The following is a 230,686-nucleotide window of genomic DNA, read 5'->3' as shown; positions in this document are numbered from 1 at the left end:
GCGCCCGGTGCGTGGGGTTTTACGCACATACATTATGGTGAATATAGCTGCAAGTATACCTACTGGAATATTAACATAAAATATCCATGGCCATGAGTAATGATCGGTTATATAGCCACCAATGGTTGGGCCCACTGTTGGGCCTACTACGGCACCTAAACCAAATAACGCAGTTGCGGTGCCCACCTGCTCGCGTGGCCAGGTTTCAAGCAATATAGCTTGTGAGGTTGATATTAGGCCACCGCCGGCCATACCCTGCAAAATTCGGAATATAACCAGCTCAGCCAAACTGGTTGCATTACCACATAAGAATGAGGCAATGGTAAATATAACAATAGAGGCTAAAAAGTAATTTTTTCGCCCAAAAAAACTACCCAGCCAACCCGACATAGGCAGAATAATTACGTTAGCTACGGCATAGCCTGTGGTAATCCAGGCCACATCTTCTAATGTGGCACCAAGGTTACCTTGTATGGTTGGCAAGGATACGTTTACAATAGTGGTATCAATTAGCTCCAATAACGAAGCTGTAATTACCGTAATGGTAATGATCCACTTTTTAAATCCTACTTCGGCCATTTTAATTAGTCTTTAATAGAAACCGATACGTTTACGCTCATACCAGCGCGCAGCTTGTCTAAAGTTTCTTTGTTAGCATTGATTTTTATTTTTACCGGTACACGCTGAACTACTTTTACAAAGTTACCGGTAGCGTTATCTGGTGGCAGAAGTGAAAAGCGTGCGCCTGTAGCGGGTGAAAAGTTATACACCGAACCTTCCAGCTCAAGATCAGGGAATGCGTCAACCTCAACTTTAACCTTTTGGCCGTTACGCAAGTGCTCCAACTGAGTTTCTTTAAAGTTGGCAGTAATATATAAGCTATTGTCATTAACTACCGAAAACAAGGTTTGACCTGCTTGTACTAACTGACCAATTTGCACGCTCTTTTTAGAGGTAATGCCACTGGCAGGAGCATTAATAGTAGTATAGCTTAACTGTAGCTTGGCAAAGTCAACATCAGCCTGGCGGGCATCAACGCCTGTATTGGTAACCTTTAATTGTTTGCGTGTTGTGTTAACCTGCTCTTGTGCTGCCTTATACTGGTCTTGCGCTGCTTTATAGTTAGCACGGGCAACATCCAGGTCAGACTTTGCCTGATCAAATTGCTGCTGGGTAATTGAACCATCTTTTACCAGGTTAGCATAGCGGGCATAATCCTTCTGAGTTTTCTCCAGCTTTGAAGCTGCAGACGTTACTTCAGCTTTAGCGCTTGCCGAGTTAGCTTGCGTAGTAAAAATTTGTGATTGGCCAACACCAACGTTAGCACCTGCACCTTGCTGGGCAGCCTGTGCCTGCTCTAATTTAACCTTGTAATCGCGGTCGTCAATTTTAACCAGTTCCTGGCCTTTGTTTACGTGTTGGTTATCTTCAAAAAATATGCTGTCAACATATCCGCCTACACGTGCCACAACCGGGCTTATATCAGCATCAATCTGAGCATCATCTGTATCCTCGTGCTTACTTGCATAAATGTATTCTTTTATGCCAAATATTGCGCCACCAATGAGTACGATGGCTAATATAATAGGAATAACCTTATTAGGTTTCTTTTTCTCTTCCTGTTGTATTTCTTGTTCTTGTGCCATTTTGTTATTGCGTTGTAGAGTGTTATTACTTAGTAAGTTTTCCGGTTGCTTTTAAAAGATTGTAGTAGGCTAGCCCGGCATCGGCCTTGGCCAGTTCCAGATTAATTTGCGCCTGGTAGAGTAGGGTCTCGGCATCGGCACGGTCGGTAGCTGATGCTGTACTGTTTGCATATTTTGACGTTAATATGCGGTTGTTTTCATTTGCCTGCGCTATTGATGTTTCAAGCAGCTTTATTTTGTCAACTGCCTTCACATAGTTTTGATAGCTCTGGTTAACCTCGTTCTTAATGTTATCGGTTATAATACCTTTATTAATCACGGTTTCCTCGCGCTGAATGCGGGCTTCGTTAACCTTGTTTTTGTTAGTCCATAATGAGCCAAAGTTCCATGATAGTGCTAAACCTGCAGTAAGCGGAGTGATATATTTACCATTGTTAGGCAGCGGATTGGCCGATGCGTTAACATAATATAAACCTGCAGTTGCAGCCAGGGTTGGCAACTTTTCGGCCTGAATATTTTTGATGTTTACATCAGCATATTTGGTGCGCAAATCCTGCTGCTTCAGTTCCTCGCGAATTGCAAGGGCGCTGTCGCGGTAGCTTTGCAAAGGAGCAACCGTGCGTTGTGCAACCGGAATTTGCGACACGTTTAATTGTGTTTCATCAGGCAGGCCCAATAATATGTTAAGGTTGTAGTTGATTACCTTACGGTTGTTTTCCAAATCAATACCGTTCAGTTCAATGTTTGAGCGCTGTAGTTGGAAACGCAATACATCATTTTTAGTAACCAGGCCTTGTTCAAAAAAACGCTGCGCCTGGTGTATTTGCTGATCTATTGACTTAATGCTTTGTTCAACCACGCTTTTGCTTTGTACAACACGGTACAAATCGTAGTAAGCATTTACAATGTTGTAAGCAATTTGCTCGCGGTCTTTTTCTACATCAAGCTTGGCAACATTAACCAGTAAGTCGGTTGATTCTTTGGCGTAGCGAAAACGTCCGCCGCCATAGATAACCTCTTCAACTGATACGATGCCCAGGTTAGCATTGGCGCTTTTAGGGAGGCTTAATGATTCCTGACCAAGATTCAGCGTGTTTGCAGGTATTTGTGCCCTGCTATACATAAAGCTTGCCGATGCAGTTGGCAATGCCTTGTCTTTAGCCTGGTTATACTGTGATACCGCCTGATCAATTTTTGATTGCGACAGTTTCAACGTTTTACTGTTTTCGAGGCCCAGCTTAATGGCTTCCTCCAGCGTTAACGTCCTTTCCTGAGCGTATGCTGTACTGCCAAACAGCATGCCCGTTGCAGCGGCTAAAATACCCAAACGTACCAATTTGGGCACCCGCTTAAAGGCGTAAGTGATAGTGGTTGTATTATTTAGCGTTGTCATGTTCTGTAAGTAAATATGCTTTTAACAGTTTTTTGAGGTATTCGGTAACCCGTGGTTTCAACTTATCAACCATGTTTTGTGGATCTTGCGTATCATAACCCAGCATTAATGATGATATATGTGATGCGTTAACGATTTGAGCTTTAACGCCAAAAACCGTGGCAACTACCATTTCGGTATCAATGTCATTTTTAAACTCTCCGCGTTCGATGCCTTCATGCAAAATTTTCCTGAATTCAATTACATTTTGCATAATCATATCGGTAATCTTATCAGCAAGTTCACCCGTGCGACGTACGGCCAACTCCTGATGCACTACCTTTTGAAAACAGTTATTGCTAAATACACGGTTGATGTAAGCTTCAACGTATTCGCTCACCTTTTGCCATGAGCTCATGTTTTCATTGTTGCCTATACCTTGAATAAGGCTGTGGAAGGTTGATGTGCGGCGTTCAAACAATGAAAGCAACAACCCCTCTTTTGAACCGAAGTAGTAATTAAGCATGGCCATATTAACACCGGCTTCGCCCGAGATTAATCGGGTTGAAGCGCCATCGAAACCATGTTCTGAAAATACCCTTTCGGCTACATCCAGTATGTGATCTCTTTTATCAGTCTTTTCTTTTTCCATTACTTTTTTGATGGCACAAATTTAATCAAACGATTGATTAATATATTCCATTTTTGTAATGCATTTGTAAAATGGTTATTAAGGCTTTAATTGGCTACGTTAAAGGAGTTAGGATTTTAAAATGTAAATAGAAATTTTTCTAATTTGTTTTTAATAAGTTGCAAGAGGATTGTAATGCCTTTTATTGTGAATACTTCTTTACGGATGTAAGCCCATCATTTGGCAATTAGCATTATAAAGTGATATTTGTACATTACGTACCGGTGTATTACAATTGCCATCTTTTTATGAAAATTTTAACAAGCCTTTTTACTGCGTTAATTGCTACTACTGCCTTGTTTGCACAAACCGCGCCCCCTGCCGATTTAAGTACCATTAAACAACAGCTTAAAAAGCTGAACGTGCTTGGGAGTGTACTTTACATAGCGGCCCACCCCGACGATGAGAACACGCGCTTGTTAGCTTACCTGGCTCAAGAGAAAGGCTACCGCACCGGCTACCTTGCCTTAACCCGAGGAGACGGCGGTCAAAACCTGATTGGCAATGAGCAGGCCGAGCTATTGGGATTAATACGTACGCAGGAATTACTGGCTGCCCGCCGGGTGGATGGCGCAGAGCAGTTTTTTAGCCGCGCAAATGATTTTGGCTTTAGCAAGGGACCTGATGAAACATTAAAAATTTGGGACCGCAACAAAATACTGGGCGATATGGTATGGGTTATACGCCAGTTTAAGCCCGATGTAATGATTTGCCGCTTTCCAACCACTGGCGAGGGCGGACACGGGCATCATACCTCATCGGCTATATTAGCGCAGGAAGCTTTTAGTGCAGCGGCCGATGCAAAGCGCTACCCCGAACAACTTAAGTATGTGCAACCGTGGCAGGCCAAACGCCTGATGTGGAACACCTTTAATTTTGGCAGTACCAATACTACCTCGCCCGATCAGTTTAAGATTGATGTGGGCGTGTATAACCCGGTTTTAGGCAAAGGCTATGGCGAAATTGCTGCCGAAAGTCGTTCAAACCATAAATCGCAAGGGTTTGGTTCGGCCCGTCAACGCGGACAATCATACGAATATTTTAAAAACCTTTTGGGCGATGCTCCTAAAGAAGGGTTACTTGATGGCACTAACACTACCTGGAAAAAAATTAAAGGCGGCGAGGACATTGAAAAAAATGTAGCAGCTATTGTAAAAGACTTTAATGCTGATGCCCCTGAGAAATCAGTTCCCGAATTAATAAAGCTCAGAACGAAGATTGAAAAAGTGGATGATTACTATTGGCGCACGCTTAAACTAACGGAACTTGACAATTTAATAGCATCATGTGCCGGGCTATGGTTTGAAAGCTACGCCGCCGAAGCAGCATACGCCCTTGGAGACAGCATTGCTGTCCGGTCGCAAGTGCTTAGCCGTTATGGCAACGACATAAAACTGCAAAGCCTAAGCATTCAGAACAACTCACAAACGTTTACAAGCAATGCACAGGTTATACAAGCCAATGAGCTAAAAACATATAATCAAATGGCTGTTGCTAACAAAATTACGCAACCTTACTGGCTTAATGCTCCACATGGCATTGGCACCTATACACTACCCAACAACGAGGTTGCCGGTAATCCCGAAAACCCTGATGCTTTAAGCGTTTCGTACACCTTTGAAATTGCTGGTAAATCAATTCAATATAATCGTAAGCTGGTTTATAAATATGTAGATCCGGTACGTGGCGAGCTTTACCAACCCATTGAAATAGCTCCGCCCGTTACCGCAACAATAAGCAACAAAGTATACGTTTACAGCACAAAACAATCACAAACGCTACAGGTAAAGCTCAAAAGCTTTATAAATGGCAATGGCAGCATCAGCATTAAACCTGTAGCCGGCTGGCAAATAAGCCCCACCAAAATATTTTTTAATAATAAAAAGAAGGGAGATGAATGGACTGCCAAATTCATTATAACCCCGCAAACAAACGCATCCAACGGCACCGCCGAAGCAGTTGTGAACGTAAACGGCAAAAACTACGGCTACGGTTTGCAACGCATACAATACGAGCACATTCCTAACATAAGCTTGTTTCCACCAGCTCAAGCTAAACTGGTTAACATTGATCTTAAAACGGTGGGTAAAAGAATTGGCTACATTAACGGGGCCGGAGATTTTGTTGCTCAAAGCCTTACACAGATTGGCTATGATGTTCACATACTTACCGAGAACGAAATAATGAATGGCGACCTTTCGGTTTACGATGCTATAATTACCGGCGTGCGTGCCTATAACGTTGATGAGCGCCTGGCTTTTGAGCAACCTAAACTAATGGAATATGTGAAAAACGGAGGCAATTTGGTAGTGCAGTATAATAACCCGGCAGGGTTGGCAACGCAACAGCTGGGCCCCTACCCTTTTCGTCCGGTTAATGAGCGTGTAACTGATGAGCTTGCTAAAATCACCGTTACCAATCCTCAAAGCGCTTTGTTAAACTATCCTAACAAAATAACTCAAGCTGATTTTGATGGTTGGGTACAGGAGCGTGGCCTCTACTTTGTAAGTGCTGTTGCACCAGAGTATCAAACAGTTTTTGAAATAAATGATGCTGGCGAAACACCTAAAAGCGGATCATTAATAACCGCAAATTATGGTAAGGGACGTTATGTGTATACATCCTTGGCATTTTTCAGGCAACTACCTGCAGGTGTACCTGGTGCCTATCGTTTATTCGTCAATCTGCTAAGTCAGCCTAAAAAGTAAGGTGAGTAATACAATTTCGCGTATTCCAAGCTATGCTCTGTACATCTGCTATAAAATGTTTTCGTAGTTGCAACAACTCAACTTTTGTTTAATCAATATATATTACTTGTGTTAATTAATCGTTAAAGTATCTTTACAACCGTAATGAATTTAATAACGCTGCCAAAACAACCCAATACCATTATTTCATTTTGGAATGTTGGGGCGCTGCTGTATTATTCAACCATTCTGTTTTTTATAGAGACGCTTTTTTACTGGAACAAATTCAAAGCAGCATATGCTGCCGAAGCTATGCTTATTAGTATCTTTTGGCTCGGTAGCGTGATATTTGCTTTCAGCCATATATTTATGGTGGTGATGGATGGTTGGTCGCGTTTTCAAAACTACAAGCGTATAAAAGATTATCTATTTATACATGGCTTTACACCTAAAATTGCCCGCTTGTATAAGGGTTCAAAGTGCCAGCGCACTGCGTTTTTAGTGGCCGCCCGCGAACTGGGTATGGAAGATGAGGTACTAAGATATTACCGCCGGTTAGGCATTAAGTGGTATCACTTCATACCTCACTTTATGATTAAAGATCCTTTCTTTTTATTTAAAAAATATTTTTGGTCGCGTACGTTCATGGAAAAGCATTATGAGCCAAAATTTAACTACCGGGATTTGTCTGCCGGATTACCTGCGTAAATGCTCGAAGCCATTCATTTAAGTAAATCTTATTCATCAGGCAAAGCACTTGATGATGTATCAATACAAATGCTGCCGGGCCAGGTATGTGGTTTACTTGGGCGCAACGGGGCAGGTAAAACCACGCTGTTTCGTATCCTTTGCGGCCTAATCAAGCCAGATTCGGGTAAGCTAATTATGGCATCGCAACGCAACAAGCCGGTTGGCGGCATTATTGAACGCCCCGGTTTATATCCATATCTTAACGCTTACGACAATATTAAACTATTTGCCGGCATACAAGGCGCACCGGCAAACAAAGAGGCTATCCATCAAAGCCTGTTAAAAGTTGGGCTACCTGTTGATCGCAAAGACCCTGTCCGCAACTTTTCATTAGGAATGAAGCAGCGCCTGGGCATAGCTATTGCCCTGCTCAATGACCCCGAATACCTGGTGCTTGATGAACCTTTTTCGGGCTTAGACCCTATTGGGGTTACGGCGTTAATCAACCTGATAACTGATTTAGCCATAAAGGAAAATATATCAATCCTACTCTCATCGCACCTCATGGGCGAACTTACCAAGTGCTGCAACTACCTGTATGTAATGGATAAGGGACGGCTGGTAAATCAAGGCACCACTGCACAGCTTATTAGCCATCATATTCATAATTTTAACATTACGGCTCAAAACATTGCCTCATCGGTAGTGCTGCACAAATACAGCCCTACCCTTGGCATTAACGGAGCAAGCATTATATGTAACGCCGGTGAAATACCAGCTTTGCTTAACCAGCTGCTGGCCGAGGGCATATTAGTAACTTCATGTACACCCGAGCTGTCTTTAGAACAACTGGTTAACACTCCGCTGCTATGATAAAACAGTTGTTATATGCCGAGTTTATTAAAATAGTAAAGCAAAGTAAAACCTACTATGCATTGGTGGCTATTGCCGTTATTGAACTGCTTATATTCATCACCGCCTACTACCAGGGCAGCACCATATTAGATTTGTTGTTAAACACCCTGCGGCAAAACTTTTACTTTGAAGGCTCCTTGCTTAACGGGAATCTGATTTTGTATATCGTACTTAATTCATTGTGGTTTAACGTGCCGCTCATACTGATGATTGTTACCTCGGGCTTACTAACTGATGAGCACAAGGATGGCACCCTGCAAACCGTAATGCTGCAAGCTGTAAACAAATGGAAATTTATACTGGCAAAATATATAACCGCTGCCATATTTACCTTAATGGTAATTGGGTTTATGATGCTGAGCAGCTTTGCGCTTGCCTATGCGGTTTTCGGCAGCGGTGACCTGGTAGTGTACATTGGTACACTCAACTTTTTTGAAGCAAAGGAAGCATTTAATCGCATATGCTGGGCATTTGCATCGGGCAGTATAGCCATGATATTCTACAGCACGGCCAGCATTACCATTGCCATTTTTGTAAAAGAAGCTGCCAAAACCTGGATTGCATCGGCACTGTTTTTAATAATTACCAATTTGCTATTAAAAGCTGATTTTTTACCCGCTGGGCTTAACAGTTTTTTCTTCCCAAAGCTAATTGATACCTGGCAGCAGCTGTTTAACTATAAAATTGACTGGCAACAAATTGGCTTAAATAACTTTATGCTGCTGTTATACTGCTTTGGCTTTGCCGCATTGGGAATTTTTGCATTTCGAAAAAAGGATATTGGATAATGAAGAGGTTGCTTTTATTAGCTTTTACATTACTAACCACCACATTGGTATATGCCCAAAAGGTTGATGCCGATTTGTTACGCATTAAGCAACGTATGGATTCGGTTGCTAAGTTTACCGCTACCGTAACCCTTAATTTAGATGTTCCGTTTATACAAATGCCTACCAAAAAAGCACAGGTGAGTTATGCTAAAGGAAAGCGCATGCAATTTACATCAAAGGATTTTGTGATGCTACCTAAACGTGGGTTGGATTTCTCTTTATCAGAAATTTTCAAGTATCCGTTTATTACGGTAGACCGTGGTACCGAAAAACGTAATGGTAAAGCGTTGAAAATACTAAACGTTATTCCTACTGATGCAAAATCTGATTTGGTATTGGTTACCCTCTACATGGACACTAAAGCAGCACGTATTATGGAATCGGAAGTTAACACCCGCAAAGACGGATCGTACTCTTTGATAATGCAGTATGATGCAGCCAGGGATATACTGCCCGATTATGTGGAAGCTGCCTTTGCTATCGAGAAGCTCAAAATACCGTTTAACTTTATGGGTAAGGATACCAAAATTGACCGTAAGAAAATGCGCGGCATGGATACCAAGACTGGTAAAATTAAAATGAAGATGAGCGATTACAAAATTACGCTCCACTAATTTCCCGTTACGTTTACAATTTCAAACTCGCTTCCTACTTGAAGTGTTGATTTGTTTAACTTAAGCCGGCATTTGGATAGCTGCCTTTGTAAAAATAGTATTAGAAACTATCTTTTACTCTTGCAGCACTTATATTTAGCATAACTATTAACTGCTAAATATCATCCATAAGAATGAAAAAAATTTTTACACTCTTACTCATTTCGGCTGCAACGGGGGCTTATGCTCAAAAGCTAGAAAAACTCACCATTGAAAAAATAATGAGCGATTCCAAATGGATGGGCACCTCGCCCGATGCCATTAGATGGAGCGACGACAGCAAGAAAATATACTTTAACTGGAATCCTGAGGCTGCTGATCATACGAGCCTGTACGCCATTACTACCGGAAACACGAAACCTCAAAAGGTTGACCTGGCAGAACGCAAAGCCCTTACCAACGGTGGCACATGGAATAAAAACCATACCCGGAAACTATTTGAACAAGGCGGTGACATTTTTTTAAGCGATTTAAAAACAGGCAAAGTTACATCGCTTGCCCTAACTACCGATAGGGAAAGCAATCCAACGTTTAGTACTGATGAAAGCAAAGTGCTTTTTATGCGGGGTGATAACCTGTTTTCGCTTAACTTAAATAGTGGCGAGTTACGCCAGTTAACCAACTTTATTCGCACTATGGCCGGTGCAACGCCGGTAGCCGCAGCGAGCTTTGGTCAAAGAGGCGGTGGTGGCCGTCAGGGAGGTGGGGTAGCTTCAGGGTTTAACCCTCGCCAGGGTGCAGCAACGGGTGGTAACCAGCAAGAAGCATGGTTGCGCAACCAGCAAACCGAACTTTTTGAAGTAATACGAGAAAAAGCCAAAGATGACAAGTATAATACAGCAGAGCGTAAAGCTTTACAAGGAAAGGCATTAAAGACCATACCAATTGGTGAGCAATCACTAAGCTTTGTACAGCAAAGCCCTGATGGCCGTTATATTACTTACCGACTAATTAAGGCGGCCGATGGTGCCAAAACAACCATTGTACCCAGTTATGTAACAGCATCGGGCTACACCGAAGATATTCCCAACCGTACCAAGGTGGGTGCACCTATGTCAACATCGCAATCTTTTGTGTTTGATACGCAGCGCGATACCGTATACGCAATATCAACCAAAGAAATTCCAGGTATAAAAGATATGCCTGACTATGTGATGGATTACCCTAAACAACTGGAAGACCGCACCAAACGCAATGAAGACCGCAATGTAGTTATACAAGGCCCCAACTGGAGCCCTAATGGGCAATATGCCGTTGCTATTGTAACTGCGCAGGACAATAAAGACCGCTGGATTATGAAGCTTGACCCAGCCACAGGCAAACTTTCTCCACTTGATCGTCAGCGTGATGAAGCCTGGATTGGCGGCCCCGGAATAAGCGGTGGCGGTTTTGTAAGCGGCAACACAGGATGGCTTAACAATACACAATTTTATTTCCAAAGCGAGGCCAGCGGTTACTCGCACATTTACGTGGTTGATGTTGTTACAGGTACAAAAAAACAGTTAACAAGCGGTAAGTGGGAAGTATCAGACCTGCATTTATCTAACGATAAAAAGTGGTTTTATTTTACAGGTAATGTGGAACACCCCGGCATAAGCCATTACTACCGGGTACCTGTTAATGGTGGCAGTTTGGTTAAGCTTACCAGTATGAAGGGCGGCAATGAGGTAGAATTATCACCCGATGAAAAGTGGTTGGCCATTCGTTACTCCTATTCAAATAAACCTTGGGAGCTTTATTTACAACCTAATAAACCGGGTGCTAAGGCAGTACAAATTACAAACTCAACCAGTACTGAATTTAAATCATACCCATGGCGCGATCCTGAAATGGTCACGTTTAAAAATCGTTACGGTAAAGATGTTTATGCCCGCGTATATGCACCTAAAACGCCGCATCAGTCAAAGCCTGCCGTGGTATTTGTGCATGGCGCCGGTTACCTGCAAAATATACATTACTGGTGGAGCCAGTACTATCATGAATATATGTTTCATAACCTGCTTGCCGATAATGGCTACACGGTTATTGATATAGACTACACCGGCAGCGCCGGCTACGGGCGCGATTGGCGTACAGGCATATACCGCCACATGGGTGGCAAAGACCTTGACGACCAGGTTGACGGTGTAAAGTTCCTGGTTGAAAAGTATGGCGTTAATCCTAAGAACGTAGGACTGTACGGTGGCTCATACGGTGGCTTTATAACGCTAATGGCCATGTTTACCCAACCCGATGTATTTGCTGCCGGGGCGGGTTTGCGCTCAGTAACTGATTGGGCACATTACAACCATGGCTATACCGCTAACATTTTAAACGAGCCATTTAATGACGAAAAAGCTTACCGTGCAAGCTCACCCATTTATTTTGCCAATGGCTTGAAAGGCCGTTTATTAATGGCGCATGGTATGGTTGACGTTAACGTAAACTACCAGGATATTATACGTTTAACGCAAAAACTAATAGAACTTCATAAAGAGAACTGGGAACTGGCCTCATACCCCGTAGAAGACCACGGGTTTGTACAGCCAAGCAGCTGGACGGATGAGTATAAACGTATATATAAATTATTTGAAGAGACTTTAAAAAGATAACAAAATAACCCCGCCTACCAAGCGGGGTTATTTTTGCTCATTAGTTTTAACTTTGTTTAATGCAACTCACCCCCGAAATACAGGAGCGATTAGCGCAGCTACAACAAAAGTATGAGGCCATGGGACAGGATATGAACTCCTATCTTGATGGTTTGCTATATGCCGATTTTTTAACGTATTGGGATTACATTAACCTTGATACGTTGCTCAGCCTGCAAAAGCCCAAAACGCCTTTTCCGGATGAGGAAATATTTATCATCTATCACCAGATAACCGAATTATATTTCAAACTGGCGTTAAATGAGTGTGAGCAGATAGCCAATCACGAAAACCTTACCGTAGAGTTTTTTACTGCCCGCTTAAAACGTATTAACCGTTATTTTGAGGCGCTGACCAACTCTTTTGAGATTATGGTAGATGGCATGGAAAAAGAGCAGTTTCTCAAATTCCGGATGTCATTGTTACCGGCCAGCGGTTTCCAATCGGGGCAGTACCGGATGATTGAAATTTATGCCACTGATTTTATAAACCTTGTAGCAAAAGATAAGCGTGAAGAATTGCGCGGTACATCTATCGAAGAGCAATTTAACCACATATACTGGAAATTTGGTGCAACCGAACTATCAACCGGTAAGCAAACGCTTACGCTTAAACAGTTTGAGAAAAAGTACGCTAAAAGATTTACAGAGCTGGGTAAGGAGCGGATCAACACAAACTTTTATGCCCTTTACCGTAAAATGCTCGAACAAGGCAATGCCACCCCGGCACTACAGGCCGAATTACGCCAGCTTGATGTGAACGTAAACGTAAACTGGCCGTTGTCGCATTATAAATCAGCAGTGCGTTACCTGCACCGCGAGCCTGAGGAAATCAGCGCTACAGGCGGTACCAACTGGCAAAAGTACCTGCCGCCGCGTTTTCAAAGAAGGATATTTTACCCAATGGTATGGTCGGCCGAGCAAGTTGAGGAATGGGGAAAAGCCTGGGTATATAAGGTATTGAACGAGGAATAGTATAAACGAGAAAGGCGGCCCCATCGCGGTGCCGCCTTTCGTTATTACACAATACTATTTAAAACTGTTATTACTTATTATAAATTTTAGAAACATCGCGGTAACCGCTTGCAGTGTTGCTGTACCAGTCGGTATAGTTTGCACCGCCCGATGAAGCCCAGTCGCCAAAGCGCAGGTAAGCCTCATTAATTGGTTGCAACTCAAACGGATGGCTAAACGAACCACCGAAGCTTATAGCCCATGGCCAGTTTTCACCTGATACATAATACTTATTGCTTGTAGGAACTGAGGTATCATCATCAGTACCAAATAACGCTTTGTTAGCCTTGTCGGTTGGCGCAAAACCCGGTAAGTGAATTTCATATCCACGACGCATATCGCTGATTAGGAACGGATTGAATGCTGATACTTGCAAAGTTGAAGAAGGAACAGGAGAAGCAAAGGTTACTTTTACCGAAGCTGTGCTGCTGGTCACTTTGTCTTTATTAGCTAATACGTTGATGAAGAATGCACCATCAGGGTTTTTAATCAAAGCCTCGTGGTTGTCAAAAGGAATAATTACCGCTTTAGACTGGCCGGCTTCAACACCGTTGCTTGCCATGGTAAGGTAATTGCTTATAGCTTTTTGACCGGTTACCGAAGTAACTGCTGAAGCAGCAACCGGCAATTGTACACCAAAACCATTTTTGAATGATGCACCCGATGCAGCTACGCTGTAATCACCCTGCATATCAACCACCTGGTTGCTGGCGTTGCTGGTGAAAGTATAACGGTAGCTAACCACTAAGTCGTTCAAATCATAATCACCTTTTTTAGGCCAGTTGTCTTCAAAAGCAATGTTGGCATAACCATTTTGTGATGGATAGTAGCTGATGTAAGCACGTGTTGCATCGTTAGGGAAAGCGTCATGAGTGTCTTGTACGCCATCACCATCACTATCGCCGCCTTTGTCAACAGTTGGTACACCATCAGTTGAAATTGAGCTGGCCACGCTGGTAGTGGTGTAAAACACAAGGTCGTTAAAGTCTTCGTCAGAAACATAACCATTTACGTTGCTGCTTGAAGATTGACGGTTACAGTCTTCAAATCCGGTGATAAACACTTTGTTTATGTCGTCATATAGAGTAACAGTGTGTTTTCTTAATGAGGCATTGCTTTCAGGGTTGTAAGATGCATCGGTAGAGAATTTCTGACCGCCGGTGCTTACTGAGCTACCGGTCCATGCATCCTGCATTAATACGAATGCGATAGAAGTACCTGCAGGAAAATTACCCAGCTTCACTTTGTCGCCCGCTTTTAAACCACCGCCTGAGCCATAAGCCGAAGCGTTAGGGAATACGTAAGTAACCTTATCAATACCACCCAATAAAGTACCTGCCGAAGTAAATACCGGAGGATTACCTGTTGGATAGGTATAGTAAGCTAATGCGCTTTGATAACCGGCACCTTCTGCAACAAACGTTACAAATACATCGGTTGCTTTGGTTACGTTAATGGTTGATACAGCAGTACTGGCCAGATATTCAGGATGCAGGTTTTGCACCTTGCTACCTTCAGGTAATGATGCATTGATGAATGAAAGCATTGAAGCACTGATCACATCAGGTGTGCCTTCCAGGTAAACCGGACGACCTAAGTTTCTAGGATAAGTGGTTGTGTTTACAAACGCCGTAGAAGAAGAATAAGAGCCGGGATAAACATAATCGGTAGCTAATAAACCAGTGTTGTTTTTAGATGAGGCCGATCCTGTAGCAGTTGAGTTAATGGCATCGGCAATAACATCACCACCAAAGCCGTCTTTACCACCTAATACCGCGTTAACTGTATTGCTTGATGAAATTGCAACCTGAGCATTGCGCATAACACCCAAATAAGCAGGGTCAATAACCAATTTAGTGGTTGATGATGGCACGGTAACAATGCCTTGCAGTACACCAGCACTGTTAGTAACGCCTTTAAATACGGTTACACCTGCGGTGTTGTTTACGCTTACCACAATACCTGCCAAGGGCTGATCATTGTTGGTTTTAAGTGCAACATTCAGGCTCACATTTTTAGTGGTGCTGAAGTTAAAACCGTCTGGTGCAATTTTGTTAGCCGGAGTTACCGGCCCTTCATCGGTTGGGTTGTTGTCTTTTTTACAGGCTGATAGAGCTACTACACCTGCTAAAAGCGCATAAGTAAAAATTGATTTCATTGTATTTATTTGATATTAGTTAATAAATGCTTGGTTGTTAAAAGCCGCTTAATTGACTCGGCAGGCAATGTGGTAAATCATTTAAGCTGCTTATCTTCATATTATTTTGTAAAAATCCCCTGTGCGTAACGGTAACCGCTTGATAAATTGCTATACCAATCGGCGTGGGTGTTACCTCCTGAGGTTGCCCAGGTGTTGAAGTTTAAGTAAGCTTTGCTTATCATTATTTTTTCAACGGGGTAGCTGAAGGCGCCGTTTACCATGATGGCGAAGGGCTTGTTTTCCAGCGTTACATAGTATTTGCCATTTACCGGAACAGTTGCATCATCGCCAGTATCAAATAAGGCTGTGTTTGCTTTGTCTGTTGGTTTGTAGCCAGGCAAGTGCACCTCCGCACCTCTTTTTTGGTCGCATATAATGAAGTGGTTCAGCGATGATACATTTAAAGAGGTAAGATCAACCGGTGCACTAAAGTTGACCACAACATTTACTGGGTTACATACTACTTTGGCAGTACCCGGAACGGTATTCATAAAGTTTGCACTTTTACCGGGAGGCACCAGCGAGTGATTATTATCAAACGGGATGATAACTGCTTTGGCTTGCCCCGCTTCAACGCCGTTAGCTGCCATGTTTAGATACGAACCCGTAATTTTTTGACCTGTTACCGAGCTTACACCGGTTGCGTTAACAGGCAACTGTATGCCAAAGCCATTTTGAAACGTACCGCCCGATGCCAACACATTGTAATCACCTTTAAGCGTAACCACCTTATTTGTTGCGCTTACTTCGTAGGTGTAACGATAGCTTACAACAAGATCGTTCATGTCATAATCGCCTTTGCTTGGCCATTGATCTTCAAAAGCTAAAGTACCGGTAGTACCTTTTGAAGGGTAAAAGCTGGTATAAGCGCGGGCAGCATCATTAGGGAATTCATCCTGCGCATCCTGCACACCATCACCATCGGTGTCGCCGCCGCGGTCAATAGTGGCAACGCCTGTTGTAGAGATTGCACCTGCAACCGACGATGAACTGTAAATCACCAGGTCATTAAAGTCGTTATCAGAGGTTGTTCCGGTACGGTCAATGTCTTCAAAACTCGAAATGAATTTTTTGTGCACATCATCATAAAGCAAAATGGATTGCTTTTTAGCACCAGGATTGTAAGTATCGTTTGAGTAAAATTTGGTATTACCTGCAGCTACATCGCTACCGTTCCAGCCATCCTTCACCATAATAAAGGCAATAGTGGTACCTGCGGCAAAGTTGCCCAGCTTTACTTTATCGCCCTGCTTTAAGCCGCCGCCCGAGCCATTGGCCGAAGCATTCGGAAAAATCCAGGTTACTTTATCAATACCACCTAATACCGGTAGCAAACTTGCGCCAACGCTTGGTGCTGTTCCTGTTGGATAGGTATAATAACCTAAAGTGTTTTTTTGTGCAGCACCTTCTGATACAAAGGTTACATACACATCTGTTTTAGCGGTAACGTTAAGTGTTGATGTAACTGCACTATTTAAATAACCCGGATGAGTTGATGTTAGAGGTTGATTTTCGGGTAACGAAGCATTAATGTATGAAAGCAAAGAGGCGTCAAGCACATCTCCGCTTGCTTCCATGTAAACCGGCCTGCCAAGTGCCTTTGGATAAGTAGCCGTATTGGTAATTGCTGTAGTAGCTGTATAAGTGCCTGGGTAAGCAAAGGTGGTTGCAATTAAGCCGTTAGTTTGGTATCCTGATGTTTTGTAAGACAACGCTCTGACATCGGTTGCTGCAGGACTGAATGAAATTTGTTCGGCCACAATGTTACCACTGTAACCATCTTTACCGCCAATAGTAGCTGTAACGGTATTACTTGCCGAAATAACAGCCTCCGCATCACGTATTAAACCTATGTACGCCGGATCAATAATTAAAGAACCAACAGATGCCGCAACGGTTACCGAGCCTTGTAAGTTGCCAGCCTTATCAGTAACGCCTTTAAATATAGCCTCACGCTTTTCATCAGTTGGTAAGTATAAGCTAACAATTACACCGGCCAGTGGGGCATCATTATTAGTACGTAATGCTAAATTGAATTTAACATCTTTTGTGGTTTTAAAGTTAAAGCCTTCAACATAGGGAATCTCAGGTGTGACCGCAATTGGCACTTCTTCTTGTGTGGCAGGCTTCGTTTCTTCAAACAAACCATCCTTTTTACAAGCAGAAAACGTAACCAACCCAGCTAAAAGAATAGGGGTAAAATTTCTTTTCATAAAGTTTAATCAATAGTCTAACTCAATCAGGGTATCTGTTTTGGGCAGGACGTAGCAATCCCGTTTGCATCTTAGGGGCGATACATTTGGGTTACAGAATACCAAGAATAACTCTCTTGAAATTTTGTTAAACACCCTGCTTTTACACAGCTGGGTTAATTATTAATTGCCGGCGTTGGTAATCAACTTGAGGGTTTATACGCCAATAGTTTTTAATATGTTTCAGATTTATAATAAATATTTCTACAAATGATAAAATATTCACAATAACTACAACGAAAAAAATTTTTAAGATTAAAACAATTTAGGGGTACTCATTTTACTACTACTCTTAAATGTTATAACATTTAATTTACAGCATGTTACAGTAGACGAATCTTCACTTAAAATAAAATTATGAAATATTTCTTCCATTTCAAGCCTCAAACAACCCGTCGAAATTGTTTCTTAAAGAGAAATTAATAAAGATTTCGCGTATTTATTACTTCAATCTAACATTTATATTCTAACACAAAATGCTCTATAATATGGGTTATAGTTTATTATACCCACTAAAAATATATGTTTAAACTTTAAATTGTAAAGAAAATTTACTTTAACTTAAACACACAAACGGAGTATCAGTATCTTTCAAAATAATTAAGCTTATGACAAGCATAAAATTTATAATTTTATAGCTCACCGCAGTTGTACTGAATAGTGCAGCTTTACACTACCGAAGCTTTAAAGCCGGTGCCTGCAAACCACAGGATAATTTGGCGCTTAAGCAGCTTATGAAAAAAATTGTACACATCACACCTACGTTACCTCCTGCAATTAACGGACTTGGAGACTTTTCTTACTTGATGGCTCAAACAACAAAGGAGCTTATTGACGCCGAAATTGTATTCGCTGTAAATGAGATACCGCCGGGTAATCTGGAATTTAAAGTAATTGGCTTTAATGCCAGTAATTTGTACAACAAAGTGTTTGAGCAGCGTCCGGATGTGGTGGTAATACACTTTGTAATCTACGCGTATCAAAAGAAGGGGCTACCGTTTTACATGCCAAAAGTGGTTAAGCAACTTAAAATAACGCTGGGTTGCAAAATATTGGTATACTTCCACGAATTGTATGCCGTAACAACAAATGTTCTTTCGTCAGCGTTCTTCATATTTCCGTTGCAAAAAATAATAGTACGCCAGTTATACAACCTTGCCGATCAAACATTTACCAATTGTGTTTATTATAAAACCCGTTTATCAAATGCACTTGGGGGCAAGCCTAATAATGTAATAATAACTGGCTTATACTCTAATATTCCCGAATCTTACTATGATCATAACATAGCTAAAGATGAAGGTTGCATGGTTATTTTTGGTTCGGCAACATCACGTAGTAATATATACGCAAGCACACATTTTACAAGTGTGATAGAAAAGCTTGGTGTAAAAACCATTTATGATATTGGCGCAGGCGATATGAATTATGATACACCTGGCGTGCTATTTAAAAAGCTAGGCAAATTGCCGGCTGAAGATATTGCTGGCTATTTAAATAAGGCAACTTACGGAGCCATTGAATACCCTATACGTTTTTTAGGGAAATCAGGAATACAATCGGCTTATGCGGCATTTGAGGTTATACCTGTTAATTTCAACGAGCTTGACCAGCCGCTTTTGGACGGATTAACGCGCGATGTAGATTACTTTGACTATAATTCACCTTTACCTATAGCAAACAAGCAAGCCGTTCGTGATAAGTTAAAAGAGTGGTACAGCCAGCGTAACAGGATGGCTGTGACCAAAAAAATTGTAGAACACTTTTAGTGATAATTATACTTACTGCCTTTTAACGGTAGTAATTGCCACAACGCCATTTTGGTCAAATTTTACACCAAATTGCTTGGCCGATTCTTCAGTTTTAAAAACCTGGATTTTCTCTATGCTTTTTGCGTCAAGTGCTTTTACCTTATCAACGGTTACATCTTTTCCGTCTATAATAAAATGAGGTGACTTGCCACCAGCCGTACCATTAAACGTATAAACCATGGTTTTTTCAGTAGCCGCGTTAGCCATTGTTTTGGTAGAATCAAAAGTAGCGCCAGCAGTCCTTACATTTGAAAACCTGTGAAACGTTACACTCTGTATACGCTTTGCTGTATCAGCCCCACTTTCATTACCGTTTACAAACATTACAGGCACGGTGTACTGCACGTTAACCTTATGTCCGTTTTGCTCTCCCGGAATCCAGCGCGGAGATGAACTTACAACGCGTACAGCCTCTGCCGCAAGTGCAGAATTGGTTACGCGCAATGCTTGTACGTTTGATAAATTTCCATCCTTTTTAACAACAAATGTAACGTTTACCCGTCCCTGCTGGTTATTGGGATTGTGCAGGTTTTGCTTTAAAAATGCAATGAAGCCAGAGACTCCGCCTACAAAGTTGGGCAGCTTTTCAACTGATGTAAACACTTCGTTATTTTCACTGGTTTTGGCACTATCTATGTTTGATGAGGCGAGTTCATGAGATACCGGTTCATCTTTTACCAGCAAATTATCGTTCACTTTAAATGCCGGTGTATTTACGGTAAGCTCCTCTTGTTGGGGTTTCTTAACCGTAAGTTCCTCAATTTGTACGGGTGTACCGCTTATAATATTTGCGGGAGCATCAAAAACCTCTAAAGCTTCGCTTTGTATTTTTTTAACCACCTTACTGTTGTTTATAGTGGCGGATGATAAGGCAAGCATCAATGCAAACAGCGGTGCCGAAAAGCCATACTTAATTAAGGCTGTATAACCCGACTTATTTTTCTGCAGCATTTTTATCCGCTCTTTAAGCACGCTGTTGCTAAAAAAGGGATTTAAAAGATGGTGAGCAGGATTATTAAAGGTTTGGTTAAGCAACAACATAGCATACTCGGCCTTGCCGGTTCCGGCTTTAATGGCATCGCGGTCGGCTATAAATTCGTGCGTTTGCTTTATGAACCTGCGGTACAAATACATTACCGGATTGAACCAGTTAATGATCATAAATATTTCGATAAGCAACACATCGGCCGAGTGCCATTGCTTTGCATGTACATTTTCATGAGCCATAATGGCATCCTGGCCATGTATGCTTTCATCAACCTTAATTTTCCCAAAAAACGACCATGGTGCTGCTAGTTGATCACTTTTAATAATTTGACTTAGTGCACTTAACTGCCAAACCAACTTAAATGTTAGTACAATTATGCCGGCTATATATATCATACCAGCAACTTCACCCAGGGTAAGGCGATCAGGCTGGGCATTAAAAACGTATACAGCATCCGCAGTACCGCTATATATGGTTTGATGTACCTTTTGGGTAATAAACCAGCTTTGAACTACATCCAGATGTATTACCGGAATCAAAAACGATAACAATGCCGACCCTACAAGGTAAACGCGGTTAAGCTGGAAAAACGTTTCGCGCTGAAGCAATAAAGCGTAAAAGCCGAAGAACAGGATGAGATACAGGTTGCTGAGCAACAGGTAGTGCCACCAGGTCATAAGCAAACAATTTTATTATTTATCTTTGAGTTTTTCTATCAGTTTCATTATCTCGTCGGCTTCCTTCACATCAATCTTTTCCTTTTGCACAAAAAACGAGAACATGCGCTTTACCGAATTATCGAAATACCCGGTAAGCAATTTATCAGAGGCAAAGTTCTGGTATTCATCTTTGCTTATAAGTGGATAATACTCATGACTTTTGCCATAAGCTGTATGGCCAACAAATCCTTTGGTCTCTAAAATTCTTATAATTGTTGATACCGTATTATAGGCCGGCTTGGGTTCAGGTAAATGCTCAATTACCTCCTTAACGTAGCCTTTTTTTATTTGCCAAAGCACATGCATAAGTTGTTCTTCTGCACGGGTTAGCTCTTTTATTTCCATAATTTCAAACACTTAAGTAAACGGCAGCAATACAAACCGCTTGTAAACAATATTTAAAGCTACAACTAATTCATTAGTCGGTCAAACTTTTTTTGGCTCTTGCAGAACATTTAGCACAACATGTAAGTTCAATTCGTACCAATTACTTACAAATGCATATAACATTTCATGGTGCCGCCCGCAATGTAACTGGCAGCAAACATATTGTTCAGCTTAATAACGGTACCAGCATACTGCTTGACTGTGGCATGTTTCAGGGCCTTGGTGAAAAAACCGAAGACATGAACGAGCACCTGGGTTTTAACCCGCGCAAGGTAAACTATATGATACTGTCGCACGCTCATATTGATCATTGCGGCTTAATTCCAAAATTAGTTGCCGAAGGCTATGATGGCCCTATATACTGTACCGCCCCTACCATGGAGCTAGCCCGTATTCTACTGCTCGACTCGGCCAAAATACAACAACAGGATACGGACTATATAAACCGCAAACGCAAAAAAAATAACGAGGCAGAACTGACGGCGCTTTACAACGAAGACCAGGCCAGGGAGGCCTTAGGGCTATTTAAGGTTGTAGAATACAATGAAGAAGTAGAAGTAACGCCAGAAATAAAATTTATGCTTACCGATGCAGGCCACGTAATAGGAAGCGCTGCCATACACCTTGCAATTACCGAAGAGGGTAAAACCACCAACATTACTTTTAGCGGGGATGTAGGCCGTTACGGAGACTTACTACTGCGTAACCCGCAAAAATTTCCGCAGGCTGATTATGTTATGCTTGAATCAACTTATGGTGATTCGCTTCACAAAGACCTTGGCCCTATTGAAGATTCGTTGCGCGATATAATTCACGAAACATGCATAGTACGAAAAGGAAAAGTTATTATACCTGCTTTTAGTGTAGGCCGTACACAAGAGCTACTTTATGCCTTAAATGCACTCGAATTACGGGGAGAATTACCCGATACACAGTATTATGTTGATAGTCCGTTGAGTTTGCAAGCTACACAGGTAATTAAAAACCACCCCGAAGAATATAATAAGCAAGTTAAGGAAGTAATGAAGGTTGATGCAGACCCGTTTGGTTTTAAAAACCTGCGCTTTGTTGAATCGACAGAAGAGTCAATGGCTTTAAATACCGATACGCGGCCATGTGTTATCATATCCTCATCTGGCATGGCCGAGGCCGGCCGGGTGAGGCATCATATTCGTAATAACATCAACAACTCAAAAAATACCATACTAATGGTTGGCTATGCCGAACCCAGCTCTTTGGGCGGTCATCTAATTCGTGGCGATAAGGATGTATTTATTTTTGGAGACAAGTATGAGGTGAAAGCCCAAGTTTGCGTAATTAAAAGTATGAGTGCACACGGCGACTATGAAGACTTGCTGCACTTTTTAAACTGCCAGGAAGCGGACAAAATCAAAAAGATATTTTTGGTGCACGGCGAGTATGATACCCAGCAAAAGTTTGCCGAAACCCTTGAGCAAAAGGGTTACAAAAACATTGAGATTCCGTACCAACACCAGCGTGCCGATCTTGACTGATACAGCTAAAAAGGCTAAGCAAATATGCTTAGCCTTTTTCGTTAGCGCTGTTAATATCTTTAAGCTTAACGGGTATAAGGTTACGCGTTTTAAAGAATGTTATAGTTACAATTGATAGCGTCATACATGCACCAAATACCACTGATGGCACCGTACCCATTAGCTCACCGGTAAGCCCCGACTCAAATTCGCCTATTTCGTTAGATGACCCGATAAACATAGAGTTTACCGCCGATACCCGTCCCCGCATATTATCGGGCGTAAGCAGTTGCATAAGCGTGCTGCGTATAATTACACTTATACTATCAAAAGCACCCTCGGTAAACAAAAATATGAGAGATATATAAAAGTTTTTAGACAAACCAAAACATAGTATTGATAGTCCGAAACCAGCAACCGCAATAAGCAGGTTACGCCATGGCCTGTTCATGGGCGAAAACCGGGTCATGGCCAGCATGGTAAGTACCGCACCCGATGCTGTTGTAGCGCGCATAAAACCTAAACCTTCTGACCCTACTTTTAAAATATCATGAGCAAACACAGGTAACAAGGCAATAGCTCCGCCAAAAAATACCGAGAACAAATCAAGGCTCATAGCTCCAAGCATCATCTTGTTTTTAAACACAAAATTAATTCCTTCGGATAGGCTTTTGAATATACTTTCCTTAGGAACAAATATGGCCGGATACTGCCTGAGCAAATACGTAAGCACAAATGAAATAATTAAAAGCGTTACAATAAGTATAAATGTTGGCGTTATACCCCAATGGCCAAAAATTAAACCTCCGGTAGCTGGCCCCAATATGGTTGCAATTTGCCACGCCGAACTGCTCCAGGTGCTACCGTTTGGATAAAGTTCTTTAGGAATGCTTTGGGCATAGACAGAAAAGGTGGCCGGACCATAAAACGCACGGGCAACACCGTTTAAAAACACCATTGCGTAAATAACGGTGGCGATGCGGTTGGCCGGTATATATGGCCTCATAGCATCGTGCGTTGCTAAAAATATGGAGAAAGAAGAAAACAGTACAACAGAAAATATGGTAAGCAGCAACTTACGTTTTTCATACTTATCGGCAATATATCCGCCGTATAAAGCTATGGTTATAGCAGGTATGGCCTCACATAAACCAATAGCACCTATAGCTAGCTTGCTGTGGGTAAGCTGGTAAATATAAAACCCAAGTACCACTGCTTGCATTTGATAGGCAAACGTAAAAAAGAAACGCATACCTATGTATGCGCGAAAATCTTTGTATCGTAAAGCAGCAAATGAATCTTTTTTCTCGGGGATCTCCTGTCGTTCTTCCACAACCTATAAGTGTTAATGCCTTGCAAAGTTAAAGCATTTGAAGCAAGCAGATTTGTAAAATTTAAAATATAAAACTCTGATGCTTTACACTGCTACCGTTGCAGACCACCCCCCATTTTGACATTAAATTTTATTTACCTTCCTGTATTTCAACGGTGGGTGAGTAGTTATTTTTTTAAACAGGCGCGAAAAATAATACTGATCATCAAAGCCAAGCTCATTGCAAATTTGCTTTACGCTCATAGATGTAAATGACAGGTACTGACAAGCCATATGAATTTTTAACTGATTAAAATATTGCATGGGCGCGTAACCCGTGCGCTGCCGGAAAAGTTCTGAGTAGCGCGATACCGAATAATTGGCTTGCCTGGCGAAGTCGCTTATTAAAAAATTGCTTTTAATATTCAGCTTCATGAACGCAACAGAAGCATCAATGCTATCTGGCTCACTGCTATAACCGGCATCACCGGCAAATATAAATGTTCCTAAAAGTCCTATTAGTTTTACGTAGGCAACTTCTAAAAAATAAGGGTTAAGGTCGCCTTCCAATAAATCCATTAAGTAGCTGAATTCATCAATGCGATTTTGATTATAAACCACATAGTTGTTTTTTAAAGCGAAGCTTTTATAGCTATTGTATATTACAGCAGCATTGCTACCAGTAAAATGCAGCCAATATATACTCCACGGGTTTTTACCCGAACTGCCGTAATGGTGTCGCTGCCCCGGAGGAATAATGTAAAAAGTGTTTGCCTCTGCAATATTGCGCATACCGTCAATTTCAATCCATCCGCTGCCATCTACACAATAAATCAAAATATAATCTTCGCTGCCATAGGTACGCTCCCTATCATGATTTAAAGCTAACGGATAATAACCTGCAGCAGTAACATACAGCATGGATGATAATGGATTTAATGCAAGCTTGCTTTGGTTGTTTGTTGGAACCAATACACTTCGCTGCCCAACGAAGCCGTCAGAAACCTTATTTGTCACCATCGTCAAATTATCCATTATTGCAATCCAATATGTATTAAACTGAGATAAAATCGTAAGATAGTCTATTTTTTAAAAATTTTTATCCATTTCGAGCCAATGTCCTATGTGTAACTTTAGGCAACCAATTTTATTAACCAATAACACTTCATGGCTCAAATACAGGCAGGTTTCAACAATAGCTATATCATTGGCATTTCCTTCATTTCGGCCTTAGGGGGATATTTGTTTGGGTTTGACTTTGCAGTAATATCAGGCGCTTTACCTTTTTTGCGTACCGCTTTTGGGCTTGATGCATGGTGGGAGGGCTTTTTAACCGGCTCACTGGCATTAGGATGCATTGCCGGTTGCCTTATAGCCGGCAATCTTGCCGACAGGTATGGCCGCAAACCAGGGCTGATGCTTGCTGCCGCAGTATTTGCCTTTTCATCTTTTGGGATGGCCGTTGCAGGCAATCTGTTCTTTTTTGTTGCCATGCGTTTTGCGGCCGGTATTGGCGTAGGCATGGCGTCAATGCTAAGTCCTATGTACATTGCCGAGGTATCGCCTGCATCAATACGCGGCCGCAACGTAGCCATTAACCAACTAACCATAGTAATTGGAATACTCATTACAAACCTGGTTAACTACGCCCTGGCCAATAACGGCCCCGAGGCCTGGCGTTGGATGTTTGGCTTGGGTGTAATACCATCAGGTTTATTTTTATTAGGCGTACTATGGCTGCCCGAAAGTCCGCGCTGGCTCCTTAAAGCGGGGCATGATGATAAAGCCCGGCAAGTACTTCAAAAAATTGGTTCGGCTGATTTTGTAAACAGCACCATAAATGATATTGAAAAATCGCTCGGAGGTGATACTCAAAAACAAAGCTATTCTGCTGTTTTCAATAAAGCTGTGCGCCCCGCTGTAATGGTAGGCATTACCCTTGCAGTTTTCCAGCAGCTGTGCGGCATTAATGTAGTATTCAATTATACATCAACCATATTTGAATCGGTTGGTGCAAACTTAAACAGGCAACTGCTCGAAACCGTAGCTATAGGTATAGTAAACCTTTTTTTCACACTACTTGCCATGTGGCAGGTTGATAAGCTTGGCCGCCGGCCACTAATGCTTATTGGTTCAATAGGCCTTTCGGTAACTTATATTTTGCTGGCTTACTTTCTGCAAAACAAAGCAGCAGCAGGTTTAATATCCTTGCTGGTGCTGCTGGCTATAAGTATGTACGCAACGTCACTGGCTCCGGTAACGTGGGTATTGATTTCCGAGATATTCCCGAACAAAATTCGTGGGGTAGCGTCATCAGTTGCTATCGTATCTCTGTGGGGCGCTTATTTTATCCTGGTTTTTACATTCCCGGTTTTAGCTCAAAAGCTGGGAACATACGGCCCTTTCTACCTATACTCAGTCATCTGCTTCCTCGGATTTTTATTTGTTCTGAAAAAGGTAAAAGAAACCAAAGGACAAACACTCGAGCAGTTAGAACAAAGTTTTTCAGCACACTAAATTTTAATAATATATGAATCATTCCGGCGTACAGGTTTGGGAAGAACAAGTTGTAATACCAACCTATAGCGTTGGAAAGCCCGACAAAAACCCTATGTTTTTTGAAAAACGGGTGTACCAGGGTAGCAGTGGTGCGGTTTACCCTAACCCGGTTATTGAAAAAATTTACGACGAGAAACACGATCAAACCTACAATGCCCTTTACCTCGAAAACCGGTACCTGAAAATAATGATACTGCCTGAGTTGGGCGGCCGTGTTCAAATGGCATATGATAAAATTAAGGAGCGGCATTTTGTTTATTATAACCAGGTAATAAAACCTGCCCTGGTTGGGCTTACCGGTCCATGGATATCAGGCGGAATTGAATTTAACTGGCCACAGCACCATCGCCCTAGTACGTTTGAGCCGGTTGATTACAAAATCACCGAAAATAACGACGGAAGCAAAACGGTGTGGGTGAACGAAGTTGAGCGAATGTTTGGAACCAAGGGAATGGCGGGCTTTACCCTGCACCCCGAAAAAGCATATCTTGAAATTAAAGCCAAGCTATTTAACCGTACACCATTACCACAAACGTTTTTATGGTGGGCTAACCCGGCTGTAAAAGTTAATGATGATTATCAATCTGTTTTTCCGCCAGATGTTAACGCCGTATTTGATCATGGTAAGCGCGATGTATCTACCTTCCCTATAGCAACGGGCACTTATTATAAAGTTGATTACTCACCAGGCACAGATATATCACGCTACAAAAACATACCTGTTCCTACATCATACATGGCCATAAATTCCGACTATGATTTTGTAGGCGGATATGAGCATGATACGCAAGCTGGATTACTTCATGTGGCTAATCATCATGTATCGCCCGGCAAAAAACAATGGACTTGGGGCCACAGTGATTTTGGCCAGGCCTGGGACCGTAACTTAACAGATGAAGATGGCCCGTACATAGAATTAATGACAGGGGTATTTACCGACAATCAACCTGATTTTAGTTGGCTGATGCCCTACGAGGAAAAAAGCTTTACCCAGTATTTTTTGCCCTACCGCCAATTGGGTTTGGTAAAAAATGCTAGTAAAGACATTTTACTTAATATTGAAAAGCAGGATGACAAAGCATTGGTTAAAGTAATGGTTACTTCGGTTCAACCATCATTGCGTATACAATTAAGTATTGCCGGGGTAAATATTTTTGATGAAACGACTGACTTAAGTCCTGAAGCAGTTTTTGAGCGTTTGATTGCGTTACCTGTAGATACGGACGAACAGCTTTGGACGGTAATTATTACAAATGCACGGGGAAAAGAAATTTTACGGTACGAGCCGGCACTTAACAAACAAAACGACATACCCCAAGCTGCCAAACCGGCTTTACCGCCAAAAGAAATTGAGAACAACGAGCAATTATTTTTAACGGCACAGCACCTGGAACAATACCGCCACGCCACTTATAGCCCGGTGCCATATTATGAAGAAGCTTTATTACGCAATGCAGGCGATGTTCGCAGCAATAACGCACTTGGAGGCTGGTACATGCGCCGCGGAAAATTTGCGCTGGCAGAATCTTACTTACGTAAAGCAGTTGAAACCGCTACCGCACGTAACCCAAATCCTTACGATGGCGAGGTATATTATAATTTGGGGTTATGTTTAAAATATCAGCAAAATATTAATGAAGCCTACACCTCATTTTACAAAGCTACCTGGAACAACGCCTGGCAGGATGCAGGCTACTTTTCCATAGCACAAATTGATGTAAGCCGTGCTAACTACGATGCTGCGCTTGATCATATTGAACATGCCATTGACCGCAATGCCCACAACAGTAAAGCCTGGGCACTTAAAGCGGCCATATTACGTAACCTCGGTGAGTTTGAACATGCTATTATTACCGCCATTGAGGCCTTGGAGCGGGACGGATTTAACCTGGCTGCCTTATTTGAAAAGGTGCTTTCATACCGTGCGTTAGGCAATAATGAAGTGGCTGTTGAAAACCTTGAAGAATTAAAACGAATATCGCGCAGAACAGATCATAACCTTATTGAATATGCACTTGATTATGCAGCAGCCGGTTTGTATAGCGAAGCGTCAGAGTTGTTATTGATTACTGAAAACGGTTCAGCTACATCACCAATGGTGTATTATCACTTGGCTTTACTTGCATCAAAAACCAATGATAGTTTAGCAGCAGAGCAGTTTCTGACTAAGGCAGCAACAGCCAATCCGTACCTGTGCTTTCCAAATAAACTGGAAGATATTGAGGCGCTAGAATTTGCAATTGCGCAAAACCCTAAAGATGCAAAAGCGCCCTACTATTTAGGAAATTTATGGTATGATAAGCGCCAGTACAGCAGCGCTATTCAATGTTGGGAACAATCAGCAGGCATTGATAAAACATTTCCAACAGTACACCGCAATCTGGGTATAGCATATTTTAATAAGCTTAACGACAGCAAAAAGGCACTCATCAGGCTCGAAAAAGCTTTTGCGCTCGATAAGTCTGATGCCCGTGTACTTATGGAGCTCGATCAGTTATATAAAAGGCTTAACAAAAAGCCCCAGGAACGGCTTAAGTTTTTGGAAAGTAACTTAGCCATCGTACTTGAGCGCGATGATTTGTACCTGGAAAGGGCTGCTTTATATAACTTCCTTGGAAATTCCCAGAAGGCATATGACCTCATTATGGAGCGCAAATTTCACCCTTGGGAGGGCGGCGAAGGCAAGGTATCGGGCCAATATGTACTTAGCCTTACCGAACTTGCTAAACAAAACATTGCAAAAGGAAAATTTGAACGAGCTATTCAGCAATTACAAAGCGCACAGTATTTTCCGCACAACCTTGGCGAGGGAAAACTGTACGGTGCGCAGGAAAACGACCTTTTTTATTGGCTTGGTGTTGCGCACGAAGGTTTAAACCGTTATGCCGAAGCGCAGCAATTTTTTAAGCAGGCAACCGTTGGTTTAAGCGAGCCCGGAGCAGCCATGTTTTATAACGACCAGCAACCCGACAAAATATTTTACCAGGGCCTGGCATGGCAAAAGTTAGGTAACAAAGAAAAAGCACAAACCATATTTGAAAACTTGGTACGGTATGGAAAGCAGCATCAAAACGATGATGTAAAGATTGATTACTTTGCCGTTTCACTACCCAACTTACTTATTTTTGACGACGACCTGAATTTACGTAACAAGCTTCATTGCTATTACATTACAGGTTTAGGATTGGCCGGCCTTAGTGAAACCTATGAAGCATTACTGGCACTTGATAAGGTGCTGAAGTACGATACCTTGCATTTTGGTGCGCAAATACACCAGGACCTTATATCAAATAAAAAGAACCTAATAACTGCAAAACATGCTTAAAAAAAGCTTATCTATAAACACCTTTCTACTACTGTTGCTGGTCACCTTTTCGGCGTTTAAACCGCAGCAAAGTATACCGCTTAGCGGCACCTGGCGGTTTCAAATTGATCGTGATGACAAGGGTGTTACCGAAAAGTGGTATTTAAAGAAATTAAGCGATGAAGTAAAGTTACCGGGCTCAATGGCGCAAAATTTAAAAGGCGACGATATCACTTTAAAAACCAGGTGGACAGGCAGCATTTACGATAGTTCGTTTTATTTTAATCCGCATTTGGCAAAGTACCGCCAACCCGGAAACATTCACATTCCATTTTGGTTAACCCCTGCCAAACATTACGTAGGTGTGGCCTGGTATCAAAAAGAAGTTGATATACCTAAAACATGGTCGGGGCAACGCATAAACCTGTTTTTAGAACGGACGCATATAGAAACACGTGTTTTTATTGACGGTAAGGAAGCCGGAATGCAGAACAGTCTGGTGGCTCCTCACGAGTATGACCTTACCCCTTACTTAACACCTGGTTTGCACCGTATTAGTATACGCGTTGACAATCGCATCAAAGAAATCAACGTAGGCCCTGACTCGCATAGCATTACCGATCATACCCAGGGAAACTGGAATGGCATTATAGGTAAAATGGAATTGCAGGCTTATGCCCCTGTTTACATTACCAACCTACAGATTTACCCTAATGTCAAAAACAAAACAGCCGTAGTTAAGCTACAAGTTCAAAACATTAATAAACAAAATTTTAGCGGACAGATAGGTATATCAGCCAAAAGCTTTAATTCAAAAACGGTTCATCAAACACTTATAAAAAATACGCCATTTACTGTTAACGCAGGCGAACGCAAAGAACTTGAACTTACTTTGCCCATGGGCAAGGGTGTACAGCTTTGGGACGAATTTTCGCCCTCGTTATACAATTTAACAGCTTCGGTTAGTAATAAGGGCAAATCAATAGCCAGCCAAACTGCTGAATTTGGCATGCGTGAATTTACAATAAAGGGCAACAACTTTCTTATAAACGGGCGGCCGGTATTTTTACGCGGAACAGTAAACAATTGCGAGTTTCCGCTTACCGGTTACCCTGCAACATCGGTTGATGACTGGTTGAGGATCTTCAAGATTGCCCGGGCACATGGCCTCAACCATATGCGTTTTCACTCATGGTGCCCACCCGAAGCAGCCTTTAAGGCAGCCGACCGTACCGGTTTTTACCTGCAGCCCGAAGGGCCAAGCTGGCCTAACCATGGCTCATCAATTGGCCGCAACCTGCCTATTGATAAGTATCTGTATGATGAAACCAACCGTATGGATAAATATTACGGCAACTACGCATCTTTTTGCATGCTTTCGGCCGGCAACGAGCCTGCGGGTAACCAGGTGCAGTACCTTAATGCTTTTATTGACTATTGGAAAAAGAAAGATAGTCGTAAAGTATACACCGGCATGTCGGTTGGGGGTAGTTGGCCGGTAGTGCCTGATGCACAATATCAGGTGAGGGGTGGCGTACGTGGCTTAGCCTGGGATAAGCAACCCGAAAGCCTATCAGACTTTAGTGCCGGTATTGCCAAATTTAACGTTCCGTTTATAGCTCATGAAATGGGTCAGTGGTGTGTATTCCCTGATTTTGATGAGATAAAAGAATATACGGGTGTTTATCGTGCAAAAAACTTCGAGCTGTTTCAGCAAGACCTGAAAGATCAGGGAATGGGTAGTCAGGCACATGATTTTCTGATGGCATCAGGAAAACTACAAGCGCTTTGTTACAAAAACGAAATTGAAAAAACATTGCGTACGCCCGGTTATGCCGGTTTTCAATTATTAGGCCTGCAAGACTTTCCCGGACAGGGCACTGCACTGGTAGGTGTGCTTAACGCTTTTTGGAAACAAAAGGGCTACATTGCGCCTGCTGGGTTCGCACGCTTTTGTAACACCACGGTTCCACTTGTACAGTTACCAAAGTTTGTTTTTAATAATAATGAAACGCTTAACGCCGGCGTTATGGTTGCCCACTCAGGCAAGGCGTCTTTACAAAACGCTGTTTTTAATTGGAGCATTAAAACTGCCTCGGGCGGTGTAGTGGCACAAGGAGCTTTCCAGCCTAAAAATATAGACAACGGTAATGGTATACCTGTAGGCCAAATTACCTGGCCGCTTAACAACATTAAAGAGGCAACCAAATTAAAAATTGAAGTAGGCATTGCCAATTCGCCATTTGCAAATGATTGGGAAGTTTGGGTGTACCCTGCTAAAGCACGTGAGGTAAAAACTGATGTTTACTACACTACATCGCTTGATGATAAGGCTAAAGCTATTTTAGATAAAGGTGGCAAGGTATTTTTAAACGTTGCCGGCCAGGTTGTAAAAGGCAAAGAAGTGTCCATGCACTTTCTACCGGTGTTTTGGAATACATCGTGGTTTAAAATGCGCCCACCGCATGTAACCGGCATGCTCATTCAGGATAAAAGTGCGGCCTTTGCCAGTTTTCCAACCGAGTATCATAGTAATTTACAATGGTGGGAAATTGCCAACCGTGCGCAGGTTATGGTACTGGAAGATTTTCCGGCAGAATTTAAACCACTTGTTCAGCCCATTGATACCTGGTTTTTAAACCGCAGGTTGGCCTTAATTTATGAGGCAAAGGTTGGCAACGGTAAAATCATCGTATCAAGTGCAGCTCTCTCACCGGGGTTAAGTGATGATAAGCCAGCCGCCCGCCAACTCTTTAATAGTCTAATGCAATACATGGCATCAGACAAGTTCAATCCAACCGGTCAGGTAACCTTTGATGTGGTAAAAGATATTTTAGTAAGCCCTACCAAATACCAGTTCAACACATTTACCAAGGATAGTCCTGATGAATTAAAGCCTAACTCAAACCAAAACAAGCCTAAAACAAATGAGTAGCAATATGAAAAGCTTGTCGTTTTTGAGAAAGCTATCACCTGTGAAAATCATATCAAATAAATTTTCAGCCAGGTTATTGGGCTTATGGGCTGGTATGTTTATAGCAGTGAGTGCTTATTCGCAAACCCTTTACACTGCTGATATCAGTAAAACGCAAACTCCTGTTATAAGCGGTCACCTTAAATTAGGAACACACGTTGATGCTAACGGCCATAGTGTTGATGCTAACAGCCTTTACTTTGTTAAGGATAGTAAGCCCTGGTATCCGGTAATGGGTGAGTTTCACTTTTCACGGTACCCAAAGGACAGGTGGGAAGAAGCGATACTTAGGATGAAGGCAAATGGAATAGATGTTATAGCAACCTATATTTTTTGGATTTACCACGAAGAGGAAGAAGGCATTTTTAATTGGAGTGGCAACCGTGATTTACGGCACTTTGTAGCGTTATGCAAAAAACATAATGTTAATGTGCTTACACGTATAGGTCCATGGTGCCATGGTGAAGTACGAAACGGCGGCTTTCCCGAATGGATTGTTAAGCGAGGTAACATGCGTAAAAACAATGCGGAGTACCTGGCATCAGTACAGAAGCTATATAACGCAATTGCAGAACAGTTAAAGGGGCTTTACTTTAAAGATGGTGGCCCAATAGTTGGAACGCAAATTGAAAACGAATTTCGTTTTAACAATCCGGCAGGGTTGCAGCATATGTTTACTTTAAAACAAATGGCTATAAAGGCTGGCATTGATGTGCCATTTTATACGGCTACCGGCTGGCCGGGCTCAAACCTTAAACAAGATGAACTGATACCTGTTTGGGGAGCCTATCCCGAAGCGCCATGGGATAAGAGAACAACCCAACTGCCCTTATCAGAAAACTATACCTTCAGCACATTACGCAATGACCCGGCTATTGGCAGCGATCTTTTTGGTAAACACGAGGAAGATGCAACAGCTTATGCCGGGTATCGCTACCCGTATTCTACTGCCGAAATAGGCGGAGGCATACAAATTACCTACCACCGCCGGCCAATAATTGAACCGGTAGACGTGGCTGCATTAGCCTATACCAAAATTGGTGCAGGCGCTAACCTGATGGGTTACTACATGTTTCATGGCGGTTATAATGACATTGGGAAGCTAACTACATTGCAAGAGTCAAAAGCAACAAACTATCCAAACGACTATCCAATACTAAACTATGATTTTCAAGCTCCGCTGGGCGAGTTTGGCCAAATACGACCATCTTATCAAGCGTTTAAAACATTACATATGTTTTTGAACAGCTTTGGAGGGCAGCTGGTAAAATACTATCCATCCTTTGCCGATAAAAAAGCAGAGGGTGCAGCTGATAGCACAACACTTCGGTTTGCTGTAAGATCTAAAGGTGAAAGCGGCTTTTTATTCATCAGCAACTATCAACGACAATTAAGGTTGAGAAATCATAATGGCATACAGTTTAAACTTAAGTTAAGTGATGATCATAGCATTATATTTCCTGAAAAACCTATAGATATCAAAACAGGCACCCTGGCTATTTTACCATTTAACATGGCCATTGAAAACTGCAACCTAAAATATGCAACAGTCCAACCTTTATGCATAGTAAAAGGCAAAATACCAACTTATGTATTTTTTGCGCCTGAAGGTATCAGACCCGAATATGTATTCAGCAAAGCTGGTATAGCAAATTTAATAACTAATCAAGCTAAGGTTAACAAGCTATTTGATACCTACCTAATAGATGGAGTAAAACCCGGAACGGGCAGCATGATTACCATTAAAATGAAAGATGGTAAACAAGCAAACATCATCACCTTAACCAATCGTCAGGCTTTAAACAGCTGGAAAGGAAATGCTTTTGGTAGCGAGCATCTATGCATTTCAGAACAAAATTTAACTTTTGCAAACGGGAAGGTTAAAATGCAAAGCCCGGGCAATAATCAATTCAGCATCTCGGTTTTTCCCGTTGTAAGCAATTACAAAGCTTTGGGCTTTAAAAAGCAAAACGATGGGGTATTTACAAAATTAAGTAAAACCTTGCCTGCAAAAAAAGTTGCAGTAGAAGTTGCTGAAGTGAGTGACTTAGCGTTGTATCAAAATAAAGGAGCTAAACTCCCGGAAGATGACCGTAACAGCAAGAATACTGCTGCAAGCCCGGGACCACAGTACCAAACAAACTTTACACCTGTTAAAGGAGCTAAATACTGGTTGTTAAAAGTGCGGCCGATGGCTGACAATACCCTATTAGATATTGACTACAGGGGCGATACCGGCGCTGCTTACATAAATGGCAAACTAGTGGCTGATGACTTTTACTTCGGAAAAACCATGCAGATGCTTATTAACAAAACAACTAAGGAAAGCAATATCCTGCTACAGGTTATACCGCTTACCAACGAAAGGCAAATTTATTTTGAGAAAGGTGTCAGAGAATCTTTGCAAAATGACACAGCACCGGTACTCAAGAATGTTAAGGTAATACCCGAATACGTGGTTGAGCTGTAGCTTTATAAAAGCTCCTGGCTTTGATCAATTGCTTTTGCTTGTTCTGCAGGTTTAGCTTTCATACTTCGTTTGATATGCTCGCGGTGTTGGCGGCCCCAGGTTCCGAGTTCTTTCAAAACACTGTCAAGCGTGCGGCTGTAGGCCGTAAGTTCGTAGGTTATTGTTACGGGTGTAGTTGCAAACACGGTTCGTTTTACAAACTCGTTTAATTCCAGTTCTTTTAATTCCTTTGAAAGTATCTTGGGCGTAATATCGCCCAAAACGCGCTGTATATCTTTAAACCGCTGCGGCCCGTTTGACAAGGCAACCATTAACGGAAACTTCCATTTTCCGTTTAACACATAAAGCGCGTCACGCACGGCATCAACACTGGCCTTGCATGATTCAGGACTATGATTACGCTCACTGTCGGGAAGTTTAGACATATATTTACTTGGTTACTATCTTTTTGATAGTAAATCTATCAAAAAATTAATAAAGAAAAAAGGAGACAACCTTACGGTTAGTCTCCCTTCTACTATCACAATCCAAAAGATTATCTCCAGCCGCCGCCTACCGAGCGGTAAAGCTCAACGGTGGCATCTAATTGTGCTTTTTTAATTGAAGCCAGCTCCAGCTCGCTCTGCAATACATTGCTTTGCGCGGTTATCACTTCGAGGTAATTTGCCATGCCGTTTTTAAAAAGCATACTTGCATTACCGGTTGCCTGGCGCAAGGTTTGGGCACGGTTGGCTGCAGTTTGGCGTTGCTGGTTAAGTTTATCTAAACGTACCAACGCATCCGAAACCTCCCCTACTGCCAATAAAACCTGCTGGCGGAACTGTATAACTGTTTTCTCCCGTTCTACTTTGGCTACCTGGTACTGGGTCTTTAACTGTCCGCGTTGAAACAGCGGCTGGGTTAAACCGGCAGCAGCGGTGCCAAATAATGAGGCCGGAATGTTGAACCAGTTACTTGCCCTGAAAGAATTGACGCCCCCTTGCGCAGTAATTACCAACGAGGGGTACATACTGGCTTTAGCAACGCCAACATCAGCGTTGGCACGCTCAACGGCAAGTTCGGCGCTACGTACATCGGGGCGCAGGCTTAACAATGTTGAGGGCAAACCGGCCGACAAACTTTGGGAAACCGGCACCGACTCCAATGTTTGGTTACGAATAACTGCCGATGGCAGCTTACCGGCCAGTATGCTCAAGGCATTCTCCTGGATGGTAATATCCTGCTCAAATTGTGGGATTAACCTTGCTGCAGCCAACTGCTGTGCTTCGGCTTGCTGTACAGCCAGCGAGGTAACCTGCCCAGCATCAAACTGTAAACGAATAATACGCAGGGTGCTATCATTTAAACGCAGGTTTTTACGCGCAATTTCCAGCTGTGCATCCAGCATTAGTAGGTTATAGTATCCTGATGAAACATTAGCCACCAGTTGAGTCTGAATCGCCTTGCGAGCTTCTTCGGTTTGCAGGTAAGTTGCAAGAGCCGCTGCTTTCCGGCTACGTATTTTACCCCAAATATCAGCTTCCCACGAAAGGTTTGCTGAAGCATTATAATCCTCAATATGTTTACTGCCCAAAAACTGGCTCAGGCTCAAGCCGTTTAAGCTATTGTTTGATGGACGGTTTATTGCTGCAGTTACGCCCAACCCTACCGCAGGAAGATAACCTAATTTGGCTTGCTTTAAAGTAAACTGTGCCTGCTCAATGTTCTTTACCGCAATCTGCAAATCATTGTTACGCGTAATAGCACTATCAATAAGGTTTTGAAGTGTTGCCTCTGTAAAAAAGTTTTTCCAGGGCAAACGGGCTATGGATGTGGTATCGGTAACCGTTGCTGTACGGTAAGCGTTTGGCAACTGCTGATTAGGCACCTGCACATCTTTTGATACCTTACAGGCGCTCAGTATGAGCAGCACTGCTATGGTTAGGTAATTTTTCATGTTTGTAATTCGCCCCTCCAAAACCCTTCCTGAGTGGGAGGGCTTTGAAGCGCTTATGTTTTTGTTTAACCTATGCTTGTTGAAAGTCTCCCCCGCCCTGGGGGAGATAATAGTTCGTAGTTGTCACTTTTCTTTTTGGTACTCATGAGGGCTACGCCGTTTAGTGGAGTTTAGTGCGTTACCTCCTCATAATGAGCCACTGCATGACTGTGGCCATCATTATGCCTGACATTAACTGGTACACCGCTCACACGTTCCTGTAAATGCTGAAAAATGACAAACAACACCGGAATAATCATTACCCCCAGCACTACACCGCTCAACATACCGCCTGCTGCACCAATACTGATGGAGTGGTTACCCTGCGCAGATGGACCCGTAGCGCTCATCATCGGTATCATACCGGCAATAAAGGCCAGCGAGGTCATGATAATTGGACGCAGACGTGATCGTGCACCTTCCAGTGCTGCTGCTACCAGTCCTTCGCGGTTACGGCGGCGTTGCAAAGCAAACTCTACAATAAGGATGGCGTTTTTAGCCAGCAAACCAATGAGCATGATAAGGGCAACCTGTACGTAAATGTTATTATCAATACCTGCCCAGCCAATGGCTAAAAATACACCGAATATACCGGTAGGGATTGACAGGATTACAGCCAGCGGCAGAATATAACTTTCATACTGTGCTGAAAGCAGGAAGTACACGAACACCAAACATAGTGCGAAAATTACAGCAGATTGTCCGCCTGATGAGATCTCCTCGCGGGTTTGTCCGGAAAACTCGTAGGCAAAGCCCTGTGGTAACTCTTTTGCTGCTACTTCCTGTATGGCTTTGATGGCATCACCCGAGCTATAGCCTGGTTTAGGAATGGCGTTGATTTGTATAGAATTAAACAGGTTATAACGCGAAGCAGTTTCAGAACCATAAACACGGCTTAATTTGACCAGTGTTTTAATTGGAACCATTTCGCCGCTTTTATTGCGCACGTATACGCGGTCGATAGATGAAGGGTCGGTTTTGTCGGCAACGTCAGCCTGAACAATAACCCGGTAGTATTTACCAAAGCGGTTAAAGTCTGATGCCTGGGCGCTACCAAAGTAAGCCTGCATGGTTTGTAATACATCACGTACGTTTACACCCAATTGGTTGGCTTTATCATCATCAACTTCTAATTGCAGTTGCGGATAATCGGCCTTAAAGGAGGTAAAGGCGAAGGCTATAGCCGGTTGCTGCATCAGCTTGCCAATAAAGTTATTTGCTACACCGCTAAATTTGTCCAGCTTGCCGCCGGTTTTATCCTGCAATACCATATCCAATGCCTCTACGTTACTGAAGCCTGGTACGGTAGGGAAACTGAACACGAAGAATGTACCACGGCTTATAGCACCAAGTTTGCCGCGAATTACGTTTTGTATATCGTCAATGTTCTTAACTTCTCCACGTTCCTTATTGTCTTTCAACAGCACAAACATTACTGCTGCCGATGGGCTGCTGGAGTTGGTTAACAAGTTGAAGCCCGATATGGTGGTTACAAATCTTGCGGCAGGCATAGCCCGCAACTCTTTTTCCGCATCCTCAATTACTTTGGTTGTTTTGCCTAATGAGGTACCAGATGGCGTGGATACTGATATAGCCACAAAGCCCTGATCTTCGGTTGGAATAAAGCCCGATTTGGTGTTGCTTACCATATATACGGTAATGGCAGTTACCAAAGCCAAGGCTCCCATACTTAACCATTTATGATTAATGAGGAACTTAATACCGCCTACATAACGGTTGGTTAATGAGTTAAAGCTGCGGTTAAAGCCTGCATAAAATTTTTGCGCAAAGCCTGCTTTTTCGCCGGCTGTACCGTTGCCTGCATGATTGTTTTTCAAAAACAAGGCAGCCAGTGCCGGGCTAAGTGTCAATGCATTAATAGCCGATATAACAATGGCTATGGCCATAGTAAAGGCAAATTGGCGGTAAAATATACCCGTTGAACCGGTCATAAAACCTACAGGCAGGAACACGGCGGCCATTACCAGGGTAATGGAAATGATGGCACCTGTAATTTCGTGCATGGCGGTATTCGTAGCCTCACGAGGTGACAGGTGATCAGTCTCCATCTTAGAGTGTACCGCCTCAACTACCACAATGGCATCATCCACCACAATACCAATAGCAAGCACTAACGCAAACAGCGTAAGCAGGTTAATAGAGAAGCCAAATAAATTAAGGAAGAAGAACGTACCTAAAATAGCTACCGGAACGGCAATAGCCGGGATTAAGGTAGAGCGAAAATCCTGCAAAAAGATAAACACTACCACGAATACCAGTATAAAGGCTTCCACTAATGTGTGTTCAACTTGGCTTATAGATTCATCCAATGCAGTTTTGGTACGGTAAAAGTTGTTGTACTCAATTCCTTTGGGAAAATCCTTTGCAGCTTTTTCCATCAGTTTATCAACCGCAATTTGTATTTCGTTGGCGTTTGAACCGGCTAGCTGAATTACACCCACTGCAACACCATCGTTACCGTTAAGGTGGCTCATACTGCTGTAAGAGTATGCACCCAGTTCAACACGGGCTACATCTTTCAGGTGCAGTATAGAACCATCGGCATTGGCGCGAATGGCAATATTTTCGTACTCATCGGGCTTATTCAGCTTGCCTTTATATTTAATTACATACTCAAAGGCTTCGTTGCTGCGCTCACCTAATTTACCAGGAGCAGCTTCCAGGTTTTTATCCTGAATGGCAGCCATTACTTCGGCAGGTGTAATTTTGTAAGCAGCCATTTGTGTTGGGTTAAGCCATACCCGCATCGAGTAATCTTTAACACCACCAAATATGGTAGCCGAACCTACACCCGGTATACGTTTTAACTCAGGAATAATGTTGATTTGCGCGTAGTTAGCTACGAAGGTTTGATCGTACTTCTTAGGATCGGTGGTGTAAATACCTACGGCACCAATTAAGCTGTTTTGCTGCTTAACGGTAGTGATACCCTGTTGTATAACCTCGGCAGGCAATTGGCTTTGTGCTTGTGCCACACGGTTTTGCACGTTTACGGCAGCCTGATCGGGGTCAGTACCTTGTTTAAAATATACGGTAATAGCTAAGCTACCATCGTTACTGGCGGTTGAGCTCATGTAGCTCATGTTTTCCACACCGTTAATTGATTCCTCTAATGAAGGCGCTACCGAGCGTAATACAGTTTCGGCGTTGGCACCCGGATAAATGGCAGTTACCAACACGGCCGGAGGCGCAATATCAGGGAACTGCTGCAAGGGCAGTTTGGTAAGGCCCAGCACACCCAGAATCACCAACAGGATGGAGATCACGGTTGAAAGTACCGGCCTTTCTATAAATCGTTGAAACATGACGTTTTGCTTTAAAAAAAGTTGAAGTTTAGTTTTTAGCTACGGCGTTGGTTTTGTCAACCGCTTTTTGAGGAGCGATCTTCATACCGTCCTGCAGGTGGTCAACACCGCTTAGTACAATTTGCTGACCGGGGTTTAAGCCGCTTTTCACCAGGTAATCACTGCCACTTTTGCCTTCAATTACTATAGGTTGTTTAGCTACTTTATTGCTGTCGCCCACGGCATATACAAATACTTTGTCTTGCAGTTCGAGGGTGGCATCCTGCGGTACGCGGGCCACATTGTTGTGTTGCAGGCTAAGGCGCACTTTGCCGGTATTGCCCGAACGTAAAAGTCCATCGGCATTAGGGAAAGTTGCCCTCACAGTAATTGCACCGGTGGTTTTATCAAACTGGCCATCAATCATATCAATTTTACCGGGCAGGGTATAGCTGCTCTTGTCAGACAATACAAGTGCTACCGGCGGCAGGTGACTAATTTTATCTTGCAGGTTTTTGCCGGCGTACTGCGCTTTAAAGTTCACAAAGTCAGTTTCGCCAAGCGAAAAGTATACATGCACATCATGCACGTCCGAAAGTTGGGTTAAAGCTTCGGCATCTGACGGCGAAACCAAACTTCCTTGTTTTTTAACCAGGCGGCCAATGTATCCGCTAACCGGAGCTTTTATTACAGTGTAACCTAAGTTTATTTGCGCAGTACCTACTTGTGCTTTGGCTTGCGCCACTTGTGCCTGTGCAACCTGCAAGGCTGCTTTAGCAGCTTTCAGCTGATACTCAGACACCACCTTGTTTTGAACCAGCGGAGTCAGTTTTTCTACCTCCAGTTTGGCGTTAGCCATAGCACCTTCAGCCGCTTGCTGGCTGGCCTTTGCGTTATTTAATGCCTCACGAAATGGATTTTCGTTGATTTTAAATAAAGGTTGACCTTTGGTTACATAGGCGCCTTCGTCGGCATAAAGGCGGTCTAAAGTACCGGCCACCTGCGGACGTATCTCTACGTTTACAGCTCCCTCAATTGAAGCAGGATAATCCTGATAAGTGGTTGCGGTATCAACTTTTATTTCAGTAACAGGCAAGGCTTGCGGAGGTGCGGCCTGCTGTTGTGCCGGCTTTTCTGCACATCCGTACAAAACGGCCAGTGATAAGATAATTGCTAAGGATTTCATGATATTAAAAATTTGGATTTGTGCTTAGTAGTGTTTTTTGATTTAAAGCTTTTCTGCCAAAATCATGAGAAAGATGAAGACAGATAACATTGTTAATTAATTTAACACTGTTAAGCTATGTTGATGTTGAATGTTCGATAAAGAATGTTGCCATTATATAATGATGTTTACTTATTTAACAGTGTTAAGTGATTTCGAAAAAATATATTATTCCTTTATTGCCTGAATGATTCCAGCAATAGCGTCTTTTAAAACCTGCTCATTGATACCATCCGGAACGCTCTGGCGCACATGATTAATTGATATTAGCCCATGTACAATTGACCAAAAAGTATAATACCATTTACAAACCTCGTCCTCTGTAGGATTCTTGTTACCCATTACCTCTTTAATTGACGCGGTAAGCATATTTGCTGGCCCTTCTATCTCAGGAATAGATTTTTCGAAAACACAACAATTTACCTCAATACCAAACATAAGCTGGTATAGCTCCTTTTCGGTAAAGGCAAAGTTCCAGTAGGTAATCCAAAGGGCTTCCAACTGTTTGGCTGGTGTATCCTGAGCTTCTTTAGCGGCTTTCATTGCCTTAGCCAATATGCAATAGCCTTTTTTGGTAAGCTCCATCATAATGGCTTCCTTATTGGCAAAGTACTCGTAAATAATAGGCGCTGTATATTCAATTATATCAGCTATCTTACGCATACTTAAAGCTTGCCAACCTTCTTGCTTACCAATCAGCAGCGCAGCATCCAGAATATTAACTCTGGTTTCTTCCTTCAATCTCAAAATCCTGTCTTTGCTGGCCATCTTAGTAAGGCATTAAATAATTTAACAGTGTTAAACAAAGGTAAAACGTATTTTTAATCACCGTACCATTTAAATGTCATTAAAATTGGAGAGTGAGTTGACAAATGAATACATGGGTTATTAAGAACCGAGACGCTGCAAATACATCTGTATAGTATTTTCTAAACCAAAATATAGGGCATCGCTTATGAGTGCATGGCCTATACTTACCTCCTGCAAACCAGGCACATGCTCGGCAAAGTATTTTAGGTTTTTAAGGTCGAGGTCATGACCGGCATTTATTCCTAAACCAACTTTCTTGGCCATTTCAGCAGCTTGTATGTACGGTGCCGCGGCCAGTTCTATACCCTGATGATAGTGGCTGGCATAGGCTTCGGTATAAAGTTCAATACGGTCTGTACCGGTTTCGGCGGCAGCTTCAACCATATCGTTCAGCGGATCTACAAATAAGGATACCCTGATGCCCTCATCTTTAAAGCACTTTACCATATCCTGCAAATAGCGTTTGTGGGTTATGGTATCCCAACCATGATTAGAGGTTAGCTGATCTGTTGCATCAGGAACTAAAGTTACCTGATGAGGCTTAACGGCCAGTACAAGGTCGACAAATTTTTTCTCGTCGCAATTACCTTCAATATTAAATTCGGTAGTTACAATGTCTTTCAGGGCATAAACATCACTATAACGTATATGGCGCTCATCAGGGCGCGGATGTACTGTTATACCTTGTGCACCAAAGCGTTCACAGTCTTTTGCTACCTGTAAAAGATCAGGGTTGTTACCTCCGCGAGAATTACGGAGCGTGGCTACTTTATTGATGTTTACTGAGAGACGTATCATTGCGAGCAAATATTATAAATGTATACTGCTTAAACAATGCAAACGTATTTATAATTACTTTTGATTTAGGAATGATAAAATTGCTGTAATTACTTCACCAGTAAATTAGGATAATCAGAAATTATCCCGTCAACACCCAAAGCTTTCAATGCAGCAATTTCTTCAGAAGTGTTTACGGTCCACGGTACTATTTTAATGCCTTGAGCATGGCATTGCTGTACCATATTGGCAGTAACCAACTTATAAGCAGGGCTAATAATGTAAGGCTTGTAACCAAGTTCGGTTATATACTCATCTACTGATTTCGGACTATCAACCAAATAAGAGGTTTTTACCTGCGGATATTTTTGATGAAGCAATTGTATGGTACGCTTATCAAACGATTGTACAACTACATAAGGTGTTATTTTTTTGCGCTCAATAACTTTTATCAGTTGTTGCACAAACTCTACGGGTGCAGGGTTATAAATATGATCGCCTTCAGGCTTGCTTTTAGTTTCAACGTTATAAAATATCTGTGGCTTGCCTTTGGCCTTGAGATACTGCTGAACGCTATCGATTACGGCCTCCAGCAATGGAATATATACCTTAATTTTCTTTTGCTCCGGAAACTTGCTGTAAGGTTTGCTGCCAACATCAAACTTTGCAATGTCGGCATAATTCATTCTGAACAGTGCCTGTTGGTGGGCTTCATCCTTACTCATTTCTTTACCATCAGGCGTAAGGGTAAATAAAGGGTTAAATGTATCATCATGTGATAGAATCACCTTACCATCGGCTGTTATGTGCGTATCCATTTCAAGCGTGGTAACACCCAAATCAATAGCGTTCAACATAGCCGGAATGGTGTTTTCAGGCATCAATCCCCGGCCGCCGCGGTGAGCCTCAATATCAAATTTGGGAAATGCCTGGGTTGCCTTTTGCGCAAAGGCGCTTAGGCTGGCGAGTGAAATAATAGCTATGCCGGTCAGATGCTTTTTCATATAGATATGTATAAACTGGTAATAAAAAATGTCATTCCGAAAGACAGCGAGGAATCTTGTTCGAGGATGCGGTACGTATGAACAGGATTTCTCGCTATCGCTCGAAATGACAATGCGGGCATATTTATGAGCTGTAAAAGGTTCTACGCTTCTATTTCGCGCTCATACTTATCGCCAAAGCGGTCAGTAGCCACTACTTTTATTTTCTTGCCTTCTTTCATTTTGGCAACAAACAGGTGCTTGGTTTCGCGTGGCTCAGGGAAGGTACGGCCGGCCGGTAATTTATCGCCCAGGTACAGCTTGGTAGCTATTGGATCAAGGCCGGGCTCGTTTTTCATCACACCTTTATATTGCCCGTCTATCCAGTACTCCACCTTCCATTTCGGATCCCAGTTATACACATTGGCAAATGCTTTTCCTTCCTCGTCAATGTGTAACGATAACTGGTTCGATTTATCGGTATCCATGCTCTTATAATACCACTTCATGTCGTTACCCTCAACGCTGTAAACAGCGTAACCGCGCGGACAGCCGTCTTCACAAACAGGGCCTGTCCACCATGCACCACATACGGTGCCATGATTATGTTCGTAAATATTACCGTCAACGTTGTTTTCGTTGTAGTGGGTATGACCCGACATGATATGCACGTTTTTAAACGGCCGTAGTAAGCGGTACAAATCTTTATTGTTTTTTACCTGATTGTAAACCGGTATATGCAGGCAAATAATGAGAAGTGCATCCTTTTTAACGTACTGTAAATCTTTTTCAAGCCATTCCAGCTGCTCTTCAGTTATATAGCCGTCATACTCGCGTTCGCGGCCCAAGTAGCGTACATCATCGATCATTACGTAGTGTGCCCGGCCACGGTTAAATGAGTAGTAAGTAGGTCCGTATTGCTTTTTGAAGGTACGGTCTGAAGTTTCATCGCCGCCCTGGCGGTAATCCATATCATGATTACCTAAGCCCTGAAAGAATGGCACACCAATTTGGCCAATGGCTTTGTCATAATCATTGAAAAACTCAAGGTTGTCCCAGGCTAAATCGCCCACTCCTATACCATGCACCAACTGACCGGCTAATGATTCAACTGTTTTACGGGTATCGGGTACTGATTGCGCCATCATTTGAGCAACGTCTTTTTTGTTACGCACCTGCGGATCGGCCCAAACAATGAAGGTATGTTTGTTATCATTTTGCTTTAGCGGCACCAGCTCAAAGTTCAGATTATTGCCCTCACTTAAACGACGGTAATGCCGGGCAATAAATTTTTCGTGCGGAAACTCATAACCCGATGGTATGCTGATAAAAACAAATTCGGCCTTTGGAGCGGGAGTGAGTTGATAGCTTCCATCGGCACGGGTAGGTACAATACTAAACCCATCTGAAATGAGCACATTAGCCAAAGGCTTTCCGTTAGCAGTTACCTTACCAGTAACCGCCGCCGGGCGGTTAAAGCCAAAGGTATTTCTAAAACGAAGGGTTAACGCGCCGGTAATAACCAGCGACCGTTGTATGAATAATCTGCGGTTCATAGTGAATAATTAAGCCAGGCAAACCTTTACAAATTTGCCTGGCTGAACGTATTAATTTACAATTTTGGTGAAGGTATCGCCAACCTCTAAAGTGGTAACTGGCGATGTAGGGGTTAATGGTATACTGGTTAAAGTTCGTGGTGTAGTCCACCTGCCTGATACGGCATCGTACACGCCACCCAACTGTACAAAGTTTTCGTTTGCAGGCAGTCCTAATTTTTGCGTATTGGTACCTGAACCGTAGAAGTTTTGTAGAGCTCCACTTATAGGGTTAATAGTGCCATAGTAATCGGTATTGGTAACACGGTAGCCAATTTCGGGCGGACCAGCCGAGTAAAAGTTACCGGCACCACCGTACATAATAACATCTAACGGCACCGTTGACCCATCAACAGTAGTGCCTTGAAACACAGCTATACCAGCAATGTTACCGCTGTTAGCAAGCAGATTAGTTGTAGCGGTACCAAAATCGGCACCGTTCACATTAGAGTATAATGTGCTGTTTGCCCAAACAGAACTGCTCATATCAGTTGAATTTGCTCCGAAGATATTTTTGTTGCCGCCTACATAAAAATACTGTCCTTTTTTAACTGTTCCGGATGTAAGGTTAAATTTATAAGAACGTGTGCCACCAATAGCCCAGCCGTTAACCGGTACCGGACCCGAACCTGCATTATTACAAGTAACCAACGAAAAATTAGTAACGGCAAAATCAATATCGCGCGTGGCTTTAAGTTGTATATACTCATAGTTATTATCAGCACCAGTTGGATTGGTTAGGTAGCCGGTTATGATTACTGCTGATGGCCTTATTAGCGGTAATGGACGAATTTCGTTTATACGGCGTGGCCACAGTTGTATTTTACCATCAGTACCGGTAACTGCTATACCTATAAAATTTGCGTTGGCCGGTAATTGGGTAGTGGCAAATGTTGCATTAGCTTCGGTATGCAAAGTCATTTTTGCGAAACCGTCATTTATAACTTTATCTCCGGCATAAGTATCACCTGCTACAGGTTCCGGTTCGGTTATGGCATTGCTTATTGATATCAGTGTACTCTCATAACTATCAGGGGCAGCTGCAATGGCTGCAGTGTTTGCCGCACGTACGTTATAAGAATTTACACGCCCAAGCTTGGTTACGTTAGCTTCCGGAACATTGGTAACCGATAAAGTACCATTCACCCGCGTTAAAGTTGCACCCGTTACAACAACCTGTACCGAATCACCGGCCTGGTAATTAGTTGCGGCAGCGCCCATAACCACACTTATTCCCCTTAAAAGTTTATTACGGCCGTAGTTTTGTATAACTACTTTACCTGATGGTTGATTACCCTGTGCAGGTTCAGATATAACAACGCCAACAAATTGCTTGGCGCCGCCAAGGTTTTCTTCATTTAATATAACATCACTACCCTTGTAAACTGCCCGTAAATCTAAAACAGCTATGGTAGGCCCCGGTACACCGCCGGGATAATTGTCTTTTTTGCAACCGGCAAAAACTGCCGCTGCAATTACAATCATAAACAAATGTATCTTTTTCATTATGTCTTGATATTTGTAATTACTTAAGTGAATAATTAAGGCTTTTGCCACCAAACCTGTGTGCTTATCACATCAGGGCCTTGTGCCGCTACAGCAAGCTTGTAATTAACAGGGTTGGCTGATTGCAGGTAAACCGGGTAGGTTAACCTTGCAGGCATTACACCGTTATTACGCAACCCGTTGCCTTTAGGCAAAATGGGGTGCCCCGTACGGCGGTACTCAAACCACTGCTGAAAATCAGTGTAAAACATGGAGTAATATTTTTGCAGGTGTATAAGCTCCATTTTCTGATCGATGGTAGCATCATTTTTCCAGGCAATGTCTGCTCCCTGCAGGTAGGTATCAACATTGAAAACGTAGGTTGGAAGCCAAAATGTTATACCTGCAGTTACACCGTTTTTATAGTAAGTTTCGGCAGCATTGCTTATCCAGCCTTTGGCGGCAGCCTCGGCCAGCAAAAACTGTAATTCCGAAAAGTTCATAATGTTACCCATCAGTGGCTCTGTCATGAGGGTTGTTGGGAAATTACTGTCGGTTGCATAAAAGTATGACTTACCGACCGTACCCTGACCAGGTGCATAACCACTCGGGATACCTACAAACGCTCCCTGATAAGGTGCAATTGACCAACGGTTTTGTGCTATACGCGGATCATTCCAGGTGGTGAGGTTACCAATAAAAAATTCGGTAATTGGCTGTGCTCTGAAATCCTGAGCCCTTACATTACCTATGTTGTTACCAACAAAAGGTGAAGTTAAAAAGTTAGTACCTGTCCACCTTAGCACCGCAGCATCATCATTGCTGGCCATAATAGGGTAGTCAGTAGCTTTTGTATCAACGATCTCCCTGATTTTAGCTATACACTGTGCTGATACCTCTGCTTTGCCCGAAAGGCGCATCAATAAACGCAGGTATAAGCTATTTCCAAAACGGCGCCATTTAGCGGCATTACCACCATAAACGGGGTCAATAGCACCTCCCGATATATTTGAGCCTTTGCCAAGTCGGGTATTAGCCTCTTCAAGCTTGTTGAAAATGTCAAGGTAAATGTCTTTCTGCCTGTCAAACCGTGGGGTGAAAATCACGCTGTCGCGTGCCTTTCCGGCTTGGAAATAAGGCACATCACCATAGGTATCGGTAAGCAGTGATGATATCCAAGACTGGCATATAAGTGATATACCCATGTAGGTTTCATTGTAGTTTGGCTCAACGCTGGCAACGCTATATATATCTTTAAAATTTACCAGCTGTGAGTACCAGCCATTCCAGGTATAATCACCAACGCTGTTGCGTATATCATACCTGAAAATACGTCCTTCGCTATCGCCTTGGTCAACAGTAACCTGCATTAGCTCATTGTTTACCGTGCGGCTGCGCAACATATTGTATGATACCGTATTTACCAGCGATGGACCTAATAACTGCTCGGGTAATACGTTTGTTAATCCGTTAGGATTGGTATTAATATCGATAAAGTCTTTTTTACACGATGTAGCAGCAATTGCAACACAGGCAATTATCAGCTTAATAAAGTGTGTATATCTTTTCATCTTAAAAAAATTATAAGCCAATAACTAAGTTGAAACCAAAGGTTCGGGTTGATGGGAATTGTGCCGTTTCAAAGCCCTGCACAATGTCAGTATCAGACAGGGTACCAAATTCAGGATCGAAAACAGGCCACTTGGTCCATATAAACAGATTTCGGCCGTAAACACCTGCAGTAAGGCGCTGTATGCCCAGCCTTGAGGTAAATTTGGGCGAGAAAGTATAATCAAGCCTGGCCTCGCGAAACTTTAGGAAGTCGGTTGAGAACGTATTCCCCTCAGCATTGTCAATACCGTAATGCGAGCGGTAGTAGTTATCAATATCATTAGCCACTACGTTGTTAGGACGGTAACTACCATCGGCGTTTTGAATTACACCGTTACCAATAATACCGTTATAACGACCCGGAAGCGTGTTGGTAGTTTTACCCTGCTCGGCAAGCTTGTAGTTTGTTAACGAATAAGCTACTGCACCATACTGTGCATCAAATAACACATTAAGGCTAAAACGTTTATATTTAAAGGTTTGGCCCATGCTTGCACGCCATTTTGGAATGGTATTACCCAGGTATAAAACCTCGCTTGATAATTTAGCATAGCCGGTAGCAGGATCGTAAACTATTTGCCCGTCAGGTGCGCGTACATAACCACGGCCCCACATATCGCCCATACTACCGCCAATGTTGGCTACAATTTGCCCGCCGCCTACTGGTCCGTAGCGTATAACAAATGCACTGTCAACCTCCTTTATAGTGTTTTTGTTGGCCGAGAATGTACCAAATACCGTCCAGCTGAATGATTTTGAGTTTTTAACCGGCGTACCGTTCAATGAGATTTCTATACCCTGGTTGTTTACCCTTCCAAGGTTCACCACAGCATTTTCATAGCCCGATGCCCTGTCTAAGCGGCGGGTAAGAATCTGATCTTTTGTGTTACCGCTGTACAATGCTATATCAAAACCAAAGCGGTTATCAAACAATTTAGCTTCGGCACCTACCTCAAAAGTAGTGGTGCGTAACGGCTTAAGATCAGGATTGGTTAACGAACCCGGATTAACCGTACCCGGATAACCCGTTGAAGTAGCGTAGTTAAATACTGTGCGGTAAGGTGTGGTACCACCGCTGCCTACCTGTGCAAATGAAGCTCTTACTTTAGCGTAGTTGAAAGCTGATGGCAGCTTAAATGCTTCAGAAGGCAGGAAGCTTACACTGGCCGATGGATAAAAGAACCCAACATTACTGGTACGTGTTCTGGTAGCCAGTGTACTGTTCCAGTCCTGGCGGGCAGTTAAATCTAAAAACAGGTATTCCTTGTAGCTTGTTGATAACAAGCCGTAAAAGCTGTTAAGCGCATAACGCTCTTTATACGGAAGCGCAATGCGGGTACCTCCTTTAGCGTTAGCCATAGTATACAGGCCAGGATAAACCAATGAGTCGGCACGTACCTCATCACGGTTGTAAGTGTTACGCAACATACTACCACCTGCCGTTGCTGTTACAGTTAAATCTTTATTTACTTTTTTGTTATAACGTAATAAGAAATCGCCGCCGGCTTCTTGCGAGAATATGTTTTGGGTACGGAATGAGCCTTTAGGGTATTTACTTCCGGCATCATACGGGCGCTCCTGGGCACGCATCTCATAACCCATATCAAGCGTTGCCCGCAGGCTTAAGCTTAACTCTTTGGTAAAATTGTAAGTACCCTGCAGGTTACCTGTAATTGAGTTACGGTTTGAGCGGTTGATGAACTCGTATGATACCGCATAAGGGTTTTCAGGGAATGAGCTGAAAGGGTAGAATATTTGACGACCGGTTTGACCGTTGCGCCAGTAGTTTTTCAACCAGTTTAAATCGGCATTTGGCTGCCAGAATATGTACCAGTACATTAATGACTGGTTACCATAACCTGCACCCGGCAAGTTATCGCTCGATTTGTTATTGTAGTTTACCTTTGATGATATCGCAAGCTTATCATTCACCTTAGTATTTACAGATAGTGCAATGGTATTACGGCCATAACCGGTATTTGGTGTAATCCAGCTGTTACGCACGTTGGTTGCCGAAAAACGGGCTGATGTTTTATCATTACCGCCATCAATACTTACCGAGTTGGTATAAGTATGTGCAGTTTCAAAAAACTGGCGGCTTTGGTTTTTGTAAGGCACCCAGGGCGTACGTACGGTTGACTGTGCCTGCGTTACCGGATCAAGCTGATAGAACATCTGACCGTCAAACTTTGGCCCGTAAGCCGAACTTGTTGCACTGGTGCTGGCACCATCGGGCCCGGCACCGAATGAGTAATAGTTTAAGCCGGCAGTTCCCTGGCCATATTCATACTGTAAATCGGGCCAGCGGTTAACCGTTTCCAGGCTTAAGTTTGAATTAATGGTTATACCCAAACCTTTACGTTTAGGACTGCCCGATTTTGTAGTTATAATAATAGCACCGTTAGCACCGCGCTGCCCGTACAAAGCCGAGGCACCCGGGCCTTTAAGCACAGTGACTGTTTCAATATCTTCGGGGTTTATGTCATTAATATTACTTCCGTAATCGGCAGGCAAGTTATCGCTCGACGTAGCGTAAACCGACTCGCCTGCGTTACCTGTACGCCTTCCGCTACCCTGGTTTATAACAACACCATCTACCACAATCAATGCTTCATTATCACCGGTAATGTTGTTTTCGCCGCGTAATATAATTTTGTTTGATCCTGTTGGTCCGCTGTTTGACCTTACCAGGTTCAAACCTGCTACTTTACCTGATAATGCATCGGTCCAGTTGTTAGAAAGTGCATCCGTCAGCTGTTCGCTTTTCACAACGGTTGCCGCATACCCTAATGATTTCTCTTCGCGTTTTATACCTAACGCTGTTACTACTACTTCTTGCAACTCACTTGCACCGCGCTTTAGGCGTACAACCATATTATTTTGGCTGCTGTTATATTTTGCAGTTTGAGAGGTGTAGCCTATGTAACCAACGGTAACCATACTGCCGGCCGGAACGTTGATGCTGAACTGCCCTGCGGTATTTGTTACTGCCAGTGTACGTTTTTGATCGTTACTGATAGTTACACCTATAAGCGGTTGCTGGTCATCATCATCAATTACGGTTCCTCTTATTACCACGTTATTGCGGCTCTCGGCAGCAACCAATAGAATGTTTGATCCTGATGGTTTAATAGTAAAATTTGTGCCTCTAAGCAGCAGGTTGAGTGTTTCCTGTACGGTGCGCTCAGCACGGTTTAACGTAACGGTACGTTTATCATTAAAAGCCGAGTTGTTGTAGCTGATTGTTACGCCGCCCAGCTTTTCAATTTGGTTGAAGGCTGCTTTAATTGTAATGCCGCCCGCCCCGAAAGTTATCTTTTTGTTAATGGTTTGCGCATACACATTAGCAAGCGCAAATGCCATTTGAAAAAAAACCACAATGGCCAATAACCATGATTTTTTCATATATTTACTTAATTTATACTTATTTAGTCGTGAGTTTAAATTTTTGGAGCCGGGAGTTGTTACCAGCAACCACCTGGCTTTTTTATTTAAAAAAAGGGATAAAGGAAAAGTCTATCTCATTATGCTTCCTCCTTTTTGATTGGTGTTTGTAAAGAAAAACTGATTACCCTTTTGCGTATAAGCAAGGCCGGAAAGCTCACTTAGGGTTTGCATTACCTGTTTTAGCGAAACATTATCAAATTTTGTTGTAAGCTTTACGTGCCCTTGCTCAGGGTCGGTAAAATCAATATGTACGCCGTAATGATGCTCAATTGATTGTGCAATATCTTTTAGGGCAGTATTGTAAAAGCTTAAGTCGTTATTTATCCAGCCGCTTACTGCATGTGCATCGGTTTGCCCAAATGCATATAAACCGTTAAGCGTGTTTATTTCTATCTGCTCATCAGGAGTGAGGTACTTTACCAGCTTTCTTTTTCCGTTTACTGTGGCCAAAACTCCAACCTTGCCGCTGTTAACGGTAACGGTTACTTTTTGCTGGCTACTGTAAGCTTTTACATTAAATGAGGTACCAAGTACCACGGTTGAAATTTTGCCGCTGTTTACTATAAATGGTTTGGCTTGATGCACAACATCAAAAAAAGCTTCTCCGTTCAACTGTACATTGCGGGTTTTGCCATCAAAACCCTTGGCAAACTTTATTTTGCTACCGCCGCTCAGGTAAACTACAGAACTATCGGGCAGGTAAACTTTTGTATGGCGGCCATTAACACTTTTCACTTCGGCATATTCAATTGATGTAAATGCGTTAAGCATGTGCTTATACCATGCTAATGTAGTAGTACAAACAGCCAGCAGGATTGCCGCTGCAGCAAGCCACTTATACCTTAGTATGCGGGTGTTTTTAGCTTTTAAAGGTTGATTTATATATTGCTGTATGCCAGCCCAGCTTTTTTGTTGATTAAGCGGCTGAGCGGTATAAGCTTTTGAAGCTTCAAGTATTTGAATGGTTTCACTAAACTGCGCAAGATTTGCAGGACTTTCCTCAATCCACTCGCGCAATTGCGTCAGGCCTTCATCGCTGATGGTCTTTTCAAAATAAGCTGTAATTAAACGATAGCTTTGCTCTTCCATTAATCTGTTTCTACACTAAAGACAGATTTAAGCAGTGCGTATACGTAGCGGATTACGTTATGAATGCGTTAAGAAATGGTTAATTACTCGCAGCCGAATTGTAAGAATCTTTTAATAACAGCCTGAGTTTTTTTACTGATTGATAAAGGGTGGTTTCAACCGTACGCACTGAAATATCTAAAATGGCTGCTATCTCGTGCTTGCTTAAATTATCAACATGGCTCATCAGCAACACTTCCCGCTGTGATGTAGGTAAGGTATCAATTAGTTTAAGTATTCTGTTGTATGACTCGCGCCCGGTGATAATGTTGAGTGGCGTGAGCTCATCTGCTATGTTACTTAACTGATGAGCTACCTCATCAATTGGTTCAACAACAAGTTTCTTTCTTTGTAATTGGTTAATGGAGGCGTTACGTATCGAAACCGATAGATAGCCTTTGACGTTTTGCAAATTGAGGTCGTTGCGGGTATCCCATAATTTCATAAACATATTAGCAACAACTTCCTCTGCTATCTCAAAATCTTTGGTGTAAACAGCACTTAGCTGGCACAAACTTTTGTAGTAACGATTAAATAAATTTTCAAGAGCCAAATGGTCGTCTACCTTTAAAAGGCCCACTAATTCCTCGTCGCTTAATTGCAGGTACATGCTTGAGTTCGTATGTTAAGATTTACCAATTACAAAATTGCCCACAGCATGTTAAGGCATTATTAATTACACATCATGCTTGCATTACTAATTTGGCAATTAATCTTACTCCAAACAGCGTTACTTTCTTCAACATGGAAGTTTTGATAATAAATTATAAATTTTGGCGGTAGAGGCGATTTTTAAAGTTACAGCTCTTAATTTTAAAGGATAGATAAATTAACGCAGGGCTAACAAATACTTAAAATGAAATAATTAAAACTTTTACTTTTTAACCGGATTATAATTTCTGATTTTCGCCATCGTTTAAATGCGAAGCCTCCTTTAGATAATGATATTGAACAAAATTGTCCTGGCCGGTACACTTGCCATTAGCGTATTGGCATCGTGTTCCAATTCTTCTTCAAAAAATGGTGTAAAGAATACCGACAAACCCTTTGAGCCTCAAAAGCTTCTTAAATACGACGCAAAAGATGCAGACCAGGAAGTGGATGCATTTATGCAACGCCTGCATAAAAAAAGTGCCTTTAACGGCAACGTTCTGGTAGCTAAAAAAGGTAAAATTATTTATGAAGGTGCTTTTGGCTGGGCAAATCATCTCACCCGCGACAGCTTAAAGCTCGACTCGAAGTTTGAACTGGCATCCGTATCAAAAACCATGACCGGTACCGCCATTATGATGCTTTGGGAACAAGGAAAGCTAAAGCTTGACCAGGATGTACGCGATTTTTATCCTAACTTTCCGTATGAGGGTGTAACCATACGCCTGCTGCTTACGCACCGCTCGGGCATGATGAACTATGTTTATTTTATTGACGGCCTGTACCGTAAAGAGCACCGCGATCAAAAAAAAGGCATTACAAACCAGCAGGTGATGAATTTAATTGCAGAGTATAAACCTGCACCGTTTAATAAGCCCAACGTGCGCTTTTTATATAATAACTCCAACTACATGGTGTTGGGTGCCATTATTGAAAAAGTTACCGGCATGCCATACGCTCAATTTATGCAGGAAAACATTTTTAAACCATCGGGCATGACGCATACAGCAGTTTACTCTAAAGCTGTTTATGATAAAATACCGGCAGATGTTGTAGGCCATGACCGTAACAGCTGGCGTTATTCAGTAGCGCAAAACTTTTTAGATGGTCCTGTTGGCGATAAAGGCATTTACAGCACCATCGGCGATTTATATTTATTTGACCGGGCGCTAAGGGCGGGCAGACTATTGAAACCTGCAACACAAGATTCAGCTTATAAAGCACAGGTGCAACCACTAATTCGTGGTCATTTTAGTTACGGATACGGTTGGCGGATATTTGAAAGCTCAAAAGACAAAGTAGTATACCATACCGGCTGGTGGCATGGCTTCAGGCATATATTTTTGCGCGACCTTAAAAACGATGTCACCATTGTGTTGTTAGGAAACTTAGTAAACGGCAGCTTGCTGCATTTAGACGACCTATTTAAAGCAACCGGTATGCCCGTTGTGCGTAAAGATGCATACAAAGGTACCGGCGAAACAGCAGAGGATTAACATTTATGAGTGGTTGATCAATCAGAAGCTTTGACTATCTTAACCGATGTTGACTTTACCAACCACCCATTAATCAACTTATAATTCAAACCATATGTTCGATAAACTATTTGAGGCTCAGCAAAAAGCTGGCGAAATGAAAAAACGCCTGGATGGTGTTACTGTAAGCGGCAGTGTTGAAGGTGGCAAAATAACCGTAACCGCCAATGCAAATAAGGTAATACAAAACATTGCTATTGACGAGGCTTTTATGAAAGAGGCCGATAAAGAAGAGCTTGAAGAGCTAATGGTATTAGCCGTTAACAAAGCATTAGAGCAAGCAGAAAACGTAAGCCAAACCGAGATGGCCGCCATGACAAAAAACATGTTTGGCGACTTAGGTGGCATGTTTGGCCAATAATCACAATAAATTTTGTGCTTAAACAACTACGCTATTATTTTGCTTTAAACATTAAACAAGCTAACTATGAAACTTACCTATTACGGCCACTCAACGGTTGAGATTCAAACCGGTGGTAAAACTCTGTTATTTGATCCGTTTATAACGCCTAATGAACTGGCAAAGCATATTGATGTTAACGCATTGAAGCCAGATTACATACTGGTATCGCACGGGCACGGCGATCATGTTGCCGACTTGCTTCCTATACAAAAGCAAAGCGGTGCCAAAGTAATTTGCATTGCTGAAATAGCCGGCTGGCTTGGAAATAATGGTGTGCCCGATGCCCATGGCATGAACATTGGCGGCAGCTTTAATTTTGATTTTGGCAAAGTGAAAATGGTATATGCCCTGCACTCCAGTTCGATGCCTGATGGCAGCTATGCAGGCGTACCTGCAGGCTTTGTAATTTACGCCGAGGGCAAGAAAATTTACTTTGCCGGCGACACCGCCCTTACCTTTGATATGAAATTGCTGGCCGAAGAAGAGCTTGACTGGGCTATATTACCTATTGGTGATAACTATACAATGGGTATTGAGGATGCTGTTAAAGCCTGTGATTTTATTGCCTGTAAAGATGTGGTAGGCGTACACTATGATACTTTCCCGGTTATAAAAATCGACAAGAACGAAGCAAAAGAAAAATTCCTTAAAGCCGGCCTTAACCTAAAGCTTCCGGCAATTGGTGAGAGCATTGAGCTATAATTAACGTTGCTTTAGCAATGTTATAAAAGCGGTAGACTGGCAAATTATCATAGAGATAAATATCTTTGCAGGCTACCGCTTTTTTAATTAAAACATAATAGAAATTGAATATCGAACAGGACAACCATCAACATCAAACTGCACCACAATTAGAAGTTTGCTTAACACCGGCTTTAATACCACTGTACAAGGTTGAAAACTCAATTGTGGTTATCATTGATATATTTCGTGCTACCACATCTATTTGCTATGGTATTGAAAATGGTGCCGAAGCAATTATACCTGTTGCCGAAGTAGAGGAATGTGCTGCTTACCGCGAAAAAGGTTTAGGCTACTTACTGGCTGCCGAACGTAACGGCGAGGTTGTTTCAGGTTTTGATTTCGGGAACTCGCCTTTTGCCTACACGCCCGAAAAGGTGAACGGTAAAACTGTTGTGTTAACAACAACTAACGGCACTCACGCCCTGCATTTATCGCGCAAAGCCAAGCGTGTGGTTATTGGCTCTTTCCTTAACCTTACAGCACTTTGCAACTGGTTACGAACACAGAATGAGAATATACTGCTGGTGTGCTCGGGCTGGAAAAATAATTTCAACCTGGAAGATACCCTTTTTGCCGGTGCAGTTGTAGATCAACTTAAAGATTTGCAGTTTAAACTGGATGACCCGGCCATTGCTGCCAATGACCTGTTTCAGCTGGGTAAAAACGATATTACCCAATACCTTAAGAAAACATCTCACGGCGAACGCCTTAAAAACCTAGGTATTGAAAAAGATATTGCCTTTTGCCTTCAAATAGATTTAACTACCGCTATCCCGGTATTAGAAGGTGAAAAATTAGTTAAACTTAGTGTATAGAAGAATATGATGCCGGTTTCACCGGCATCAATATTTTACATTAATACGTTGCTTTATGGCGCTGAAGTAATAACTTTTTTGCTTCTCCTTTTGCGTAACCAAATGCGCGCTAGCCATACAATTACACCAATAACCAATAATACAGGCCATAATGTTATTATACCAAAGAACAAGCCTTCAAGTAACTCCCAACTATCGCCAAGGGCACGTTTAAATTTATAGCTAAAACCATTGCCACTACCACCCTTAATGGCGGTCTCGGTAAAGAAGGTGACATCCAATGAACTGTAGGCAACTTGTTTATTGAGGTAGTTTAATTGTCCTTGCGTAGCTTCAATATTGGTGCGGATTTCGCTCAGTTTGTTTTCAACCTCCAGTACATCTGCCATTTTAGAGGCTTTTTGCAGCAGGTCTTTATACCGGTTCTCCAACAATTTTTGGTTGTTAAGACGGGTAGTAACATCAATTTACTCAGTGGTTACATCTCTCGACGATATATTTTTCGACTCAATGCGGTCAGCTGATGTTGATACGGTGTTCAAAAACTTTTCAAAGTTTTGAGCAGGGATGCGTACGCTCAACGTGTATTCTTTACGATTTACCTCGCTGTTGTTGCTTTCTCTTTCTTCCCCTACATAACCACCCAATCTTTTTAAGCTATCAGTAATAATCTTACGTGTAGCTTTTATATTATTGGTTTCAAAAACAATTGAGCCTTCTTTGATAATCTTTTTGTCTATGACACTAGTACTATTAACTTCGGGAGGCATCTTAACTGCATCTACCTTATCGGTCTCTCTAAGAGGAGAACTTGCCGGTGGAGGGGCCGCTAAAGCCATCTCCTGAGTTTGAAAATCAGCTTGTTTACTGTTGTTTTTACAAGCAAACAAAGTGTTGATTAAAAACAAAGTCCAAATTAACTGTCTCATGTAATTATGGTTTAAGTTTCTCGTTATTACGATGGCGCTCGGTATCGCGTATTGTTTTTTTGTCAAGGTTTTTTTCCAGTGCCTCGGTAAGGTCAATACCGGTTTGGTTGGCCAGGCAAATTAATACAAAAAGCACATCGGCCATTTCATCAGCCAAATTAACCTCGGTGTCCGATTTTTTAAATGACTGCTCACCATACTGCCTGGCCATAATACGGGCAACCTCGCCCACCTCTTCCATAAGCATAGCAGTATTAGTTAGTTCGTTAAAATAACGTATACCGGTAGTATTTATCCACTTATCAACCAGTTCCTGGGCCTCTTTAATTGTCATAGTTTAAAAATAGCAGTATTTGCTGCATTTGATGATTACAAGCGTTATTAAAAGTTATCCCTGTCTTTGGTATCCATCACAATAGTCACGGGCCCATCGTTAACAAGGCTTATTTTCATATCGGCACCAAATACGCCGTTTTGGGTTAGGTGGCCTGTAAGGTTATTAAGTATGCTTATCATTTGCTCGTAAAGCGGTATAGCCTTATCCGGCCGGGCTGCACGTATAAACGACGGACGGTTACCTTTTTTAGTTTGCGCAAACAGCGTAAACTGTGATACCAGCAGTATGCGGCCATCTACATCGGCTAATGCTTTATTCATGAGGCCACCATCATCACCAAACACACGCATACCCACAATTTTTTGAGCAAGCCATTGAGCATCTTCTATAGTGTCGGCATCTTCAATGCCTAATAAAACCAGAAACCCGGTTTTTATTTCACCGGTAATTTGCCCGTTAACGCGGCAGGAAGCTTCGGTAACTCGTTGTAGTACTGCTCTCATAAGTTGAGTATTAAATGCTCAAGTTGCAAAAATGTTGTTTATAAAAAAAGGCCGTTCTCTCAGCAGAACGGCCTTTCTATTTCATTAAACGTTAGTCACTATTCAATAACGCTTACTTTAATCATATTGGTTTTACCCTGAGCTGATATTGGCGTAGCGGCAGTGTTGATAACCACATCGCCTACTTCAACCAAATTCTCTGATTTAAGGATGTTGTTAACATCGGCAATGGTTTTATCTGTACTTTCTAGTTCATCGTAATAGAAAGCTTTAACGCCCCATACAAGGCTCAAAGAATTAAGCAACTGCCTGTTTGATGTAAAGATGTAGGTACTGGCTTTAGGACGATGGCTTGAAATTTCAAAAGCGGTGTAGCCCGAAAAAGTCATTGATACGATACCAACAGCGCCGGTATGCTCTGATAAATGCACTGCCGATTCGCAAACAGCATTACTTAAGCCATTAGCAGTTACGTTTTCACCGTAAACATCTTTAGCTTTATTAAACGGATAGCCAAGCTCTTCTACGTTACGAACAATTTTAGCCATCGTTTCAATAACAATTACCGGAAACTCACCTACCGACGTTTCACCGCTAAGCATAACAGCATCGGCCCCGTCTAATACCGAGTTAGCAACGTCATTCACCTCGGCACGGGTTGGGCGCGGGGTGGTAATCATGCTTTCCAGCATTTGGGTGGCTACAATTACCGGTTTTGAAGCTGCACGACATTTGCTCGCAATCATTTTTTGCAATAACGGAACTTCTTCCATGGGCATTTCAACACCCAGGTCTCCACGGGCAACCATCACACCGTCGGTAGCAGCAATAATCTCGTCGATATTTTCGATGGCCTCAGGCTTCTCAATTTTTGCAATAACGCGCGAAGCTTTACCGTTTTCGCGAATGATGCGTTTAAGGTCAATAATATCTTCGGCTTTACGAACGAAAGAAAGACCAATCCACTCCACATCGTTCTGTAGAACAAACTGCAGGTTAACCAAATCTTCCTCGGTTAAGCTTGGGATTGATACTTTGGTGTTTGGCAGGTTTACACCTTTACGTGATGTTAAAATACCACCGTGTACAACCTCACATAAAACGTTGTCTTTACGGTTGGTTTCAATAACGCGCAACTGTAATTTTCCATCATCTAACAAAATAATTTCGTTAACCTGTACGTCTTGAGGGAAGGTTTCGTAAGTGATGTAAATGTTGTTTTCGTCGCCAATACACTCGTTGGTAGTCATATTGATATGCTTACCATTAATAAGGTGAATACCGCCATCTTTAACCAGGCCTATGCGAATTTTAGGGCCTTGTAAGTCGGCCAGCATAGCAATGTTGGTTTTGTATTGCTCGTTAATCTCGCGAATGAGATTAATGGTTTTCTGGTGATCTTCGGGCTTGCCGTGCGAAAAATTAAGTCGGCAAACGTTTACACCCGCTTTCACCATAGCTAATAAAACATCTTTTTTTGCAGATGCCGGGCCCATGGTGGCCACAATCTTAGTTCGGTTATACGATAATTTCATATGTTGGTTTTATCTGGTCGTGTTAAATTAATGTTAGTGTGTAAATATTACACTTTTAAAACGCCGCTAAAATAACAGATTTTCCCGTGATTTTATCTTTTTAGGTTCAATCTTTACCGCGGCCATAATTTCGGGTATGCGATTTAGCTGGCTTATTACATTATTAAGGTCAGTATCATCAATAAAATTCTTGATCATAAAAAAGTAGTCCACCTCGCGCATTTCAGGTATTAAGAGGCCGTCAGAGCCTTTATTAGCAATAAAATAAAAATCGGTTTCGGTATTTTCCCAAACGTAATGGTAAATTGAAAACAGCGCAGGCTCGGTAATTCCCTGGTAAATATCAACGGCCAGGTCGGGTTGTTTTTTAAAATTGAAGTTGAGATATTTATTGATAAAGTGACAAACCCGGTAGTCTTTCAAAGGGGTATTGATAGCAATCAGAACGAAGTCCAGTTCTATCTCAAACTTTAAAACCTTTTTTGTCAAAACTATATATTAAATATTTTGAGTGGCAAAACTACTAACTGAAACCGTTGCATTAAAATTTTGTTGTATTAAGTGCGAAGATTTTAGATTTGATATTTAACTAAATTTATTTTTCTTTGCACAGAATTTTTATTTAATCATTTAACATAGATTATTATGTCTGATATCGCTTCAAGAGTAAAAGCAATCATCGTGGAAAAATTAGGTGTTGACGAAAGTGAAGTTACACCTGAGGCAAGCTTCACCAACGATTTAGGTGCTGACTCATTAGACACCGTGGAATTAATCATGGAGTTTGAAAAAGAGTTTAACGTAGCTATTCCTGATGATCAGGCCGAAACTATCGGTACTGTTGGCCAAGCTATTGCTTACCTGGAAAAAAACGTTAAATAAGCACTCCTCAATAATATTTAATGGAGTTTAAACGAGTAGTTGTAACCGGACTTGGTGCGCTTACTCCGATAGGTAATTCGGTTTCAGAATACTGGAACGGATTAATTAACGGAGTAAGCGGCGCTGATTTTATCAAAAGTTTTGACGTAATGCATTTCAAAACAAAATTTGCGTGCGAGGTTAAAAATTTTGATGCCGATGCTTTTCTGGGCCGCAAAGATGCCCGTAAGCTCGATCCTTTTGTTCAGTACGCTTTATACTCCACCGAAGAGGCGGTTAAAGATGCAGCGTTAGATTTTGAAAAGCTGGATACCAACCGTATCGGTGTGATATGGGGCTCGGGTATTGGCGGTTTAAAAACATTTTTGGATGAAGTGGTAAACTTTGCCAAAGGTGACGGTACGCCGCGTTTTAACCCGTTCTTTATTCCTAAAATGATAGCTGATATTGCCCCGGGGCACATCTCTATCAAATATGGCTTACGCGGACCAAACTTTACCACAGTTTCGGCATGTGCTTCGTCAAACAACTCATTGATAGATGCTTTTAACTACATCAGGTTAGGTAAAGCAAATATGTTTATCAGTGGTGGTTCTGAAGCTATCATTAACGAAGCCGGTATTGGTGGTTTTAATGCTATGCACGCTTTAAGTACCCGTAATGAGGACCCGGCAACGGCATCAAGGCCGTTTGATCTTGACCGCGACGGCTTTGTCGCAGGTGAAGGCGCAGGCACCATTATACTTGAAGAGTTAGAGCATGCCAAAGCCCGCGGAGCTAAAATTTATGCCGAAATGATGGGTGGTGGCATGAGTGCCGATGCTTATCACATGACAGCTCCACACCCTGAGGGTATGGGCGCTGCGCTAGTAATGAAGGCAGCACTTGAAGATGCCGGGATGACACCTGCCGACATTGACTATGTGAATGTTCACGGTACATCAACTCCTATAGGCGACCCTCAGGAGGTTAAAGCTATACAAGATGCATATGGCGATGATGCCTTCCGCGTTAATATCAGCTCAACCAAATCCATGACCGGTCACTTATTAGGTGCAGCTGGTGCTGTTGAAGCAATTGCAGCTATTTTGGCTGTTAAAAATGACATTGTACCGCCAACTATTAACCACTTTACTGACGATCCGGCTTTTGATTCGCGTATAAACTTTACGTTTAACCAAGCTCAAAAGCGCGTAGTTCGTGCTGCTCAAAGTAACGGTTTTGGCTTTGGAGGCCACAATGCATCAGTTATCTTCAAAAAATACGAAGAATAATAAAATCGTTTTACATGCCTGTAAGCCGCTTATATAAGCTATACTTATCTCCGCACCGTAAATACGTCAAAACTTTAAAGAATTTGCTCGGCTTTGTGCCGGGCAATTTGTCTTTATACCGTTTGGCTTTCAGGCATAAATCTGTAGCGCAAGCTGTAAAAAAAGGTGTTAAAAACAGTAACGAGCGTTTAGAGTTTTTGGGGGATGCAGTTTTAGGCAGCGTAGTGGCCGAGGTGCTTTTCAAAATGTACCCCTATCAAGACGAAGGCTTTTTAACAGAGTTACGCTCAAAAATTGTAAGCCGCAATAATCTTAACCAGCTTGCCCGCAAATTGGGCTTAGATGGGCTTATACAGTACGATAACCGCATGGTTAACTCAACCCGGCAGGGATCATTGCTGGGCGATGCATTTGAGGCACTTATAGGTGCTGTTTATTTGGATAAAGGTTACGATTTTACCCGCGGTTTTCTCATCAACCGCATTATCAAAGCCCATATTGATATTCATACTCTTGAGCAAACCGAAACCAACTTTAAAAGCAAGTTGATTGAATGGTGCCAGCGTCACGGTAAAGATGTGTTATTTGAACTCACCCTCAATCAGGATGGAGAAAGCAATAAGCTTTTTACTATTCAGGTGAACATTGATGGTGAGATAATGGGCCTGGGCAAAGAATTCAGTAAAAAGAATGCTGAAAAACTGGCCGCTGAAAAAGCCTGTGAAGCTTTAGGTATTTGACATACACTAACTCAAACGCCTCTCCAATTTTTACCTTACACTGCATCTATTGTGATGCACGGTAGCTTATCTCTACATCTAAAATATAAGCACAACATATTCACACCTTTTTATTTAAAGCTGCATTTGGATGATCAATTAAGCTTTCTTTAATCATTCAGGCTAGACAAATCCTTATAAAAAGCAAAGCCCCCTGATGGGCAGGGGGACTTTTACTAACCAATTATAAACCTAAATTATGAGAAGAGCTGTTGGGGAAGGATTCGAACCTTCACAGAGTGGTTAGCCCGAAGGTTTCCCATTATCTCCGCCACCGGGACAAGGAGGTGTGTCTGCCAAAAATTTCACCACCCAACAGTATTGTTTTTATTAAAGAACAAGAGATATTTTCCGTATCGCTTGATACAAAGTTAAGAGGCCTGTCAATTTCTTGCAAATATTTCAATAAAATATTTGCATTTTTATTCAAATTTTAATTATCCTTGTGTATAAATAAATTAATACGAATTTATGCCGCACAGAAAAGCCCAAAATTTAGAAATTGATAATTTAGATATTCAAATTCTGTCCATTCTTATGAAGAATGCAACCACTCCTTATACTGAAATTGCAAAAGATCTTATTGTATCGGGTGGCACTATACACGTACGCATGAAAAAACTTGAGGAAATGGGCGTTATTAAGGGTGCCAGCCTCGAAGTTAACCCTCAAAAGTTGGGTTTTGACGTTACTGCATTCTTAGGCATATACCTTGAAAAAGGCTCTCAGTACCACGAAGCTGTTAAAAAGCTTAAAGAAATTAATGAGATTGTGGAGCTACATTACACCACAGGCGAGTGGAGTATTTTTGCAAAAATTGTTTGCCATGATACTAATCACCTGCGTGAGGTATTGAACGAAAACATACAAAGCGTACCAGGTATTTCGCGTACCGAAACGTTCATATCTCTTGAAGAATCAATTAAACGCCAAATTACATTAGAGTAATTTTGTTGCGGCCACATAAAAGCAAATGCCCTGCTGTATTTTACAGCAGGGCATTTCTTAAAACATAGCAAAACAGCCTATTTAAACCTGGCTTTAAGTGCCGCCAGTTTACTTTGCATATCTGTTTCTGGTTCTTTTTTGTTGCGGTTTGCGTTGCTGTTTCCACCCACGGTAGCCTGCTTGCGGTTAGCACTGTTACCCGCTTTTTCGTCCCCTTTCATGCTAAGTGATATACGCTTGCGGTTTACATCCACCTCAGTTACGGTTACTTCAACCTGCTGGTGCACTTTTAATACCTCATTAGGGTCTTTAATGTAACGGTTGGTAATCTGACTTAAATGCACCAATCCATCCTGGTGAACCCCAATGTCAACAAAGGCACCAAAGGCTGTAATGTTGGTTACAATGCCCGGCAACTTCATACCAACTTTTAAATCGCTAATAGCGTTAACACCTTCGGTAAAGCTAAATGCTTCAAACTTTTCACGTGGGTCACGGCCTGGTTTGGCAAGTTCGGCCATAATATCATTCAGTGTAGGCAAGCCTACTTTATCTGATGTATATTTTTGCAGCGGGATGCTTTTACGCAACTTTTCATTAGTCATCAAATCGCGAATGGTGGCGTTGCTATCCTTAGCCATTTGCTGCACTAAGGTATACCGCTCCGGGTGAACACCGCTGGCTTCCAGCGGATTTTCAGAACCTTGAATACGTAAAAAGCCTGCTGCCTGCTCAAATGCTTTTTCTCCTAAACGTGGTACTTTTTTCAATTGCTCGCGGGTTTTGAATGCACCGTTTTGATTTCGGTACTCTACAATGTTTTGGGCCAATTGAGGACCAAGGCCTGACACATATGCCAAAATTTGCTTTGAGGCAGTGTTAAGCTCTACTCCTACCGCGTTTACACAACTAACTACGGTATCATCCAATGATGTTTGCAGTTTGCTTTGGTCAACGTCATGCTGGTATTGCCCTACTCCAATTGACTTTGGATCAATTTTAACCAATTCAGCCAGTGGGTCCATTAAACGACGACCAATCGATACGGCCCCACGAACGGTAACGTCCTTATCCGGAAATTCCTCACGAGCAACTTCTGATGCTGAGTAAATTGATGCTCCGCTTTCATTAACCATAACTATGGTTACACCAGGCAGGTTAAGGTTGCGTACAAAAGTTTCGGTTTCTCTGCCGGCGGTACCGTTGCCAATAGCAATAGCCTCAATTTTATAGGTCTCAAACAAGTGCTGAACAGTTTTTTCAGCCTCACGGGCTTGTCCTGCGCCGGTGTGGGGGAAAATAGCTGTGTATTCTAAAAGCTTACCCTGTTCATCTAAGCAAACTACTTTACAACCGGTACGGAAACCAGGGTCAATAGCCATAACGCGCTTTTGTCCTAACGGCGCAGCAAGCAATAACTGTCGCGCATTCTCGGCAAATACCCTTATAGCTTCTTCATCTGCCTTTTTCTTGGTAATAAGGCGAGCCTCGGTTTCCATTGATGGTTTAAGCAATCGTTTATAACCATCGGCTATAGCTAACCTTATCTGGTCGCTTGCTGAATTATTTGCTGTAACAAACGTACGGTCGAGCATAGCAATTGCATCGTCTTCAGGAGGCAAAATATCTAAATACAGTATCTCCTCCTTCTCGCCGCGGCGCATGGCCAATATACGGTGTGACGGTGCTGATTTAACTGATTCTTTCCAATCGAAATAATCTTTGTACTTAATACCCACCTCTTCTTTGCCCGGCGCTACTTTTGATTGGAATTCACCTTTTTCAATAAACAGATCGCGCATTTTGGCGCGAACCTCGGCATTTTCGCTAATGGTTTCGGCTATAATGTCGCGCGCCCCGGCAAGAGCTTCTTCGGGGCTGTTTACGCCTTTTTCGGCATCAACGTATTTATCTGCCTCTAACAAAAGGTCAACTTTATTTTGAGTGAAGATGAGGTCGGCCAAAGGCTGCAAGCCCTTTTCGCGGGCAGCAGTAGCGCGAGTCTTCCGTTTAGGGCGGTATGGTAAATACAAATCCTCCAATGCTACCATGGTTTCGGCAGCATCAATTTGTCCTTGTAACTCCGGCGTTAGTTTGCCCATATCGCTAAGCGATTTCAGGATGGCTTCGCGGCGTTTATCTAAGTCTCTTAGTTGTTGTATTCGGTCGCGTATGGCGGTAATCTGTACTTCGTCAAGGCTGCCGGTTAGCTCCTTGCGGTACCGTGAAATGAAGGGTACAGTAGCGCCCTCATCTAACAAGCTAACCGTAGCGGTAACCTGTTTCGAAGCTACGGATAGCTCTTGGGCAATTTTTAAATGATGATCTATCATGTATCACTATGCTTTTTCGGGATTGCGAAATTGAGGATATTTTGGCAAATATGAAAGCCAACAATATCCGTGAAGGGGAAGAACAAATTAACATTTGGTATCTTGCGCCTTAATTTTTGATTTCCCATCAGGAGGGTTAAGAATACTATATGGATGCACACCAAATGCGGTTGTTTGAATTTAAGCTGGAGGAGATATATAACCGTACTGAGTGGCTGCAGTATGAATTGCCATTGCAAAAATTTATAGCCTTATTTCCGATTGAGTATAAAGACGACAGGCCTCAACGTCCTGAAATGCCGGAGGAACCTGATTTGGACCGTGATACAAAGCTGGCTATTTTGGTAGCCTTTCGTGAGGCTTTCAGTTAAGACTTTTTTTGAGCTTTTTCATGCTTGGTTACTGCTATAACCATGGCACCAAGCAAGGTAGTAAAGCAAACAACGCCTAATATAGCCAAAGCAACCCGCCAGTTCTGATGCAGTAACATCCCTTTATAAATACTGCGAACGCCTACCACAATCATTCCTCCTATGATTATAAAAGGCACTATCAGTTTCTGCCGCATGGTTAAGTTACTTTTCATAACCTTAAATATAGGCTGCATTTAGTGTAAAAGCAAAACATAGGCTTAAATTGCGTAATTAGCCTTATAAATTGTCGCAAACACACCGCTTAACAACGGACGTAAGCAAGCATATTTGTATCAAACAATTATAACTATGGAAAAGCTAACGTTCAATGTTACCATCAATGCTTCGCGCCAGCAGGTTTGGAAAACTTTATGGAGCGATGAAACTTACCCGCAATGGACAGCTGCATTTTGTGAAGGCTCGCACGCAGTTACAAACTGGAAGGAAGGCAGTAAGGTATTGTTTCTTGATCAGCAGCAGAATGGAATGGTATCAGTAATAGCCAAACTAAGTGAGCCCGAATTTATGTCGTTTAAGCATATAGGCGAGGTAAAACAAGGCGTTGAAGATACAGAAAGCGAAGCTGTAAATACCTGGGCTGGCGCACATGAAAACTACACGTTAAGCGATGCGAATGGCAAAACCGAGCTTTTGATAGAGCTGGAAGGCGATGGCCTGCCCGATGAGTTTAAAACATTCTTTGCAGATACGTGGCCTGCGGCGTTGAATCTATTAAAACAAGCTGCTGAAAAAAATCCGGCTGAATAATTTAATATTGTAAAGCCATAGCAGTGGCATCAATATTAAGCACATGCGTAAAAGTATTTTATCTGGCCTAATTATATTACTAAGCGTAGGCGCATTTGCGCAAGACGACCGGGGTTACAAAATATATCAGTTCCCGGCCAATATGATACCCAAGATAGATGGAAAGACTGACGATTGGGATAGTTTCCCAAAAGAGTATATTGTTGGTACGGACCAGCTTTGGGATGATTCTAAACATTACCCTGCAGTCGATCCTAAAAATTTGGATGTTAAAGTACGTGTTGCGTGGGTTAAAGGACTTAACCGGCTATACTTTTTGTACGAGGCTTATGACAACTACTGGGACTTTAGCCGCTCCGATTTGCATAACGACACGTTTGAAATAGTGGTAGACGGTGACCTATCCGGCGGGCCGCTTATTACCGACTGGCATCCAAATCAAAGTCTTAACCCATGGGATATTTATTTTTCATACCATGGCGTGCATGCTCAAAACTACCACATTTTCACCCCTGCCGTAGGTAAAGACTGGGCCTTGGCCTGGGGTAGCCAACCTTGGATCAAAAACCTGCCTTATTCAAACATTGCTTATTCATATAACTTTAAACCAGGCCAGCCAGGCAAACTGATTGCCGAATTTTGGATTACCCCGTTTGACTATGCCGGCGCCGAAGGTCCGCAAAGAGCTGTTGAGTCGGTTTTAAGCGATAACAAAAAAATTGGCCTTACCTGGGCCGTTATAGATTATGATGATGTTAACGATGAGTCGAAAAAAGGTTTTTGGAACCTATCTAAAAATCATAAAATGTATGGCAACACCAGTTTGGGTACTGTATTTACCCTTATGCCATTAGATGCCAAATATCAAAAAGCTATTGAAGCCCGTTGGTCATTCATCGTTACAGATATGAATAAACGCTCAGTAACGTTTAATGACGAAAGCATTGGTAAAATAACCTCCTGGAAATGGGACTTTGGCGACGGCACGTCCTCTACCGAACAAAGCCCCGTACATCAATACAAAAACGCCGGTAAATACATTGTGGTGCTTAATATTGATGGGCCTGCAGGCAGCTCGCGTATGTCAAAAGTTTGGGACGTAGCCGTAAAATAAAAGTTAATTTAAATGCGGAGGTCAGAGTTTATGACCTTTATTCACGTATTGCGGCAACTTCTTTTACCGTTACAGCAGGCGCCTTATTACCAAAATTATTACGTACATAAGTAAGTACATCAGCAATTTGCTGGTTGGTAAGATGCGCAAATGCAGGCATAATATTTTTATACTCCTCCCCGTCTATCTCAACGCCCTGCATACCTTTCAATAAAATGTTCACCAACTTATCACTGCTGCCAAGCACGTAAGACGTTTTAATAAGCGGTGCATTCATTCCGGGTATACCGCCACCATCAACCTGATGGCATGACAGGCAGTTTGCAGCATACACCGCCTGGCCGCGTTGTTCAGAACTTTTTAAACCTGCTGCAACTATGGGTTTAGCTTTGTTTGCAGGCTTTTTACTTTGCGCTTTTACCGCACTAAAACAGCCAACTAACAGGAAGATAAGTAATGTATATTTTATTTTCATTGGAGTAGTCATCTTATAAAGAACTACTAATGTAATTGAATTTTGGATGAGTTTAAACGTCCGAATACAACTTTTGCAAGGCAATCATCATATTCTACAAAATCTATAGACTTAATTTAAATGTTTGTTTACTTTGTATACTATTAGTAAACGATGAAAAAAATACTTTTCTTGATATATCTGATCTTAGGGTCGCTTTCAGTTTCAGCGCAAATAAAATTCAAAACGGGCATTTGGCGGGGTATTCTCAAACCTGCTACCGGCGAGGTACCATTTAATTTTGAAGTTGCGCAGGAGGCCGGCAAAAAGGTGATATACATTTTGAATGCGTCTGAACGCTTTAAAGTAAATGATATTCAAACCAAGGCCGATTCGCTTTTTATACATATGCCTTTGTTCGATTCGGAATTTCGCCTTAAACAGGATGGAAATCAACTTAGCGGCCAATTCATCAAACACCTTGGAGAAAGAGATGCTGTAACACCATTTAATGCTCAATACGGTCAAAAGTGGCGCTTTTTTGAGAAACCGGAAGCACCGGCATTTAATGTGAGCGGCAGATGGCGTGCAATTTTTGGCGATGGTGCTGAACGAGATACAACAGTAGGAGAATTTAACCAAACCGGTAACCGTGTTACAGGTACCTTTTTAACCACCACCGGCGATTACCGTTACCTGGAAGGCACTGTAAGTGGCAATAAGCTATACCTATCGTGCTTTGACGGTGGGCATGCTTTTCTTTTTACGGCTGATATAGCAAGTGATAATACTATAACAAACGGCAATTTTGGCCGTACGCCATGGACAGCCGATAAAGATGCGAAAGCAAAATTACCCGATGCCTATTCACTTACGGCCTTAAAGCCGGGCTATAAAAAAATAGATTTTTCATTTCCTGATGTAAGCGGACAGAAAGTATCACTATCAGATGCCCGGTTTAAAAACAAGGTTGTAATTATACAAATAATGGGTTCATGGTGCCCAAACTGTATGGACGAAACTGCTTACCTTGTTAATTACTATAAAAAGTATCAAAGCAAAGGTGTTGAGGTTTTGGGATTAGCTTACGAACGGACAGCCGACTTTGAGAAATCAAAAAAAGCTGTGTTGCAGGAACGGGAACATCTCGGCATACCGTATCCGTTGCTAATTACAGAATTTACCAGCAACAAAAAAGAGGCAGCCAAAAGCTTACCTATGCTTAACAATGTAATGGCCTTTCCAACCACTATTATCATTGATAAAAAGGGTGAAGTTCGTAAAATATATACGGGCTTCAGTGGCCCCGGAACCGGCAGCTATTACACCGAATTTGTTAACGAATTTGAACGCCTTACCGATGCATTGCTGGCAGAGAAGTAAGAAAGTAATTATCCTGCTACCATAGGAAATACTTTTATATTTGCTGTGCTTAAGTGGACTGTTCAGTTTGGCAGTATAAATAGCCACAGCGTACTTATAATTCATTAACATGGCCGAAAAGCTTTTAATACTCAATAAGCAGCAAATACAGCAAAAAATTGACCGTATTGCTTACCAGATTCTTGAAGATAACTTTGAGGAACAGGAAATTGTAATTGCGGGTATACTAACGCAAGGCAGTGTAATTGCCAAACGCATTAAGGCAGTGCTTGAAAAAATAGCTCCGTTTAAATGCACCATGATTAATATTGAAATTGATAAAAATGCCAGTCACCTTGAGGCTAACCTTGATGCTGATATAAATGTATGCGCCAATAAGGTGGTAATTTTAGTTGATGACGTGCTTAACAGCGGTAAAACGCTTGCATACGGCTTTGGGGTGTTTTTAGATGTTCCGCTTAAAAAACTACGTACCGTTGTACTGGTTGACCGTAATCATAAAAGCTTCCCCATTAGCACCGATTTTTCGGGAATGGCGCTTTCAACTGTAATTAAGCAGCACGTATATGTATCATTAACCGAAACCGGCGATGAAGATGCCGTGTATTTAGGATAATATAAAATAACAAAGGCTGCCTTTTATTAAGGGCAGCCTTTGTTATTTTATATTTATTATACGGTATTAGTTACCTGCCTGTTTAGCTTCTTGTTTTAATTGATCGTTTGCTACAATCACAATTTCCACACGACGGTTTTGAGCACGACCTGCTTCGGTGCTGTTATCAGCAATAGGCTCATTAAAACCTTTACCCGAAGTACTTAAGCGCGATCCGCTTACACCATGCGAGCTTATATAAGACTTAACTGATTCGGCGCGGCGTACCGAAAGATCCTGGTTAAGCTCGGCGCTACCGGTATTATCAGTATGACCAACAATTAAAATATTGGTTTGTGGATTGTTAGTTAATGAAGTAGCCAGGTTACTCAAGTTTGTTTGAGCTGCTGACTTTAACGCAGTTTTATTAACATCGAATAAAATACCCGAGTCAAATTTCACCAATATACCTTCACCCTGGCGTTCAACAGTTGCCCCCGGAACGGTTTGTTTAATTTCGGCGGCTTGTCTGTCCATTTTACGGCCAATAAATGCACCTGCTGTACCGCCTACGGCACCACCTATAATAGCGCCCAATGCGGTGTTACCAGCACTTTTACCTATAATTGCACCAATTGTGCCACCTGCGCCGGCACCAATAGCAGCACCTTTTTGAGTTTTGGTTAACGAGTTACAACCCGAACCAATTAAGCTGGCAGTAGCTAAACCTACAGCCACTATAGCTGTTTTAAATTTTATGGTTTTCATTTTTTGATGTGTGTAAATTTATTTGTGCCTCAAGATTACAAATCTCTTGCCAAAGTGTTTAATAATTATTCTTTATTAACCCGGCTGTACGTGTTTGACACTCTTGAATTAAAAAGTTTAATTTGTAAACAAAACAAGCTACCGGGCAGGTGTTTACTTAGTGTACTTAATTTGGTGAAATTGAACTAAAATACAAGCGCATAAGTGTAAACAAAACCATCCCTGTTCAACTATAAACATACAATTACAAATAATTAAGCTATATTGATTTTAAACTATACCCTCAGCTATTTTGAATGATTTAACACCCGGACAAAGAGCCTGGCACGTGTTCAAAAAAAACAGGGCGGCCATGGCCGGTTTGCTATTAATTGCATTAGCCTTTTTTACCGCGGTGTTTGCATACATGCTTATGCCCGATGACGCTCCTAATGCCAACAGCATGTCGCTACCTTTAAGCTTAAAAAAGCCGGGGGCAAGCTTTAAGGTGTTACTTATACCCGATAAAGACAAGCAAGAACGCTCTGGTGCTGTATCCGGTTTTTTTCCGGGGAAACCGCTGGTGTATAGACAAATTCCAATTACATCCTACCAAATAAAGGCTGATTCGGTTATTGTTGATGAATATGTTAGCAGCGAAGATAAGCCCGAGCGCAGGGCGTTCGCGTTAAATATTTTCGATAACCCTGCTTTAATCTCCAATAAAAACAACTTTGCTAATAAGTACATTGAAACTAAAACCTTTTGGCTCGGCAGTGATATTTACGGCCGCGATTTACTGAGCAGGGTAATTTTAGGCACACGTATATCCTTAGCTGTTGGTATTATGGCGGTGTTGATTAGTTTGGTGGTTGGTGTTACCATTGGCGCCGTTGCCGGCTATTATGGCGGTAAAACCGATGCAGCGTTAAGCTGGGTAATGAACATTTTATGGTCGTTGCCGGCACTGCTACTGGTTATTGCACTATCATTTGCGCTGGGCAAAGGCCTTTGGCAAATATTTATCGCCGTAGGCCTGTCAATGTGGGTTGAAGCGGCACGTTTGGTACGCGGCCAGGTAATAAGCTTAAAACAAGCGGAATATATTGAGGCAGCCCGTGCTTTAGGTTATACTAACTCGCGCATAATTACCAGGCACATTTTACCTAACATGGCCGGACCGGTAATGGTTATTGCGGCATCAAATTTTGCATCGGCAATACTGCTAGAAGCCGGGTTGAGCTTTTTAGGTTTTGGCGCTCAACCACCGGTACCAACGTGGGGAGGCATGATTAGAGAACACTACGGTTATATTATTATGGATGCTGCCTACCTGGCTATCATACCTGGTTTGGCTATAATGATAATGGTGTATGCGTTTAACCTGGTAACTACCGGTTTGCGCGATGCTTTTGATATTAAATCGCAAAACGTTAGGTTATAAAAATATTTTTCTAATTTAGAACGTCTACAGAACTACAAATGCACAATATCGACGAAGGCTCGGGCGAAGATGAGTTAATTAAGCTGCTCCTGAAAAGGCAGTGGGAATTAAACTCTTTACTGGAGGTAACACAAGCCATTAATAAAAATACGGCGGCACCTGTGTTACTGCAAATGCTGGAAGTGATTTTAAAAAATTACCTGCAGGTTGGCAAGCTGCGTTTTTTAATTGAGAAGCAGGGAAGCTACGTTTGCGTTTCTAAATATGGTGGCGAATTTGAGGGCGTATCGGTGCTACATAAGGCGTGCAGCCTGCTCAAAAAGGTCAAAACGCCTACCGCTTTAAACGGCTATACTGATGCTGTTTTGAGCAATTACAATTATTTTATCCCTATCTATCATAAAAACAGGCCGTTGGCTTATGCCCTTATAGGCGATTTTACCCTATCGGGTGAAATGATGAGCAATGACCTTAACTTTATGCAAACGCTCATTAACGTTATTGTGGTTGCGCTCGAAAACAAAAAATTGTTTCGCGAGCGGTTACAGGCAGAGCGTTTTCAGCGGGAAATGGAATTAGCCGTTGAGGTGCAAAACATGCTCATTCCGGTTAAAATACATAAAGACCACGCTGTTGAAGCCAGCGCTAAATATTTGCCGCATCAGGATATTGGCGGAGACTACTTTGACTTTTTCAGGCTTAATGAAGAGGAGTTTCTCTGGTGCATAGCCGACGTATCTGGCAAGGGAATATCGGCTGCTTTACTAATGGCAAACTTTCAGGCCAGTTTGCGTGCCTGGGCTACTGTAGAGGACGATTTATCTACAGTTGTTAAAAAGCTTAACCAAATTGTTATTTTAAATACTAAAGGTGAGCGTTTCATTACACTCTTTGTTGCCAAGTACAACGAGCGTACCCGCAAGCTTTGCTACGTAAACGCCGGGCACAATCCAACCATTTTGTTTAACGGTAACGCCACGCAGTTGCTAAAAACCGGTACTACCATGATTGGTGTTTTTGATGAGCTGCCGTTCCTTAACTTAGGAGAAGTGACCATTGACCCAGGTAGCATGATATTTAATTACACAGATGGACTGATGGATTACGAACTGGAGCAGGACATACGCTGGAACGAAGGTAAGCTGCTAAGCTACATTAGCGAAAACGGGCACCTTGCCCCTGATAAATTCAATCAAAACCTAATGGACTATCTTGGCCGGATTATTAAAGGAAAACGCATTGATGATATTACCTTGTTAACATTACGCATTAGTTAATTGTGATATAATACACTTGCACTAAAGAATTTCCGGCAATCAATCAGCATTCTCATCCTCACACTTTTCAATAGAACTAGCTGTAACAGCTAAATTTTCATTCCTTAAAACTTGTTTACCTGTGGGTTTTTCAAGAAATTTGAAGGTTTATTATGGTAGCAGTCATACCATATCAATTACAAAATCGTTACAACGGTAATGGCTAAAGGCAAAAGACCACCGGTTATTAAGGTAAAACTCCCCGCGCCCGAAAAGGTAGCTTTGTTAGCGCGTTATCAGCATGATTTTGTTGAAGCCGGCTGCGACGAAGCCGGCAGAGGCTGTTTGGCCGGACCGGTGTTTGCGGCAGCGGTTATACTTCCTGCTGATTTTGAGCATAGCCTGCTCAATGATTCCAAGCAAATGTCTAAGGCCGACAGGTATTTGTTACGTACCGAAATTGAACAAAAAGCACTGGCATTTGCTGTGGCATCAGTAAGTAATACCGAAATTGATGAAATCAATATCCTGAATGCATCCTTTTTAGCTATGCACCGGGCTATTGATGCGCTCCACATTCGTCCCGAGTTTTTAATTATTGACGGCAACCGTTTTAATAAATATGATGGCATACCTCACCAATGTGTTGTACAGGGCGATGGTAAGTACTTTAGTATTGCGGCAGCATCAATATTAGCCAAAACTTACCGCGATGATTACATGATGCAATTGGCACTCGAACATCCCGAATATGATTGGCACACTAACAAGGGTTATCCAACTATTAAACACCGTAATACGGTTTTACAGCTTGGGTTTACTCCGCACCACAGGCGTACTTTTAATGTCACAAATCCGCAACTAAGCATTTTTTAATTTTGAGAACCAACACGGGGTTGATACATTTGCTAACAACCAATTAGCCCTCGTGAAAATACTTATAGTTACACACCTTACTCCGTTTCCGCAAAACAGCGGATATCCTATTGTGGTAGGTAACACCATTAAGGGGCTGATTAGCTCAGGGCATGAGGTTTCCTTATTTTCACTCAACCCCAAAAAAAATAAGGTTTACAATAACAACCACACGGCCGAACAAGCTGTACCATCAAGTTATTATGCTCATGATATTGATACTAGCGTATCGGCAAGTCATGCTTTTTTAAGCTTGTTTACAGGCAAGTTGTACACAGTTGAGCGTTTTTACGATGCTGATTTTGAGCGTAAGCTTGTGCAGGATATTAAGCAAAGCAATTACGACATTATTCAGTTTGAAGGATTGTTTGTTACGCCTTATTTACCCGCTATACGTAAACACACCAAAGCAAAACTAATTTACAGGGCCCACCATATTGAGTATTTGGTTTGGGAGCGAATGGCCAGGCAGAAAAGTGATCCTTTTAAAAAGTTTTACCTTCGGTTGAATGCACGCCGCATAAAGGCTTTTGAAGTAAAGCAGTTTGCCTTATTTGATGCTGTAACCGTATTCACCAACCAGGATAAAGAAACCGTTCAGCAGCATTGCAGCAGTAATTTACCGGTTGAAATTGTACCGGTGGGGCTTGATTTGAGCAGATACAAACCAAATCATAAATATACCCGCTTTCCCAGCCTGTTTTTTTTGGGCGCTATGGATTGGCTGCCTAATCGCGAAGGCATTGAGTGGTTTTTAGAAAATTTTTCGAACGACCTGACCGAAGGTGACCTTAAAGCACCTTTTTACGTTGCCGGAAACGATATACCTGAAAGGTTTGACGATTACGAGCGCGTTGGCAAAATATTTATACATGGTGAAGTTGATGATGCTTTGGAGTTTGTAAACAGCAAAGCTGTAATGATTGTGCCGCTACTGTCAGGCGGGGGCATGCGTGTAAAAATAGTTGAAGGTATGGCTATGCAAAAATGCATCATATCTACCTCGCTTGGCGCCGAAGGTATTAACTACTCACATGGCGAAAACATTTTGATTGCTAACACTCCGCAAGAATTTAAACGGGCAATAAAGCGCTGCATTCAGGATGAGCATTTTTGTCGGCGTATTGGCCTTAGCGCCCGCAAACTGGTAGAGCAGCAGCACGATACGCTTAAGATTAACAATCGCCTTACCGACTTCTACGAGCAAATGCTAAATGGCTGATTACAGGCTTTTTTTAGTACTTTTGCCGCCACAAATACTATTACTGTTTTTTCATGAAAAATACCGCTTTAACCGATGTACATATTCGCGAGGGTGCCAAAATGGTTCCTTTTGCCGGTTACAACATGCCCGTACAATATGCAGGCATAAACGCTGAACATGAAACCGTGCGGAAAGCCGTAGGTGTTTTTGATGTAAGCCACATGGGCGAGTTTATTTTAAAGGGAGATAAAGCGCTTGACTTAATACAACAAGTAACCAGCAACGATGCCTCAAAACTATATGATGGCAAAGTACAGTATTCATGCCTTCCAAATGAAAACGGTGGCATAGTTGACGATTTGCTGGTTTACCGTATTGATGAGAAAACTTACATGCTGGTAGTAAACGCCTCAAACATTGAGAAAGACTGGAACTGGATAAGCAAATTCAACACTTATGGTGTTGATATGAAGGATATATCAGACCGCACCTCATTGCTGGCTATACAAGGCCCTAAGGCAACCGAAGCTTTACAAAGCCTTACCGAAATTGACCTTGGATCAATGGAGTATTACACCTTTAAAAAAGGAAAATTTGCGGGTGTTGAAAACGTATTGGTTTCAGCAACGGGTTATACAGGTGCAGGCGGCTTTGAGATATATTTTGATAACGAGCACGCCGAGGAAATATGGAACGCTGTTTTCAAAGCAGGTGAGCCTTATGGTATTAAACCTATTGGATTAGGCGCACGTGATACGCTGCGTCTTGAAATGGGCTTTTGTCTTTACGGAAATGACATCGATGATACCACATCGCCTTTAGAAGCCGGTTTAGGATGGATTACCAAGTTTAGCAAGCCATTTACCAATTCAGAGGCATTACAACAGCAAAAACGACAGGGCATTGATAAAAAACTGGTTGGCTTTGAAATGACCGAACGCGGCATTCCACGTCACGATTATGAAATTGTGGATGCAGAGGGTAACAGCATTGGCCGGGTAACATCGGGTACGCAATCGCCATCATTACAAAAAGCAATTGGCTTGGGTTATGTTAACCAATCTTTAGCCAAAGAAGGCAGCGAGGTTTACATTAAAATCCGTGATAATAAAGTAAAAGCAAAAGTTGTTAAGCTACCTTTCATTAAATAAGCTTTAACCCTTTAAAAACAACAAAATCGCCCTTGTATTACCTACAAGGGCGATTTTGTTTATACATGTTTAAGCAGTGCTACTATGTACTGCCATGCAACCTGTTTAAAAGGCTAAAGCTATTATTTGTAGTCGGGATCAAATTCTATAATCCATTCAATACCGTACTTGTCTCTGAACATTCCGGCGTAAGTTCCCCAAGGACTATCGCCAATAGGCCCTTCCACGTCTCCGCCAGCAGAAAGGCCGTTGAATATATTTTCTGCCTCTTCTCGGCTCTCGGCATTTACATATATTTTAGAACGGTTCTCACTTTCACTTACACGTCCTAAAAAACCTGGAACATCGTTAGCAATTAAAACATTGTTTTTACCAAGCGGCAAGCCTATGTACATTATTTTGTCTGCCTCTTCATCGGCTACCTGATAATCGGGATCCGACAAATCTTTAAAACGCACGACTTTGGTAAACTCGCCACCAAAAACTGATTGATAAAAAGCAAATGCCTCTTCGGCATTACCATTAAAATTTATCCAGGGATTAATTGCTCTCATGGCTTACTCGGTTTTATAATTTGTGATAGAGTAGCAATTTAATAATTAAGGCAGTATATACACAAACAAAAACGGCGCTGGTGACAGCGCCGTTTTCTATATCAAATCTTACTTGCTCAGGTACATTGATTTCTCTTTGTACAGATGGCGGAAGTAAGGGTCTTCCAGGTTTGGAATAAAGCGGATAGCTTCGCCGGTTGATTTCATCTCAGGGCCAAGCTCCTTGTTTACCTCCGGGAACTTATCAAAAGAGAAAATCGGTTCTTTAATGGCATAACCTTTAGGTTTACGTTCAATGGTAAAGTCGGTAAGTTTGTTTACGCCCATCATTACCTTGGCGGCAATGTTAATGTAAGGCACATCATAAGCCTTTGCAATAAACGGAACCGTACGTGATGCACGCGGGTTGGCCTCAATTACGTAAACCTTATCGTTTTTAATGGCAAACTGAATATTCAGTAATCCTCTTACGTTAAGCGCTTTGGCAATTTTCTTTGAGTACTCTTCCATCTGCTGTAACACAGTTTCGCTCAGGTCAAAAGGTGGAAGCACGGCGTATGAGTCGCCCGAGTGAATACCGGCAGGCTCAATATGCTCCATCATACCCACAATGTGTACGTTCTCGCCGTCGCATATCGAGTCAGACTCAGCCTCTGCAGCACGGTCAAGGAAGTGGTCAATCAATACGCGGTTGCCCGGTAGTGCTTTTAACAAATTAACTACGGCACGTTCCAGGTCTTCATCGTTAATTACAATGCTCATACCCTGGCCACCTAATACGTAACTTGGACGTACCAGTACCGGATAACCTACCTTGTGCGCTACTTCCAAAGCTTCTTCGGCTGTTTCGGCTACGCCATATAATGGGTACGGAATATCAAGGTCTTTCAACAAATCAGAGAAACGGCCTCGATCTTCGGCAATATCCATGTCATTGTAAGAAGTACCAATGATTTTGATGCCATGCTCATGCAGCTTTTCAGCCATTTTAAGGGCAGTTTGACCACCCAGCTGTACAATCACACCTTCAGGTTTTTCCAGGTCAATTATTTCACGTACATGCTCCCAAAATACAGGTTCAAAATACAGCTTATCAGCCATGTTAAAGTCGGTAGATACCGTCTCAGGGTTACAATTAATCATGATGGCTTCATAACCCGACTCTTTAGCAGCCAGTAAACCGTGTACACAGCTATAATCAAACTCTATACCCTGGCCAATACGGTTAGGGCCTGAACCTAACACAATAATCTTCTTCCTGTCTGACGGTACAGATTCGTTTTCGCCCTCGTAAGTAGAGTAGTAGTATGGCGTTTGTGCCTGGAACTCAGCAGCACAAGTATCAACCATTTTATATACCCGGTTAATGCCCAGTGCTTTGCGGCGCTGGTAAACATCTTCTTCGGTGGTGTTAGCGCCCAGTATCCAGGCAATTTGCACATCCGAAAAGCCTTTTTGCTTAACGGTAAGGAATATATCTTCAGGGATATTGTTAACCGAGTAACGACGCAATTCGTTCTCCAGGTTAACAATCTCTTGTATCTGGTTCAGGAACCAACGGTCAATCTTAGTTACTTTACGTACCGATTCAATAGGCACACCCAGGCTCAACGCATCATAAACATGGAACAACCTGTCCCAGCTTGGATGCTCCAGGCTGTGCATGATTTCGTCAAGGTTACGGCTCTGGCGACCATCGGCACCTAAGCCGGCACGACCGATCTCTAAACTCTGACAAGCTTTTTGCAGCGCTTCGATAAAGCTACGGCCAATGCCCATCACCTCACCTACCGATTTCATTTGCAGGCCCAGCTCTCTGTTGGCACCTTTAAATTTGTCGAAGTTCCAGCGAGGAATTTTCACGATAACGTAATCAAGCGTTGGTTCGAAGTAGGCCGATGTAGTTTTAGTAATTTGGTTTTCAACCTCATCAAGGTTGTAACCTATAGCCAGCTTGGCAGCAATTTTAGCAATTGGATAACCTGTTGCTTTTGATGCCAGGGCCGATGAACGCGATACACGTGGATTAATCTCAATAGCAATGATCTCCTCATTTGCCGGGTTAACCGAAAACTGCACATTACAGCCACCAGCGAAGTTGCCAATGGCACGCATCATTTTAATGGCTTGGTTTCGCATTTCCTGGTAACAGCGGTCGCTCAGGGTCATAGCCGGAGCAACGGTAATTGAGTCGCCGGTGTGGATACCCATCGGGTCAAAGTTCTCAATAGAACAGATGATAATTACGTTATCGCGGTTATCGCGTAGTAATTCCAGCTCATATTCTTTCCAGCCTAATACAGCTTGCTCTACCAGTACCTCATGGGTTGGTGATGCCTGTAAACCGCGGCTTAATGCTGCATCAAAATCTTCTTTTTTATGTACAAAGCCTGCACCTTTACCACCCAGCGTATAGCTTGGGCGTATAACCAGCGGAAAGCCGATTTCCTGTGCACCTTCTTTACCTTCTAAAAACGAGTTGGCAATTTTTGATTTTGCAACACCCACGCCAATCTCAACCATCAACTGGCGGAAAGCTTCGCGGTTCTCGGTCTTTTCAATGGCGGCAACATCTACACCAACCACTTTAACACCATATTTTTCCCAAATACCGCGTTCCGAAGCTTCGATACAAAGGTTTAATGCAGTTTGGCCACCCATGGTAGGCAATACGGCATCAATTTTTTGTTCAGTTAAAATTTGCTCGATGCTTTCGCAGGTCAGCGGCAACAGGTACACGTGGTCGGCAATAACCTTATCAGTCATGATGGTAGCCGGGTTGCTGTTGATAATAGAAACGGTAATTCCTTCGTCTTTTAGCGAAAGAGCGGCTTGTGAACCGGCGTAGTCAAACTCGCAGGCCTGACCGATAATGATTGGACCAGAGCCAATGATCAGTACCGATTTAATGGAGGTATCTTTGGGCATAGCAGTATTTAGCAGTTTTATGTTTAGTTCATAGTTGATGGACCATGGTTCATAGCACTTTAGCTAATCACTATGAACTATCAGCCATTAACCATGAGCTTCTAATTCTATGCGCTGAGGATGTCAAAACCCGACTTCAGCATCGGGATGCAAAGATAGGAGATTGGAGCTTACGAATGTGAAATATTTGATATTTAATAATCACTTATTACAACCTGAAGCTACTTGCCTTTATTAATTGAAAACGAAAGCGGAATTGTGTATTGTACATTAACTTTCCTACCGTACTGAACGCCGGGTATCCAATGACCACTTGTTTTGTTGATAAGCCTGATACCTTCGTCGCTCAGTTCTTTTCCGGGCGAGGCAGCAGCATAAGCATTACTTACGGTACCATCCGTATTGATTACAAAGGTAATTATTACCCTACCCTGTATATTGTTTTTGTAAGCCTGCTTAGGGTATCTTATGTTTGACCTCATAAACCAGTCAAACCCACCAAACAACCCTTGTTTGAATTGCGGATCAACCTCACGCTTTTGGTAACGGTAATTTTCACCGTTTTTAAATACCGACGTACCTGATAGTAGCACGCCATCTTTATACATTTCAGTTAATACAACCTTATTACTATCAGTATGACACCTCCACAAACTGTCTCTCATGCCATTTACAACCCGCCCTTCTTCATACAAATTGGCCATGGCCTCATTCATCATCATGCAATAGCCAAAACCATCTTTTACGGTTTGGTTACCCAATGTATCATAACTGGCCTGTATCAAGAAATTGCGGCCAATGTTAGGAATATCTTTTTGCGGCTCAGCATAAACGAGCGTTAATTGTAAATTGCCGTTTGGGTAATAGAAAATGTGTTCACCTACTGCCCGGCCCTTAATGTAACTTCCTGAACGTTTTACTGTATTGCCAGGATAGTAATCTGTGCAAAGACCGGTTCTGTAAAAAGTTTTTGATGATAGTGATTGCCCTATGCACTTTATACTACTGTCGCGGTAGTATTCTATTACGGGGTATAAGTTGGATAAACTATCTATCTGCCCTATTTTTCTGATGTAGCTTGCGCTATCAATAGCTGATACTTCCTTATCTTTTGAATCTAAGTAGAATGTTTTTAACCCACTCTGTGCGGTTGCCAGTGAACCTGAAAATAGCACCAGGCAAATAACAATCCATTGCTTCATAAATAATTAGCTGTAATTAAGCTACTTTGCCGGTGCCTTAGCCGGCGTACCAAACGTAGCCGACACTACCCACGAGCTGGCCACCGGTAAACCATTTTGTATGGCAGGTTTCCACATTGGTGATGCGTTTATAGCGGCAACTATTGTTTTATTTATCTCAGGTGTTATGTTACCCAACATGCGGCCCTGACTTACTTTTCCGTTTTCATCAACCACAAATGTTAATACGCTTTGGGTGCTTTTTTGCTTTAACGAAGCAGGATACTTGAATTTCTTTTTAATATAAGCAACAAACGCTTCATCGCCGCCTTTAAACTCGGGCGATTGGCGTCTTTTTGTATAAGTATACTTTACCCCTGCGGCATTAGTGGTAACCCCCGAAACAAATTTGCCATCTTTATAAGTGTCTACATAGGTTACTTTTTGCTGCGGGTAATTACCACGCCAGGTACCATCAGGCCTGCCGTTTTTTACATCACCCTCTTCGCTTACAACTCCTGAATTTGAATGGTAATCAATAAAGTGACCGTTTCCGTTAGTGACAAGCTCCTTTCCGGCAGAATCAACACAGGTGATAATGCGAGGACCATCGGCAGCTGCACTTGCGGCTGTATCATACTCAAGCGTTAAATGTATTTTTCCGTTAGGATGAAATAGAAATGCGGTTCCTAGCGGCTTTCCGTCTGCATAACTTACTACCGATTCGCGCTTACCATTAACATAGTAACTAACGCATTGCTCTTGAAAAACAGGCGGGTCAATTGAGCTGGTTTTACCTATAAATTTAGGCTTGCTATTGCGATAATAATCACTGATACCAAATAAGGTAGAGCCCGAATCGGGCAGGCTTATTACACGAATGTAGTCAGAACTGTCAACAACCGGTACTTTGGTACCATCGTACTTAAAATAAAAAACCGATTGAGTTTTACTTTTTGCAGGAGCTTGCGCGTTACAATATGCAGCGGCAAACAAAAAGCATATAGCTAAAAGATACTTCATCATATAATCCGATTAATCAGGCGGGCCTAATCTATCGAATTAATTTATTATCTGTATCAGGGAAAATTAAAATTGGTTCGTATTTGCGTGCTTCATCCATATCCATAGTGGCGTAGGACATTATTATAACAATATCCCCCACCTGCGCAAGCCTGGCTGTTGCCCCATTTAAGCAAACAGTGCCACTACCGCGTTCTCCCTTTATTACGTAAGTTTCAAAGCGTGCGCCATTGTTATTATTTACAATCTGCACCTTTTCATTCGGGATAATGTTGGCCGCCTCTATTAAATCCTCATCAATCGTTATACTGCCTACGTAATTCAGTTCGGCCTGAGTTATCTTGACGCGATGGATTTTGGATTTTAAAACCTCAATAATCATAAAGCAAAGTTAGTAATTAAATACGAAGGCGTGATATCACCGTATTATCACATTATCAATAAGGCGGGTTTTACCTACCTGTGCAGCAACCAGGGCAACAATACTATCGCTGCCAGCCTGTGCAGGTTTAAGCGTTTTACCGTCGGCAAGTTCAAAATATTCAAGTTGGGTATCACCTTCACTGCTTATCAGTTCAGCTGCACGGCGTTGCACATCGCTTAAAGCAGCACCATTTTCAAAAGAGGATTTAGCTTCGAATAACGCCTGTGAAAGAACAAGCGCATGTTGGCGGTCAGTTTCAGTTAAATGAATATTACGTGAGCTCATGGCAAGCCCATCGGGTTCACGCTCTATAGGGCACATCACTAATTGTACAGGCGTGTCAAGTACTTGTATCATGCGGCGTATGACCATTACCTGCTGGTAGTCCTTTTGGCCAAAAAAAGCTTTATTAGGCTCCACTATACTAAACAGTTTGTTCACTACCTGGGTAACCCCCTGGTAATGCCCCGGCCTGAATTTTCCTTCAAGCAAGGTTTCCAGTTCTCCAATATCTAAATGCCAATTTTCATTGCCGGCATACATTTCATTTACTTCGGGGTTAAACAAAACATCACAACCTGCCGCCTCAAGTTTTTGAATATCGGCCTCAATAGGTCGCGGATATTTTTCCAGATCTTTAGGGTCGTTGAATTGGGTGGGGTTCACGAATATGCTGCAAACAGTTACGTCGCACTCCTGGCGTGCACGTTCAAGCAATGATAAATGCCCTTGGTGCAAAGCACCCATTGTGGGTACAAAACCAACGGTTTTTCCGGCAGCGCGAAGGGCATTGAGATGCTCTTTAAGGGCGTTTTTGGTATTAAATACTTTCAACTAAAAACTAATTAAAAAAGTGGGCAAAGGTGTATAATTAGTTTGTTATTACCAAAACAAACTTGCATAAATCGTTGATAGTTCATAACATAATGTGTATATTTGCACACTCAAATTTTATTTGAGGTCTTACATAAAACTTAATATTGATATAGAGATGGGTAAATCTAAGCTTCTGTTCATAACTCACGAAATGTCTCCCTTCCTTGAGCTCACAAAAATTTCTGAAATAACCCGCCAGCTGCCGCAAGCCATGCAGGACAAAGGTTTTGAAATTCGTATTTTGATGCCGAGGTTTGGAAATATTAATGAGCGCCGGAACAGGCTTCATGAGGTAATTCGTTTGTCGGGAATGAATATCATTATTAATGACAATGACAATCCGTTAATTATTAAAGTGGCCTCTATACCGGCAGCACGCATGCAGGTATATTTTCTGGACAACGAAGAGTATTTTCAACGCAAACACGTATTTAACGACAAAGACGGAAAGTTTTATGCCGATAACGATGAGCGCATGATTTTCTTCTGCAAAGGCGCATTGGAAACTGTTAAAAAGTTAGGCTGGTCTCCTGATATTGTACACTGCCACGGCTGGATGAGCGCATTGGTACCTACTTATTTGAAAACTACTTATAAAGACGATCCAACCTTTAAACACTCAAAGGTGGTTTACTCAATTTATAACAACGAGTTCAATGAGTCACTTGCTGCTGATTTTGCACAAAAAGCAGTAATGAGCGATATGACCGAAAGCCACACCGAAACATTTAAAGCGGGCACCAACAATGCACTTCATGAAGGTGCGGTACAATATAGCGACGCTGTTGTACTTGCTACCGAAAACGTTGATGCAGATGTGTTAAATTATGTTAAAAACAGCCAAAAACCTGTTTTAGAATTTGAACAGACCGCTGATTTCGAAAATTATTACAATTTTTACGACGAAATAACCAATGATGAGTTGGTAAACGTTGCATAAAGATTTGAATAGATATATGAAATTTATAAGATTAGACTTATTAACCCTGTTGATAAGTCTTTTTATTTTAAACAGTTGCAAAAACCAAAATGACATTGGCTTGCCAATTGGCGACCAGGAAATTAATGGAACTTTGCTTGTTTACGATGATATACAGGTTAAAACCGATACAGAGAATGTTGTTTCTACAGCAAGAGTTGATTTAGGACAATCAAACCCCGTAGCTAAAACACCATTAGCATCTTTACGAGATCCGCGGTTGGGTGAAATTACCTCAAACATAGCCACTGGTATTTACTTGCCTGGCCGCTCTGCTTACACAGTTCCTACAGGAACAATTACTGCTGACTCGGTTGTATTGGAGCTTTATTACACCCAAGGCTTTTACGGTGATTCATTAAACTCGAAATTTAAGGTAAACGTATTCCAGTTAAAGGAAAAGCCCTTAAATCAAAACTACCAAGCTAACAAGCACTGGACTACCGAAGGTGATAATTGGGTAAACCCAAGTAAAGCCGGCCCATATAATGCTAGGCCAAACACTAACGTAAAGGTAACAGATGCCGTTGCCGGTAAGGCTGATACGGTGCGTAATGCTGCTCCGCATTTAAGAGTATCATTACAGCCATCAAAAGTAACGCAGTACTTGTTCAACGCAGCAACCGTAACGGGTAACTCTACCTTCCAAAACAGCATCAGAGGCTTATACATTACCCTGCAACGCAATCAGCCATCTGAAACCGGCGCGAACCTGATGTTTAACCTCGATAATAGTGCCATAAAGGTTTATTACCGGGCTAATAATGCGGGTACTATTGATACTGGTGTGGTATCGTTAGGAATGGCCACGCACGTAGCCGAAATATCCAGAACATTTTCAAGTGAGGTACAATCGGCTTTGAACAGCACGGCTACATCAAACGATTTATTTTACATTCAGGGCTTATTAGGCTTACGTACTAAAGTAAGTATCCCAAATGTTAAAAATATGTTTGGCAACGTTGATTTGAAAACAATTGCCATCAACCGTGCCGAATTGGTTGTTTCACCAGAACCCGGTACTGATTTGCCACCGTTTTTACCGTCACCACAATTAACGCTATACAAGCTGGCCAATACTTTGCAACGCCAGCAATTGCCTGATGCCGCCAGTGATGGCCGCTCGGTATATGATCCGCGCTTTTTCAGTTCTCTTGAATTTGGCGGCAATTACATCAAATCAAAAAAAGAATACCACTTTTTGGTAACCGGCTATTTGCAGGATTTGGTTAGCGGCAAAACACAAGACTACGGTACTTATATAGGCGCTATTGACACCCTCGCCAGGGCAACATTTGTTGACGTAGCCCCAAGCTTTCAATCGCCGGGAAGACTGATTGCTACAGGAAATAAAAAATCCTCGCCAACCAGAATCAAGCTCAATGTCATTTATACTAAAAATAACTAAATAAAAATTCCCTGCCTAGCGGGGATTTTTTTTGCAATAGTATATTTGGAACTTCTTAGTAAGATAGTACATACTGCTAACAGCATTTTTTCGTTTTAATACATTTTAATTCAATTTCATATTATGTGCGGAATTGTAGGTTACATAGGTCACAGAGATGCCTATCCCATTATAATTAAAGGCTTACACCGGTTAGAGTATCGTGGTTACGATAGTGCCGGCGTAGCGTTGCTGGATAAAGAACTCAAGGTTTACAAAAAAGCCGGCAAGGTAAGCGATCTGGAGAACTTTGTTAAAGGCATAAATACCCAGGCTACTTTAGGCATGGGGCATACGCGTTGGGCTACACATGGTGCACCAAGTGATCGTAACTCACACCCGCACTCATCAGGAAACCGTAAGCTGACCATTATACATAACGGTATTATTGAAAACTACGCTGTTATTAAAGAGGCTTTACTGGCTAAAGGACACGTTTTTAAAAGCGATACCGACACCGAAGTTTTGATTCACTTTGTTGAGGACATACAAAACGAAACCGGCCTTGAATTAAGGGAGGCGGTGCGCATAGCTTTAACAAAAGTTGTGGGCGCTTATGCCATTGTTATTATGAGCACTGATGAACCCGACCAGATCATTGCGGCCCGCAAAGGCAGCCCGATGGTTATAGGCGTTGGTGAAGGTGAATATTTTGTGGCATCTGATGCTACGCCTATAGTGGAGTATACTAAAAATGTAATCTATCTAAACGATAATGAGATTGCATACATACGCCGCGATGATTTACTCATTAAGAATATTGACAACACCGTTCAGGTACCATACATTCAACGGTTAGACATCCAGCTTGAGATGCTTGAAAAAGGCGGCTACGAGCACTTTATGCTAAAGGAGATATATGAACAGCCCCGCTCAATACGCGATTGTATGCGTGGCCGTATATACCCTCAGCAAGGTAAGGTGCAACTGGGTGGCTTAAAAGAGTATGCCGACAAGCTTAAAAACGTTGACCGCATTATTATAGTTGCGTGTGGTACATCATGGCATGCAGGTTTGGTTGGCGAATACCTTATTGAAGAATATGCGCGTGTACCTGTTGAGGTTGAGTATGCCTCTGAATTCAGGTATCGCAACCCAATTATCAGCGAAAAAGACGTTGTGATTGCCATTTCACAATCAGGTGAAACGGCCGATACCATGGCTGCTATTGAGCTGGCTAAAGAAAAAGGCGCTACCATTTTTGGTATTTGTAACGTAGTAGGTGCATCTATTCCGCGTACTACGCATGCCGGGGTTTACACACATGCAGGCCCCGAAATTGGTGTAGCATCAACCAAAGCCTTCACCGCACAAGTGAGCGTTTTAACGCTTATTGCCTTTTATATTGCACAACAACGCGGCACCATTGCCCGTAACAAACTTATTGAGTATTTAACTGAGCTAAACGAAATACCTGAGCTTGTTGAAAAAGCCCTAAAAGCTAACGACCATATACAAAGTATTGCAGCGAAGTTTAAAGACAGCCGCAATTGCCTGTTCCTTGGTCGTGGAAGCTCATTCCCGGTTGCTTTGGAGGGTGCATTGAAGCTAAAAGAAATTTCATACATACATGCCGAAGGCTATCCGGCAGCCGAAATGAAACACGGACCAATTGCACTTATTGATGATGAAATGCCGGTAGTAGTGATTGCCACCAAGCACTCATCTTATGAAAAGGTAATAAGCAACATTCAGGAGGTTAAAGCCCGTGGCGGACATATAATTGCCATTGTAACCGAAGGCGACACCGAGGTAAAAAGCATGGCAGACTACGCCATAGAAATTCCTCAAACAGCCGAACCATTTGTACCACTATTGGCTACAATACCACTTCAACTATTATCATACCACATTGCCGTAATGCGCGGCTGTAACGTTGATCAGCCCCGTAACCTGGCTAAGTCGGTAACCGTTGAATAATTAACACCATTTAGTAACAATAAAAAGAGCCATCTTGCTATCAGCAGGACGGCTCTTTTTGTTAATTATGAGATAGAAATACTGTTGATTAAAGTTTAGCTACAAAACCACCGCTGGGGCGCAGCTTTATGGTAAGTACATCTTTAGGCGTAACAGTTTTCTCGCTTTTGTTTACACTGGTGTTTGTTTCACCGTCATATACCAGCATACCCTTAACTGGTTTTGTGAGAAAGTTAAGTGGTATTTTAACTTCACGTTCGTTGCCACCATTCATCACCCCTATCCACCATGAAGTACCTTTGCGGCGCGCATAGGCAACTACGTCACCTAAGCTACTGCATGATAGTACCCTTGTCTCATCCCAGGTGGTGGGTACCTGCTTAAATAAATCAAGCATAGGGTTTTCAAGGTATAGCTCATACTTATCGGCAAAGTGAATTATTGGCGATGTATAAACTATAGCTTGTGCAAATTCATGCGGCCAGGTAAACTTTGTAGTGGCCAATTCATCGGGGTTAAGTATAACTGATGTAAAATCGGCCGGACCATTAAGATAACGGGTGAACGGTACAGTTACGTCATGTTGTGGAGGCATAACCCTTTTGTACTTTGTCATGTGATATTCGTTGCCACGTATAGCTTCGCGGGTAATATCGTTAGGATAAGTACGATTAAGGCCCGTTGGCTTTACACTGCCATGAAAGTTAAGCAACAGTTTTAGCTTGGCACAGTCCTGCTGCGTTTCCGCATACCATTGCATAATGTCGGCATCAGCATCAGGAATAAAGTCAATTTTAATACCTACCGCACCGGCTTCTTTTACCTTTTGCAGGTAGGCGCGGCGCTCGGTAGCTTTCCTAAACTCTTTTGAATCAACCCACACCAATGATTTTACACCTACGGTTTTGCCATAGTCAATTACTTCTTTCAGTAACTGCCACTGATCTTTGCCCTCTTGTCTCCAGTTGCGCCAGCCGTCATCAACCAGGTAATATTCCCAGGTAAGTTTTGCAGCTGCGTTGTACCAATTTTTCTGATCTTCAAATTTTGGCGCGCCTACGCTCCACCACTGCCATAAGCTACGGCCAGGCTTAACCCATGAAAAGTTGCTTCCTTTAGCAGGCGGCGGACATAGGTTAGTAATTAAATCAGAATTAACCAACGCGTTTAAGGAACGTGCAATAAGCGTTGTACGCCAAGGCGACACCATTTTGCCTTTATATGTTCCGTTTAAGTAAACTTGCTTCGACGGCTGAATTACATTCCAACCCTTTTGGGCAAAGGGATAGGCTACGCTGAAGGTATTACCGGTGCGGGTGAGCGCCATATCGGCAAAGCTCTCACAGTCGGCTTCAGATAAAGCAACGTAATAATTTCCGGCCTGAAAAGTTACGGGCGGCATTATAACCTTCCCTTCGGGCACTTCATTAAGTGGAGTCACATAGTTTACCCCCTCGTAGCTCTGATGAAAATCAGCCCAGGCTATCTTCTTTACGTTCTGTGGCAAGGTCCAGGCGGTACGTTCAGAGTCGATATGTTTTAGGGCAGATGCGATGGTGTATCTTAAAGCAACACCATCATTATAAACCCTCACAATAAGTGCCATTGATTTGCCGTGAGCGGTAAACGGAATCTGAGCTTCATTGGCATAATTAACAGCTTTTGTATGATTGCCTATAACGGGGTAACTTTCATTTATGATGCTTACCACAGCTTTACCCGTTATTTTTGTATTTTGTCCCAAATCTTCACCATCGGCCACCAAACCCAGCGCCGATTTGTTAATGATGGATTGGTTATCTGCCTTAACCATATAACTCAACTTTTTATCAGCACTTGTTACGGTTAATACAATTCGTTTATCCGGGCTTGATATGTTAACTGTTTGGCTTTGTGAAAAAGCTGATGTAGCAGCAAAAACCAGTAAGGCTGTTGTAGCGGCTTTTGATATTCTCATTTATTTTAAGGTATCGGAAATTATGTAATGCTGATTTGTTTGAAGAAACAAGGAGCATTGCTCCTGAGAGCAATGCTAAAACTATTTACTTGTTAAAGTAATTACGCCGTCTTTAAGACCTTTGCCTGAGGCTGTAAAGGTAATTTTCCCGGGCTTTTCCGCTGATTGTACGGTTGCTACCAACATACCGCTAAATGCATTCATTTGCGGCTTGTGGAAGGGCTGCAGGTTGGTGGCATCGCCGTTGGCAACTACCTTGTAACTACCTGCACCAGCTACTTTAAAGCTTAATAAATTAGTTGCATCGGGGCACAGGTTACCATTGGCATCACAAACCTTTGCGGTAATGTATGATAAATCCTTACCATCGGCATCAATGGTTGCGCGGTCGGCCGTTAATTCAATGTGATGCGGCTTGCCGGCTGTTTTAATAGTTTGTTCGGCAGCTATTTTGCCGTTAGCGTCATAAGCGACAACCTTAATATTTCCGGGTTGGTAAACAACATCTTTCCACATTAAGCGGTAGCGGTTTTGATTGCTTGCCTTGCTTTTTTCCTGCTTGCCCATGCTTTTACCATTCACAAATAACTCTGCCGATGGATAGCTTGTGTAGCAAAAAACAGGGGTAACCTGCCCTTCACGACCCGGAAATGTCCAGTGTGGAAGTACATGCAGGGTTGGTTTTTCGGTATTCCAGTTAGCGCGGTATAAGTAAAAGCGGTCTTTAGGTAAACCGGCCAAATCTATAATACCGAAATATGAGCTGTGCGACGGCCATTTGGTGTCATAAGGTGTAGGCTCTCCTAAATAATCAAAACCCGTCCATACAAATTCACCAATTACAAATTTCAAGTCATCCTGCTTTACAAATTCGTCGTCAGGCACCTGAGACCATGGGCAAGCCTCAAAGTCATATGATGAGCTTTGATTATCATCGTATTGCTTTTCTTTGTAAAATTCAACCGGAAATTTGTAAACACCTCTTGAGCTAACGGTTGAGGCTGTTTCGGTACCCAAAATAAAACCTTGTGGTAGTTTCAGGTTAGCCTCCTCGTAACGGGCAGGCTTGTAATTGAACCCGGCAATATCCATCACCGCTGCAAAGTTGTTGTTAATGGCAGCATCAATTTTATCCATTCCGGCTGTTACAGGACGGCTTGGATCCTCGCGGTGGCAAATGTCTTGCAGAAACTTAGCAATCTTCTGCCCGTTTTTTGCACCCTGATCAGGCACCTCGTTACCAATGCTCCACATAATTACACTTGGGTGATTACGGTCGCGATGAATCATGTTCACCATATCTTTTTCGGCCCATTGATCAAAATAGTTGCTGTAACCGTTTTTCACTTTAGGCGTCTTCCACTCATCAAATGATTCTACCATCATCATAAAGCCCATTTCGTCGCAAAGCTCAACCAGCTCGGGGGCAGGCATATTATGCGAGGTACGTATGGCATCGCAACCCATATCTTTCAAAATAGCCAACTGCCTGCGTAGTGCAGCTTTATTAATGGCGGCACCCAAAGGCCCTAAATCGTGATGGTTACATACACCTTTAAACTTGCGTACTTTTCCATTCAAAAAAAAGCCATTACCTGCTTCAAATTTAATTGACCGTATGCCAAATTTAGTAGTGTACTCATCAACCAGTTTGCTGCCATCATAAACCTTTGAAGTTGCGGTGTAAAGCACCGGCGTTTCAGGCGACCATAGCTGAGGGCTTTTAACAGCAATGCTTTGCGAAAATGTATTTAAATCTGTTTGAGCCAATGTTGATGAACCTTCGGCCACTTGTTTACCTTGCGGGTCGGTAATGGACGTTACCAGCTTAAGTGCACTAAATTTACTTGCTGCTACTTTGGTTTGTATTTGCACGCGGGCAAAATCCTTTTCAATTACAGGAGTAGTTATGTATGTTCCCCAAACGGGTATATGGGCATCATTGGTAACCACCAGGTGTACATTACGGTACAAACCCGCGCCCGGATACCAGCGCGATGACTGTGGCTTGTTTTCAAGACGCACAGCCAGAATGTTATCAGCACCAGGTTTTAAGTAATTAGTTACATCAAAGTGAAAAGAGTTGTAGCCATAAGGCCACATACCAACCTCTTTACCATTTACATAAACCTTGGCATTGCTCATGGCTCCATCAAAAATTAGTGAAGCCTTTTTACCTGCAGTAAATTGCGGGGCGCTAAACTTAAGCCTGTACCAGCCAATACCTATAAACGGTAAGCCACCTGTACGGCCCGATTTAACCGATGCAGTTTGCTCCCCGTTTTGCTCAATTTTTACTTTTTGAATGTCGTTATTACCATCAAACGGCCCTTTAATAGCCCAATCATGCGGAATTGTTACCGTTTCCCACTTTTTATCATTGAAGGTTGGGTTAGCGGCATCGGCCTGCTCTCCGCGGGTAAATGCCCAGCCTTTGTCTAACAGGTATTCTTTGCGTTCTTGTGCCTTTAGCTTATACGCACTAATAGTTAGCACTGCCGGCGTTAAAATGGCAGTTAGCAATAAACGTTTCATTAAGTAATTTTTGGGTTGGTGAGCCCGCAAATTACAAATTTATTTTAAAGTGTAAGGTTGACCGTTAATCACTACGTTCTCGAGCTTAACACCCTCATACACATTTTTAATACCCGGCTTTTTAGCGGTTGCCTCAATGTTAGAGAACGTTATGCCCGATACTTTATCATTGGGGTTACCTTGTATGTGCGCTACCTGGTCGCATTCAATTTTGATGTTACGGATAGTAATGTCGTTTACGGTGCCAAATGGTTTTTCGGTGCTGCCACCTAAGTCAAAAAACTGTTTCCATGGCGCAATTTCAAATATTACGCCGGCTTTGCCGGTAACGTTTTCAACAGTGATTTGCTCAAAATGCTGGTAAGTATCGGGGCGCATTTTAAAGCGGAAAAGTGGCGTTGTACTGTTGATTTTGCAGTTACGCATTACCACGTTACGGGCATGTATACTCTCACTCCCAAAAGTAAGCGCCGCGTGCGACTCGCCAAAGGTACAGCCCTCTACCAACACATTTTCAACAATACCATTTTCAGGTAGCTTATGAGCGGTGGGCCCTTTGCCTCCTTTAATGCAAACACCATCATCATTTACCGAAATGTAGCAATTACGCACGGTTACGTTTTTACAAACGTCAATATCCACGCCATCGGTACTTGGAGCGGGTACGGGCTTATAAGGCGAGCGTATGTCACAATCTTCTATAACAACGTTGTTGCTTTGATACAGGTGAGTTGTCCAAAAACCGGAGTTATGCAGCTTTACGTTTTTGATTTTTACGTTGTTGCTTCCCCAAATAAAAACAAGGCGCGGGCGATGCACCTCAAGGTTGGTGGCCTCTTTGCCCACACGTTTCATTGAATCGCGGTAAAACCAAAAGTAGCTCCAGAATTTCGCACCGTTACCATTGATAGTACCCGGACCAGTAATACTAAAGCCTGGCACTTTATAAGCATTAACCAAAGCCGCATAATAATTTTGCGAGCGCCCTTCCATGCGCGATGGGATAAGCGGATAGTTGGCAATATTGTCTGATCCTTTAAGCACTGCGCCACTCTCTAACCGCAATTTGGTTTTAGGCTTAAAAAACAAGGCACCGCTCAAAAAGGTACCTTTTGGAATAACTACAGTACCACCTTTTTTTGCAGCCCTGTCAATTACCGCCTGTATTGCTTTAGTATTCAATTTAGTGCTGTCGCCATTTTTTACGCCATACTTGGTTATAACATAATCCTGCGCATGTGCAGCGAGCGATAGGGTTGCCAAACCGGCTATAAAAAGTATTTTCCTGATCATATATTGAGTTAACTTTACTTGATTGAGTCTGTGCTCTACTGTTTGCGGTTATTGATAAGTAGTTTCGGTGCTATTGCTTAAGGTATATTCCGGCTTGTTTCCGTTAAGCGTTTTCACGTTTACAAACCTTACATTTTGTGCATCATTTACTACCACCTTTGCACCTACAGGCAGCGTTATTTTGTTAAACCTAACGTTTTTAAGTTTATGCATCGCATCTTTAAACCCGTTAATGTTTATAACAGGATCTTTTAATGTAGCCTTAGTTAAATCAATGTTGGCAAACTTGAAGTTTTCAAACCCAGGTGGCTCAGGAGCCGCGGCGCCATCATTATTATAATTCAATGCCGAAAATATAGTGATCTTCAGCAGCTGGCAATCAGTTACTGTTACGTTTTTAACGTAACCTCCCCGCTCTTTGGTACCTTTTATTTGCATGCCATGCAAAAGCGCCCCGGCAGTACAGTCTCTAACTAACACATCGCTTACCCCTCCCGACATTTCACTACCTATTGATATGCCATGCCCGCGAGTAAAATCACAGTGTGTTATTTGTACATTACTGGTTGGCCGGCCAATAGTATAGCCTTCAGGGTTTTTGCCAGACTTGATAGCAATGCAGTCATCACCGGTTGAAAACGAGCAGTTGAAAATGTAACTATCATCAGATGAATCCGGATCCAATCCGTCACCATTGTGAGCGGTACTCACTATATTCAGGTCATGGCACGTGATGCCTTTACTATAAATGTAATGAATAGTCCAGCAAGGCGAGTCTTTTATCTGCAGTCCCTGTAGTTCAACATCTTTACAATTCAGCAGCATGATTAAGCGGCCGCGGCTGCGCATACCATGTTTCGCAATCATGGCCTTTCCTAAAGCTCCTCCTCCACCACTAATGGTACCTTCGCCCTTTATTGAAATTTGGCTGGTTGTATAATCGCCCTTATTGTCCATTGTTCCTGCGTTAATAAGACTGGCATAGGTTTTCATTTCCCAGCCCTCAAAGCGATTATTTATGAACGGCTCATAATCTTCGGTATTAGCGCTTCCTTTAAGTATACCACCTTTATTAATTTGCAACGTCATGCGGCTTTTTAAAAACAGCGCGCCACTTACAAAAGTACCTTCAGGTATAATTACGGTTCCATACTCATCACAAGCATCAATTGCCTTTTGTATTGCTTTAGTGTTCAGGGTAACGCCATCGCCTTTGGCACCAAAATCAGTAACAGTTATCACTTTGCCTTGCGGCGTTGTGGTAAACTTAACAGCTTTTCCTGCTGCTGATAGTTTTCCTACAGCATTTTCAGCTTTTATAGCACAGCTATAGGTTTTTAAAGGACTGAGACCTGCAACGATATAATTGGTTTTATTTGTTGTACCAATTTCCTTACCATTAAGCATAACGTGGTAGATATCGCTGGCTGCGGTTTTTTCCCAAACCAAAGTGGCCGATGTAGCGGAAATAGTTCCGGGTGCTACAAGCAATCGCTTTGGTGCAGTAGCTGCATATCCCAACGTTGCGGTATGCAAAAAAAGGACAAACAGGAATATATGGTTTTTCATTATACAGGTTAATTGGCATGGTAAAGCTAAATTTTAGCTTTTTATTAGCCATCCTGCTCCATCTTGATAATACGCTTTAAACCTTTTAAAAAAAAAGGGCCGCTTATTTAAGCGACCCTTGTATAGTTATTAAGCTAACTGTATTTTACTTTTTTTGGTTACGTTAACAGGCTGCGGAACTTTAACATAATAGCCGGTACCGTCATAAATCCTTTTACGCGGATGGCTTTGGCAGCTGGCAGAGCAACAACCTTCCATCTGTGTGCCGCATTCGTCACACTGGGTAAAGTGCTCGTTACACTCAGGGTTAGCACAGTTAATCATTTTATCAGTTGCCTTACCGCAATTATAACAGGTTGATACTACCGTTGGATTTACGCTGTTTACGTCAACCGTTAAGCGGTTGTCAAAAACATAGCACTTTCCGTCAAAATCTTCGCCCCCAGCTTCTTTACCATATTTAATAATGCCACCGTGTAATTGGTAAACATTTTCAAAACCTTCGTGCAGCAAAAGAGCCGAAGCTTTTTCGCACTTAATGCCCCCGGTACAGTAGGTAAGTATTTTTTTGTCCTTATACTTTGCCAGCTCATTTATTTTTGAGGGGAAATCACGAAAGTTCTCAATATCCAGCGTAACGGCGTTTTTAAAGCGACCAACCGAGTGCTCATAATTAGAGCGTACATCCAACACAATAACATCCTCGTCATCCTTCATTGCTAAAAACTCAGCAGGCTCCAGATGCTTACCGGTTTGTTTTTTAGGGTCAATGATATTAGGATCGCGCAGGCCTGAGTGAACAATTTCAGATTTGTAGCGTACATGCATCTTCACAAAAGAAGGTTCATCTACTTCATCAATTTTAAACTCGGTAGCGCTAAACCTACCATCGGCGTAAATGGCATCCATGTAGGCCTTGCAGGCTTCAGGAGTACCCGAAACGGTACCATTTAAACCTTCATCGGCTACAATGATGCGCCCGGTTAAATTTAAGCTTTTACAAAATTTTAAATGATCGGCAGCAAATTGCTCCGCATCAGCTATTGTTGAGTAACAATAGTAAAGTAAGGTGTTGTACTTTGCCATAAAATATTGATACTGCTGCAAACAGCGTTTAATGAGCTGCAAAGGTAATATTTTGAGCGCCGATGTGCAAGTAGATGTGCAGATGAGCAATATATGCGAACTGTTACCAGCACGCACATTGCGGCTACTCACCTGCACATTGTGTTATCTGATACCGTAAAATATTCGAATGCCCTGTATAGCCTTGCGGTTTCCGTCGAATGCTATACCGTAATCAACTCTGAATATGAAGCGTTGTATGCCAATATAAGCTTCGGTATAGCTTCCTTTTACAGGCTGCATAAGGCCGGTGTTACTTATTGGAGTGCTGTTTTTACCCTGGGCAAGATAATTTACACCTATCAGTTCTTCCAGTTTAAGCTTACGTACCAATGGTATTTTACTCAGGAAGTTGCCCGCAAAATTATGTTCATAATGTGCCTCAATAAATGAGCGGTTAGTACTAAACTCATAAAAAGGAAGAAAATGGAAGCTGCCTATAGTTGGATTAAACGTTGTTCCCTGGTTACCAAAGAAGTGGTTGTAATCCATAAAATATAAGCTCTTGCGGTTAAGGAATGTACCGGCTGTTATTTTGAAGGCAGAGAAACCTATAAGTCCTATTTTCATGCGGTCGTCAAACACGTCCAATGATGCAAAATCATAGTTTACGTCTGACCCCAGCACACCATTGATGCCCTTGCGGTAATTAAGCCTTACTTTTGGATATAATGATGGCTCGAAGTACTTTCCATCGGGCCTTACTACGTATTGCTGTCTGAAGGTGTAGGTTAATGAGGCCTTGGCAGTAAGTGCCTGGTTTGTCGGGAACAGCATTGACTCAACCGTTGGCGGATTAGCTAACGGGTTATTGGCCGTATATTGCTTGTTCTTGTTATCAAAAATATGGTTAAAAGATGTGTTGTACAATTGCTGGCGCTCGGCATATGACACCTGCGTGTTCAGCAATAGCCCGTTTGTTAGCTCATGTTGCCACGCAACTACGCCAAAATGTGTACGGTAAAGTTTGATGTAGTTGTTCTCATACAGTAAAGAGCTAAGCGTATTAAACAACAGCGACCTTGTGCCTGCATTATTTAAATCAAGAACATCGCTACCAAACCTTGCCGATAGTACCGACTGGGTGGAAGGGTTATAATTGTACGTAAAGCCAACATTGGCATTAAACATTTTTGCGGCAAAGCCATACCTCAATTCGGGCGTAACGCTAAACGATTGTCCGTTATCAAAGCCTTTTATATAATGAACTTTGGCGTTTATACCCCAACCCTCAACCGTATTATAAAACACAGTTTGTAAAAATGGCTCAAGGTACCATGATTGCCGCTTTTCGCGGTTATAGTTCTGATATCCGAATATCAGATAGCTCAACGGGCTGAAGCCGTTACGGCTCTTATTTAATGAGTCGAGGTATTCAGGCGTATTTTGAATAGCAAATATGCTGTCCTTTTTCTTGTAATCACGCTCTTCAAGTGTGGTTAACGGAACAGGCCTGTTGTTTGCCCAGTAGCGGCCATTTTTAGCACTTGCCTGCGTATCAACACGCATAACTTCGCCGTTAAAGAATCCTTTAGGGAAGCTTGGGTTTACGTTGTAATTATTGTAAATGGCTAAATAATATCCTTTGAATTTAAAGCCAAGTACATCGCCATGAAAATCAAACAAGGTAGATGTTGGCAGCCAAACACTGTCATTTATTGGAATATACTGCTGGCTAATGTTCAAGGTATCAACCAGGTTAATATTGGCCTGCTCTTTAGTCAAGTTTAGGTCAACGCCGTATATGCGCCAGTCCCCCTCTACTACATAAACGTTTCCCTGGTAAACAGCTTCGTTTTTACGTTTCGGAATTACCTGTATTTTGGCTATACGCCGGCCGCTTTTTACCGAACGGCCCACTAGCTTATAGTTATAAAAGCGTTGTGCATTTGATGCAAACGGCGATACAAACGCACGGCCGCTTAGGCCCTCAATATCAAAGTTGTTTTTGTAAAAATTAACCTGCAGGTCAGATGCTTTATTATAGCTGAAAGCGGTATTTTGTCCGGCTGTTTTTGAGGCAATCATTTCCTCTTTCACATAGTCGGGGTTTTTGAAATTGTATTTTGAAAGAGATTCTGACTGGTACAAAATGCCTCTGCCGTTTACATCGAGTTGCAGCATGCGCCTTACATCACGGGTCATAAGGTTTTGCGGGGCTTTGGTAAGGCGTTGTACGCCCTTTACAAAAACTACGCACGAGTACTCATTAACCTGCTTTAAATAATACTCGCGTTTATCGATTACTTTGCTGATAATGTCGTCACCTGCATCCTTTTCGTCTCCGGTACCGGTTTCGGCCTGCAATGCAAATGGCTCATTAGCAAGAGTCATGTTCAGCTCCTCGTCATGATTGGATACTGTGATTTTTTCGGTTCTTTCCAAATTGCCCACGTATCTGAACACGACATTGTATGTGCCCGGAGTAAGCTTGAACTCGTAAACCCCATCTTCGTTGGCTGTAGTGCCGTAAGTGGTATTGCGTATATAAACCGATGCAAAAGAGACAGGGTTTCTCTTTTCATCAACAATTTTGCCCGACAAACGGTAGGTTTGAGCACATACCTGCAGCGTAGCGGCAATAAAAAAGGCGAATAATAAAGGTGCTTTCATGAATCAGATATTTATGTATATATCTTTTATGTTGAAAATGTTTGTTTTTGAGCTAATTAATTTCTAATGAGTGCCGGTTAGCAGTAATAAATCATTAATGCGTAACTTTGTATTTTAAAAACTCACACCCATGTATAATACCCTGAAACCGGTTTTAGAGCAGGAATTGGCCGAGATTGAAAAGGCCGGACTATATAAAAAAGAGCGTATTATTACCTCTCCTCAGGCTGCCGATATAAAGGTACTGGGCGGACAGGAGGTTATAAACTTTTGTGCTAACAATTATCTTGGCCTGTCATCACACCCAAAAGTAATTGAGGCAGCAAAAAAAGCAATTGATGATCATGGCTATGGCTTGTCATCTGTACGTTTTATTTGCGGTACGCAGGATGTACATAAAGAGCTGGAAGCAAAACTTTCAGAATTTTTAGGAACGGAAGACACCATCCTTTACGCTGCTGCTTTTGATGCCAACGGCGGAGTTTTTGAGCCATTGTTTAACGATCAGGATGCCATTATATCAGATGAACTGAACCATGCATCAATCATTGATGGTATACGTTTATGCAAAGCGCAGCGGCATCGTTACAAACACGATGACATGGCCGATTTGGAAGAAAAACTTAAAGCAACCCAGCAATTACGCCATCGCATAATTGTAACCGACGGGGCATTCAGTATGGATGGGACCATTGCGCAGTTAGATAAAATTTGCGATCTGGCCGATAAATACAACGCCCTGGTAATGATCGATGAAAGCCATTGCTCTGGTTTTATGGGTAAAACCGGCCGTGGTACCCATGAGCACCACAACGTAATGGATCGTATTGATATTATCACAGGTACTTTGGGCAAGGCATTAGGCGGTGCATCGGGCGGTTTTACATCAGGCCGTAAAGAAATTATTGATATGCTGCGCCAGCGATCGCGCCCGTATTTGTTCTCAAATACCTTGGCTCCATCAATTGCAGGCGCATCAATCACGGTGTTAAACATGCTGAGCGAAGCTACGACCCTGCGCGATAAGTTGGAGACAAATACCCAATACTTCCGCCAAAAAATGACCGAAGCGGGCTTTGACATTAAACCGGGCGTGCATCCAATTGTGCCGGTTATGCTATACGATGCCAAACTATCGCAGCAATTTGCTGCCCGTATGCTCGAAGAAGGTATTTACGTAATAGGTTTTTATTACCCTGTAGTACCACAGGGCAAAGCACGTATCCGCGTACAAATTTCGGCAGGCCATGAGCAGGAGCATTTGGATAAAGCTATTGCAGCATTTACCAAAGTGGGTAAGGAATTGGGGGTAATTAAATAAAGCTTTTAAAAGACGTATCTTTGCCAGGTAAGGCTAACTATAATGCAGGAATTAATTGATAAATATACCGCGGAAGTTGATGCATTTTCACCGGCTAACGCCGAGGAATTGGAAGCTTTCCGTATAAAGTTTTTAGGCACCAAAGGTTTAATTAAAGACCTTTTTGAGCAGTTTAAAAGCACTACGCCCGAAGAGAAGCGTACCTTGGGTAAAGTGCTTAACCAGTTTAAGCAATTAACTGAAGCAAAGCACCAGGAGCTCAAAGAGCAATTTGACTCGCAGCTTACTACAAGCACCAATCAGCAGGATTTGACTTTGCCTGGCGAAGGTTTTGCTGTTGGCTCACGCCATCCCTTATCGCTGGTTCGCAATGAAATTATTGACATTTTCAAACGCTTAGGCTTTGTTGTAGCCGAAGGACCTGAAATAGAAAATGACTGGCATAATTTTTCTGCGCTTAACTTCCCCGAAGAGCACCCTGCTCGTGATATGCAGGATACTTTCTTTATTACTAAAGATGGTGGTCAGGATAGCATTGCCCTGCGTACACACACTTCATCAGTGCAGGTACGCATGATGGAAAACGGCAAACCGCCATTCCGCGCTATTATGCCGGGTCGCGTATACCGTAATGAGGCTATTTCAGCACGTGCACATTGCTTTTTTCACCAGGTAGAGGGTTTATATGTTGATGAAAATGTGTCATTTGCCGACTTGAAGCAAACGCTTTTCCACTTTGTGCAGGAACTTTATGGCGAAGGTACCAAGGTGCGTTTCCGTCCGTCATACTTCCCGTTCACCGAGCCATCGGCCGAAATGGATATATCATGCACCATTTGTAAAGGTGCCGGCTGTAATATGTGTAAACATAGCGGCTGGGTTGAAATTTTAGGTTGCGGTATGGTTGACCCTAACGTACTTGAAAACTGTGGCATTGATAGCAAAAAGTACACCGGTTTTGCCTTTGGTATGGGTATTGAACGTATTACCAACCTTAAATACGTAATACGCGACTTACGTTTATTCTCGGAAAACGACGTACGCTTCTTAAAGCAATTCAAAACCGAAATTGTGTAATTAATGAGGAAACTGGTTTGCCTGATAGGTTTTATAATAGCACTTACCGCATGTGGTAAACAAGATCAAAGCTATATACCCAGTGTTGCGGTTAACTATCAGGCACCACTTACCGACCCACGCTTAAGCCGCTTGAATGCAATAGGCGGCTCAGTAACCGTTCCGGGTGGCGTATCGGGTATTATCATTTACAGGGCCTCAGCCAGCAGCTATGTTGCGTTTGACCGCTGCAGCAGCTATCAGCCTGAAAGGCGCTGCGCCGTAACCATTGATGATACCGGCCTTACCGCTACTGATCCATGCAGCGGTTCAAAATTTTTATTGAGTGATGGTTCGCCGGTTAAGGCACCGGCAACACGCTCACTGCGCACCTACAGTGTGTCAGTTAATAATATTAGCATATTTGTGTATAATTGATACATGGAAGCCGATAAAATAAGAGAAAGCATAAAGCGTTCGGCCCAGGAGCTGTTCCGCAAGTTTGGCTACCATAAAACCAGTGTTAATGAAATTGCCAAGAGAACTAAAATAGCCAAGGCAACCATTTATAAGTATTTTGAAAGCAAGGAGGCCATTTTGCACTCACTGCTAATGGATTACATACAGGTGAGTGTGGATGAACTTATTCATACCGATACGCCCGATATGGATGAGGAAACACACCTTACTAACCTCATCATGAAAACCTGCCGTTTATCTTACACGGTGTGTAATGAATTTATAGGCTGGGACTTCATCCGTGAGTCGACTAACTCCCAGGAGTTTTTGCGTAACCTGTCTAACGAGTTAGAGGATCTTTTGGTGAGTTCATTTATGCGCCTTACAGGTATGCGTAAGCATGACAGTTACCAGCAGCGCATCAGGTTTTTAATTAAGTGCAGTAAAAATATAGTATTCAGCTTTGCCTTTACTTCGGTAAGTGACGCTGATGTACGCAAGAATTTCGTATCCTTCCAAAAAGAAATTTTGCCTTATTTGGTTAAGGCAGCTATTACCGTAAAATAATAACTATTCATTTTCGCCTTCTGCAGGTGGTTTAGGCTTCATCATGTTTGGATTAAAGCGCGGCTTATATGGCTGCTTTACGGATGGTGTGATTGGCGCAGGAGCAGGGCCTTCTTCCGCTTCAGGTGCTGGAGTTACTGCTTCAGTGGGTTGAGCAGTTTCTTCTGCTTTCTCTTCTTCAGATGGCGCCAGTTTGGTGGTAGTTAGGCCGGCCTTAAACCGTGGCTTAAAACCTAATTTAGGTGCAGCAGGTGCTTCCGGTTTTTCTTCTTCGTTTGATGACGCTTCTGTTGAAGCCTCTTCCTTTGTTTCCTTGCTACTTTCTGATACGGGCTCAATCGGCCTTTCTTCTGCTGGTTTGGTAGTAGTTACGCCAGCCTTAAAACGCGGCTTAAAACCTAATTTTGCCGTTGCCGTTTGCTCTACTGACTCCGTTGCTACGTCAATAGCAGGCTTATCTTTGGTGTCAGCTGTTGAGTTTTCAGGCGCAATATCAACAGGCTTTTCCTCAACAGGCTTACTTGTAGTTACGCCAGCTTTAAAGCGTGGTTTAAAGCCAGGTTTGGAAGTCGAGCTTGCAGGCACATCTGTAGTTGCATCTACCGAAGCATTTTCATTTACAGATTTATCATCCCGGATAGCACTATTACCTTCGGTTAATGGTTCCGCAGGGTTAGTGTTTTCTTCAGCCGGTTTGCCGGTAGCACCAGCCTTAAATCTTGGCTTAAAGCCTAATTTAGCAGGTTGTTCCGTTGGTAGTGCATTTGTGTTATTTGCTGCTTCTGGGGCTGCTAAGGCATCTTCTGCAGGTTTAGTGACCCCTGCTTTGAAACGAGGCTTAAAGCCCATTTTTGCAGGTTCGGCACTAGGTTGTTGGGTTTGAGGAGCTTCGGTTGGGTTCTGCTTACTTATGTTATCAGCAGCTTGTGGTGCAGGTTCGCTTTCGGCAGGTTTGGTTGCCGGTGTTGCGCCTGCTTTAAACTTGGGCTTAAAACCTAATTTAGCAGGTTCACCCTGCGGTGTTGGCTCGGTTAAAGCATCGGCCACGGTTTGTTCGGCAATGGGGTTTTCAAGGCGAACTTTCTCTTCCTTAACCTCTACCGGTAATGGGTACTCATGGCGTAACTTATTAAACCAGTACTTTTTAGTATGGTCAAAGCTTTTCTCGCCCATCTGTGCATAGTGTTCTTTAAATTCCAAAAACAAGTCCGGCTGCCCTTGTTCAAGGGTAGCAAGATTTATTTTCTTCTTTTTAAAAAACTCTTCGAATAACATAGATGAAGATTTCGGAATTCGGATGTTCGATTTCGGATTTTTCTTGACTTCCAACTTATGTCATTTCGAGGAACGAGAAATCTTTTCGAAGCGATCAGTTTGTAAACTCGAAAAGATTTCTCCCTATTGTTCGAAATGACATTAGGGGAGAAGCAAAGCTGGAGTTAAAAGTCTTGAATCTGTACTCTTGATTCCTGACTCTAACAAGCTTACTCCGCCATATTATGATAAACCGCCTGCACGTCGTCGTCTTCCTCCAGCTTGTCAATAAGCTTAAGTACGTCGGCAGCGGCTTCTTCGCTAATTTCAGTAGTTGATAACGAAATACGCTCCAACTTAGCCGATTTTAGTTCAATACCTAAACCTTCCAAAGTCTTCTGCATTTTGCCAAAATCTTCGTAAGCAGCGTGAATTACGGCAACGTCTTTTCCTTCTTCATCGGTTTCCACAAATAGTTCTTCCAAGCCTGCGTCGATTAGTTCAAACTCCAGTTCTTCCAAATCACGCTCTCCCGGATCAAAACGGAAAACAGATTTACGACTGAAAATAAAATCCAATGAACCGGTTTTACCTAATGTACCACCAACTTTAGTAAAGTAACTGCGTACGTTAGCTACGGTACGGTTAGTGTTATCAGTTGCGGTTTCAACCAGTACAGCTACGCCGTGGGGTGCATAACCTTCATATACTAATTCTTCGTAGTCTTTTTCGTCTTTGCTTGATGCGCGTTTAATAGCAGCCTCAACACGGTCTTTAGGCATGTTTACTGCTTTGGCGTTTTGCATAGCCGTACGCAGGCGCGAGTTGCTCTCAGGGTTCGGACCGCCATCTTTAACGGCCATTACAATCTCTTTACCTAAACGGGTAAACTGAACGGCCATTTTGGCCCAACGCTTAAATTTTCTTTCTTTACGGAATTCAAATGCTCTTCCCATAGTATTAGTGCTGGTGATACCATCGATTAAGCGATGATTTCACTGATTAGTTTTAAAGATCTTTTGTTTTGATTATACTGATTTTATGAATCAATGATAGCACCATGTTTCATATAATCAAACACGTAATCGGTGTAATCAATCCTATAAGTGCAATCACAAAAATATCTACAAAACTAAACTATTCTTTAAATTTTTCAGCATTTCGCTGGTAAGGCGTTGAATATCATATTCAGGTTTCCAGTCCCAGTCGGTTTGAGCGTAGGTATCGTCAATGGATTGCGGCCAACTGTCGGCAATGGCCTGGCGTGGGTCGCTATCAGCATAAGTAAGGGTAAATTCGGGAATGTGTTGCTTTATTTGCTGCGCAAGGACTTCCGGCGTAAAGCTGATGCCGCCTAAATTATAGCTCGAGCGGATAGTAATACGTTCGGCAGGGGCATCCATTAAGCTTAAGGTAGCGCGAATGGCATCGTCCATGTACATCATGGGCAATGCTGTATTAGCAGATAAAAAGCTTTGGTATGTGCCGCTTTGCAAAGCTTCATGAAAAATATGTACGGCGTAATCAGTAGTTCCACCGCCCGGGTTAGTTTTCCAGCTTATTAAGCCCGGGTAACGTATGCTACGAACATCAAGCCCGTATTTGGCATGGTAATACTCACACCAGCGCTCGCCGGCCAGTTTGCTGAAACCGTAAACCGTGTTGGGGTCCATTACGCAATACTGTGGTGTATTTTGCTTAGGAGAGTGCGGACCAAATACAGCAATAGAGCTTGGCCAAAAAACCTTCTTTGTACCAAATTCAATAGCTAAATCAAGCACATGTATAAGGCCGTTCATATTCAGGTCCCAGGCCAACTTTGGTTTTTGTTCGCCTACTGCTGACAATATGGCTGCAAGCAAATAAACCTGCGTTGGGCGATGCTGCTCAAACACACGTTGCAAACTGTTTTTATCAAGCACATTGGCAATTTCAAACGGCCCACCATTACGTATGGCATCAACCGGGGCATTGATATCAGATGCAATAACATGATCTGCACCATGTTTTTTGCGCAAGGCTAAAACCAGTTCGCTACCAATCTGTCCGTTAGCGCCAATAACCAATACCTTTTCGCTCATTGCCATATAATATTTGGGTGTATGCAAATTTACAAATTTGCTTGTAAACACGTTTATACTATGCATTTAAAAGTAGCAATGTTTCACAATCTGTTTTGCTGTCTGATATTCACATTAACACAATACCATCTATTGCCAAATAATATTTTGATTGAATTTAAGTTTTCATTCAACCTCGACAGCTCAAAAACCTTATAAATAAAGCGTTTAAGGCCTTTTTTGTTCAAAAAAGCTTACATTTGAAAATTAACATTTTATTAATTACATAATTTATTCGAGACAATGAAAGTCGCAGTAGTAGGTGCTACCGGTTTGGTAGGCACTAAAATGTTGCAGGTTCTTGAAGAACGCAACTTTCCGGTAACAGAGTTAATCCCGGTGGCATCCGCAAAAAGTGTAGGTAAGGAAGTTATCTATAAGGGTAAGCCATACAAGGTGGTAGCTGTTGAGGATGCGATAAAGCAGAAGCCTGACATTGCTTTATTTTCGGCAGGTGGAAGCACTTCATTGGAGCAGGCTCCTTTATTTGCTGAAGCAGGTATTACTGTTATTGACAATTCATCGGCCTGGCGTATGGACCCTACCAAAAAACTGGTAGTACCTGAGGTTAATGCTGACGTGTTAACTGCAGAAGATAAGATTATTGCCAACCCTAACTGTTCAACCATACAAATGGTGGTGGCCTTAAAGCCTCTGCACGAAAAATATAAAATTAAACGGGTAGTGGTATCAACCTACCAATCAGTTACCGGTACCGGTGTAAAAGCTGTTGATCAGTTATTTAACGAGCGCAAAGGTATTGATGGACCTAAAGCTTACCCATATCAAATTGACCTGAATGTGTTGCCGCACATCGACGTGTTTACCGAGAATGGCTACACCAAGGAAGAGATGAAAATGATCAAGGAAACCAAAAAGATCATGGGCGATGACAGCATCCGTGTAACAGCAACTACCGTACGTATACCGGTAATGGGCGGTCACTCAGAATCTGTTAACATTGAATTTGAGAACGATTTTGATTTAGACGAGTTACGCAAATTGCTGAGCGAGTCGCCGGGTATAGTTGTAGTTGACGATGTTGCCAACCTGAAATACCCAATGCCTTTAGATGCTCATGAAAAAGACGAAGTGTTTGTAGGCCGTTTACGCCGTGACGAAACTCAGGAAAATACTTTGAATGCGTGGATAGTATCAGATAACTTACGCAAGGGTGCTGCAACCAATGCCGTACAAATTGCCGAATACCTGGTAGCTAAAAACCTCGTAGGTCAGGCTGTAGAAGCTTAAGCCCCTCAGCCCCTGAAGGGGGAGTTGAAAAAATATATAGAAAGGGATAGTCTTTGTGGGCTATCCCTTTCTATTTACATGAGAATTATCAGTGTAATTACTCTTTCACCAAAGCATGTTCCTTTTCGCTATGCAGCAAAATAATAATAGTCACAAAAATCATGAGCAGCGTAACAAAGCTGTAATGCTTTAAAATATTGGTAAGGATTTGGCCTATGGCGTTTTTGGTGATAAGGTTGGTGAGCATACCTAATACACAGGTGATTATTAGCAATACAGTTTGTTTTTGCTTAATGAGGATGAAACACAGGTACGTATAAATAAAACCTGTACACACATGGTGATGTGCCCAAACACGGCCGGGTAACAGTAGTGTAACCATAAATATGAGGCAAACATCGGTGGCCGAAAAACCTTCAAAACCTTTTACATACCTGTCATAAGCAAATTTGGCAACAAGTGTAACCATGCTTACCGCCTGGAAAATTAAGATAATGAATTTTAGAGCCGAGGCTGATAGGTGAAAAATCGGCTCGATTCCAAATTCTGCATTACCTGTATTCAATTTATTGAGTAGGGCGGGTATGCCCAGGCTGATGATGTTCTCGTCTATTTTGCCCTTACTAAATGGAGCCACAAAGGCTTCATAGTAGTCCTTCCAGTCGGCAATGCCGGTGTGCACCCCACGCAGTAGTACTGGTATTAAAATAAAAGGCAACGCTGTTAAAGCTATTTGCGGCCAATGTTTGGGCCCTCGTTTAATGGCTGCAAAAATAAGGAACAGTACAGGCGTGATTTTGAAAAACGTTCCGGCCATAAAAAATACGTAGCTCCATCCATACTGCTTACGCTTATAATACAACACACCAAGTAAGGTAAGGCATAGCACCGGTAGGTTAGAGTTCATCCAAATGAAGTTGTGCCAGTAAAAGCCTGCCGAAAGTACAACGGCCAGCCCTAGCGGCCACTTAAAAGCATGACCGGGGTAATACTGCTGCATAATTTTATGTACCAGTACAAATGAGCCTATCCACAAACCATAATTAACCAAAAAGGTAAACAGGAACGCCGATACATAAAACGGCACAAATGAAAAAAGGCTGAAGAATAGTGCAGCAAAGGGAGGATAGGTAAAACCACCATCAATTAAACCGGGAGTATATAGTTTGTTACCCGTTAAAAAAGCTTTCCCGGTTGCCCAGTAGATGTAATAATCGCCGTTTACGTCGGCTCGCATACCTCTGTTGAAGGATATTATAGCGAAGGCAATAGTAACGAGGGTTAATAAAGAAAGGTATACTTTTTTGTTATGCATGAATGCGCCGGTAGATGTGGCGCCTCAAAACTAAGTATTTGTATTTTTTTAACTGACAACACATTGTTATTATCAGTGGTGCTATAAAAAAGTTACTTTTGATTGGTATGATTTCCTTTTCTCACCGTGTGTTTTTGGAGGTTGCAGCTAATTTGAGTTTTTCAAAGGCAGCGCAGGTATTGTTTGTAACGCAACCTGCCATAAGCAAGCATGTAAAAGCATTGGAAGATCAATATAAGCTCCCTTTGTTTGAACGAAAAGGAAACAGCATTGTGCTTACCGAGGCTGGCACAAAACTACAAGAGTATCTATTGCAGGCTACTGAAATTGAACGCAAGGCAGAGTATGATATGGCTTTGCTTAGCAATCAATCATACGCGGCAGGGCATTTACGCCTGGGGGCAAGTACTACAATAGCTTTATACATACTGCCGCCTATTCTTTCTGGCTTTCAACGCAAGTATGCCAATGTTGGCGTTCAACTGGTTAACCGAAATTCGGAATATATTCTAAATGCGCTGTTAAATCATGAGGTGGATATTGGCATCATTGAGGTAGATAATAAACTTACTAACGTATCATACCAACCTTTCATGGCCGACGAGGTGATTCCTGTGTGTTCGGCAAAGAGCCAGCTAGCAGGCAAATCGCTTACGTTGAAGCAACTTACCAAAACCCCGCTTGCCCTGCGTGAGCGCGGATCCGGAACTTTGAATGCCTTGCTGCGTTCACTTGCAGAACATCATGTAAAACCGGCAGACTTATTAGTTAAAATACGCCTGGGAGGAACCGAAGCACTTAAAAATTTTCTTCTAGCCGATCAGTGCCTTGGATTTATGCCGCGCCCATCCATAAAACGTGAGCTTGCTGAAGGTGATCTTGTAGAAGTGCCGGTTGAAGACTTAAAAATAGTACGGAACTTTTATTTTATACGGCGTAAGGGTACTGAAGACTATGGCCTTACCACCAACTTTATCAATTATGCGTTGGAACATTAATTTAAATTTCTTGAAACTTTAAATTTTTAACCTTGTAGTATTATAGGTTCAATTAAACGAATTAAAACATACTACTATGGGAACATTGAATAATCGTAAGGTAGCTATCCTTACAGAAGAAGGGTTTGAGCAGGTAGAGTTAACCAGCCCTAAACAGGCGCTTGAAGCAGCAGGTGCAACTGTACATATTATATCGCCACAAAGCGGAACCATAAAAGCTTGGGATAAAGACAACTGGGGTATTGAAGTTAATGTTGATAAGTTATTAGCCGATGTAAGTCCTGATGATTATGATGCATTGGTATTACCGGGCGGTGTATTAAACCCCGATAAATTACGTCAGAATAAAGACGCAGTAGCATTTGTATCAGCCTTTTTAGATGAGGGAAAACCACTGGCAGCTATATGCCATGGCCCGCAAATGCTTATTGAAACAGGCTTAATAAAAGGCAGAAAAGTAACATCATATCCATCATTACAAACCGACTTGCAAAATGCAGGTGCCGAATGGGTGGATGAAGAAGTGGTAACTGATAACGGGTTAGTAACCAGCCGTACACCTGCCGACTTAGATGCCTTTAACAGAAAAACAATTGAAGAAATTGGTGAGGGCGTACACGAAACTAACTCATAATAGCCAATTCAAAAATAAAGCCATCTTAAAAGCGTTGTTTTTAAGATGGCTTTATGATGTATATTGCCGTTGCTAAATTAATTTATTTCTATGCTCAATATTCGACCCGCTACCCTGGCCGATGCCGATATCATTGTGAAAATAGCACATCAAACCTGGTGGCCTACTTACCGTTCAATTTTATCAACAGAGCAAATTACCTACATGCTTGATGCCATGTACGTATCAGATAAGGTTGCTCACCAAATTGCCGAAGGCGAACAAACATACATTTTACTGGAAGAAGAAGGTACCCCTGTTGCCTTTGCATCATATGGCCCGCGCAATGATGACAAAAATGTTATTAAGCTGCATAAACTATACTGCCACCCAACTACACAAGGAAAAGGTTATGGCCGTAAATTAGTTGATGCCGTAGTGGAAGCTACACGCCAGGTTGGAATTAAAACGCTGGATTTAAACGTAAACCGCAACAACAAAGCAAAAGACTTTTATCAAAAATTAGGCTTCACGCTATTGCGCGATGAAGACATACCTATTGGCCCTTACTGGATGAATGACCACGTCATGCGCAAAGAACTTTAAGCGTTGCTTCCTTTGGTATATAAATCTAATTCGCGGCCATCAACCCATACGGGCTTTGTATAAATAAAACCAAGTTTGGTTAATAAATTTACTGAACGTTGATTATCGGGTTGCGTTATAGCGGCAACAACGGGCCAGCCAAATACATTGAATGCATAATTCACTGTTGCCAATGCGGCCTCGCTGGCATAGCCATTACCCTCAAACTGCGGAAGGAGGGCATAACCTAAATCGGCATGGGTAAGATATTCACGTTTTAACAAGCCGCACATACCAACGGCCTGCCCCGATTCCTTTAACTCGACCATGTAAAGGCCAAAGCCGTTAATTGCGTAATTCATTAGAATAACTTTAACCAGGTAATTATTAGCTTCGGCAATAGTTTGTATACCTCTGTCTCCTATATATTGCTTCCAGGTAGGTGTATTAAGCAGTTCCACAATAAACTGAGCATCGTTTATGCTGAATTTTCTTAATACCAGTCTTTCTGTCTCAAGAATAATTGACATTTTATCCTTAATTTACTATTAACCGAAAAGCCACAGGTAAATTATCCTGTGGCTTTCAGTTATATACAACACTTTACTATCTGTCTAACTTTGGTATGCGTGTAGGGGCATCTTTACCAGCCACAATACTGCGCGAGCTTAAAGCTATGGCGCGTATGGTTGCGGTGATATTTTTCACATCCAATGAGCTGTATTCGTCTTTAACACTGTGATATAATTTATCGGTATCAATTTGATCGGTTGATATGGTATGCGCCGGTACTCCTAAACGGGCCAGGGTGGCGTTATCGCTGCGGTAAAATAAATCCTGCGCCGGGTAAGGGTCAGGGTGGAAAGTGAAGGCTGTGCCTTGCAGGTTGCTTTGCAAAATTTTCCCAAAGTCAGAGCGCTCATATCCGGTTATAAATGCAGTATTTTTTCCAAACTTCGATTCCTTACCAATCATCTCAATATTAAACATGGCAACCACTTTGTCGGGATTTAGCTGTTGAGAAAAATAGCGGGCTCCGTAACCACCAATTTCCTCAGCCGTAAATGCAACAAATATCAGCGTACGCTCATTATTTTTTAGCTTGTTAAAGTATTTAGCCAGGCTTATCATGGCAGTTGTGCCAGATGCGTCATCATCGGCACCGTTGGCAATGCTGTCGCCTTGCATGGCGGGTAAAATACCTAAGTGATCATAGTGGCCCGAAAACACCACATATTCATCTTTTTTGCTCTTGCCCGGAACCATACCGGCAACATTAAATATCGGCGGATTTTGAACCTCGGTTTTGTAGCTGGCCTTAAAGTTTTTTACTTCGCCAAAACTGCCAAGTACCATCACCACCTGCTGCGCCGACGCTTCTGCAGGCTTGCTCATTGAGATTGAGCCGCTGTTTAAACGCTGACGCAATTGGCTAAACAAATCTTTATGTGCCTGGTCAACCAAAACAAGCGTTTTTTTATTCCCACGGAGGTAAGTACGGTACTCTGTCCTGAAGTTTTTATTGGCATCAATACGCGCAACTTCCACATCGGCATTGTTATCCCAATTAAAAGAGGCACCTGCATAAACTGCTACGTTTTGTGCATCAATATTTTGCCCTTCAATTGTGGCGCTGCTCTCAACAGGTGCAGTTCGGTAAACCATAAAGTTTTGCCTGAAACCCTTCTCTCCTGTTAATGGCTGTAAACCAGCCTTTCTAAACTCAGCCTCAATAAAGGTTGCGGCTTTATCTATTCCGGGTGTAAAGGTACCACGCCCCTGCATCTCATCAGCCGACAGAGTTTTGATGAGACGCTGCACATCGGTTTCGTCAATAAGTTTATTTATATCTTGCGCATAACTGCTAAAACCGGCAGCCAGCAGCGCAATAGCTGCTACATACTTTCTCATCACTTTATTTAATTTTTGAATTTAACCAATTATTACGAAACTGCATTTGCGTAGCAGAAGGTTCTTTACCAGCCGCCTCATAAGTAACAACCTCAAAAGCCGGGTTTTCTTCCAGCGTTACAACCGTTTCATGATTGCCGGCCCTGTTTTTGTAAGCAACGGTGATTTTGTCACCAGGCCTTTTTGCATTTATAGCATCGGCAAGGGCCTGCCCGTTAGCTTGTATGGCATTACCGTCAACACTTAACAGCACATCGCCTGCATCCAGGCCTGCTTTGTAAAACGGAGTATTCATAGCCAAACTGGTACCAATAAGCAGTCCGTTGTTGTCTACACCAATAGCCTGCCCCGACCGCCCACGACCTCCGGCACTACTAAGCGCACCTGCCCATGCCTTTCCGGCCTGTGCTTTACGTAAAATGAGTGCTGCATTATCTAAAAGCTTAGCGTAATCATTTTTTTCAAACCCGTTAATGTACCGTTTAAAAAAATCAGCAGCAAAAGCAGTATCCTTGGTAAAAGCGGCTAAGACATTTTGTAAATCAGCTATGGTATACGGCTTTTCGGGCTTACCATGAGTTAACCATACAGCACGCATATAATCATCAAGTGTTAACTTAAATTGGCTACGCAGGCGTAAATCAAGCGCCAGCGCTGTTGCGCCGCCGTAAGTGTAATAGCTGGTAAATACATTGGCATTGTTATTTTGATCAATTGATGTACCTGCATCAGCAAATACCGCATAACGGCTCATTTGGGCAGGGGAATAATGGTTTGCAGCAGGTGATATCAATACTGTGTTTATTAACCCTGCAATTGTGCGGTTATGATCGGTTAAAGACATAAGTCCGGCACGTTCTAAAATTAAGCTGCCATAGTATTGAGTGAAACCTTCGGCAAACCAAAGCTCATTACTCATATTGGCATGAGTAAAGTTAAAAGGCTCTAAAGTTTTAGGGCGTATACGCTCTACATTCCAGCTATGAAAATACTCGTGCGAGAAAGTACCTAACAACCGCACTTCATTACCCGCAATTTTAGGCGTAGTTTGTACAATACTGGTTGAGTTTCGGTGCTCCATGCCATCACCGGCATTGCTCGAAGCTACGTCATGCAGGAATACGTAATTACCGTAGTCATATACTGGCAATTCGCCAAAAACAGCTTGCGCCTCAAGTGTAACTTTTTTTACCATTTGACCAAAGCCGTCAATAGTTGCCTGGTCATCGTCGCTATGAGAGGTCAAATGTATTGCTTGCTTTTTGCCATCGGCATTGGCAACATCCCAGCTATACTTTTTGTATGGCGCCAACGAGGTTGGGCTATCCATCATGTACTGGAAATTTGGCGCTGAATATATGTTGCCTGATTGGGGCTTAAGCTGCGTTGCTACCTTCCAGCCATATTTATCCAAATCATTAAACTTGAATGTTAAAGCACGCTTATCCATACCAACCACCCACATAAAAGCGGCGGGCATATTTAAATGCGCGTTACTGGCGTCAATACCAATATAAGTACCGTCCATGTGGTTGCCAAATAAAGTATAGCTAACAATTACCGTACTACCATGAGTAGCAATTTCCCACACATCTCCTTCAATTTGTTTAACGCTTAGTGGCTTATTGTTCTCGCCAACAGCTTTTACATTATAGACGTTTTTACCAAACTCGTGCGTGGCATAACGCCCCGGCGATGATCGGCTCATTCTGAAACGCATAACACCAGCTGGTACTTGCGGCACCCTCATGCTTATTTCAGCTTCGTGGTGTATGGCGTTTGGGAAAGATACGGTGTAAGATATTTCGCTTTGAGCTAAAGCAGTAGCCGACAACAGCAAAGCCGTAGCCGACAGGATAAGATTTTTCATTTGAGCTTAAAGTAGTTTCGGGTTTGAAAATACTAAATTTTAACGAATGAAAAATGTTGTTTAACGAAAGTTACGTTATGTTTTGATAGCTATCGTTAGCTATCAAAACATTATAAGAAGCTAGAATTATTAATTATCCCGCACCATGCGCTCCAGAGCGTCAATCCACAAAGGCGAATCGTTCAAACTTTCTACCAGTTGTACGTGCTCACCACCTGCGTGCTTAAATTCTTCATCGTACTCAACCGATACCTCGAAAATTGTTTCCAAACAATCGGCCACAAAGGCAGGGCAAAATACTAACAAGCGCTTAACGCCTTTTTTGGCAAGTTGGGCAATTACCTCGCTGGTATAAGGCTGCATCCAAGGGTCGCGCCCCAAGCGCGATTGAAACGTAAGCGTGTATTTTTCTTTAGGAATGTTTAAACGCTCCGCAATAAGGCGGGCAGTTGCATGGCTTTGCGCACTATAGCAAAATCGGTTAGCGCCGGTAATAGTCTGGCAGCAATCGGCAGACTTAAGGCAGTGCCTGCCTGTTTCATCAGCCTTGATCATTTGCCGCTGTGGTAAGCCGTGAAAGCTAAAAAGCACATGATCGTACTCTTCGGGCTTGTGCTTTGCACCATTTTGAGCAAACGCTTCTATTATCAGGTCATCATCATAATATGAATTAACAAAGCTCATGGCAGGTATAGTTTGCCACTTGCTTACAATCTCCATAACTTTTTGATGCACCGAACCTGTTGATGCAGACGCGTACTGCGGAAACAATGGAATTACCTGTATTGATGTAACCTGTGCTGCACGTAACTTAGCCAGGGCCGATTCAATTGACGGGTTTTGATAGCGCATGGCCATCTCCACATGATATTCGCCACCAAGGCGTTGCTTTAAAAGTTCAGTAGTTTTAACGGTATAAATCATTAACGGCGAACCTTCTTCGGTCCATATTTCGCGATAAGATTTAGCCGACTTAGGAGCGCGAAAAGGCACAATAATACCTTTGATGAGTAAGAAACGGTTAAAAGCATTAATGTCTATAACCCGTTCATCCATCAAAAACTGATCGAGGTAACGTCGAACCGCCGGCGTTTCGGGATTATCAGGCGTACCTAAATTAACTAATAAAACTCCTTTTTTCATCTATATATTCTGAACCCTTTGAAGAGCATTTTAAGGATTGCAAATATCCTATTTATTTTGTCAAACTAAAGCAATACTGGCATAGCGGGCTGTGATTTTAGTCACGCATCTGAACACAAACCATCATGATTTTGCCTTCCATAACATCCACCAAGGCGTACCAGGTGATGCATGATGTTCATAATGATAACCAAAGAAATAACACGAAAAGAATGCTACTACATGATTTTTCTTTTGCGACGTGGAATGATACGGGTTATCATGCTCGCCTTTGTGAGGCTTATAAGTGCCGAAGTAAAAAAGCTGCAAGGTGCTGAGTAACGATGGCACCACCCAAAACAAAATAAGGTTAGGTTGCGCAATCCATAGCTTAAGCAAGTTAAATAAGGCGGCCATAAAAATTACTTGCCATATAGATAAGTAATTACGTATGAACCTAATATACCAGGCCCAGAAACCACCATGATGATAGTCAGGATCATCATTGGTGTGAACGTGACTATGGTGTTTGTGGTGTTGTTTTAAAAGTGTTGGATACCAAAAAGCAGCGTATAAAAACGTGGTGATATAACCGGCAGCATTATTGACCGTTTTGTTTGCAGATACGGTTCCATGCATGGCATCATGCGCGGTAATAAACAAACCAGTATATAAGTGCGTTTGTACCAGTATAAACACATACAGCAATGGATTGGTGAACCTTACCTGCCACTGCATAAGCAGTATCGTTGATACAAGCCAAAGGCCGATTATAACCAAAGCAACCCCCACTCCTCCTGCCGGATAAGCCTTTTTAATGTAAGGGGTTTCTAGTGCCATTATTAACTAACGTAGGTATTAGTGAAATGTTCCCTTTCAGGTAAGTTGTAAAAGTTAATATCTTTCCAACTGAGCTTTTACCTGCTCCATAAGCCACATAGGGGTTGAGGTAGCACCACTGATGCCAACAGTATCGCCGGCCTTGAACATTTCGGGTGAAAGTTCATCAACTGCCGATACAAAGTAAGTATCGGGGTTATGTTTGCGGCACACTTCAAACAGCACTTTCCCGTTTGATGACTTTTTGCCCGAAACAAATACAATTTTATTGAAGCGTTTGGCAAAATCAGGCAAGTCCTTGTCGCGGTTTGAAACCTGGCGGCATATGGTATCATTTGCTTTTACATCATATCCTTTAGCTAACAAATGCTCCTTTATCTGATAAAATTTATCGGTGCTTTTAGTTGTTTGACTGTAAAGGGTAATTTGCTGCGGCAATTCAAGCGTATCAAGCTCTGTAATATCCTGAAAAATCAGCGCTTCATTGTTAGTTTGTCCTTGTAAACCAATTACTTCGGCATGGCCATGCTTACCAAATATTACAATATTTTCTTGGTTATCATGCGATGTTTTAATGCGGTTTTGCAGTTTAAGCACAACGGGGCATGATGCATCAATCAACGTTATATTGTGCTCTAAAGCAAGCCGGTAAGTTTCAGGAGCCTCACCATGTGCACGTATGAGAACTTTCTCATTATACAAATCAGCAAGCTGGGTATGGTCTATAATACGAAGGCCTTTTGCCTTTAAGCGTTCCACCTCTTCGTCATTGTGAACAATGTCTCCAAGGCAGTACAGGTAACCATCTTCAGCCAAAATCTCTTCGGCCATATCAATGGCGTAAACCACGCCAAAGCAAAAACCCGAATCCTGGTCAATTTCAACCTGTAACTGATATGCTCCCATAAGGCAAATTTACGCTAAAATTTTTTAATGAAGCAGACTGTGGTAACCTGTAAACAATAAAGGCGCTTTACAAGCGCCTTCTTAATTTATACTGGTCTTACTGTCGGCTGCTTTACCGTTGCAGCCTTTCGGGCTGTTGACGGCTTTTTACCGAACAAAGACTTTACACGCCCCCAAACCGAGGTTACTGAATCCTCGCTTATATAGGTTGAGGCCTTTTGAGACAACAAGCCTACAACGGTTTTAATGATAAAATTTGACTTTTTAAAGAGTGTTTTATTAAGTGCAATTGGCAATACAAATCTTGATATAAGCCCGATTACATCAGGCGAAATGAATGAACCTATGCCTCCACCCTCTCCCTCGGGAGCTTTCGGAAATGCAGAACGGATAGACGAAAAAATGGCTGAAGGACTGCTGAAGCGTTGCTTCAAAACCATTTCCTGCTCCTGCCTGCTTTTTTCAAGTCGTATAATTTCTGATTGCAGGTCAAACATGCTTTTTACAGTTATGGCATCCATCTTATTTAAATATTTTGCTGATCAGCAGGTTAACAATCGGCTTTTCGATGCTCTTTTTAGCGGTGATAACAATGATTGCTATCAGCAGATAAAATAAAGCCACTATGCCAAATCCTTTCCACGCCGCACCTAAAACATCACCTAAAAACAATGCCAGTGTAAACGTAGCAAACAAGAAGGTTAGCAACAGGCTAAATACGAGTACCACAACGGTAACCAAACTTGCAGCAACTGAGGTGCTTTTCTCAATGGTTTTGTACTTGGCCAGTAAAAAGCGGGTTTCCGCGTAATCTTTCAACTGGTCGAGTATGTTGGGTTGTGGTGCTTGTTCAGCTTTTTTTTCTTCTTCCATTTATAACTCGGTATATAGTTACCGGCTGTGCAGCACAGCCGGTAAAATTATGTTAATTATGCGTGTTCCAGGTCGTCCTGATATTCGGCTTCTTCGCCGTTTAGCTTGGTTTTGATGTTATCAACCACCTTTGTTTTTAAACCGGCTAAACGGTCAATTTCGGCAGCAGCAGTTTCTTTAATGCTTTCGCCAAGGTTTGCTAATGATTCTGATAGCTTATCGCGGGTTTCGGTACCTTTATCAGGTGCAAATAAAATTCCTAAAGCAGCACCGGCAGCAATACCTGCAAGCAATGCAATAGCTACTTTAGCGCCATCGCCCATACCCGTATCTTTTTTTAAACCAGGTAATTTATTAATCAGATTGGTTACATCTTTTGTATTCATGGTGATATAAGTTAATGTTTACTATTATCAGGTTTCAATTATTTAACGGCTTAAGCAGCCGTTTGTTTATAGGCAGTTATAAATTTATACATCGTTAGGTATTTTACGAACCCGCTCAAGGCGGTCGGCTGCCATACGGTTGGTTTCATAAACCTGTGTAAGGAGTATAAAATATGACAGCAGCACCGGTCCGAAAACCAGGCCCAAAATACCAAATAAAGGCAAACCTATAAATACACCTATAATAGAAATTACCGGGTGCGTGTTGGCAATGCGCTTATTAATTACCATGCGCAAAACATGATCAAGATTACCTATAAACAACAGGCCGTACGCCATAATACCAACGCCTGCCCAGGTACGCCCCAAAAGCATGAGGTATATACCAGCCGGAATGGATAATGTGGGGGCTCCAACAACAGGCAAAAAGGATATAAAAGTTGCTATTACACCCCAAAAAACGGCGTCGGGTATACCAACAATCCAAAAGCCATTTGCCAGCAAAACACCCTGTACTAATGATATAATTCCCTGCCCCAGCACGTTTGAATATGTGGCATTACGCAGTGCCATTGCAAATTTTAGTGCATGCTGCTGGCTAAAGGGCGCATACCTAATCATACCTGCTTCAAATTTGCGCAACTCAGCGAACATAAAATACAGTATGAAATACATTACCAGCAGGGTGAGTATTATATTAGCTGCGCTACCTAATATGGAAGGAAAAAGTTCAGCTGCATAGCTGCCCAACTTTTGAAGTGTGTCTTCGGCAAAACGGGGCTGCCCAAAGTGCTCGGCAGTAAACATATCAATTTTATCCACCCACGAGTCAATAGGCAGTGCCTTTGTATTGAAGCTGATGATTTTTTCAATCACCATAAAACTCATCAATAAAAAAGGGATTACAATTACTACCAGTGAGACCAGAATGATCACTATACCAGAAACTCCTTTATTCCATCCCCTTTTTTCGGTCAAAAACAGGTATAACGGCCTGAACAGAACGTATAATACAATAGCGCCTAATATGGCACTGAAAATTTCGCTCAGCGCATATAGCAAAAAGCAGCCAAGCACAATAATGCTTACTAATACAATAGTATTACGTTGCTTATGACTAAAAACAGGCATTTGGGAGAAGTGAATGTGAATTTACTATAAAACAAAAAAGCGCCACAATGTTCGGGGCGCTTTCAATAATTTTATAGTTTGTTACTATGAGCCAAGCTCTTTGACCATTTCATTAATTTTATTGCAGCTCATTTTAATAGTATCCATATAAAAAGCAAAATCCTCAGTTGGGTTTTCTACTTCGTAACGCAATTGCTCAACAGCTAAATGAATGTTAGACAGTTGGTTTTTAATATCGTGCTTAAACGTGCGTATAGCCGGGCCGTCAACTGTATTATACTGTTCTTCGTCGTGCTCCAATGCCATACTACTTGCCTAAGTTAATTGCCTTCATTTTATTGTACAGCGTTTTACGGTCTATTTTTAAAATTTCGGCCGCCTTGGTTTTGTTAAAATTAACCTCTCGCAAAACCTTTAAAATAGTTTCATACTCCGCTTCAAGGGCTGCATTCTTTAAGTCGTGGCGCACTTCTTTAACCGGTGCCGGTGCCGAAGACTGCTCCTGGTGCATACCTACAAATGTTGCCGAATTGGTTGGCCCATCCATAGGCATCCTGCTATAAGCAAGCATTTCCAGCGGCAACGCCTTCATTTGTATTTCATCGCCCTCGCTCAATAGCGTGGCTCGACGTATAACATTTTTAAGCTCACGAATATTACCCTGCCATCTGTAGTTCATAAAGCACTCCACTACCTCGGGCGACAGGCGGCTTACATTACGGCCTAATTCTTGGTTGGCACTACGTAAAAAATGCTCAGCCAATAAAATAATATCATGTCCACGTTCGCGCAGTGCAGGCATGTAAATGCTGAACTCGTTAAAACGGTGGTACAAATCTTCCCTGAAACGGCCTTTTTGAATAGAATCCTGTAAATTTTCGTTTGTGGCCACAATCAGGCGCACATCAAGGTCAATTTCTTTAGTTGAGCCAATACGTTTTACCTTGCGTTCCTGTACGGTTCGTAAAAGTGCAGCCTGAATGTCATATGATAGGTTACCAACTTCATCTAAAAACAGCGTACCGCCGTTAGCCATTTCAAAATGACCTATTTTGGTGTAAAGGGCACCGGTAAAAGAGCCTTTCTCGTGGCCAAAAAACTCACTTTGTGCAAGCTCTTTGGTTAAAGATCCGCAGTCCATGGCAATAAAAGGCTGATCGCGGCGTGAACTATTAAGGTGAATGCTTTTGGCAACCGATTCTTTACCGGTACCGCTTTCGCCCATAATAATAACACTGTAGTTAGTTGGCGCTACAAGTTCAATTTGCCTTAACAGCTCTTTTGATGCACGGCTGTTGCCGCTCACAAACTCGTTAGACATTACTTGCTTACCCTTGTCTTTACTGCTGCCACCGGCTTTGGTATTGCTCACCGCTGCCGATGTTGCCGAAGCTTCCTGGTCGGCAGCTTCAAGCAGGGCGTAGTGAGTTTCAATAGCCTTGTTGATGGTAGTTAAAATTTCATCAGGGTATAACGGTTTTGTTATGTAGTCATAAGCGCCCATTTTAATGAGCTCAACCGCCATTTTTATATCAGAGTAACCGGTAATAATAATTACACCGGTTTTGGGGTAGTTATTTTTTATATACTTCAGCATCTCGCGGCCGTCGGTATCTTCCAAACGGTAATCGCACAGCACTAAATTATATTCACTATTTTTCAACTGCTCCATGCCGTTACTGCCGCTGGAGGCAGTGGTAACTTCAAAACCATTACGGGTTAAGAATTTAGACAGCAATAGTGCGGTATTTACTTCATCATCAATGATGAGGATTTTTTTCATAGCGGCAATTTACTCAATTAAAGGTAATCTGTTTGTTTCACTGGTAGCGTTACTTACAAAAATGACAAATTTTGTAGTTTTTTCCCAAGCATCACTCATATTTTTAACTATCAACTAATATTTCTTTTTAACTAAGTAAAACAGTTTTAAACTGTATGGCATATAAATCAAACTCACAATGCCACACACAGCCTGTAAGCGCTATTTTTTACTACATTTGCCTAAGTACACATACAAAGTATGACTGAAGAAAGAGCACTTAACTTTATTGAAGAAATTGTAGAGAACGACTTACAAACCGGCAAAAACAACGGCCGTGTACATACGCGTTTTCCTCCCGAGCCTAATGGATACCTGCACATTGGGCATGCTAAATCAATATGCTTAAACTTTGGGCTTGCGCAGCGGTACAATGGTAAAACCAATTTACGGTTTGACGATACCAACCCTGTTACCGAAGACACCGAGTACGTAGAAAGTATAAAAGAAGATGTACGCTGGCTTGGCTTTGAGTGGGCTAACGAACTGTATGCATCTGATTATTTTGATGTACTGTACGCATTTGCCTTAAACCTGGTTAAACAGGGTTTAGCTTATGTTGATGATAGTACTCCCGAAGAAATAGCGGCTCAGAAAGGTACGCCTACCGAGCCCGGCACCCCTAACCAGTACCGCAGCCGCAGTATTGAAGAAAACGTGCAGCTTTTTGAAGAAATGAAAGCGGGTAAATACCCTGATGGTGCTAAAGTACTGCGTGCCAAGGTTGACCTGGCTTCACCTAACATGCATTTGCGCGATCCGCTGATGTACCGCATACGTCATGCCCACCATCACCGTACCGGTGATAAATGGTGCATTTACCCAATGTATGATTTTGCTCACGGCCAATCAGATGCTATTGAGGAAATTACGCACTCTATTTGTACGCTTGAGTTTATTCCGCATCGCCCGCTTTATGAGTGGTTTATTGATAAGCTCGAAATTTTCCCTTCGCGCCAGTATGAGTTTGCCCGCTTAAACCTTACCTACACGGTAATGAGCAAGCGCAAGTTACTGCAACTGGTAAATGAAGGCCATGTTGAGGACTGGGACGATCCGCGCATGCCTACCATCAGCGGCTTACGTCGTCGTGGTTATACGCCGGCATCTATACGCGAATTTTGTGAGCGCATTGGCGTAGCCAAGCGCGAAAACCTAATAGACGTAGGTTTACTGGAGTTTTGTATCCGCGAGGATTTAAATAAAACTGCATGGCGCCGCATGGTCGTTTTGGATCCTATTAAACTCATTATCACCAACTACCCCGAAGGGCAAACCGAAACCCTGCATGGCGAAAACAATCCGGAGGTTGAAGGTGGCGAAGGCGGACGCGATATTCCGTTTAGCAACGAGCTGTATATTGAGCGCGAAGACTTTATGGAAGTTCCGCCTAAAAAATTCTTCCGCCTGGGGGTTGGCCTTATGGTACGCTTAAAACACGCTTATATTGTAAAATGTGAGAGCTTTGTGAAAGATGCCGACGGCAACGTAACAGAGGTGCATTGTACTTACATCCCCGAATCAAAATCGGGTAATGATACCAGCGGCATTAACGTTAAAGGTACCATACATTGGGTAAGCGTACCCGGCGCAAAAACTGCCGAGGTACGTTTGTACGACCGCCTGTTTAAATCAGAAAATCCGGCTGCAGAAGAGGGCGACTTTAAGGATGACCTCAACCCTAACAGCTTGCAAATTATAAATGCCTTTGTTGAACCCGATTTGGCTGAGGCCTTACCAGGTAAGGGATACCAATTTATCCGCAAAGGATACTTTACGCTTGACAAGCTTTCAACCGATGAAAAGCTGGTGTTTAACCGCACCGTTACGTTGAAAGACGGCTGGGTGAAGAAGTAAGTAGCGAAGGTTGGTGGTACCACCAACATCAGGCTGCACAAAAAACAAACATGTCATCTCGAACGATAGTGAGGGATCTTTTCGAATTGATAAGCTAATAGCTTCGAAAAGATTTATCCTTCGTCGGAATGACATTCTTTTTTAAAAATAATTAGTTAATGGTTGGTGTTGTAACCCAATCACGCATTAAGTTGATATGAAAATTGTTACTTATAACGTAAACGGCATACGTTCGGCCATCACCAAAGGCTGGCTTACCTGGCTGCAAGCTATTGATGCCGATGTTGTTTGCTTACAGGAAATTAAAGCTACACCCGAAGTACTTACCGACTTGTTTTTGGTTGAGCAGTTGGGTTATCAGCATTACTGGTATCCGGCACAAAAAAAGGGTTACAGCGGTACGGCTATTTTTACTAAACACACCCCCAAGCATGTTGAATACGGTTGCGGTATTGAAGATTTTGATAATGAAGGCCGCTGCATAAGGGTTGATTTTGAAGACATTTCGGTAATGAGTGTATACTTTCCCTCAGGCTCAAGCGGTGATGAGCGCCAGGTTTTTAAATACCGTTTCTTAGATGAGTTTGGCGAATACCTCAATCAGTTGAAATGGGCTTACCCAAAACTGGTAGTTTGCGGCGATTATAATATTTGCCACAGACCTATTGATATACATAACCCCAAATCAAACGCAAATTCATCGGGCTTTTTACCCGAAGAGCGCGCCTGGATGGATCGCTTTATCGAAATGGGATTTGTAGACAGCTTCCGTTATCTTAACCAGGAACCGCATAATTATACATGGTGGAGTTTCAGAGCTAACGCCCGGGCAAAAAACCTGGGATGGCGCATTGATTATAATATGGTTACTGCCGAGTTGCAAAGCGCTATTAAACGTGCCGCCATATTACCTGAAGCCCGCCATTCAGACCATTGCCCGGTTTTACTCGAACTGGATGTTTAAGTATCTGACAGCCCTTTATTTCTATATCAATACACCTAAACATCCGCCTTATGATCACTAAGAAACTAATACTTTTCACTGCCATAATATGCGCATTCGTTAGCACGGCTAACGCGCAACAAGCTCCTGTATCATCCGTTACTAATACAACCATACCCGCTTCAAGGCTGCAGGCAGCAGCAGACATGCTGGCGGCAACCGGACTTTCAACCCAAATGGATGGCATGTATAAAAGCATGATTGACGCCAGCAGTACTCAAATACCGGCCGAAAACAAAGAGAAGTTCAGCCAAATATTAAAAAGCTTTCTTAAAAAATACATGAGTTATGACATGCTAAAGAATGATCTTGCCAAAATTTATGCTGAAGAATTTACCGAACAGGAACTTAAAGACATTACCAAATTTTACTTAACCCCAACCGGTAAAAAAGTAAATCAAAAGCTATCAGCATTAATGCAACGGGGCATTCAGTTAGGGCAAAGCCGTATGCAGGCACATTTGCCTGAGTTTCAGGAAGAGCTTAAAAAAGCCTTTCCCGGTCAGTAAATATTTAAGTTGTCATAAAACGGCAGGTAGGTGCCCGCGGGTTTAACATCAGGAATAAACACCATTATTGCCGTGCACTTTTGCTCGTTGTTTATTTCGAAGGCTATGCCGTTGGCCTGGTAAATTTCAAACCTTTTCAAGTCTTTTTTAAACCATGCTGTCTTTGTAGGCTGATATAGATCTTCAATCTGCTCAAAGCTTGATCCTACCTTAACGCTGTCTTTAGTAACAAACCATGGCGATGTAATTCTTATTTGTTTTACACGACTGGTTTCATCCTCAGTACCCATTTGCCGCGAGGTAAATATCATTGTTTCGTAACTTGTACTATCATGGTTGGCATACCATACTGACATTGATTTACCCATGGCAGCATCACCTGCATCAGGGCGGCCCAAGCGCCGGGTAACATCGGCACCGTTATCATTTAATGCAGTTTGCCCAATGGATTTACCTGGGATGATGAGCTGGTTGTTGGATACGGAATTCTTTTCAAGCTCAGTACTAGTGCTGCTTGACGTAACAGTGGTCTCTTCAGCTTTTACATTTTTTGAAGCGGGCTGATTGCAAGCCATAAAGCTTACAGCAGCGAGGAGTAAAACAGTAAATCGTGCCATAATATAGTTATACAATTTTGACGCTGTTAGTGTTCAACTGCAACCAAATAAAGGTTGCTTTGTATTATTACATCAATGAACAGCAAAGGGCAGCAAATAATAGGCAACTGGTTTAAGCAAAAAGGCTGGCGGCAGTTTCCGTTTCAACAGGAAATGCAGGATGCCTACCTTGCCGGCTACTCGGGTTTGCTTAATGCCCCTACGGGTAGTGGTAAAACATTCGCCCTGTTTTTGCCCTTTTTGGTTGGCTATATTAATCAATACCCTGATACGTTCCAAACCCGTACAAACAACGGCTTGCTAATGCTGTGGATAACACCTTTACGAGCGTTAACCAATGATATACGAAAAGCCATGCAAGAGGTGTGCGATGAGGTTGGCCTACCCTGGCGCATAGGTACCCGCACCGGCGATACATCCGCTGCCGAAAAGCAGGCCCTGCGCAAGAAGCTTCCGGAAGTGTTGCTTACTACTCCTGAAAGCTTGCACCTGATGCTGGCTCAAAAAGATTATCCAAGTGTTTTCAAAAACTTAAACGTTGTTGTAATTGATGAGTGGCATGAATTACTTGGAACCAAGCGCGGTGTACAAATAGAATTGGGGCTATCAAAACTTCGCCACCTCTCTGTTACGGGTCCTCGGCTGCCCGAAAAAAAAGCACCAGCTAAAAGTCCGACATCTGAAACCCTGCAACCGCCAACAGGACAAATGAAACTCCAAACATGGGGTATTAGTGCTACCATCGGTAACCTCGAACAAGCGGCCGAGGTATTGCTTGGCACCAGGTTTCCGCCTGAGCAAATGAAGATGGTGCGTGCGCATATTGAAAAGAAACTCGATATACGATCAGTTATTCCGCAGGATGTGGAGAACTATTCGTGGACCGGGCACATTGGCTTAAAACTCCTGCCCGAGGTAATGGAAATTGTAGCCAATAGTAAAACTACGCTCATATTTACCAACACCCGTGCTCAATCTGAAATATGGTACCATGCCATACTCAATAATTACCCTGAGTATGCAGGCATAATGGCCATGCACCATGGGTCATTAGATAATGATTTACGCAACTGGGTAGAACAAGCCCTGCACGAGGGAACGCTTAAACTGGTGGTTTGTACTTCCAGTCTTGACCTGGGGGTGGATTTCAGACCGGTTGATACGGTGGTTCAGGTGGGCAGCCCTAAAGGTGTGGCCCGTTTTATGCAACGAGCCGGGCGTAGCGGTCACCATCCGGGGGCAGTTTCACGGGCGTACTATATTCCTACGCATTCGCTGGAGTTACTGGAAGGGGCAGCACTAAAACAAGCTATTGCCAACCAGCAGTTTGAAAGCCGCGACCCGGTTTTGCTGGCTATTGACGTACTTATTCAGTACATGGTAACGCTGGCCGTATCTGACGGCTTCAGGGCCGACGAGCTTTACGAAGAGGTAAAAACTACCTACGCCTTTGCCGATTTACGCCGTACCGAGTTTAACGAATTGCTTGGCTTCATCACTACCGGTGGCGCCACGCTGTCACAGTACGATGAATTTTTAAAGGTAGAAGTTGAGGACGGATTGTACAAAGTTAACAGCCGGCGCGTGGCTATGCGTCACAGATTTAGCATAGGCACTATTACCAGCTATGCAACGCTTAGGGTAAAAATGTTGCATGGCGGCTCATTAGGATCAATTGAAGAAGGCTTTGTTGCCAAACTTAAACCCGGCGATACTTTTTGGTTTGCCGGCCGTAGTCTTGAATTTGTACAGCTGAAAGACATGACGGCCATTGTAAGGAAATCAAGCAAGGCAAAGGGCCTTATACCCAGTTGGGCAGGCGGCCGTATGCCCCTCTCTTCGCAGCTATCATCAGTACTACGCGACAAGTTAGACGAGGTTGCCCAGCATTTAGAAAAAGATGAGGAGGTAGTAGCCTTACGCTCACTTTTTAACCTGCAGGAGCAGCTATCGCATCTTCCGCGCAAAACCGATTTGTTGATTGAATCTTTCGAATCGCGGGATGGTTTTCACCTTTTTGTTTATCCGTTTGAAGGGCGACTGGTTCACGAGGGAATGGCGTCATTGATTGCTTACCGTATGGGTAAAATACGAAAGGCAACCTACAGCATTGCCATGAACGACTACGGCTTTGAGCTACTTACCGATGAACCTATACCGTTAATGGAAGCTTTGGAAGAAGATCTGTTTACCATTCATAATTTGTTAGATGATATTCAACATAGCCTTAACGCCAATGAAATGGCCAGGCGACGCTTTAGAGATATTGCTCAAATTGGCGGATTGATTTTCAACGGGTATCCCGGTCAGCCATTGAAAAACCGGCACTTACAGGCCAGCAGTGGTTTATTGTTTGATGTTTTCAGAGAGTATGAGCCGGATAATTTGCTGGTAAGGCAGGCATTTAATGAGGCGCTGGCCTTTCAGTTAGAAGAATTCAGGTTGCGTGAGGCCTTACAGCGTATTCAAAAACAAGAGATAGTTATCAAGGTACTTGAACGGCCAACGCCATTTGCCTTTCCTATTATGGTTGATCGTCTTCGTGAGAAGATAACAATGGAAAGCCTGGAAGAGCGTGTTGCTAAAATGGCCCGCACTTACAACGCTCATGAAAACTTTGACGAGCCTATGGAACCAACGCCCGAACCTGTGAAACCACGCCGACGCAAGCGCCCTTAGCCGGTACCATATATTTTGAGTACTCAATTCTTACCCTTTTTGGGGCAAGGCTTCCTCACTCTTTCACTATTGATAGTAACAAAGTCGTTGTAACCCTTCATAAAGGGCACTTTTTAATTGTGGAATGCGTTTTGTCTTAACCTCAGTAATTAATTTAACTTGTAAAGCCATGATGATTGCCCTAATTACCCTTTTAGTTGTTGCCAACGTTGTTGTAGTAGCTAACAACAAAAGAACTATTGTTTAAGCTAAGCATTTTCATTTGCCTGGTCATTGCCAAACAACTCCTGCTTAATTTTCTTCGGCAGGCTGTTAGCTATAAGTGTGTATGAGTGGTCTATCATCTCACATAGTTGCTTGCGGCTAAGTGACCCATCCATATAAACGGTGTTCCAGTGGCGTTTATTCATATGATAACCGGGCTGCACTTCAGTAAATTGCTCGCGCAATTCAACAGCCCGTTCGGGGTCGCACTTCACGTTAAAGCGGTTAGCCGTATCCAAACCAATCAATAAAAATAATTTTTCGCCAACTTTAAAAACCAACGTTTCCGGGCCAAACGGAAAACTCTCGTTTACCCCTTGCTTTTGCAGGCAATAGTTGCGTACATCTTCAATATTCATAAAGCCTCCATGCCCTAAAAAAAGGGACTTAAATTACATTCCTTTCAAATGTATTAAAGAAGGCTTGAATCTGTGTACACATTAAAAAAAATCTCCTTCGCATTTCGAAGGAGATTTCAAGTGTCTATTCAACAGACACTAAAGAACTCTTACCTAACAACTTTGCGCTTTCGGCCAGTTTTATAAACTCTGCACGATAGCCTTCATGGTCGTCTCCTTTGGCGGCGCGGGCTAGTTTAATAGCATCGTCGTACTTTGAATTTTGCTTAAATTCCGATTCGCGTAACAGCATACCCACTTCGGCTACAGCAGCGGCAAAGCGAAAATCCACAGAGGTGCTTTGCAGGCTTACAGGCTTATCTAAAATTATCGCCTGGCTTAATTTACTCGCCAATCCATTAGGCTCTTTGTAACGGAACTTGATGGTAAGCATGTCATTGGAAACATAATTTACTTTATCCTCCTGTTTTTGATACTTCAGTGGGTCTACACTATGGGTAAATCTATCATGTACCCCTGCCGGTATAATTTCATAAAGCGCTGTTACATTGTGTCCGGCACCCATATCTCCTGCATCTTTCAAATCGTTATTAAAATCTTCTTTGTTCAGCATCCGGTTTTCGTAACCAATAAGGCGGTAAGAGGCTACTTTAGCCGGGTTAAATTCCAGTTGTAGTTTTACGTCTTTGGCTACGGTAAATATGGTACCCCCAAACTCGGTCACCAGGGTTTTGCGGGCTTCTGTAATATTGTCAATATAAGCATAGTTACCATTGCCTTTATCTGCCAGGGTTTCCATTTTACTATCCTTATAATTTCCCATGCCATAACCTAGTACTGATAAAAACACACCACTTTTACGCTCCTGCTCTATCAGTTTTTCCATATCCTCATCTGTTGAAGCACCAACGTTAAAGTCACCGTCGGTTGCCAGTATTACACGGTTATTTCCTGCTTTTAAAAAATTTTGCTTTGCTGTGCGGTAAGCCAGTTTTATACCTTCGCCACCTGCGGTAGAGCCCCCGGCATGTAACCGGTCAATAGCATCTTTGATAGTAGTTTTTTGATTGCCTGGGGTTGATGGCAATATTAAACCGGCAGCACCTGCATAAACTACAATAGCTACTTTATCTTGCGGGCGCAGCTGATCTACCAGCATTTTAAGCGACGATTGCAATAACGGCAATTTATTAGGCGCATCCATTGAGCCCGAAACATCAACCAGGAAAACTAAATTAGATGCCGGCAGCTTATCAGTTTGCACCACACGTGCCTTTAAGCCAATGCGAAGCAGGCGGTGTTGTGAATTCCAGGGTGCTGTTGATAATTCGGTATGTATGGCAACCGGTTCGCCGTTTGAGGGGGTGGGCAGGTTGTAATTAAAATAATTAATCATTTCCTCAATACGCACAGCATCTTTTGGCGGCATTTGCCCATTATTAATAAACCGGCGCACATTACTGTATGAGGCAGCATCCACATCAACAGAAAATGTTGAAAGCGGGTTATCTTTTGGGTTTTGAAAACCGTTTTCAGCAACACCCTTATAGCTTTCCTCTTCTTGAGTACCGGGGTAACTGCCTACAATTGGCGTTACAAAGCGTTGGGATTTTACATTTTTACTTTTTGCCGTAGCAGCTAAACCGTAAACACGGCCCTGTAACTGGTTATGGATAGCTGCAGGCTCGGCACAAACTACCGAGGGGTTTGCATTCTGTGACAGAACTGCTATTTCTTTAAGGTTACTGCTTTGTGGTTTAAGATACACCGTTAACTTACTTTGCTTGTTCAGTACAATAGTATGCGTACGATACCCTAAGTACATAAACGAAAGTTTATGTATCCCTTGCGGAACCTGGATAGAAAATGCACCCTTAACGTTTGTTAAAACACTCGTTTTAGTATCATCTAATTTTACCTGTACCCCCATTAATGGTTGCTGGCTGTTTGCATCGTTAACATGGCCGGTAACGGTGCGGTCGGTTGCACGGGCGCTGTTTAAAATACCCAATGCAATAAATAGTAACAGAATTTTTTTCATGGCTGTTTAAGTATGGTTTTGCAGTAAGGATGCAGTTGCATACCAATTTCCATAAGCCGGATAAAAAAATTATTTTACAGCCATTACTAATGAGTTGGTTCAGTAAAAATATTAAGCCAGACACAGTGGGCGATGACGCACTGCTGCAACGCTACCGCCAAACGGGCGACCTAAGCGTGCTGGGCCAGCTTTACCAGCAATACATGCCGCTGGTTTACGGCGTGTGCTTAAAATACCTGAAGGATGAAGAGCAAAGTAAAGATGCCGTTATGCAGATATTTGAGGAACTCATTATCAAAATACACAAGCACGATGTGAAACAGTTTAGGAGCTGGCTTTTTGTGTTAAGCCGCAACTTTTGCCTTATGCAGCTACGCGCTAGCAAAAAAAACCAAACGTTGAGTATAGATGAGGTTATGGAATTTCCTTTTGTTTTGCATCATAATGATGATGACGCAATAAATAATGAAGCCGGCATACAACAATTAGAAAAGTGCATGCAGCAGTTATCACCTCAGCAAAAGCAGAGCGTTGATTTATTTTATATAAAAGAAAAGTGTTATAAAGAGGTGGCCGACATAACCGGCTACACCTTAAACGAGGTAAAGAGTTACATACAAAACGGAAAACGTAATTTAAAAATTTGTCTGGAAAATAGTCGTGAGCAATAAAACACCCGACATATTACTAATACAAAAGTACCTGAACGGAGAACTTGACGCACGTGCCATGCACGAGTTGGAACGCCGCGCGCTAAATGACCCTTTTTTAGCCGAAGCATTGGAAGGTTATCAGTTGATTGAAAAAAGCCAGGAGTCAAATCTTTCCGAGTTACAGCAAACCCTGCAACAGCGCATTGAGCCAAAGCATAAGCGCTTAAGCTTGTGGCCAGCCTTAGGCATTGCGGCATCAATACTTGTGTTTTTAAGCATTGGGAGCTGGTGGCTGCTCAACTATCGTCCTGCTGCTAATCAACCAAAGCTCCCAGCTGCCGATAAAACAACTGTTGCTAAAAATAAGCCAGCGGTATTGTCGGCCCCTCAACAATTTAAGCAAGAGCCTACTGCTGTAATTAAACCGTCGGCCCCGGCTACACAACGCTTTGTACAACCAGCACCCGTAACAGAAGCCAACGAGGCTGTAGCATCTTCAGCTATTGAAGACGATGTACAAATGAGATATCTTGTTCCGGGCAGGGATACTTCGGCAAAGATGAAAAGTGAACTGTTGACCGCTGAAGTTTTAAAGGCCAAAAAAGGGTTACAGGATGCTCAAAACGATTCGTTGCTAACAACAACGCTGCCGCAAGCTTTGGCCGGAAGAGTTGCCGGCATACAGATAAAAGCGGCACCAATTACGTCACCTCAAATAACTCTAAGGGGCACGTCGAGTTATAATAAACAGGTTAACCAGGCAAAAATTATAACAGGCCAAATTTTGGATGAAGATGGCAAGCAACCCTTAGCTGGCGTTACAGTAAAAGTAAATTCCAGCGGTTTGGGCGTTAATACCGATGCACAAGGCCGTTTTAAAATTGCCGCAACCGACAAAGATGAACTCAGCATTGCCTTTATCGGATACAATACACAACAAGTTAAACTGGGGAGTAAAGACAGCTTAAACGTTATCTTAAAGCAAAATCATCAATCACTATCTGAAGTTGTGGCTGTTGGCTATGGGCGCCCGCGTGAACCTCAGGATGTAATACAAGAAGCGCACCCTGCCAATGGCTGGCAAAACCTTTACAATTACCTGAATAAAGAAGCACGTGTAAGTAACGGCAAAACTGGTGTGGTGCGTTTAAGCTTTGTTGTTGGCACTAACGGAACACTCAGTGATTTTGAGGTATTAAAAAGCATGGGGATTGATATGGATGAAAAGGCAATTGATTTAATTAAAAACGGCACGAGGTGGCGGCCTAATGCCAATGGCAAGCCCGAAACAATAAAGCTTCGTATCAGGTTCCGTAAGGAGTAATTGCTCACTTAGCACGGTCAAGCCAAATAAAAATTTCATTTTTGCAACAAATATGCATTGCTTATGAAGCCATTAAACTTTACCGTTACCGAGCGTTTTTTACGTTACGTAACTATCGATACTCAATCTGACCCCGATTCTGCAACTTACCCTTCTACCGAAAAACAAAAGGACCTGGGCCATTTACTAGTGCGGGAATTACAGGAAATGGGCGTTAGTGACGCTCACCTTGATGAACATGGCTATGTATACGCCACCATACCATCAAACACTAACAAAAATGTGCCTGTAATTTGCTTTTGCTCGCATATGGATACCTCTCCTGATTGTAGCGGCCTTGGTGTAAAACCTATTATACATCACAATTATAATGGCAATAATTTAGTCTTGCCTGATGACACCACACAGGTGCTCAAACCAAAAAATCATCCCGAACTTAAGAACCAGTTAGGCAACGATATTATAACTGCCAGCGGTACTACCCTTTTAGGTGCCGATAATAAAGCGGGGGTGGCTGAAATTATGGACGCGTGCTACCAGTTGATGAATAACCCTGACATTAAACATGGTGACATCCGTATACTATTTACGCCTGATGAAGAGATAGGACGCGGTGTTGAAAAGGTTGACCTTGAAAAATTGGGTGCATTTGCCGCTTACACTATTGACGGTGAAACAGCCGGGAATATGGAGAATGAAACGTTTTCGGCCGATGGTGCAAAACTTATTATTAAGGGTGTAAGTGCACATCCCGGCTTTGCCAAAGGACAAATGCAAAGTGCTATTAAAATAGCCGGGCAAATTATTGCCGCACTGCCCTTTGAACTTTCACCCGAAGGAACAGAGGGAATGGAGGGCTTTGTGCACCCGGTTAACATAAGCGGTCATGTTGAACAGGCAACTATCGATTTCATTATCCGCGACTTTGATGAAGCCTTACTTACCCAGCATGCCGGTGTCATTAAATACGTAGCAGAACAAGTACTTCAAAACTATCCTGAAGCTACCTATGAATTTGTAGTAAAGGAACAATACCGCAATATGAAGCAGGTGCTTGATCAGCATCCGCAAATTGTGGAGTATGGTATGGAAGCTATTAACCGCACGGGGCTTAAGGCTAAGCTATGCAGTATACGCGGCGGAACAGATGGCTCCCGTTTATCTTTAATGGGGTTACCAACACCAAACATTTTTGCCGGCGAACATGCCTTTCACGGGCGGCAGGAATGGGTATCAGTTCAGGATATGCAAAAGGCTGTGGAAACTATATTACACCTTTGTGCAATTTGGGAAGAAAAAAGCTAGCCTTGATTTTGGCATGCTTTTTTTCCGGGTAGTAAAACCGGCTTGTATCAGTATGCACTATTTGCACGATAGTTGTAATTCAGTTTACAGTTTTTGCAACGTTAAAGCTTGGTGCCTTAAGCGGCTAATTAAACCATTGGTTTAATTACAGGTTTATATTGTGATTTACGGCAAACCGCACATTTGCAAAGAATTTATTTTGAGCTGCGTAATCTTACTCAATTTATAAATACATTAAAGTAAAACTGCCAAAATGAATACAATTTGTGCTCTTATGTACATGCTGGCAATGATAATTATTTTAAATCAGAGGCAATTGTGTACTTTAGCATTGGTTTAAATAGGTGCTTGAAAAACAACGATTTTTAACTACCAGTAAGATTGCTTGTGCACAACATTTATCAGAATAACGGATAAACTACTTTTACTACATGGGGAAATTATTACTTATTTTATCACTTATTTTACCCATTTGGGCAATTGCTCAAACTGCCGACACTTACATTCAGGCAGGTAATGCAAAAGATAAAATAAAAAATTATAACGGCGCCATTCAGGATTATACCCGAGCTATCCGTATTGATAGCACTAATGCAAATGCCTATTACTTCAGGGCTAACGCACGCTCAAACGTGCAGGACTTTAGTGGCGCAGTTAGTGATTTTACCCAAACCATAAGGCTTAAGGCTGATTACCCCGATGCTTATTACTATAGAGCCAATGCTTACAGCAATTTAAAGCAGTATGAAAGCGCCGTGCAAGACTATACCACCGCACTGCGTTACAAGCCCAACAATGCCGATATTTATCATTACAGGGCTAATGCAAAAGCCAACTTAAAAGATAATGTTGGCGCTGTGGCCGACTTTACCAAAGCTATTGAGCTTACTCCAAACAATCCCGACTTATTTATATACCGCGGTGTTGCCAAAAGCAATATGGGTGATAACGCTGCCGCCATTATTGATTACGATAAAGCCATCAAATGGCGCCCCAGCAGTTCAGAACTTTATTACTACCGTGCTAATGCCAAAGCGGCTTTAAAAAACTATAACGGCGCCATACTTGATTTTGATAAAGCAATTTCCCTTGATCCCAACAATGCCGAGGCATTTTATTACCGCGGCAATGCCAAAAGCAATATGGGTAATAACCAGGGAGCCATTATCGATTACAAAAACGCAATCAGGCTAAACCCAAAGCTGTCTGAACTATATCAGTATTTGGCAAATGCCAAAACAAACGCAGCTGACAATAAAGGAGCTATTGTTGATTACACCAAAGCTATTTCACAAAACCCTAAAAACGGCGAACTTTATTTGCGTCGTGGCGTAGCGTATTACAACACAGGTGATAAGGTTAAAGCACTGGCTGATTTAAATAAGGCTATCGAGCTTAAGCCCGAAGCGTATCCTGAGGCGTACCGCACCCGTGCAGGCATCCGTTATGATAATAAAGATTATGGCGGCGCAATTGATGATGCCGATTTTGCCATTAAAAGTAATGACAGTGACGAAAGCGCTTACGCAACCCGCGGTGCTTCAAAAGCAGCAATGAAAGATACTGCCGGTGCCTTGGCAGACTTTAATACCTCAATACAACTTAACCCGCGCAACAGTTATAGCTACTACATGCGTGGCAACATAAAACGCGATACGCGCGATTTTCATGGTGCTATTGAAGATTATACGCAAGCTGTAACCATAAGGCCCGATTACATGGATGCTTACCTGGAGCGTGGTAATATGTATGCCCGCACACGTAATTTCTCAGCAGCAGCGCAGGATTATCAGCGAGTTTTAAATAACTCTCCGCGTAGCGAAGAAGCCTATTTAAAACTTGGCGATGCGAGGGCACTTTTCCGTGATTACCAGGGCGCCATTGATACTTACAACTTAGGCTTTAAAATCAATCCTAAAAACACCGCCTTTCTTATACGGCGCGGGGTTTCAAAAAGCAAACTAGGTGATACGCAGGGTGCAGCCCGTGATTTTAACCAGGTTTTGCGTATAGATACTGGTTCGGCCGACGCCTATCAAAACCGTGGCAACCTCAAAGCCGGCTACGGCGACTATGAAGGTGCGTTAGCCGATATTAATAAGGCCCTGTCTCAAAAGCCCAATGAAGAAGGATATTTGTTTTTGGGTAATGCAAAAGCAGGCTTAAATGATTATTTAGGTGCAATTGACAGTTATAACAAAGCACTTGATATTAATACCAACAGCGCTAAAGCATATTATTTACGCGGACTTTCGAAAGCTAATCTTCCAGACTCATTAGGTGCCATGGATGATTTTAAAAAGGCTTATGAGAATGATCCGCAGGATGAAGATGTTTTTGTATACCGCGGTTTAGCTAAATTTGCATTGCAGGATTCTATAAACGCTATACAGGAATACAACACGGCAATTGATATGAATCCTAATAATTCGGATGCTTATTTATACCGGGGTTTGGCCAAGTACAAGTTGCAGGATTATCGTGGCGCAATGATGGATTACAACAACGCCATTCAAATGAACGCTGCCAATAAAATGGCTTTTTTACGCAGAGGCGAACTTAAGGAGTTTCAAAAAGATAACCGTGGGGCTATAGATGATTACACCTCGGCCATAGCTTTAGATACCCGCCTTCGCATGGCTTACTTCCGCAGGGGCATGGTGCGCGTTCAGGTATCGGCAGAGAAAAATAATGGCTGTCTGGACTTTAGTAAAGCCGGTGAATTAGGCCTACGCGAGGCATACGACGCTATTAAAAAGTATTGTAATTAACCACTATAGTAACTAACAAAAAGGGCTGCTTTCAATTAAGCAGCCCTTTTTGTTTCACTTGTATCTTTAGGAAGTATGCCTTGTTTATATTTTAATGACCTGATTGAAATTACATTCTACAACTAATGATTTTGAACCGCATATTAACTAAGTTCTATAAAAAAGTCCTTGCCTTATTCAGGCAAGGACTTAAAGTAGTTATTTGCGAAGCAATTATTTTACACCGTATTTTTCGCTGTAACGTTTGTAAAGCTGCTTGTGCAGGTTATCAAGGCTTATACTTTTACCTTGTATGTATGCATTTTCTACATCAAGGGTAACCATGTCAAGTGCATCTCCTGCCGAAATAAACAGGTTAGCATCTTTACCGGTTTCTAAAGTGCCGGTTGTTTTATCGATACCTAAAATTTTGGCATTGTTAAGGGTAATCATTGATAATGCTTGCTCCTTGCTTAACCCGTAACCAACTGCCTGACCAGCCTCAAAGGGCAGGTTACGCTGACGCCAGAAACCGGTTCCGGTCAAACCGTACAATACACCTGCTTCCTGTAACAGGTGAGGTAATTTGTATGGCAGGTAAACATCATCTTCATCCTTGTCGGGCAAAGCTTGTGTTTCTCTTATAATTACCGGTACATTGTTGTCTTTTAAAACATCGGTAACCAGGTACGAGTCCTTACCACCAACAATTACTACCTGTACTCCCATTTGCTTACCAAAGTTTACCGCTTGGATAATTTCTTTAGCACCGTCGGCAGTGATAAAAAGCTTTTTAGTGCCATTGAACAACCCTGCCATTGAACCTAAACGGGCATTGGTTACGGCTGGCTTTGCTTGTGCGTACGCCTTAGCTTCTGAAAATAAGCTTACAATAGCATCAACGGCTTTTTGAGCGCGCTCAGCAGGCGATTCCTGCCCGGCAGCTCCGGCACCAAAGCCTCCTCTGCGACCACGACCATTACGAACAACAGGCCATGTCAGGTGTACGGCAATATCCTTTTTATAGGCAGCATCTTCCCAGTTCCAGCCATCAAGCATCATTACTGATGACTGACCTGAAATGGTACCGCCCTGCGGAGTTGGCTGAGCCAGTAAAACACCGTTTGAACGCACGGTTGGAATAACCTTCGAATCGGTATTAAAAGCGATGAGCGAGCGCACATGCGGGTTCATTTCGCCTGTTTCGGTTTCATCGTCGGTAGCGCGTATAGATTCAAACTCTACCAAACCTAACGAGGTTACCGGGCAAATAAAACCAGGGTATACTTGTTTGCCGCTGGCATTTACTAGGGTAGCGCCGGCGGTATTTGGTGCCGAGCCTTCGCCAATGGCAGTAATTTTTCCTTTATCAAAAGCAATGTAGCCGTTGTTAATCACCTTGCCGTTGCCCACATGTATGGTAGCGCCGGTAATTACAACAGGGCCAGCTTGCGGCTTAGCAGGCATAATGGTGGCCTGACCAAACGCGAGGACTGTAGTTAACATCAATCCTCCAAAACCTAATATAAATTTCTTTTTCATGTTGATTTCTTTGAATGGATTGGATTATTGATGATTTTCAGCTGATACCTGTTTTTTCATACCGTTGTAATCATCGGCAATAATGTAGGCAGCATCTTCAACACTTTCGCACTCGTACAAACGAGGGCGTTGGAATGCAGGACGCTGCGTAGCAGCACCACGACCTTTAGACTCAATCATTTTTTGAACAATACGGCCTGCATCAGCTTTCATGGCCTTTTGCTTTTCGGCATCTTTTGCATAATCCCAGTAAGGCACACCATCAACATATGTTTTTTCAACTACGGCGTATATAGAAAGCGGGTTAGCCGACCATACTACCACGTCGGCATCTTTACCTGGTTTTAAGCTGCCTACTTTGCTGTCAATATGCAGCATTTTAGCAGGGTTAAGGGTAACAAGTTTCAGGGCGTCCTCTTCGCTCAACTTGCCATAAGTAATTGCTTTAGCAGCTTCCTGGTTTAAACGGCGTGCCATCTCGGCATCATCAGAGTTAAAACCTGTTACAACGCCAACCTCATGCATTAGCTTGCCGTTGTACGGAATAGCTTCTGCCACCTCGTATTTGTAAGCCCACCAGTCGCTAAATGTTGACCCTGCGATTTTACGGGCCTTCATTTTATCGGCCACTTTATAACCTTCCAAAATATGGGTAAAGGTGTTAATCTTGAAGCCCATTGAATCGGCCACGTGCATCAGCATATTAATTTCTGATTGTACGTAAGAGTGACAGGTGATAAAACGTTTGGCATCTAAAATTTCTACCAGTGCATCTAACTCCAAATCGCGGCGGGTGGTGCTGCCTTTAACGGCACGGGCTGCTTTGTATTCTTTAGCGCGGGTAAATGCATCAACATAAACCTGCTCCACACCCATACGGCTTTGCGGAAAACGTACGTTAGCATCGCCAAAAGATTGTGTACGATTTTTTTGCGTTACGTTTTCGCCCAGTGCAAATTTGATAAAGCCATCGCTTCCTGCAAATTTCATTTGCTCGGGCATTACACCCCAGCGCAGTTTAATTAATTGGGTTTGGCCGCCAATAGCATTGGCCGAACCATGCAGAATGTGTGAAGTAGTAACACCACCTGCTAACTGGCGGTAAATGTTTACATCTTCGGCATCAATTACATCGGCAATGCGCACTTCAGATGTTACCGATTGTGTACCCTCATTAATACCGTTTGAAGCGGCAATGTGCGAGTGCTCGTCAATAATACCTGCGGTGATGTGTTTGCCGGTGGCATCAATCACCCTGGCGCCGCCAGCTGCAAGGTTCTTGCCTACGGCTTTAATTTTACCACCTTCAATTAATACGTCGGCGTTTTGTAATACACCTTCTTTTTCATTGGTCCAAACGGTAGCATTTCTAAATAAGGTGGTTTCGGTTTTTGGCATCTCGGTGTTACCAAATGCACTAAAAGGATAGATCAAAGGGCCAACCACAGGAGCTTTAGTAGTTTGATCTGCACCGGCTGCTGCACCAGGGCCACGGCCTCCACGACCACCTGCCGGAGCCGCACCAGTATAAGTGGCCGTCCAGCTAACCGAACCGCCATCAGGCAGTGTACCGGTACCACGCAGGGCCAGCGGCGCTGTTGAGGTAATGTAACCGTTTAAGCGCACATTACCCGAAGGCTTATTTTTTAAGTCGAAGTATAAGCTAACCAAATCTCCTGTGCGTACTATGGTTCCCTGGGTACGGGTGCTATCTGTGCCGGTGCGGTTAATATTAGCAGTGTAAGCACCCGGGGTGCCGCCTATAACCAATGTAGTGTTAGCCAAACCGCTTCCACTCAGTGTGTAAGTACCGCGGAGGTCACTTACATCCATTTTGCTCACTACAAATTTTTGGCCTTGTACCCAGTTTTCATAAATCACGTTATCGGCCTTAAATAGGGTGCCCGATGTAATAATGAAGTTAGCCAGTTTACCTTTAGCTAAAGTGCCTACCTTATCACTCACGCCTAATATTTGCGCAGGAACTTCGGTTAACGACATAAGCGCCTGCTTTTCGCTCAAACCATTGGTAATGGCGGTACGCAGGTTGGTCCAAAAATCGCGTGCATTGGTTAAGCCATTAGACGTAAGCGCAAAGCGTATACCTGCTTTTTCTAAAGCAGCGGGGTTGGTTGGCGCCAATTCCCAGTTTTTCAATTGGGCGTAGCCAACGTTGCGGGCGTCAAGTGCATCCTCAACATCAAATGCAGCCGGGAAGCTCAGCGGAACAATAAAGCTTGCATTTAACGCTTTAATGGCATCAATTCGCTGATACTCCTGACCATCGGTTTTATAAATGTATTGTTTGCCAAACTCTTTGGCAATTTTATCGGCACGGAGAACGCTTTGTACATCGCTCACCTCAAAAATTTGCGGCAGGGCTTGCGTGCGGTTAAACTCCGCTAACGATATGTTGTATTCTTTTTTTTGAGTTTTGTACCAGGCGGCATCATAATAAGTTTGACGCAGCAATGCAATGCTGCCCATTAATGATGACGGATAGTTAGTAGCAGCTGTGCCCTTACTGAATGAGTAATGCGCGGCGGCTTCGTCTTTAACCAAAACTTCGTTATCACTGGCATTGGCCAGAGTTAACACTGCCGATGTACCACGGGCAATACCATCCTGAACCAGGGCTTGCACAGCACCAAAACCGTTGCGCTTTAACTCTTCGGCACGGGTTGGGTTTACGTGAAACATTTTAACAGCCATAACATCGGGGCGTATAGCCTCGTTCCAACCGTAAGGACCGGGTTTGGTTGATACCGGCACAGCAGCACGGCCAAAGCCGCCGAAACCACCTGCCTGACGCGGGGCCTCGGGCATACCATAAGTGGTGTAGGCATCAATCAGCCCTGGGTAAATGTATTTACCCTTAAGGTCTACGGTTACATAACCCTTAGGAACTGACGCCCCTGAGGCCACAGATTCAATGTAACCATCTTTAATAATGAGCGTACCGTTGGTAATGGTTTGGCCGGCACTAACCACAATGTTGGCATTAGTGAAAGCGTATTGCCCCGAACGCACATCCCAAGAACCGTTTACAGGATAAGTTTCCTGCGAAAAGCTTTGGCGTGTAAGTAAGAGGGCAAAACAAGCGAGTAAAATTTTCTTCATTTTGCAGTTATTAGTTTAATCGCTTAAATATATTTAAATAACCGCCCAAATTTCACTGGCATTACATAAAATAGCTGCATTGTTACAAGTACAACACATAACAAATGTGCACTTACGCGCTACAGGTCAAATAAATATAATTGAGAGATAACAGCGCGACCCTCTTATATACAGGGCTCAACCTGATGAGGATGGATGATTTTAATTTCTTGTATATTTGAGCCAAACTTATAAACACATGTCTGCATACCAAATTATTAAATACCTGCACTCAGGTTTGCGTTTTGTTGTACTGATACTTATTGTATTAGCCATATTACAAGCTTTAGCCGGATGGCTGGGTAACAAAACCTATTCACAAGGCAACCGCAAGCTTAATATGTTTGCCATGATATCGGCACATACTCAATTTTTGTTCGGTCTTATTTTATACTTTGTAAGCCCGTTTGTGCAGTTTGGTAGCAACACCATGAAAGAAGCAACCACACGCTATTGGACAGTTGAGCATATTGCCATGATGCTGTTTGCCATTGTTTTGATTACTATTGGTCACAGTAAATCTAAAAAGGCAACTTTGCCGCAGCTTAAGCACCGCGCTATTGCCATTTTTTACATACTGGCAGTTTTAATAATCATTGTTGCTATTGTACAAAGCAAGCGTCCGTTTTTTTCCATAACAGGTTAAAACCAAGACAATAAAAAAGAAAAGCGCCGGTAATTAAATTACCGGCGCTTTTCTTTTTGCAATATACTTTATAAACTATTGCATTATGATTTTACGGATGCGGTTATTATTGGTATCGCCTACGTAAATATTTTTATTAGCGTCAACTGCTATACCTGCAGGGCTCGAAAATAATGCCGTAGCCTTATTGCCATCAGCAAATCCTGCTGTAGCAGTTTTACCTGTAAGTGTATACAAAATTTTTGCTGCTGATACCTTCAGAACGCGTCCGCTTTGATCGGTAACGTAAATATTATTTTGATTATCAACAGCAATGCCCGACGGTGTATCCAGCAAATCTTTTGTTGCCGAGTTGCCTACATAAGTACTTACCACGCCTGCAGATGTAATTTTGCGGATGTATGCGTTTGACTGATCAACAACAAACAGGTTTCCTTGGGCATCAAAAGCTACACCTGTAGGGCGATAGAATGCTGCTGCCGAAGTAGCGTCACCATTGGCCGAACCGGGCGTACTTGCGCTGCCTATACCAGCGTAGGTAGTAACCACACCGGCTGATGTAATTTTACGTATACGGTTGTTATCACGATCGGCAACATAAAGGTTTCCTTGCGCATCGGCAGTAATGCCGTACGGCACATTAAAGCGGGCAGCACTACCTGTTCCGTTGCTTGCTCCGGCGGTACCATCGCCTGCTAAAATAGTTACCACACCAGCCTGGGTAATTTTGTAAACGGCGTTATTGCCAATATCGGTTACGTAAACATTTGAGCTTGCATCAACAGTAATTCCCTGCGGGCTATAGAACTGAGCCGTAGCTGCCGAACCACCTGAAAAGCCAAGACTACCGCTACCGGCAAAGGTAGTAGTAACGCCGGCAGGTGTAACTTTTCGTACCAAGTGATTAAATGAATCGGCAACGTAAATATTACCCTGTGCATCAACCGCTACTCCTTGCGGATTGCCAAAACTTGCGCTGGCTCCGGTACCGTTGGTGTTGCCAAGTGTGCTGCTGCCGGCAAGGGTACTTGTAGTTACCGTGGTATCGGCTCCGGCAGCGCTGGTTTTAAAAGTAACCACATCTCCATACCCAATACCTGCTTCAGTTTGTGTATAAGCCCTTAGGTAGTATGTAGTATTTGGCGTTAAGCCGGTTATAATGCTTTTGAAATTCACAGCAGCACCGTCGCTGGTTTTAGAGTCGGCAATGGTGGGTGTTTGGTTAGTTGCGCTGTAACACACACCTGTACTGCTAATAATTAAATTTGAGCCGTAATTAGTTACATTACCACCGCTTTGCGCGCCCGTTGTAGTAACGTTGGCCAACACCGGCAACGACTCAACCGAAGGGGCTACAGGAGTAGTGTCGCCGCCATCTTTATTGCAGCTTGTAAAAATTGCCGCTGCTGCCAAACACACTGCTGCAAGGCCATTTCTTATTACCGAATTTTGTAGAAAAATCATAAAAGTTCAATCATTCAATTACTAACTAGTTACGCAGCAACACCAAGCATTGCTACACTTATGCTGCAACAAGCTGCTAAAATACCTATAATAAAATTATGGTGCTAATTACGCAACTGTTTACGGTTAAAACATATAAACTAATGTTAAATAATGTTAATGCAATAAACAAATACTTGCTGAAACCTTGAAACAGCAATGTTGTTGATAGCATTATGTTTACCAGCGTTATAAAAACAACTTTAATTATTGTAAGCTTTGGCTGCCTGTTTAGCCTTAATGTAAGAGCTCAAAAAAAGACGGCCTTGCCGCACGGTATGGTATTTGGGGTAAAACCCGGCAGTGTTGGCCTTATGCAGGCTTCAAAACTTGAAAGCTTTATGGGGAGGCGCACACGCACCAGCGCTGTAATTAACGGACGGGTTATAAAGGTTATAAAACCAAAAGGCGGTTGGTTCGAACTTGACGCCGATAGCGGACGTGTTATAAAAGCACACTTTAAAAACTATAACGTAACCTTACCCACTGCTCTTAAAGGCCGCGAAGTTATTATTGAAGGGGTTGCTGCCAAGCAATTCATTGCTGACGACCAGCAGCACATGGCCGGCGACACTGTAAAAGGCAAAAAGCAGCATGAAACCAAAACAGACCCAAAAAGGCGTATTGTGTTTGAAGTTACCGGCTTAATGGTTAACAAGTAATAATTCAGGCTGCAGATACGCTGTTGCCATTACCCATAACCTGCAATAAGCTATCTATATATTCCCTGTTGTTGGCCAAGCGGGGAACTTTATGTTGCCCGCCAAACTTGCCGCGTTGTTTCATCCAGGTTACAAAAGTACCCTGAGCGGCAACATGCACTTTAGGGCGATGCAGGGCCATATCTTTAAAGCGTTTTGCATCATAATCAGAGTTTACCTTACGCAGGGTTTCATCTAACAGGTCAACAAAACGTTCAAATTCGGCAGGCTTTCTTTCAAACTCAATAATCCATTCATGGCCGCCACTTTTACTATCGCTGAAATATATTGGGGCGGCGGTGTAATCGGCTATTATAGCATCTGTTTGACGGCATGCTTCTTCCAGGGCACGCTCAGCGTTATCGATGATTACCTCCTCGCCAAAAGCATTAATGTAGTGTTTGGTACGGCCGGTAATTTGTATTCGGTAAGGATCTAAAGAAGTAAAGCGCACGGTATCACCAATCATATAGCGCCACAAACCGGCATTGGTACTTATAATAAGTGCATAATTTTCGCCCGTTTGTATCTCATCAAGTGTTAAAGTGCGCGGGTTTTCTTCGTGCAGGTTTTCCAAAGGCAAAAACTCGTAATAAATGCCGTAATCAAGCATCAGCAACATATCGCCCGGCTCTTCCCTATCCTGTATTCCAAAGAAACCTTCACTTGCATTGTAGGTTTCAAGGTAATACATGGCATCGGTAGGAATAAGCTTTTTAAACTGTTCGCGGTATGGGGTAAAGCTTACCGCTCCATGAAAGTATAACTCCAGGTTTGGCCACACCTCCAAAAGATTATCCTTCCCTGTTATCTCCAGTATTCGCTTAAACAATAATAAGTTCCAGGTAGGCACACCGCTAATGGTTGTTACATTTACATTGATGGTGGCATGCGCCATCTTCTCAATTTTTTCCTCAAAATTTTCAAGCAATGCAATTGTAAGGTCGGGGGTGCGGTAAAACTCAGCCCACATGGGCAGGTTCTTCATAATTACGGCCGATAAATCACCGAAGTAGGTATCGGCATTTAACTGACCAACCTGGTGGCTCCCTCCCAACGTTAAACCTTTGCCGGTAAACAGCATAGCATCGGGCCGGTTATTACAGTAAATGGTAAGCATATCCTTACCGCCCTTAAAGTGGCATTCCTCTAAAGACTCCTCACTTACCGGTATAAATTTACTCCTGTCGTTAGTGGTACCTGATGACTTTGCAAACCAACGAATTTCTGATGGCCACAATACATTTTGCTCACCTTTGAGCATGCGCTCAATGTAGGGTTTAAGGGTATCGTAGTTTTGCAACGGTACGCGTTCCTTAAAATCAGCAAGGTTTTTTATGCTTTTGTAATGGTGCTGCTTACCCCATTCAGTATCCTGGGCGTTATGAATAAGTTGATTAAACCATTCGGTTTGAACCTCGTTAGGATATTTCATGAAAAGCTCAATCTGATGAATGCGCTTTTTCATGAGCCAGGTAACAACGGAGTTTAAGATGGTCATAGCAGTATTGCGACAGCCAAATTAAGCAAAAGTTTTTCTTTTCAGCACAAAGTTGGCCCCAAGGTATACCTTGCGCACCATCTCATTAGCGGCAAGTATTTCGGGCACACCCGATTCAAGAATTTTACCTTCAAATAAAAGATAAGCCCTATCGGTTATAGAAAGTGTTTCCTGTACGTTGTGATCGGTAATCAAAATACCAATGTTACGGTGCTTTAGCTTGTAAACCATGGCCTGTATTTCTTCTACGGCAATAGGGTCAACGCCGGCAAACGGTTCGTCAAGCAAAATAAAGTTAGGCTGGGCTGCAAGCGCACGGGCAATTTCGGTACGGCGGCGTTCCCCGCCCGATAATAGATCTCCACGGTTTTTACGCACACGATGCAAGCTGAATTCATCTATCAGTTCCTCCAGCTTATCTTTTTGTTCGGCCTTGGTCATGCCACCCATTTCAAGCACTGCTTTAATGTTGTCTTCAACCGTAAGCTTACGAAAAACCGATGCTTCCTGCGCCAGGTAACCAATACCTTTTTGCGCACGGCGGTACATGGCATCATTGGTTATTTCTTCATCGTCCAGATAAATATGGCCTTCGTTGGGTTTTATCAAACCCACAATCATATAAAACGAGGTAGTTTTTCCGGCACCGTTAGGCCCCAGTAATCCCACAATTTCGCCCTGCGATACGTTAAACGACACATCGTTTACTACGGTACGCTGTTTATATTTCTTTACCAGATTATCGGCGCGTAAATTCATTTTGTTGTATTGTGAGTGGTTAAGTGGTGAGTTGCTTCATTTGTGGCTATGAACCATAAACAATGAACCGATCACTAACACCTTATTCCTTTAATATTTAATTGTATTGAACGCTTTTCGCGCCAAATGTTCTCTTCAATAGTATAACAAATATCAAACGGTTTGCCTTTGCGTATTTCCTCAATGCATTCACCCTGGTTAAAGGCAATACAGTCAAACAAAGGCGAGCCGCTTTGGTGTATGCACATTTTAATATGGTTACTTCCAACCAAACTAACGTTACCATATACCGAAACATTGCGCGAAATAAACACGGGGCACATATTTTCGGGCCCAAAAGGACCAAACTGCGTTAAAACTCTGAAAAATTTGGATGTAATTTGCTCCAGCTTAAGCTCCGCATCTATCTGTATTTCCTGAATAAGCTGCTGCTCGGTTATGGTTGCAGCCACTACTTCTTCAAACCGTGCTGTAAAAGCTTCCACCTGCTCGGGCTTCATGGTTAAACCCGCTGCATACTTGTGTCCGCCAAATTGCAGCAGTAAATCGCTGCAGCCACACAAGGCCTCATACAAATCAAACCCAACAACCGAGCGGGCCGAGCCGGCTACATGCCCGTTAGAGCGGGTTAAAACAATGGTTGGTCGGTAATATTTCTCAGTAAGGCGTGATGCCACAATACCAATTACCCCTTTGTGCCACCGCTCGTTGAACACCACCGTTGATTTACGCCCGGTCATTACCGCATCAGCCGCTATCATGCTCAGGGCCTCGTCGGTTATAGCGAGGTCATGTCCTTTACGCTCCAGGTTTTTTTCGCTAATGAGCATTCCCTTTGCTTTGGCAGCCTCCATATCTTCTGAAAGCAGTAGTTCTACAGAGTGGCGGGCATTATCAATACGGCCTGCTGCATTTATGCGCGGGCCAATCATAAACACTACGTCAGATATGGAGTAGTTACTGGTTTTTCCGGCTATATCCATCAGCACCTTTATGCCGGTACCCGGGTTGCTATTAATTTTTTGCAGTCCAAAGCTGGCCAGTGTACGGTTTTCGCCGGTTACGTGCACAATATCACAGGCTATGCTGGTGGCAACCAGGTCAAGATAGTTGGTAACTTCATCAAAGCTAATATCATTTTTCTGTGCATAGGCCTGTATCAGTTTAAAGCCAATACCGCAACCCGACAGCTCTTTGTACGGATAGTCACAATCATTGCGTTTAGGGTCAAGCACGGCCACCGCCTCAGGCAGTTCGTTGCCCGGAGTATGGTGATCACATATAATAAAATCAACTCCTAACTCATTGGCATAAGCAACTTTGTCAACCGCTTTTATACCGCAATCAAGCGCTATAATAAGCGTAAAGTTATTTTTAGCGGCATAATCAATTCCTTGTGTTGATATACCATAACCTTCCAGGTAACGATCGGGGATGTAATATTCAATTCTGCTGTACCGCTTTTTAAAAAAGCTGTAAACAACAGTAACGGCTGTGGTACCGTCCACATCATAATCACCGTATATTAAAATATTTTCGCCGGCTTGCATGGCCTTTTCAATACGCTCAATTGCCTGTTCCATACCCTTCATCAGGAAAGGATCATGCAGATGCCGCATATCCGGACGAAAAAAAAAGCGGGCCTCTTCAAAAGTTTGAATACCTCTTTGCAACAACATGGCAGCCAAAACCTCATCAATACCTAACTCGGCCGAAATACGCTTTACCTCATTAATATCGGGATTTTGCTTAAGTGCCCACCGTTTTTGCATACTTTTGTAATACGAAACCTTTTATTGTTTTACAGGGTTTATAACCCACAAAGGTACATTTCTAAATATAACACGCTACAGTAACTATGGAAATTTTTGCATTAGGTGAAGGCTCTTACTCGGTTGATTCCTCAAAACAGTTTATACCATTTGACCCCGCTACAGATAATGCAAAAGACCGCCCCGGCTCTTTGTTTATTCACGTAAACCCTTTTTTGGTAAAAACAGACCGCGACCTTATTGTACTGGATAGCGGCTTGGGTATGAAAGATAGCAGCGGCGAACTTATTATACATCAAAACATACGCAAAGCTGGTTTTGCCCCCGGCGAGGTTACGCTGGTACTGCAATCACACCTGCATTATGATCATACCGGCGGATTGGTTGTTGAGCGTAACGGCAAGCTTGAGCCAAGCTTTCCGCAGGCAACACATGTTATTAATAAGGGTGAATGGGAAGTGGCTATGTCGGGAAAGTCAAGCTCGTATCGAAAGCCAATATTTGAAGCCCTTGAGCGCGAAGCAAAAATTGAATTTGTTGAGGGCAACGGAGAAGTAAGGCCGGGTATACACTTTGAACTATCGGGCGGTCATACTCAGTATCACCAGGTATTTTTGATTGAAAACAACGGTCAAAAATGCTTTTTTGGCGGCGATGAACTGCCGGAACCTGAGCAGTTGCTCCGGAAATTTGCTGCGAAGTATGATTATGACGGCAAAAGGGCTATGCACCTGCGCGAGGAGTACGGAACAAAAGCATCTGCCGAAAACTGGGCCTGCTTATTTTATCACGCCAAGTCAACAGCTATCGGCTACGTATCACAACAAGACGATACGTTTAGCATAAAGCCTTATTAAATTGTATTTTCAACAGCAAACAGCTCTCTGATTTTCTCTACGTTTAACGGTTTCGATATAAAATCTTTAACCAAATCATATGATTTAGCTTTGTTAATATCATTGCTGAAAACAGATGATGAGATAATGTATATTTTAGATTTCCCAAGAGGATCGAGTCCTAAACGCTTGTACTCATCCAAAAACTCCCATCCGTTCATTATGGGCATGTTAATGTCGAGCAAGATATAGTCAGGCAGGTTTTCAGGATTTTTTTCCTGAATTTCAAGCAATTGATTTATAGCATAACTTCCGTCCAAACAAGCGGTTATATCAGCATATACCAGTGCCTTTTTTATAAGCTTTATCGAAATGAAATTGTTGATCTCGTCGTCATCAACCAAGAGTATGCTAATAGGTTTGGAGTTGCTCGTTGTCATAATTAATTCCTTATACGGAAACTACAACAAAATGTTTCATTCCCGTAAGTTTTAAAACAAAAAAAATCCTGATATGTTAATCAGGATTTTCTATATACGATTAGAAACTTGAAATGTTAGCGGGTTGCTACCAAATTTATATTTAAAATAAACTCGTCATCGATAGCTTTATCACCTATGCTTGCAAAAAAGCTTTTTGAACCGTAACGGATATCGTGTTTAGTACGATCAACCTTAACGTCGGTTGCGTTTACGGTTAAAGTGTTGCCAGCTACGCTGTAAGTAGCAGGAAATGTAATAACGCTTGTTTTACCTTTAACCATTAAGTTACCTGTTACATTAACTTTACCAGCACCTGCAGGAGCAATTTTGGTAGCGGTAAAATCAGCAGTTGGGTATTTTTCAACACCAAAGAAATCTTCTGATTTTAAGTGACCTAATAATTTGCCTTTTCCTTCGCCGCTTAAATCAGTACAGTCCATGCTGTTCATGTCAATAACAAATTTACCGCCGGTAGGTACTTTGCCGTTTGTAGCAACTTCACCTGAGGCAAGTTTGATGGTACCGCTGTGCTGACCTGTAACTTTTTTACCTACCCATTCAATTTTACTTTTTTGAGTGTCAACTTTGAAAGTTACCGGTGCTACTGGTTTAAAAGCAACTAAAGCTACCGCTATAACTGCTGTAAATAAGGTTGTTAATTTTTTCATGTTTGTTTTAAAAGAATACAAATGTAACAGATTAAAATAAATGTTTAAACATCTAATATTTTATTTGCTTTTGTATGACAATTTATGGTTTATATGGTTTAATACCTAATGACTAAAAAGAAATTTATACTGCTGTACCTTATATTTTGCTTGTTTACAAGCTTAGCATTTGCACAGCATCAAACGCCTGCCAAGCTTTACCCCCAGCTGTTTGATGCTGTACAAATGCAACAGGTTTATAGTGACGGTAAAACATTTGTTGACGCTACGCCCACGCGTCCTGTAGCTGTCATACTTAAAGACTACCGTCAGCAAAAAAATCAACCGGGATTTAATTTGAACGCCTTTGTTAAAGCAAACTTCAAAGCACCGGTTGAAAGTGGCACTCCATATAAGAGTAACGTAAGTGCGGGCATACGTAAACACATAGATACGCTGTGGAATGTATTACAACGCGTTGCCGATACGGCTAAAGGCACCACGCTTATACCACTACCGCATGATTATATTGTACCGGGCGGCCGTTTCAGAGAGATTTATTATTGGGATTCATACTTTACTATGCTGGGCCTTGAGGAGGCTAAACGCTTTAAACTGATAGAAAGCATGGTAGATAACTTTGCTTACCTTATTGATAAAAACGGGCATATACCCAACGGCAACCGTACCTATTACCTTACTCGTTCGCAGCCTCCGTTTTTTTCCTTAATGGTACAGCTGCTTGCCAGGCATAAAGGCAACAGTGTTTTTAAAAAACATTTACCACAATTACTTAAGGAATATGCGTACTGGATGCAGGGCGCTGCAAACTTAAAAGCAGGCACGGCAGCAATGCACGTAATACGTATGCCCAACGGTAGCTTGCTTAACCGCTATTGGGATGCAAGTACGCAACCACGCGAAGAATCATACCGCGAAGATGTTTTAACCGCACGTGAAACCAGCCAACCTAAAGATGAATTTTACAGGAATATAAGAGCAGCGGCCGAATCGGGCTGGGATTTTAGCAGCCGCTGGCTGGCTGACGGAAAATCACTTGCAACTATACAAACTACAAACTTTGCAGCGGTTGACTTAAACTGCCTGCTTTATAATTTAGAAAACGTGATTGCACAAGCTTATAAAACAAGTAATAAGCCCCGGTTGGCAACCGAGTTTACTACCAAAGCTGCTAAACGAAAAAAAGCCATTGATAAATATTGTTGGGATGCTAAAGGGGGTTGTTATAAAGATTACAACTGGAAGCTTAAAAGCACTTCACCACAGGTTACTATTGCTACTGCATTTCCGCTATTTACAGGTATTGCCAACAGTGCGCAGGCTGGCAAGGTTGCCGCACTCATTAAAAACAAGTTTATACAACCTGGCGGTATTGCTGCAACTTTAAAATCTACCGGCCAGCAATGGGACCAGCCAAATGGATGGGCACCTTTACAATATGTATCCGTTATGGGGCTACGCAACTACAAACACTACAACATTGCTAAAGATGCTGCCGACAGGTGGATAACGTTGAACATTAACGTATTTAAACAAACAGGTAAGTTGCTTGAGAAATACGACATTCAGCATGCTGATGCAACTGCAGGCGGCGGCGAATACCCTTTACAAGATGGGTTTGGCTGGACAAACGGTGTTTTACTAAAGCTCATGAACTCATACCAGTACAAGTAAACTTTGCTTTAACCCATTTGAGTATCTATTATTTTTTCAGCTTCTTAACTTTCACGTTGAAGTCAACACCGGCTACCGGCATTTTTTTCCATTCGCCGCTTTGATTGCGATAAGTGCCGCCATTAAACAACCCAATTGAAAATGAAGGTTCTGATCCTTTGTGTGTATTCAACCACTCAATGGCTACAAGTAGCGTACCCTTAGCCATTACATTGTAAGGCTCAAGGTTTACATCTACTCTTGATTTGCCATAAGGAATAGCGCCTATGATATCAGTTTTGACAAAGTTTTGCTGCGTAGTAACACCATCAAATTCATATACGTTTACCTTGAATTTAAGGGTATCGCTGTTGTTATTTTCAACACCAAAATTAAGGTTAAGTAACTGCACATCCTTTTTTCCGGCGTTCATTTTAATGCCAATTTGTTGACCTTTAACCACAGGGAACGATGCATTGCTGGTACCTTTACGTGGTTTATTACCAATGGTTTTTACTTTATCCTGAGCCTGGACAGTAAACGCAGCAAACATGAACAATGCCACAATAAGAGACAGGATTTTTAAGAATTTAAGCATAAGGGTGTAATTATATGATGTATAAAGTCAAGACGCGCTATTTTATAAAATGGTTGCAGCAACGATATATTTTATTCAACCGCAAACTAAACCTAGCTATATATCTCCTTCGTTATCGTGCAAAATGTTTACACGTAAAGCACGTAGTCCTGATATACTTTGTAATTCTTCAACCTCCAATACTTCAACCTCACTACCTAACATTCCTTTTTGCTGCAAGTGGGCTATATGATCGCGGTACTCCTTTTCCTCGTTGGTATTTGCATAAATAATAACTACGGTTCCGGGCTGCGTTATTCGCTCATTGGTTCCTTTAATGAATGCCTTATCTATACGTTTTTTTACAATTTCGAAACGTGCATTATAAGTCCCATCAACATCAAATCTCTTTTCATCCATCCTAAACCGTATGGACATTGTTGTACTATAAGCCAGCACCAGCGTAGTTACCTCAAGCGTATAAGGCAACGTAGTTTTATAACGATGATGTTCGCGCTCCAGTTCACATAACACCTTTAGCTGCCAAAGCCGAAGACTACGGAAATGGGCGGGTAGAAACGTACGGTTAGGCGTTATTGATGATCCGATGTAGAGATTGTGTTCTACACCGTCGCTTTTAAAGCGCTCATAATAATGCGGAAATATTTCCTGTGCGGCTACTTGTCGTTCGTCAAGCAACGCAGCCATTTTTTTATTAATAGTTGATACTGTTGTATCATACTTACGCCTGTAAGTGTAATATAAGCCGGTATTTTTGTTAACCTGCTTAAAATAGTTGCCAATTTCGGGGGTGAAATGGCCGCTTACAGTGGCCGACTGCAGTAAAGGATGTACCTTCTCGTCAATAAAATGCTGTATATATTGCTCCGTATCTGTGCGTATGAGCACGGAAGCATTGTGCGTGAGGTTTTTAAACTCCTGTAACCTTGGCAAGTAAGCTGACGCATGCTTGTCAATGTTTTGTATTTGCAATACAATGGCCACCAATGCTTCAAGTTGGTTATTCAAATCTTTTTGAATACTGCGGTTTCGCGAGTCTGATGATGCTTTAATATCAACCTGGCCATACAGAGGATAAACATCCTCAAACACGATTTCCTTTAATTCATATTCGAGCTTATTATCCTGGCGTTCTATAAATTTATAGGCCTCCTTTTCAAATTTCCATTGAACGCTTGGGTGCAGCGTGGTATATTCATTTTGAATAACTGCCTGTATACGGTTTTGCTTGTAGGCTATTTGCCTGTCAATAGTATTTACCAAAAAAGGCATTACTACCTCAAGCTTATGTGCATTTACACTGTTCAGTTCGCCTTTGCGTAATGATACCAGCTCAATAATACCCAGCAACTGCTCATTCTTCATTACCGGGGCCAGAATAAAGCTTTGTATATTTTGCCTTAAAAATTCATGAGCCATTTCACTGCCGGGATGTTCTAAAAAAAACTGGCGGGTGTCTGATATGGCAAAATACTCGCTTTTGCCAAGCAATGCCTGGTATGATTTAGGACCTAAAATATCGGTACTGACGGCCTCATGATTATTACCCAGCATAAAACTCCTTATTTTACGCAAGGGAGCAATGCTGCTAAACTTATTTTCCTCGGTATTAAATGCGGTAAAGCCTATACGTAAATCAGGTATTTTGTAAATTGACCTAAATATGCTTTCAAAGTCCTGCTCAATTTCAGTGTCGTGCAAGTCGGTCAAAAGCGTACCCTTTAATGCCGATACCGCATTTTCAATTGTAGAATCAAAAAGGTTAACAATAGCGAAGCCTTTTAATAAATAGCTACCCTGCGGAAACAATCTCTTCCACAACTCAAGATTATCGTAATTGTTAATTAACTCGTTAATATCGGCCTCGGTAAGCTTTACTGCCTTATCAGTTGGAATTATTTCTAAAAAATCGGCGTTGTATAAAATGCGGTAATGCCTTATGATACCCGTTGCAGTCGGAATATCATAAAACATGGGTTTTGCAAAATCAAGCTGCGTGTTGTAAAATTCATTGAGCACTAAGCAACAGCTCATTACGTAGAACTGGTGGCTGTCAAAATCCCGTATAGAGATGTCAAAATCGGTACCGGCAGCGCTCAAGATGTTTTTAAAGCGCTGAGTACTGTTAAGCATAAAATTATGAAACGGTACAGTAACACCTTTTATCTCATTTTGAGATAGTGCCGCCGGAAATAAATCTTCAAGCAGGTGATTGATAACGAGGGCGTGTTGTTCTAATTCTTCTTCGTGTGTAAATCCTGTACGCAGTTGGGGATAGGGCTCTATTTCCTTCAGCAAATATGCAGCGCGCTCAGCAGCATAGCCTGTTTGTTCGGCGGCCACCTTCTCCAAGTGCTCAATAAGCACGTGAAATGATATATGAATTTCGAAAGGGCTATCTTTAAAGGGCTGAACACTCATTACTTAATTGATAGGTGAAGCAAAACTAACTAAAATACTTTTTAACAATTAAGCAACCATGCCAAGGCCATTAAATCTGATGGTATAATTACAAAACTTTTTAAATAAACCGGATGCTTAAAGCCTTACATTGAGTGATACATATGGGTACCAGCCCTCGGTAGAGTGACCGGCCAATACTTGTATTACTGCTACCCCTGCAGGAGCAAAGTAAACTCCGCCCCCTGTACCCGCATGCCATTTATTTGATGATTGCCCGCGTACCCAAACCCTGCCGGTATCATAAAACCCTGTTACACCTAATTGCCCTGGCAACACATAACCCGCAATGTTAAACAGGTTAAGGCGCGTCTGGAGGTTGTTGTAAAACATATGATCGCCGGCAAAGCGGTTACCCAGGTAGCCCAGTAAGTTTCCGCCCTGTCCGCCTAAAAACATTGACTGATAAAATGCCGGCTTACCAACACTTAGGCCGCCGCCAACCCTGTCTGATATTACAAACGTGCCTTTGGCATTAAGGCTAAAGTAGTAGGTAAACTCCGGGCGTATTTGCGCAAAAGACCTTGTATAGCTGTTTAAACCGTTATAGGCCTGCAAGGTGACGTTAACATAATAACCGTTGCTGGGCAATACATTACTGTTACGTTTATTGGCGTTGAAGTTTACCAGCAACCCAATATGTGCTTTGTCTTTATTAACAGTCAAGCTATCATAAGAATTCAAAAAGTTGGGATTGTTAATAAAACGACCTTCATTGTCTTCGCGGTGCAGGCGATAGTATTGAAACGATGGCCCTGCACTCAGGGTGGTATTAGCGCCCAACCACCAGCGCAACGCGGCATCAACCTGGTAGGTGTTATAACGCGTACGGTAAAAGCGCCTGTACCCCGGAAATTTAAACAAAGGCGTTTCATTACCTCTGCCAAAAAAGTTGAGGGTATTGTTTGGAGCCTGTACAAATGCGTTTAATACAATGTCGGCCTTGCCAATAGCATCTATCCACTCGCCATTATATTTTATACGAAATGCATCGGTTGCAAAAGCATGCGTAACCAAAAGCTGTTGTACACTGGCATACGGTAATTTACGAAACCCATTTCTGCGGGTATACTTAAATCCTGCGCCAAGTAATATGCCGTCATCAGGGTTAATTGCCCCTGTTGCCAGCGGCATCCAAACATTGTAAGGGTTATTTTGAACAAATTGGGTATTTAATGAGTCATTGCTCAAATGTTTTTTCAACAAGCTACCGTTGCCTGTTATGGCTACACTATCTCTGCGGTTGTATATACGTACTTTACTTTCAGCCTGCTGTACATCATAGGTTTTTTGCCCTTTAGCACCAACAATCCGAAGCCTTATGGGTGAATGCGCATAATTAATAAGCATCTTATCGTTTCCACCCTCGGTGTATAATCTTATTTCGTGGGTAATTTGCGGGTTATAAACCATGTTGAGCAATTCATCCTCAACCTCGCCTGCTTTACTTATTTTATTTATTTGTATACGCATGCCGCCATCAGCAGCATCAGTTATTATTACCTGTTCATTTTTGTCAGTGGTGCGTAGGTCTACGGTTTTGTTTACAAACCGGTAATACTCATCCATTGCCGCAGGTATATTGTTACGGCGTTGCTTTAGCTTACTAAAAAGTTCATCATGCCGTATTTTATAAACTTCGGGCGGAAGCAGCTTTAATGAAGCTTCCAGCACCTCATCGCTCTCTGCCTTTACAAAATCATTTGCCATACGCATCCAGTCGTTATAACTAATTTGCGCATCGGGCAACGGCTGTATAAACCGCGTTTTTATCAGTGAGTACTTTACCCTTGGTATATCGCCGTCAAAATTATCAAGCGTGGGGCTAATCCACGACCGGGCAGCCAGTGATGGCAACACCCCTTCACTAATATGAAAAACCTGGTCACGATCTCGTGGAACAGCGTAATACTTCTTGTCTTTATTCTTTTTCTCATAAGCCCAACGCCATTGGTCTTCATGACGGTCCCAATCACCTAAAAGCAAATCGAGCATGCGCGCTTTTAAAAACTGCTCACCGTTAACCCGGTTATCATTGTCTTCTTTAAGCTCGCCCAGCATTTTATCAGTATTGTCTGATTTACCGGTGGGTTCGCGCTCTTCAAGTAGTACTACCAGGCCATTGAATATTTTGCTGTACTCACCTAAAGCAGCATCGGGCGCAATTACGCCAATTACCGGGTTAGCATGAGGCACGCCTGCGGCATCGGCAAGCGGCGGAACAACCAATGCCGAATACGGATGCTGACTGCTTAATGCATCATCAAGCCAGTCAATAGCAAACGTACCTCTGAAATTTGGTGGAAGTAGTTTATCGGGTGTTTTCTCAACGCTTCTTATTACCCACTCTTTACCTTTTTTGTCTTCAAGCCTTAATGATTTTGATTGCAACCCGCCACCTTGCTTAAGCGGCTTAAGGCCACCATAAACTTCAGATATTTTTATAAGCGGCAGTTTAACAGTTGTGGCCCATTCTTCACGGTAGTTTTTGCCAAATAGCCATTTATGAATACCGCTTACCTGGTTGTATGAAGGGTGAACTTTAACCGAGGTGCTGTCAGCAAAATAAGCAGTTGATTTTTGCTGAGCATAACTTGCTGCTGCTATACCAAGCAGTGATGTGAGTAAGGTAAATTTGCGAAGCATAACGCCTTTAATGTTTGCAAGTGTAAAATAAGCAAAAATTTAAGCGCCAAATCTTAACGCATTTGTAATAAATACGCTTTTAATTAATTGTTGACTAAGGGCCATCACATTCAGGCTTTTACCGGCCTACGCTTGCTTTCCTAATCCTGCTCAATGTTTCGGGCGATATGCCTAAATAAGATGCTATCATACTTTGGGGAAAGCGCTGCAAAAAATAAGGATATGTATTTTGCAAGTTGTTAAACCGCTCTTCGGCGGTTAGGCTTATAGCAGCATGCACTCTGTTTTGCGTGGCAATATTGGCTCGCTTGTCAAGCTCCTTTATCATATCAGCAAAAGCAGGTATCTGTGTTTGCAATTCCTCTCTCTGCGTGTTTGATATTATGAGTATTTCAGCATCTTCAACAGCATCAATATTATACTTTGATGGCGTTTGCAGCATATAGCTTTCATAATCGGCTACCCACCAGTTTTCTAAACTAAAACGTACAATATGCTCATGGCCCCTATCATCAACCGAATACATACGGAAAGCACCTTTTAAAACGAAGCCAATCTGTTTGTTTATATCTCCTGCCTGTAAATAATATTGACGTTTTCTTAGTTTACGCAGTTTAAAGGTTTGTTCTATAAGCTTTTTATCGTCGGCGCTTAAATTACTTTTGGCGTAGTTTTCAATATAATTAAATAGGGCATCAAACATTTTCAGCGTTACAATAATGGCAATTTTAGCGTAATTATTTTGCAGGTTTCATGCAAATGTAAGCCAATTGTAATCAATTTATAATCCAATTGTCATTACCATTGTTGGGTGTTGTAACTTGCAAATAGCCGCTGCACCTTTGCCTCAATATTTTACTTAAACCGTGTTCACACGATTTTGCAAAATCGGTTATCAGGCTGCCGGTATAACTACCAAAATACAGCATTCCTGATAAATATCAACTGCACTTTTTAGCAAACTTCAATTTGCAACGCACTGGCATAACCCGTTTTGTGATATCTGAACCCAGCAACCTTTAAGGTCATGAAACTCTTTACTAAGTTAGTATTAATCATCAGTATAATTACTGTTTCCTTCAACACACTGCATGCGCAAAGCACGGTTGTAAAAGGTACGGTTACCGATGCCAAAACAAAAGAAGCTTTACCCTATGTAACGGTAACGTTTGGCGACAGCAACCAGGGTGCTCCAACAGACGGCCAGGGACGCTTTACCATAAGAACCAACGATAAGTTTGAATACATTAAAGTGAACTATGTTGGCTACCGTACCGCTACCCGCAGCATTGAGGCCGGGCAGGAACAAACCATTAATATTGCCATAAGCGCTGATAGCAAGCAGCTGAGTGATGTTGTTGTTAAAGCCGGTAAGAAAAAGAAGTATACCAATAAAAACAACCCTGCGGTTGAGCTTATAAGACAAGTAATTGCACATAAAGCACAAAACCAGGTTACCAGCTATAACTTTGCTGAGTACAAGCAGTATGAGCGTATGACCTTTTCGCTTAGCAACCTTAGCGACAAGTTCAAGAACAGAAAAATTTTTAAAAATTACCAGTTCATGTTCCGCGAGCAGGATTCAACTGCTATTGGCGGTAAAACATTGCTGCCTTTATATATGGAGGAGAAACTTTCGGCTAATTACTACCGCAAAGTTCCTTATGCCCAAAAGCAGGTGGTTGAAGCCAACAAGCAGGTTAAGTATGATGAAACATTTGTTGATAATCAGGGCCTCACCACCTACTTCAACCGCATGTACCAGGATATTAACATTTATGATAACAACGTATCGTTGCTGAGCAACCAGTTGTTAAGTCCTATATCTGATAATTCACCTAACTACTATAAGTTTTTTATCACCGATACCATAAAAGATCAAAAACCTAATCTTATTGAACTAAGCTTTACGCCACGCAATACCATTAACAAGCTTTTTGAAGGCCGCATTTACATTACTATGGATGGCAATTATGCGGTGCAAAATGCGGTGCTAACGGTAAATAAAAACATCGATCTAAACTTTGTCCGTCAAATGGAGGCGCGCTTATCGTTCGAGAAAAATCCGGATAACCGTTACCATTTAAGCCAAAGCAATTTAAAAATTGAGTTTGCTTTAAATAAAAATAAAGGCGGTGGTGTATTTGGTGAACGCCTGGTTACCATACGCGATTTTAAATTGAACTCGCCCCGCCCTAAAGAAACTTATGACGGCCCTGCCCAGGTTTACGCGAAGCAGTCTGACGAGCAAACTGATGCTTACTGGACCGAAAGCCGCCCTGATACGCTTGACAAAGCCGCTGCCGATTTATATAAAAACGTAGATAGCCTGCAAACTATACCATCGTTTAAACGCACTATGGATATTGCTACGCTGGTGCTGGCCGGGTACAAAAATTTCGGACCGTTTGAAATGGGACCTGTTAACACGTTTTACAGCTTCAATCCGGTTGAAGGGTTCAGAGCTCGTTTAGGCGGCCGTACAACCACTGCGCTAAGCAAACGTTATTACTTTGAAACTTATGGAGCGTACGGCACCCGCGACCAAAAGTTTAAATACTTCCTAAGCTCTACATATTCATTAAATAACAAGTCTATATACTCGTTTCCACAAAACTACATTCGCGCCAGCTTTCAGCACGATACCAAGGTACCTGGCCAGGAACTTGAATTTGTGCAAGAGAGCAACTTCCTACTATCATTCAAACGTGGCGCTAATGATCAGTGGCTATATAATGACATCTTTAAACTGGATTATGTACACGAGTACTTAAACCATTTCTCGTACGCTGTAGGTTTCAAAAAATGGAATCAAAGTCCGGCTGGGGCGTTACAATTTCAAAATCTGCTGCCAAACGGAGCTTTAAATAATGTGAATCTTATTCACACTACCGAAATGTCGTTGCAATTGCGCTTTGCACCGCACGAAAAGTTCTATCAGGGTAAATTATATCGTACACCTATTCCTGATAAGTACCCTATTTATACCCTGCGTTATACGCAAGGATTTAAAGGCTTATTAGGTGGCGATTACAACTACCAAAACGTTGTAGGTAACATTAGCAAACGCTTTTACCTGTCGCAACTAGGCTTTACTGACGTTAGCACCGAAGGTGGCTACCTGTTTGGCAAAGTACCGTTCCCTTTAATGGATATACACAGGGCTAATCAAAGTTATGCTTTCCAGTTTCAGTCGTTTAACATGATGAACTTTCAAGAGTTTGTGAGCGACCATTATGCCACACTTACCATTGACCATAATTTTAACGGCTTTTTGTTTAACAAAATACCTTTGCTGCGCCGCTTAAAACTGCGCGAGGTGGTAAACTTTAAAGGTTTATGGGGAGGTGTAAGAGCTGAAAACAACCCGGCAAATGACCGTTCCCTGCTGCGCTTTCCAACCAACAGCTCGGGCCTTGCAACAACTTATACGCTTAACAATGGCATGTATGCCGAGGGAAGCGTGGGCATAGGAAACATATTTAAAGTTTTGAGGTTTGACCTGGTACGCCGCTTTACTTATTTAGATAACCCCAACGCGCCAAAGCTTGGTTTAAGAACGTTTGTAAAGTTTGATTTTTAAGCAGGCAGACAAATAAGAAACACAAAATTGCGGGTTTTACCTTAAAATAATATGCACAGGCACAGCTACCACCGGGACAGCGCCGCGTATTTAAGAGGTAAAAGCCGCAATTTTTTTTGACAATCGCCAAAGCTGCAAGCCTTAATTTACCAGCAGCTTATATCCACGGCCATGCACGTTAATAATTTCTACACGCGGGTCATCTTTCAGGTACTTGCGTATCTTACTTAAAAAAACATCCATACTACGGCCATTAAAGTAGTTATCGTCGTTCCAGATGTTGAGCAGGGCTTCTTCGCGAGTTAGTACTTCATTTTTTTTAAGGCACAGCAACCGCAACAAGGCAGCTTCCTTTGTTGATAGCTTTTGAACCAATCCATCGGCCGTTATGGTTTGTGAAGTAAAGTCAAAATCGTACTTACCAATTTTAAAGGTAGTAGGCTTTTCCTCTTCGGTGCTGCCAGCAGCGGTACGCTTTAAAAGCGCATTTATACGAAGCAGCAATTCCTCAATGCGAAAGGGTTTGGTGATATAATCATCGCCACCTAAATTAAATGCCTGGGTTTTGTCTTCAATCATGGCCTTGGCAGTAGCAAAAATAATAGGCACATGCTCATTTATTTTGCGTATTTCCTTACCCAAAGTAAACCCATCCTTTTTGGGCATCATTACATCCAGTATCAGCAGGTCAAAATCACTCTTGGTAAACTCCTTTAAGCCGGCATCGCCATCTTTGCAAAGCACTACATCAAACCTGCCTTTAAGCTGCAGGTAGTCTTGCAACAGGGCGCCCAGGTTGGCGTCATCTTCTACCAATAGTATTTTCTTCATACAATATTGAATTTCAGTTCAAATTCAGAACCTTTTTCTTTTTCTGAACGAACGCTTATCATACCTTCCAGGCGCTTAACTATAGTATTCACATAACTAAGTCCTAATCCAAAGCCTTTAACATCATGCAAATTACCTGTAGGCACACGGTAAAATTGTTCAAATATTTTGGCTTGTTGGTCGCGGCTCATACCAATGCCTTTATCGGCCACACGTATAACCAGTTGGCTGCCTTTATTAAGGGTGCTTATGGTAAGTTCGGGTTCATCTTTACTATACTTAACGGCGTTATCAATTAAATTGAATATTACGTTGGCAAAGTGAAGTTCGTCGGCCTCTATAACGGCAAATTCGGCATCTAAGTGCAAATCAAGTTGGGCATTGCTCTTTTGCAGCTTTAGCTGCATGCTGTCTAATACGTCGGTTATCAGTTCGTTAACATCAACCGGCTTTTTGTCGAGCTTGAAGTCGTTTTTCTCAATACGGGCAATGTTCAAAACGCGCTCAATGTGGCTGCCCAAGCGGGCATTCTCTTCATAAATAATATCGGCCAGGCGGGTAACACGGGCTTTGTCTTCAATAATCTCCTGATCTTTTAATGCCTCACTGGCAATCATAATGGTTGATACAGGCGTTTTAAACTCATGCGTCATGTTGTTGATAAAATCGGTTTTCATTTCCGAAATTTTCTTTTGACGCAGTATGGTGAATATGGTGTAGCCAAAGCATACAATAAGCACCATTAATAAACCTCCGCTAATGCTAAGCATATAAGTCATGCTGCTTAGTATATGCGAGTTTTTATCGGGGAAGAACAACTGTATTTTACCCGGATCGTTAATTACATCCTTGGTAAAAATTGGGGTTTGATAAGTTTCGCTGGCATAAAACACAGGCTTCTCGCCTACCATATCATACGCTTTTGAAAAGATGAGCGAATCGTTATTAGCTGTGCTTACTTCATAACTAAAAGGCAGCATAATACCTTTGTTATGTAATTCAAAACGCAGTAACGAGTCAATCCACAAGGTATTAATGCGATCTTTTAATGGCTGGCCTGAGTTTTTATATTCTTCGGCCAGGTTTTGCATTACGGTGAAGTTTGTTAACGTTACCTCGGTTTCTTTTTGATTTAGCTTGGCAAGTGAATCTGCACGCAGCATTTGCTTTATTTGGGCAACCTTGCGTTCTTTTACTTTGCGGTCATGCTCGCGCTGCCAGTAAGGGTTAATTCTTACCCGGGCCACCACCTGCGGGCCAAACTGCGGGTCGAGGTAATGCTGATAAGTAGTATCGTACTTGTGTACTTTGTTACCACGTTTTGTTGGCGGCAATTTGGTTATTTCAAGCGGTCCTCTATTTTGGTGCAGAATACCAAATTCATCAACGAACTCTTCAATCTGGATTTTCACATTCACCATTTCCTCTTGCGGAAGCCCGTAAAGCTCCTCATCCAGTTTGGTGCGGAGGATAATGTATTTTAAGCTGTCGCGCAGTTTGGCAATGCGTAAATCATGCTGCTTACGGCTTTGCGTTGCGGTGGTGTTTGTCGAACTATCGGTAACAAATTTTTTTACCTTGGTTTTAGTAAACTTACGATCCTGTTTAACTATCATGCTATCGGCCTGCTTGTCAATAAACCTGTTAGCATCCTTTTTTTCAAGCTTTGATACTACAGTGTTTAAGGCCTCATGCACATCGCGGTCAAATAATTCCGACTGCATATGATAGGATTGCCGCAGGAAAAAATATTGCATGGCCACCACTCCCAGCAAGGCAAACCCCATAAGGCCAATTATTAAACCAATACTTCTCTTCTTCATTACTCAACAAAAATAATTGAAATACAAGAGCGTAACATCAGTTTAACAATTTTTAACAGTTAATGGCAGAGAGAATTAAGAAACAAGAACCAAGACAAACTTCTGTAACAAAAAAGAGGCATCTAATTTATGAGATGCCTCTTTTTTGTTATGCCAATAGATCTTGGCTCTTGGTTCTTAGCTCTTTCTTCTGCAGTTTAGAACGGCAAGTCGTCATCATCAGGTGCAGAGTTGATGTCAACCGGTGGAGCGTAGTCAGGGGTTGCTGCTGCTGCACCACCGCTTAGTACGTTAAGGCGCCATAACTGCAATGAGTTAAAGTAGCTCTTTTTACCGGTTTTATCAGTCCATGGGCGGCCGCGAAGGTTAAAGAACACCTCAACGTCATCACCAACTTTAACAGCATCCAATAAATTGCAACGATCCTGGATGGCTTCAAATTTAATATACTCAGGGTATTGCGGGTTTTCTATATATTCTACAATAAGTTCTCTCTTTTTTAAAGATTCGGTAACTTGCTGTGTAGGAGTAACTTCGTGTACTTTGCCTTTAATATCCATAATTCTTGCTTATAAAACGTAAAGTTAATAGTTACAATTGTAAATCGGGCATTTTTTAATTCATAAATTTGCAGCCACATGCAAATTTATCAAACCGAAAGTAAGATCATTATTACCTGTAATAAACGCCTTGCACCATACCTGCAACAGGAGGTTGAAGCGTTAGGGTATACCATTAAACGCGCGTTTCAAACCGGCGTTGAACTGGTTGGAACAGTTAATGATTGTATACCATTAAATCTTAACCTGCGCTGCGCCAGCCAGATATTATATTCACTAAAAAGCTTTGAGGCTAATGACCCGCAAGAGTTGTATAACGAACTGGTGCAGGTGGAATGGGAAGAGCTGATTGACTTCACCGGCTACTTTTCAATAACCTCAAATGTAAATAACGAGCATATACGTACGCCGCTGTTTGCCAACGTAAAGGTTAAAGATGCTGTTGTTGATCGTATAAAATCAAAAAAAGGCATCCGCCCAAATTCGGGCCCTGAGCTTAATAAGGCTGTACTTCACTTATACTGGCAGGACAACCGCGCCGAAGTATTTGTTGATACATCGGGCGAAACGCTTGCCAAGCACAGCTACCGTAAAATTCCGGGTAAAGCTCCTATGCTCGAAGCATTGGCAGCATCAACCATTATGGCAACCGGTTGGGACAGGCAAAGCAGCTTTATAAACCCTATGTGCGGTTCAGGCACACTGGCCATTGAAGCGGCACTGCTTGCTACCGATAAAAGCCCGGGCCTATTTAGAATGAACTATAGCTTTATGCACTTTATGGGTTATGATGAACAAGTGTTTTTTACCGAACGCCGTAAGCTTAAAGATAAAGCCAAAAAGGAAACAGGTTTCAGAATTCTGGCAACCGACTTATCTGAAGACGCTGTTGACGTAGCCCGTAAAAACGCCCGCACAGCTGGTGTAGAACATTTGATTGAATTTGCTGTTTGTGATTTTGCAGACACCGAAGTACCTGAGCAGCCCGGCGTAGTAATGTTTAACCCCGAGTATGGTGAGCGCCTTGGCACACACACCAAACTTGAAGCAACCTATGCCCGCATTGGCGATTACCTTAAGCAAAAATGTAAGAGCTATAAAGGCTATGTGTTTACCGGCAACCCCGATCTGGCAAAAAAAATTGGCTTACAAGCCAGTCGCCGTATAGAATTTTACAACGGTAAGCTTGACTGCCGCTTACTGGAATACAGCATTTACGATGGCAGCAAACGCGAACCAAAATCAGTTTAAATGAAACGCTTACTATTTTTGGCCACAATATTAATGTGCGCTACGTTTACACAGGCACAGCAGCAAATGCCTTTTCCGTTTCAGGGCGGAAAAGACGTAATGATGACGTTTTTTAAAGAGAACGTAGTGTTACCTAAAGCTCTTAAAGACAAAAAAGCAACCGGCACAGCTGTAATAAAATTCACAGCCGACCCTAAAGGCGCAATCCAAAAAATTGTGGTTTATTATGCCGACGACTACAGCATTGCCATGCCGTTTATTGAGGCGCTGAAAAAATCAGACAAAAAGTGGATTATTTTCGATGGTGAAAAAGTACACGATTTTATAATTTCATGTACCATCAATCTAACGCCGGGTAACGCCACGGCAGCTGTTCAAAAACAGGTATACGAATCATACAACCAGCGTAAGCCAATTTTTGCCAGTAACCCTATCCCTTTAGATATGGCCACCCTGCTGCCTGCCATTATAACCACCTATTAACGTTAACGCAGTGTGGTTTTAAATTGAATATAATTTACAACAATTAAAACCGCTTTAAAACCGCACGCTATTTTACTTCGTAAGTCATGGTATTAATTGAAGATACCGATGCAGAAGGACGTGTATACGAGCAAGATCAAGAATGTTGCGACTAACATTCGTAAAATCAGAGAGTACAGAAATTATACTCAAGAATACTTAGCCGTTAAGCTTGATATTTCGCAAAACGCCTACAGTAAAATTGAACTGGGTTATACCAAGATAACCCTCGAAAGACTTTTCCAGATAGCACTAATACTGGAAGTTGATGTAATTGAATTGATAAAAGCCAACGATAATGAGGTTATGCTCATTATAAACGGATCAGCAGTTGCAAGTTAAATCTTAATATGCGTTTATATTTGCCCGTTCAAATATAAACGCATTTTTATGACCACCTCTGAGCAACTCATTAATCAAACAGCACAATTTGTACAACAAACCCTTCAAAACGCCGAAGGTGGGCATGACTGGTGGCACATATTAAGAGTTTGGAATAACGCAAAAATGATTGCGAAAACTGAGCCTGCCAATATGCTTATTGTTGAGCTGGCCGCCTTACTGCATGATATTGCCGATAGTAAGTTTCACAATGGTAATGAAGAAATTGGTCCGCAAACAGCAGTTACTTTTTTAAAAGCTCAAAATGCTCCTGAAGAAGTAATTGAACATGTTGAGTTGATTATAAGGCATATGTCTTTTAAGGCAGGTTTTGATGGCAAACAGTTTCACTCTCCTGAGTTAGCTATAGTGCAGGATGCCGACCGGTTAGATGCTATTGGTGCCATTGGTATAGCACGTGCATTTACTTACGGTGGCTTTAAGGGGCGTGAACTTTACAATCCTGAAATTAAGCCCAACCTTAATATGAGTAAGGAAGAATACAAGAACTCTGCTGCTCCTACCATTAATCACTTTTACGAAAAACTTCTGCTTTTAAAAGAAAAAATGAATACGGCATCAGCCCGTAAACTTGCTGAGGAACGCCACCGTTATATGGAAGCATACCTGACTCAGTTTTACGGTGAGTGGAACGGGCAGCTCTAGACCTGAAATTAAATTCACATTAGGATTTCAAGAACATATATAAACACTTAAGTATGTGTATATATTTACTCTAATAAATTTCTAATAAGTAGTGAAAAAATCGCTTTTGCTGGTAACAGCTTTGTTAATGCCAGCAGTTTTACTCGCACAGGATACAACTAAATTGCAGCGTTTCAACCTGCATTTTCAACAAACTGTAATTACACAAACAAAACCGGGCTTTAAAGCCGCTTATACTGGTCAAAATAGCCTGTTGCCCCAAGGCGAAACAGCAACATCATTAACTACTACCCTTTATGGCGGTGCCCGTTTATGGAAAAGAGCTCAGGCTTACTTTAATACCGAAATGTCGGGCGGAGCGGGTTTTAGCAAAACATTGGGCGTGGCAGGTTTTCCGAACGGTGAAACTTTCAGGGTTGGAAGCGCCGAGCCTAAAATTTACATTGCACGCCTATTTGCATCACAAGTGTTTGAGTGGGGTAATGATTATGAAAATGTTGAGGACGATTTGAACCAACTTGCCGGCAAGAAAAGCAAACGATACATAAGCATTACAGCAGGTAAGTTTGGCATATCTGACTTTTTTGATAACAATAGCTTCAGCCATGATCCGCGTACACAGTTCATGAACTGGAGCTTAATGAGCAATGGTGCCTGGGACTACCCGGCCAATACACGTGGATACATTATTGGAGCAGTGGCCGAACTAGGTTTGCCCAATTGGTCTTTACGATATGCTTTCACCATGGTACCTACACAAGCCAACGGCTCGGTGTTAGATGAAAGAATTGGCAAGGCTAATACACAAACACTCGAGTATGAGCAGCGCTACAAGTTAAATGGTAATGCCGGCGCTTTACGCCTGATGGCTTTTTATAATAAGGGCAAAATGGGTAAGTATAATAATGCTGTTGCCGCAAATAGTTTAATGCCCGACATCAGCTCAGTTACCTCGTACGAAAACAAAAAGTACGGCTTTGGTATTAACGCCGAACAGTATTTAACGCCCGACTTTGGAATTTTTGCAAAGGCATCTTACAATGATGGAAAAACTGAAACATGGTTTTTTACCGAGATTGACCGCTCGGTAAGTTTAGGTGCTGTACTTAAAGGCACACGCTGGAAACGTGCCGATGATGAACTGGGTGCAGCCTTTGCAGGCAACGGAATATCTTCCGAACATCGTAAATATCTTGCAGCAGGTGGTTACGGATTTATTATAGGCGACGGCAGGCTAAACTACAGCACCGAAATGCTTGCTGAGCTGTACTACAAACTTAATGCCTACCAGCATAAGGTATGGCTAACGCCAGATTACCAATTTATAATTAACCCTGCTTATAACAAGGACAGGGGCCCGGTACATGTATTTGCCCTACGAGCCCACGTGGAGTTTTAAGCATTGTCAGCTTTAGGCTGAGCCTTCGGAAACTGCAGATAAAAGATTGTTCCCTTATTTAACTCTGTTTCGTAAGATACCTTACCGCCTGCGTTTTCAATGGAGTTTTTAATGAACGCCAAACCTAACCCGGTACCCGAGCTTTTGGTAGTAAAGTTTGGTTCGAAAATGCGTTCTCTTAGGTTTTCAGGTATACCATTTCCGTTATCACAAATCTTTAGTAGTATTTGATCACTTGATATTTCATAAATAATATCAACAATACCTAATCTATCGGGCGGCATTGCTTCAATTGCATTCTTTAGCAAATTATTAAAGCATCGTAAAAGCTGATCACGGTCGGCACTGATCATAAAAGGCTCTCCCGGCGCTTCATAATTAATGCGCACATTATCCATGTGCTTAAATATGATAACCGCCTGCCCAAGGGTTTCGAATATATCTAAACGCTCCATTTTGGTATCAGGCATTTTGGCAAAGGCCGAAAACTCCGAGGCGATGGATGATAAGCTTTCAATTTGTTCAACAAACGATTTGCTGAAACGCTCAAACTTCATATCAAACTTAGGATCTTTGTCTTTCCATGATTTTTCTAAAAGCTGTAAGCCAAGTTTTAGCGGCGTAAGCGGATTTTTAATTTCGTGAGCCACCTGCTTGGCCATTTCACGCCAGGCACTCTCCCGTTCAGATTGTGCCAGCTTATTTGCACTATGCTCCAAGGCGGCAATCATTTTATTATACTCTTTAACCAGTGCACCAATCTCATCATCACGCTCCCATTTAATAGGCTCATTCTTTTTGCCGTAAATGGTTTTACTCAGGTTATATTGTATAAAGCTTAACGGGTTGGTTATTTGACGGGCTACCAAAACGGCAAATACACCTATAGCTACGAAGATAAACGCGTAAATGTTGATCATAGCGTTCAGGAATGCGTTCAGGCGTTCATAGTAGTCGGTTTGGTTTGAAAAGTATGGTACCTGTAAATAACCGGTGGTAAGGTTTTGATTGTTGCGCAAAGGCACATAAGCTGTTTTATAACTTAATGCAGCAATTTTTTCATTGTTGATAAGCAATGATTTTTGCCTGCGGCTAAGCATTATATAAGCTTTTGCATGCATACGCCTTCCCAGCAAGCCATACTCGTAAATTTTTGGCTGAGTTGATATTACGGGCCTGCCCTGGGTATCAAACAATATTAAATCGGCCGAAAAATTATCAGCAAAATTATTGAACCTTACTTGTGTGGCTTCATCTATATTGCGTATTCCTCCCGGAAAGTAATTTTCAAACTTGGCAGCAATGGTGTTTATTTTATTGCTGATGGTTTCGTCCTGCTGCTCGAGGTATTGCGCTTTTATAGACCAATAGGTGATTAACCCTACTAATGCAAGTGTAAATACCACAGCAAATATCATTGAAAATTGGATGCGCGTTTTATACAGCAGCCTTTCAAACTTAAATCCTAAATTCCAGGTAATGTGCTGAGGAGTTATCTTAACAAATGTTATACGTTTCCAAAGCCATACAAACGTGATAAGCAACGCACTGAAAATCATTAACACTACAAAGAAGAAAGTTAAAGAGGCTATGTTATTGAGTATGCTGTTTACAGGCTTTGATACCACAATAACCTTACGCAAACTTGGCTGATATATCAGGTGACTGTAACGGGTAAAACGCTGCAACCATGATATATCATCATCGTCATTATTACTGCGGCTGCTTGTTTTAAATAAGTATTGCTTTAGCCTGCCTTTAAAATCGTTGTTGACAACATCGTAATCAAACTTCCCGCTTTGGCTTAGCAACCGCCCGTCACTATAAAATGCGTACGAGTACTCTTTAAACCGAGCATCGCTTCTAAGTTGATTTTCTATTAACAGCTCAGGAAAACTGCTGGTTGAATGTATAGGCTTTGCCTTTAACTCAATAATTACGGTTCCGAGGTTGGCTTCGCCCTCGTAAACAGGTATAATGGCAAAGTAATTTTGAAACCCGAAGTTCTCGCTCTCACGGTAAAAATACTGGCTCACCTTAAGCGAGCTGAATATTACCATGTCTTTAAAATCATTCAGGGCATAATTATTACCTTCAATAATGGCGTTTCCGCTTGAGTCAAATTCATGAACTTTGCAATCATAATCGGCCAGGTAACCATCAAAATACCTTTTAGCAAAGCGATTTTTCAAGAATCCCTCATTGTGCTCCTTTTCTTTAAAGTAATGAGCAAGTGCAGGGTCGGCCACAATACGCTTTTCAACCTTCTTAAATATGTTTATTATGCGTGGGTTTTCACCATCGTTTAACCGGGCAACAAGCTGCTTACGCGTTTCCTGCTCTTTGATTGATTCAAAATCGCTGAGCTTTACAGAAGCAATAAGGGCACAAATAAATATCATACCACCGTATGAAAGTGCTGTAAGCTCGCCGTTTATTTTACGGTTGGCATATAATCGTAACAGCACAAGTATTCCCCATAAAATGTAAAAAACCGTTGCGCTAAAGAAGAACGATACTATGGTAGCAATTAAAATGGCACCGGTAAAGATGCCCAGCTTAACATTGTCGGGTATATGAAGCTGTTTATTTATAGCCAACAATACTTCAACCAGCAAGTAAAATATCAGGAAGCCTACACAGGCCATTACAATACCTATTATGCTGTATACTGAAAGGCTTAACACGTTGTTTACATCAAAATTGATGTTAGAGTTTATTACAACCTCTTTAAACAGGTTAAGCAACCCTGTAGACACCAACACAAGCAATGCAACGCCGCCAGTGAATAAGGCATAGCATGATACGGCATTTAACCGGCCCAAGTCAATTTTAAAACGATTGGTGTAAATGTACCCTACAAACCATAGTGCAAAAAGCAAATTCAATATAATATCACCAAACGTGGGGAATACAGCATTTAATGAATATAAAGCCGGGTTGAACAGCGGCAGGTTATAACTAAAATCGGGAAAATTAAACCGGAGATTGATGAACCTGAGTATAATTATAGTAAGTGCAAGCAACCCAAACGCTGTAAATATTTTTTTGGTGTGCACAAAGTAGTTGCATATGCTGGTCACAAGCAGGCAAAAGGCAATTAAAGCAGCCACCCATAAACAAATTTCCCAGCCTAAGGATGTATAGTTAATAATGTTTGGGTTGAGCTTAACAGAAAACAGATACCTGTCATCAAAACTGTGAATATGGTAAACACTTTTATCGCCAAAATCGGCAATTTCCATGTTGGCTGCTTTTGAAAGCCCCGGTTCAAAATCGTTGTTTAAGTAAGCGTTCTGGAACGGATACTTGCTTTTGATGAATATGTAGGCTATAACAGTAAATTTACCTTCCGTTTTGCGAATGGCCTCATAGTAGCCGTTAGATTCCTTAACAAACGACCGGCCCTCGCGTACTTTAAGAGGATCTTCGTGAATAATTTTAATGCCTGTCCAAAAAGTAAGTTTGTTATTGTGGTATGCAAAAAGCCAAATACGCTTTTTTACAGTTATTTCATTAATATCTTCAAGCGCAGCTTTATCATTTTGCGGAAAAGTTTTAAGGCGCTCAAATGACTTGCCCGACAGTATCTGCTGAACTTCCTTCTCACGATGCTGCAAATTGCTTTGCAGTTGGTGAGCATTAGCAATAAAATCTGTTTGAGGAGTATAGCTACTGCGAACTACTATGGCTGTTAACAGCAAACTGGCGCATAGTATAGCAAGCCATATACGTATTTTGGCGTAGGTAGTCAATTTAGAAGGTGACGATTGAAGCATCAAATATATCATAAAAAACAAAAGCCGCTTTGGTTTGCGGCTTTTGTTATTTTTATGCGTTTACGGTTAAACTGCTTGTTTCGGCAGCACGATCAACCTTTTTAACCAGCCCCTGCAATACGTTGCCCGGTCCAACCTCTGTAAACGAGGTGGCTCCATCTTCAAGCATATGCTTTACAGTTTGTGTCCAGCGTACGGCACCGGTAAGCTGGGCAATCAAATTGCGTTTTATAGCTTCAGGATCGGTATAAGGCTTGGCATCAATGTTTTGATAAATTGGACAAACAGGTGCTTTAATATCAGTGTTCACAATAGCATATTCGAGCTCAACACGTGCCGATTCCATCAAAGGTGAGTGGAATGCACCACCTACGTTTAATACAAGGGCGCGTTTAGCTCCGGCAGCTTTCAGCTTTTCGCAAGCCAGCTCAACACCAGCAATAGTTCCTGATATTACCAGTTGCCCTGGGCAGTTGTAGTTAGCAGGAACCACTATATCACTTACCTGCTGACAAACGTCTTCAACGGTGAAATCATCTAAACCTAATACTGCAGCCATGGTTGATGGCTGTAGTTCGCAAGCCTTTTGCATAGCATTGGCACGTGCGGCAACCAATTTTAAGCCATCTTCAAATGATAAAGCACCGGCAGCAACCAAAGCCGAAAACTCACCCAATGAATGACCGGCAACCATTTCAGGTTTAAAATCATCATCCAAAACTTTAGCTAGTATAACTGAGTGCAAGAAAATAGCCGGCTGTGTTACGTTAGTTTGCTTAAGGTCTTCATCAGTACCGCTGAACATTAAATCTGTTATGCGGAAACCTAATATTTCATTTGCCTGCTCAAAAAGCTGGCGAGCTTGTTCATGGTTATCATAAAGATCTTTACCCATGCCCACAAACTGGGCACCCTGACCAGGGAAAATATATGCTTTCAAATTAATGAGTGATTTTAGTGAATGTTTGAATGAGTAATTTTATTGTCTCTTGGATCTTAACTCTTACCTCCGTAGCTTACGAAAGTTTACTTGCTATCAAATCCAAAAACTCTGTACGGGTTTTGTCTTTATAAAACTCACCGCTAAAGGCAGATGTTGTGGTTACCGAGTTTTGCTTTTGTACGCCGCGCATACTCATGCACAGGTGACGGCATTCAATAACTACACCTACGCCCAACGGATTAAGGGTTTGCTGTATACAATCGCGTATTTCATTGGTAAGGCGTTCCTGCACCTGAAGGCGGCGCGCAAAAACATCAACAATACGCGGAATTTTGCTCAAACCAACCACATGGCCGTTTGGAATATAAGCTACGTGTGCCTTACCAAAAAAAGGCAGCATGTGGTGCTCACACATTGAATATACTTCAATGTCTTTTACCACCACCATTTGGCTATACTCCTCCTTAAACATAGCCGATTTTAAAATTTCTTCGGCATTAAGGTCATAACCCTGGGTCAAAAACAACATGGCCTTGGCTACACGTTCGGGAGTTTTAAGCAAACCTTCGCGGGCTGGATTTTCACCAATTTGCGTAAGCACGTTATGATAGCTGGCCGAAAGGTTTTCGATCAGTTCGGGGTTATAACGGTCAATTTTTCGGTAACCGTCAATACCTGCGTCGCGGTTGGGCAGGTTGTCGTCGTCGTCGTCAAACATTGGGGTAATTGTTAATTGCCAAAGTATTCGGCACTATTGTTTTCAGTTTCGGCTAAACGTACTGAGTGTAAAAACACACCAGGATAAGCTTCGATAGGGTCTTTAAGCTGGTTAAATATTTCAATACAAAGTATTTCTGTTGAAGCCATTTTGCCTTCCATAAAGTCAACATCCTTATTAAGGTTTTTATGGTCGAGCTTTTCAATAACACGGTCGTTAATAATTTGCTTCAGTTCCTTAAGGTCAATAAGGTAACCTGTTTCGTAGCTTATTTCGCCTTTTACAGTTACATAAAGGTTGTAATTGTGCCCATGCCAGTTTGGATTGGCGCACTTTCCAAACACTTCCTGGTTTTTCTCGGCGCTCCACTCTTCACGGTACATGCGGTGTGCAGCATTAAAATGCTCTCTGCGCGTTATATGTATCATCATAACAATAATTGGTGCAAATATACAAAACAAAAACAGGCAAGTTGTTTTATCTTAGCCTGTATGAATATATTGGTGGTTGCTGCAACGCGTGAAGAAATTAGTGGAGTAATATCGGAATTTGGAGGTCAGGTATTAGATTCGGCAGTTGCTAACCCATTTACAGGCCATGCCATCAATCAAAAAAATTCCGAAATTAACCATCCCAAACCCAACATTTCAATAACCGGTGTAGGGATGACGGCCACAGCTTTTGCGCTGGGAAGGCATCTGGCTACTAACCAATATGATTTGGCCATTAACCTTGGCATTGCCGGAAGTTTTGACCGCAACATTGCCTTAGGAACTGTTGTTGAAGTTGTGGAAGATACCTTTACCGAACTTGGTGCCGAAGATGATACCCGTTTCATAACACTTGAGCAACTTGGCTTTGGCCGTACGGTTTATAAAACCAGAAGCCGCGTTATTGACTATTTGCCCGGTGAAAATCTTTGGAAAGTTACTGCCGCCACAGTAAATACCGTACATGGCGAAGATGCTTCAATTGCCAAACTACACCAGCGTATAGCACCGCAGTTGGAAAGCATGGAGGGAGCAGCTTTTTTCTACGCCTGCGAACAAGCGGGCATACCGGCGTTGCAAATCAGGGCAGTGTCAAATTACGTAGAAAAACGCAACCGCGAGGCATGGAACATTGGGCTGGCCGTTAAAAATCTGAATACATTTGCAACCAAACTGCTGTTGTCAATTGGAGATAAATCTTAAGTCTATCACCAATTCTTAATGGGTTACGGCAACACATACCCGCTATTGCTTATGAAATTAACTCTCGGCTTTTCGCCATGCCCTAATGATACTTTTATTTTTGATGCCCTTATTCATCATAAAATTGATACCGAAGGTTTAGATTTTGAGGTTTTTTATGATGATGTAGAAACCCTCAACCAAAAGGCTATGCGTAGCGAGTTGGACATTACCAAGCTCAGCTATCACGCCTTTGCTTACTTGGCTAATAAATATGTATTGCTGGATGCCGGCAGCGCGCTTGGGTTTGGCGTTGGCCCTATGCTGATTTGCAAACATGACCCGGATGAATTACGCAATCAACTTGATGCGCACAACTCACCCCTCACAATCGGCATCCCGGGCAAATACACTACTGCCAACTTTTTGTTGAGCCTGGCGTTCCCGGGTGCTACCAACAAAAAAGAACTTGTTTTTTCAGACATAGAGCAAGCGGTATTAGACGGCCGCGTTGACGCCGGACTTATCATTCATGAAAACCGCTTTACTTATCAGGACAAAGGGTTAAAAAAAATCATCGATTTAGGTGATTACTGGGAAAAGCAAACCGGTTGTGCAATTCCTTTAGGGGGCATTGTAGCCAATCGCAATTTGCCCGCCGATGTACAGCACAAGGTAAACCGGATATTGCGTCGGTCGGTTGAATTTGCTTTTGCTAATCCTAAATCGGGACTAGAATTTATCCGTTCACACGCCCAGGAAATGAGCGAAGAAGTGATGTATAAACATATTGAGCTGTATGTAAATAAATACTCGGTTGATTTGGGAGAAGAAGGCAAGAAGGCAATACAACTGATGTTTGATACAGCTCACGAAAAAAACATTATACCTCCAATTGCCGAAAGCCTTTTCTTGAATAATTAACTATCTTCTTACGTAGGTATTCATTGCTGCGCTAAAATTGATATAAACAGTAGCATTCAATCACTAAATTTTAAAATAACACACCATGGGACAACTTATAGATGATTTTAATAACTATCGCACTAAAATGAACGATAGGATTATGGAATCGGCTAATACCAATATCAAACGCTTTTTTGCCTTAGATACCACCACTTACGCCGACGGCGCTTTAGATGTTAAAACTAAGGAAATGCTTGGCCTGGTTGCCAGCATGGTACTCCGTTGCGACGATTGTATTAAATATCATTTAGGCAAATGCCATGAGGCTGGTGTAAACCATGCCGAAATGAACGAAATATTCATGATAGCAAACCTGGTTGGCGGCTCTATTGTAATACCGCACTACCGCCGTGCGGTTGAGTACTGGGATGAGCTGAATGCGCAGTAAATCGAAATTTGTATCTTGCAATAACAAATCTTAATGCAAGATGGCGGCATCAAAGCCAAGACGGATTTTTCCATATATTGACATGACGGCCATGTGCGATGTAGCATTTTTGCTGCTACTGTTTGTTATGTACATTGGCCGACCCCGTGACATCACTGCACCAATCGATGTTAAGCCCCCTGTAACTCATCGTTTAGATATCAGCGATACTGACGGCGATTATTTAACCGTTTATCTTAAGCACAACAAAGTTTATCTGGGTTTTGATAACATTCCGTGGTTGAGGCAACAAGCATTAATGGCAATGGCCGCCGACCGAAATATAACATTCACCGCTAACCAGATAGATAAATTCGGGCGAATAGGTAACTTCGGTGACCCAATGTTAGAAATGAGCGATTTTATTCAAGACTATGGGTGTTTTGATAAAGAACGGCACTTAAAAGGTATTCCTATTGATAATACCAAAAACAATGAGTTTTTTAAATGGATAAGCACCTCACGCACTATCTATAATAAATACACCGGCCATGAACTACGGGTTGCAATACGTGGCGAGCAAGAGGAAAAGTACTCCGTTATTAAGCTGATCATCGCCAACTTACAACGGCAAAATATTAATAAATTTAACCTGATTACTCAATATGTTAATAAAAAGCGCTGACCCATCCCGGCTTATTTCTTCTTAAACTCGTACGGCGTATACTCAACAAAATCGGCTACCTTAACCTGTACGCTTACCACCTTATTACCCTGAACGGTGAACGGGAATACCGCGCGGCCAAACTCCGGGTCAGAGAAGGTGGCAAAAAACCGGTTACCGCCTAATGGCTGAAGCCTTGCAAATAACTTAGGGTGATGCTCAAAGCGAACTTCCAAATCGTTCGCAGCATCACCTTTACTTATGGTAATGTTACCGTAAAGATCATTAGTGTATTTGCCGGTGTACTCACCTATACTCAGTGCCGGGCGCAAATTCAATAGCGTACTGTCTCTCCAGCTTTTTTCCTGTTGCAAAATGCGTTGCTGATAGGCCTTCGTTTCGGCCAGGGCCGCATCAGCATGGCTGCGGAACGGCTGTTTGATGTACGCATCAATAATATCAAGATTGAGCGTTTCTATAAGGTTATTTTGATCGTTGTTAGTTAAAATCACTATCCCAAGGTTTTGATCGGGCACCAGTGTAACAGATGATACATAACCATTTACCCCACCCGTATGCATTACCACACGATGACCTTTATAGCCCTGCAAAAACCATCCCAGTCCGTAAGCGCTAAAGCCGCCGTCTTCACCGCCGCCTACCAAAATTTGCGGCTGCCGTGTGGCGCGTATTGCTGCTGCAGGTATTACCTCCCGCTGTCCGGTTTTGCCATTGGCCAGCAACGCCAGCACCCACTTGCACATATCATTGGCCGATGAGCTTATACTACCGGCAGGTGCCAGGTTATCAATTTGCGGGTATGGAATGGCAGCCAGCCGGCCATCAATAAAAGTATGTGCGGCGGCTTTGTTAAACGAGGTTGATAAATCTTTTGATAACGCAACCGTACTGCTCATTCCCAGAGGTGCAAAAATTGTTTCCTTTATATACTGCTCCCATTTCTTTTTAGTGATACGCTCTATAGCTTCTCCGGCTGTTAAAAAGGCTGCATTGGTATACCCCCAACGGCTTCTAAATGGGTAAAGCGGTTTTATATGGCTCATTTTCTCAATTACCTGTTCGCGTGTTAAGTCGCTGGTCCAGTAAGTAAAATCACCCTGAAAAGTACCAAACCCTATACGATGGCTAAGCAAATCGCGCAGGGTAACCATGTTGGTTATCTCTTTACTTTCCAATTTAAATTCCGGAACGTATTTAGTAACCCTGTCATCCAACGAAATTTTACCTTGCGCCTGCAGTGTAGCCAGCGCTGTGGCGGTAAAAGCCTTGGTGTTGCTGCCAATCATAAAAAGGGTATTTTCATCCACTTTGGCAGCTACGCCCAGCTCTTTAATTCCATACCCTTTGCGTAGTATTATACGTCCGTCTTTAACAATACAAACCGCAGCACCGGGTACACGCCAGTTAGTGAGCGATTTGCTGATGAGGTTATCAAGACTATCTGTAATGAATTTGTTGCGGTTAGCATTTTGCGCTTCAGCTCCAAGGCAAAAAAGGCCGGTAACAAGTAGTAAAGAGAGTTTTTTCATAATCAGGACAGCCGCAATAATTGATTAAAATATTAATTTAACGCAATTTTTATAGCAGCATTATTTACGCTGCTAAGGTATTTCAAAATTTAATATAGTATGAACATGAAATTTCGCCGCCCGGTTTTAAGCATATTGCTGATAGTTTTGGCAACGCTCATAAACTATGCGGCCAAAGCCCAGGGCGGATTGCAGTGGGCCAAAGATGGTTACCATTATTACAGCATTCAAAACGGCGAAATTGTTGAGCTGGACATCAGGGCTGCCGATCAAAAAAATGTGATAGTAACACAGCAGGCGTTAACGCCGGCAGGCAAAGCTGCAATAAGGGTACGCCGCTTCTCGTTTTCTAACGACAGGCAAAAAGTGCTTATTAATACCAACACTAAACGCGTTTGGCGTCAGGACACCCGGGGCGATTATTGGGTGTATGATATCAGCAGCAAAAAGCTTACTCAAATAGGCAAATCGCGCCCGCAGTCTTCACTCATGTTTGCCAAAATATCACCCGATGGCACCAAGGCCGCTTATGTAAGCGAGCATAACGTGTACGTTGAAGATTTGAACACCGGAGCAATAAAGGCGTTAACCAGTGATGGCACCAAGCGTTTAATAAACGGAACATTTGACTGGGCTTACGAAGAAGAATTTGATTGCCGCGATGGATTCCGCTGGTCGCCAGATAGCCGTAGCATTGCTTATTGGCAAATTGACGCTACCAAAATACGCAACTATCTGATGCTTAACACAACCGATTCTACCTATTCTTACACTGTACCGGTAGAGTACCCGGTAGCTGGTACCAATCCAAGCTCATGCAAAATTAAGGTAGTAAGCGTAGCCGATGGCAAAACAGTTGATGTTAACGTTCCGGGCGATGCCATACAGCACTACATTCCACGCATGGAGTGGGCCGGAAACAGCAACGAACTTATTATACAACAGCTTAACCGCGCTCAAAACGAAAGCAAAATATTTTTATGCCCGGTAAACGGTTCGGCTTCAAAAGCTATATACACCGAAACTGATAAGGCTTGGGTAGATGCAAAAGCTGCACCCGAAGGCTGGGACTGGATTGAAAAAGGCAAAAAGTTTATTTGGCTGAGCGAAAAAGACGGCTGGCGCCATGCTTACAGCATTGACCGCCAGGGCAAGGAAAAATTGCTAACTCCGGGCAAGTATGATGTTATAAGCTTAAACCTTATTGACGAGGCTAATGGCTTTATTTATTTTATGGCTTCGCCTGATAATGCTACACAAAAATATTTATACCGCGTAAAGCTAAGCGGTGGTGCACCTCAACGTGTTTCACCAGCCAACCAGCCGGGCACACACCGTTATGATATTGCACCTAACGGCCTGGTGGCTATTCACTCATTTAACAACAGCTTTACCTCGCCGGTGCGCGAAACCATTGGTCTTCCTGCCCATACGCCGCTTGATGGTAAACCTACTGCCATTAACGTTAACGCTGCTGCTGCTGTAAATAAACCCGAATTTTTTAAGGTAACAACAGCCGATGGCATTACTATGGACGGATGGATGAAAAAGCCAACCAACTTTGATGCTACTAAGAAATACCCTATTGTATTTTACGTTTATGGCGAACCTGCCTCTCAAACTGCAGCTGATACTTACGGAGCCGGAATGAACTTTGAGTATGCCGGTAACATGGCCGATGATGGTTACATTTACGTATCAATGGATAACCGCGGCGCGCCGGTAGCCAAAGGCAGGGAATGGCGCAAAGCTATTTACCGCAGCATTGGTACACTAAACGTAAGAGACCAGGCTATGGCGGCTAAGGAGTTATTTAAAAAGCATAGCTTTATTGATACCTCACGCGTAGCTGTTTGGGGATGGAGCGGTGGTGGATCATCAACGCTTAACCTTATGTTTCAATACCCTGATGTTTATAAAACAGGCATAGCAGTTGCAGCTGTTGGCAACCAGTTAACGTATGATAATATTTACCAAGAACGTTATATGGGCGTGCCTGTAAATGACGAAGCACGTTCATACTTCGTAAAAGGTTCGCCGGTTACACATGCAAAAAACCTGCGCGGAAACCTGCTTTACATACACGGCACCGGCGATGATAACGTACATTACAACAATGCTGAGCAACTAATAAATGAGCTTGTAAAGTATAACAAGCAATTCCAGCTAATGTCATACCCTAACCGTACGCATGGCATATCTGAAGGTTTGGGAACCAGCCAGCATTTAAGCACGCTGTATACCAAATTTCTAAAAGAGCATTGCCCTCCGGGCGGCAGGTAATCATATTATGCACTTTTAACAAAAAAAGGGTTCGATTATATATAATCGAACCCTTTTTTATTCTAATGACCTTATTTATGCTTACTGCCCATAAAGAAGGTTATTTCTCCCCCGTTCATAATATCGGCATGCTTAATATTCAGGCCCTCCAGCGGTTTGCCATTAAGAAGCACCTTTTGCACATAAACATTTTTATCGCTTTGATTTTTTGCCGTAACGGTAAAAGTTTTGCCGCCCGGCAGTTTAACCGTGGCTGCATGTATAGCAGGGCTGCCCAGGGCATACTCATCACTGCCTGGCGCTACAGGGTAAAAGCCAAGGTTGGTAAAAATGAACCAGGCACTCATTTGGCCGGTGTCATCATTGCCGCCCAGTCCATCAGGTGTTGGCTTGTACATTTTAGGGAGTATCATGCGCACCCGCTCCTGTGTTTTCCATGGCTGGTTAGTCCAGTTGTACAGGTAGGCTACATGGTGCGATGGTTCGTTGCCATGCACATAATTTCCAATTATACCATCGCGCGTTATGTCTTCAGTTTCCTCAAAAAACTTATCAGGCAGGTGCATGGTGAACAATGAATCTAGGTAAGGTATAACACGTTTATTGCCTCCCATAATTTCTATCAGCCCTTTAGGGTCATGCGGGGCAAACAGTGTATAATTCCAGGCATTGCCTTCAATAAAGCCCTGCCCTATGGTGGTTAGCGCATCAAACTTTGGCCTGAAGCTGCCATCGGCCAATCGTGGGCGCATAAAGCCCGAAGCCTTGTCATACACGTTACGGTAGTTTTGTGCACGCTTGTTAAACTCTTCGTAGATATCCTGCTTGCCCAACTTTCTAGCCAGTTGTGCAATACACCAGTCATCGTAGGCATATTCCAGTGTGCTTGATACCGATACGCCGTTACGTTCATCGGGTATGTAACCTTTATCTATATAATAACCAATTCCTTCGTAATCGCGCTTGCGTGCAGTGGTAACGCAGGCCTCCAGTGCCTTATTAACGTCAATACCTGCAGCATTTCCTTTAATAATAGCATCGGCAACTACTGATACGCTGTGATAGCCCGACATGCACCAGTTTTCGTTACCCGAGTTTGACCATACCGGCAACATATGCTCCGGGCTTTGGTCAAAATGGGCCAGCATTGATTTCACCATATCGTTATTACGCTGCGGATCAATGATGTTAAACAGCGGATGCAAGGCACGGTAAGTGTCCCACAAAGAGAAGGTGGTATAATTAGTGAAGCCATTAGCCTTATGCACGTTTTGATCTAAACCTTTATACTGCCCGTCCGCATCCATGTAAATGGTAGGATTTATGAGCGTATGGTAAACGGCAGTGTAAAAGTTTTCTTTAACCGCTTTGCTTGGAGTTTGTATCACAATTTTTTGCAATTCACTCTCCCATTGTTGCTGTGCAGCAGCTTTTACCTTATCAAAATTCCATCCAGGCACTTCGGCCTGCATATTATCAATTGCTCCCTGCATACTCACGGGTGATAACGCCATTTTAATTTTTATCTTCTCCCCAGCAATAGTCTTGAAGTCGAAATAAGCCTTTATGCGCTGACCTCCAATTTCAGGGAAGTTTTTGTTTTGATTAAACTTGCCCCAAAACCCGCGATAAACCTGCCGGGGTGATTCATTACGGAAACCATGTGATGTAATGGGTTTTGAAAAACGCATGGCAAAATACAGCACCCGGTTTTTAGCCCAGCCATTGGTTTGACGAAAGCCTGTAACCAAAGTATCATTCACTACCCTAACGTACGTCCATACATTTTTATCAGGATAATTATATATACCAGCCGTTAAATCAAGCACGATGTGTGCATCATCAGCTTTTGGGAATGTATATTGATGAAAACCCACGCGGGTGCTGGCGGTCATTTCAGCTGTGATATTATAATCATCAAGTTTGGCCTTGTAGTAACCAGCCTCGCTTACTTCATTCTGGTGCGAAAAGCGTGAGCGGTAACCACTACCCGGCTTATCGGCAGTACCCGGATTAAGCTTTAAGGCGCCAACCGTTGGCATAATTAAAAAATCACCTAAATCTGAGTGCCCGGTACCGCTAAAATGCGTATGGCTGAAACCAGTAATGGTTTTGTCTTCATACTGGTAACCGGCACAATACTCATAAACCCGCGGATTGTACTTGCCATTTAATTCATAGCTAATACTATCCGTTTCGGGGCTTAACTGTACCATACCGAACGGAACGGTTGCACCCGGATAAGTATGCCCCATGCGCTGGGTACCAATAATTGGTTTAACATAGCTCACCAGTTTTTGACCGGTTTGTTTTTGACCGCAAACCACCAGCGAGCCAAACGTTAGTAGTATAAACGGCAGATAACTTTTTTTCACTTTTTGCAGATTTATAAATAGTTGATTCCAAACATAATTGCCATATTGGCATTACAACATTATAGCTGTAACAACGGTACAGCATTTGTAATCTAACTACCAAAGTTCAACTTTAATCAAAAATTAAGAAGAAAAACATGAAAAAATTATTTTCAGCCATATTGCTTATCATGGCGGCCATGTCAATGAGTTCATGCGGCTATAACAGCATTGTAAAAATGGACGAAGATACCAAAGCCAAATGGGGTGCCGTACAAAGCCAGTATCAACGCCGCGCCGATTTAATTCCCAACCTTGTATCTACCGTTAAAGGTGTGGCTAACTTTGAAAAAAGTACACTTACAGAAGTAGCAGAGGCCCGGGCAAAAGCAACATCGGTACAGGTTGATGCTTCAAAATTAACCCCGGAAACCGTACAAAAATATCAGCAGGCACAAGGCGAACTCAGCACAGCTTTAGGCCGCTTGTTAAGCGTAACTGAAAACTACCCAACATTGCGTGCAAACGAAAACTTTACCGCATTGCAAGGCCAGTTAGAAGGAACGGAAAACCGCATAAGTGTTGCCCGTATGGATTTTAATAGCTCGGTGCAGGCTTATAACGGAAAAATACGTTCGTTTCCAAATAACCTTACTGCAAAAATGTTTGGCTTTACGCCAAAAGGTTATTTTGAGGCCGATGCTACTGCTCAAAAAGCTCCTAAGGTTGAGTTTTAACTTTTAGTAAGTTTGGCATATAGAAGGTTTTATTTCGCCAATAAGGGATTATGGTTTACTGACGGTTAAACAGGTAAAACTTGATCTTGTATTGGCGAAACCTTACAAAAGCCACTGAAATTACTTCAATAACCGGTGGAAAATCATCAAACAACAATGAAGTTTAACGACGAAGAACAGCAGAAAATAAGGCAGGCCATTGAGCGTGCCGAGCAATACACTTCAGGCGAAATCAGGATATGCGTTGAAAAGTCGTGCAAGGAGGACAACCCGATAGACAGAGCAGCAACCTACTTTTATAAGCTTGAAATGGATAAAACCAAGCTGCGTAATGGTGTGCTAATTTACATTGCAACCGTCGACCATAAATTTGCCATTATTGGCGACGAAGGAATAAACAAACTGGTGCCGCCCGATTTTTGGGATAAAACCAAAGAAAGCATGCTTCGCTATTTTAAAGAGGGCGATTTACTGCAAGGAATTATTATAGGCATTGAATATGCCGGTAAACAACTACAGCGTTACTTTCCAACTAACGCAGGTGATAAGAATGAGCTGTCAGACGATATTGTGTTTATAGACGGTGACTAATCAGATTTAGAAGATGCTAAAAAAATCATTGTTGCTACTCCATTTACTGCTTATAGGGCTAATGGGTTCGGCACAAAAATTTCCGCCACGTTCAACCACTCTGGTTACCGATTATACCAACTCTCTTTCGGCAGATGATAAGCAGCGGCTGGAAAACAAACTGGTTGCGTTCAACGATTCTACCTCAACACAGGTTGCGGTTGTACTCATTAAATCGGTTGGTAATTATGATATTGCCCAGTATGGAGCCTTGCTTATACGCGAATGGGGTATTGGCCAGAAAGATAAGAATAACGGCGTACTTGTTTTAGCAGCAATAAACGACCGGAAAATAACTATTCAAACCGGTTATGGCGTTGAAGGTGCGTTGACAGACGCCGCAACACAACAAATTATACAACAAAACATTAAGCCTAACTTTAAGGCCGGAAACTACTATAAAGGCCTTGATGAAGCTACGGATGAAATAATCAAGTATACCAAAGGCGAATACAAAGCTGACAAAAAACCTGCCGACAGACCTCGTAAGAACAAGAAAGACGGAGGTAGCTCAACGGCTATAATCATCATTGTTGCTATTGCAATTTACTTAATATTCCGTAACAAAGGCGGCGGCGGAGGCGGACAGGTTATTGGCCGTCGTGGCGGTGCAAGTCCGTTTTGGTGGTTTTTAGCCGGCAACATGCTTGGTGGCGGTGGCCGCGGTAGTGGCTGGGGTGGCGGCAGTTCTGGCGGAGGCTGGGGCGGCGGAAGCTCCGGAGGCGGTTTTGGCGGCTTTGGTGGCGGCAGTTCAGGTGGCGGAGGCAGCAGCGGAAGCTGGTAAAATTTTAGATATGTATCGTAAAGATTATTTTTTGAACGAAACCCAGCGTATGGCTCAGATAATAGCCAGGTTATTGGGGCTAAAAGACAAGGCCGAAAGCAGGGAAGAGCTTCAACATGTTTATAATCATACGCTTGCTATCGAGTTTAGTATAACTGAAAAAGAATTGCTTGAGCTATCTTTAGAAGACTTTAAACAGTGGCTTATCAACCAAAACTTTAGTGCAGTTAAGTTAGATGCTCTTGCACAAGTTTTATACCTGCGTGCCGAGCCTCACGAAAACGATGTGCACGCGTCACTGCTTATGCAAAAAATAATTACTGTATATGATATGCTGGAACAAGAGCACCATCAGCAATCATTTGAAAATATTGGCAAACGTGCGGCCATACAAAACTATTTGAAACAACATGGCGCCTGACCTTAAGTGGACTGTACTATCATCTGAATATATACACAGGGGGCCGTGGGCTACTCTACGGACTGACAAGTGCCTTATGCCCGACGGACGTATTGTTCCTCAATACTATGTACTTGAGTATCCTGATTGGGCTAACGCTGTAGCTATAACCGAGGATAACAAGATACTTATGGTAAGGCAATACCGTCATGCCGCAGGCGTAGTATCACTCGAAATACCGGGTGGTGTTATTGAGCCTGGCGAAGAGCCTATAACAGGCATGAAACGTGAGCTATTGGAAGAAACCGGTTACTCATTCAGTAGCATGGAGCTGCTTTGTAAGCTTCATGCAAATCCTTCAACAGGCAACAACATTACCCACTGCTACATTGCTTGCGGCGGTAAAAAAATACAGAACCAGCACCTTGACGAGCAGGAACAAATTATAGTTGAAGAGTATACCATTGACGAAGTAAAACAGCTTTTGGCCGAAAACAAAATAACACAGGCGTTGCATGTAAGCACGTTGTTTTATGCGCTGGTAAAGTTGGGTGCAATGCAATGGTAAAGCGGCTTAGCATACTTTAAAGCTCTCTTCCTCCTTTGAAACTATATTATAGCATTATCTGATTTTGTGCTTTCAAGCTTACCTGGTTGTGCAGTGATCAGAGATAACCTATCCTGTCATAATTCCTGGAAAATTTATTTATAAAAAAGCCCCGCACGAAAGGCGGGGCCGGGTTATAATTGGTTAGTAAAAGTACGAATTGAATTAAGCCATTTTCAGCTTTTTCTGAATATCGGCAACGTAGCCTTTAAATTTCTTATCGGTATCAATTAAATCTTCAACGGTTTGGCAAGCGTAAATCACAGTAGAGTGATCACGACCACCGAAGAAATTACCGATTGATTTAAGTGAACTCTTGGTGTGTGCCTTAGCCAGGTACATTGATATTTGACGGGCCTGTACAATCTCGCGCTTGCGGGTTTGAGATTTTACCATATCAACCGGCACTTCAAAGTATTCGCACACCAGGCTTTGTATATATTCGATAGAAATTTCCTTAACAGAATTTTTTACAAAGTTCTTTAACATCGATTTAGCAAGCGCCAAATCAATTTCCTTACGCATAAGGGTTGATTGTGCCAGTAACGACACCATAGCGCCCTCCAGCTCACGAATGTTGTTATCAATGTTATGGGCAACGTACTCAATTACATCATCAGGCAGCTCAATACCGTCCTGATAGGTTTTGTTTTTGAGTATGGCCATTCGGGTTTCTAAATCAGGTGTCTGCAAATCGGCAGATAAGCCCCATTTAAAGCGCGATAGTAAACGCTCTTCCAAACCAGCCAAATCTTTTGGTGCCTTGTCTGATGTAATAATCAACTGGCGGCCTGACTGGTGCAGGTGGTTGAATATATGGAAGAAGAAATCCTGTGTTTTTTCCTTACCGGCAAAGTTGTGCACATCATCCATAATGAGCACATCAATAGCCTGGTAAAAGTTAACAAAATCGTTTATATTGTTATGCTTGAGCGCATCAACAAACTGCTGGGTAAACTTCTCGCACGATACGTATAAAACCAGCTTATCAGGCAGGGTTCGTTTAATTTCGTTACCTATGGCTTGTGCCAGGTGAGTTTTACCCAAACCAACACCACCATATATCATTAACGGGTTAAACGATGTACCTCCCGGCTTTGCAGCAACAGCATAACCTGCTGAGCGTGCTAAACGGTTACAATCTCCCTCTACAAAATTTTCAAAAGTATAATTCTGATTTAACTGCGGATCAACATGCAGTTTTTTTAAGCCAGGTATTACAAAAGGGTTCTTGATATCTTTATTCAAAGAAATAGGAACCGGCATACTCTGATTTTTAGCCTCCGCACCATTACCATTTGATGGCATATTAGTAGTGTAAGGCTTGTTTGATGACGATTGTTCTACCACAATGTTATACTCAAGCCGGCCTTCGTCGCCCAGCTGCTTTTTTATTGTTTTACGTAACAACCCCACGTAATGTTCCTCCAACCACTCGTAAAAAAATAAACTAGGCACCTGTATAGTCAGAACGCTGCCATCCAACCTCAAAGCCTTAATTGGCTCGAACCAAGTTTTAAAACTTTGGGTCGGGATATTGTCCTTAATAATCTGCAAGCAGCTATTCCAAACGTTAGTACAGGTTTTTTCCATATATCATTTAAAGATAAAATGCTGATTTCCAAAGCCCCAAACAGCTCGAAGATGAGAGCAGTACGGAACATCGAATATTCGAAAAAAAAGCGGATTAAAAAATAAAAATTAAAATTTGCAGGGGTGTGTTTTTTGTGGTATACTATAGGCCTTACCGCTTGCAAATAAGCCCGCATAGTGCGCAGCTAAAATCCTCATTTTTAATTGCTTAGATTGCATTTTATATTGTGTTATAGTTTAAGATTGTTCGTTACAAGAAACCCACAAAATCACTAAAAAATCACGCCCTATAAGCAACAATTCTTAAGCCATTTTAACCATTTAATTGGCGGCAAAAAGCTAAACAACTGAGTTACGGTTGAATAATATTTTTACTGAAATTGAGATAAACTACCGGTTAAAAAAAATTCATCCTCCATTTAAGCAAACCATACAATTTGCCACAAAATGCATACAGAGGCATGCACCGGTTAGAAGCAATTAAAATAGCTCTTCCAAATCTTTATGAATCATGCCTACAGCCGTTTCATACGGGTTGCTTTCAAGCGTGCTTAAGTTAGTTAGCAATACGCGGCTGAAATCTAAACCACTTGCATTTTGAGGCAACGAACGGTATGTGTTATTAAGCAGACCGGCTGTGTCGTCTTTTAAACGGCGCACTACTGCCCACGCGCGGCTGCTTACATAAACCTGCTGTGTAATATTATGCTGATATTCATTGTTTACTTCCTGTATAGCAATATGGTGCAGTTCGGCAGCTGTTAAGCCTGCACTATTAAGCCTTACTAACAAGCTGGCAGGGTTAATACGCTCAACTAATAATACTATACGCTCGTAAGCCTGCAGGCGTAAGGGCAGTGTTTGATTATCGGCGGCTTTTTTTAATTCAAGCACTTGCAAACGCTCACTTTTATCAAGGTAAGGTTTTATAAGGTAAAATGCAACCCAAACCACGCCTACTCCGGCAACGGTAAGTTTTAAAATATCAAGGAGGATGTCGTAAACTGTCATTTCTTAATGTTAGGCAGAGGTCATAAATATATTGAGGATAACAAAAATCTGCATTTTAAGTTATATTTGTCTTAGGTAAATTTAAAATAATTATGAGCGTAGCTATTGAAATTGCACCTGTAACATTTACTGAGGGCGCTGCCAGAGAAATCAGAAAGCTTAAAGACCAACAAGAATTAAGTGACGACTTTGGCCTACGTGTTGGCGTTGAAGGTGGTGGCTGTGCAGGTATGAATTATATTTTAGGTTTTGATCAGCCTAAAGAAGGAGATAAAGAATATTACATTGACGGCATAAAAGTTTTTATGCATAAAGCACACGGCATGTATCTTGCCGGTATGCAGGTTGATTTTCAAGACGGCCTAAATGCCCGCGGCTTTGTATTTAACAACCCTAATGCGCAAAGCACCTGCGGTTGCGGTACTTCGTTTTCGGTTTAATAACTGTTTAACTTTATATTATTAAAAAGGCAACCCTCACAGGTTGCCTTTTTGTTTTGATTCTATGTTGCAATATACAGCAAAGCTTTTAGGTAGCTTTTAATGCTTCCCCTATCTCCTTATCAATATAAGCAATAGTTGGCGAGCCGTAACCGCTGCTATGGAATACAACCTTGCCGGCTTTATTTACAACCACGTTTGTTGGATATAGATGTATTCCGTACTTGCTGGCCGTGAAGCGTCCGCGTTCAACAATGTTATAATCAAAAGGCATTAACTTAAAAAAATTATTTAAGTCATACTTTTCATCAAGTGCAATGGCTATAAATACAACCTCTTTGTTGCCTTTGTATTTTTCTACAAGTTCATTTAGTTCGGGTATCTCTGTGCGACATGGCGGACAATTAATAAACCAAAAATTAAGCACTACTACCTTCCCTGCCAAAGTCTTTTCATTCCACTTGTTTCCATTAATGTCTCTTTCGTTAAACCATTTGAACAACTGGCCGGTAGTAAAGAATTTGCTTTCTGTGGGCTTTGATTCATAATAAGACCGCATTCCAGCTACTGGCTGGCTCTCCGGTTTGCGGACCGGCAGCTGTTTTCTTCTTACCAATATGTATTCATTCCTTTTACCAGAATCACTATTTGCTACCAAGGTATACTTACCACTCTTAAGCAACCCTATTACGTTCAAATAATCATATTTAACACCAGCCGAATCTTTAATAACTGTATTAGGATCAATTCGTACTGAATAGGTAGTTGATTGCCCTTGTGCATAAACCTGTACATACAAAAAGAACAGGCAGCAAATTGACAGGAGATTTCTCATAAAGTGATAAGCTTTGATAAGCCAAAATACGTAATAAGCACCAAAATTCAATTGCTTTTAACTGTTCAATAGTTTTGTCAATCCAATAAGGTGTGGCCGGGGAGTAATCGGTGGTTTGAAACTGCACTTTGCCGGTTCTATCAACTACTACGTCGGCTGGATGTGCAGAAACATTAAACCTTGAATTGATATCCTTACCTCTATCGAGGTGCCGGTATTTAAAAATAGTGATTTGCAAAAATGTAGTTAGCGCAGCCTTATCATCTAGGGGTACACTTATAAAAACAATTTCAGGATAAAGGGATACTCATCAAGCTTGGGCAACCTGTAAACTTTTGTATTTTGCGTAGTAGTTGATTAAGCAATAACCTTATTAAACCAATTGCGCTCAGCAAAACAAAAAAGTAAATAGCATACTTTTCCATACTGATACGATTTATCGCTGAAATGTTTGAAAGATATGCATGAATAAACTTTTCAAATTATTAAATACACAAATATTGCTTAGTGCTTAACATATATATAACATGAGTAGATTTATAATTGTATTAATTGTACTTATTATACCTCAGCTACTTAAGGCCCAGTTGAAACCCGGGTTTAATGCTGAAGAATACCTGGAAATGTTGCGCTTATCGCGCCAGCAAACAGATTCGAGCATAAAAAACGATCAAACACCTAAACCTTTAAATTTTAAAAGAATATACCGTTCGCCTATTGGCCCGCTGCTAAACAGATGGGAATTATGGACAAATGCAGCCAATAAAACGGCTGTTATTAGCATAAGAGGAACAACCGGCGATGCTGTGAGCTGGCTTGAAAACTTTTACGCAGCACAGGTTCCGGCTGTTGGCGAGCTGCAAATTAATGATAGTACACGCTTCAATTATCATTTGGCAAACCACCCTCAGGCTGCGGTACACGTTGGCTGGTTGCTTGGCCTGGCCGAGCTTTCAAAAACCATTGTACCCGAACTGAACAAGTTGTACAAAACCGAAGGCTACAAAAATTTCATCATTATGGGACATAGCCAGGGTGCTGCGCTCGCCTTTTTAATGCGTTCACATTTAGCGTGGCTACAAACGCAAAGCCTTGTACCTGCCGATTTGGTTATGAAAACATACTGCAGCGCCCCGCCTAAACCTGGCAATTTATATTATGCTTATGATTTTAATTATTTAACCCGCGGAGGCTGGGCTGTAGCGGTTACCAATGCAGCTGATTGGGTACCGCAAACTCCTTTCTCTATACAAACGCTTGATGACTTTGCCAAACCAAATCCGTTTGGCAGTATTGATGCAGCAATAAAGGGTAAATCAATTTTTGTTAAGCTGTATGTTAAGCACATTTATAACCGCTTGCGCAAACCGCCTTTAAGGGCTGTTAAAAACAACCAGAAATATTTGGGCCACATGGTGTATAAATTCATTAAAAAAACGCTTCCTCAGTTTAAAGAGCCGGCGTATGCCGAGGGCAATTTGTATACCTCATGTGGTGTACCTGTTGTGCTGATGCCCGATGATGAATACCGACGAAAATTTCCTGACGACTCAAAAAATGTATTTGTACATCACATGTTTTGGCCCTATTACTATCTTACTCAAAAAGAGTATGCACAATAAAATCCAACCATGTATTAAATGATTGATTTATAGTAATAATTAAAATAAAAGAATAGATTTGTTAAATACTTGCACGGGGTGCTTAACCAGTAATGGTGAGGCTGAGATAATACCCGATAAACCTGATACGGATAATACCGGCGTAGGGATGCATGGGCTTTAATGTTATCATCTGCGGTTGTTGTCCGTTTCTTAGATATTAATCAAAAAGCCTTGTTTCTGTTGCCGTTCATTATGCGGCATTCGGGAAGCAAGGCTTTTTACATTTAATACCTTTTGAATAAATGGATTTAGAAAAAAACAACAGCTTCGAATTAATGACCCAAAGCCTTACCAGCTGGCAGGGACGCAAAGAGTGGTTTTTTAACCGCGAACACACCGACACTTACGAGCAATGGTACGAAGGCCGCTACAAGCGTGCCGAGGTTTGGCAAAAAAAAGTAATGAGCCAGCTGCTGGGTAAAGACCCGCGCGTTAAAGAACTGTTAGAGTTTGGTTGCGGCACCACACGCTTTACCCGCTGGTGGCACGAACTAGGCATTGACGCAACAGGTGGCGACCTCTCCCCCTTCATGCTCGGCCAGGCAGTACATTTATTTAAGGGCGATTTAGTGAATGCCGACTCACACTTCATGCCTTTTAAAGATAACACATTTGATGCCGTAGCTTTCATTACCACGTTTGAGTACTACCGTAATCCGGTTCAGGTTATACGCGAGGCCGCCAGAGTAGGCAAACACGGAATTGCCTTTGGCATGATGAACCGAAACTCGCCTAAGGTGCTGCGCCGCCGGGTACAGCAAATGTTTGGTAAAAATCCGTTTTATGTTACGGCAACCTTTTATACGCCGCAAATGCTCATAAATAAAATTGATGAAGCCCTGCAAGGCCGCAGGTACACATTGGAGTGGACTTGTACCGGCCTACCCGAGTGGTTCCCGGTACAGCAGTGGAGCATTCCGGTGGGCGACTTTTTTGGTTTATACGTCAAGTTTACCGACTAACCGCCATGGCACTATCAGGAAAAATATCGGGCGGTGGTTTTGAGCAATTTATTTTACCGCAGCTTGGCTACCAACGTACCGAAGTAACCAGCGGGCCTGCCTTTGGTGTAGATGTTTCGGTAATTAACTTACCCGGCGGTACAGGGCTGGCGCTAACCAGTGATCCGCTTTCGCTCATACCTTCACTGGGTTTGCAGGAATCGGCATGGCTGTCGGTACATTTGATGGCTAATGATATGGCCACTACGGGCTTTGCACCCATGTATGCCCAAATGGTACTTAACTTACCGCCATCGTTAACGGAACAGGATTTTGCCACTTACTGGGGATATATTCACAAATACAGCCAGGCAATAGGTGTTGCTATTACAGGCGGACATACTGGCACTATTGAAGGTCAAAACTCTACCATTGCCGGTGGTGGCACCATGTTGTTAACCGCTCCGGTAAACGAAATTCTCTTAAGCCACAAGGCCGAGGCCGGTAATGTTATTATTGTTACCAAAGCGTGCGCTACATCTTCAACTGCGCTGCTGGCCATGTGTTTCCCGCAAACAGTAAAAAATCAACTGGGTGCAGAGGCCTATCAGGAAGGTTGCGGGTTGTTTTACCAAACATCATCATTAATTGATGCCCTTACGGCCGTTGGCTTACCAACACGCAGCAACGAGGTTACTGCCATGCACGATGTTACGGAAGGCGGTGTACTGGGTGCTATTTATGAAATGGCAGTAGCCTCAGGCAACGGCGTAAAAGTATATAACGAACAATTGCCCTTGGGCGATGCCCAGCAAAGCATTTGCAAACTTTTTGGTATTGACAGCCGCTTTTGCATCGGGGCCGGATCTATGGTTATAGCCGTTGATATGGGTGGTGTTGACAATGTTTTGCAACGCTTGGCATCTGCTAAAATTAAAGCAACCGTTGTGGGCGAGTTGACCCCGCTTGCCGAAGGTTACAAACTTATTGAGAACGGCCAACAGAACGATCTGCCCTACTACAGCAAAGATCCGTACTGGGATGCTTTTTTTAACGCCTATAAAAACGGATGGAAGTAATGGAAAAAACACATGAAATTACCGGCGGGATTTATTTGGTAATTGACCCTTGCCAACCGATTAACTTGTTATTACAAAAACTCGAATCGGCGCTTAAAGGCGGAGTAAACGCTGTACAAATATGGAACAACTGGGACAAGAAAACCGATAAACTAACGCTGGTTGAAGCAATTGGTCTTCTTTGCCGTAAGTATCAAGTTCCGCTATTTATTAATGATGAGTGGCAATTATTGAAGCAAACCCTCTTTTTAGATGGCGTTCACTTTGATACCATCCCCAATGACTATGAGTTCATCAAAAAAGCAGTCACAAGGTCGTTTATGGCGGGCATTACCTGTTCGGGCGATTTAAACACCGTTGCCTGGGCCAGTAAGCACCAACTTAATTATGTGTCGTTTTGCGCAATGTTTCCGTCACCATCGGCTGGTAGTTGCAGCATTGTGGTGCCGTCGGTTGTTAAAGAAGCTCATGAAACTACCTCACTGCCGCTGTTTGTATCAGGCGGTATTACACCTCAAAATATCATCACTTTAAAAGAAAAAACACCGTTTGACGGTGTGGCCGTCATATCGGGCATCATGAGTGCAAACGACCCCCAAAAACAAGTTAAAATTTATAAAGATGCATTAGGCATCGCCCCATCTGTATGAAACTTAAAACCATTGAAAAGCTTTGCTGCCCGTTTGATAAGCACGACCTTACTTTGCAAGTACTGGCCAAAGACACTACCGAGAACATTATAGAAGGCATTTTAAGCTGTACTCATTGCCAGCGTAAATACCCTATAGTTTACGGCGTACCCATTATGGCTCCTGACGAGTACCGCCAAATACCTTTAGAACAACCGATACTAGAGCGATGGAAGCTGGAGTATGGTATTAATGATTTGAAATTGCTACCGTAGTTTACGCCAAACCTGTGCTATTTCTGAAAAGTTGGTATCATTTACCGCAATGAATGCACCATTGCTATTTCACTAACAAAAACGTGGCAACCTACTCATTACATAAAAAGTAAATTGCCACGTTAGTGCTGGCAACGCCATAAAGAATAAGCAATTATTATTTCCTTAACCGTTCTTTTAAAAACTGGCCGGTAAAGCTTTTTTTGCTTTTCAATAAATCTTCAGGAAGACCTTCAAACACCAGGGTACCGCCATTATTGCCTCCGCCGGGGCCGATATCAACTACCCAGTCGGCACATTTTATAACATCCATGTTGTGCTCTATCACAATAATGGTATTACCTTGATCAAGCAGTGCATTAAATGACTTAAGCAGCTTTTTAATATCGGCAAAGTGCAGGCCGGTAGTGGGCTCATCAAATATAAACAGGGTCTTGCTAGCATTATTTCCTTTAATAAGGAACGATGCCAGTTTAATACGCTGCGCCTCCCCACCCGATAAGGTGTTTGACGATTGGCCTAACTGTACATAACCCAAACCAACATCCTGCAAGGGCTTAATTTTGTTCAATATTTTGGGCTCATTAACAAAGAATTCAATGGCTTCGTCAATCGTCATTTCCAGTATTTCCGATACATTCTTTTCAAGATATGTTACGTCAAGTATATGCTGTTTAAAGCGCTTGCCATTACAAGCCTCGCAAGGCAAAAATATATCTGCCATAAACTGCATTTCTATTTTCACTTCACCCTCGCCCTGGCAAACATCACAACGACCGCCTTCTACATTAAAGGAAAATGCTGATGGTTTAAGTCCGCCTGCTTTGGCAGCTGGCTGTGCAGCATATAGGTTTCGTATCTCATCCCAGGCTTTTACATAAGTAACCGGGTTTGAACGCGATGATCGGCCTATGGGATTTTGATCAACCATCTCCACCGCTTCTATCTTACTATAATCGCCTTCTATTCCATCATAAGCGCCGGTTTGCTCGCCAGAATAATTACCCAGCACCTTTTGTAACGCCGGATGTAAAATGCGTTTAACCAAACTTGTTTTTCCTGACCCTGATACGCCTGTAACTACTGTAAGCACACCTAATGGAAACTTTACATCAATATTTTGCAGGTTATTTTCGCGTGCACCTTTAATAAGCACATAATCATTCCATTTACGGCGATGCTCTGGCGTTTCAATTTCTTCACGTCCGCTCAGGTATTTGCCGGTAAGGCTGTTATCATCAGTAAGTATCTGCTCATAAGTTCCCGAAAAAATCAGCTGCCCACCATGCGTGCCCGCTTCAGGACCAATGTCGATGATATGATCGGCAGCCTGCATAATTTCTTCTTCGTGCTCAACTACCAAAACGGTGTTGCCTACGTCACGTAATGATTTAAGCACCGTAATCAGTCGTTGCGTATCACGTGGGTGCAAACCAATACTTGGCTCATCCAGCACATAAACCGAACCTACCAAGCTACTACCTAATGAGGTTGCCAGATTAATACGCTGCGATTCACCACCCGAAAGCGTGTTCGACAAGCGGTTAAGTGTTAAATAACCCAAACCTACATCATTTAAAAAACTGGTACGGTTGGTTATTTCCATCAGCAAACGCTTCGCAATCTTGGTATCGTGCTCTTCCATTTGCAGGTTATTGAAAAACTCCTGAGCCTTATCAAGCGGCATGAGCACAATGTCGGTTATTGATTGCCCGCCAACCTTCACGTAAGTAGCATCGGGGCGTAAGCGGCTCCCCTTACAATCAGGGCAGGTGGTTTTTCCGCGGTAGCGTGATAATATAACGCGGTATTGTATTTTGTAGGTTTGTTCCTCTATCTCTTTAAAAAAGGCGTTCAACCCCTGGAAATATTTGTTCCCGGTCCAAAGCACCTTCTTTTCTTTATCGCTCAACTGGCTGAAAGGGCGGTGAATTGGAAAATTAAATTTATCGGCCTGACTAATTAGCCGCTGGTTCCATTCGCCCATTTTTTCGCCACGCCAGGGGGCAATGGCATTATCATAAATTGATTTACTTTTATCAGGAATAACCAAATCCTCATCAATACCTATTACCTTGCCATATCCTTCACATTTACGGCAGGCACCGTAAGGGTTGTTAAAGCTGAAAAAGTTTGGTGTAGGTTCTTCAAACCTTATACCGTCGAGCTCAAAGCGGTCACAAAAAAAGTTTTCTGCTTCGTTGTCCTCAGCGGGTTTTTGATAACGTACGTAACAATCCCCTTTACCTTCAAAAAATGCGGTTTGGGCCGAGTCGGCTATGCGGCTCAGTGTTTCTTCCTCCTGATTCATGGTTACACGGTCAACCACAATACGTAACTCGTCCTCAGGCGTTAGCGGTTCATTGGCAATTGATTCATCTTCCAGTAAACCTTCAATGCGCGATACTCTACCGTTATACTCTACCCTTACAAAACCTTTTTGCAACAACACTGCCAATTCTTCTTTTAAACTGCGGTTATTGTGTGGGTGCAGCGGGCAAAGAATGGTTACTTGGGTATCATCGGGCATGCCCTGGCAAAAATTAACCACATCGGTAACTGTATCCTTTTTCACCTGCTGGCCTGATACGGGCGATATGGTTTTACCAATACGTGAGAACAGTAGTTTCAGGTAATCATAAATTTCGGTACTGGTACCCACGGTTGAGCGCGGGTTGCTGGTAATTACCTTTTGCTCAATGGCAATAGCAGGGGCAATACCTTTTATATAGTCAACATCGGGCTTGTTCATACGCCCTAAAAACTGGCGCGCGTATGATGATAGGCTTTCTACATACCTGCGCTGACCTTCAGCATACAGCGTATCAAACGCCAGCGATGACTTGCCCGAGCCTGACATACCCGTAATTACTACCAACTGGTTTTTAGGTATGGCAATGTCCATGTTTTTTAAATTATGAACACGGGCACCTTTAATAATTATATGTTGTTGAGGGTCTTTTTCAGTTTCTAACATGTTGCTGTATAATAGTAAGCAGTGTTGTTTATGAAGTAAAACTATTTAAATGAATAAATTAGCCATGGCTCATTTTCAACAAACTACAAACTAATTTCAAAGCGCAAAAATCCTAAAATGTTTAGCAAAAACCAAATAAGGCAAAGGCTTTACGCGTAAAATTACAAACAGGAAATAAAGCTTTATAGTTTTATATTTTGATACAGCACCAGTTATAAACAACCTGATATACATTAAACTTTGAGCGCTTTTTTTAGTCAAAATATTCAGTTAGTAGTACATTACCGGGCAACTAACAGTGCAACCAATTATAAGCCCTGAAGTATCTAACGGTAAGGTTTTTTTTATTTGGAGATGCCTTTATGGTGTATGTTAATCACAATGTCATTATAACGTGTTATAACACATATGACTAAAAATATTTGCATATTAACACAATATTTGTTTTATTTGATAGAACAAATTTAAAAAGAGGATACCCTATAGATTAGAACTTTACTTAAAACGTAGTTAATTTAAATTTATTGATTTTAAAGTAGAAGTTCTATGGATTTTAATTTGAAAAGTGATCAGGAGTTAATCCATCTGTATGTAGCGGGCAATGAGGGAGGCCTTGTTGAACTTATACGCCGCTACCAATCAAAAATTTACACCTCCATTTATTTACTGGTAAAAGACGAGTATTTAGCCGAAGATATTTTTCAGGATACCTTTATAAAAGTAATAAACACGCTTAAAGCCGGTAAGTATAACGAAGAAGGTAAGTTTTTACCTTGGGTAAGCCGTATTGCGCATAATCTTGTTATTGACCATTTTAGACGTGAAAAACGTACGCCTTTGGTAAGCGGTGGTGATGACTTTGATATATTTGAAGTTCTTGGTGAATATGATGAGAGCACTGAAGACCGTATGGTGCGCGAGCAAACGCATAAAGATCTGAAAACGCTTATTCACCTTTTACCGTCTGAGCAGAAAGAAGTGTTGATTATGCGCCACTTTGGCGATATGAGTTTTAAAGAAATTGCCGACGTAACCGAAGTTAGCATCAATACGGCGTTAGGACGTATGCGTTATGCTCTTAACAACCTGCGCAAAATGATGCAAACCAAAGAACTGAGCCTTAAAAATTAGCCGCAAAAAATTTTGAAAATTATTTGCATCCATTAAAATAATCGTTAGCGATTAGGCGTTATTTGTTAAACAAACATTGCAATAAACAAATAAAAGCTTATGGATGAAACTTCTACAAAATTTTTAAACGCAATCACTAAAGGCAACGATATGGTGGAGGGAATTGATGTAACGGAATATGCTGATGCCGATGAATTAATATTTCATCATGCACTGCGCACAGAGTTGGATACCTTACAGGTGAAACCTAAAAAGCAAACAATTGATAATTTGCTGAATTACTCAAAAAGCTTGCGTTAAATAACTACCGAGCCCCGCACAGCGGGGCTTTTTTTATATTTGTACATGCTAAAGAAGGAACGCTATCAGCTTTTTGTAGAGTACTTTTCAAAACATCAGCCCGATGCAGAAACTGAGTTGCATTACTCTAATCCCTATGAGTTACTTGTAGCGGTGATACTTTCCGCACAATGTACCGATAAGCGTATAAACCAGGTTACGCCTGCCCTATTTAGCCGCTTTCCTACGGTTGAAGACCTCGCCGCATCAAATGCTGATGAAATTTTTACCTATATACGCAGCGTAAGTTACCCCAATAACAAAGCTAAACATTTGGCAGGTATGGCTAAAATGTTGGTTGAGCAGTTTGGTGCACAAGTGCCCTCGGGCCTTGATGAATTGCAGAAACTGCCTGGTGTAGGCCGCAAAACAGCTAATGTAATAGCATCAGTTATTTATGATGCACCGGCAATGGCGGTTGATACGCATGTATTCAGAGTTAGTAACCGCTTAGGGCTTACCACTAATGCCCGCACTCCTTTAGCCGTTGAAAAACAACTGATAGGTTATTTACCTAAAGAAACTATAGCCATGGCCCACCATTGGCTTATTTTGCATGGCAGGTATATTTGCCTGGCGCGTAAACCTAAGTGCGAAATTTGTCCAATTACACACTTTTGCAAGTACTACCAAAGTGGCAAATCGGCGCTGATTTTCAGTAAAACAGCAAAGGTTGCAAAAAGTAAATCTGCAAAAGTAAAAACCACTAAAAAGCTGAAACCTCAGAACTTTCATATTGAAAACGAGGCAATTGCTAACGACTAGTATCAAAATACAAGAATTGACTTACACCGTAATTGCCCTAAATTAAGTTAATCAAAGTGAAACGTTGCAGCAACTTTACTTCTGCTGCAAATTGAAACATTAACAACTTATGTGAGTTATGCTATGTAGTGAAGTTGTACCATAACAACTCCTTTTCCGATACTTTGTAGCATGAGCAATACCTTTTTTCAGGAAATGGCCGAAAAGTCGGCTGTGGCAAATTTTATATTTAATTTAACTACGCTTCAATTCGAATATAGTAACCAGGCTATGCTTGCGTTACTTGATGCAGATGCAGACTCCGTAAATATCAATTTGTTAAGCCGCATTATTCACCCAGATGATCAGCCTTATGCATTAAATGCCCTTAAACATTTAACGGAACTTAATTCAAATACAGAAATCCATTTGAGGCTTACTTTAAGTAACAAGCAAAAATGGTTACGGGTTAATGTATTCTTATCACAAGCCGGAGGCTTACTGTTTGGCAATGCCGTTGATGTAACTAATGAAATTGAAAGTCAGCAGGTATTCGAAAAGTATGCTAACAAGAAAAATGCAATTATTAATATTCTTGCGCATGATTTAATTGGTCCGCTGGGCACAATCAATATGCTTGGGTCATCGCTCAAATCAACACTTACCAACGGTGTACATGTCAATTTGATTGACTCGATATTGAAAATTAACAAGCAGGCTACAAACTTGGTTAAGCAACTTACCGCACGCGAGTTTGCCGAAACCAAAGATGTAATACTATCGAAGAAAAGGGTTAATATATCTAAAATCCTTTGCGATTATTTAGAAGAGTATCAAAATTCATTTGCCCACAGCCAACGCAGTTTTCGCTTTTCATCCACCCCTAATGATATTTTTATAAATTTAGATGAGCCTAAGTTTATGCAGGTAATGAATAACCTGATGACCAACGCAATGAAATTTACGCCTGAAGATGGCTATGTTGCGCTGAACGTTGAAGAAAATAATGATGAAGTAAACTTTGTACTAGCCGACAACGGAATTGGTATACCGGCAGATTACCAGGCAATACTGTTTGACAAGTTTACTGATGCCGGGCGTAAAGGTTTACAGGGTGAACCTTCAATAGGCTTAGGAATGTTTGTAGTAAAAAACATTATCGAATGGCATCAGGGCAAGGTATGGGTTGAAAGCAACGAAAACTCAGGCACCCACATTTACTTTACACTTCCGAAGTATTAAGTGCTTATAACAGTTAAGTGCTGAAAATTAACCATCTACTTATCTTAACATAAGGCTATGCTACTGGTGGTTCTTTGAATTTATTTATCGTACGCTTCTTATCGTTTTTGGCTTTCACTTTAAGATTAAGCAGTTCCACCAGTATGGCAAATGCCATTGAGAAGTATATATAACCCTTAGGTATTTCCTGGTTAAATGATTCGGCCAGCAGTGAAACGCCTATAAGCAGCAAAAAAGACAGGGCCAGCATTTTTACTGTTGGATGCGTGTTTACAAAGTTGGCAATAGGTGTAGCTGCCCACATCATTATACCAACTGAAATAACCACGGCCGCAATCATCACCTCAACATGATCGGCCAGGCCAACAGCGGTAATAACCGAATCGAGCGAGAACACAATGTCAAGAATCATGATTTGTACAATAGCTCCCCAAAAGGAATGGACCTTGGTGCCATCTTCATCCTGTTGGCTGTTGTCTATATTCTCGTGTATTTCATGTATACTTTTATAAATTAAAAACAAACCGCCAATTAACAAAATCACATCGCGGCCCGATAGGTCCAGCCTTTCCATCCAGGCAGGGTCAGTAGCGTTTATTAAAGAACCCAGGTGAATAAACGGTTTGGTAAGCTTCATAATCCAGCTTATAGAAAGCAAGAGCAATACCCGCGTTAACATAGCGCCCAGTAAGCCTAAACGGCGCGCTTTAGCCTGCTGCTCTTCAGGCAGCTTGCCTGCTTGTATCGATACAAATATGATATTATCAATACCCAATACAATTTCAAGCAGGGTTAGGGTAGCTAATGATACCCATGCTTCGGCGCTGGTTAATAGTTCCATGGCTTAAGGTAGTATGTGTTGTTGCTGCGCTAAAATAGCAAAACCCCTGCCGTATTTGGCAAGGGTTTAACTTTGAATTTAAATTATTGAGCTTAATCGAGCTTTACCGTGGCATAGCTTGATTTTATGGTAATTACTTTATCAGAGTTTCCTTTATTAACCTGGCCCTTAAAGGTTTTTGTAGTGATAAAATGACGGCCATTATCGGGTGTTTGGCTAATTACCTTTACTGTTGAATTATCATAATTAAACTCACCAAAGTGGGTGGTTACATCAAAATCGTAATCACTTTTAGTAGGTAAATAAACCTTGGTAAATTGTGCATCAACATTTATGTTTTTACAATTACGATCAAGTTCGGTAATTTTAATACCATCGCCATAGCGCGCTGTAATAACCCCCGAAGATTTTAGCTTATCAACATTCATTCCACCAAAACTCACTTTGGCTTTAAGATTATCGGCCATACCTAAATTCAGGTTGCCGTAGCTTACATGCAGATTACCATTGGTAACATTATTAATTCGGGCATCGCCAAAGCTTACCTTTATGGCCGGGTCATTCAAATCCTGTGATATAAGCGCACCGTAGGCTAAGTTTACATTTACTTTTCCAACCATATCAGGCAATACAACGTTACCAAACTTGTTGGTTATATCAAGCTGGCTTTTTGCAGGCATGTAAATGGTATAGTTTACTTCCATTTTGCTTACATGCTTTTTGCCGCCGCTTAACCACGTACCCATCACAAAGCCATGAGTACCATTGCTACCGCTACGTTCAATATTAGTTTTAAATGATACCAGCGAGCTTTCTTTACTATCTGATATAGAAATTTTATCCAGTAACTTTTGTGCATCTTCGTCTTCATCGGCGTAAGCCTTCATTTGCACATCAACCTTAATTTCATTTTTGGCCCACGTATTTACTGTTACTTTGCCATAGCTATTATTAATCAGCAGCTTATCATTACCATTTGCGCTGTAACTTTTGGTATAGGTTTTACTCTTTTCCTTCAACTCACCGCTTTGAACCATTTCGGCAAGCTTCTTTTCATCGGTAGTCCAGTTGTAAGTAAAGGTTTGACCAATCTTTACACCGTCTGGGTGTAGCAATAAACGCGGCGCAGTAATGTTCAAAATTTTAGAATCGGTATATACGCGGCTCAATCCGTTCAGGTTGGCAAAGTTTGAGTCATCCAACCGTGCTAATGCCTCTGCACTTAGCTCTTTGGTAAGCTTGCCCAGTTCACTCGTTTTCTGCTTTATCTTTTCAGCTTTAATCTTGCTCATTTGCTTTTGCAAATCGCGCATTTGCTCCTGCAGTTTGCCCATCTGCTTATCAAACTCCTTATCAGCATTATTTTTATTTTTTTGGGCAAAGCCACCTTGCGCGGCTATTAGCAAACCGCATATTAAAAGCAGTTTGATATTAAATATTTTTGATTTCATTTTTTTGGTCGTTAGGGGTTCCTTTAAACTGTTCTATCACCTGTAATTGCTGATTAAGCACCTCGGCCTGTATTTGCAAGTTCCGGATCATTGCACGTAATACACGCTCCTGGTTAGGGCTGGTAGCCAAATCGGTTTTAAGTTTTTTGTAAGATGCTTCCATCTTGTTTATTTCGCTGCTAAACTCGCGGTATAACTGCGGATCTGTTTTGGTGAGTTCTTTAAGCTCGCTGCGTTTATCTTCAATAAGTGAAACGTACCGGGCCTGCTGCTTGGCATACTCAGGGTTTATGGCAGCTAAGTCAACACCGCTTGCCGGTTTTGTACTGCGCAGGTAAAGCGTAAAACCAATACCCATTACTACTATAATTAAAGCAGCAACCCTAAGTACAAACCCTAAAGAAAACGTACGCACCTCAGGTTTAGCTACCGGCATTTCAACAACGCTCGCAGGCATACGGCTTTCAATACGCGCCCACAAATCTTCACCAGGTTCCAGATCGTCAAATTCTTCGCGGTTGTTTTTTATAAAATTTTCTAATCTCTTACTCATCATGCTACTCCTTTTATTTTTAACACTTCGCTTAACTTACGTTTGGCTCTCAAAAACTGTGTTCGTGAGGTGTTTTCGGTTATGTTTAAAATCTGTCCGATTTCTTCATGGTCATATCCCTCCAATAAATAAAGTGACAATACAACCCTGTAGCCCTCGGGCAGTAATTTCATGGCCTCTTTTACCAGTGCCACTCTGTAAAGCATATCATCGTCGTCGCACGCTTCCTCGTCGGCTATGTTTTCAAGCTGTTCGTTTTCCATTTCAACCCACTCGAGTTTGCGTTTGCGCAAAAGGTTGATGGAACGGTTAACCACAATTTGCTTAAGCCAAAGGCCAAATGTGGTTTCCTGCCTAAAATCTTTCACCTTGTTAAAAGCATCCAAAAACGACTCTTGAAGCACATCTTCAGCCTCATCCATATTATTCACAATCCTGAATGCCACGTTAAGCATTGCCTTTGAATACAGGCGATACAGCTCATAGCAGGCTTTTTTACTTCCCTGCTTGCACTCAACTACCAGTTGATAATGTTTGTCTATGTATAAGGCTTCCAAGTTTGTGATTCAGCTTTCAAGTTAATAGACGCAGTAACTTTCAGCACGTTGCATCATGTGCTGAAAAATTATTAAATATTTTTAAGTATAGGTTTTGAATAGAACTTATGTAGAATTTAAGGGATAACAGAACTACGAATCCGGGCATTGCCTCCGGCCCGGGCTATCTGCTGTAAGTCTTAACTTTGCCGCGCTACGTTCCGGGCTTTACGCTACTATTCTTAACGCAAGCTGCAAAACATCAAACTTGAGTTTAATACAAGTAAGATTTTGAATGACCACCCTATCCTTTGACGACGGACCAAATAATTGACTATTTCCCTAAAAAAACGTCTACTGCTTTAACAGCAGCATCATACCTGGCCTGGCCCTGGCCCGATATCACAACGTAATTAGCATTCAAGGCTTTAAGCTCCTTATGCCATACCTGCATAAAATGTTCGCGCATTGTTGGGAAGTTACGTAAGGGGTCGTCTTCCCAGGCCAGGTCAATATTGAGTAATAAATAAAAGTCATAAGTATGTTCAGGCAGCATATCTAACACTTCCTGCGGTGCCTGCCCAAACATTTCATCACTCCATATTTTTATGGTTATAAATGTGGTATCGCAAATAAGCAGCTTATTAGCTTTGGGTAAATACTCCTTCTCTAGCGCCAGCTGACCATGAAACATGTTTACCTCGTCTTGCCAGGTACAATCGCCGGTTAAATTCTCGCAATAGCCGCGTGCAAATTCAGGCACCCATACCGTTTGGTAATGCTTTGCCAAATAGGCCGACATGGCACTTTTGCCAGTACTTTCAGGCCCCACAACGGCTATTTTGATAACATCGGTCATAAAACACTTGTTAAATTACGCGGCACAATAAACCTTTAAGATACTCTCCCTCAGGAAAAGATGAACGTACCGGATGATCTTCGGGCTGGCAAAACTGGGATATAAACTGCACCTGCTTGCCCGCATCAAGTGCAGCCCAGGCCAATACTTGTTTAAAAGTATCAATATCCATAGCACCCGAACATGAGTAAGTAGCCAGCAAGCCGCCTTTATTTAGCAGTAACATGGCAATACGGTTTAAATCTTTATAAGCACGTGAAGCGCGGTCTAAAGCCGAGCGCGATGGCGCATATTTTGGCGGATCGAGCACAATGACGTCAAACGTTTCGCCTTCTTCTTTAAAGCGGCGCAGTTGCTTGTTAACGTCTGACTGTACGGCTCGGTGCTTTTGTTCGTCAAGGCCGTTTAAGGCTATATTTTTTTTAAGCGTATCAATAGCCAGGGCCGAACTGTCAACACTGGTTACCGACGCAGCACCATGCTTCAGGCTGTTAAGCGTAAAACCACCGGTATAACAAAAGCAATCGAGCACTTTTTTACCCGCGGTGTGGTTGGCCAGTAACATTCGGTTATCACGCTGATCGCAATAGAAACCTGATTTTTGGCCTTCGGCTATATTAATGCCGTAAGTAATCCCGTTTTCCATTACCTCTACCAACTCCGGTGGCGGGCTGCCGGCCAAAACCTCATTTGCGGTTTCTAAACCTTCATGCGCACGTGAGGAGGCATCACTTTTGTCGTATATTCCTTTGGGTTGCAAAAGTTGTTGCAACTCATCAATTATAACTGCGATATTATTTTGTATACCCGAGGTTAATATTTGTACCGATAGATAATCCGCGTATTTATCAACAATAAGTCCGGGCAGGTAATCAGCTTCACTGAATATTAAACGACAAGTGTTGGTATTGCCGTTAGCTAATATATAGCTCCGGCTATCAACAGCGGTAGCCACCTTTTGGCGAAACCATGCATCATCAATGGCAATGTTCTCATCCCACTCCAGCAGGCGCAGTGCCACGCGCGATTGGTTATTGTAAAAGCCATAAGCCATAAACCTGCCTTGCATATCAAGCAGCTTAACCACATCACCATTGGCTGGTTTGCCTTTAACCCGCTCAATTGCACCCGAAAACACCCATGGGTGACGTTGCAGTACCGCCTTTTCTTTACCTTTTTTCAGGATAACCTCAAACATAGGGCAAAGATACTGTTTTGACCGCAATAGCACATTTATACGCTAAATTGCTGCAGGTGCCTGTCTATATGTTTATAAATTCCGGCATCCGCATTATCTGTATGCTGATTGATGCAATCAACAAGCTTTAACTTTTCGTCATCAATCGACGGCTTTTTTGACAAAGCATTGTTGGTGATAGCTTTCAATATCTGATCGGCAAATGATTCGGGCGAAAACTGGTGTGCTGCGGTTACCTGCAACATAGCAATGCAATGAGCAAGCATTTGGCTGAGGCTAATTTTACCGTAACGCGGTTTGCTCTGCGTGTTAAGATTGTTAATGCGGTTAATAAGCTGATCATGTTGAAGCGTTTCCATAGCAATAAGTGTTTGTTTTAAACAAATTAAACACCGTGCTATGACAGCCCTATGTCAGCAGGTTTTTTAAAGTTTCAACAAAACTTTCTCAATTAAATCTTTTGCCTTTGTTCGCAAACTTGCCGGCTCTACAATGGTGGCATAATCGGCAAAAAATAGGAACCAGCGTGCAAAGCCTTCCAAAAAGCCGGTTAAAAAGGTCATCTCTATTTCATCACCCAAATCAACCTCACCCACCAAACCATGGTAAAGCTTTTCATCACCGAGGTGAAGGGACATTTTTTTATCAACTCTTAAAACTACCCTATGCACATCCTGCTCGTGGTAATAATTATCAATGTATGTTTTAAGTGCCGGGTGCTGCTTCAATACATTGTTATTGGTTAGTTGAACATCAAGCATGCGGTCAAACCTAAAATCGCGATAGTCTTGCTGCATTTGGCACCATCCTATAAGGTGCCAATAACGGTCAAGATAAAATACGCCAACCGGTTCAACACAACGTTCGGTATGCACCTGCCTGTAGTATGAAAAGTATTTTAAGCTGAGTACTTTTTTTTCGGCAATGGCTTTAAGCACGGGTTGCATAGGGTTTACGCCCTCATGCATTTGTGGTGCACGCCGGCTCTTTAAAACCTCTATGCGGTTATCAATACCGGCCAGGAAATCCTTTTCGCCATTTTTTAGTACCGCCCTCACCTTAAACATGGCCGATTGATAACTGCTGCTGTTTACCTCATCGGTAAGTGTTTCAACCAGCTTTTCGGCGGTGAACAAGGCAGTTGCTTCTTCAATAGTGAAGGCTATTGGCGGCAGGCGGTAGCCATCGGCTAATGAGTAGCCGGTTCCGGCCTCACCAATAATGGGTACGCCCGCTTCTTCAAGCGTACGTATATCACGGTAAACGGTACGCAAACTTATATCAAACCTATCGGCAATAAACTGAGCCTTTACCACCCTGCGCGACTGGAGTTGAATTAATATGGCTGATATACGATCAATGCGGTTCACAGTGCTTAAAATTAAACATTTTACACTTGGCAGTAATTTAATTTTGCCAACAGTGTAACATCGGCCATTTTGTTGCGTCTATTCCCGTGAGTAAGCTAAATACTTTAAAGCACCCCATTTTCTTGTTAATAAATGTTAAATAATCGTTTAAACATGAAATCAATTTCGGTGACTAACTTTTTAGTTATATCTTAATCGCCGTAACCTTATTTCATGAAATACACACTGACCGTCCTCCTCGCATTATTGCTTTGCAAGCTGAGTTTTGCTCAAACTGTTTATTCGGTAAAAGGCTCAACCGCCGATACCATTTCTAACGTAAAGCTTACAAATGCCACTATTTCGGTGCTTAACGCCAAAGATTCTACCCTGCGTGCCTTTACGCGTGCTGCAGCTGATGGTAGTTTTTTTATCAACAAAAAGCTTGGCAAAGGCAAGTTCATTTTACTGGCTACCTATCCTAAATATGCCGATTATGTAGAAGAGTTTACGCTCGACTCGGCTCATGCCACGCACAACTTTGGCCGCATAAGTATGATACTTAAAGCCAAACTGCTTGAAGGTGTTATTGTTAAAGGCACACGCGCAGCAATTAAAATTAAAGGTGATACTACGGAGTATAATGCATCGAGCTTTACGGTGCAACCCGGCGCTAAGGTTGAAGACCTGCTTAAACAGCTACCCGGCATACAGGTTGACAAAGACGGTAAAATTACTGCCCAGGGACAGTCTGTGCCAAAAGTATTGGTTGATGGTGAAGAGTTTTTTGGCGATGACCCTACCCTTGTTACCAAAAACCTGCGTGCCGATATGGTTGACAAGGTGCAGCTATACGATAAATCAAGCGATCAGGCTGCGTTTACGGGTATTGACGATGGACAGAAGACCAAAACCATTAACATTAAACTTAAGGAAGATAAAAAGAACGGCTATTTTGGCAAGGCTGATGCTGGTATAGGTACTAAAGACTTTTACTCGGGCCAGTTGGCGGTAAACAAGTTCGCCGGGAAAGAAAAGATGTCGGCCTACGGTACCATTGCTAACACCGGTAAAACCGGGTTGGGATGGGAAGATGCCAATAAGTTTGGCACCTCTAACAACAACGTTGAATTTAATGACGGCGGCATTTCTATATTCTCTAACAGCAGTGATGAAATTGAAGGCTGGGGCGGACAATACAGTGGGGAAGGTATACCTAAAGCGCGCGCCGGAGGTTTGCATTATGATAACAAATGGAACAGCGATAAGCAAACCATTAATGGTAATTACAAAATTGGCTCGCTTGGCGTAGTTGGCACGCGCAATACACAAACGCAAAACAACCTTCCGTCGGGTACGGTTGATGCCAACGGCGACCAAAGTTTTGTTAAAACCAATTCTGATTCGCGGTTCAACAATTACATTTTCCGTCAAAAACTTGATGCTGCTTACACGTTAAAAATCGACAGCTTATCAAACCTGAAGTTCACTTTAGACGGGACCCTTAAAAACACCGAAACTGAAACGAACTCTTTATCAACAAGCACGCGTGAAAACGGATCGTTGCTAAACCGTAATGATAACCGCCTTAACGTTGACGGAGATCAAAAGACATTCAACTTTAGTGCTTTATACACTAAGAAGTTCAAAAAAGCAGGCCGTACGCTATCTGTAAACATCAGTGAGTCATTAGATCGTACCAACAATACCGGCTTCTTATTTTCAGACATTGACATTTATGACGAAAGCGGTACTCAAACCAGCGGACAACTGACTGATCAGCGCAAGGTAAACACCATTAAGTCAAACATGCTTAACAGTAACATTACCTATACCGAGCCGTTCTCGAAATACTTTTCGCTGATGGCAAATTACGGTATTGGTGTGAGCAGCAGCGATGCCGACCGCCGTTCACTTAATCGTGCGTCAAATGGTGAGTACACCTTACTTGATCCTTTATTAAGCAACCATTATCAGCTTGACCAGCTAACTAATCAAACCGGCGCCATCTTCAACTACAAAAAGGATAAAACCACCTTTAACTTTGGTACTAAAGTGGCTTTTGTAAAATTTGGCCAGGAGAATATGTATACAGGCGAGCAGTTTGACCGCAACTTTACCAACTGGAATCCGCAGGCTACTTATCAGTACCGTTTTTCACAGCAAAAATCTTTCAGGTTTAACTACAACGGTAACACCCGCCAGCCTACCATTGATCAGATACAACCCATACGCAATAACAATGATCCGCTTAACCTGGTTGTTGGTAACCCTGGTTTAACACCATCATTCACCAACCGTTTCCAAGTAAGTTATAACTCTTACAAAGTGTTAAGCAACCGTTCGGTATGGATAAACGGCTCATACTCGTTAACCTCTAACCCTATTGTTAGCAATGTTAACTTTGACAGGGCCACAGGTATAAGTACCCGTCGCTATTCAAACTTAAGCGGCGAAACGCCTACCAGCTTTAACCTGTATGCACAAACCGATATGAAGGTGAAATTTTTATTCGGTATGAACGTGGGTGTAAACGTATCAACAAATGGCAATACCTCATTTAACCAGGTTACTCAAAACGGTATTGAACAAACCAATCGTACCCGTAATAATACCTACCAGGTTGGCCTGAATTTATCACGCTATGTTGAAAAGAAATTTGATTTTTACGCCAACTTCGGCCCAAGCTACAACACCAGCGTATCTTCATTAAACCCTAATACTAACAATAACGGACGAGGCTTTAACGGTTTCCATTACCTCAATGTGTACCTTCCTTTAAAAGTGCAACTAGGTGCCGAAGGCGAATACCAGTACCGTGCAGCTACGCAAACATTTAATGAAGACTTTAGCCGCTACCTGTTAACTCTTAATCTTACCAAATCGTTCTTTAAAGAACAAAACCTTAAGGTAAGAATTAATGTAAACGACGTATTTAATCAAAACCAGGGCTTTAGCCGTAATGCATCAGGTAACTATATTACGCAAAACAGCTACACTACTATTAAACGCTACTTCCTGTTCTCATTAATATATGAGTTTAATAAAATGGGCGGTGGTGCACCTAAACAATAACCTTCATCATTATAATTATGAATATAAAAAGTATAATTACAGTATTTGCCTTGATGCTGGTTGGCGGCAGCGTAATGGCACAAAACGCTCATTTTACCGAAAACGGAACTATTGAGTACGAGAAGACTATCAATATGTACGCCATCATGAAAAAGCGTATTAATAAAGATAATGAAAGCTACATGCAACCGGCCTATGATGCGTTTCGCAAAAACCAGCCGCAGTTTAAAAAGCTTACAAGCACACTTACTTTTAGTGATAATAAAACTTTGTACACGCCTAAACCTGATGACGGTCCGCAAAACTTTTGGGGTGCAGTAATGGTGGCACAAAACAACACCACTGCAACAGACCTTAATGCGTCAACAAGCGTTATACAAAAAAAAGTTTACGAGGAAACCTTTTTGGTCAAAGACAGCATACGCAACATTAACTGGAAAATAACTGATGAAACGCGCGAAATTGCCGGCTTTAATTGTCGCCGTGCCAATGCATTAATTATGGACTCCATTTACGTAGTTGCTTTTTACACCGAGCAGATTGCCGTATCGGGCGGTCCGGAAAACTTTAGCGGTTTACCCGGCATGATATTAGGCGTTGCATTACCACACGAAAACATTACCTGGTTTGCTACCAAAGTTACTGATGTTGCCATTCCACCTGCCAAGTTGGCTGCGCCCGCTAAAGGCAAAGTGGTAAACAACAAACAGCTGAGAGCTACTTTGGGCGAGGCCATGAAAGATTGGGGCCAATACGCCAAGGACGAATACAAAGCATTTATGCTCGAATAACAAAACATCGTACAAACTCAAATTTGCCATTTCGACTTTAAGAGAATCTTTTCGAAGCGGTGATTTAATCAATCCCTAGAAAGATCTCTCACTATAGTTCGAGATGACATTTTTTTTGAAGCATACTTAAACGAGCGTTATTTGAACAACCTGTAAATCCGCTCCCTGAAACTTACATGCTCAGGGGCGGCAAACACTTGCTTTTCAACTGCCGCAATTTGCGCCTTTAGCTGCTTGCGCCCGCGTATTTTAATTAAACTATGCACTTGCTGCTGCCATTGCAGCGTTTGCTGTAGCTCGGGGTTAAGTACAAAGCGGGCATCCATCAATAGCTTATCTTGCGGTGATAGCTGTTTGAGCAGGTACAAGTCTATTTGTCGGGTGTCATTCGCAGAAATCTTCATATACCAGTGCTTTTTCTTTAACCGTATTGCGTACTTTCTCCAAACACTTGTGCTTTTGCACCGTGGCCGACCGCTCTCCTGATAGTTCAAAGCGTGCAGCTATTTCCTTCATGTTTTTCTTATCATAATAAAATGCCTGCAGCATGTCCATACAACGTTTCCCGGCGGCTTCAAGGTAGCGCAGCAAACGCTTAGCCGACGGAACCAGTGGCTCCTCGTCAGCCAGGTCAGAATAATTAAGTACATCATCACTCGTAGTATTCTGCTTTTTTCGGCTGTGGTGGTACCATAAGTGCTTGGTGATACCCAGCAGGTAGGCCTTTTCGTTGCGTGCAACATCGGCATTACCCGCAACCGTTCTCTCGTAGTAAATTACAAGCGCATCCTGAAAAATATCCTTTGCCTCGTCAAGGCTACCGTTTTGCTTACTAACGTACCGTGCCACCGCCGGAAAGGCTGTGAGATATAGCTGCTTGAGCCACTCCTGTTGTTTGCCGTTATTTAAATCCATCAATTTATCCCTTTTTTAGCAGGTGTGCAATTTGCTCAAGGTATCACCTAAAATTCGGATAAATATCTTCAAATAGTAAAACGTTTCATTTTAACTACTTTGTAATAACACCGAATTTTTAAAAGTATATATTGCATTAATCGTTTCAACATATGCCTATGAATGCTGAACAAACCCGCCTGCAAAACCATTATGCAGGCAAAACTAACTGGCTTAAATGGGGGCCTTACCTTTCTGAGCGTCAATGGGGAACCGTACGCGAAGATTATAGTGCCGACGGTAACGCATGGAATTATGTAAGCCATGATGCAGCCCGTAGTAAAGCTTACCGCTGGGGCGAAGAAGGCATTGCCGGTATAAGTGACGACTGCCAAACGCTATGCGTGAGCCTTGCCCTTTGGAACGGTAAAGATGCTATTTTAAAAGAACGCCTTTTTGGGCTAACCAATGCCGAAGGCAATCATGGCGAAGATGTTAAAGAACTATATTACTACCTTGATAGTACGCCTACGCACAGCTACCTCAAAATGCTGTACAAATATCCGCAGCAGGCGTTTCCATACAGCAGGCTGCTTGATGAAAACCGCAAGCGCGGCAAGCATGAACCTGAGTTTGAGTTGATAGATACCGGCATTTTTGACCATGATGAATACTTTGACGTTTTTGCTGAGTACGCCAAGCAAAGTGAGGAAGATATACTAATACGCTACACCATACATAACCGCGGATTGGCTGATGCCGAATTGCACATACTTCCGCAAATATGGTTCAGAAACAATTGGCTTACCCATGAGAAAAAGCCCGAAATATTATCGCAGGGAAACAATACGCTTTTAATAAGATGCCCTGAACTGCAAGATTATCATTGCTATGCCGATGGTACCGCCGAAGTACTGTTTACCGAAAATGAAACTAATAATAAGCGCCTGTATAACTCAGAAAATACAGGCTATGTGAAAGATGGAATTAACAACCGCGTAGTTAACAACGATACTGGTGCGGTTAACCCAAATGGCGTGGGCACCAAAGCTGCACTTTGGTATAAGCTTAATGTACCGGCTAAAAAAAGCGTTACCGTTAAACTAAAGCTTTGCAAACAAAAACAAAGTGAGCCTTTTGCAGCCTTTGATGAGGTTTTTACCACCCGAATTGCCGAAGCTAATGAGTTTTATGCGCCTTTACATAGCAGCAACGCAAGCCCCGATGCCAAACTGGTACAGCGCCAGGCCTGGGCGGGCATGCTATGGAGCAAGCAATTTTACAGTTATAACCTTAAACGCTGGTTAGATGGCGATGTTGGGGAACCCTCGCCACCACTCAGCAGGCGTAACGGCCGTAATAACCATTGGAAACACTTTGTAGCCGAAGATATTATTTCGATGCCTGATAAGTGGGAATATCCTTGGTTTGCGGCCTGGGACCTGGCTTTTCATTGTATTGCGCTGGCTCCGCTTGATGCCGGTTTTGCCAAAAACCAATTAAAACTGCTGGTGAGCGCCAATTACATTCACCCCAACGGACAGCTACCGGCTTACGAGTGGGATTTTGGCGATGTAAACCCGCCGGTGCATGCATTAGCTACCTGGGAGGTTTTTGAAATGGAACGCAAAGCCATCGGCTCCGGCGACCTGGTATTTTTGGAAGAGGTTTTTCAAAAACTCACCATGAACTTTACCTGGTGGGTAAACCGTAAAGACAGCGAAGGCAACAACATTTTTGAAGGTGGCTTTCTAGGGCTTGATAACATAGGTGTATTTAACCGCAGTGCACCTGTACCGGGTGGCGGCTTTTTAGAACAGGCAGATGGTACCAGTTGGATGGCCATGTACTCGCTCAATATGATGCGCATTGCTATGGAACTGGCGCTGCATAATAGCGCTTACGAAAGTATGGCCATTAAGTTTGCCGAACACTTTTTATACATAGCCGGTTCGCTGGCTGATATGGGCGAAGACTCGCAAGGCTTGTGGGATGATGAAGATGGTTTTTACTATGACTTGCTCCGCCGACCTGATTGCACGTGGGACCGTCTGCGCATACGTACGCTGGTGGGTTTGATTCCGTTGTTTGCTGTTGAGGTATTTGAAGAAGCCAAGTGGCAAAGCCTGCCTAACCTGGTAAAGCGGCTCGACTGGTTTATGAAGCAGCGGCCCGACCTGGTAAATTTAGTTAGCCGGTGGAAGGATGTACAAGGCAATCAAACACACCTGTTTTCGCTACTGCGCGGCCATCGCATGAAACTGCTGCTAAAACGTATGCTTGATGAGAATGAATTTTTGTCGCCATACGGCATACGGTCGGTATCAAAAATTTATGAAAAACAACCTTTTCAGTACTGGCTTGGCGGCGAAGACTTTTCAGTAAAATATACACCAGCCGAAAGCGACAGTAACATGTTTGGTGGCAACAGCAACTGGCGTGGCCCCGTATGGATGCCGCTTAACTACCTGCTGGTTGAATCGTTATACCGTTTTCATGAGTACTACACTGATGATTTTAAGGTAGAATGCCCGGCAGGATCAGGGCACTATGCCACCCTTGCCGATATTGCCCAGGGACTAGGAAACAGGCTGAAAAATATTTTCCTACGAAACGATAAAGGTGAACGGCCTATGTTTGGTGGTCATCCCAAATTAAACCATGATGAGCATTTTAAAGACTACATTTTATTCCATGAATATTTTCACGGCGATAATGGAAAGGGCTTAGGTGCAAGCCATCAAACCGGGTGGACCGGATTGGTAGCATTGCTAAAGTAGCCATCAAAGCATAAAAACTTTATTTTAAGGCAAACCAGCGAACGCTTTTTACCTTGTATATACGTACAACTTAAAACTATACTATGATTAGGTTTGAAAACAAAGTAGCATTAGTAACCGGCAGCAGCCAGGGCATTGGTGCAGCCTGTGCAATACGTTTGGCTGCCGATGGTGCAGATGTAATACTCAATGGCCGTAAACTTGATGAACGCGGCGAAACATTGATTAAACAGATAACAGACATGGGTCGCAAAGCTCATTTCATTGCAGCCGATGTAAGTAAGGCCTCAAATGTAGTACAGTTGGTAAATGATGCCATAGCAGTTTACGGGCAGTTAGATATATTGGTAAATAACGCAGGCGTTGAAAAAAACAATGACTTTTGGAACGTTACAGAAGAAGAGTATGATTTTGTAATGGATACCAATTTAAAAGGCGTATTTTTTGGGATACAGGCCTTTGTAAAGTACTGTATGAACGAAAAACGTGAAGGTGTTATAGTGAATATGAGTTCGGTGCATGAGGAAATTGTGTTCCCGCACTTTGCGGCATATTGCGCCAGTAAAGGAGGGTTAAAAATGCTTACACGCAACTTAGCTACTGAGCTGGCTCATTTAGACATAAGGGTGAATAACGTGGCTCCGGGGGCAATTGCTACACCAATTAATCAAAAACTGCTTAACAACAAGGAGCAACTTAACAGCGTGTTAGAAAACATACCCATGAAAAAAATGGGTACACCTGAGGATGTGGCCGCACTGGTTGCCTTTTTATGTTCAGACGATGCCAAATACATCACCGGCTCAACTCACTTTGTTGATGGAGGTTTAACTTATCATTACGAAGAGCAGTAGTAGTTATGCCCGGGGGGTTTACAAGGCTATTACAACAGCGAATTGATTGTATTAGCTGCATATTTAGCAAACACCCTTGCCCCGTAAGGCGATAAGTGAATAGGGTCAGTTATACCATTGGGGAACATGATAAACTTGCCTGCAGGAACGATAAGATACAATTCCCGGTGCTGTTCATCATCAAGCTCAACGCGTAATTGATGAGAGTAATTGGTTATATCAATAACTGGTAAATGATGACTGGCTGCCAGCCTTCTTATTGCTTGCGGGAAAGCTCCATGGCTATCATTTACACCGTAAATATTTATGGGGGTGCTTAATACAACCCGGGCACCCTTATGCTGTAATTGCTCAATAAACTTAAACAGATAGCTTTCGAAGGTGGCAGTGGCTGTAGCGTCGTCACCTTTGTCGTTATGAGTAAAGCCGATAACGGCTATATCACCATTTTTAACGTTTGAAAGCACCTTTTTAAAGTAACCATCCTCGTAAAACGTACGTGCGCTGGCTCCGTTTCGGGCCTTATTGTAAACCTTTACCTTATCTGTATTTAATAATGCGTAAAGTTGCTCTCCCCAACCTGATCTTGGATATTTATACCATGGCTGGGGAGCCATTAACGAGTCACCCAACAAATGAATACGCCTTTGCGGAAACAGGTTACGTTTAATGCGCTCAACAGCTAATGAGCACGCAAAAAGCAATTTATTTATCAAGTTCATATTACTTGTGAGAGGTAATCATATCAAGTATTTAATACAATTTATAATCAACAATTGAATTGCCCATGTTTAAGCATTTCGTAATCTACCGGAGTATCAATATCAACTTTACCTTTTTCAAAATTTTGAACAATTACTTCATTGGAATGATCGGCAATCAGCTTTTTAGCGCCTTGTTCGCCGGTTAAAGATAATAGAGAATTGAAGTAACTCCTGCTAAATATTGCCGGAACCCCGATACTATCGGCATAGCCACAAGCTACAATATACTTTGCCGCATCGGGTTTTAATTGAATAAGGTTATTTAATAATGAGGCATCGGCAAAAGGCTGATCGCAAAGCATGATTAAAGCACTGCCAACATCCTTGTTGGCTGATAATGCTTCAACTCCGGTATTTATTGAGGACGCCATTCCCAGCTGCCAGTCATGGTTGTAAAGTATATTTACCGGCAAGTTCGAAAGCTCATCAGTAATCTCATCGGCATGTGACCCGAGGACTACGTACACACCTGCACTTTCAACGCCAAGAGCCGCATTAATAGCATTTTGCAAAAGCGTGCCATTGTTATATGGAAGCTGCTGCTTAGGCCGCCCCATACGTGTTGACGATCCTGCAGCGAGAATAATAATTCCGGTCATAGATTTTCGTGATTTACGGGTAAAGCTGCCATTTCCCGGGAATGTATACCCGTAGCTTTATCTCGCAGCGATGTTCCCTTGCACTGTTGTAGTACCGCTTGTATTTCGGAAAGTATTGAAAGCGCTATTTCATCCGGTGTTTGCGCACCTATATCCAGGCCGGTTGGTCCGTAAACAGTTTTCAGTTGATCTGCCGTTATATCCAAGCCATCATCAAGCAGCTCATTCAGCATGCGCTGTAGTTTCTTTTTAGGTCCAAGGCTGCCAACATAAGCTAACTGTAGCGGCAACAACTGACGAAGTATAGCCAAATCATAGTTGTAGTTATGCGTCATTAACACTGCAACTGTAAAAGCGTCTATATCAATGTAAGAAAGTGCTTCCGTAGCCTTTTCACAAAGCATACGCCTGGCCCGTGGAAAACGCGATGCAACCGCGTAATTTGCCCGCCCATCAACCACGGTTACATGCCACCCTAAAACGGCGGCTATTTCAACCAATGGTAAAGCATCATTACCTGCTCCAAAAACCAGTAGTGATACAGCGGGTTTCAATATTTCAATAAAAGCTGTGTATTCAGTACCATCTTCGCTGTAATAGATTTTTGTATGTGGTTTACCTGCTTTTATAACCTCTTTAGCATCATTCTGCAACGAAACAGACAGTGTTGTATCAGTACCACTATATAATACATCATCATTGCTTAAAAAAAGTATGGTTCCGGGTTGAGGTAACTTACGGTCGGCCAGTGAAAAGAGTGTTACAATAACCGCTTGCCTGCGCTTAGTTAAAAACCTTTTAAACAAACCTATAGGGTTATGCTCTTTGGCATCATATACGGGTTCAATTAATATGTGAATGATACCATTACAGCCCAAACCAACGCCTAATTTAGCATCGTCATCATCGGTAGTATCATATGTGACCAACATTGGCTGTTGCTGAGCCATTACTAACCTGGCTTTTCGCAAGGCATCGCCTTCTAAACAACCGCCGCTAATGGCTCCTGTAAGTTGTCCATCTTCGGTAACCAGCATACGGGCACCTGCCCTGCGGTACGATGATCCTTCTACCTGCACTACCGTAGCCAATGCCGTTTGCTTTCCTTGCTGCAAAGCAATATCATACGCCTTAACTATATCTTCAAGTTCTTTCATAGGTATAGCGTAAACTTATGAAATTAATACGTTGATGAAAAGATTGCTCAACTTTTACCAGTGAAACACATTGCTTTCACACAGTACTAATCAAACAGGTGCACATTAAATAAACGTCCGGCGGCAAATGTATCTTCACTAGCCGGTAGACTTATAAAGCCATCCGCTTTCATTAAATTAACCATATCGCCTGATGTTGACATATCTACAGGCTCGGCTAAAACGCTACCATTTGTGTTAATTAGCTTAACTAACAGATGACAGGTAAGCTGTGGTTTAAATGTTGTTGTTTTACTTAATAATGCAGCTACTACAGATGCCGAAACTCCCAGGCATCTGCTTAACCAGGCTTTGAAATAAAGCTGGTAACAAACCCAGGTTGAAACCGGGTTGCCAGGGAAACCAAATACAAGCGGCCCTGCGTTAAACCTACCAAATAATAGCGGTTTGCCGGGCTTTTGGGCTATGCTATGAAAGAGTGTTTGCATACCCAACTGTTGCAAAACCTGTGGCAGGTAATCAAACTTGCCCTTTGATACAGCGCCCGAAAACAGCAGTACATCATATTGCTGCAGCATTTTTTGCATTTGCTGTTCCATTGCAACAGGCTCATCAGGCAAATGATAGGCAGTAGCATTAATACCTGCTTGCTGTAATGCGGTCAACAGCATGTAGCAGTTTGATTGACGTATTTGATGTGGCAAAGGCTGTGCATTAACCGGTACCAGTTCATCACCTGTTGAACACACGGCAATGCGCGGCATGCGGTAAACTGCAACATTAGCTAAGCCAACTGTAGCCATTGTTGCCACAATTGCGGGCGTTATTTTGATACCGGAAATTACCAGTATTTCCCCCGCTTTTTCGTCGGTTGCCTGTAAATGCACATTCTGCCAAGGCGAAACAGCGTTAATGTTTACCGTTGCAACGTTGTTACCTATTATAATATCTTCATATCTTATAACCGCATCGGTGCCAAACGGCAACATAGCGCCTGTCATAATTTCAATGCAATGGCTTGTATTATCAAGTTGCTTTTGAGGATGGCCGGCCGGTTGAATACTTTCAATTATGAACGAACGGGTACCTGCTTGAAAAGCTTGGTTACTGATAGCAATGCCATCCATAGTTGCCCTGTTAAAAGGCGGAAAATCTCGGTCAGCTTTTACATCCTGCGCCAATATACGTCCCACCGATTGCAGCAATGGCACCATTTCAATACCAAAGCTTGATGCATGCTGCCTTACAATATCCAACGCTTCACCAACTGATATCATACAGTGCCTCCTCCGCCATTTTGTAAACCGGGTGAAATCATATACTCATCGTCAAATTCATCTTCCCAATATTCCATACCGCCTAAAACGCTGTAAATTTCAGCCTGCGGATATTTTTGCTGTAGCATTTGCGCGGTGCTGTTGCTTCGGGCTCCTTTTTGACAGAACATGACTATGGGCTCTTTAGCATTTACCTTAATTTGCCCTGCATTGAACTGGTTGTAGGGCACAGATACGGCGCCGGTCAAATGTCCGGTTATAAAATCTTTTAACTCGCGTACGTCTATCAGCTGAAATTTCTTTCCGCTTTCATACCAATCAAATAATTCATCAACTGAAAGCTTTAATACAGTATTACAAACTACTTCTGCATAACTATTTTTTAAGGCCGTAATCTGCCTGCTTTCAGGACGAACTTTTAACTTCATTTTATATTGTTCATCCTGCAAAAAATCAAATATCTGCAGGTAGCCGGAGAGCGTTTTGCCTATTCCCGTAATTAGTTTTACTACTTGTAATGCCTGCTGGCTGCCCACTATAGCAGGTGTAACGCCTAATACTCCGGCTGTATTACAATCCGGAATTTCGCCGTTGGCCGGCGGCGTTGGGTACAAACACCGGTAGGTTGGTCCGTTGAGGTAGTTGAATACACTTACATACCCTTCAAACTGCTGCACAGCACCGTATACAAAAGGCTTGTTACTTATTACGCAGGCATCATTTATCAAATAGCGGGTGCTTATGTTATCAGTAGCATCAACCACTATATCATAATTAATTATTATTTCGAGAGCGTTTTTTACAGACAATAATTGATTGTAAGCTTTAAAGCTCACTTGCCTGTTCAGCTTACTTAATTTGTTAACAGCAGTCTCAACCTTACTTTTTCCTACATCATTTTCATTATACAAAACCTGGCGGTGCAAATTGCTCAGGCTAACTACATCGGCATCAATTACGCCTATGGTACCTATGCCCATTCCTGTTAAGTATTGCAACACAGGCACGCCTAAACCACCTGCTCCTACTACCAGCACTCTAGCTTCTTTTAACTTTTGCTGGGCAGACTGGCCAAACCCCGATAATTGAACCTGACGGGAATAACGCCCGGCGCTTTCTGAATCAGGAAACTTATTACTGTTATCAAATTCGTTGTGAGGCATAGATGCAGATTTTAATAAAACTCTAAGCAGCAAAAAGATTGATTATAGCATGGTAAAGCATCAACCACCTAACACCGACATGGACGTATGAGTTGCTCCATTATTGGCGGCCTCAGCATCAAAACCATTTGCTTCGCGAGCGCTTACGGCAGCTATAATACATTTTTCAATTTCTTCAATAGTTGCTCCGCTCCGGAGTATATCTCTGAGATTGGCAGCCGACGGTCCATACAGGCAAGTACGCAGCTCACCGGTGGCCGATAGCCTGATGCGGTTACAGGTTCCGCAAAATGTACGGCTAAAAGAGGGTATAATGCCAAAGCTCCCTTCATAACCCGGAATTTTATAGTTTACAGAAGTTGAACTGTCCTCATTAATCAATGGTGTTACCTCCGTATAGTGCGCAGCAATGTATTCTTGAATACGACGGTAATTCCAGTCAGATAAAACTTGCGAACCATCGCTTCCGTTGAATGGCATTTCTTCCAGAAAACGCACCGATAGCGCATAGTTACGGGTAAGGTCAATAAAGGGAATAATATCCTGGATGTTTTTATTATCAGCCACCACGCAATTCAATTTTACCTTGAAACCGTTATCAAGCAGTTTAAATATGCCTGCATAAACATTTTCAAAGTCGTCGCGCCGGGTAATGTGCATAAAACGATCACGGCTTAACGAATCTAGGCTGATGTTGATCTTAGTAATACCCATTTGCTTTAGCTGTACCTGGTATTTATCTGAAAGCGTTCCGTTACTGGTAACCGTAATTTCACTTAAACCTTGAGTACCGCTTAGTTTTTTTAAAAATGGCATTATACCATTCCTCACAAAGGGCTCGCCACCTGTAATGCGTATTTTGCTTACACCAAGGCGGCAAAAAACATCCGACAGCAACAGCATTTCATCAAATGAAAGCAAATCCTGGCGACGGGAAAAATTTATACCCTCCTCGGGCATGCAGTAATAGCACCTGAAATTGCAACGATCGGTTACCGAAAGCCGCAAGTAGTTCAGCTGTCTGCCGTATTTATCTACCAGTTTGTTGTTCATCGTTTATGATTACGGATGAGCATTCACCCAAACGCTGTTATCTTCAAAGTATTCCTTCTTCCATATAGGAACACTTTTCTTTAATTCATCAATTAAAAAACGGCACGCCTCAAAAGATGCTTCGCGGTGGGCCGATGATACGCCAATAAGTACTACAGGCGTACCTGGCCGCTTGGCTCCGATGGCATGAATAACGGCAACACCAACCAGCGGCCACCTATGCATGGCAATGTTAGCCAGCTTTTCCATTTGTGTAAGTGCCATTGCATCATAGGCCTCAAAATCAAGATGCAAAACTTCTTTGCCTTTAGTTTGGTTGCGTACCGTACCTATAAAAAAATTTACAGCACCAGCCATTGGCGAGTTGAGGTAAGCAAATGCCTCATTAAGGTCAATATGTTCAACTAGTCTAATCAACATCACTATCCGCCGCTAACTGGTGGTATTAACGCAATTTCCTGCGCGGGGCCAATGGCATCTTCATCATTGGCATATTCATTATCAACAGCAATGGCTAACGATTTTAATTGTTTAAACCCCGGGTAATGTACTCCCAACCAATCTTTTAAACCGGCTACGGTATTAATACCTGCATCAGCAGGAACAGTTAACCTACTTTGCCCGGTAATATCTCGTGTAATGCCAAATAGTAAAACGTTCATTATTGTAATAAAAAGCAACAAAATGATTGCGGTAAATTTTGCGGCAGTAGTAAAGTTAAGAAAGCTTTTTTAAAGAAAGGTCAGCCGCGTGTATACTTACTTTACTGCCTATGCTTAAGTCTGCTGTTTGCAATGTTTGCTTTACTTTAATAACATTGCCATCAGCCAGTATAAAAATTTCTGTATGATTTACCTGCACTACTTCGCCAATTAAAGTAAGCTCGTGCTGTGCATCCGGTATGTTAAACAAGCGTGCCGGCGTTTCGTTTTGTTTCACCAAACCGTTATCAAGATGTATAACATTGTCAGCCAGTTTAAAAATTTCAGATACGTTGTGGCTTACCATTATTGTTGTAAGGCCAAACTCATCATGTAATTGTTGTAAATAACTTTGCAAACTTACCCTGTTTATATCATCTAAAGCCGATAATGGCTCATCAAGCAACAGCACTTTAGGCTGCCTTACCAACGCACGCGCAAGTGCCACACGCTGTTTTTGACCGCCCGATAAAAGCTCAGGACGTTGCCGCACGAGGTTATCCAGACCTACCATCTTTAATAACTTGTAAACCTTTGATCTATCTGCATTTTTAGGTAAGGCGTACAGCAGGTTTTCTTCAACGGTCATATTTGGAAAAAGAGCATTGTCTTGAAATACAAAGCCGATATCCCGATTTTGCGGAGGGAGACTTATTTCTTTTACAGAATTAAACCAAGTTACGTCCTCTACCTCAATACAGCCTCCTTCAGGCGGCATAAGACCGGCAATCATTCTCAATAATGAAGTTTTTCCAGCACCTGAGGGGCCATAGATTGCTGTAAATGACTTGCTGGCAATTTGCACATTGACGTTCAGCATACTCTTTCCCTGCGCCATGTGCAGTTGCTTATGTATGTTAATGCTGATCATTGAGTGATACGGTTTTTAAAAATGTGCCTGTTTGTGGTATAAACTATAAGCAAAATAACGAAGGAAATTGCTAGCAATATACCAGCGTAAACATGTGCTGTGCTGAAATTTAATGCCTCAACTTCGTCATAAACGGCAATGGAGGCTACCCGCGTAACACCCGGTATGTTTCCCCCTATCATCAAAACCAAGCCAAATTCACCTAAGGTATGAGCAAAGCTTAAAATCAATCCAGTTAATATGGCCGGTTTAATATTAGGCAGCAACACTTTAAAAAATGTAGTTAAATTACTTTTACCCAATGTTTGCGATGCCTCTTTTAAACTTGAAGGTAAAGCCTCTAAACCTGCCTGAACCGGATGAACCATAAATGGTAAGCTATAAATTACAGAACCGAGCACTAAACCTGTGAATGAAAATATCAAACGCAGACTAAATGCATCGTTGAGCATTTTGCCAAATCCGTTTTGAGGACTAAATGCCAACAACAAATAAAAGCCTAAAACAGATGGCGGCAGTACCAAAGGCAGACTGATTACAGCCTCTGCAACCGATTTTAGTTTCGACTTGCTTCGCGCCAGCCCCGCAGCTATTGGAATACCTATAACAACTAAACACACCGTAGTTACGAGTGCAAGTTTAAAAGTAAGCCACAGCGGTTGATACATTGTTATTAAGATTGGCTACTTGGAAAGTATTTTATTTAATGGCAGCTAAGTACTTATTTATACCCGTAAGCTTTAAAAATGTGTTTGGCGGCTCTACTGAATAAAAACCTATAAAACATAGCGGCGTACTTCATATTTTGCTTATCAGCATTTTTTAATATAACCACGCCCTGGGCAATTGGCTTATACAGCTTGCTGTCAACATCAGTCCAGCTGCCTATGTTTTTGTTTTCACCATGCATTACTACAGCCTTGGCTGTAAATGCAGCATCAGCAACCCCAGTCAATAAATATTGGTTAACCTGGGCTATACTTTCGCCATATACAACTTTGGACTGAAGTGCATTTAATAAGTTAAGCTGTTTTAGAGCCTGCATAGCTGCTGTTCCGTATGGTGCAAGCTTAGGGTTGGCCACTGCAATTTTACTGATGCTTCTTTGAGTGAGCGAAGACATCAAGGGTTGCTTCAACTTTGTAGTCCATAAAACTAACGTACCGTAAGCATAAATTTGAGGCGCCGAAACGGTTAGTTTTTTCTCATAAAGCCTTTGCGGATAAACCATGTCTGCCGACATAAAAACATCAAAAGGAGCGCCCTGCTCTATCTGCGCCGTAAACTTACCCGATGCCCCCACAATTAATTGCATGCTAATACCTGTTTGCTTTTTGAATTCTTTAACAAGAGCCTCACTTACAAACTGTGCATTTGCGGCAACAGCAACACGCAAGTTTTGCGCATGAGTAAATACAGGAAGAAGTAATACGTATAGGGCGATTTTAAATTTCATGGCTTACTTTGCTGTAACCAACTCGATAGCACTTACCTGCCTTACCCAGCGAGAATGTATTTTCTCACCTGCCACTATAATTTGAAAAGGAGCGTCGTTTTCAGGCAAGGCCTTCTTATCTACTTTATAAGCTAGAATTATAGTACGGTTTGCAAATAGCGGATCAATTTCGGACAAGGCATAAATAGCCTTATAATTATCTGCAGCTGTAACTACGATGTAAGATAGAATGGTCTTCCGTTTAGATGAATCACCCAAGGTTACGCCCGCTCTCTTCAAAACATCAGCAAGTGCAGCCCCAGCGTACCTGTGTACTTTTTGATCATGACCTTTAGCCATAACTATGACAGGCTTTAAAGCCATTATCTCAGCTTTGCCCAAGGTTACTGTAGTTATATCCTGCCCGCTTATTGTTATGTTTTGTGCGCTTACATTAACACACAGTATTGTTAGTATAGCAAGCAAACTCAGTTTAATTAGATTCATTGACGTAAGTGTAACGGAACAAGATAAGGCATTTTACTTACACCCCGTTTTTAAATCATCAATAACTGCATCGCGCTCATTGGGCAAATTTATATTCTTAAACTCATTTACATTTGGCGCCTGTAATAACTCCACCTCAGAATTGATTAACACCTTGCGTGGACAAGAGTAACCTTGCGCCAAAAATTGCAATATCACAGCGTAAGCCTTGGGTTCCCAAATAGTAACTAACGGTTCCGGGAACTCATTATTAGCATCAATAAAGCAGGTGGCCAGTTTTGATGTGTTACGATGCTGTACTAAGTAGTTAAGCGTTTCAGCTGTTAGGTATGGCATATCGCAAGCCACGGTTAGCCAGGCTGCATCAGGCCGGCTGCGAAATGCTGAGAGTATGCCTCCTATTGGTCCTAACCCGGCAAAAGTATCAGTTATTACCGGCAATTGTTCGCTGGCCTGTACGTCACCATCAGTTGCATAAGAAATAAATGTGTTTACACAAAAAGAGGTCAGTAATTTATGAACGTACAAACGCTGGCTTTGCCCAAAGTAACTTATACTTCCTTTATCCATTTGCATACGCTCACTCTTGCCGCCCGCCAGCACTAATCCATTGAGCGGAGCCTTACGCTCCTTTAACCATGTGTTTATAAAGGTTGCTATATGTATGGTATCGGTAATTTTTAAAATGGGCGCAGCAAATCCAGATGGAAAATACTCCGAGAGAAAATGTGGCAAGGTTGTAACACCCTCGTTTAGTAATATGAGTTGAACATTGCTAAGCTTTTCAAGTTTTTTGTCAAGCGGCTTTGCGGGGTCAATTACGGCAATTTGAAATTGAGCCGGGAAGTGATTAGCGTTAACCAGCACCAGGTCCTGATCAATAAATAAAGACCTGCTTTGATAAGTATTGAATGTTTGTTTAAGACTTAAACTCCGATGGCTTATTTTATCTACTAATTCAAACGAACCACCATGACTCAGTATTGACTCGTCCTGTTTCTGAGCAGGTTTATGTTCAGCATCAATATAAGCTATTTTGTACATTGACGACAGTTCAACGATGATGGCGTTAGCCAGCTGTCGTATCGCACTACAATTGGTACCTAATATCCCTAGCTCATTGCGGTGAAAGTGGCCAAGAGTTGGTTTACTTAGCTTAATGTGCTTTTGATGTTCAGCCATTATAGTCGCTTTTACCGCCTGTTTTACTTAATAGCTTCGTTTCTTTAATGATGATATCATGCGAAAAAGCTTTGCACATATCGTAAATAGTGAGTGCAGCAATACTCGCCCCCGTCAATGCCTCCATTTCAACGCCTGTTTTTGATGTTACTGATACGGTGCAATGTATCACAACCTCGTAACCTGCATTTAAACTTACGTCGAACTTACAATTTTCTACAGGTAATGGATGACACAGCGGTATAAGATCTGATGTCTTTTTAGCGGCCATAGTACCAGCGATAATTGCTGTTTGAAATACAGGTCCCTTTTTTGTCTGTATGTCATTATTGTCCAGTTGATCGGCAATCTCTTTGTTGAGCAATACAATACTTTGTGCAACTGCTACACGGTGCGCAACCTCCTTGCCGCTCACGTTTACCATAGCAGGCATATTTGTAGCGTCATCAAGATGACTGAATATCTTAGCAGAATCTTCCATGGGCGATGTATTTGCACAAAGCTACGAAGTTATGCTTAAGAAATTGGTTTGGATACTGATGAAGATATTTTAGAGAGAATGATCGTTTTGAGAACCAACCTTTAAGAAAAGCGAATTCATATCTTGAGAATGATTGCTTTCTTTAATTGCAAAGTACGTTTAAACAAGAAACCCCTGACGTTTTAGCAACGACAGGGGTTTATGAACTTGTAAGGGTTGGCGCCGACCTACTCTCCCACATTTTACTGCAGTACCATCGGCTCTGGCGGGCTTAACTTCTCTGTT

195 protein-coding genes, 1 tRNA gene, 1 pseudogene and 1 riboswitch (1 of these 198 cut by a window edge) are annotated in these 230,686 nt (G+C 42.3%); of the genes and pseudogenes, 84 read left to right on the top strand and 113 right to left on the bottom strand.

Annotated elements, in window-relative coordinates; all coding sequences use genetic code 11:
- The 4 genes in view from QZ407_RS08995 to QZ407_RS08980 are tightly spaced (at most 25 nt apart) and all read right to left on the bottom strand, a layout consistent with a single transcriptional unit that may run on beyond the window.
- Positions 1-579: the 5' end (the start) of a DHA2 family efflux MFS transporter permease subunit gene (locus QZ407_RS08995; RefSeq protein ID WP_295769960.1), read on the bottom strand. It extends 969 nt beyond the left edge of the window; only the first 579 of its 1,548 coding nucleotides appear in the window; it begins with the start codon at positions 577-579; the stop codon falls past the left edge of the window.
- Between the two features lie 5 nt (positions 580-584).
- The gene (locus QZ407_RS08990) at positions 585-1,646 is read right to left on the bottom strand and encodes an HlyD family secretion protein (RefSeq protein ID WP_295769958.1); all 1,062 of its coding nucleotides are present in this window, start codon (positions 1,644-1,646) and stop codon (positions 585-587) included.
- Between the two features lie 25 nt (positions 1,647-1,671).
- A complete protein-coding gene (locus QZ407_RS08985) occupies positions 1,672-3,039 on the bottom strand; it encodes a TolC family protein (protein ID WP_295769956.1) in 1,368 nt (455 codons plus the stop codon).
- The gene (locus tag QZ407_RS08980) at positions 3,023-3,670 is read right to left on the bottom strand and encodes a TetR/AcrR family transcriptional regulator (protein WP_295769954.1); all 648 of its coding nucleotides are present in this window, start codon (positions 3,668-3,670) and stop codon (positions 3,023-3,025) included. The genes QZ407_RS08985 and QZ407_RS08980 overlap by 17 nt, the downstream gene beginning before the upstream one ends.
- A 287-nt stretch (positions 3,671-3,957) precedes the next feature.
- Here QZ407_RS08980 and QZ407_RS08975 point away from each other — a divergent pair, with 287 nt between their 5' ends.
- The 7 genes from QZ407_RS08975 (at position 3,958) to QZ407_RS08945 (ending at position 13,088) form a co-directional block, all read left to right on the top strand.
- Positions 3,958-6,417, top strand: a complete 2,460-nt coding sequence (locus QZ407_RS08975; protein ID WP_295769952.1) for a PIG-L family deacetylase — start codon at positions 3,958-3,960, stop codon at positions 6,415-6,417.
- Positions 6,418-6,561: 144 nt separating this feature from the next.
- Positions 6,562-7,104: a hypothetical protein gene (locus tag QZ407_RS08970; RefSeq protein WP_295769950.1), complete on the top strand. Its 543-nt coding sequence runs from the start codon at positions 6,562-6,564 to the stop codon at positions 7,102-7,104.
- The gene (locus QZ407_RS08965; RefSeq protein WP_295769948.1) at positions 7,105-7,959 is read left to right on the top strand and encodes an ABC transporter ATP-binding protein; all 855 of its coding nucleotides are present in this window, start codon (positions 7,105-7,107) and stop codon (positions 7,957-7,959) included.
- Positions 7,956-8,789, top strand: coding sequence for an ABC transporter permease (locus QZ407_RS08960; RefSeq protein WP_295769945.1), 834 nt, complete (start codon positions 7,956-7,958; stop codon positions 8,787-8,789). Before QZ407_RS08965 ends, QZ407_RS08960 begins: the two co-directional genes overlap by 4 nt.
- Positions 8,789-9,445 carry a hypothetical protein gene (locus QZ407_RS08955; RefSeq protein WP_295769943.1) on the top strand — a complete coding sequence of 219 codons (657 nt, stop codon included), beginning with the start codon at positions 8,789-8,791 and terminating at the stop codon, positions 9,443-9,445. Before QZ407_RS08960 ends, QZ407_RS08955 begins: the two co-directional genes overlap by 1 nt.
- Positions 9,446-9,618: 173 nt before the next feature.
- Positions 9,619-12,075, top strand: a complete 2,457-nt coding sequence (locus QZ407_RS08950; RefSeq protein WP_295769940.1) for a prolyl oligopeptidase family serine peptidase — start codon at positions 9,619-9,621, stop codon at positions 12,073-12,075.
- A 59-nt stretch (positions 12,076-12,134) separates the two neighbouring features.
- A complete protein-coding gene (locus QZ407_RS08945) occupies positions 12,135-13,088 on the top strand; it encodes a tryptophan 2,3-dioxygenase family protein (RefSeq protein WP_295769938.1) in 954 nt (317 codons plus the stop codon).
- A 70-nt stretch (positions 13,089-13,158) separates the two neighbouring features.
- Here QZ407_RS08945 and QZ407_RS08940 read toward each other — a convergent pair whose 3' ends face one another.
- Positions 13,159-15,285: an LruC domain-containing protein gene (locus QZ407_RS08940; RefSeq protein WP_295769936.1), complete on the bottom strand. Its 2,127-nt coding sequence runs from the start codon at positions 15,283-15,285 to the stop codon at positions 13,159-13,161.
- 101 nt (positions 15,286-15,386) lie between these two features.
- A complete protein-coding gene (locus QZ407_RS08935) occupies positions 15,387-17,540 on the bottom strand; it encodes an LruC domain-containing protein (protein WP_295769934.1) in 2,154 nt (717 codons plus the stop codon).
- Positions 17,541-18,313: 773 nt separating this feature from the next.
- Between QZ407_RS08935 and QZ407_RS08930 the strand changes: the two genes are divergently transcribed.
- Positions 18,314-19,348: a hypothetical protein gene (locus QZ407_RS08930; RefSeq protein WP_295769933.1), complete on the top strand. Its 1,035-nt coding sequence runs from the start codon at positions 18,314-18,316 to the stop codon at positions 19,346-19,348.
- A gap of 12 nt (positions 19,349-19,360) precedes the next feature.
- On the opposite strand, the gene QZ407_RS08925 is transcribed toward QZ407_RS08930, so the two are convergent.
- The gene (locus QZ407_RS08925) at positions 19,361-21,055 is read right to left on the bottom strand and encodes a M56 family metallopeptidase (RefSeq protein ID WP_295769930.1); all 1,695 of its coding nucleotides are present in this window, start codon (positions 21,053-21,055) and stop codon (positions 19,361-19,363) included.
- A gap of 15 nt (positions 21,056-21,070) precedes the next feature.
- On the bottom strand, positions 21,071-21,442 hold the full coding sequence (locus tag QZ407_RS08920) for a BlaI/MecI/CopY family transcriptional regulator (RefSeq protein WP_295769928.1): 372 nt from the start codon (positions 21,440-21,442) through the stop codon (positions 21,071-21,073).
- 152 nt (positions 21,443-21,594) lie between these two features.
- Between QZ407_RS08920 and QZ407_RS08915 the strand changes: the two genes are divergently transcribed.
- Entirely contained in the window at positions 21,595-22,998 is a 1,404-nt protein-coding gene (locus tag QZ407_RS08915) for an MBL fold metallo-hydrolase (RefSeq protein ID WP_295769926.1), read from the top strand.
- 28 nt (positions 22,999-23,026) lie between these two features.
- On the opposite strand, the gene QZ407_RS08910 is transcribed toward QZ407_RS08915, so the two are convergent.
- Positions 23,027-24,310 (bottom strand): MFS transporter, encoded by a 1,284-nt coding sequence (locus tag QZ407_RS08910; protein ID WP_295769923.1) that lies wholly within the window; start codon positions 24,308-24,310, stop codon positions 23,027-23,029.
- A gap of 123 nt (positions 24,311-24,433) precedes the next feature.
- Positions 24,434-25,324 carry an AraC family transcriptional regulator gene (locus QZ407_RS08905; protein WP_295769921.1) on the bottom strand — a complete coding sequence of 297 codons (891 nt, stop codon included), beginning with the start codon at positions 25,322-25,324 and terminating at the stop codon, positions 24,434-24,436.
- A gap of 132 nt (positions 25,325-25,456) precedes the next feature.
- Here QZ407_RS08905 and QZ407_RS08900 point away from each other — a divergent pair, with 132 nt between their 5' ends.
- Genes QZ407_RS08900 through QZ407_RS08885 form a run of 4 tightly spaced genes read left to right on the top strand, consistent with a single transcriptional unit; the run spans position 25,457 to position 35,596 of the window.
- Complete coding sequence (locus tag QZ407_RS08900; RefSeq protein WP_295769918.1) at positions 25,457-26,806, top strand: sugar porter family MFS transporter; 1,350 nt, start codon at positions 25,457-25,459, stop codon at positions 26,804-26,806.
- Between the two features lie 13 nt (positions 26,807-26,819).
- A complete protein-coding gene (locus tag QZ407_RS08895; protein WP_295769916.1) occupies positions 26,820-30,173 on the top strand; it encodes a DUF5107 domain-containing protein in 3,354 nt (1,117 codons plus the stop codon).
- Positions 30,166-33,087 (top strand): sugar-binding domain-containing protein, encoded by a 2,922-nt coding sequence (locus tag QZ407_RS08890; RefSeq protein ID WP_295769913.1) that lies wholly within the window; start codon positions 30,166-30,168, stop codon positions 33,085-33,087. The genes QZ407_RS08895 and QZ407_RS08890 overlap by 8 nt, the downstream gene beginning before the upstream one ends.
- 4 nt (positions 33,088-33,091) lie before the next feature.
- Positions 33,092-35,596 (top strand): beta-galactosidase, encoded by a 2,505-nt coding sequence (locus QZ407_RS08885; RefSeq protein WP_295769912.1) that lies wholly within the window; start codon positions 33,092-33,094, stop codon positions 35,594-35,596.
- 2 nt (positions 35,597-35,598) lie between these two features.
- On the opposite strand, the gene QZ407_RS08880 is transcribed toward QZ407_RS08885, so the two are convergent.
- The 13 genes from QZ407_RS08880 to QZ407_RS08820 form a co-directional block, all read right to left on the bottom strand.
- Entirely contained in the window at positions 35,599-36,021 is a 423-nt protein-coding gene (locus QZ407_RS08880) for a helix-turn-helix domain-containing protein (protein ID WP_295769910.1), read from the bottom strand.
- A 110-nt stretch (positions 36,022-36,131) separates the two neighbouring features.
- Positions 36,132-37,532, bottom strand: a complete 1,401-nt coding sequence (locus tag QZ407_RS08875) for an efflux transporter outer membrane subunit (RefSeq protein WP_295769908.1) — start codon at positions 37,530-37,532, stop codon at positions 36,132-36,134.
- Between the two features lie 170 nt (positions 37,533-37,702).
- Entirely contained in the window at positions 37,703-40,897 is a 3,195-nt protein-coding gene (locus QZ407_RS08870) for an efflux RND transporter permease subunit (protein ID WP_295769905.1), read from the bottom strand.
- A 28-nt stretch (positions 40,898-40,925) separates the two neighbouring features.
- Positions 40,926-42,062 (bottom strand): efflux RND transporter periplasmic adaptor subunit, encoded by a 1,137-nt coding sequence (locus tag QZ407_RS08865; protein ID WP_295769902.1) that lies wholly within the window; start codon positions 42,060-42,062, stop codon positions 40,926-40,928.
- A 207-nt stretch (positions 42,063-42,269) separates the two neighbouring features.
- Positions 42,270-42,869: a TetR/AcrR family transcriptional regulator gene (locus QZ407_RS08860; protein WP_295769897.1), complete on the bottom strand. Its 600-nt coding sequence runs from the start codon at positions 42,867-42,869 to the stop codon at positions 42,270-42,272.
- 120 nt (positions 42,870-42,989) lie between these two features.
- Positions 42,990-43,709: a pyridoxine 5'-phosphate synthase gene (locus QZ407_RS08855; protein ID WP_295769894.1), complete on the bottom strand. Its 720-nt coding sequence runs from the start codon at positions 43,707-43,709 to the stop codon at positions 42,990-42,992.
- Positions 43,710-43,798: 89 nt separating this feature from the next.
- Positions 43,799-44,692 carry a glycerophosphodiester phosphodiesterase family protein gene (locus tag QZ407_RS08850; RefSeq protein WP_295769891.1) on the bottom strand — a complete coding sequence of 298 codons (894 nt, stop codon included), beginning with the start codon at positions 44,690-44,692 and terminating at the stop codon, positions 43,799-43,801.
- A 143-nt stretch (positions 44,693-44,835) separates the two neighbouring features.
- On the bottom strand, positions 44,836-46,227 hold the full coding sequence (locus tag QZ407_RS08845; RefSeq protein WP_295769888.1) for a calcineurin-like phosphoesterase family protein: 1,392 nt from the start codon (positions 46,225-46,227) through the stop codon (positions 44,836-44,838).
- A 51-nt stretch (positions 46,228-46,278) separates the two neighbouring features.
- A complete protein-coding gene (locus QZ407_RS08840; protein WP_295769885.1) occupies positions 46,279-47,772 on the bottom strand; it encodes a DUF5689 domain-containing protein in 1,494 nt (497 codons plus the stop codon).
- A 35-nt stretch (positions 47,773-47,807) separates the two neighbouring features.
- Positions 47,808-49,322, bottom strand: a complete 1,515-nt coding sequence (locus tag QZ407_RS08835) for a SusD/RagB family nutrient-binding outer membrane lipoprotein (RefSeq protein WP_295769883.1) — start codon at positions 49,320-49,322, stop codon at positions 47,808-47,810.
- A gap of 10 nt (positions 49,323-49,332) precedes the next feature.
- On the bottom strand, positions 49,333-52,767 hold the full coding sequence (locus tag QZ407_RS08830; protein WP_295769882.1) for a SusC/RagA family TonB-linked outer membrane protein: 3,435 nt from the start codon (positions 52,765-52,767) through the stop codon (positions 49,333-49,335).
- A 111-nt stretch (positions 52,768-52,878) separates the two neighbouring features.
- Entirely contained in the window at positions 52,879-53,898 is a 1,020-nt protein-coding gene (locus tag QZ407_RS08825; protein WP_295769880.1) for a FecR domain-containing protein, read from the bottom strand.
- A gap of 79 nt (positions 53,899-53,977) precedes the next feature.
- The gene (locus QZ407_RS08820) at positions 53,978-54,547 is read right to left on the bottom strand and encodes a sigma-70 family RNA polymerase sigma factor (RefSeq protein ID WP_295769878.1); all 570 of its coding nucleotides are present in this window, start codon (positions 54,545-54,547) and stop codon (positions 53,978-53,980) included.
- A 331-nt stretch (positions 54,548-54,878) separates the two neighbouring features.
- Between QZ407_RS08820 and QZ407_RS08815 the strand changes: the two genes are divergently transcribed.
- The 4 genes from QZ407_RS08815 to QZ407_RS08800 all read left to right on the top strand — a co-directional run bounded on the left by QZ407_RS08815 (position 54,879) and on the right by QZ407_RS08800 (position 58,085).
- Positions 54,879-56,084: a serine hydrolase domain-containing protein gene (locus QZ407_RS08815; protein WP_295769875.1), complete on the top strand. Its 1,206-nt coding sequence runs from the start codon at positions 54,879-54,881 to the stop codon at positions 56,082-56,084.
- 94 nt (positions 56,085-56,178) lie between these two features.
- Positions 56,179-56,484 carry a YbaB/EbfC family nucleoid-associated protein gene (locus QZ407_RS08810; RefSeq protein ID WP_295769873.1) on the top strand — a complete coding sequence of 102 codons (306 nt, stop codon included), beginning with the start codon at positions 56,179-56,181 and terminating at the stop codon, positions 56,482-56,484.
- A gap of 66 nt (positions 56,485-56,550) precedes the next feature.
- Complete coding sequence (locus QZ407_RS08805) at positions 56,551-57,228, top strand: metal-dependent hydrolase (RefSeq protein WP_295769871.1); 678 nt, start codon at positions 56,551-56,553, stop codon at positions 57,226-57,228.
- A gap of 104 nt (positions 57,229-57,332) precedes the next feature.
- Positions 57,333-58,085 carry a 2-phosphosulfolactate phosphatase gene (locus QZ407_RS08800; protein WP_295769868.1) on the top strand — a complete coding sequence of 251 codons (753 nt, stop codon included), beginning with the start codon at positions 57,333-57,335 and terminating at the stop codon, positions 58,083-58,085.
- Positions 58,086-58,138: 53 nt separating this feature from the next.
- Here the strand turns inward: QZ407_RS08800 and QZ407_RS08795 are convergent.
- The 5 genes and pseudogenes from QZ407_RS08795 to QZ407_RS08775 all read right to left on the bottom strand — a co-directional run bounded on the left by QZ407_RS08795 (position 58,139) and on the right by QZ407_RS08775 (position 61,878).
- A pseudogene (locus tag QZ407_RS08795) lies at positions 58,139-58,855 on the bottom strand (DUF4349 domain-containing protein).
- Between the two features lie 163 nt (positions 58,856-59,018).
- Positions 59,019-59,348: a nucleotide pyrophosphohydrolase gene (locus QZ407_RS08790; protein WP_295769865.1), complete on the bottom strand. Its 330-nt coding sequence runs from the start codon at positions 59,346-59,348 to the stop codon at positions 59,019-59,021.
- A 47-nt stretch (positions 59,349-59,395) separates the two neighbouring features.
- Positions 59,396-59,854 (bottom strand): D-aminoacyl-tRNA deacylase, encoded by a 459-nt coding sequence (gene dtd, locus QZ407_RS08785; protein WP_295769863.1) that lies wholly within the window; start codon positions 59,852-59,854, stop codon positions 59,396-59,398.
- Positions 59,855-59,952: 98 nt separating this feature from the next.
- Positions 59,953-61,389, bottom strand: coding sequence for a pyruvate kinase (gene pyk / locus QZ407_RS08780; RefSeq protein ID WP_295769861.1), 1,437 nt, complete (start codon positions 61,387-61,389; stop codon positions 59,953-59,955).
- A gap of 66 nt (positions 61,390-61,455) precedes the next feature.
- Complete coding sequence (locus QZ407_RS08775; protein ID WP_295769859.1) at positions 61,456-61,878, bottom strand: IPExxxVDY family protein; 423 nt, start codon at positions 61,876-61,878, stop codon at positions 61,456-61,458.
- 156 nt (positions 61,879-62,034) lie between these two features.
- On the opposite strand from QZ407_RS08775, the gene QZ407_RS08770 reads away from it, so the two are divergent.
- From QZ407_RS08770 to rnc, 3 genes are read left to right on the top strand one after another with little or no spacing between them, the layout of a single operon-like run.
- Entirely contained in the window at positions 62,035-62,271 is a 237-nt protein-coding gene (locus tag QZ407_RS08770; protein ID WP_008508386.1) for an acyl carrier protein, read from the top strand.
- Between the two features lie 20 nt (positions 62,272-62,291).
- Positions 62,292-63,545 carry a beta-ketoacyl-ACP synthase II gene (fabF, locus tag QZ407_RS08765; protein WP_295769857.1) on the top strand — a complete coding sequence of 418 codons (1,254 nt, stop codon included), beginning with the start codon at positions 62,292-62,294 and terminating at the stop codon, positions 63,543-63,545.
- 14 nt (positions 63,546-63,559) lie between these two features.
- Positions 63,560-64,285 (top strand): ribonuclease III, encoded by a 726-nt coding sequence (rnc, locus tag QZ407_RS08760; RefSeq protein ID WP_295769854.1) that lies wholly within the window; start codon positions 63,560-63,562, stop codon positions 64,283-64,285.
- Between the two features lie 248 nt (positions 64,286-64,533).
- On the opposite strand, the gene QZ407_RS08755 is transcribed toward rnc, so the two are convergent.
- Positions 64,534-64,642 (bottom strand) — tRNA-Asp (locus tag QZ407_RS08755).
- A gap of 153 nt (positions 64,643-64,795) precedes the next feature.
- On the opposite strand from QZ407_RS08755, the gene QZ407_RS08750 reads away from it, so the two are divergent.
- Positions 64,796-65,272 carry an Lrp/AsnC ligand binding domain-containing protein gene (locus QZ407_RS08750; protein WP_157542479.1) on the top strand — a complete coding sequence of 159 codons (477 nt, stop codon included), beginning with the start codon at positions 64,796-64,798 and terminating at the stop codon, positions 65,270-65,272.
- 77 nt (positions 65,273-65,349) lie between these two features.
- On the opposite strand, the gene QZ407_RS08745 is transcribed toward QZ407_RS08750, so the two are convergent.
- Positions 65,350-67,605 carry a Tex family protein gene (locus QZ407_RS08745; RefSeq protein ID WP_295769851.1) on the bottom strand — a complete coding sequence of 752 codons (2,256 nt, stop codon included), beginning with the start codon at positions 67,603-67,605 and terminating at the stop codon, positions 65,350-65,352.
- A gap of 149 nt (positions 67,606-67,754) precedes the next feature.
- Between QZ407_RS08745 and QZ407_RS08740 the strand changes: the two genes are divergently transcribed.
- Entirely contained in the window at positions 67,755-67,976 is a 222-nt protein-coding gene (locus tag QZ407_RS08740; protein ID WP_295769848.1) for a hypothetical protein, read from the top strand.
- Here QZ407_RS08740 and QZ407_RS08735 read toward each other — a convergent pair.
- The gene (locus QZ407_RS08735; protein ID WP_157542482.1) at positions 67,973-68,191 is read right to left on the bottom strand and encodes a hypothetical protein; all 219 of its coding nucleotides are present in this window, start codon (positions 68,189-68,191) and stop codon (positions 67,973-67,975) included. The genes QZ407_RS08740 and QZ407_RS08735 overlap by 4 nt on opposite strands.
- Positions 68,192-68,327: 136 nt before the next feature.
- Here QZ407_RS08735 and QZ407_RS08730 point away from each other — a divergent pair, with 136 nt between their 5' ends.
- A complete protein-coding gene (locus QZ407_RS08730) occupies positions 68,328-68,786 on the top strand; it encodes an SRPBCC domain-containing protein (RefSeq protein ID WP_295769844.1) in 459 nt (152 codons plus the stop codon).
- Positions 68,787-68,829: 43 nt separating this feature from the next.
- The gene (locus QZ407_RS08725) at positions 68,830-69,900 is read left to right on the top strand and encodes a PKD domain-containing protein (RefSeq protein ID WP_295769842.1); all 1,071 of its coding nucleotides are present in this window, start codon (positions 68,830-68,832) and stop codon (positions 69,898-69,900) included.
- Positions 69,901-69,937: 37 nt separating this feature from the next.
- Here QZ407_RS08725 and QZ407_RS08720 read toward each other — a convergent pair whose 3' ends face one another.
- Entirely contained in the window at positions 69,938-70,375 is a 438-nt protein-coding gene (locus QZ407_RS08720) for a cytochrome c (protein WP_295769839.1), read from the bottom strand.
- 153 nt (positions 70,376-70,528) lie between these two features.
- Here QZ407_RS08720 and QZ407_RS08715 point away from each other — a divergent pair, with 153 nt between their 5' ends.
- On the top strand, positions 70,529-71,737 hold the full coding sequence (locus QZ407_RS08715; RefSeq protein ID WP_295769836.1) for a TlpA disulfide reductase family protein: 1,209 nt from the start codon (positions 70,529-70,531) through the stop codon (positions 71,735-71,737).
- 109 nt (positions 71,738-71,846) lie between these two features.
- Positions 71,847-72,353 (top strand): phosphoribosyltransferase family protein, encoded by a 507-nt coding sequence (locus QZ407_RS08710; protein WP_295769833.1) that lies wholly within the window; start codon positions 71,847-71,849, stop codon positions 72,351-72,353.
- Positions 72,354-72,419: 66 nt separating this feature from the next.
- On the opposite strand, the gene QZ407_RS08705 is transcribed toward QZ407_RS08710, so the two are convergent.
- Complete coding sequence (locus QZ407_RS08705; RefSeq protein ID WP_295769830.1) at positions 72,420-73,100, bottom strand: OmpA family protein; 681 nt, start codon at positions 73,098-73,100, stop codon at positions 72,420-72,422.
- A gap of 292 nt (positions 73,101-73,392) precedes the next feature.
- Between QZ407_RS08705 and QZ407_RS08700 the strand changes: the two genes are divergently transcribed.
- From QZ407_RS08700 to gcvT, 5 genes are all read left to right on the top strand, one after another.
- On the top strand, positions 73,393-74,523 hold the full coding sequence (locus tag QZ407_RS08700) for an ABC transporter permease (protein ID WP_295769828.1): 1,131 nt from the start codon (positions 73,393-73,395) through the stop codon (positions 74,521-74,523).
- 38 nt (positions 74,524-74,561) lie between these two features.
- Positions 74,562-75,800 (top strand): PP2C family protein-serine/threonine phosphatase, encoded by a 1,239-nt coding sequence (locus QZ407_RS08695; protein ID WP_295769827.1) that lies wholly within the window; start codon positions 74,562-74,564, stop codon positions 75,798-75,800.
- A gap of 198 nt (positions 75,801-75,998) precedes the next feature.
- A complete protein-coding gene (locus QZ407_RS08690) occupies positions 75,999-76,655 on the top strand; it encodes a ribonuclease HII (protein WP_295769824.1) in 657 nt (218 codons plus the stop codon).
- Positions 76,656-76,707: 52 nt separating this feature from the next.
- Entirely contained in the window at positions 76,708-77,916 is a 1,209-nt protein-coding gene (locus QZ407_RS08685) for a glycosyltransferase family 4 protein (RefSeq protein WP_295769821.1), read from the top strand.
- Between the two features lie 53 nt (positions 77,917-77,969).
- Complete coding sequence (gene gcvT / locus QZ407_RS08680; protein ID WP_295769819.1) at positions 77,970-79,049, top strand: glycine cleavage system aminomethyltransferase GcvT; 1,080 nt, start codon at positions 77,970-77,972, stop codon at positions 79,047-79,049.
- Between the two features lie 122 nt (positions 79,050-79,171).
- Here the strand turns inward: gcvT and QZ407_RS08675 are convergent, their stop codons facing one another.
- From QZ407_RS08675 to panC, 6 genes are all read right to left on the bottom strand, one after another.
- Positions 79,172-79,603, bottom strand: a complete 432-nt coding sequence (locus QZ407_RS08675; protein ID WP_295769818.1) for a VOC family protein — start codon at positions 79,601-79,603, stop codon at positions 79,172-79,174.
- A gap of 108 nt (positions 79,604-79,711) precedes the next feature.
- Complete coding sequence (gene carB, locus QZ407_RS08670; protein ID WP_295769815.1) at positions 79,712-82,531, bottom strand: carbamoyl-phosphate synthase large subunit; 2,820 nt, start codon at positions 82,529-82,531, stop codon at positions 79,712-79,714.
- A gap of 221 nt (positions 82,532-82,752) precedes the next feature.
- Positions 82,753-83,733, bottom strand: a complete 981-nt coding sequence (locus tag QZ407_RS08665; RefSeq protein ID WP_295769813.1) for an energy transducer TonB — start codon at positions 83,731-83,733, stop codon at positions 82,753-82,755.
- Between the two features lie 21 nt (positions 83,734-83,754).
- Positions 83,755-84,738 carry a hypothetical protein gene (locus QZ407_RS08660; protein ID WP_295769810.1) on the bottom strand — a complete coding sequence of 328 codons (984 nt, stop codon included), beginning with the start codon at positions 84,736-84,738 and terminating at the stop codon, positions 83,755-83,757.
- Positions 84,739-84,766: 28 nt separating this feature from the next.
- Positions 84,767-85,117, bottom strand: a complete 351-nt coding sequence (gene panD / locus QZ407_RS08655; RefSeq protein ID WP_295769808.1) for an aspartate 1-decarboxylase — start codon at positions 85,115-85,117, stop codon at positions 84,767-84,769.
- Positions 85,118-85,153: 36 nt separating this feature from the next.
- Positions 85,154-85,993 carry a pantoate--beta-alanine ligase gene (gene panC / locus QZ407_RS08650; protein ID WP_295769806.1) on the bottom strand — a complete coding sequence of 280 codons (840 nt, stop codon included), beginning with the start codon at positions 85,991-85,993 and terminating at the stop codon, positions 85,154-85,156.
- 157 nt (positions 85,994-86,150) lie between these two features.
- Between panC and QZ407_RS08645 the strand changes: the two genes are divergently transcribed.
- The 3 genes from QZ407_RS08645 (at position 86,151) to glmS (ending at position 90,381) form a co-directional block, all read left to right on the top strand.
- Positions 86,151-86,975, top strand: a complete 825-nt coding sequence (locus QZ407_RS08645; RefSeq protein ID WP_295769804.1) for a glycogen/starch synthase — start codon at positions 86,151-86,153, stop codon at positions 86,973-86,975.
- Between the two features lie 16 nt (positions 86,976-86,991).
- On the top strand, positions 86,992-88,422 hold the full coding sequence (locus QZ407_RS08640; protein WP_295769801.1) for a DUF4270 family protein: 1,431 nt from the start codon (positions 86,992-86,994) through the stop codon (positions 88,420-88,422).
- A gap of 123 nt (positions 88,423-88,545) precedes the next feature.
- Complete coding sequence (gene glmS, locus QZ407_RS08635) at positions 88,546-90,381, top strand: glutamine--fructose-6-phosphate transaminase (isomerizing) (protein WP_295769798.1); 1,836 nt, start codon at positions 88,546-88,548, stop codon at positions 90,379-90,381.
- An 88-nt stretch (positions 90,382-90,469) separates the two neighbouring features.
- Here glmS and QZ407_RS08630 read toward each other — a convergent pair whose 3' ends face one another.
- The 6 genes from QZ407_RS08630 to QZ407_RS08605 all read right to left on the bottom strand — a co-directional run bounded on the left by QZ407_RS08630 (position 90,470) and on the right by QZ407_RS08605 (position 101,473).
- Positions 90,470-92,338: a glycoside hydrolase family 97 protein gene (locus tag QZ407_RS08630; RefSeq protein WP_295769796.1), complete on the bottom strand. Its 1,869-nt coding sequence runs from the start codon at positions 92,336-92,338 to the stop codon at positions 90,470-90,472.
- A gap of 81 nt (positions 92,339-92,419) precedes the next feature.
- Entirely contained in the window at positions 92,420-94,873 is a 2,454-nt protein-coding gene (galB, locus tag QZ407_RS08625) for a beta-galactosidase GalB (protein WP_295769792.1), read from the bottom strand.
- Positions 94,874-94,912: 39 nt separating this feature from the next.
- The gene (locus tag QZ407_RS08620; protein ID WP_295769789.1) at positions 94,913-96,166 is read right to left on the bottom strand and encodes a glycosyl hydrolase family 28 protein; all 1,254 of its coding nucleotides are present in this window, start codon (positions 96,164-96,166) and stop codon (positions 94,913-94,915) included.
- 48 nt (positions 96,167-96,214) lie between these two features.
- Positions 96,215-97,735 (bottom strand): glycoside hydrolase family 28 protein, encoded by a 1,521-nt coding sequence (locus QZ407_RS08615; protein ID WP_295769787.1) that lies wholly within the window; start codon positions 97,733-97,735, stop codon positions 96,215-96,217.
- 129 nt (positions 97,736-97,864) lie between these two features.
- On the bottom strand, positions 97,865-98,821 hold the full coding sequence (locus tag QZ407_RS08610) for a rhodanese-related sulfurtransferase (protein WP_295769785.1): 957 nt from the start codon (positions 98,819-98,821) through the stop codon (positions 97,865-97,867).
- 144 nt (positions 98,822-98,965) lie between these two features.
- Entirely contained in the window at positions 98,966-101,473 is a 2,508-nt protein-coding gene (locus QZ407_RS08605; protein ID WP_295769782.1) for a DUF5686 and carboxypeptidase regulatory-like domain-containing protein, read from the bottom strand.
- Positions 101,474-101,603: 130 nt separating this feature from the next.
- Here QZ407_RS08605 and kbl point away from each other — a divergent pair, with 130 nt between their 5' ends.
- The 4 genes from kbl to QZ407_RS08585 are packed head-to-tail and all read left to right on the top strand — an operon-like array spanning position 101,604 to position 104,876.
- Positions 101,604-102,794: a glycine C-acetyltransferase gene (gene kbl / locus QZ407_RS08600; protein WP_295769780.1), complete on the top strand. Its 1,191-nt coding sequence runs from the start codon at positions 101,604-101,606 to the stop codon at positions 102,792-102,794.
- A gap of 42 nt (positions 102,795-102,836) precedes the next feature.
- Complete coding sequence (pheS, locus tag QZ407_RS08595; RefSeq protein ID WP_295769778.1) at positions 102,837-103,871, top strand: phenylalanine--tRNA ligase subunit alpha; 1,035 nt, start codon at positions 102,837-102,839, stop codon at positions 103,869-103,871.
- Between the two features lie 3 nt (positions 103,872-103,874).
- Entirely contained in the window at positions 103,875-104,288 is a 414-nt protein-coding gene (locus QZ407_RS08590) for a hypothetical protein (protein ID WP_295769776.1), read from the top strand.
- A gap of 3 nt (positions 104,289-104,291) precedes the next feature.
- Positions 104,292-104,876: a TetR/AcrR family transcriptional regulator gene (locus QZ407_RS08585; protein WP_295769774.1), complete on the top strand. Its 585-nt coding sequence runs from the start codon at positions 104,292-104,294 to the stop codon at positions 104,874-104,876.
- A gap of 3 nt (positions 104,877-104,879) precedes the next feature.
- On the opposite strand, the gene QZ407_RS08580 is transcribed toward QZ407_RS08585, so the two are convergent.
- From QZ407_RS08580 to QZ407_RS08570, 3 genes are all read right to left on the bottom strand, one after another.
- The gene (locus QZ407_RS08580; protein WP_295769772.1) at positions 104,880-106,151 is read right to left on the bottom strand and encodes a hypothetical protein; all 1,272 of its coding nucleotides are present in this window, start codon (positions 106,149-106,151) and stop codon (positions 104,880-104,882) included.
- Between the two features lie 209 nt (positions 106,152-106,360).
- Positions 106,361-107,086: a YebC/PmpR family DNA-binding transcriptional regulator gene (locus tag QZ407_RS08575; RefSeq protein ID WP_157542513.1), complete on the bottom strand. Its 726-nt coding sequence runs from the start codon at positions 107,084-107,086 to the stop codon at positions 106,361-106,363.
- Positions 107,087-107,254: 168 nt separating this feature from the next.
- Positions 107,255-108,211 (bottom strand): NAD-dependent epimerase/dehydratase family protein, encoded by a 957-nt coding sequence (locus tag QZ407_RS08570; protein WP_295770203.1) that lies wholly within the window; start codon positions 108,209-108,211, stop codon positions 107,255-107,257.
- Between the two features lie 282 nt (positions 108,212-108,493).
- On the opposite strand from QZ407_RS08570, the gene QZ407_RS08565 reads away from it, so the two are divergent.
- Positions 108,494-109,501: an aspartate-semialdehyde dehydrogenase gene (locus QZ407_RS08565; RefSeq protein ID WP_295769769.1), complete on the top strand. Its 1,008-nt coding sequence runs from the start codon at positions 108,494-108,496 to the stop codon at positions 109,499-109,501.
- 97 nt (positions 109,502-109,598) lie between these two features.
- Here QZ407_RS08565 and QZ407_RS08560 read toward each other — a convergent pair whose 3' ends face one another.
- Positions 109,599-110,816 (bottom strand): glycosyltransferase family 87 protein, encoded by a 1,218-nt coding sequence (locus QZ407_RS08560; protein WP_295769767.1) that lies wholly within the window; start codon positions 110,814-110,816, stop codon positions 109,599-109,601.
- A 107-nt stretch (positions 110,817-110,923) separates the two neighbouring features.
- Here QZ407_RS08560 and QZ407_RS08555 point away from each other — a divergent pair, with 107 nt between their 5' ends.
- From QZ407_RS08555 to QZ407_RS08545, 3 genes are all read left to right on the top strand, one after another.
- Complete coding sequence (locus tag QZ407_RS08555; RefSeq protein ID WP_295769765.1) at positions 110,924-111,814, top strand: LysR family transcriptional regulator; 891 nt, start codon at positions 110,924-110,926, stop codon at positions 111,812-111,814.
- 76 nt (positions 111,815-111,890) lie between these two features.
- Positions 111,891-112,448, top strand: coding sequence for a type 1 glutamine amidotransferase domain-containing protein (locus QZ407_RS08550; RefSeq protein WP_295769763.1), 558 nt, complete (start codon positions 111,891-111,893; stop codon positions 112,446-112,448).
- 90 nt (positions 112,449-112,538) lie between these two features.
- Positions 112,539-113,033 (top strand): GNAT family N-acetyltransferase, encoded by a 495-nt coding sequence (locus tag QZ407_RS08545; RefSeq protein WP_295769761.1) that lies wholly within the window; start codon positions 112,539-112,541, stop codon positions 113,031-113,033.
- Here QZ407_RS08545 and QZ407_RS08540 read toward each other — a convergent pair.
- From QZ407_RS08540 to QZ407_RS08485, 12 genes are all read right to left on the bottom strand, one after another.
- Positions 113,030-113,542 (bottom strand): GNAT family N-acetyltransferase, encoded by a 513-nt coding sequence (locus QZ407_RS08540; RefSeq protein ID WP_295769759.1) that lies wholly within the window; start codon positions 113,540-113,542, stop codon positions 113,030-113,032. The genes QZ407_RS08545 and QZ407_RS08540 overlap by 4 nt on opposite strands.
- A 76-nt stretch (positions 113,543-113,618) precedes the next feature.
- A complete protein-coding gene (locus QZ407_RS08535; RefSeq protein ID WP_295769757.1) occupies positions 113,619-114,923 on the bottom strand; it encodes a M20/M25/M40 family metallo-hydrolase in 1,305 nt (434 codons plus the stop codon).
- Positions 114,924-114,927: 4 nt separating this feature from the next.
- Entirely contained in the window at positions 114,928-116,793 is a 1,866-nt protein-coding gene (locus QZ407_RS08530; protein ID WP_295769755.1) for a PDZ domain-containing protein, read from the bottom strand.
- A gap of 129 nt (positions 116,794-116,922) precedes the next feature.
- Complete coding sequence (gene hemH / locus QZ407_RS08525) at positions 116,923-117,936, bottom strand: ferrochelatase (protein ID WP_295769753.1); 1,014 nt, start codon at positions 117,934-117,936, stop codon at positions 116,923-116,925.
- A gap of 123 nt (positions 117,937-118,059) precedes the next feature.
- The gene (locus QZ407_RS08520; protein ID WP_295769751.1) at positions 118,060-118,755 is read right to left on the bottom strand and encodes a fatty acid desaturase; all 696 of its coding nucleotides are present in this window, start codon (positions 118,753-118,755) and stop codon (positions 118,060-118,062) included.
- Positions 118,756-118,809: 54 nt separating this feature from the next.
- On the bottom strand, positions 118,810-119,661 hold the full coding sequence (locus QZ407_RS08515) for a 4-hydroxy-3-methylbut-2-enyl diphosphate reductase (RefSeq protein ID WP_295769749.1): 852 nt from the start codon (positions 119,659-119,661) through the stop codon (positions 118,810-118,812).
- An 86-nt stretch (positions 119,662-119,747) separates the two neighbouring features.
- Positions 119,748-120,182: a hypothetical protein gene (locus QZ407_RS08510; RefSeq protein ID WP_295769747.1), complete on the bottom strand. Its 435-nt coding sequence runs from the start codon at positions 120,180-120,182 to the stop codon at positions 119,748-119,750.
- A gap of 1 nt (position 120,183) precedes the next feature.
- Positions 120,184-120,534, bottom strand: coding sequence for a phage holin family protein (locus QZ407_RS08505; RefSeq protein WP_295769745.1), 351 nt, complete (start codon positions 120,532-120,534; stop codon positions 120,184-120,186).
- 56 nt (positions 120,535-120,590) lie between these two features.
- Positions 120,591-120,857 carry a YtxH domain-containing protein gene (locus QZ407_RS08500; RefSeq protein WP_157542631.1) on the bottom strand — a complete coding sequence of 89 codons (267 nt, stop codon included), beginning with the start codon at positions 120,855-120,857 and terminating at the stop codon, positions 120,591-120,593.
- A 147-nt stretch (positions 120,858-121,004) separates the two neighbouring features.
- Positions 121,005-122,051, bottom strand: coding sequence for an AI-2E family transporter (locus QZ407_RS08495; RefSeq protein WP_295769743.1), 1,047 nt, complete (start codon positions 122,049-122,051; stop codon positions 121,005-121,007).
- 84 nt (positions 122,052-122,135) lie between these two features.
- The gene (locus QZ407_RS08490; RefSeq protein WP_295769741.1) at positions 122,136-122,357 is read right to left on the bottom strand and encodes a hypothetical protein; all 222 of its coding nucleotides are present in this window, start codon (positions 122,355-122,357) and stop codon (positions 122,136-122,138) included.
- Position 122,358: 1 nt separating this feature from the next.
- On the bottom strand, positions 122,359-123,834 hold the full coding sequence (locus tag QZ407_RS08485; protein WP_295769739.1) for a sigma-54 dependent transcriptional regulator: 1,476 nt from the start codon (positions 123,832-123,834) through the stop codon (positions 122,359-122,361).
- Positions 123,835-124,074: 240 nt separating this feature from the next.
- Here QZ407_RS08485 and QZ407_RS08480 point away from each other — a divergent pair, with 240 nt between their 5' ends.
- The 3 genes from QZ407_RS08480 (at position 124,075) to QZ407_RS08470 (ending at position 127,242) form a co-directional block, all read left to right on the top strand.
- Positions 124,075-125,730, top strand: a complete 1,656-nt coding sequence (locus QZ407_RS08480; RefSeq protein WP_295769737.1) for a glutamine--tRNA ligase/YqeY domain fusion protein — start codon at positions 124,075-124,077, stop codon at positions 125,728-125,730.
- 196 nt (positions 125,731-125,926) lie between these two features.
- Positions 125,927-126,694 (top strand): exodeoxyribonuclease III, encoded by a 768-nt coding sequence (locus tag QZ407_RS08475; protein ID WP_295769735.1) that lies wholly within the window; start codon positions 125,927-125,929, stop codon positions 126,692-126,694.
- A gap of 50 nt (positions 126,695-126,744) precedes the next feature.
- Positions 126,745-127,242, top strand: coding sequence for a DUF2059 domain-containing protein (locus QZ407_RS08470; RefSeq protein WP_295769733.1), 498 nt, complete (start codon positions 126,745-126,747; stop codon positions 127,240-127,242).
- Here the strand turns inward: QZ407_RS08470 and QZ407_RS08465 are convergent.
- On the bottom strand, positions 127,236-127,859 hold the full coding sequence (locus tag QZ407_RS08465) for a hypothetical protein (protein WP_295769731.1): 624 nt from the start codon (positions 127,857-127,859) through the stop codon (positions 127,236-127,238). The genes QZ407_RS08470 and QZ407_RS08465 overlap by 7 nt on opposite strands.
- 75 nt (positions 127,860-127,934) lie before the next feature.
- On the opposite strand from QZ407_RS08465, the gene QZ407_RS08460 reads away from it, so the two are divergent.
- Entirely contained in the window at positions 127,935-130,538 is a 2,604-nt protein-coding gene (locus tag QZ407_RS08460) for a ligase-associated DNA damage response DEXH box helicase (RefSeq protein WP_295769729.1), read from the top strand.
- Positions 130,539-130,786: 248 nt separating this feature from the next.
- On the opposite strand, the gene QZ407_RS08455 is transcribed toward QZ407_RS08460, so the two are convergent.
- Both QZ407_RS08455 and QZ407_RS08450 read right to left on the bottom strand, forming a co-directional pair.
- Positions 130,787-131,161: an MmcQ/YjbR family DNA-binding protein gene (locus QZ407_RS08455; RefSeq protein WP_295769726.1), complete on the bottom strand. Its 375-nt coding sequence runs from the start codon at positions 131,159-131,161 to the stop codon at positions 130,787-130,789.
- Between the two features lie 124 nt (positions 131,162-131,285).
- The gene (locus QZ407_RS08450; protein WP_295769723.1) at positions 131,286-133,202 is read right to left on the bottom strand and encodes a von Willebrand factor type A domain-containing protein; all 1,917 of its coding nucleotides are present in this window, start codon (positions 133,200-133,202) and stop codon (positions 131,286-131,288) included.
- Positions 133,203-133,291: 89 nt separating this feature from the next.
- Between QZ407_RS08450 and QZ407_RS08445 the strand changes: the two genes are divergently transcribed.
- The 4 genes from QZ407_RS08445 (at position 133,292) to QZ407_RS08430 (ending at position 139,255) form a co-directional block, all read left to right on the top strand.
- Positions 133,292-133,873 carry a sigma-70 family RNA polymerase sigma factor gene (locus tag QZ407_RS08445; RefSeq protein WP_295769722.1) on the top strand — a complete coding sequence of 194 codons (582 nt, stop codon included), beginning with the start codon at positions 133,292-133,294 and terminating at the stop codon, positions 133,871-133,873.
- Entirely contained in the window at positions 133,863-135,179 is a 1,317-nt protein-coding gene (locus QZ407_RS08440) for a TonB family protein (RefSeq protein ID WP_295769720.1), read from the top strand. Before QZ407_RS08445 ends, QZ407_RS08440 begins: the two co-directional genes overlap by 11 nt.
- Before the next feature lie 63 nt (positions 135,180-135,242).
- On the top strand, positions 135,243-136,484 hold the full coding sequence (gene pepT / locus QZ407_RS08435; protein WP_295769718.1) for a peptidase T: 1,242 nt from the start codon (positions 135,243-135,245) through the stop codon (positions 136,482-136,484).
- 431 nt (positions 136,485-136,915) lie between these two features.
- A complete protein-coding gene (locus QZ407_RS08430) occupies positions 136,916-139,255 on the top strand; it encodes a tetratricopeptide repeat protein (protein ID WP_295769716.1) in 2,340 nt (779 codons plus the stop codon).
- A gap of 213 nt (positions 139,256-139,468) precedes the next feature.
- Here the strand turns inward: QZ407_RS08430 and QZ407_RS08425 are convergent, their stop codons facing one another.
- The gene (locus QZ407_RS08425; protein ID WP_295769714.1) at positions 139,469-140,776 is read right to left on the bottom strand and encodes an amidohydrolase family protein; all 1,308 of its coding nucleotides are present in this window, start codon (positions 140,774-140,776) and stop codon (positions 139,469-139,471) included.
- A gap of 24 nt (positions 140,777-140,800) precedes the next feature.
- Positions 140,801-143,896 carry an amidohydrolase family protein gene (locus tag QZ407_RS08420; protein ID WP_295769712.1) on the bottom strand — a complete coding sequence of 1,032 codons (3,096 nt, stop codon included), beginning with the start codon at positions 143,894-143,896 and terminating at the stop codon, positions 140,801-140,803.
- Between the two features lie 238 nt (positions 143,897-144,134).
- Between QZ407_RS08420 and QZ407_RS08415 the strand changes: the two genes are divergently transcribed.
- A complete protein-coding gene (locus QZ407_RS08415; protein ID WP_157542544.1) occupies positions 144,135-144,581 on the top strand; it encodes a cytochrome B in 447 nt (148 codons plus the stop codon).
- A gap of 75 nt (positions 144,582-144,656) precedes the next feature.
- On the opposite strand, the gene QZ407_RS08410 is transcribed toward QZ407_RS08415, so the two are convergent.
- Positions 144,657-146,045, bottom strand: coding sequence for an NHL repeat-containing protein (locus QZ407_RS08410; protein ID WP_295769709.1), 1,389 nt, complete (start codon positions 146,043-146,045; stop codon positions 144,657-144,659).
- 215 nt (positions 146,046-146,260) lie between these two features.
- On the opposite strand from QZ407_RS08410, the gene QZ407_RS08405 reads away from it, so the two are divergent.
- Positions 146,261-146,746 (top strand): DUF4920 domain-containing protein, encoded by a 486-nt coding sequence (locus tag QZ407_RS08405; RefSeq protein ID WP_295769708.1) that lies wholly within the window; start codon positions 146,261-146,263, stop codon positions 146,744-146,746.
- Positions 146,747-146,750: 4 nt separating this feature from the next.
- Here the strand turns inward: QZ407_RS08405 and QZ407_RS08400 are convergent, their stop codons facing one another.
- The 3 genes from QZ407_RS08400 to recJ all read right to left on the bottom strand — a co-directional run bounded on the left by QZ407_RS08400 (position 146,751) and on the right by recJ (position 150,817).
- Positions 146,751-148,286: a GH3 auxin-responsive promoter family protein gene (locus tag QZ407_RS08400; protein ID WP_295769705.1), complete on the bottom strand. Its 1,536-nt coding sequence runs from the start codon at positions 148,284-148,286 to the stop codon at positions 146,751-146,753.
- A 21-nt stretch (positions 148,287-148,307) separates the two neighbouring features.
- Positions 148,308-149,045, bottom strand: a complete 738-nt coding sequence (gene lptB / locus QZ407_RS08395) for an LPS export ABC transporter ATP-binding protein (protein ID WP_157542548.1) — start codon at positions 149,043-149,045, stop codon at positions 148,308-148,310.
- A gap of 74 nt (positions 149,046-149,119) precedes the next feature.
- A complete protein-coding gene (gene recJ, locus QZ407_RS08390) occupies positions 149,120-150,817 on the bottom strand; it encodes a single-stranded-DNA-specific exonuclease RecJ (protein WP_295769702.1) in 1,698 nt (565 codons plus the stop codon).
- 86 nt (positions 150,818-150,903) lie between these two features.
- Between recJ and QZ407_RS08385 the strand changes: the two genes are divergently transcribed.
- The gene (locus QZ407_RS08385; RefSeq protein WP_295769700.1) at positions 150,904-151,674 is read left to right on the top strand and encodes an MBL fold metallo-hydrolase; all 771 of its coding nucleotides are present in this window, start codon (positions 150,904-150,906) and stop codon (positions 151,672-151,674) included.
- Here QZ407_RS08385 and QZ407_RS08380 read toward each other — a convergent pair.
- On the bottom strand, positions 151,671-152,093 hold the full coding sequence (locus QZ407_RS08380) for a response regulator (RefSeq protein WP_295769698.1): 423 nt from the start codon (positions 152,091-152,093) through the stop codon (positions 151,671-151,673). The genes QZ407_RS08385 and QZ407_RS08380 overlap by 4 nt on opposite strands.
- 116 nt (positions 152,094-152,209) lie before the next feature.
- Positions 152,210-152,803: a YceI family protein gene (locus QZ407_RS08375; protein WP_295769696.1), complete on the bottom strand. Its 594-nt coding sequence runs from the start codon at positions 152,801-152,803 to the stop codon at positions 152,210-152,212.
- A 108-nt stretch (positions 152,804-152,911) separates the two neighbouring features.
- Here QZ407_RS08375 and treA point away from each other — a divergent pair, with 108 nt between their 5' ends.
- On the top strand, positions 152,912-154,477 hold the full coding sequence (treA, locus tag QZ407_RS08370; RefSeq protein ID WP_295769694.1) for an alpha,alpha-trehalase TreA: 1,566 nt from the start codon (positions 152,912-152,914) through the stop codon (positions 154,475-154,477).
- 28 nt (positions 154,478-154,505) lie between these two features.
- Here treA and QZ407_RS08365 read toward each other — a convergent pair whose 3' ends face one another.
- The 4 genes from QZ407_RS08365 to QZ407_RS08350 form a co-directional block, all read right to left on the bottom strand.
- Positions 154,506-155,054, bottom strand: a complete 549-nt coding sequence (locus QZ407_RS08365; RefSeq protein ID WP_295769692.1) for a hypothetical protein — start codon at positions 155,052-155,054, stop codon at positions 154,506-154,508.
- 96 nt (positions 155,055-155,150) lie between these two features.
- Complete coding sequence (locus QZ407_RS08360) at positions 155,151-157,475, bottom strand: GAF domain-containing protein (protein WP_295769690.1); 2,325 nt, start codon at positions 157,473-157,475, stop codon at positions 155,151-155,153.
- A 117-nt stretch (positions 157,476-157,592) separates the two neighbouring features.
- The gene (locus tag QZ407_RS08355) at positions 157,593-160,160 is read right to left on the bottom strand and encodes a BamA/TamA family outer membrane protein (RefSeq protein ID WP_295769687.1); all 2,568 of its coding nucleotides are present in this window, start codon (positions 160,158-160,160) and stop codon (positions 157,593-157,595) included.
- A gap of 118 nt (positions 160,161-160,278) precedes the next feature.
- Positions 160,279-160,863: a Crp/Fnr family transcriptional regulator gene (locus tag QZ407_RS08350; protein ID WP_295769685.1), complete on the bottom strand. Its 585-nt coding sequence runs from the start codon at positions 160,861-160,863 to the stop codon at positions 160,279-160,281.
- Between the two features lie 324 nt (positions 160,864-161,187).
- Here QZ407_RS08350 and QZ407_RS08345 point away from each other — a divergent pair, with 324 nt between their 5' ends.
- Positions 161,188-163,743 (top strand): DUF5686 and carboxypeptidase-like regulatory domain-containing protein, encoded by a 2,556-nt coding sequence (locus QZ407_RS08345; protein ID WP_295769683.1) that lies wholly within the window; start codon positions 161,188-161,190, stop codon positions 163,741-163,743.
- A 141-nt stretch (positions 163,744-163,884) separates the two neighbouring features.
- Here QZ407_RS08345 and QZ407_RS08340 read toward each other — a convergent pair whose 3' ends face one another.
- The 3 genes from QZ407_RS08340 to QZ407_RS08330 form a co-directional block, all read right to left on the bottom strand.
- Positions 163,885-164,574, bottom strand: coding sequence for a response regulator transcription factor (locus tag QZ407_RS08340; protein WP_295769681.1), 690 nt, complete (start codon positions 164,572-164,574; stop codon positions 163,885-163,887).
- Positions 164,571-166,397 (bottom strand): HAMP domain-containing sensor histidine kinase, encoded by a 1,827-nt coding sequence (locus tag QZ407_RS08335; RefSeq protein ID WP_295769679.1) that lies wholly within the window; start codon positions 166,395-166,397, stop codon positions 164,571-164,573. Before QZ407_RS08335 ends, QZ407_RS08340 begins: the two co-directional genes overlap by 4 nt.
- A gap of 197 nt (positions 166,398-166,594) precedes the next feature.
- The gene (locus tag QZ407_RS08330; RefSeq protein WP_157542560.1) at positions 166,595-166,957 is read right to left on the bottom strand and encodes a DUF3127 domain-containing protein; all 363 of its coding nucleotides are present in this window, start codon (positions 166,955-166,957) and stop codon (positions 166,595-166,597) included.
- 78 nt (positions 166,958-167,035) lie between these two features.
- Here QZ407_RS08330 and QZ407_RS08325 point away from each other — a divergent pair, with 78 nt between their 5' ends.
- The 5 genes from QZ407_RS08325 (at position 167,036) to QZ407_RS08305 (ending at position 171,176) form a co-directional block, all read left to right on the top strand.
- Complete coding sequence (locus tag QZ407_RS08325; RefSeq protein ID WP_295769675.1) at positions 167,036-168,208, top strand: class I SAM-dependent RNA methyltransferase; 1,173 nt, start codon at positions 167,036-167,038, stop codon at positions 168,206-168,208.
- On the top strand, positions 168,209-168,691 hold the full coding sequence (locus QZ407_RS08320; protein ID WP_295769673.1) for a hypothetical protein: 483 nt from the start codon (positions 168,209-168,211) through the stop codon (positions 168,689-168,691).
- Positions 168,692-168,799: 108 nt separating this feature from the next.
- Entirely contained in the window at positions 168,800-169,072 is a 273-nt protein-coding gene (locus tag QZ407_RS08315) for a helix-turn-helix transcriptional regulator (RefSeq protein WP_157542563.1), read from the top strand.
- Between the two features lie 48 nt (positions 169,073-169,120).
- Positions 169,121-169,777, top strand: coding sequence for an HD domain-containing protein (locus QZ407_RS08310; protein ID WP_295769669.1), 657 nt, complete (start codon positions 169,121-169,123; stop codon positions 169,775-169,777).
- Positions 169,778-169,868: 91 nt separating this feature from the next.
- A complete protein-coding gene (locus QZ407_RS08305) occupies positions 169,869-171,176 on the top strand; it encodes a carbohydrate porin (RefSeq protein WP_295769667.1) in 1,308 nt (435 codons plus the stop codon).
- Here QZ407_RS08305 and QZ407_RS08300 read toward each other — a convergent pair.
- From QZ407_RS08300 to QZ407_RS08285, 4 genes are all read right to left on the bottom strand, one after another.
- Positions 171,173-174,955, bottom strand: coding sequence for an ATP-binding protein (locus QZ407_RS08300; protein WP_295769664.1), 3,783 nt, complete (start codon positions 174,953-174,955; stop codon positions 171,173-171,175). The two genes, QZ407_RS08305 and QZ407_RS08300, sit on opposite strands and share 4 nt — an antisense overlap.
- 52 nt (positions 174,956-175,007) lie before the next feature.
- Positions 175,008-175,895 carry an ACP S-malonyltransferase gene (gene fabD, locus QZ407_RS08295; protein ID WP_295769662.1) on the bottom strand — a complete coding sequence of 296 codons (888 nt, stop codon included), beginning with the start codon at positions 175,893-175,895 and terminating at the stop codon, positions 175,008-175,010.
- Positions 175,896-175,971: 76 nt separating this feature from the next.
- Positions 175,972-176,616 (bottom strand): GTP cyclohydrolase I FolE, encoded by a 645-nt coding sequence (gene folE, locus QZ407_RS08290; protein WP_295769659.1) that lies wholly within the window; start codon positions 176,614-176,616, stop codon positions 175,972-175,974.
- 11 nt (positions 176,617-176,627) lie between these two features.
- Positions 176,628-177,044, bottom strand: a complete 417-nt coding sequence (locus tag QZ407_RS08285) for a 6-carboxytetrahydropterin synthase (RefSeq protein ID WP_295770200.1) — start codon at positions 177,042-177,044, stop codon at positions 176,628-176,630.
- Positions 177,045-177,107: 63 nt separating this feature from the next.
- Between QZ407_RS08285 and mqnB the strand changes: the two genes are divergently transcribed.
- The 4 genes from mqnB (at position 177,108) to QZ407_RS08265 (ending at position 179,806) form a co-directional block, all read left to right on the top strand.
- Positions 177,108-177,809 (top strand): futalosine hydrolase, encoded by a 702-nt coding sequence (gene mqnB, locus QZ407_RS08280; protein ID WP_295769657.1) that lies wholly within the window; start codon positions 177,108-177,110, stop codon positions 177,807-177,809.
- Between the two features lie 51 nt (positions 177,810-177,860).
- Positions 177,861-178,712, top strand: a complete 852-nt coding sequence (locus QZ407_RS08275) for a 1,4-dihydroxy-6-naphthoate synthase (RefSeq protein WP_295769656.1) — start codon at positions 177,861-177,863, stop codon at positions 178,710-178,712.
- Between the two features lie 85 nt (positions 178,713-178,797).
- Positions 178,798-179,142, top strand: coding sequence for a carboxymuconolactone decarboxylase family protein (locus QZ407_RS08270; protein ID WP_157542570.1), 345 nt, complete (start codon positions 178,798-178,800; stop codon positions 179,140-179,142).
- Positions 179,143-179,182: 40 nt separating this feature from the next.
- A complete protein-coding gene (locus QZ407_RS08265; protein ID WP_295769651.1) occupies positions 179,183-179,806 on the top strand; it encodes a biopolymer transporter ExbD in 624 nt (207 codons plus the stop codon).
- Between the two features lie 11 nt (positions 179,807-179,817).
- Here QZ407_RS08265 and QZ407_RS08260 read toward each other — a convergent pair whose 3' ends face one another.
- Positions 179,818-181,335 (bottom strand): serine hydrolase, encoded by a 1,518-nt coding sequence (locus QZ407_RS08260; protein ID WP_295769649.1) that lies wholly within the window; start codon positions 181,333-181,335, stop codon positions 179,818-179,820.
- Positions 181,336-181,434: 99 nt separating this feature from the next.
- Between QZ407_RS08260 and QZ407_RS08255 the strand changes: the two genes are divergently transcribed.
- A complete protein-coding gene (locus QZ407_RS08255; protein ID WP_295769644.1) occupies positions 181,435-183,618 on the top strand; it encodes a S9 family peptidase in 2,184 nt (727 codons plus the stop codon).
- A gap of 71 nt (positions 183,619-183,689) precedes the next feature.
- Here the strand turns inward: QZ407_RS08255 and QZ407_RS08250 are convergent, their stop codons facing one another.
- Positions 183,690-185,993 carry a GH92 family glycosyl hydrolase gene (locus tag QZ407_RS08250; RefSeq protein WP_295769641.1) on the bottom strand — a complete coding sequence of 768 codons (2,304 nt, stop codon included), beginning with the start codon at positions 185,991-185,993 and terminating at the stop codon, positions 183,690-183,692.
- A gap of 137 nt (positions 185,994-186,130) precedes the next feature.
- Between QZ407_RS08250 and QZ407_RS08245 the strand changes: the two genes are divergently transcribed.
- The 5 genes from QZ407_RS08245 to QZ407_RS08225 all read left to right on the top strand — a co-directional run bounded on the left by QZ407_RS08245 (position 186,131) and on the right by QZ407_RS08225 (position 189,091).
- Positions 186,131-186,709, top strand: a complete 579-nt coding sequence (locus QZ407_RS08245; RefSeq protein WP_157542573.1) for a LemA family protein — start codon at positions 186,131-186,133, stop codon at positions 186,707-186,709.
- 156 nt (positions 186,710-186,865) lie between these two features.
- Complete coding sequence (locus QZ407_RS08240) at positions 186,866-187,300, top strand: TPM domain-containing protein (protein WP_295769638.1); 435 nt, start codon at positions 186,866-186,868, stop codon at positions 187,298-187,300.
- Between the two features lie 13 nt (positions 187,301-187,313).
- Positions 187,314-188,123 carry a TPM domain-containing protein gene (locus QZ407_RS08235; protein WP_295769635.1) on the top strand — a complete coding sequence of 270 codons (810 nt, stop codon included), beginning with the start codon at positions 187,314-187,316 and terminating at the stop codon, positions 188,121-188,123.
- Positions 188,080-188,544, top strand: coding sequence for a hypothetical protein (locus tag QZ407_RS08230; RefSeq protein ID WP_295769633.1), 465 nt, complete (start codon positions 188,080-188,082; stop codon positions 188,542-188,544). The genes QZ407_RS08235 and QZ407_RS08230 overlap by 44 nt, the downstream gene beginning before the upstream one ends.
- Positions 188,534-189,091 (top strand): NUDIX hydrolase, encoded by a 558-nt coding sequence (locus QZ407_RS08225; RefSeq protein ID WP_295769630.1) that lies wholly within the window; start codon positions 188,534-188,536, stop codon positions 189,089-189,091. Before QZ407_RS08230 ends, QZ407_RS08225 begins: the two co-directional genes overlap by 11 nt.
- Positions 189,092-189,295: 204 nt before the next feature.
- On the opposite strand, the gene dnaA is transcribed toward QZ407_RS08225, so the two are convergent.
- Positions 189,296-190,723 (bottom strand): chromosomal replication initiator protein DnaA, encoded by a 1,428-nt coding sequence (gene dnaA / locus QZ407_RS08220; protein WP_157542578.1) that lies wholly within the window; start codon positions 190,721-190,723, stop codon positions 189,296-189,298.
- A 480-nt stretch (positions 190,724-191,203) separates the two neighbouring features.
- Positions 191,204-191,734 carry a hypothetical protein gene (locus QZ407_RS08215; protein WP_295769626.1) on the bottom strand — a complete coding sequence of 177 codons (531 nt, stop codon included), beginning with the start codon at positions 191,732-191,734 and terminating at the stop codon, positions 191,204-191,206.
- Positions 191,735-191,826: 92 nt separating this feature from the next.
- On the opposite strand from QZ407_RS08215, the gene QZ407_RS08210 reads away from it, so the two are divergent.
- Positions 191,827-192,174: an iron-sulfur cluster assembly accessory protein gene (locus QZ407_RS08210; protein WP_295769624.1), complete on the top strand. Its 348-nt coding sequence runs from the start codon at positions 191,827-191,829 to the stop codon at positions 192,172-192,174.
- An 88-nt stretch (positions 192,175-192,262) separates the two neighbouring features.
- Here QZ407_RS08210 and QZ407_RS08205 read toward each other — a convergent pair whose 3' ends face one another.
- Positions 192,263-193,009, bottom strand: a complete 747-nt coding sequence (locus QZ407_RS08205; RefSeq protein WP_295769621.1) for a TlpA disulfide reductase family protein — start codon at positions 193,007-193,009, stop codon at positions 192,263-192,265.
- A 527-nt stretch (positions 193,010-193,536) separates the two neighbouring features.
- On the opposite strand from QZ407_RS08205, the gene QZ407_RS08200 reads away from it, so the two are divergent.
- From QZ407_RS08200 to QZ407_RS08180, 5 genes are all read left to right on the top strand, one after another.
- Entirely contained in the window at positions 193,537-194,631 is a 1,095-nt protein-coding gene (locus QZ407_RS08200) for a lipase family protein (protein ID WP_295769618.1), read from the top strand.
- A 64-nt stretch (positions 194,632-194,695) separates the two neighbouring features.
- Positions 194,696-194,797, top strand: a riboswitch (TPP riboswitch).
- Positions 194,798-194,915: 118 nt separating this feature from the next.
- Positions 194,916-195,635, top strand: a complete 720-nt coding sequence (locus QZ407_RS08195; RefSeq protein ID WP_295769615.1) for a class I SAM-dependent methyltransferase — start codon at positions 194,916-194,918, stop codon at positions 195,633-195,635.
- Between the two features lie 5 nt (positions 195,636-195,640).
- Entirely contained in the window at positions 195,641-196,693 is a 1,053-nt protein-coding gene (locus QZ407_RS08190; RefSeq protein ID WP_295769613.1) for an AIR synthase-related protein, read from the top strand.
- Positions 196,693-197,343 carry a thiamine phosphate synthase gene (locus QZ407_RS08185; protein WP_295769611.1) on the top strand — a complete coding sequence of 217 codons (651 nt, stop codon included), beginning with the start codon at positions 196,693-196,695 and terminating at the stop codon, positions 197,341-197,343. The genes QZ407_RS08190 and QZ407_RS08185 overlap by 1 nt, the downstream gene beginning before the upstream one ends.
- A complete protein-coding gene (locus QZ407_RS08180) occupies positions 197,340-197,597 on the top strand; it encodes a Trm112 family protein (protein ID WP_295769609.1) in 258 nt (85 codons plus the stop codon). Before QZ407_RS08185 ends, QZ407_RS08180 begins: the two co-directional genes overlap by 4 nt.
- Positions 197,598-197,754: 157 nt before the next feature.
- On the opposite strand, the gene uvrA is transcribed toward QZ407_RS08180, so the two are convergent.
- Positions 197,755-200,574, bottom strand: coding sequence for an excinuclease ABC subunit UvrA (gene uvrA / locus QZ407_RS08175; protein ID WP_295769606.1), 2,820 nt, complete (start codon positions 200,572-200,574; stop codon positions 197,755-197,757).
- Between the two features lie 546 nt (positions 200,575-201,120).
- Here uvrA and QZ407_RS08170 point away from each other — a divergent pair.
- The 4 genes from QZ407_RS08170 (at position 201,121) to QZ407_RS08155 (ending at position 204,030) form a co-directional block, all read left to right on the top strand.
- Positions 201,121-201,705 (top strand): sigma-70 family RNA polymerase sigma factor, encoded by a 585-nt coding sequence (locus QZ407_RS08170; RefSeq protein WP_295769604.1) that lies wholly within the window; start codon positions 201,121-201,123, stop codon positions 201,703-201,705.
- A 99-nt stretch (positions 201,706-201,804) separates the two neighbouring features.
- Positions 201,805-202,005, top strand: a complete 201-nt coding sequence (locus QZ407_RS08165; protein ID WP_157542590.1) for a hypothetical protein — start codon at positions 201,805-201,807, stop codon at positions 202,003-202,005.
- A 45-nt stretch (positions 202,006-202,050) separates the two neighbouring features.
- A complete protein-coding gene (gene nth / locus QZ407_RS08160) occupies positions 202,051-202,809 on the top strand; it encodes an endonuclease III (RefSeq protein ID WP_295769599.1) in 759 nt (252 codons plus the stop codon).
- Positions 202,810-202,980: 171 nt separating this feature from the next.
- A complete protein-coding gene (locus QZ407_RS08155; RefSeq protein WP_295769596.1) occupies positions 202,981-204,030 on the top strand; it encodes a HAMP domain-containing sensor histidine kinase in 1,050 nt (349 codons plus the stop codon).
- Between the two features lie 55 nt (positions 204,031-204,085).
- Here the strand turns inward: QZ407_RS08155 and QZ407_RS08150 are convergent, their stop codons facing one another.
- The 8 genes from QZ407_RS08150 to QZ407_RS08115 all read right to left on the bottom strand — a co-directional run bounded on the left by QZ407_RS08150 (position 204,086) and on the right by QZ407_RS08115 (position 210,838).
- Positions 204,086-204,871 (bottom strand): TerC family protein, encoded by a 786-nt coding sequence (locus QZ407_RS08150; protein WP_295769593.1) that lies wholly within the window; start codon positions 204,869-204,871, stop codon positions 204,086-204,088.
- Positions 204,872-204,963: 92 nt separating this feature from the next.
- Positions 204,964-206,322 carry a hypothetical protein gene (locus tag QZ407_RS08145; RefSeq protein WP_295769591.1) on the bottom strand — a complete coding sequence of 453 codons (1,359 nt, stop codon included), beginning with the start codon at positions 206,320-206,322 and terminating at the stop codon, positions 204,964-204,966.
- Complete coding sequence (locus QZ407_RS08140; RefSeq protein ID WP_295769589.1) at positions 206,303-206,878, bottom strand: hypothetical protein; 576 nt, start codon at positions 206,876-206,878, stop codon at positions 206,303-206,305. Before QZ407_RS08140 ends, QZ407_RS08145 begins: the two co-directional genes overlap by 20 nt.
- On the bottom strand, positions 206,875-207,432 hold the full coding sequence (locus QZ407_RS08135; protein ID WP_295769587.1) for an RNA polymerase sigma factor: 558 nt from the start codon (positions 207,430-207,432) through the stop codon (positions 206,875-206,877). The genes QZ407_RS08140 and QZ407_RS08135 overlap by 4 nt, the downstream gene beginning before the upstream one ends.
- 313 nt (positions 207,433-207,745) lie before the next feature.
- Positions 207,746-208,270: an ATP-binding protein gene (locus QZ407_RS08130; protein ID WP_295769585.1), complete on the bottom strand. Its 525-nt coding sequence runs from the start codon at positions 208,268-208,270 to the stop codon at positions 207,746-207,748.
- Positions 208,271-208,280: 10 nt separating this feature from the next.
- The gene (locus QZ407_RS08125; RefSeq protein WP_295769583.1) at positions 208,281-209,468 is read right to left on the bottom strand and encodes a class I SAM-dependent rRNA methyltransferase; all 1,188 of its coding nucleotides are present in this window, start codon (positions 209,466-209,468) and stop codon (positions 208,281-208,283) included.
- 35 nt (positions 209,469-209,503) lie between these two features.
- Positions 209,504-209,827, bottom strand: a complete 324-nt coding sequence (locus tag QZ407_RS08120; RefSeq protein ID WP_295769581.1) for a hypothetical protein — start codon at positions 209,825-209,827, stop codon at positions 209,504-209,506.
- 66 nt (positions 209,828-209,893) lie between these two features.
- Positions 209,894-210,838 carry a YafY family protein gene (locus tag QZ407_RS08115; protein ID WP_295769579.1) on the bottom strand — a complete coding sequence of 315 codons (945 nt, stop codon included), beginning with the start codon at positions 210,836-210,838 and terminating at the stop codon, positions 209,894-209,896.
- A gap of 213 nt (positions 210,839-211,051) precedes the next feature.
- Here QZ407_RS08115 and QZ407_RS08110 point away from each other — a divergent pair, with 213 nt between their 5' ends.
- Complete coding sequence (locus QZ407_RS08110) at positions 211,052-213,892, top strand: outer membrane beta-barrel family protein (protein ID WP_295769577.1); 2,841 nt, start codon at positions 211,052-211,054, stop codon at positions 213,890-213,892.
- Positions 213,893-213,909: 17 nt separating this feature from the next.
- The gene (locus QZ407_RS08105; RefSeq protein WP_295769575.1) at positions 213,910-214,683 is read left to right on the top strand and encodes a GLPGLI family protein; all 774 of its coding nucleotides are present in this window, start codon (positions 213,910-213,912) and stop codon (positions 214,681-214,683) included.
- Between the two features lie 137 nt (positions 214,684-214,820).
- Here the strand turns inward: QZ407_RS08105 and QZ407_RS08100 are convergent, their stop codons facing one another.
- Both QZ407_RS08100 and QZ407_RS08095 read right to left on the bottom strand, forming a co-directional pair.
- Positions 214,821-215,087 carry a hypothetical protein gene (locus QZ407_RS08100; RefSeq protein ID WP_295769573.1) on the bottom strand — a complete coding sequence of 89 codons (267 nt, stop codon included), beginning with the start codon at positions 215,085-215,087 and terminating at the stop codon, positions 214,821-214,823.
- Entirely contained in the window at positions 215,068-215,598 is a 531-nt protein-coding gene (locus QZ407_RS08095; protein ID WP_295769570.1) for a sigma-70 family RNA polymerase sigma factor, read from the bottom strand. The genes QZ407_RS08100 and QZ407_RS08095 overlap by 20 nt, the downstream gene beginning before the upstream one ends.
- A 158-nt stretch (positions 215,599-215,756) precedes the next feature.
- Between QZ407_RS08095 and QZ407_RS08090 the strand changes: the two genes are divergently transcribed.
- A complete protein-coding gene (locus QZ407_RS08090; RefSeq protein ID WP_295769568.1) occupies positions 215,757-218,357 on the top strand; it encodes a glucosidase in 2,601 nt (866 codons plus the stop codon).
- Positions 218,358-218,440: 83 nt separating this feature from the next.
- Positions 218,441-219,211, top strand: a complete 771-nt coding sequence (locus QZ407_RS08085; RefSeq protein WP_295769565.1) for a glucose 1-dehydrogenase — start codon at positions 218,441-218,443, stop codon at positions 219,209-219,211.
- A gap of 29 nt (positions 219,212-219,240) precedes the next feature.
- Here QZ407_RS08085 and QZ407_RS08080 read toward each other — a convergent pair whose 3' ends face one another.
- From QZ407_RS08080 to moaC, 14 genes are all read right to left on the bottom strand, one after another.
- Positions 219,241-219,933, bottom strand: a complete 693-nt coding sequence (locus QZ407_RS08080; protein ID WP_295769563.1) for a GDSL-type esterase/lipase family protein — start codon at positions 219,931-219,933, stop codon at positions 219,241-219,243.
- A gap of 47 nt (positions 219,934-219,980) precedes the next feature.
- Positions 219,981-220,574 carry a nucleotidyltransferase family protein gene (locus QZ407_RS08075; RefSeq protein WP_295769560.1) on the bottom strand — a complete coding sequence of 198 codons (594 nt, stop codon included), beginning with the start codon at positions 220,572-220,574 and terminating at the stop codon, positions 219,981-219,983.
- Entirely contained in the window at positions 220,571-221,731 is a 1,161-nt protein-coding gene (locus QZ407_RS08070) for an XdhC/CoxI family protein (protein WP_295769558.1), read from the bottom strand. The genes QZ407_RS08075 and QZ407_RS08070 overlap by 4 nt, the downstream gene beginning before the upstream one ends.
- An 86-nt stretch (positions 221,732-221,817) precedes the next feature.
- Positions 221,818-223,008 (bottom strand): molybdopterin molybdotransferase MoeA, encoded by a 1,191-nt coding sequence (locus tag QZ407_RS08065; RefSeq protein ID WP_295769556.1) that lies wholly within the window; start codon positions 223,006-223,008, stop codon positions 221,818-221,820.
- The gene (locus QZ407_RS08060) at positions 223,005-224,171 is read right to left on the bottom strand and encodes a HesA/MoeB/ThiF family protein (protein WP_295769554.1); all 1,167 of its coding nucleotides are present in this window, start codon (positions 224,169-224,171) and stop codon (positions 223,005-223,007) included. Before QZ407_RS08060 ends, QZ407_RS08065 begins: the two co-directional genes overlap by 4 nt.
- 60 nt (positions 224,172-224,231) lie before the next feature.
- Complete coding sequence (moaA, locus tag QZ407_RS08055; RefSeq protein WP_295769552.1) at positions 224,232-225,224, bottom strand: GTP 3',8-cyclase MoaA; 993 nt, start codon at positions 225,222-225,224, stop codon at positions 224,232-224,234.
- 9 nt (positions 225,225-225,233) lie between these two features.
- Complete coding sequence (locus QZ407_RS08050; RefSeq protein ID WP_295769549.1) at positions 225,234-225,644, bottom strand: molybdenum cofactor biosynthesis protein MoaE; 411 nt, start codon at positions 225,642-225,644, stop codon at positions 225,234-225,236.
- A gap of 2 nt (positions 225,645-225,646) precedes the next feature.
- Positions 225,647-225,886, bottom strand: a complete 240-nt coding sequence (gene moaD / locus QZ407_RS08045; RefSeq protein ID WP_295769546.1) for a molybdopterin converting factor subunit 1 — start codon at positions 225,884-225,886, stop codon at positions 225,647-225,649.
- A gap of 55 nt (positions 225,887-225,941) precedes the next feature.
- Positions 225,942-226,796 carry an ATP-binding cassette domain-containing protein gene (locus QZ407_RS08040; RefSeq protein WP_295769543.1) on the bottom strand — a complete coding sequence of 285 codons (855 nt, stop codon included), beginning with the start codon at positions 226,794-226,796 and terminating at the stop codon, positions 225,942-225,944.
- The gene (gene modB / locus QZ407_RS08035) at positions 226,793-227,464 is read right to left on the bottom strand and encodes a molybdate ABC transporter permease subunit (protein WP_295769541.1); all 672 of its coding nucleotides are present in this window, start codon (positions 227,462-227,464) and stop codon (positions 226,793-226,795) included. The genes QZ407_RS08040 and modB overlap by 4 nt, the downstream gene beginning before the upstream one ends.
- A 53-nt stretch (positions 227,465-227,517) precedes the next feature.
- Positions 227,518-228,252 (bottom strand): molybdate ABC transporter substrate-binding protein, encoded by a 735-nt coding sequence (gene modA, locus QZ407_RS08030; protein ID WP_295769538.1) that lies wholly within the window; start codon positions 228,250-228,252, stop codon positions 227,518-227,520.
- Between the two features lie 3 nt (positions 228,253-228,255).
- Positions 228,256-228,738, bottom strand: a complete 483-nt coding sequence (locus QZ407_RS08025; protein WP_295769536.1) for a molybdopterin-dependent oxidoreductase — start codon at positions 228,736-228,738, stop codon at positions 228,256-228,258.
- A 33-nt stretch (positions 228,739-228,771) separates the two neighbouring features.
- Entirely contained in the window at positions 228,772-229,920 is a 1,149-nt protein-coding gene (locus tag QZ407_RS08020; protein ID WP_295769534.1) for an NTP transferase domain-containing protein, read from the bottom strand.
- Entirely contained in the window at positions 229,913-230,401 is a 489-nt protein-coding gene (gene moaC / locus QZ407_RS08015; RefSeq protein ID WP_295769532.1) for a cyclic pyranopterin monophosphate synthase MoaC, read from the bottom strand. Before moaC ends, QZ407_RS08020 begins: the two co-directional genes overlap by 8 nt.
- Positions 230,402-230,686: the final 285 nt, after the last annotated feature.

This window comes from uncultured Mucilaginibacter sp. (genome assembly GCF_913773635.1).
Lineage (GTDB): Bacteria > Bacteroidota > Bacteroidia > Sphingobacteriales > Sphingobacteriaceae > Mucilaginibacter.
Note: the sequence above shows the minus strand (reverse complement) of the source record. Positions and strands in the feature narration are given on the sequence as shown.

What these genes read in the sequence shown, in the direction of transcription:
- rnc (WP_295769854.1), top strand. Translation starts at nt 63,560, where the DNA reads ATGCCTGTAAGCCGCTTATATAAGCTATACTTATCTCCGCACCGTAAA.
- QZ407_RS08510 (WP_295769747.1), bottom strand. Translation starts at nt 120,182, where the DNA reads ATGGATGCCATAACTGTAAAAAGCATGTTTGACCTGCAATCAGAAATT.
- carB (WP_295769815.1), bottom strand. Translation starts at nt 82,531, where the DNA reads ATGCCCAAAGATACCTCCATTAAATCGGTACTGATCATTGGCTCTGGT.
- QZ407_RS08105 (WP_295769575.1), top strand. Translation starts at nt 213,910, where the DNA reads ATGAATATAAAAAGTATAATTACAGTATTTGCCTTGATGCTGGTTGGC.
- fabF (WP_295769857.1), top strand. Translation starts at nt 62,292, where the DNA reads ATGGAGTTTAAACGAGTAGTTGTAACCGGACTTGGTGCGCTTACTCCG.
- QZ407_RS08075 (WP_295769560.1), bottom strand. Translation starts at nt 220,574, where the DNA reads ATGACCGGAATTATTATTCTCGCTGCAGGATCGTCAACACGTATGGGG.
- QZ407_RS08255 (WP_295769644.1), top strand. Translation starts at nt 181,435, where the DNA reads ATGAACATGAAATTTCGCCGCCCGGTTTTAAGCATATTGCTGATAGTT.
- QZ407_RS08235 (WP_295769635.1), top strand. Translation starts at nt 187,314, where the DNA reads ATGCTAAAAAAATCATTGTTGCTACTCCATTTACTGCTTATAGGGCTA.
- QZ407_RS08930 (WP_295769933.1), top strand. Translation starts at nt 18,314, where the DNA reads ATGAAAAAAATTGTACACATCACACCTACGTTACCTCCTGCAATTAAC.
- QZ407_RS08745 (WP_295769851.1), bottom strand. Translation starts at nt 67,605, where the DNA reads ATGATAGATCATCATTTAAAAATTGCCCAAGAGCTATCCGTAGCTTCG.
- galB (WP_295769792.1), bottom strand. Translation starts at nt 94,873, where the DNA reads ATGAAACGTTTATTGCTAACTGCCATTTTAACGCCGGCAGTGCTAACT.
- recJ (WP_295769702.1), bottom strand. Translation starts at nt 150,817, where the DNA reads ATGCAAAAACGGTGGGCACTTAAGCAAAATCCCGATATTAATGAGGTA.
- QZ407_RS08920 (WP_295769928.1), bottom strand. Translation starts at nt 21,442, where the DNA reads ATGGAAATAAAAGAGCTAACCCGTGCAGAAGAACAACTTATGCATGTG.
- QZ407_RS08090 (WP_295769568.1), top strand. Translation starts at nt 215,757, where the DNA reads ATGAATGCTGAACAAACCCGCCTGCAAAACCATTATGCAGGCAAAACT.
- uvrA (WP_295769606.1), bottom strand. Translation starts at nt 200,574, where the DNA reads ATGTTAGAAACTGAAAAAGACCCTCAACAACATATAATTATTAAAGGT.
- kbl (WP_295769780.1), top strand. Translation starts at nt 101,604, where the DNA reads ATGTATAATACCCTGAAACCGGTTTTAGAGCAGGAATTGGCCGAGATT.
- QZ407_RS08620 (WP_295769789.1), bottom strand. Translation starts at nt 96,166, where the DNA reads ATGATCAGGAAAATACTTTTTATAGCCGGTTTGGCAACCCTATCGCTC.
- QZ407_RS08945 (WP_295769938.1), top strand. Translation starts at nt 12,135, where the DNA reads ATGCAACTCACCCCCGAAATACAGGAGCGATTAGCGCAGCTACAACAA.
- QZ407_RS08380 (WP_295769698.1), bottom strand. Translation starts at nt 152,093, where the DNA reads ATGACAACGAGCAACTCCAAACCTATTAGCATACTCTTGGTTGATGAC.
- QZ407_RS08420 (WP_295769712.1), bottom strand. Translation starts at nt 143,896, where the DNA reads ATGAAGAAAATTTTACTCGCTTGTTTTGCCCTCTTACTTACACGCCAA.
- QZ407_RS08565 (WP_295769769.1), top strand. Translation starts at nt 108,494, where the DNA reads ATGAAAGTCGCAGTAGTAGGTGCTACCGGTTTGGTAGGCACTAAAATG.
- QZ407_RS08490 (WP_295769741.1), bottom strand. Translation starts at nt 122,357, where the DNA reads ATGGCATTGGAGCACGACGAAGAACAGTATAATACAGTTGACGGCCCG.
- QZ407_RS08110 (WP_295769577.1), top strand. Translation starts at nt 211,052, where the DNA reads ATGAAATACACACTGACCGTCCTCCTCGCATTATTGCTTTGCAAGCTG.
- QZ407_RS08855 (WP_295769894.1), bottom strand. Translation starts at nt 43,709, where the DNA reads ATGATACGTCTCTCAGTAAACATCAATAAAGTAGCCACGCTCCGTAAT.
- QZ407_RS08660 (WP_295769810.1), bottom strand. Translation starts at nt 84,738, where the DNA reads ATGATGAAGTATCTTTTAGCTATATGCTTTTTGTTTGCCGCTGCATAT.
- panD (WP_295769808.1), bottom strand. Translation starts at nt 85,117, where the DNA reads ATGATTATTGAGGTTTTAAAATCCAAAATCCATCGCGTCAAGATAACT.
- QZ407_RS08430 (WP_295769716.1), top strand. Translation starts at nt 136,916, where the DNA reads ATGGGGAAATTATTACTTATTTTATCACTTATTTTACCCATTTGGGCA.
- QZ407_RS08400 (WP_295769705.1), bottom strand. Translation starts at nt 148,286, where the DNA reads ATGACCATCTTAAACTCCGTTGTTACCTGGCTCATGAAAAAGCGCATT.
- QZ407_RS08195 (WP_295769615.1), top strand. Translation starts at nt 194,916, where the DNA reads ATGGATTTAGAAAAAAACAACAGCTTCGAATTAATGACCCAAAGCCTT.
- glmS (WP_295769798.1), top strand. Translation starts at nt 88,546, where the DNA reads ATGTGCGGAATTGTAGGTTACATAGGTCACAGAGATGCCTATCCCATT.
- QZ407_RS08315 (WP_157542563.1), top strand. Translation starts at nt 168,800, where the DNA reads ATGCAGAAGGACGTGTATACGAGCAAGATCAAGAATGTTGCGACTAAC.
- folE (WP_295769659.1), bottom strand. Translation starts at nt 176,616, where the DNA reads ATGTTTGACGACGACGACGACAACCTGCCCAACCGCGACGCAGGTATT.
- QZ407_RS08880 (WP_295769910.1), bottom strand. Translation starts at nt 36,021, where the DNA reads ATGTCTAAACTTCCCGACAGTGAGCGTAATCATAGTCCTGAATCATGC.
- QZ407_RS08960 (WP_295769945.1), top strand. Translation starts at nt 7,956, where the DNA reads ATGATAAAACAGTTGTTATATGCCGAGTTTATTAAAATAGTAAAGCAA.
- QZ407_RS08750 (WP_157542479.1), top strand. Translation starts at nt 64,796, where the DNA reads ATGCCGCACAGAAAAGCCCAAAATTTAGAAATTGATAATTTAGATATT.
- QZ407_RS08665 (WP_295769813.1), bottom strand. Translation starts at nt 83,733, where the DNA reads ATGAAGCAATGGATTGTTATTTGCCTGGTGCTATTTTCAGGTTCACTG.
- QZ407_RS08480 (WP_295769737.1), top strand. Translation starts at nt 124,075, where the DNA reads ATGACTGAAGAAAGAGCACTTAACTTTATTGAAGAAATTGTAGAGAAC.
- moaC (WP_295769532.1), bottom strand. Translation starts at nt 230,401, where the DNA reads ATGGAAGATTCTGCTAAGATATTCAGTCATCTTGATGACGCTACAAAT.
- QZ407_RS08080 (WP_295769563.1), bottom strand. Translation starts at nt 219,933, where the DNA reads ATGAACTTGATAAATAAATTGCTTTTTGCGTGCTCATTAGCTGTTGAG.
- QZ407_RS08950 (WP_295769940.1), top strand. Translation starts at nt 9,619, where the DNA reads ATGAAAAAAATTTTTACACTCTTACTCATTTCGGCTGCAACGGGGGCT.
- QZ407_RS08190 (WP_295769613.1), top strand. Translation starts at nt 195,641, where the DNA reads ATGGCACTATCAGGAAAAATATCGGGCGGTGGTTTTGAGCAATTTATT.
- QZ407_RS08340 (WP_295769681.1), bottom strand. Translation starts at nt 164,574, where the DNA reads ATGAAGAAAATACTATTGGTAGAAGATGACGCCAACCTGGGCGCCCTG.
- QZ407_RS08485 (WP_295769739.1), bottom strand. Translation starts at nt 123,834, where the DNA reads ATGAAAAAAATCCTCATCATTGATGATGAAGTAAATACCGCACTATTG.
- QZ407_RS08815 (WP_295769875.1), top strand. Translation starts at nt 54,879, where the DNA reads ATGATATTGAACAAAATTGTCCTGGCCGGTACACTTGCCATTAGCGTA.
- QZ407_RS08360 (WP_295769690.1), bottom strand. Translation starts at nt 157,475, where the DNA reads ATGAGTGTTCAGCCCTTTAAAGATAGCCCTTTCGAAATTCATATATCA.
- QZ407_RS08285 (WP_295770200.1), bottom strand. Translation starts at nt 177,044, where the DNA reads ATGATACATATAACGCGCAGAGAGCATTTTAATGCTGCACACCGCATG.
- QZ407_RS08905 (WP_295769921.1), bottom strand. Translation starts at nt 25,324, where the DNA reads ATGGATAATTTGACGATGGTGACAAATAAGGTTTCTGACGGCTTCGTT.
- QZ407_RS08180 (WP_295769609.1), top strand. Translation starts at nt 197,340, where the DNA reads ATGAAACTTAAAACCATTGAAAAGCTTTGCTGCCCGTTTGATAAGCAC.
- QZ407_RS08630 (WP_295769796.1), bottom strand. Translation starts at nt 92,338, where the DNA reads ATGAGAATATCAAAAGCCGCTACAACAGCCTTACTGGTTTTTGCTGCT.
- QZ407_RS08590 (WP_295769776.1), top strand. Translation starts at nt 103,875, where the DNA reads ATGAGGAAACTGGTTTGCCTGATAGGTTTTATAATAGCACTTACCGCA.
- QZ407_RS08120 (WP_295769581.1), bottom strand. Translation starts at nt 209,827, where the DNA reads ATGGAAACGCTTCAACATGATCAGCTTATTAACCGCATTAACAATCTT.
- QZ407_RS08890 (WP_295769913.1), top strand. Translation starts at nt 30,166, where the DNA reads ATGCTTAAAAAAAGCTTATCTATAAACACCTTTCTACTACTGTTGCTG.
- QZ407_RS08925 (WP_295769930.1), bottom strand. Translation starts at nt 21,055, where the DNA reads ATGACCTGGTGGCACTACCTGTTGCTCAGCAACCTGTATCTCATCCTG.
- QZ407_RS08730 (WP_295769844.1), top strand. Translation starts at nt 68,328, where the DNA reads ATGGAAAAGCTAACGTTCAATGTTACCATCAATGCTTCGCGCCAGCAG.
- QZ407_RS08575 (WP_157542513.1), bottom strand. Translation starts at nt 107,086, where the DNA reads ATGGGAAGAGCATTTGAATTCCGTAAAGAAAGAAAATTTAAGCGTTGG.
- QZ407_RS08210 (WP_295769624.1), top strand. Translation starts at nt 191,827, where the DNA reads ATGAGCGTAGCTATTGAAATTGCACCTGTAACATTTACTGAGGGCGCT.
- QZ407_RS08185 (WP_295769611.1), top strand. Translation starts at nt 196,693, where the DNA reads ATGGAAAAAACACATGAAATTACCGGCGGGATTTATTTGGTAATTGAC.
- QZ407_RS08740 (WP_295769848.1), top strand. Translation starts at nt 67,755, where the DNA reads ATGGATGCACACCAAATGCGGTTGTTTGAATTTAAGCTGGAGGAGATA.
- pepT (WP_295769718.1), top strand. Translation starts at nt 135,243, where the DNA reads ATGAAGCCATTAAACTTTACCGTTACCGAGCGTTTTTTACGTTACGTA.
- QZ407_RS08330 (WP_157542560.1), bottom strand. Translation starts at nt 166,957, where the DNA reads ATGGATATTAAAGGCAAAGTACACGAAGTTACTCCTACACAGCAAGTT.
- QZ407_RS08460 (WP_295769729.1), top strand. Translation starts at nt 127,935, where the DNA reads ATGAACAGCAAAGGGCAGCAAATAATAGGCAACTGGTTTAAGCAAAAA.
- QZ407_RS08270 (WP_157542570.1), top strand. Translation starts at nt 178,798, where the DNA reads ATGGGACAACTTATAGATGATTTTAATAACTATCGCACTAAAATGAAC.
- QZ407_RS08355 (WP_295769687.1), bottom strand. Translation starts at nt 160,160, where the DNA reads ATGCTTCGCAAATTTACCTTACTCACATCACTGCTTGGTATAGCAGCA.
- QZ407_RS08140 (WP_295769589.1), bottom strand. Translation starts at nt 206,878, where the DNA reads ATGATGAGTAAGAGATTAGAAAATTTTATAAAAAACAACCGCGAAGAA.
- hemH (WP_295769753.1), bottom strand. Translation starts at nt 117,936, where the DNA reads ATGAAAAAAGGAGTTTTATTAGTTAATTTAGGTACGCCTGATAATCCC.
- QZ407_RS08170 (WP_295769604.1), top strand. Translation starts at nt 201,121, where the DNA reads ATGGATTTTAATTTGAAAAGTGATCAGGAGTTAATCCATCTGTATGTA.
- QZ407_RS08870 (WP_295769905.1), bottom strand. Translation starts at nt 40,897, where the DNA reads ATGTTTCAACGATTTATAGAAAGGCCGGTACTTTCAACCGTGATCTCC.
- QZ407_RS08265 (WP_295769651.1), top strand. Translation starts at nt 179,183, where the DNA reads ATGGCGGCATCAAAGCCAAGACGGATTTTTCCATATATTGACATGACG.
- QZ407_RS08790 (WP_295769865.1), bottom strand. Translation starts at nt 59,348, where the DNA reads ATGACAATTAAAGAGGCCCAGGAACTGGTTGATAAGTGGATAAATACT.
- QZ407_RS08585 (WP_295769774.1), top strand. Translation starts at nt 104,292, where the DNA reads ATGGAAGCCGATAAAATAAGAGAAAGCATAAAGCGTTCGGCCCAGGAG.
- QZ407_RS08085 (WP_295769565.1), top strand. Translation starts at nt 218,441, where the DNA reads ATGATTAGGTTTGAAAACAAAGTAGCATTAGTAACCGGCAGCAGCCAG.
- QZ407_RS08985 (WP_295769956.1), bottom strand. Translation starts at nt 3,039, where the DNA reads ATGACAACGCTAAATAATACAACCACTATCACTTACGCCTTTAAGCGG.
- QZ407_RS08690 (WP_295769824.1), top strand. Translation starts at nt 75,999, where the DNA reads ATGGCTAAAGGCAAAAGACCACCGGTTATTAAGGTAAAACTCCCCGCG.
- QZ407_RS08610 (WP_295769785.1), bottom strand. Translation starts at nt 98,821, where the DNA reads ATGGCAAAGTACAACACCTTACTTTACTATTGTTACTCAACAATAGCT.
- QZ407_RS08830 (WP_295769882.1), bottom strand. Translation starts at nt 52,767, where the DNA reads ATGAAAAAATCATGGTTATTGGCCATTGTGGTTTTTTTTCAAATGGCA.
- moaA (WP_295769552.1), bottom strand. Translation starts at nt 225,224, where the DNA reads ATGAACAACAAACTGGTAGATAAATACGGCAGACAGCTGAACTACTTG.
- QZ407_RS08495 (WP_295769743.1), bottom strand. Translation starts at nt 122,051, where the DNA reads ATGCCTGTTTTTAGTCATAAGCAACGTAATACTATTGTATTAGTAAGC.
- QZ407_RS08365 (WP_295769692.1), bottom strand. Translation starts at nt 155,054, where the DNA reads ATGCTTAAATTCTTAAAAATCCTGTCTCTTATTGTGGCATTGTTCATG.
- QZ407_RS08885 (WP_295769912.1), top strand. Translation starts at nt 33,092, where the DNA reads ATGAAAAGCTTGTCGTTTTTGAGAAAGCTATCACCTGTGAAAATCATA.
- QZ407_RS08975 (WP_295769952.1), top strand. Translation starts at nt 3,958, where the DNA reads ATGAAAATTTTAACAAGCCTTTTTACTGCGTTAATTGCTACTACTGCC.
- QZ407_RS08375 (WP_295769696.1), bottom strand. Translation starts at nt 152,803, where the DNA reads ATGAAAAAATTAACAACCTTATTTACAGCAGTTATAGCGGTAGCTTTA.
- QZ407_RS08770 (WP_008508386.1), top strand. Translation starts at nt 62,035, where the DNA reads ATGTCTGATATCGCTTCAAGAGTAAAAGCAATCATCGTGGAAAAATTA.
- QZ407_RS08935 (WP_295769934.1), bottom strand. Translation starts at nt 17,540, where the DNA reads ATGAAAAGAAATTTTACCCCTATTCTTTTAGCTGGGTTGGTTACGTTT.
- QZ407_RS08450 (WP_295769723.1), bottom strand. Translation starts at nt 133,202, where the DNA reads ATGAAAAAAATTCTGTTACTATTTATTGCATTGGGTATTTTAAACAGC.
- QZ407_RS08335 (WP_295769679.1), bottom strand. Translation starts at nt 166,397, where the DNA reads ATGAAGAAGAGAAGTATTGGTTTAATAATTGGCCTTATGGGGTTTGCC.
- QZ407_RS08725 (WP_295769842.1), top strand. Translation starts at nt 68,830, where the DNA reads ATGCGTAAAAGTATTTTATCTGGCCTAATTATATTACTAAGCGTAGGC.
- QZ407_RS08155 (WP_295769596.1), top strand. Translation starts at nt 202,981, where the DNA reads ATGAGCAATACCTTTTTTCAGGAAATGGCCGAAAAGTCGGCTGTGGCA.
- QZ407_RS08410 (WP_295769709.1), bottom strand. Translation starts at nt 146,045, where the DNA reads ATGATTTTTCTACAAAATTCGGTAATAAGAAATGGCCTTGCAGCAGTG.
- QZ407_RS08310 (WP_295769669.1), top strand. Translation starts at nt 169,121, where the DNA reads ATGACCACCTCTGAGCAACTCATTAATCAAACAGCACAATTTGTACAA.
- pheS (WP_295769778.1), top strand. Translation starts at nt 102,837, where the DNA reads ATGCAGGAATTAATTGATAAATATACCGCGGAAGTTGATGCATTTTCA.
- treA (WP_295769694.1), top strand. Translation starts at nt 152,912, where the DNA reads ATGACTAAAAAGAAATTTATACTGCTGTACCTTATATTTTGCTTGTTT.
- QZ407_RS08060 (WP_295769554.1), bottom strand. Translation starts at nt 224,171, where the DNA reads ATGCCTCACAACGAATTTGATAACAGTAATAAGTTTCCTGATTCAGAA.
- QZ407_RS08710 (WP_295769833.1), top strand. Translation starts at nt 71,847, where the DNA reads ATGGCCGAAAAGCTTTTAATACTCAATAAGCAGCAAATACAGCAAAAA.
- QZ407_RS08560 (WP_295769767.1), bottom strand. Translation starts at nt 110,816, where the DNA reads ATGCATAACAAAAAAGTATACCTTTCTTTATTAACCCTCGTTACTATT.
- QZ407_RS08865 (WP_295769902.1), bottom strand. Translation starts at nt 42,062, where the DNA reads ATGAAATCCTTAGCAATTATCTTATCACTGGCCGTTTTGTACGGATGT.
- QZ407_RS08720 (WP_295769839.1), bottom strand. Translation starts at nt 70,375, where the DNA reads ATGAAAATAAAATATACATTACTTATCTTCCTGTTAGTTGGCTGTTTT.
- QZ407_RS08260 (WP_295769649.1), bottom strand. Translation starts at nt 181,335, where the DNA reads ATGAAAAAACTCTCTTTACTACTTGTTACCGGCCTTTTTTGCCTTGGA.
- QZ407_RS08515 (WP_295769749.1), bottom strand. Translation starts at nt 119,661, where the DNA reads ATGGGAGCATATCAGTTACAGGTTGAAATTGACCAGGATTCGGGTTTT.
- gcvT (WP_295769819.1), top strand. Translation starts at nt 77,970, where the DNA reads ATGAAAAATACCGCTTTAACCGATGTACATATTCGCGAGGGTGCCAAA.
- QZ407_RS08860 (WP_295769897.1), bottom strand. Translation starts at nt 42,869, where the DNA reads ATGGCCAGCAAAGACAGGATTTTGAGATTGAAGGAAGAAACCAGAGTT.
- QZ407_RS08840 (WP_295769885.1), bottom strand. Translation starts at nt 47,772, where the DNA reads ATGAAAAAGATACATTTGTTTATGATTGTAATTGCAGCGGCAGTTTTT.
- QZ407_RS08615 (WP_295769787.1), bottom strand. Translation starts at nt 97,735, where the DNA reads ATGAAAAACCATATATTCCTGTTTGTCCTTTTTTTGCATACCGCAACG.
- modB (WP_295769541.1), bottom strand. Translation starts at nt 227,464, where the DNA reads ATGTATCAACCGCTGTGGCTTACTTTTAAACTTGCACTCGTAACTACG.
- QZ407_RS08940 (WP_295769936.1), bottom strand. Translation starts at nt 15,285, where the DNA reads ATGAAATCAATTTTTACTTATGCGCTTTTAGCAGGTGTAGTAGCTCTA.
- QZ407_RS08645 (WP_295769804.1), top strand. Translation starts at nt 86,151, where the DNA reads ATGGGTAAATCTAAGCTTCTGTTCATAACTCACGAAATGTCTCCCTTC.
- QZ407_RS08820 (WP_295769878.1), bottom strand. Translation starts at nt 54,547, where the DNA reads ATGTACCTGCAATTAAGCGACGAGGAATTAGTGGGCCTTTTAAAGGTA.
- QZ407_RS08500 (WP_157542631.1), bottom strand. Translation starts at nt 120,857, where the DNA reads ATGGGCGATGGCGCTAAAGTAGCTATTGCATTGCTTGCAGGTATTGCT.
- QZ407_RS08555 (WP_295769765.1), top strand. Translation starts at nt 110,924, where the DNA reads ATGATTTCCTTTTCTCACCGTGTGTTTTTGGAGGTTGCAGCTAATTTG.
- QZ407_RS08415 (WP_157542544.1), top strand. Translation starts at nt 144,135, where the DNA reads ATGTCTGCATACCAAATTATTAAATACCTGCACTCAGGTTTGCGTTTT.
- QZ407_RS08425 (WP_295769714.1), bottom strand. Translation starts at nt 140,776, where the DNA reads ATGAAAAAGAAATTTATATTAGGTTTTGGAGGATTGATGTTAACTACA.
- lptB (WP_157542548.1), bottom strand. Translation starts at nt 149,045, where the DNA reads ATGAATTTACGCGCCGATAATCTGGTAAAGAAATATAAACAGCGTACC.
- QZ407_RS08540 (WP_295769759.1), bottom strand. Translation starts at nt 113,542, where the DNA reads ATGTCAATTATTCTTGAGACAGAAAGACTGGTATTAAGAAAATTCAGC.
- QZ407_RS08125 (WP_295769583.1), bottom strand. Translation starts at nt 209,468, where the DNA reads ATGTTTGAGGTTATCCTGAAAAAAGGTAAAGAAAAGGCGGTACTGCAA.
- pyk (WP_295769861.1), bottom strand. Translation starts at nt 61,389, where the DNA reads ATGAAATTATCGTATAACCGAACTAAGATTGTGGCCACCATGGGCCCG.
- dtd (WP_295769863.1), bottom strand. Translation starts at nt 59,854, where the DNA reads ATGAGAGCAGTACTACAACGAGTTACCGAAGCTTCCTGCCGCGTTAAC.
- QZ407_RS08325 (WP_295769675.1), top strand. Translation starts at nt 167,036, where the DNA reads ATGCAAATTTATCAAACCGAAAGTAAGATCATTATTACCTGTAATAAA.
- moaD (WP_295769546.1), bottom strand. Translation starts at nt 225,886, where the DNA reads ATGAACGTTTTACTATTTGGCATTACACGAGATATTACCGGGCAAAGT.
- QZ407_RS08350 (WP_295769685.1), bottom strand. Translation starts at nt 160,863, where the DNA reads ATGTTTGATGCCCTATTTAATTATATTGAAAACTACGCCAAAAGTAAT.
- QZ407_RS08550 (WP_295769763.1), top strand. Translation starts at nt 111,891, where the DNA reads ATGGGAACATTGAATAATCGTAAGGTAGCTATCCTTACAGAAGAAGGG.
- QZ407_RS08955 (WP_295769943.1), top strand. Translation starts at nt 8,789, where the DNA reads ATGAAGAGGTTGCTTTTATTAGCTTTTACATTACTAACCACCACATTG.
- mqnB (WP_295769657.1), top strand. Translation starts at nt 177,108, where the DNA reads ATGAATATATTGGTGGTTGCTGCAACGCGTGAAGAAATTAGTGGAGTA.
- QZ407_RS08580 (WP_295769772.1), bottom strand. Translation starts at nt 106,151, where the DNA reads ATGTTATTCGAAGAGTTTTTTAAAAAGAAGAAAATAAATCTTGCTACC.
- QZ407_RS08505 (WP_295769745.1), bottom strand. Translation starts at nt 120,534, where the DNA reads ATGGAAGAAGAAAAAAAAGCTGAACAAGCACCACAACCCAACATACTC.
- QZ407_RS08245 (WP_157542573.1), top strand. Translation starts at nt 186,131, where the DNA reads ATGAAAAAATTATTTTCAGCCATATTGCTTATCATGGCGGCCATGTCA.
- QZ407_RS08475 (WP_295769735.1), top strand. Translation starts at nt 125,927, where the DNA reads ATGAAAATTGTTACTTATAACGTAAACGGCATACGTTCGGCCATCACC.
- QZ407_RS08200 (WP_295769618.1), top strand. Translation starts at nt 193,537, where the DNA reads ATGAGTAGATTTATAATTGTATTAATTGTACTTATTATACCTCAGCTA.
- QZ407_RS08215 (WP_295769626.1), bottom strand. Translation starts at nt 191,734, where the DNA reads ATGACAGTTTACGACATCCTCCTTGATATTTTAAAACTTACCGTTGCC.
- QZ407_RS08805 (WP_295769871.1), top strand. Translation starts at nt 56,551, where the DNA reads ATGAAACTTACCTATTACGGCCACTCAACGGTTGAGATTCAAACCGGT.
- QZ407_RS08970 (WP_295769950.1), top strand. Translation starts at nt 6,562, where the DNA reads ATGAATTTAATAACGCTGCCAAAACAACCCAATACCATTATTTCATTT.
- QZ407_RS08385 (WP_295769700.1), top strand. Translation starts at nt 150,904, where the DNA reads ATGGAAATTTTTGCATTAGGTGAAGGCTCTTACTCGGTTGATTCCTCA.
- QZ407_RS08025 (WP_295769536.1), bottom strand. Translation starts at nt 228,738, where the DNA reads ATGAATCTAATTAAACTGAGTTTGCTTGCTATACTAACAATACTGTGT.
- QZ407_RS08065 (WP_295769556.1), bottom strand. Translation starts at nt 223,008, where the DNA reads ATGATATCAGTTGGTGAAGCGTTGGATATTGTAAGGCAGCATGCATCA.
- QZ407_RS08535 (WP_295769757.1), bottom strand. Translation starts at nt 114,923, where the DNA reads ATGAGAAAGTATGTAGCAGCTATTGCGCTGCTGGCTGCCGGTTTTAGC.
- QZ407_RS08020 (WP_295769534.1), bottom strand. Translation starts at nt 229,920, where the DNA reads ATGGCTGAACATCAAAAGCACATTAAGCTAAGTAAACCAACTCTTGGC.
- QZ407_RS08275 (WP_295769656.1), top strand. Translation starts at nt 177,861, where the DNA reads ATGAAATTAACTCTCGGCTTTTCGCCATGCCCTAATGATACTTTTATT.
- QZ407_RS08980 (WP_295769954.1), bottom strand. Translation starts at nt 3,670, where the DNA reads ATGGAAAAAGAAAAGACTGATAAAAGAGATCACATACTGGATGTAGCC.
- QZ407_RS08895 (WP_295769916.1), top strand. Translation starts at nt 26,820, where the DNA reads ATGAATCATTCCGGCGTACAGGTTTGGGAAGAACAAGTTGTAATACCA.
- nth (WP_295769599.1), top strand. Translation starts at nt 202,051, where the DNA reads ATGCTAAAGAAGGAACGCTATCAGCTTTTTGTAGAGTACTTTTCAAAA.
- QZ407_RS08100 (WP_295769573.1), bottom strand. Translation starts at nt 215,087, where the DNA reads ATGAAGATTTCTGCGAATGACACCCGACAAATAGACTTGTACCTGCTC.
- QZ407_RS08320 (WP_295769673.1), top strand. Translation starts at nt 168,209, where the DNA reads ATGAAACGCTTACTATTTTTGGCCACAATATTAATGTGCGCTACGTTT.
- QZ407_RS08150 (WP_295769593.1), bottom strand. Translation starts at nt 204,871, where the DNA reads ATGGAACTATTAACCAGCGCCGAAGCATGGGTATCATTAGCTACCCTA.
- modA (WP_295769538.1), bottom strand. Translation starts at nt 228,252, where the DNA reads ATGAAATTTAAAATCGCCCTATACGTATTACTTCTTCCTGTATTTACT.
- QZ407_RS08145 (WP_295769591.1), bottom strand. Translation starts at nt 206,322, where the DNA reads ATGAAATCAAAAATATTTAATATCAAACTGCTTTTAATATGCGGTTTG.
- QZ407_RS08300 (WP_295769664.1), bottom strand. Translation starts at nt 174,955, where the DNA reads ATGCTTCAATCGTCACCTTCTAAATTGACTACCTACGCCAAAATACGT.
- QZ407_RS08445 (WP_295769722.1), top strand. Translation starts at nt 133,292, where the DNA reads ATGAGTTGGTTCAGTAAAAATATTAAGCCAGACACAGTGGGCGATGAC.
- QZ407_RS08900 (WP_295769918.1), top strand. Translation starts at nt 25,457, where the DNA reads ATGGCTCAAATACAGGCAGGTTTCAACAATAGCTATATCATTGGCATT.
- QZ407_RS08850 (WP_295769891.1), bottom strand. Translation starts at nt 44,692, where the DNA reads ATGAAAAAGCATCTGACCGGCATAGCTATTATTTCACTCGCCAGCCTA.
- QZ407_RS08915 (WP_295769926.1), top strand. Translation starts at nt 21,595, where the DNA reads ATGCATATAACATTTCATGGTGCCGCCCGCAATGTAACTGGCAGCAAA.
- QZ407_RS08875 (WP_295769908.1), bottom strand. Translation starts at nt 37,532, where the DNA reads ATGAAAAATTACCTAACCATAGCAGTGCTGCTCATACTGAGCGCCTGT.
- QZ407_RS08165 (WP_157542590.1), top strand. Translation starts at nt 201,805, where the DNA reads ATGGATGAAACTTCTACAAAATTTTTAAACGCAATCACTAAAGGCAAC.
- QZ407_RS08705 (WP_295769830.1), bottom strand. Translation starts at nt 73,100, where the DNA reads ATGAAAACCATAAAATTTAAAACAGCTATAGTGGCTGTAGGTTTAGCT.
- QZ407_RS08695 (WP_295769827.1), top strand. Translation starts at nt 74,562, where the DNA reads ATGCACAATATCGACGAAGGCTCGGGCGAAGATGAGTTAATTAAGCTG.
- QZ407_RS08470 (WP_295769733.1), top strand. Translation starts at nt 126,745, where the DNA reads ATGATCACTAAGAAACTAATACTTTTCACTGCCATAATATGCGCATTC.
- QZ407_RS08810 (WP_295769873.1), top strand. Translation starts at nt 56,179, where the DNA reads ATGTTCGATAAACTATTTGAGGCTCAGCAAAAAGCTGGCGAAATGAAA.
- QZ407_RS08605 (WP_295769782.1), bottom strand. Translation starts at nt 101,473, where the DNA reads ATGAAAGCACCTTTATTATTCGCCTTTTTTATTGCCGCTACGCTGCAG.
- QZ407_RS08240 (WP_295769638.1), top strand. Translation starts at nt 186,866, where the DNA reads ATGAAGTTTAACGACGAAGAACAGCAGAAAATAAGGCAGGCCATTGAG.
- QZ407_RS08405 (WP_295769708.1), top strand. Translation starts at nt 146,261, where the DNA reads ATGTTTACCAGCGTTATAAAAACAACTTTAATTATTGTAAGCTTTGGC.
- QZ407_RS08205 (WP_295769621.1), bottom strand. Translation starts at nt 193,009, where the DNA reads ATGAGAAATCTCCTGTCAATTTGCTGCCTGTTCTTTTTGTATGTACAG.
- QZ407_RS08465 (WP_295769731.1), bottom strand. Translation starts at nt 127,859, where the DNA reads ATGGCACGATTTACTGTTTTACTCCTCGCTGCTGTAAGCTTTATGGCT.
- QZ407_RS08040 (WP_295769543.1), bottom strand. Translation starts at nt 226,796, where the DNA reads ATGATCAGCATTAACATACATAAGCAACTGCACATGGCGCAGGGAAAG.
- QZ407_RS08640 (WP_295769801.1), top strand. Translation starts at nt 86,992, where the DNA reads ATGAAATTTATAAGATTAGACTTATTAACCCTGTTGATAAGTCTTTTT.
- QZ407_RS08990 (WP_295769958.1), bottom strand. Translation starts at nt 1,646, where the DNA reads ATGGCACAAGAACAAGAAATACAACAGGAAGAGAAAAAGAAACCTAAT.
- QZ407_RS08675 (WP_295769818.1), bottom strand. Translation starts at nt 79,603, where the DNA reads ATGAGAGCAATTAATCCCTGGATAAATTTTAATGGTAATGCCGAAGAG.
- QZ407_RS08530 (WP_295769755.1), bottom strand. Translation starts at nt 116,793, where the DNA reads ATGAAAAATCTTATCCTGTCGGCTACGGCTTTGCTGTTGTCGGCTACT.
- QZ407_RS08225 (WP_295769630.1), top strand. Translation starts at nt 188,534, where the DNA reads ATGGCGCCTGACCTTAAGTGGACTGTACTATCATCTGAATATATACAC.
- QZ407_RS08050 (WP_295769549.1), bottom strand. Translation starts at nt 225,644, where the DNA reads ATGTTGATTAGACTAGTTGAACATATTGACCTTAATGAGGCATTTGCT.
- QZ407_RS08965 (WP_295769948.1), top strand. Translation starts at nt 7,105, where the DNA reads ATGCTCGAAGCCATTCATTTAAGTAAATCTTATTCATCAGGCAAAGCA.
- QZ407_RS08345 (WP_295769683.1), top strand. Translation starts at nt 161,188, where the DNA reads ATGAAACTCTTTACTAAGTTAGTATTAATCATCAGTATAATTACTGTT.
- QZ407_RS08715 (WP_295769836.1), top strand. Translation starts at nt 70,529, where the DNA reads ATGAAAAAAATACTTTTCTTGATATATCTGATCTTAGGGTCGCTTTCA.
- QZ407_RS08095 (WP_295769570.1), bottom strand. Translation starts at nt 215,598, where the DNA reads ATGGATTTAAATAACGGCAAACAACAGGAGTGGCTCAAGCAGCTATAT.
- dnaA (WP_157542578.1), bottom strand. Translation starts at nt 190,723, where the DNA reads ATGGAAAAAACCTGTACTAACGTTTGGAATAGCTGCTTGCAGATTATT.
- QZ407_RS08835 (WP_295769883.1), bottom strand. Translation starts at nt 49,322, where the DNA reads ATGAAAAGATATACACACTTTATTAAGCTGATAATTGCCTGTGTTGCA.
- QZ407_RS08520 (WP_295769751.1), bottom strand. Translation starts at nt 118,755, where the DNA reads ATGGCACTAGAAACCCCTTACATTAAAAAGGCTTATCCGGCAGGAGGA.
- QZ407_RS08570 (WP_295770203.1), bottom strand. Translation starts at nt 108,211, where the DNA reads ATGAGCGAAAAGGTATTGGTTATTGGCGCTAACGGACAGATTGGTAGC.
- QZ407_RS08735 (WP_157542482.1), bottom strand. Translation starts at nt 68,191, where the DNA reads ATGAAAAGTAACTTAACCATGCGGCAGAAACTGATAGTGCCTTTTATA.
- QZ407_RS08545 (WP_295769761.1), top strand. Translation starts at nt 112,539, where the DNA reads ATGCTCAATATTCGACCCGCTACCCTGGCCGATGCCGATATCATTGTG.
- QZ407_RS08070 (WP_295769558.1), bottom strand. Translation starts at nt 221,731, where the DNA reads ATGAAAGAACTTGAAGATATAGTTAAGGCGTATGATATTGCTTTGCAG.
- QZ407_RS08130 (WP_295769585.1), bottom strand. Translation starts at nt 208,270, where the DNA reads ATGACCGATGTTATCAAAATAGCCGTTGTGGGGCCTGAAAGTACTGGC.
- QZ407_RS08845 (WP_295769888.1), bottom strand. Translation starts at nt 46,227, where the DNA reads ATGAACCGCAGATTATTCATACAACGGTCGCTGGTTATTACCGGCGCG.
- QZ407_RS08455 (WP_295769726.1), bottom strand. Translation starts at nt 131,161, where the DNA reads ATGAATATTGAAGATGTACGCAACTATTGCCTGCAAAAGCAAGGGGTA.
- QZ407_RS08825 (WP_295769880.1), bottom strand. Translation starts at nt 53,898, where the DNA reads ATGGAAGAGCAAAGCTATCGTTTAATTACAGCTTATTTTGAAAAGACC.